The sequence below is a fragment of the Pseudomonas sp. KU43P genome, assembly GCF_033095865.1.
In the GTDB taxonomy this organism is placed as follows: Bacteria; Pseudomonadota; Gammaproteobacteria; order Pseudomonadales; family Pseudomonadaceae; genus Aquipseudomonas.
The window spans coordinates 3,388,649-3,613,077 of record NZ_AP019365.1; the positions used below are offsets into that span (position 1 = coordinate 3,388,649).

The following is a 224,429-nucleotide window of genomic DNA, read 5'->3' on the forward strand; positions in this document are numbered from 1 at the left end:
CCGGTGGCGTACTGCTCGACCAGTTCGCCACCACGCTGGGCCCGGCCAGGGTCGTGAAGGGTCTCGCCGTGGCGTTTGGCCTTCTCGCTGCCGCGCTGTGCGCACTGGCATACCAGCGCTGGCGCGGCAACGAAATTGCCATGCGCCACGCACGTCGATTGCCTGTCACGCCAGCCATCGCACTGTTGGCCAGCATGACGGTGGCGATCGCGTTGACCACCGCGGTGATCGTGCTGGTGCACCGATGAATCCGTCACGTGATCCTGGTTTGCAGGCAGAACGCACGGCCTTGTCCTGGAGCAGAACGGGGTGGGCAATGCTGGCCAACGCGTTGTTGGCATTGCGCGAGGGATGGCACGCTCAGCCCGCTGCTGGCAGCTTGCTGGGCTGTACCTTGCTCATCGCAGCAGCGGCCATGGGGCTGTACGGTTGCCGGCGACGAAAACAACTGTTGAACATGAACAAATGGACTGCAGTTCCGGCACTTGCTTTCTCGTCAGTGTCCATTGCCACTTTCATCGCCTGCATCGTATCGATTGCATGAGCCATCGCAGCCATTTGCCGATGGCTTTCCATTTTCTTTGACAGAACTGATACTCGACGCCTTGCCACTATCGGTTTTACCTCTATCCATGCGCTACTCGCCCGAAGCCCTCGTCGCCTTTGTCGAAGCCGCCTCCCTCGGCTCGTTTTCCGCTGCGGCGCGCAAACTGCGCAAGAGCCAGTCGACCATCAGCATCGCCATCGCCAACTTCGAGGCCGACGTGGGCTGCGCCCTGTTCGACCGCGCCGGCCGCCACCCCACGCTGAATGCGGCCGGGCACCAGGTGCTGGGGCATGTTGAAGCCATCCTCGATGCCAGCGCCCGCCTCGATGCCCTGGCGGTGCGGCTGGCCGCGCAGGTCGAGCCGCTGGTATCGGTGGTGATGTCGGACAGCTACAGCGTGACCTCCCAAGGCGCTGCGATCAGCCTCTTCGCCGAGCTGTACCCGCACACCGAATTGCGTTGGGGGCCTTCCGAAGACGCCGATGTGGTCGAACTGGTCCAGCAAGGCCTGGCGCAGATCGGCATCCTTGCCGCCCAGCAGCTCTACCCCGCCGATGTGCAGGTGGCGCGCTTGCCGGAACAGGCCGAATTCAGGCTCTACGTGAGCTGCGATCACCCGTTGGCCAAGCAACCGATGCTGCAACCGGAAGATCTGCAGACCGAGCGCCAGCTGTACATGAAGACCTACGCCCCCAGCCTGCACCATGGCCGCGGCCAGGCCTGGTCGGCGCCGGACTACCTGACCCTGCTGGAGTTCGCGGTACGTGGCTTTGGCTGGGCGGAACTGCCCACCGCGCTGGTGGCGCGCTTTGGCAGTGGCCTGGTGGAGCTGCCGGTGGCGGGCTACCCGAGGCGGGTCGCCATGGACGTTGCCTGGTCACGGCAACGTGCACTGGGGCCCGCCGGGCAGTGGCTGCTGGGGCAATTGCTGGGGCGCTAGCCGCGGTTCAATCGCTGCCGTCTTCGTTCACTTCCTTCCAGCTGTCGTCCGGGTCGAAGCGTTTCATGGCCTTGGCCAGCTTATCGCCCTGCGGGCCCAGGTCCTTCTCGAACACCTGGCCGTCATGGCTGATCATGAAGCTCATCACCCCGGTATCGTTGTACTTGGCCGGCCAGGCGATCAGGGCAAAGCCACGGCTCATCTGGTCGCCGATCAGGTAGCTGTAGGCACCGCCCGGGGCCGAAGGGCCTTGGCCATCGAGGATGCGGAAATGGTAGCCGTACCAGTCGTCACCCACTCGGTCCTGGCCGAACAGCGGGCCCAACGGGCTTACGTCGCCATCTCCTTCGTCTTCCCAGTACAGGCCATCGTGCTTGCCGGGAGCGCTGAAGATGTGCTGCGCATACTCCAGCGCACCGTTGCCATTACGGTCCTGGGAGGCGTAGTCCATCTGCGCATCGTGGTAGGCCAGCACCGATTGCAAGGCACCCAGTTCGTTGCGGCCGATGCGCCGCGCGCGGATTTCGGCACTGCCGGCCTTGAGGTCGAAGTGCCAGCCGTTGGCCGTCTTGGCCAGCGGAATGGGCAAGGTCCAGTGCTCGCTGCCCACCGCCAGGATGGCCTTGGTATCGCCCTGATTCTCGATCTGGTGCTGCTCCTGGTACTGCTTGAGGAAAGCATCCACATCGCTGCGCTGTACACCTTCACGGGGGATGTAGGTGCGCCAGTCTTCACCGAACAGTTTTGCCAGGCGCGCCTCGTCAGCCTTCTCCGTGCCGAGGGCAGCCACCAGGGATTGCACGGCCTTTTCGGGGGTCGGGAAGGCCTCCTGGGTAGCAGCCCAGCACGGCCAAGCTACGGCCATCGCCAACATCAACGGCGCAAACAGGCTCATGCGTTTCATCGACGACCTCCTCCGCCACCCCGGCGCACGGGTGCGCTTGGCCGGGAGATGGTGTGCCCTGCCGCGCGCGAGGCATGGGGCCGCTGGGCGAACGACTGGCTGGTACGGCCACGGGCCGCCTGGGCCGTGGTGCGCGAAGGCGAGCGTACGCCGTCGAAGGCATTGTTGCGTGCCCTGCCGGCGGTGCTCCGAGGCCGGTCCTGCAACTGCTGACGCACCTGGCCGTCACCTTGCCGGCGTTGGTTGAGCTGTGTGCTGTGGTTTCTGGCCTGCACGTTCTCGCGGGTGGGGCGGGTTTCCTGACGGCGGTCTGCCACGCGAGGCCGCTCGGTCTGGGCCTCGCGCACCCGGTCGCGTGCTTCACGGTTGCTGCTGGCCGGCCGCTCGATGCCTGCCCGGTCCATGGAGGCACGGGCGCGGTCACGGGCCTGCTGGTTGCTGGTGGCTGGCCGCTCGACGCCTGCCCGGTCCATCGAAGCGCGAGCGCGGTCACGGGCCTGGGCGCGCTGGGCATCGTCACCGCGGAAGGCCGCGCGCTGGTTGGCACCGTCGAGCTGGCGACCAAACTGCTCGCGGCTGCGGCTGTCGCGGTAGGGCACTCCATCGCGGTGAACGGCGTTGTGCTGCCACTTGCCCTGGTTGTTGCCGATGCGGTTGTTGACATTGATGTTGTTGTAGCGGTTCACGTCCACGTCGATGTCGTGGTTATCCCAGTCGCAGTCGCCCCACAACGAGTTGACGATGGCAACGCCGGTGCCGAAGGCCAGCCCCGCCATCAGCGCGGTGCCGGCGGTGTACAACGGTGACGGCGGGTAGTAGGCCGGCGGCGACGAGGGATAGGCCCAGGTGCCGTAGGCGGTGGTGGGGTTGTAACTGGGCACGTACACCACCTGGGGGTTGGCAGGCTCGATGATGATGGTCGACGAACTGCTGGCCGGGGCGCTGCCCGAGCTGGCGGAGGCGGCGGAGGCGGCGGGCGCGGCCGCTGGCGCAGCAACCTTGACCGTCACGTTCTGGTACTGGTTGCTCTCCAGGTGGCCAGCCGCCTTCGCCTGTTGCCGCAGGCGCTGCACCGAGGCCATCACGTCGTCGGGCTGCGCCAGGAAGGCGTCACCCATCCGCTGCACCCAGACCGGGTCCTGGCCGAGCAGCACCAGCACCTGCGGGAACGCCACCAGTGCCTGCACGCTCGGGTCCCAGGTCTGCTGCGCCACCTGCTTGACCGCGTCATCGCCCTGGGCCTTGGGGTTGGCCTTGGACCAGGCCACGGCTTCGGTGACTTCGCCAGGATAGGTGGTGGCCATCAGCACCTGGGCCAGCAGCGCGTCGGGGTAAAGGGCAATGGGCGCCATCATCTGGTCCAGTTGCTCCTGGTTGAACACGGCTTGCTTGGGCGCTGGCGCCTCGGTGGGTGGGGCTGGGGGCGCGGCGGGGGCTGGGGGCGCGGCGGGCGCTGCAACCGCTGCAGCTGCAACCGGGGCTGCAGGTGCCGGTGGTGTGGGGTCTCGCGCCAGGAAGTAGCTGGCAATACCTCCCAGACAAAGCACAGCCGTCACGACGTAGAGCAATGGCCTGCGCATCACAGCTTCCCTCAGGGTCAAACCGCGTGGAATGTAAGGGTAGCAAAGGCTGGGCGTTCCACACGGTGGGGTTGTCGAAAGCCCCGTCGGGTGCTCTATCATGGCCCGGGCCGGACTGCGCGACGTCAGTCCCCCTGCACCGAGGTTGCCCATGATCGATCACCTGGACCATCTGGTACTCACCACCTGCGACGTGCAGGCCTGCACCGATTTCTACACCCGCGTGCTGGGCATGCAGCTCGAAACCTTCGGCGCCGGCCGCCTGGCGCTGTGCTATGGCAACCAGAAGATCAACCTCCACGTCCGCGGCAAGGAGTTCGAACCCAAGGCCCACCTGCCCGTCCCGGGTGCGCTCGACCTGTGCTTCATCGCCAGCGTCGGCCTGGACCAGGTGATCGCCCATCTGCAGCAGGCGCAATGGCCGATCATCGAAGGCCCGGTACAACGCACCGGCGCGACAGGGCCGATCCTTTCCGTGTACGTGCGCGACCCGGACCTCAACCTGATCGAGATCTCTCAGCCGCTCTGAAGTGCACCCCAAGGTTTTCGTCGCCGGCCTGGGCAGGTATCCTTTGCCGCTCAAGTGCAAGCCTTCCAGGACGATGACCATGACCCGGCCCCTGCTGTTACTGAGTGCGGCCCTGCTCTTCAGCCCGGCGCTGCTGGCGCAACAGATCCAGCGCCAACTGGGCGATTTCGACTTCAAGCTCGGCACCACCCCTTCGCGCACCATGGCCCAGGGGCTGATCTCGCCGAGCGCGCTCGGCGCCTTCCACGGCGGCCTCGACCTCAGCCACCCCAGCGGCTGGTACATCGGCCAGTACGCGCCGAGCATGGGTGTGACACCCGACTCCACCCTGCGCCTGGACAACTACCTGGGCTACAAGCACCACTTCGACAGCACCCTGGGTTACGAGGTGGGTCTGATCCACTACAGCCAGCCGAACATTGCCAACGCCGACAGCTACGCCTTGTACGGCGGCATCTCGGTGCTCGGCAGCCGCTTTGGCGGGGCGCTGCGCGACAACCCCGACAACCGCACCGGCACGCTGTTCGCCGACCTCGGCCAACTGCCGCTGTTCAACGTCGACCTCACCGTCAAGGTGGCCCACCACCGCTTGGGCACGCCGTTCACCATTGGCGACGGCAGCCAGGTGAGCGGGTTTTCCGACTGGTCGCTGGAGCTTTCGCGGCCGTGGCTAGGGCTCGACCTCAACCTGATCTACAGCAGTTCCGACCTCGACGGCGGCGGTTGCGAGGCCTACGCGGGCATGAACACTTATTGCGAGAGCGTGGTCACGCTCAAGGCGCAGCGCAATTTCTTCTAGCACCTGAAGGCCACTTCAGGCCTGCTCTGGGCTTTCCGGCATCAAAGTCGCGATCAACGCCCGCACGGTGCCTGGCAACGCCTCCAGCTCGCGCACCAGGATGCTGCGTTCGCGTACCGCCCATGGCTCATCCAGGTTGATGGTGACCAGGTTCATGGTCTGGCTGTGCCGCAGCGCCGCCGACTCGGGAATGATGCCGATCCCCACCCCCGCCTCCACCAACCGGCAGATTGCCTCGAAGCTCGACAGCTGGATGCGCAGCGACAGGTTCAAGCCCATGCGCTCCACGTGGTCGCGCAGGAAGCTCAGCAAGGTGCTGCCGTCGTGCAGGCCGATGTGCTGGAAATCCAGGGTCTGCTTGAAGGAAACCTGCTGACGTGACGCCAGCTCATGGCCCGCCGGCACGATCAGCACCAGGCGGTCGGTGCTGAAATGCATCACTTGCAGGCCGCTGGCCTCGACGGGGCCGGCGATGATGCCCATGTCGCTGCTACCGTCGAGCACGCCGCGCACGATATCCCGCGACAGGCGTTCCTGCAGGTCGACCGTCACCCCCGGGCGCCTGGCGAGAAAGCCCGCCAGCACTTCGGGCAAGAACTCGGTCACGGCCGTGGTGTTGGCGAAGATGCGGATGTGGCCTGCCGAATCGGTGCCGAACTGGGTGAACTCGGCTTTCAGGTAATCGACCTGGCGCATGATCAGGCGAGCATGCATCAGCAGCTTGTGCCCCGCCGGGGTCAGCTCCACGCCACGGCTGTCGCGGTACAACAGGCGAGTATCGAGCTGCGCCTCCAGCGCCTTGATCCGCGCGCTGGCCGCGGCCGGCGAGAGGAATGCCCGGCGCGCGCCCTGGGTCAGGCTCGGCGATTCGCCGATGTGGATGAAAAGCCGCAGGTCAGCCAAATCGAAATGCATGTGAGGCTCCGGTTGTGGCCCATGGCCCCATCGCCGGCAAGCCGGCTCCCACAGAGCACGCACACCGCGTTCCCTGTGGGAGCCGGCTTGCCGGCGATGAGGCCGGTACAGGCATAAACATGGCGTTCAGCATACATGAACGCTGCCTTACACAAATGCAAATTCACAGAATGCCGGGCGCCTCGCATGATCGCTCCATAACAACAAATGCAGAGGCCCACGGTTATGACTGCTTCCCCCCCGCCCATCGACTACAGCGCCTGGATCGGCCGCACTGAAGAGGCCGTCGATGAGCTCAGCCGCAACCTGATCAAGCGCATCGCCGCCACCTTCGGTGAAACCGCTCCCGCCGTCGGTCAACCGCTGCCACCGCTGTGGATGTGGTGCTTCTTCCAGGAGCCGGTGGCCGAAGCGCAGCTGGGCGGTGACGGCCACCCGGCCCGAGGCGGCTTCCTGCCCCCGGCCGACAACCGCAACCGCATGTGGGCCGGCGGGCGGGTCGAATTCATCGCCCCGCTCAAGGTCGGCGCCGAAGCCCATCGCCTGTCCACCATCGTGCACATCGAGGAAAAACACGGCCGCACCGGCGCACTGCTGTTCGTCACGGTGCGCCACGACTACTCGCAACACGGCCAGCTCTGCGTGCGCGAAGAACAGGACATCGTCTACCGCGAACCCAATCCGCCCAAGCTCACCAGCGCCGCTGCCGACGCGCAGGCGCACTGGTGTGAAGCCATCTTGCCCACCCCGACTTTGCTGTTCCGCTACTCCGCCGTGACCTTCAACGGCCACCGCATCCACTACGACCACCCCTATGTCACCCAGACCGAAGGCTACCCCGGCCTGGTGGTGCACGGCCCGATGATCGCCACTTTCAACCTGCGTGCGTTCATCCGCGCCAACCCTGGCAAGCAGGTGCGCCACTTCGCCTACCGCGGCGTGCGCCCGCTGACCTTGCCCACCCCCTTCGATGTGGCCGGGCGCATCTGCGCGCCGGGCCAGGCCCGGTTGTGGGCCGGCAATGCCGACGGCGTGGCACAAAGCGCCGAAGTGCTTTTCGACTGATACCAGACAGGGAACACCCGCATGCATACGTACGACAGCGATGACCTCACTGCCATCCGCGAAGGCGTGCGCGCCTTGTGCGCCGAATTCGACGCCAGCTACTGGCGCAAGATCGACGAAGAAAAGGGCTTCCCCGAAGCTTTCGTCAAAGCCATGACCGACGCCGGCTGGCTGTCGGCGATGATCCCCGAGGCATACGGCGGCTCAGGCCTGGGCCTGGCCGAGGCGTCGGTGATCCTTGAAGAAGTGAATGCCTGCGGCGGTAACTCCGGCACCGTGCACGGGCAGATGTACAACATGTTCACCCTGCTGCGTCATGGCAGCGAGGAACAGAAGCGCCATTACCTGCCTAAGCTTGCCAGCGGCGAGCTGCGCCTGCAGTCGATGGGCGTGACCGAACCCACCACCGGCACCGACACCACCAAGATCAAGACCACCGCCGTGCGCCAGGGCGACAAGTACGTGATCAACGGCCAGAAGGTATGGATCTCGCGCATCCAGCACTCCGACCTGATGATCCTGCTGGCCCGTACCACGCCGCTGGCCGAGGTGAAGAAGAAATCCGAAGGCATGTCGATCTTCCTGGTCGACCTGCGCCAGGCCATCGGTAACGGCCTCACCGTGCAGCCGATCGCCAACATGGTCAACCACGAGACCAACGAGCTGTTCTTCGACAACCTGGAAATTCCGGCCAGCAGCCTGATCGGCGAAGAGGGCAAAGGCTTTCGCTACATCCTCGACGGCCTCAACGCCGAGCGCACATTGATCGCCGCCGAGTGCATCGGTGACGGCCGCTGGTTCATCGAAAAATCCGCCCAGTACGCCCGTGACCGTGTGGTGTTCGGCCGCCCGATCGGCCAGAACCAGGGCGTGCAGTTCCCCATTGCCGAAGCGCACATCGAAATCGAGGCGGCCGACCTGATGCGCTGGCGCGCCTGCGCCGAGTACGACAGCGGGCAGAACGCCGGGGCCAGCGCCAACATGGCCAAGTACCTGGCCGCCAAGGCCTCCTGGGAAGCGGCCAACGCCTGCCTGCAGACCCACGGCGGCTTCGGCTTTGCCTGCGAATACGACGTCGAGCGCAAGTTCCGCGAAACGCGCCTGTACCAGGTGGCGCCGATCTCCACCAACCTGATCCTGTCCTACGTGGCCGAGCACCTGCTCGAACTGCCGCGCAGCTTCTGAGGGCTAGAGCATGCAGCATACCCAAGCCCTGGCGGGCTTTCTCGCCGACCTGCGCTACAACCAGATTCCCGGCCACGTGCTGAGCCGCACCGAAGACTTGTTCCTCGACTGGCTGGGCTCGGCCCTGGCCAGCCAGGGCGCGCACCCGATCCCGCTGTTCGAGCGCTATGCCCAACGCATGGGCCCGGCGCAAGGCAGCGCGCGGGTGCTGACCAGCGGCCGCACCTCTTCGCCCTACTTCGCCGCCCTGGTCAACGGCGCCGCCTCGCACTTGGTGGAACAGGACGACCTGCACAACAGCTCGGTGCTGCACCCTGCCACAGTGGTGTTCTCCGCCGTGCTGGCGGCTGCCCAGGATCTCGGCAAATCCGGCCAGGACTTGCTGCTGGCTGCTGTCGCCGGCTACGAGGCAGGCATCCGTATCGGTGAGTTCCTTGGCCGCTCGCACTACCGCATCTTCCACACCACCGCTACCGTCGGCACCCTGGCGGCGGCCGTGGGCGTGGGCAAGCTGCTGGACTTCAACCAGGAGCAGTTCATCAACCTGCTGGGCAGCGCCGGCACCCAGGCAGCCGGCCTGTGGGAGTTTCTACGCGACGCCGCCGACTCCAAGCAGCTGCACACGGCCAAGGCCGCCGCCGATGGCCTGCTGGCCGCCTACCTGACCGCCGATGGCCTGACCGGTGCGCGCAATATTCTCGAAGGCGAACAGGGCCTGGCTGCCGGCATGTCCAGCGACGCCGACCCGGCGCGCCTGAGTGACCGCCTGGGCAGCCGCTGGGCCCTGGTTGAAACCTCGTTCAAGTTCCACGCCTCGTGCCGCCACACCCACCCCGCCGCCGATGCGCTGTTGCAGTTGATGACGCGTGAAGGCCTGGAGCATGGGCAGATCGCCAAGGTGGTCACCCGTGTGCACCAGGGCGCGATCGACGTGCTGGGCCGGGTCACCACGCCCACCACCGTGCACCAGGCCAAATTCTCCATGGGCACCGTACTCGGGCTGATCGCCGTGCATGGCAGTGCGCAGTTGCTGGAATTTCGCGACTTGGCCTTGAACGATCCGAACGTGGCGGCATTTCGCGACAAGGTGCAGATGCAGTTGGACCCTGAAGTGGATGCGGCCTACCCGGCCCGCTGGCTGGGCCGGGTCGAGGTCACCTGCAGCGATGGCCGTAGGTTCGAGGCGGCCATCGACGAACCCAAGGGCGACCCCGGCAACACCCTGTCGCGCCCGGAGCTGGAAGCCAAGTTCCAGCGCCTGCTGGCGTATTCCGGCGCACGCAGCCCGGCCGAAGGCCAGGCATTGATTGAGCGCGTGTGGCAATTGCGCGATGCCCGCTCCCTGGCCGACCTGCACTGAGGTGACCCCATGACCCAAGCCCCACCCCGCCCACTGGACGGCATCACCGTCATCAGCCTGGAACACGCCATTGCAGCGCCGTTCTGCACCCGCCAGCTGGCCGACCTCGGCGCCCGCGTGATCAAGGTCGAACGCCCCGGCAGCGGCGACTTCGCCCGCGGCTACGACCAGCGTGTCGACGGCCTGGCCTCGCATTTCGTGTGGACCAACCGCTCCAAGGAAAGCCTCACCCTCGACCTCAAGCAGGACGCCGCCGGCGGCATCCTCGATGCCCTGCTGGCCAAAGCCGACGTGCTGGTGCAAAACCTCGCACCGGGTGCTGCGGCGCGCATGGGGCTGTCGTTCGAAACCCTGCATGCGCGCTTCCCGCGGCTGATCGTGTGCGACATCTCCGGGTATGGCGAAGGCGGCCCGTATGAAAAGAAAAAGGCCTACGACCTGCTGATCCAGAGCGAGGGTGGCTTCCTGTCGGTGACCGGCGGCCCTGGCGACGACGAGATGGCCAAGGCCGGCTGCTCGATCGCCGACATCGCAGCCGGCATGTACGCTTACACCGGTGTGCTGTCGGCGTTGATGCTGCGCGACAAGACCGGCGTCGGCAGCCGCATCGATGTGTCGATGCTGGAAAGCCTGGTGGAGTGGATGGGCTACCCCATGTACTACGCCTACGACGGCGCGCCGCCGCCGCCACGTGCCGGCGCTTCGCACTCGACCATCTACCCCTATGGGCCGTTCCCCACCGGGGGTGGCGGCACGATCATGCTCGGCCTGCAGAACGAGCGGGAGTGGGCGCTGTTTTGCGAGAAGGTGCTGCTCGACCCGTCCCTGGCCGGCGATGACCGCTTCAGCGCCAACTTCAAGCGCTCGGAAAACCGCGAGGTGCTGCGCCAGATCATCATCGACGGCTTCGCCAGCCTGTCGCTGGACGAGGTGGTCGCACGCCTGGAGCAAGCGCAGATCGCCAATGCCCGGGTCAACGACATGCACGGCGTGTGGCAGCACCCGCAGTTGCAGGCCCGTGACAGTTGGCGCGAAGTGGACAGCCCGGCCGGCAAGCTGCCGTCGCTGCTGCCACCAGGGCGCAATGCGGCCTTCACCCCGCGCATGGACGCCGTGCCGGCGCTGGGGCAGCACACTCAGGGCATCCTCTGCGAACTGGGGTTCAGCACCACCGAACAGGCCAGCCTGGCCGCCGGCGGTGTGGTATGAGCCAGGTGCGCTCTGCCCTGTTCGTGCCCGGCAGCCGGCCCGAACGCTTTGCCAAGGCCCTGGCGGCCGGAGCGGACGCGGTCATCGTCGACTTCGAAGATGCCGTGGAAGAACCGCTGAAAGTGCAGGCCCGCGAGCACCTGGCGGCGTTTCTGCAGGCCACGCCACAGGCTGCGGTGTGGGTGCGGGTCAATGCGCCCCAGCATGCCCAGCACAGCGCCGACCTTGCGTTCTGCGCGCAGCACGCCGGGGTGGTCGGGCTGTTGCTGCCAAAGGTCGAGAACGCAGCGCAGATCGCTGTCGCCCGGCATGGGGGCAAGCCGGTGTGGCCGATCATCGAAAGCGCCAAGGGGCTGCTGGCGCTGCAGCAGATCGCCCAGGCCGAAGGCGTCGAGCGCTTGTCGTTCGGCAGCCTGGACCTGGCGCTGGACCTTGACCTCAATACGGAAAGCGCGGCGGCCCGGCAGTTTCTCGACCAGGCGCGCATGGCCGTGCAACTGCATTCGCGCGGCGCCGACCTGCTACCTCCGCTGGATGGCGTGTTCCCGGCGATTGACGATGCACAGGGATTGCAGAGCGCGATGCGTCACGCCTATGACATGGGCTATGGCGGCGCGCTGTGCATTCACCCCCGGCAGGTGGCAGTGATCCATGCGGCGCTGGCGCCGAGTGCCGATGAGCTGGCGTGGGCGCGCAAGGTGATGGCGGCGAGCGAGGCGGCCAATGGGGCTGGGGCATTCCAGCTGGAGGGGCAGATGGTGGATGCGCCGGTGGTGCTGCGGGCGCAGCGGTTGCTGGCTCGGGCGCTAGACTGAATTTGCCGGCCCTATCGCTGGCAAGCCAGCTCCCACAGGTATACCGCAGGCCTTGAAGACTGTGCAGTACATGTGGGAGCTGGCTTGCCAGCGATAGGGCCCGTCAGGGCAGAGCAGATGCCGGCATTCACCCCAACCGAACGCCGTCTTACAAAAATGCTAATTCTCCACACACAGGTTGTTGGTCCATCTTTACTCTCAATCCTCCTACAACAATAAATCAGAGGTGACATCGATGTTGAAGTTGACCCAGGCGCTGTTCTGCGCCGCCGCTGTGTCCATGGCGAGCCTGGCCCAGGCCGCCGACCCGATCATCATCAAGTTCGCCCACGTGGTGGCCGACAGCACGCCCAAGGGCCAGGGTGCGCTGATGTTCCAGAAGCTGGTGGCCGCCGACCCGCAGCTCAAGGACAAGGTCAAGGTCGAGGTCTACCCCAACTCGTCGCTGTTCGGTGACGGCAAGGAGATGGAAGCCCTGCTGCTGGGCGACGTGCAGATGCTGGCGCCGTCGCTGGCCAAGTTCGAGCACTACAACAAGCAGGTGCAGATCTTCGACCTGCCGTTCCTGTTCAACGACCTGGCTGCCGTCGACCGCTTCCAGCAAGGCCCGCAAGGCAAAGCGCTGCTGACCTCGATGGAAGACAAAGGCATCCACGGCCTGGCCTACTGGCACAACGGCCTCAAGCAACTCTCGGCCAACAAGAAGGTGATTCTGCCCAAGGACGCTCGTGGCCTTAAATTCCGCGTACAGGCCTCCAGCGTGCTCGAAGAGCAGTTCAAGGCCATCCGCGCCAACCCGCGCAAGATGAGCTTCGCCGAGGTCTACCAGGGCCTGCAGACCGGCACCGTCAACGGCACCGAGAACACGTGGTCGAACTACGAGAGCCAGAAGGTCAACGAGGTGCAGCCGTTCTTCACCGAGACCAACCATGGCCTGATCGACTACATGGTGATCACCAACGCCAAGTTCTGGAACAGCCTGCCCGAAGATGTACGCGGCGAATTGCAGGCGATCATGGACAAGGTCACCGTCGAGGTGAACAAGCAGGCCGAAGCCCTCAACCAGACCTCCCGGCAGAAGATCATCGACGCCAAGACCAGCGAGATCGACCCGCTCACCGCCGAACAGCGCGAGCAATGGCGTGAAGCCATGCGCCCGGTGTGGGAGAAGTTCTCCGACCAGATCGGCGCCGAGCTGATCAAGGCTGCCGACGCCTCCAACAAGGCGTCCTGACCCCCGCGCCCTGCCCTGGCCACCCCGCTGCGGGGTGGCCTGACCTCTCTCTGCTTGGAGACTTCCTATGCAATCGCTCAGGCGTGTCTGGGAGCATTTCGAGGAAGGCATGATCGCCTTTCTCCTGGCCGCCATGACCCTGGTGACCTTCCTCTACGTGGCGCTGAACAACCTCTACACCCTCTTCTACAACCTCAGCGACCACTGGGCGTTCGCCAGTGACGTGTTGCTGAGCATCGGCGACCATCTGATGGGCTACGCCCAGGACATGACCTGGAGCATCGCCCTGACCAAGGCCCTGTTCGGCTGGCTGATCTTCTTCGGCATCGCCTACGGCGTGCGCACGGCCGGCCACCTGGGCGTCGACGTGCTGGTGCGGCGCACCCGCAAGCCGGTGCAACGGGTGCTGGCGATGATCGCCTGCGCCTGCTGCCTGGCCTATGCCGGGCTGTTCCTGGTGGCGAGCATCAAGTGGGTGAGCGCGGTGCTGGTGGCCGGCATCGGTGCCGAAGACCTCGACCGCTACGGCATCAAGGTCGGCCATATCGCGCTGATCGTGCCGTTCGGGTTCGCCCTGGTGATGGTCCGTTACCTGGAGATCTTCTACCGCCTGTACACCCATCGCCAATACGGCCTGGGCCTGGCCGACGAGGCCGCGGAAGCCAGCAAGCTGGCCAACCCGGGTGAGGAGCACCACTGATGACGGTTATCTGCCTGTTCCTGCTGCTGTTCGTGTTCATGTTCCTCGGCGTGCCGATCGCGATTTCGCTGGGCTTGTCGGGGGCACTGTCGATCCTGATGTTCAGCCAGGACTCGCTGAGTTCGTTGGCGATCAAGCTGTTCGAAACCTCCGATAGCTACACCTTCCTGGCCATCCCGTTCTTCCTGTTGTCCGGCGCGTTCATGACCACCGGTGGCGTGGCCCAGCGCCTGATCGACTTCGCCAACGCCTGCGTCGGCCATATCCGTGGCGGCCTGGCGATTGCCGCGGTGCTGGCGTGCATGCTGTTCGCGGCGCTGTCGGGCTCGTCTCCGGCCACGGTGGCGGCGGTCGGCTCGATCGCGGTGGCGGGCATGGTGCGTTCCGGTTACCCGCGCGAGTTCGGCGCCGGCATCATCTGCAACGCTGGTACCCTGGGCATCCTCATTCCGCCGTCGATCGTCATGGTGGTGTACTCGGCCGCCACCGAGACCTCGGTGGGCAAGCTGTTCATGGCCGGCGTGGTGCCGGGTATCCTGCTGGGCGTGGCGCTGATGCTGACGATCTACATCGTCGCCCGGATCAAGAAGCTGCCGGCGCAGCCACGCGCCAGTTTCGCCCAGTGGCTGAACACGGCCCGGCGTGCATTCTGGGGGCTGTTGCTGCTGGTGATCATCCTCGGCGGTATCTACAGCGGCATGTTCACCCCCACCGAAGCAGCGGCCGTGGCGGCGGTGTACTCGGCCTTCATCGCGCTGTTCGTGTACAAAGACATGCGCCTTCGCGACTGCCCGAAAGTGCTGCTGGAGTCTGGCCGGCTGACCATCATGCTGCTGTTCATCATCGCCAATGCCATGCTCTTCGCCCACGTGCTGACCACCGAGCAGATCCCCCAGCAGATCACCCAGTGGGTGCTGTCCGAAGGGCTGACGCCGATCGGTTTCCTGATCATGGTCAACGTGGTGCTGCTGGTGGCCGGCAGCTTCATGGAGCCGTCGGCGATCATCCTGATCCTCGCGCCGATCTTTTTCCCAATCGCGATGAAGCTGGGCATCGACCCGATCCACCTGGGCATCGTGATGGTGGTGAACATGGAGATCGGCCTTGTGCATCCGCCGGTGGGGCTGAACCTGTTCGTGACCTCGGCGGTGACCGGGCTGACCCTGGGGCAGACCATCCGCGCGGCGCTGCCGTGGTTGTCGATCCTGCTGCTGTTCCTGGTGCTGGTGACCTATGTGCCGTTCATTTCGCTGGCGTTGCCGGAGTGGTTGGGGATGCCTTGAGGGCTGTGGTGGCCCCATCGCCGGCAAGCCGGTTCCCACAAGAACCCCACAGTTTTCAAGGCCTGTGGCGCCCCTGTGGGAGCCGGCTTGCCGGCGATAGGGCCAGTGCAGGCACTACAATTCCCCGCCCGCCAGCAACTCGGTCATCACCTCGGCCAACGCCTTGACCATCACATCCGCCGTCGGCCGATGGACGATGACGATTTCGTAGCTGTCCACCTCCGGCAGCCCCTGCTGCCCGCCCAGCACTCGATGCTCAGCGGTGGCCGCCCGCGGCGGCAGCAGGCTGATGCCCATGCCATCCGCCACCGCTGCCTGGATCCCGCTGAGGCTGGAACTGGTGAAACTGATGCGCCAGCGCCGGCCCATGCCCTCGATGGCACTGATCATGTCTTCGCGGTACAGCCCACGCGGCGGAAAGGTCACCAACGGGATCGGGTCGAGCTCGAACGACGGAACCCGCGCACTGTCGATCCACTGCAGCCGCTCGGGCCAGCACGCCACGCCTTCGCGGGTGTTGCGCCGCTGCTTGAGCAGCACCAGGTCGAGCTCGCCGTTGTCGTAGGCCTGGCTGAGGTCGCGGCACAGGCCGCTGGTGACTTCCAGCTTCACCTGCGGGTGCAGGCGGCTGAAGGCCGACAAGGCATTGGTGGTGCGCCCGCCGACAAAATCCTCGGGCACACCCAGGCGCACGGTGACACCGACCATGGCCCCGGCCAGGGCTTCGAGCATCTGGTCGTTGAGCGCCAGCATGTGCCGGGCGTAGCCGAGCAAGGTCTGCCCGGCGTCGGTGGGCAGCACGTCGCGGTTGCCACGCACCAGCAGGCGATGGCCCACCATGTCTTCCAGGCGACGCACCTTCTGGCTGATGGTCGACTGGGTCGAATGCAGGCGCGCCGCAGCGGTGGTGAAGCTGCCGCAATCGGCCACCACGACGATGGCGCGCAGCAGGTCGAGGTCGAACAGGGCTCTATTCGATTTCAAGCTGATGGTCATCTTGGTATTCAACTTCTGAATGACAAGACTGACTTCTACCACGCCTAGTCACCCAGCGCCACGCCCTCGCGACGTGGGTCGGCGCCGCCCGACCAGCCGCTGGCGGTGCGCTGGATGATCTGCATGCCGCTGGTCATGGTCAGCGGCGTGACCTCATGGCCCCAGGCCGCCAGTTGCCGGATCAGCGCAGGGCTGGCCTGCTCCGCCTCCACTTCGGTGGCGCCATTGCGGCTGCCGAAATTGGGCAGGTTGGCGGCCTGCTGCGGGTTGAGCTTCCAGTCCAGCAGGCCGACCAGGGCCTTGTTCACGTAGCCGATGATCTGCGAGCCGCCGGGCGAACCCAGGCTGGCCACCAACTCGCCAGAGTCGCGGGCGAACACCAGGGTCGGCGCCATTGCCGATAAAGGACGCTTGCCGGGCTCGACGCGGTTGGCCACAGGCCTGCCGTTTTCCTGAGCGATGAAGGAAAAGTCGGTGAGCTGGTTGTTCAGCAAGAAGCCCTTGACCATCAGGTGAGCACCGAAGGCCGCCTCCACTGACGTGGTCATCGCCAGGGCCTGGCCGCTGTCGTCCACGGCGGACAGGTGCGAGGTGGAAATGCGCAGCGGCGAGCGGTCCGGGGCCAGTGCCAGGCTGGCGCCTTGCGGCGTCCCCGGGCGGGCGCGCTTCATGCTGTGCTCGCCGATCAGGGTGGCGCGCTTGGCCAGGTAGGCAGGGTCTATCAGCGCCTCCACCGGCACCGGCACATAGTCGCTGTCGGCCAGGTACTGGGCACGGTCGGCAAAGGCCAGGCGTTCGGCCTCGGCCACCAGGTGCACCGCCAGCGGCGTGGGCTCCAGCCCGGCCGCGGAAGCAACCTCACGCGGCGGCTGCTTGGCCAGGTCGTGTTGGGCTGAGCCGCGTTGCAAGGCTTCGAGGATGCCCAAGGTCTGCAGCACACCGATGCCACCGGAGGAAGGCGGCGGCATGCCGCAGATCTGCCACGCCTTGTACGGGCCGCACACGGGCGTGCGCGCCTTGGCCTGGTACTGACGCAAGTCTTCCAGCGACAACTGCCCGGCGTTGGCATGGCCGCGCACCTGGGCCACCATCGCCTGTGCGATCTCACCGCTGTAGAAGGCATCGACGCCCTGCTCCGCCAGTTGCTCGAAGGTGTTCGCAAGCTCGGGGTTGCGCAACACGGTGCCTACCGCCAGCGGCTTGCCGTGGTCATCCAGGAAATACCGGGCCATGGCGGGTGAGCTTGCGATGAAAGGGTCTTCGCTCACCAGGGCATGCAAGCGCTCGGAAACCGGAAAGCCTTCGCGTGCCAGGGCGATGGCCGGTTCGAACAGTTCACGCCACGGCAGCTTGCCATGTTGCTCGTGAGCCATTTGCAACGCTCGCAGCACGCCGGGCACGCCCACCGAGCGACCGCCGATCTGCGCTGCCCGGAACGGCATCGGTGTACCGTCGGGCTGCAGGAACAGCGTTTGCGTGACTCCTGCCGGCGCCGTTTCGCGGCCATCGTAGGCCTGCACCTGCTTGCCATCCCAGTACAGGATGAACCCGCCTCCGCCAATGCCACTGGACTGCGGCTCGACCAGGGTAAGCACCATTTGCATGGCGATCGCCGCATCGATGGCGCTGCCGCCGGCCCGCAACATCGCCCGCCCCGCCTCGCTGGCCAGCGGGTTGGCGGCCGCCGCCATGTGCTGGCTGGCACGCACCGGTTGCAGGCCGCTGCGGTAGCCGGACTGTGCTTCCGGCGGCGCGGGCAGCGCTTGGTCGGCCCGTGCGCAACTGCTGACAGCGATCAGGCACAGGGCGGCGATCACTGGCGTCGGAAATTTCATGGTAAGGCATCCTGCTTAAGCTATTCAGCTCGGCACTGTGGGTCATGCACATTCTTAACTTCAACCCCTGCCGTCCATTTTCTAGGATTGAGACAGCCATTCAGGAGCCTGCGAAATGCGCTTTTCCCCTGCCGCCCTTCTCTTCGTGCTGCTCAGCAGCCTTGCCCATGCCGAGACCACTGCCATGCACAACGCCGCCGCGCACAACGACACCGCCACCCTGCAACGCCTGCTCAAGCAAGGTGCCGATATCGACGAGCGCGACGACCAGGGCCGTACCGCGCTGCTGGTCGCTACCCATGCCAACCAGGTGGCGGCGGCCAAAGCGCTGATCGAGGCCGGCGCCGATGTGAACGCCAAGGACAACATCGACGACAGCCCTTACTTGTATGCCGGTGCACGGGGCCTTAACGACATCCTGCGCCTGACCCTCGCCCATGGCGCCGACCTCAAGAGCACCAACCGCTATGGCGGCACGGCGCTGATCCCTGCTGCCGAACGCGGGCATGTGGAAACCGTGCAGTTGCTGATCGATGCCGGGGTGGACGTCAACCACCTGAACCGCCTGCACTGGACCGCGCTGCTCGAGGCCGTGATCCTGGGTGATGGCGGGCCGCGGCATGTGGAGATCGTGCGACGGCTGCTGGCCGCCGGGGCGGATCGGCAGATTGCCGACAAGGAGGGCGTGACCGCGCTGGAGCATGCGCGCCAGCGTGGGTATCGGGAGATGGAGGCATTGCTGGCTCGATAGAAGGCCCAAGACCCGACACTGCACTGCACTGCACTTTGTGGGAGCCGGCTTGCCGGCGATAGGGCCCGAGCAGACAACCCAAGGCATCAGTGCCTGCCTGCGCCGGCCAATCGCCGGCAAGCCGGCTCCCACAGGTGATCGTGCGCGAGCTTTAGCTCAGGCCACTTCCTCGAACGGCAACCCCACGTAGTTCTCGGCAATGTTCACCAACCCCGCCTGCGACGACAGGAAGTACTCTCGGTCAGCCTCCTGCATCTTCTGGTCCCAGGCATCCTTGTGCTCGCCGAAGTCATGCAGCAACTGGGTCATGAACCAGCTGAAACGCTCGCCCTTCCACACCCGGCGCAGCGCCAGTGGCGAGTACTGCTGCAACAGGTCGGTACGCCCTTCGCGATACACCTTGACCAGGATCCGGTACAGATAATTCACATCCGACGCCGCCAGGTTGAGGCCCTTGGCACCGGTGGGCGGCACGATGTGCGCGGCGTCGCCGACCAGGAACAGGTGGCCGTACTGCATGGGCTCGACCACCAGGCTGCGCAGCGGCGCGATGCTCTTTTCCAGGGCCGGGCCAGTGATCAGCCGCGCGGCGACATCTTCTGGCAGGCGGGCCTTGAGCTCGTTCCAGAAGCGCTGATCGGACCAGTCCTCGACACGCTCCTGCAATGGCACTTGCAGGTAGTAGCGGCTGCGCGTCAGCGAGCGCTGGCTGCACAGCACGAAGCCCCGTTCATGGTGGGCGTAGATCAGTTCATGGTTGACCGGCGGGGTATCGCAGAGCATGCCCAGCCAGCCGAACGGGTACACCCGCTCGTAGTGCTTGAGCACACCCTCGGGGATGCTTTGCCGGGACACACCGTGAAAGCCGTCGCAACCGGCGATGTAGTCGCAGTCCAGGCGCTGCTGCTGGCCGTCGTGGTCGAAGGTCACGTAGGGCTGCTCGCCCATGAGCTGGTGGAGCTGGACATTGCTGGCCGAATAGAAAATGGGCGCGCCGCTGGCTTCACGGGCCTCCATCAGGTCCCGGGTGACTTCGGTCTGGCCATAGACCATCACCGTCTTGCCGCCGGTCAGGCCCTTGAGGTCCAGGCGTTGGCGACGACCGCCCACCAGCAGTTCGACGCCGTCATGCACCAGCCCTTCACGGTCCATGCGCTCGGCGACGCCAGCTTCGCGCAGCAGGTCGACGGTGCCCTGTTCGAGTACGCCGGCGCGGATGCGGCCCAGCACGTAGTCAGGGGCCTGGCGTTCGAGGATTACGTTGTCGATGCCAGCCTTGTGCAGCAACTGGCCCAGCAGCAGGCCAGACGGGCCCGCGCCGATGATTGCAACCTGAGTCTTCATTGTTGTTGTCTCTTATTGTTGGAGTCTGCACTTGCATTTTTACGGGCTAGAGCAGCCAAATAGGTGTGTTATTCCATGAGAAACCTGCACTTTTACAAAAATCGTTCGATTACCGCACAGGCTTGCGCACATGCAGTCCACCCTCTCCGGCATCCCGTTGTTCCAGCTTTATGGCGAAAATCAGGCATGGCCTGGCACCGACCTGCTGCATTGCGAGTCGATCCCGGCGCGCAGCCGCCTGCACCACTGGGAGATCAAGCCACACCAGCACGCCGAACTGTTCCAGCTGCTGTACGTGCAACGTGGCCAGGCCGAGGTGGAGATCGAGGGTGTGCGCAGCGCCATCGGTGAGGCGGCGATCCAGGTGGTGCCACCGCTAACGGTGCATGGGTTTCGCTTCAGCGCCGATATTCAGGGGCATGTCCTGACCTTCGGCACGGCGCTGGTGGCTGCCCTGGAGCAACGCCTGGGGGCGCCGCTGGGGGTCTTGGCCAAGGCGGCATGCTACCCGTTGGGCAAGGACCGTCTACGCCTGCGCAGCCTGGTCGATACCCTGCAGCAGGAATACCAGGGCAATGCGCCGGGGCGAGCGGCGCTGCTCGAAGCCCTGGTGACTGCGCTGATGGTGTGGATCAGCCGTTGCCAGCAACGGGGCCAGGCGCCGCGCAACCGCGATGAACGCGACCGGCAGTTGCTGGGGCAGTACCTGCGCCTGGTCGAGGCGCATTACCGCGAGCACTTGTCGGTGGAAGATTTTGCAGCACGCCTGAAGATTCCGAGCCTGCAGCTCAACCAGCTGTGTCGGGCACTGTGCGGGCAGAGCGCGTTGCAGGTGGTGCATCAGCGGCTGCTGCTGGAGGCGCAGCGCAACCTGGCCTACACGCGCATGAGCATCGGGCAGTTGTCGGATAGCCTGGGCTTCAGCGATCCGACCTACTTTGCGCGGTTCTTCAAGCGTTTGAGCGGGCAGACGGCCAAGGGCTACCGGCGCTCGGTGCAGCCTGGCTGATGGGCCGGCGCCGGCTAGACCTGCAGGCTGAACTCCGCTACGCCGGCGCTGATGCGCTGGGCGGTCTGGCGCATCAGCTCGAGCAGCTTGGTGCGATCACTGAGTTCGAACCGGCTGGTTGAAGCCACCAGCGCAAGCGCAGCACAGTTCTCCTTGCTGGAGAGCTTCACAGGCACCGACAAGGAGGAGATCCCTGCTTCCAGCTCACCGCTGGATTCATAGAAACCATCGCGGCGGATCGCTTGCATGGCCTGTTGAAATGCCTCCCAAGTCTCGCCGATGCCTGCAGCACGTATCTCGTCCGCATGTTGGTCGTACAGCGCCCTGAGCTTCTTTGGGGGAAAGTGCGCCATGATCACCTTCGGAGCCCCACCCCGGAACAACGGGCGTGGTCGACCGCGCCCGTAGTTCAGTTGGACATCGCGCTCCGGCCGCTCGTGGTGCAGGTCAAGGAAGAATTCACCCTCCATGCGCGACAGCACACACCGGCATTCGGTCTTTTCCACCAGTTCGCGCATCACCGGAATGCTCAGCCCCAGCAACGGGTCGGTGGTACGGATGATGTAGTCCAGCAGCGCGATCCGTGGGCCCAACGCGTAGTAGCCGCCATTGAGCCGCTGCAGCAAGCCGGCCTGCAGCAACTCCTTCAGGTAGCGGTAGCCCGTCGGCGTAGAACAGCCCAGCGCCTCGACGATCGCGTCAGCCTCCCACACCGGCTGTTCGCTGGTGAACAGGTCGAGTACCGACAGCATACGGTTCAGGCTGGACATACGGGCTTCCCGGAAAAAAGAGCCCATTGTAGCGATTGTTCGCGCGGCGACGAGTCAGTTCGCACTCATCAGCGCTTGCATGCGCAGCTCCCACTGCGCACGCGGGCAGAACCCCGGCAGGCTGCGGGCGTGCGCCTCGACCACGGCCAGCAGCTGGTCATCCGGCAGCGTCAGGTCCACCGGCACCTTCATGGGCTGGCTGACATACCAAGGCGTGTCGAAGAACAGCTCAAGGCGGTTGCCCTCCGGGTCACGCACATAGAACGAGACCGCATTGCCGTGTGTGATCGCGTCGATATCGGGCGCGCCCAGCTCGACGAAGCGGCGGTACACCTCGCGCAGCGTGGCCAGGGAGTCGGCGGCCAGGGAGATCTGGTTGATCGGGTTGTACGCCAGCGTCTGCGGCCGGCCGCTGGCCAGCACGATCTGATGGTGAGTGCGCGGATCGCGGCTGAGGAACACCAGTTGCACTGGCCCTGTCGGCCCCTGGAGGCTGCCGCGGTCGGTCACGCTGAAACCGAGGACACCCGTGTAGAAGGCTTCCATCGCTGGCAGGTCGTGAACGTAGATACCCATGTGGTTGAACGAAAGGCCCTTAGCGTTTTGCATTTTTATCACCATGCGATAATTGTTGACATAAATCTATTCCAGTATCAGTCTTTATTCAACCAATTATCTCAATGCGATAAAAACAAGGAGCAAACAAAGTGAAATTTCTCAGCTTTGCGGTTGCCGATCAGTCCAGCTACGGCTATCTCGCCGAAGACGGCATCGTCGACCTCGGCCACCGCTTGGCCGGCCGCGCCGACGACCTGCGCGCACTGCTCGCGCAGCCCGATCCGGTAGCCCTGGCACGCGAAGCCGGTGGCCCCGCTGACTACCGCCTCGACGAGGTGACCCTGCTGCCGGTCATCCCCAACCCGGAACAGATCTTCTGCGTGGGCCTGAACTACGCCGACCACGTTGCCGAAACCAATCGTCAAAGCACCGAACAGCCGATGATCTTCTTGCGCGTGCCTGCCTCGCAGGTGGGGCATGGCCAGCCACTGCTGCGTCCGCGCGAGTCCGAGCGCTTCGACTACGAGGGCGAGATCGCCGTGATCATCGGCAAGCCTGGCCGCCGCATCAGCGAAGCAGCCGCCTGGGATCACATCGCCGGCTACGCCTGCTACAACGACGGATCGGTGCGTGACTGGCAGCTGCACACCGCGCAATGGGGGCCGGGCAAGAACTTCTACCGCACCGGCGGCTTCGGCCCATGGATGGTCACCGCCGACGAGATCGGGCCTGATGAGGAAATGACACTGGTGACCCGAGTCAACGGTGTCGAAGTGCAGCGCGCCTCCACTCGCCAGTTGATTCACAGCATCCCCAAGCTGATCGCCTACCTCTCCACGGTCACCCCGCTGGTGCCCGGCGATGTGATCGTGACCGGCACGCCCGGTGGCATCGGCCTCAAGCGCACCCCGCCGCTGTTCCTCAAGCCAGGTGACAAGGTCGAGATCGAGGTCGACCGCATCGGCACCCTGGTCAATGGCGTTGCCGACGACTGAGCCCTGCCATGCCCCGGGCCCGCCCATGGCGGGCCCCCAGCGAAGAGATGACGATGAACAATAAAAACCCTCTCAATGAACCCAACCCGGCCCGCTATGACGTGGCCATCGTAGGGTGCGGCCCTACCGGCGCGGTGCTGGCCAACCTGTTGGCCGAGTGCGGCCACAGCGTGCTGGTCCTCGAGCGCGAAGCCGGGATCGTGCAGCTACCCCGGGCCATTCGCTTCGATGCCGAATGCATGCGGGTATTTCAGTCCATTGGCCTGCTGCAGCGCCTGAAAGACCAGGTCAGCGCCGCCCCAGGCATGAAGTTCGTCAACGCCGCCGGCGAGCTGCTGATCGAATGGCAGCGCCCGGTGGAGCTTGGCGACCATGGCTGGAGTGCCTGCTACCGGGTGCACCAGCCCGCGCTCGAACAAGCACTGCGTGAGCGTCTGCACGAACGGCCGGGCGTAACGCTGCTGAGCCGCCATGATGTGTTCGCCCTGACCGAGCACGCCGATTACGTAGAACTGCGCTACGAAAACATGCGCAACGGCGAGCTGCTGACGAGCCAGGCGCGCTATGTGATCGGTTGCGACGGCGCCCGTTCGCTGGTTCGCCGCTTGATGGGCAGTGCCCTGGAAGACCTGCAGTTGCACGAGCGCTGGCTGGTCATCGACTTCATGCTCAAGCGGCCGATGCCAGCGCTGGGCGACTACTCCATCCAGTACTGTGACCCGCAGCGCCCGAGCACCTACATCTGTGGTGCCGGCGACCGCCGGCGCTGGGAAGTGATGGTGATGCCAGGCGACGACCTCGCGCAGATCAATACCCCCGCCTGGATCTGGGAATGCCTGTCGCGCTGGATCGGCCCCGACGATGCCGAGATCGAGCGTTGCGCGGTGTACATGTTCCACTCCGTGGTCGCCCAGCAATGGCGCCGCGCACGCCTGCTCATCGCCGGCGATGCCGCGCACCAGACGCCACCCTTCATGGGCCAGGGGATGGCCGCAGGCATCCGTGACGCCGCCAACCTCGCCTGGAAACTGCATGCCGTACTGACGGGTGGCGCAGCCGAGGCATTGCTGGACACCTACGCGTCCGAACGCGTGCCCCACGTGCGCGAGTTCATCGAGGGCGCGGTGCGCTTCGGCGACATCATCCAGGCCACGGACAGCGAGGCGGTGGCTGCGCGGGACGCACGCCTGAGTTGCGCCATCGACGCGTTCCGCACCCCGGAGCCGGCCCTCGGCCCGGGTGCTCACGATGGACTGCCGGCAGGTCTGGCCGGGCAGGTGACGCCGCAGTTCCGTCTGGCCGATGGCAACCTGATGGATGACCTCACCGGTTACCGCCACTTGCTGCTTTGCCGGCCCGAAGCCCTGGCGCTGGCCTCCAGCCTGGTGGACGCCAGCGTGATATGCCGCGCAGCCGAGGAGCCGGCCATGCTGGCGTGGCTCGAGCGCCTGAATGCCTGTGCTGCGTTGATTCGCCCGGACCGCTACCTGTATGGCGTGGCAAGCACCACGAACGACCTCGAACCGCTGTTGTCGCGGGCCTTTGCCTTACCCCCGCGCAACCACGACTCGCCGCGTTCGAACTGCGCCTGAGGCGCGCCGGCGGGAGGTCACCTCCCGCCGGGCAACCGACCACTACAAGAACAACATGCATGCCTCGAGCATGCCGGAGTGCCTACCATGCAACGCCTAGAACAGGCTGCCCCCCACGGGGCGACCGGTGTATCGCTGCCGTCGTCGGACCTTGCCGAACGCGTCATGTCGCGTGTTTCCCGTCGGCTGCTTGGCTTCCTCTTCCTGCTGTTCATGTTTTCCTTTCTCGACCGCATCAACATTGGTTTCGCCGGCGCTGCCATGAGCCGCGACCTGGGCTTGAGCGCCGCCGCCTTCGGCCTTGCCAACACGGTGTTCTATGCGGCCTACATCGCCTGCGGCATTCCCAGCAACCTGATGCTGGAGCGCATCGGGGCGCGACGCTGGATTGCGCTGCTGGTGGTGGCCTGGGGTATCGCCTCCACCTGCACGATGTTCGCCCGCGACGAAACCAGCCTGTACCTGTTGCGGATGCTGGTCGGGATCACCGAAGCCGGCTTCCTGCCCGGCATGTTGCTGTACATCACGCGCTGGTTCCCCAGCCAGTACCGCTCGCGGGCCAATGCCCTGTTCATGATCGCCATGCCGGTCACCGCCACGCTGGGCTCCATCGTCTCGGGCTTTCTGCTCGAACTGCACGGGTCGCTGGGGCTGCATGGCTGGCAATGGCTGTTCCTGGTCGAGGGGCTGCCCTGCGTGGTTCTCGGTGTGATCGCCTGGTACCGCCTGGATGATTCGCCTGCATCTGCGCGCTGGCTCAGCGCCGAAGAGAAGCAGGTACTGGCCAACCTGATGGCGGCCGATCATGAAGCGCAGGCGCACAAGGGAGAAGGTGATGGCGCGGGGCGCTGGCTCACCACAGGGACGCTGCGCCTGGCACTGATCTACTTCTGCATGGTCACCACCATGGGCATGGTCAACATCTGGGGGCCGCAGATGATCGCAGGCTTCAGTGCCGGCGCTGGCAACGTGGTCACCGGGTTCCTGGTGGCCGTGCCGCAGGTCGTCACGGTCATTGCCATGCTCTGGCTGGGATCGCGCTCCGACCGCCTGCGCGAGCGCCGCTGGCACACCTTCGCACCGCTGGCGGTGGGTGCCCTGGGCTGGCTGGCCGCGGCCTTCCTGCACACCCCGGCCCTGCAGCTGCTCGGCATCAGCCTCGCCTCGGCCGGCGCCTTCGGCGCGATGACCGTGTTCTGGGCCTTTGCCGACCAGAACCTGTCTTCGGCTGCCAAGGTGGTGGGTATCGCCTTCATCAACGCCTTCGGCAATGCGGCGACGATTGTCAGTTCGTTGATGGTCGGCGTGCTCAAGGACCACACCCAAAGCTTCGCCGCGGGTATCTGCTACGCCGCCGTACTGCTGGTCATCGGCGCCGTGCTGGTGGTCGGCAGCCCACGCGCACGCCGAACCACCGTCCACGCCTGACCCCACGCACCACAGACCCGCCGCGGGCCCCACCTGCGGCGCGATCCTTCACGTCTGCAGAAGAACAATAGCCATGAACAGACTGACGTTTTCGCTCCTCGCCCTCTTCGCCAGCCTGCCGCAGAACCACACGCTGGCAGCAGACTTCTTCACCGACAGCCACGCCACCGTGCAGGCACGCAACTACTACTTCGATCGGGATTTTCGCAGTGGTAACGGCCAATCCCAGGCCCGTGAATGGGCCCTGGGCTTTCTGCTCAAGTTGCAGTCCGGCTACACGCCGGGAACCCTCGGCTTCGGCCTGGACGCCAGCGCCCTGGCAGGCTTCAAGCTCGACGCCTCCCCCGACCGGATGGGCGCCGGCCTGATCCCTTACAGCTCGGCGACACGCGAGCCGAATGACCACTGGGCCGAGGCGGCCCTGACCGCCAAGTTCAAGGTGTCCAGGACAGAACTCAAGGCCGGCCAGGTCGACCCGTTCCTGCCGGTCATCCTCCCGGTGATGTCTCGGCTGTTTCCACCCACCTTTCGTGGCGTCGATGCCAGCTCACGCGAATTCGATGGCCTGGCCCTGCGCGCTGGCCGCATCGATCGCATCAACCTGCGCGACTCGACCAACTGGCAGCCGCTGCAGGTTTCCAGCCAGTTCGGGCGCTTCAACGGGGCTGCGCAATCCAAGGAGTTTCTCTATGCCGGTGGCGACTGGGCGTTCGATCAGAGCGGCACGCTCAGCTACTACCGTGCGCAACTGAGCGACATCTACCAGCAGGACTACCTGGGGTTGGTGAAAAGCTGGCCGCTCGGCCCCGGCACGTTCAAAGTGGACCTGCGCCTGCATGCCAGCCGTGAGGATGGCCAGGCCCGAGCCGGCCAGGTGGACAACCGCGCGTATCAGTACAACCTGTCCTATGCCTTGGCAGGGCACACGCTGGCCCTCGGACAGATGATGCTCAAGGGAGACACAGCCCTGCCGTATCTGGCCGGCACCGACGTCAACGTGATCACCGAAGGTTCTCTGGTTTCCGAGTTCAGCAACCCGCAGGAGCGGACCTGGCAGGCGCGCTACCAGTACAACTTTGCCGCAGCCGGTGTGCCTGGCCTGAGCGCGCTCTATCGCTACATCCAGGGCAGCAATGTGCACTTTCCCGGCGCGGGCGGCGACAACGACGAAACCGAACGTTCCTGGGAGCTGGCCTACGTCATTCAGTCAGGGCCGGCGAAGGGGCTTGCCTTGCGCTATCGCCAGGGGCACTACACCAGCAACTATTTCCGTGACGTCGATGAGACGCGCGTGAACATCGACTACACCTTCGCGCTGTTCTGAACCCTCTTTGCGCTAACGCCTGCCCTGCTCCAAGCCCCTTGGTAGCAGGCAGGCGAAACCGCCCTCTATCACAGCGCTCTCCACGCCCCTGCTTGACGTATACGTCAACCTGCCTTCAGGATACTGGCATACCCCACGTCGAGCCCGAGCATGAGCAGCCAGACCTACAGCATTTCCGACCTGTCCCGCGAGCTGGACATCACCACCCGCGCCATCCGTTTCTACGAGGAACAGGGCCTGCTCAGCCCCGAGCGCCGTGGCTTGGAGCGCATCTATTCGGCTCGCGACAAGGTCAGCCTGAAGCTGATCCTGCGCGGCAAGCGCATCGGTTTTTCGCTGGCCGAGTGCCGTGAGCTGATCGAGCTGTACGACCCCACCAGCGGCAACCTCAAGCAGCTCAACAGCATGCTGGCGAAAATCGCCGAGCGCCGCGCCCAGCTGGAACAGCAGATGCTCGACATCCACCAGATGCAACTGGAACTGGACACCGCCCAGGAGCGCTGCGAACAGGCCCTGGCCGCCACCTTGAACAATAAAGACAACCATTGATCCGCCACAGGAACCCTGCCATGTCCTTGCCCGAAAAAGTCCGCCTGGTCGAAGTCGGCCCCCGCGACGGCCTGCAGAACGAAGCCCAACCCATCAGCGTTGCCGACAAGGTCCGCTTGGTCGACGACCTCAGCGCGGCCGGGCTGGGGTACATCGAGGTGGGCAGCTTCGTGTCACCCAAGTGGGTGCCGCAAATGGCTGGGTCGGCCGACGTGTTTGCCGGCATCACGCAACGCCCCGGCGTCACTTACGCAGCCCTGGCCCCCAACCTGCGCGGCTTCGAGGACGCCCTGGCGGCAGGCGTGAAGGAAGTGGCAGTGTTCGCGGCGGCTTCCGAGGCCTTTTCCCAGCGCAACATCAATTGCTCGGTCAGCGAAAGCCTCAGCCGTTTCGAACCGATCATGGAGGCCGCGCGCCGCCACGGTGTGCGCGTGCGCGGTTACGTCTCCTGCGTGCTCGGCTGCCCGTATGAAGGCAAGGTCAGCGCCGAGCAGGTTGCCCCGGTAGCCAAGGCCCTGCATGACATGGGCTGCTACGAGGTGTCGCTGGGCGACACCATCGGCACGGGCACTGCGGGCGATACCCGGCGCCTGTTCGACGTGGTTTCGGCCGTGGTGCCCCGCGCGCAGCTGGCCGGGCACTTCCATGACACCTACGGCCAGGCCCTGGCCAATGTGTACGCCAGCCTGCTCGAAGGCATCAACGTGTTCGACAGCTCCGTGGCGGGCTTGGGCGGTTGCCCGTATGCCAAGGGCGCCACGGGCAACATCGCCACGGAAGACGTGTTGTACCTGCTGCAGGGGCTGGGCATCGAGACGGGTATCGACCTCGATCGACTGATCGCCGCCGGGCAGCGCATCAGTCAGGTACTGGGCCGGGCGAATGGTTCACGGGTGGCACGGGCGCGCAGTGCCCAGTGATTCACACGGTTGTCACATCGGTGTGGGCGGAGTGTTACCGCCCCCGCCCAATCCAGCAAAAAATCGGGTAACAGGGAAACAAATCGACAGAATTTCTAGTCGTCCGTTTTGCCTGATTTTCTCAAGCCATTGATTTTAAATGGTTTTTAAAAGTTGGCACGGCACCTGCTATATCTTTCGTACAACAACAACAAAAAACGTGACACCTAATAAAAACAACAGGTAACGGCTCTGACATAACAAGAACAACACGGCAGAGGCGTAGCAAGCAGATCTTTTTGAAGTCGACACGCTTTTCAGGGGTTCGCCCCGCGATCTGACACAGAACAATAAAACTACCTCAAGGTAGCGGCAGTCAGGATCGGATCTTCGATGAAAGCAGGTCAGCGCTCAAAAAAATACGTTTGCTCTTGACCCCGCATGGGGGTCGCTCGCAACACCGAGGCAGGCCTACAAAAACAACAAAAGGCCGGTCTTCAATAATAATAAAAGAGCAGGCAACAACGCTTTGAGGGGAGCTTCGGCTCCCCTCAGTGCTTCCTGCCCTCCTCCTCCCTGCGCTTCACTTCGTCTTCCCCTTCGACCTTATCCACTACCAACGGCATCGTCGCCAGCACCAGCAGCGCCATCAGCGTACTGATCAGCGCCGTGGCTTCTCGCCCCATGCCTGCTGCCGTGCCAATGGCGGCCGTCATCCACAACCCGGCGGCCGTGGTCAGGCCTTTGACGTGGCTGGTGTCCTGGCCGTTGCCTTTGAGAATGGTGCCAGCACCCAGAAAGCCGATCCCCGCGACGATCCCCTGGATCACCCGGCTCAGTGCCTGTTCGTCGGCACCGGCCATGCTCGGCGCCAGCACGAACAGCGCCGCGCCCATCGACACCAGCATGTGCGTGCGCACACCGGCCGACTTGCCCCGGTGCTCGCGCTCGAAGCCCAACACTGCGCCGAGTACCGCTGCCATCAGCAGGCGCAGGAGGATGCGGGTGACTTCGCGCTCATCGGTGATATCGGCGAATTCTGCTTGCAGCGTTTGCCAGATAGCGTCCATCGATTCTTTCTCTGTGGACTTCATAGGGTTGACCCGCCAGACACAGACAAAGTGCCCCGTCCGGCGGATCGATGCAGCAACTTGCTACCTGGGGCAGTCACACCTTTAACCGCACCCCGGAGGTCCACCCCATGCCCGTTGAAATCGAAGAAAGCACCCAACGCTGCACCCTCATCGGCAAAGACCTGCGCATCGAAGGCCAGGGCCCGGACATCGAGATCATCACCGACGAGCAACTGCACATGTCGGTGGCGCTACTGGCCGGCCAGCGTGTACCGATCACCGAAGCCGAGGCCGACGCACTGACCGTGGCAGGTGCGGTGGATAGCCGCAGGCACCTGAAGGCCAGCGTTCCAGGCTCGGTGATTTAAGGGTTCAGCGGCTGTCGGCAGCCATCTGATACGGTTTTTATCGCGCAACCTGAGTCTGTGCTGAAAACAGCTTGGGGGCCATAGTGCTCAGGCCTGATGGAGGCCTGATGAGCACCATAGCCATGTACGAGAAAATCGACGTCATCCCGATCGCTGCCAAGCGCCCCAGCGTCAGCGGCATCCACACCCGCAGCTTCACCGGGCTGTACCGCAACCTGCGAATCGGTTTTGCCGGCATGCTGTTCATGCTGTTCTTCGGCACTGCCTGGCTCGACTGGAACGGTCGCCAGGCGGTGCTGTGGGATCTGGCCAGCAGCAAGTTCCACATCTTTGGCACCACCTTCTGGCCCCAGGACTTCATCCTCCTGTCTGCACTGTTGATCATCGCCGCCTTCGGCCTGTTCGCCATCACCGTATATGCCGGCCGCGTGTGGTGCGGCTACAGCTGCCCGCAAAGCGTGTGGACCTGGCTGTTCATGTGGTGCGAGAAGGTGACCGAAGGTGACCGCAACCAACGCATCAAGCTCGCAGCCGGGCCCTGGACCCTGGGCAAAATCGCCCGGCGCACACTCAAGCACGCCCTTTGGCTGGCCATCGGCGTGCTCACCGGGCTGACCTTCGTCGGTTACTTCACCCCGATCCGCCCCCTGGCCCATGAACTGTTCACTCTGCAACTGGGCGGCGTGGCGTTGTTCTGGGTACTGTTCTTCACTGCCGCCACCTACCTCAATGCTGGCTGGTTGCGCGAAGCGGTGTGCCTGCACATGTGCCCCTACGCACGTTTTCAGAGCGTGATGTTCGACAAGGACACCTTGGCGGTGGCCTATGACCCGCGCCGGGGCGAAACACGCGGCGCACGCAAGAAAGGCAGCGATGCCCGCGCCCAAGGCCTGGGCGATTGCATTGACTGCACCCTGTGCGTGCAGGTCTGCCCCACCGGCATCGACATCCGTGACGGCCTGCAGATGGCCTGCATCGGTTGCGCCGCCTGTATCGATGCCTGCGACAACGTCATGGCGAAGATGGGCTACTCCAGCGGCCTGATCGGCTACAAGTCCGAGCACAGCCTGCAAGGTGGCACCACCCACTGGCTGCGCCCGCGCCTGCTGGGCTATGCCGCAGCCTTGCTGGTGATGATCGCTGCCCTGGTGCTGGCCTTGCAGATGCGCCCGATGGTGTCGCTGGACGTGATCAAGGACCGCGGCCTGTTCCGCGAGAATGCCCAGGGCCAGATCGAGAACATCTACCTGCTCAAGGTCATCAACAAGACCGAGCACAGCCAGCGCTATCACCTGCGACTGCTGGACGCCGACGGCTTCGCCCTGCAAGGGAGCAGCGAATTGGTGATTGCCGCTGGAGAGATGGCCGAGCTACCGGTCTCGGTGGCTCTGCTGGCCGAACGGTCGAGCAGCAGCTCGCAGGAACTGGCCTTCGAAATCCAGGACAGCGATCAGCCCGATGTGCGCAGCGTGGCCCACAGCCGCTTCGTGGCCCCGATCAATCGCTGATCCCTTACACTCAATCTTCACCTTGCCTGCCGAGCCCCCATGAAACGCTACGAACGCTTTGCCGACGACATTGCCGAACTGATCCGCTCCGGGGTACTCGGCCCCGGTCAGCGCGTACCTTCGGTGCGCTATGCCAGCCAGACCCACGGTGTCAGCCCGTCGACGGTGTTCCAGGCCTACTACCTGCTCGAACGCCGCGGGCTGATCCGCGCGCGGCCACGTTCGGGCTACTTCGTCAACGCCCACACCCCGCGCCCGTTCAGCGAGCCGCAGGCCCTGGAGCTGCAGAGCGAATCGACCGACGTGGATGTCAGCGCTCTGGTGTTCTCCATCCTCGAATCGATCAAAGACCCGACCACCGTGCCGTTCGGCTCGGCCTTCCCCAGCCCCGAACTGTTCCCACTGCAGCGTTTGTCGCGCTCGCTGGCCAGCGCGAGCCGGGCAATGGACCCGCGCATGGTGGTCACCGACCTGTCACCGGGCAACCCGCAACTGCGCCGGCAGATCGCCCTGCGCTACATGGTCGGCGGTTTGATGCTGCCCATGGAGGAATTGTTGATCACCAATGGGGCACTGGAGGCGTTGAACCTGTGCCTGCAGGCCGTCACCGAACCGGGCGACCTGGTGGCCATCGAAGCACCGGCCTTCTATGCCTGCCTGCAGGTGCTGGAGCGGCTCAAGCTCAAGGCCGTGGAGATTCCCGTGCAGCCACGCGAAGGCATGGACCTGGCGGTACTGGCCCAGACCCTGGACAAGCACCCGGTCAAGGCCGTGTGGTGCATGACCAACTTCCAGAACCCAGTGGGCGCAAGCATGCCCGAGGCGAAGAAGCAGGCGCTGGTCGAACTGCTGCGTCGCCACCAGGTGCCGCTGATCGAGGACGATGTCTACGCCGAGCTGTATTACTCGCAGCAGGCGCCCAAGCCGGCCAAGGCCTTCGATACCCAAGGCCTGGTGATGCACTGTGGCTCGTTCGCCAAGAGCCTGGCACCGGGCTACCGCATCGGCTGGGTCGCGGCCGGGCGCTTTGCGCAGAAGATCGAGCGGCTCAAGCTGATGACTTCGCTGTGTGCCTCGATGCCGGCTCAGGCGGCCATCGCCGACTACCTGCAGCACGGCGGCTACGACCGCCACCTGCGCAAGTTGCGCTACGCCCTGGAGGGCCAACAGGCCAACATGCTCGCCGCCATCGCCCGGCATTTTCCGGCGCAGACACGGGTCAGCCAACCGGCGGGCGGGTACTTCCTGTGGCTGGAGCTGCCCGAGCAGATGGACGCCCTCAAGCTGTTCCACATGGCCCTGGCGCAGGGCATCAGCATCGCCCCGGGGCCGATCTTCTCGCCTACCCGGCGCTTCGGCAATTGCATCCGCCTGAACTACGGCAGCCCCTGGAACGCGACAGCGGACAACGCGATGGAGACCCTGGGGCGGATCATTCGTTCCTTCTGAAAGGCAGCCGGACAGCCCAACGGCTATAGTTGGGCGACTTGCACGAAGGATCGTATGTATGCCGGCAGATGAAACACCTCCTACTTTCGAAGAGCTTCAAGCGAAAGTGGCCGAACTCGAGTCGCAATGTGAGCAACGTGTCGACCAGGCCCAAGCCAACGGCAAGCTGCTCGGCGAGCTGGTTGACCACAGCGCGGCGAACGTGTTTGCGGCCGATTGCAATCTTCGCCTGCTGGCGATCAATCGCACTGCTCAAGAGACCTTGAAACGTTTTTATGGGCTCTCACCTCAGGTCGGGGACTACATTCTGCAGTTTCTGGCGGGGCAACCCGATATCAAGCGGCAGCTCGAACCGATGTGGCCAAGGGTACTGCTCGGTAAAGCGTTCATTGAAAACGTCGCGATAGGTGAACGCCACTACGAGATGCGCTTCAACCCATTGCGCGATGCACAACGCCGTGTCCAGGGCGGCTACCTGTTCGCCTACGACATCACCGAGCGCGTCATCGAACAGCAACGCCTGCGCGAAACCGAAGAAGCTTTGCGACAGTCGCAGAAGATGGAAGCGGTCGGGCAATTGACCGGGGGCATCGCGCACGATTTCAACAACCTCTTGGGCGGCATCCTCGCTGCGTTGGAGATGGCCGAGCAACGTCAAGCCGAACACCGGCTCGCGGACAGTCAGCGATTACTCGCCACCGCCCGGCACAATACCCAGCGCGCCGCTACGCTTGTGCAGCGCCTGCTGGCGTTCGCCCGCCAGCAGAAGCTGGTGCCACAGGCCGTCGATGTAAAGGGGCTCGTGTCCGACATGCGCGACCTCATAGACAGCTCGTTCAACGCGAACATCACCTTCGTCGACGAGACCCTGGCCGGCCAATGGCGGGTAAGGGTCGATCCGCCCCAGCTGGAAAACGCCTTGCTCAACCTGTGCCTCAATGCACGTGACGCCATGCCCATGGGCGGTACGCTTCGCATCGGCTGCGAAAACACTCCGCTGGATCACGACGAGGCCCGCGCTCTTGATCTGTCAGCCGGCGATTACCTGCGCATCACCCTCAGTGATACTGGCGTTGGCATGACCGATCAGGTGCTGCAACGCGCGCTCGAACCCTTCTTCACCACCAAACCACTTGGCCAGGGGTCCGGCCTGGGCCTGTCGATCGTGTACGGTTTCATTCGCCAGTCCGGCGGCCAATTGCGCATCAGCAGTGAACCCAGGCAAGGCACCCAAATAGCCCTGTACCTGCCCAGGGATAACGAAGTTCTGCCAGTATCTGTGGCCCAGCCGACGGCGGCCCCGACCACCGAGCCAGGTCGGCATCGGGTCATGTTGGTTGAAGACCAGGACACCCTGCGCCTGCTGATCAGCGAGGTACTCGAGGAGAGCGGGCACGAGGTGCACGCTTTCGCCGACGGCCAGAGCGCCCTCAAAGCGCTGCACACCGGGTTGCACCCCGACCTGCTGATTACCGACATCGGGCTACCTAAGGGCGTCGATGGCCGTCAACTGGCCGCTACCTGCCTGAACCTGCCCGATGAAGTGGCGGTGCTGTTCATCACGGGCTACAGCGAGTTGACCGGCATGGCCAAGGCCTTGCCCGATAGCCGTACCGAGATCCTGTATAAACCTTTCGCCCTGGCTGTGCTCAAACAACACGTCGACCGCCTGCTGGAAAAGCTGCACGGCAAGCCGTAAAGCGGCTATGCACCTGGAGCCAGGGCAAGCTAAAGTCACACCTGTCAGTTTTCTGTCGGAAGTCGGCATGCCATCCCGCGATCTACGCGCCCTGCAGCAGCAAATCGAAGACCTCCAGCAACGCAACGTGCAGCTGGAAGCCCGCCTGGCCCGCATTCAGGATCAGGACCAGAACATCTACCGCTTTCTGTTCGACACCATGGACGAAGCCTTCTGCATCATCGAGTTCTTCGACGGCCCCCATGGCCCGCTGAGCGACTACGTGCACGTAATGGCCAACGCCGCCTACTCCAAGCATGCCGGGATTCCCAACGTGGTCGGGCAGAAACTGCGCGAAATGGTGCCGGACGAAGCCGATGACTGGGTAGCGCGCTACGGTGAGGTGCTGCGCACAGGCGAGCCACTGCAGTTCGAACAGGAGCTGGTTGCCACCGGCCATGTGCTGTCGGTGACTACCTTTCGTGTCGAGCCACCGCAAAGGCGCCAGGTCGCGGTGCTGTTCAAGGATGTGACCGCGCGGCGCAAGGCCGAACTGGCCCTGCAGCAGTTCAATCAGGAGCTGGAACAGCGGGTCAACGCCGCCCTGGCCGAACGGCGCCTGTTCGCCGAACTGGTCGAGCACTCGGTGGTCAACGTACACGTGATCGATAACGACCTGCGATGGCTGGCGGTCAACCAGCAGGCCAAGCAGGATTTTCACACCCTGTATGGCCGCACGCCGGAAGTGGGCGAGCATATGCCGACCTTCATGGCTGACGCCCCTGCCGATAGCAAACAGGCCCTGGCCATGTGGCATCGGGCGCTGGCGGGAGAACACTTTACCGAAGTCGCAGCCTTCGGCCCGGAGCGAGATCGGCGCCACTACGAACTGCGCTTCAATGCCCTGCGCGATCAGAGCGGCACCCTACAAGGTGCTTACCTGTTCGCCTACGAAATCAGTGACCGGGTCATGGAACAGCAGCGCTTGGCCAAGGCCGAACAAGCGCTGCGTCAGGCCCAGAAGATGGAAGCCGTGGGGCAACTCAGCGGCGGCATCGCCCATGACTTCAACAACCTGCTGGGCAGCATCCTCAATGCCCAGGAGCTGATGCACCAACGCCTGGACCAAGCCCGTTACGACGAACTGGCGCCGTTGCTGAAATTGTCCGGCAGTTCCGCGCAACGGGCCTCGTCGCTGGTGCACCGGCTGCTGGCCTTCTCGCGCCAGCAGACGCTGCAGCCGAGCGCCACCCACGTCACGGCGCTGGTCATGGGCATGGAAGAGCTGCTGCGCCGCACCATCGGCCCGGCCATCACCCTGCGCAGCCACTTCGACAACCCATTGTGGCCGACTTTCATCGACCCGCCGCAACTGGAAAGCGCGTTGCTCAATCTCTGCATCAATGCACGGGATGCCCTGCCGGCTGGCGGCGTGATCGATGTCTTCGGCGAGAACATCCCGCTCGATTACGAGCAGGCGCGGTTGCTCGAGCTGCCCCCCGGCGACTACCTGCGCCTGAGCGTGCTAGACGATGGTCGCGGCATGAGCGCCGAGGTGGCAGCGCGGGCGCTCGACCCGTTCTTCTCCACCAAACCCATGGGCCAAGGGACCGGCCTGGGGCTGTCGATGACCTATGGTTTCGTGCGCCAGTCAGGCGGCCAGTTGCGCTTGCTGTCGACCCCGGGTAAGGGCACCCGTGTCGAGCTGTACCTGCCACGCCACCACTCTGAACCCCAAGCGCCCACACATGAACCTTCCCCCCTGCCGCTGGAAAGCCAGAGCGCGGGGGGCCAGCGCATCCTGCTGGTGGAAGACCAGGCCGCCCTGCGCATAGTGGTCGGCGAGGTGCTGGAAGAATTGGGATACCAGGTCGAAGCCTTCGAGACTGGCCCGGCTGCACTGGCCTACCTGCAGCACGCTGAGCGGCCGGACCTGCTGCTCAGCGATATCGGCCTGCCAGGTGGCCTCAATGGCCACCAGCTCGCCGAACGTTGCCGACAGCAATACCCCGACCTCAAAGTGCTGTTCGTCACCGGCTACGATGAGAGCGCGGCACTCAGCGACGGCCAGATGCTGCCAGGCACCAGCGTCCTGACCAAGCCCTTCGAACTGCTGACCCTGGCCGAGCGCGTTCGCCAGATGCTGAAGCGTGGGCAGCCCTGAACGCCTGGGTCAGCGCCCGCCACCGAGGTCGATGAAGCTGCCGGTGGAATAGGACGCCTTGTCCGACAACAGCCAGAGAATCGCCTCGGCCACTTCTTCCGGCTGGCCGCCACGTCCCATGGGCAGGCCGGCCTCCAGCTTGCTCACCCGGTCTGGGTCACCGGACAGGGCATGGAAGTTGGTATGGATGTAACCAGGGCGCACGCCATTGACCCGCACGCCCTCTCCCGCCACTTCCTTGGCCAGGCCCACGGTAAAGGTGTCCAGCGCCCCCTTGGAGGCGGCGTAGTCGACATACTCGTTGGGCGAGCCCAGGCGCGCGGCGACCGACGACACATTGACGATCGCACCGCCCTGGCCGCCGTGCCGACGGGCCATGCGTAGCAAGGCGTGCTTGGTGCACAGCATCGGGCCGACGACGTTGGTCTTCATCACCTTGAGCAGGCGAAATTCCGACATTTCTTCCACACGGCTCTGCTGGCCGATGGTGCCGGCGTTGTTGACCAGGGCGGTGACCGGGCCGAGTTCCTGGTCGACGCGGTGGAAGAGTTGGATCACCTCGTCCTCGACGCTGGCATCGGCGCGCACGCTGATGGCCTCGGCGCCGAGTGCGCGCACCTGGGCCAGCAGGCTTTCGGCGGCCTGGTCGTCGGCGAGGTAGTTGATGCAGATGCGGTAGCCCTGCTTAGCGGCCTTCAAGGCGGTGGCGGCGCCGATGCCACGGCTGGCGCCGGTGATGACGATGACTTTCTCCATGGAACTGCCGATCGTGTAGGAAAGGAGCCTCGACAATAGGGGAAAAGTTATCTCATTGGAATAGATTGGGTTGGGGCTGATGGGGCCTGGTTTGGGAGGTGGGGCGAACCCTCAATGCCCCGCCGACGCCGGCCCCGCCTTGGCGGTAAACGGTGGCTTGGCCAGCCACACCAGCAAGATCAACCCGGCAAACACCCAGGTCATCAAGGTGAAGTAATCCACCGTCGACATCATGTAGGCCTGGCCATTGAGCATTTGCTCCAGTTGCGCATAGCTCTGCGGGCTGGCGCCGCCCAGATGCTCCAGCGTATGCCGCGTGGCCGGTTCGAACTCGCTGATGTGCTCGCTCAGGTAGGCATGGTGCTGGTCGGCCCGGCGAATCCAGATCCAGGTGGTGAGCGACGCGGCAAAACTGCCACCCAAGGTTCGCAGGAAGGTCGCCAGGCCCGAACCGTCGGCAATCTGATGCGGCGGCAGGTCCGACAGCAGGATGCTCAAGGTCGGCATGAAGAACAGCGCCACGCCAATGCCCATGAACAACTGCACCAGGGCAATGTGCTGGAAGTCCACCTCGCTGGTAAAGCCGGCGCGCATGTAGCAGCTGCCGCCAATCGCCAGGAATGCCAGCCCCGCCAGCACCCGCAAGTCGAAGCGGTGCGCGTACTTGCCCACGAACGGCGACATGATCACCGGCAGCAGGCCGATCGGTGCCACAGCCAGCCCCGCCCAGGTCGCGGTGTAGCCCATCTGCGTCTGCAGCCACTGCGGCAGGATCAGGTTGATGCCGAAGAACCCCGCGTAACCGCCCACCAGCACCAAGGTACCGATACGGAAATTGCGGTGCACGAACAACCGCAAGTTGACCACCGGGTGGCGGTCGGTGAGCTCCCAGATGATGAAGATGGCCAGGAACACCACCGAGATCAGGCTGCCGACGATGATGAACGAGGACTCGAACCAATCCAGGTCATTGCCCTTGTCGAGCACCACCTGCAACGCGCCGACGCCGACGATCAGAGTCAGCAGGCCGATGTAGTCCATCGGCTGTCGGCTGGTGACCACTGGCCGGGTGCGCATCTGCTGGCGCACCACGGCGGCGGCGAACAGGCCGATGGGCACGTTGATGAAGAAGATCCACGGCCAGCTGTAGCTGTCGGTGATCCAGCCACCGAGAATCGGCCCGGCTATCGGCGCCACCACCGTGACCATCGCCAGCAAGGCCAGCGCCATGCCCCGCTTGGCCGGCGGGTAGACGGCGATCAGCAGGGTCTGGGTCATTGGGTAGAGCGGCCCGGCCACCACCCCCTGGAGCACGCGAAAGCCCACCAGTTCCGGCATCGACTGAGCGATACCACACAGAAAGGAGGCCAGCACGAACAGCAGCGTTGCCCAGATGAACAGCTTCACCTCACCGAAGCGGCGGCTGAGCCAGCCGGTCAGCGGCAAGGCGATGGCGTTGCTCACCGCGAACGATGTGATGACCCAGGTCCCCTGCTCGTAGCTCACCCCCAGGTTGCCGGAAATGGTCGGCAGCGCCACGTTGGCGATGGTGGTGTCGAGCACCTGCATGAAGGTCGCCAGCGACAGGCCGATAGTGGTCAGTAGCAAGCTCGGCGGCGTGAACTGGGCCGGGGCGTTGTTGCTCATCGCTGGGCCATCTTGCCGGTGGCGCTGTTCTCGTGGATCAGCCGGGCAATCAGTTGGTCGGCCTCGCCCAGCTGGCGGTCATACACCTGGGTGGTGTAGCTGGCCTGCTGTGGCGGCTGCTGGGCCAAGGCCGGGCCGCTCTGGTCGTGCAGGTCGACCTCGACCACGGTGGACAGGCCGATGCGCAGCGGGTGGTCCTTGAGCTGGTCGGGGCTCAGGTGGATGCGCACGGGCACACGCTGGACGATCTTGATCCAGTTGCCAGTGGCGTTCTGTGCCGGCAGCAGGGCGAATGCGCTGCCGGTGCCGGCGCCCAGGCTGTCGACCGTGCCGCTGTACTTCACCTCGCTGCCGTACAGGTCGGCGCTGATGTCCACCGGCTGGCCGATGCGCATGTTGCGCAGCTGGGTTTCCTTGAAATTGGCATCGATCCACACCTCGTCGAGCGGGATCACCGCCATGGTCGCGGTACCCGGCTGCAGGCGCTGGCCCAGCTGCACGGTGCGCTTGGCCACGTAGCCGGTGACCGGCGCCACCAGTGTGGTGCGGGCGTGATCGAGGTACGCCTGGCGCAGGTCGGCGGCGGCCGCCATGACCTCGGGGTGTGACGACACCACGGTGTCGTCGACCAGCGCGCTGCTGGTGTTCAGTTGCTGGCGGGCGCTGTTGACGGCGGCCTGGGCCACGGTCAGGTCATCGCGGGAATGGGAGATTTCCTCGGCGGCGATCGCGCCGCTGTCGGCCAGCACCTTGCGCCGGTTGTAGTTCTGCTGGGCCTTCTGCAGTTCGGCCTGACGCGTCTGAAGTTGAGCCTTGAGCGAATCGACGTTGCTGTACAGCCCACGCACCTGGCGCACGGTACGGGCCAGCTTGGCTTCGGCCGATTGCAGCGCGACTTGGCTGTCGGCCGGGTCGAACTGCAGCAGCACCTGGCCGGCGTGCACCAGGTCACCGTCGTCGGCGCCGATGCTGGTGACGGTGCCGGTCACCAGCGGAGTGATCTCCACCACGTTGCCGTTGACGTAGGCGTCGTCGGTGCTCTCGTGCCAGCGCCCGACCAGGCTGTACCAGGCCCAGGTGCCGGCGCCAACGAGCAGCACCAGCAACAGCAGGCCGAGCAGCCAGACCTTGCGCTTGCGCGACGGTTGCTGCGCTTCGGGGGGAGTAGTGGTGTCAGTGGGAGTGGCCATGGGTAATACCTTGGGAAAGCGTAACGGGGTTCAACGATCGCCGAAGCGGCGCGTCGTCAGGGGGTCGCCGGCACCGAGCAGGACCTTTGCCAGCAGGCCTTCGAGGGTCTTCAACTCGTCGGGCTGCAGCACGCCGACCAGTTCGTTCATCGCCGCCGCGCCGATCTCTGGCAACCGGTCGGCCAGGCGCTGGCCATCGGCGGTCAGTGCCAGGCGCACCTGGCGGCGGTCATCGGCGCAGCGGTTGCGCAGGATCAGGCCCTTGTGCTCGAGGCGGTCGAGCATGCGGGTCATCGAACCGCTGTCCAGCCCCAGGTAGCGGCACAGTTCGGCCGGGGTATCCACTTGGTACTGGGTGACGATGATCAGCACCTTGAACTGCGCGGCGGTGACGCCCTCTGATTCGAGGTGCCAGTCGAGAATGCGGTCCTTGAGGATCGCCGCACGGCCCAGCAACATGCCGATGGCGCAGGTCTGGAAGTTTTCCGGGGTGAAATGGGACATCGGCAGTGAGCTCGGGCAATTGTTTAAAAATATTACTGCCTAGGCAGTGAATGTCAAAGCTTTGATTAGGGGGCTATGTAAAATTTCATGGATTGGCCTATCACGATGCCTGTGGGAGCCGGCTTGCCGGCGATAGGGCCCTCAAGGCGACAGCTGCCAGGTTCTTTGTCTGCACTGGCCTCATCGCCGGCAAGCCGGCTCCCACAGGGGGAGCGCTGGGTCAACCTTTAAGGTTTCAGCGCCTCGATCGCGCCACAGGCAATCGCCATCCCCACCAGTTCCGCCAAACTCCCCGCCTGCAACCGCTTCATCACCCGCCCCCGATACAAATCCACGGTCTTCACACTGACCCCTAGCCGCTCGGCGATCTCCCGATTGTTCAACCCCTGCGCCAACGGCACGAACACATCCCACTCACGCGGGGTCAGGCCATCGATCCGCGCCTGCACTTGCGCCAACGCCTGCTCCCCCTTGCGTGCCTTCCCTGCCCGCTCCAGCGCCGCTTGCACACTGTCGAGCAGCAACTGATCGTTGTAGGGCTTCTCGATGAAATCGCAGGCCCCCGCCTTGAACGCCCGCACCACGATCGGCACATCGGCATGGCCGCTGACGAAAATCACCGGAATGGCCAGCCCGCGCTCGCGCATCGTCTGCTGCACCGCCAGTCCACCCAGGCCCGGCATGCGCACATCCAGCAGCACACACGCCGGCCCATCGTCTGCGCAGGCATCGAGAAACGCCTGGCCACTGTCGAACGGCAACGCCTGCAGGCCCACCGATTCGAGCAGCCACACGGTCGAATCACGCATGCCCTGGTCGTCATCGACCACATAAACCTTCGCTTGCACTCTGCCCTCTCCTTATCCCCTGCTCACCGCCAGGCGGCAGCACACGACCAGCCCGCCGAACTCACCCGCGCGCGCCCACAAGCTGCCACCAAAACCCTCGATCAGGCTGCGGCTCATGCTCAAGCCCAGCCCAAGCCCGTCAGCCTTGCTGGTGTTGAACGGCGTGAAGATCGCCTCCAGGCGTTCCTGCGCCACACCCGGCCCCTGGTCTGCCACCTCGACCAGCACCCCGTCGCCGTCGCGCACGGCGCCCAGCAGGATACGCGACGGCTGTTGACCCTGCTGCTCGCGGTTGGCCTCGATGGCGTTGCGCAGCAGGTTGAGCAGCACCTGTTCGAGCAAAACGCGGTCGGCAAACACGGCGGGCATCTGCCCACCGATGCGCAATTCGATACTCACCTGATCACGCGCCGCTTCCCAGGCGCACAGGCGCATGGCTTCAGCCGCCACGTCGGCCAGGTCGACCGCTTCCAGGCGCCTCGGCCCCTTGCGCAGGAAGGCACGCAGGCGGCGGATCACCTCGGCGGCGTGGGTAGCCTGCTCGCTGATGCGTTGCAGGCCCTGGCCCACCCGCTCGCGCGCCTGCGGGTCGCGGTCCAACCCTTGCAAGTAACGCTGGCTGGCATTGGCGTAATTGACCACCGCCGCCAGCGGCTGGTTGATCTCGTGGGCAATGCCCGATGCCAGCTCGCCCAAGGTGACCAGCCGGGCGCTGTGGGCGAGGCTCTCCTGAGCCTCGATGCGCAGGGTGATATCGCGTGACACGGCGACCACCTCCACCACCGCGCCGGTGTAGGTTTCGCGGATTGCCCGTGTGGCGATCTCGAACCAGCGGTAGCCACCGGCGGCGTGGCGTACCCGGCAGGTCATGGTGTGGTAGCCGTCTTGATCCAGCGCAGCGGCTGCCTGGCGCAGGGCCTGGCGGCGCTCGCGCGGGTGCAGCAAGGCCATCACCGGCATACCGCGCAATTGCTCGGGCCACAGGCCGAGCAGGCGGTACGCGGCCGGCGAGGCATCGAGGAAGCGGCCGTCGGGGCTGTGCCGGGAAATCAGGTCGGTGGTGTTCTCGATGATCAGGCGGTACAGGCGCCGGGCGCGGTTGGCCTCCCGTGCGGCCAGGCGTTCGGCGCTGGCCTCGCGGCAGCGAGCAAGCACCTGTTGGCCCTGATCATCGGGGATGAACGTCCACAGCAGGATACGTTCGCCTACCTGGGCCTCCACCTCGGCGATCGCACGATGCTGGCGCAGACAGGCGCGCACCAGTGCCGGGCAATTGTTCGGCAGCCAGTCGGCCAGCGGCGGGCCGCCCTGGATCAACGCCTGAAAAGCGGGGTTGAGCGCCAGCGCGGCGGCATCGGCCGCCAGCAACAGGCTGGGTTGGGGGTCCTTGGCAAGCAAGGCGGCAGTGGTGGTTTCCACGACAAAGGCTCTTGTTATAGTAGTTTTACTATATTGCTATAGTCGATATTCCATCTACCATAGCGTCTCGCGTAAAACTGCGACAGGGGCAAGCGGCCATTCGGCGCGCTGCCCACACCCTGATCAGAGCTAACAATCAGCCACCGGGGGCCAGGCGCACAGGCTGCGTCTGCCTCCCCAACAGGATTACCGCATGTCGATCTTCTCCCAGGGCCTGATGCCCGCTGCCGTCAACCACGTCGCCCTGACCCCACTGAGTTTCATCGAGCGCACCGCTGCCGTATACGGCAACTACCCGGCGGTCATCCACGGTGCCATCCGCCGCAACTGGCGCGAGACTTACCAGCGCTGCCGGCGCCTGGCCAGCGCCCTGGCCGGGCGTGGCGTCGGCCGCGGCGACACGGTGGCGGTGATGCTACCGAACATCCCCGCGATGCTCGAAGCGCACTTCGGCGTGCCGATGATCGGCGCGGTGCTCAACACCCTCAACGTGCGCCTGGATGCCGAAGCCATCGCCTTCATGCTGCAGCACGGCGAAGCCAAGGTGCTGATCACCGACCGCGAATTCCACGGCGTCATCGAAGCGGCCCTGGCCTTGCTCGAACACCCGCCGCTGGTGGTCGATGTGGACGACCCCGAGTACGGAGAAGGCCGCGCCGTCAGCGACCTGGACTATGAAGCGCTGCTTGCCGAAGGCGACCCGGACTTCACCTGGGAATGGCCCGAAGACGAATGGCAGGCGATCTCGCTGAACTACACCTCCGGCACCACCGGCAACCCCAAGGGCGTGGTCTACCACCACCGCGGCGCCTACCTCAATGCCATCGGCAACCAGATGACCTGGGCCATGGGCCACCGCCCGGTGTACCTGTGGACCCTGCCGATGTTCCACTGCAACGGCTGGTGCTACCCCTGGACCATCACCGCGCTGGCCGGCACCCATGTGTTCCTGCGCCGGGTCGACCCGCAGAAGATCCTCACCCTGATCCGCGAGCATCGGGTCACCCACCTGTGTGGCGCGCCAATCGTGCTCAACGCGCTGGTGAACATGCCCGAGGCCGCCAAGGCTGCCATCGAGCACCCGGTGCAGGCCATGGTCGCGGGCGCCGCACCGCCGGCGAAAGTGATCGGCGCCGTGGAAGAAATGGGCATCCACGTCACCCACACCTACGGCCTGACCGAGGTCTACGGGCCGGTGACCGTCTGTGCCTGGCACGATGAATGGCAAGACCTGCCCCTGGAGGACCGGGCGCGGATCAAGTCGCGCCAGGGCGTGCGCTACCCGACCCTCGACGGCCTGATGGTGGCTGACCCGCAAACCCTCGAACCAGTGCCACGCGATGGCAATAGCCTGGGCGAGATATTCATGCGCGGCAACACAGTGATGAAGGGCTACCTGAAAAACCCCGAAGCCACCGCCGAGGCCTTCCGTGGCGGCTGGTTCCACACCGGTGACCTGGCGGTGTGGCATGCCGACGGGTATGTGGAGATCAAAGACCGGCTCAAGGACATCATCATTTCCGGTGGCGAAAACATCTCCACCATCGAAGTCGAGGACGCCCTCTACAAGCACCGCGCAGTGCTGGAGGCCGCCGTGGTCGCACGGGCGGACGAGAAATGGGGCGAGACGCCGTGCGCCTTCATTGCGCTCAAGCCGGGGCACGAGGATACCCGCGAGAGCGACATCATTGGCTGGTGCCGCGAACACCTGGCCGGGTTCAAGGTGCCGAAGACCGTGGTGTTCGGCGAGCTGCCCAAGACCTCGACCGGCAAGATCCAGAAATACGTGCTGCGCGACCGCGCCAAGGCACTCTGAAACCGTAGTGGCCCTATCGCCGGCAAGCCGGCTCCCACAGGGTGCAGGCTTGGTGGCGTACCTGTGGGAGCCGGCTTGCCGGCGATAGGGCCCGCCCCGACACCCCATCCATTTGCCCGAGCCCCGCCATGACCGACTACACAGCCCCCCTGCGCGACATGCGCTTCATTCTCCATGACGTCTTCCAGGGCCCAGCCCTCTGGGCCCGCCTGCCCGCCCTGGCCGAGCGCGTCGATGCCGAAACTGCCGACGCCATCCTCGAAGAAGCCGCCAAGGTCACCGCCAACCTCATCGCCCCGCTCAGCCGCAACGGCGACGAACAAGGCGTGCACTTCGACGCAGGCCAGGTCACCACCCCGGACGGCTTCCGCGACGCCTGGCGCACCTACCGCGAAGGCGGCTGGGTGGGCCTGGGCGGCAACCCCGAGTATGGCGGCATGGGCATGCCGAAAATGCTCGGCGTGCTGTTCGAGGAAATGCTCTACGCCGCCGACTGCAGCTTCAGCCTGTATTCGGCGCTGAGCGCCGGCAGTTGCCTGGCCATCGACGCCCATGCCAGCGAAACGCTCAAGGCCACCTACCTGCCGCCCCTGTACGAAGGCCGCTGGGCCGGCACCATGTGCCTGACCGAACCGCACGCCGGCACCGACCTGGGCCTGATCCGGACCCGCGCCGAACCCCAGGCCGATGGCAGCTACCGCATCAGCGGCAGCAAGATCTTCATCACTGGCGGCGAGCAGGACCTGACCGAGAACATCGTCCACCTGGTGCTGGCCAAGCTGCCGAACGCACCCGCAGGCGCCAAAGGCATCTCGCTGTTCCTGGTGCCCAAGTACCTCGTGGCCACCGATGGCAGCCTCGGGCCACGCAATGCCGCGCACTGCGGCTCGATCGAACACAAGATGGGCATCAAGGCGTCGGCCACCTGCGTGATGAACTTCGACGGCGCCACCGGTTACCTGGTGGGCGAGCCGAACAAAGGCCTGGCGGCCATGTTCACCATGATGAACTACGAGCGCCTGTCCATCGGCATCCAGGGCATCGGCTGCGCCGAGGCCTCGTACCAGAGCGCCGCCCGCTACGCCAACGAGCGCCTGCAAAGCCGCGCCGCAACCGGCCCGCAGGCGCAGGACAAGGCCGCCGACCCGATCATCCACCACGGCGACGTGCGCCGCATGCTGCTGACCATGCGCACCCTCACCGAAGGCGGCCGCGCCTTTGCCACCTATGTCGGCCAGCAACTGGACCTGGCGCGCTATGCCGAAGATGCCGGCGAGCGCGAACACGCCCAGCGCCAGGTGGCCCTGCTCACGCCGGTGGCCAAGGCATTCTTCACCGATAACGGCCTGGAAAGCTGCGTACTTGGGCAACAGGTGTTCGGCGGCCATGGCTACATCCGCGAATGGGGCCAGGAGCAGCGCGTGCGTGATGTGCGCATTGCACAGATCTACGAAGGCACCAACGGCATCCAGGCCCTCGACCTGCTAGGGCGCAAGGTGCTGGCCGACGGTGGGCAGGCTCTGGCAGGCTTTGCTGCCGAAGTGCGCGCTTTCTGCGTAAGTGCGCCGCTGCATCGGGATGCTCTGCAGGCCAGCCTGGTGCGCCTGGTGAGCACCAGCGAGTGGTTGAGCGGGCAAGTGAAAGAGGACGCCAACCTGGTGAGCAGCGTGGCGGTGGAGTACCTGCACCTGTTCGGCCTGACCGCCTACGCCTATATGTGGGCGCGCATGGCGGCGGTGGCTCAGGCCAGGCACGATGAAGAACCGGCGTTCTATGGCGCCAAGCTGGCGGCCGCGGCGTTCTACTTCCAGCGGGTGTTGCCGCGCGGGCTGGGGCTGGAGGCAAGTATTCGTGCGGGGAGCGCGAGCCTCTATCGCATGGCGGCCGAGCAGTTCTGACGCCTCTGGCCCTATCGCCGGCAAGCCGGCTCCCACAGGTACCCCATTGTGCTAGCCCTGTGGGAGCCGGCTTGCCGGCGATAGGGCCCTGCAAACCACCGCAAAAGGTTCTCAAACGCGAAAATTCCATTGCGAAACCGACGAAAAACCTACATAACTGATAGTCATTCGCCATTACCTCGGTTCTCGGAAGCCCCTCCACAGGGGTAGAATGCGCAAAACCCGGAGCCGCAATGAACCAAGACCGCCTCAATCCCAGCCCAGACGATGCCATTACCGACGCCGCCGCGCATTGGTGCATGCGCCTGCACGCCGACGATTGCACGCAGGTCGAGCGCGACGCCTTCGCCCGCTGGTTGGCCGCCGACCCACGCCACGCCGAGGAGTATCAGGCGATGCTGGAGATCTGGGACACCGCCGACCTGCTGCCACGCAGCGCCACGGTCATAGACTTCAACCCTGCGGCACAACACTTGGTGCAGCGCCGCAACTGGCGCCCGCTGGCGTCGGCTGCAGCGCTCGTGCTGCTGGTATTGCCCCTGGCCGGCTGGGTAGGCTGGGAGCAAGGGTGGGTACCCAACCACTACCAGCACCTGAGTACCCGCGACAGCATGCAGACCGTGGAGTTGAGCGACGGCAGCACGGTCGAGCTCAACCTCAACAGCGAGCTGACCTTCTTCAATTACAAGGACCGGCGCCAGGTCACGCTCGAGCGCGGCGAGGCATTCTTCAAGGTGCAGCACGACAGCGCACACCCCTTCATCGTGCGCGCCGGGCACGGCCAGACGCGCGTGACCGGTACTCAGTTCAACGTGTGGAAGTATCAGGATCAGGTCAAGGTCACCCTGGTGCAGGGTTCGGTGCTGGTCACCAGCAATGGCAGCACCGGCGGCTACCGCCTCGGCCCTGGCATGCAGGCCAGCTACCGCACCGGCGACTTCGAGCCGCAGCTGGCCCAGAGCGACGACTATGGCCACAGCCTGGCCTGGCGCAGCGGCAAGCTGGTGCTCGACAACCTCAGCCTCGAACAGGCCCTGCCGGTCATCAACCGCTACCTCGACGCGCCGCTGCTGCTGGCCGACGAGAACACCGGGCACATTCGCATCAGCGGCATCTATAACACCCGCGAGGTCGGCCACCTGGTAGACAACCTGCCCAAGGTGCTGCCGGTCTACCTGACCCGCAGCAAGGACGGCAGTACTGTCCTCAACAGCATTTCCCCACCGCCCAACAAGGGCTGAGGCCTTACAAGGTCATCGCCGCCAACCAGCCGAAGGCCAGCAGGGGTAAGTTGTAGTGAAGGAAGGTCGGTACCACGGTGTCCCAGATATGGTGGTGCTGGCCGTCGACGTTGAGCCCCGAGGTAGGGCCCAGGGTCGAGTCCGATGCCGGCGAGCCCGCATCGCCCAAGGCACCGGCGGTACCGACGATGCATACCGTGGCCACGGGATCGAAGCCCAACTGCACGCACAGTGGCACGAAGATCGCCGCCAGGATCGGCACCGTCGAGAACGACGAACCGATGCCCATGGTCACCAGCAACCCCACCAGCAGCATCAGCAAGGCACCGACGCCCTTGCTGTGGTCGATCCACTGCGCTGAAGCTTCGACCAGGCTCTTCACCTCGCCAGTGGCCTTCATCACGTCGGCGAAGCCCGATGCGGCGATCATGATGAAGCCGATCATGGCCATCATCTTCATGCCTTCGGTGAACAGATCGTCGGTTTCTTTCCAACGCACGATGCCCGACAGCGAGAAGATCAGGAAACCGACCATGGCGCCGATGATCATCGAGTCCAGCCACAGCTGCACGATGAACGCCGAGGCGATCGCCAGCCCCGCCACCAGCAGGGTCAGCGGGTTGTACTGGACGCTCACCTGCTCCACCTGCTCGATGCGCGCCAGGTCGTAGTCGCGCTTCTTGCGGTAGCTAACGAATACCGCCAGCAGCAGGCCGGCCAGCATGCCTGCGGCCGGAATGGCCATGGCATGGGTGACGTTGACACCGCTCACATCGACCCCAGCACGGGCGACATTGGCCAGCAGGATCTCGTTGAGGAATATGTTGCCGAAGCCCACCGGCAGGAACATGTACGGCGTGATCAGGCCAAAGGTGATGACGCAGGCGATCATCCGGCGGTCGATGCGCAAGCGGGTCAGCACGTACAGCAACGGCGGCACCAGCAGCGGGATGAAGGCGATGTGGATGGGCAGGATGTTCTGCGACGACACCGCCACCACCAGCATCAAGCCGATCAGCAGCCACTTGACCCGGCCGCCGTTGGCGTGGCCCTGGCGGTCGATCATGCTCAGGGCGCGGTCGGCCAGTGCATGGGCCAGGCCGGACTTGGCGATGGCCACGGCGAAGGCGCCGAGCAAGGCATACGACAACGCCACCGTGGCGCCCCCGCCCAGGCCACCATTGAAGGCCTTGAGCGTCCCCTCGATCCCCAGCCCTCCGACCAGGCCACCGACCAGTGCACCGATGATCAGGGCGATCACCACGTGCACCCGTGACAGGCTGAGTATCAGCATGATGCCGACAGCGGCAATCACAGCATTCATCGTTTGGTTTACCTCATGGCGACAGACAAAAACCGCGCACTCTGCAGCAGTGGGGAGCGGATGTCAAAAGCGCCATGGTACGGCGTGTTACCCGGGGCGGTGAATTTTAATTGAACGCTTGAATAAAGAAAAATGCGAGGGCGACGATATAGAGGGGGATGCGGGGGGCATGGTTTGAATCTGGAGGGGTTCGAGCGCGCCTGGGCGGGCCTCATCGCCGTCAAGCCGGCTCCCACAGGTACAGCGCAGCGCTCAAGACCGGCGCCGAACCTGTGGGAGCCGGCTTGCCGGCGATGAGGCCCGCGCGGCGGATGCTCGATAACAACCCCTGCCCCCAAACCAGCCCTCCAAAAATCCCCCAGCCCTTACTGCCAAAAAAAGGGATCAGCCCCCATGCCTTTGCGACAACTTTCCATCCAGTGGAAGATCACCCTGCTCGCCGGTCTGTGCCTGGCCAGCATCGTCACCCTGCTCGTCGGCCTCTCCCTCTACCGAATGGACCACAGCTCGGACTTGGTCAAGGCCAGCAGCATGCAGATGCTCGGCGAAGCGGCGCAGGCGCGCATCGAGTCGCAAGGTGAAGTGCAGGCTTTGAACATCCGCCGCCAGTTCATGGACGCCTACCAGTACGGCGCCGGCTTCGCCCGCCAAGTGCTGTTTCTGCGGGAACAGGCCGACAAGCGCTTCCTCGACGCCTTCGACCTGCGCGAGGACATGACCCGCCAGGTGCGCGCCGCGCTGCAGGCCAACCCCGACCTGCTCGGCCTGTCGCTGGTGTTCGAACCCAACGCCCTGGATAACAAGGACAGCCTGTTCGCCGACAAGCCGGAGCTTGGCAGCAACGAAACCGGCCGCTTCGCCTTGTACTGGTCGCAGCCGCGCGCCGGCCAGCTCACCGCCATGGCCCTGCCCGAGCACGACATGGCCAACACCCAGATCGGCCCCAGCGGCCAGCCCGCCAACACTTGGTGGGAATGCCCGCGCAGCAGCGGCAAGGTCTGCGTGGTGGAACCCTACTTCTATGACATCGACGGCCAGCGCGTGCTGATGACCAGCATCGTCTTCCCGCTCGCGGTCAACGGCAAGATCATCGCCACCCTGTCCATCGACATCAACCTCAACAGCCTCCAGGCCCTGAGCCAGGACGCCAGCCGCAGCCTGTACCAGGGCCAGACCACCGTCGGCATCCTGAGCCCCGTGGGCCTGCTGGCCGGCTACAGCGCCGACGCCAGCAAGCTGGCCCAACGCTTCGACCAGGTCGACACCGGCAAAGGCGCCGAACTGGTACGCACCCTGGCCGACGGCAAGCTGACCGTTCACCATGACCAGCAACGCCTGAAAGTGCTCGCCGCCTTCCAGCCGATCCCCGGCGCCCAGCACTGGGGCGTGCTGCTGGATGTGCCGGAAAGTGCCCTGACCGGCCCTGCCGAGGCACTCAAGCAAGAACTGGATACCCTCAACACCAGCGGCACCCTGCTGGAGCTGGGCCTGGGCCTGGCCGCCGCCATCGCCGGCCTGCTGCTGGTGTGGCTGATGGCCCGCGGCGTGACCCGGCCGATCCTCGGTGTGGCCAGCATGCTCAAGGACATCGCCAGCGGGGAAGGCGACCTGACCCGCCGCCTGAACTACGACAAGCGAGACGAGCTGGGCGAGCTGGCCGGCTGGTTCAACCGCTTCCTGGACAAGCTGCAGCCGACCATCGCCGAGGTCAAACACTCGGTGCAGGCCGCCCGCGGTACGGCCGACCAGAGCGCGGCGATTGCCAGCCAAACCAGCGCCGGCATGGAGCAGCAATACCGCCAGGTCGACCAGGTGGCCACGGCCTCGCACGAAATGAGCGCCACCGCCCAGGACGTCGCCCGCAGCGCCGCCCAAGCCGCGCAGGCGGCCCGCGAAGCCGACCAGGCCACCCGTGAAGGCCTGCAGGTGATCGACCACACCACCCAGCGCATCGATGCCCTTGCCGCCGACATGAACCAGGCCATGGCCGAGGTCGAAGGCCTGGCACAGAACAGCGAGAAGATCGGCTCGGTGCTGGAAGTGATCCGTTCGATCGCCGAGCAGACCAACCTGCTGGCACTCAACGCCGCCATCGAAGCGGCCCGCGCCGGCGAGGCCGGCCGTGGGTTTGCCGTGGTCGCCGATGAAGTGCGCAACCTGGCCCAGCGCACCCAGGAGTCGGTGGAAGAAACCCGTCAGGTGATCGAAGCCTTGCAGGCCGGTACCCGCGAAGTGGTCGGCGCCATGGACAACAGCCACCGCCAGGCTCAGGGCGGCGTGCAACAGGTGGGTCAGGCGGTTACCGCGCTGCGCCGCATCGGCCAGGCGGTGACGATCATCACCGACATGAACCTGCAAATTGCCTCGGCCGCCGAGGAACAAAGCGCGGTGGCCGAGGAGATCAACAGCAACGTGGCGACCATTCGAGATGTCACCGAGTCGTTGTCAGGCCAGGCCAATGAGTCGGCGCGGGTCAGCCAGGCGTTGAACAGCCTGGCCAACCAGCAGCAGGCCTTGATGGATCAGTTCCGGGTCTAGCCCTGCGGGGCGCATTCATCGCCGCAGACGCCATCGTCCGGCAGATGGAAGCGCCCGCCCTGGAGAATGTTGTCGAGCAGCATCAGAGCGCCCAGCACATTGGGTCGGGCGCCCATGGGCAGGCGGTCCTCAAGGGGCAGCGTGGCGTCCTTGTAGCCTGACTGCGTGACCAGCAGGTGCATCTGGTCGGCGTTCAGGTACAGGTGATGCTGCTCTATCGCGTACGACTGGATCAGCGCCAGGGCACCGGTCACGATCGGCGTGGCGCTGGACGTGCCACCGTAGTTGTGGGTGTAGTCGCGGTCGTGGCCATCCTTGTCCTGCAGCTTGCCATAGCCCAGGGTCGCGACACTGTCGCCCCAGGCATTGAGCATGCGGTAGCGGTAGTGGTAGTTGGAATACTGGTGTGGCTTGCCATCCCACGAGTGACAGGCACCTACCAGGATCGCATCGGCGTCGCCATGGTCTTTGAAGAAACGCCAGTGGGACAGGTCTACCCCGTAGCTGGCGGTGGTGCCAGCGTTGACGTCGGTCTTGTAGGCGCCATTGCAGGCCGCGTTCAACACCACGGCACCGCGTTCGGTCAGCGTGCGGGTGACCTCCCACCAGGTCTTGTCGTGAAGCGACGGCAAGAACGCCACCATGGCATCGATATTGGCCGTCTGCCGGTTGACCGCGACGATATCGCCGGGGCGCGTGTAGGCCAGCAGTTTCTTGAGCGTCTGCGAATAACCGCGGGCGTCCTTAGCACGGTTGTCATAGATGAACAGCTCGGCGGCATGACAGATACCGGTCATGCCGAAGCCGTTGTCACGCGCCAGCAGGATACCCGCCGAAGCGGTGCCGTGCTCGGGTTCGGCGTTTACCGTGGGCGGGATGACCTTCAGCCGCTCATTGGCCTGTAAGTCTTCGTGGTTGGGGTACAGCCCGCCATCGGAGAAGTGAACCCGGGCGCCCCTGCCTTTCACACCGGCCTCCCAGACCTTGCGAATGTTCAAGCCTTTGTCCCGGTCGCCCGGTTCGTCGAGGTAGCGTTGCAGCGCCTGGAAATCTGGCGTTGGTTGGGCTTCTGCGTTGGCATGGTTGCCTGCCACGACGGCAGTGCCGGTGATCAAGGTGGCGACGACAGCAGCGGCAAAGAACAGGTAACCAGGTTCGACGTTCGGTGGCAGGAACGCCACCCGCTCCATGTAGCCAAGCGCTGCCAGGCGCCCGGCCAGCGCGGCGAATGCTGGATTGCTCATCGACGCCGGCTGTTCGATCCAGTAATGGTTGGCGAGTACCTGCAAGTGCTCATCGTCCCGCTCTTGCGCCTCCAGGAATGGCTCAAGATCGATGCCTGGGGCAACGTGCTGCTTTTCGGCCATGAACTGCGCGTGGCCACCCTCCTGGAATACCAGGATCAGCGCGGGGTAACGTTCAGTATCCGGCAACGCAGGCACGTCGAACGAATCGGGCTCGGTGCGCGTGCGCCGCGAAGAGGAAGACGGCAGCGGCACATTGTCGAGAATGCGTCGGGTGAGTTCTGCCTCGTTGATGTCGATGACCAGCGGCCCTTCGCGTAACACAGCATCCGCGTCGTCCTCCAGGTTCAACGACATGATTTCACTGTCCAGCAGCGTGACTTGGGGCGTGATCACGTAACTGCCCGCTTCGGCCTCGGTGCTCAAGGTGGCTGGGCAACCGTAGTCGCTGGGCTTGCCGCTGTGGGCTTGCGAAGGGGCGGTCACGCCATCGAGATAAACCCGTGCATCGGATGCCTTGCGCTCCAGCAAGTAATGAATCGACTTGACCTTGTGCAGGTCGTCACCGATGCAACGCACGTGGAATTTCCCGTCGAAGGTGAAGTTGCGGTAGTACACGAATTGCAGATCCAGGCTCATCTCATGCTCCTGCCGTCTTGGCTTTTTGGGGTGTCAAGCCTTGCAGCGCGCGCGCGCCACCATCAGACAGAAGCGGTTCCTGCCCCTAACCAGATGCGCCGAAGGCGTCGTCTACACTTGCCCGACACATGACATGACAACCCGTGAGGTGCAGATGAAGAAAATTCCAACGCTGCTGGCCGGCCTGCTGCTCGCCGTGGGCCTGGCCAGCACCGACAGCGCCGCCTGCGCCGAGCAGCAGGCGCCCATCCACTTTGGCGCCATCAACTGGGAAAGCGGTGCCTTGACCACCGAAATCCTGCGCCTGATCGTCGAGCGCGGTTACGGCTACCCCACCGACACGCTGCCCGGCAGCACCGTCAGCATGGAAGTGGCACTGGCGCGCAATGACCTGCAAGTAGTCGCCGAAGAATGGGCCGGGCGCAGCCCCGCCTGGGTCAAGGCCGAAGCGGCCGGCCAGGTGTTCGCCTTGGGCGACACCGTGAAGAAAGCCGAGGAAGGCTGGTGGGTACCGGCCTACGTGATCAAGGGCGATGAGGCACGCGGCATCAAGCCGACGGCGCCGGAGCTGCACAGCGTCGACGACCTCAAGCGCTACCCCGAGGTGTTCAGCGACCCGGAAGCACCCGGCAAGGGTCGCTTCCTCAACAGCCCGAGCGGCTGGACCTCGGAAATCGTCAATACTCAGAAACTCAAGGCCTACGGGCTCGATGGCCTGTACAACAACTTCCGCAGTGGCACGGGCGCGGCGCTGGACGCCGAGATCGACTCGTCCATCCGCCGTGGCAAGCCGGTGCTGTTCTATTACTGGAGCCCGACACCGCTGATTGGTCGCCACGACCTGGTACGGTTGCAGGAACCGCCGTTCAATGCCGAGAACTGGGCCACCCTGCTCGACCCCAAGAACCCCAACCCACGGGGCAGCCAGTCGCTGCCGGCGAAACTGTCGATCGGGGTGTCCAAAGCATTTCGCGAGGGCTACCCGGAGCTGGTGGCAGTGTTCGAGAAAGTCGACTTGCCGATCGACCTGCTGAACAAGACCCTGGCGCAGATGAGCGAGAAACGCCTGGCGCCCGAAAAGGCCGCGCAAGCGTTCCTGCGCGACCATCCCGAGGTGTGGAAACCCTGGTTGCCGGCCGACATCGCGGCCAAAGTCGCCAGCGACCTGTGACCGCGCGGGCCTTCAGTAGCGGATCATCACCGATTTCAATTCGGTGTAATCGTCGATGAACGCGCTGCCGAACTCGCGCCCCACGCCGGAGGCCTTGCTGCCGCCAAACGGCACTGCCGGATCGAGGAAGGTGTGCATGTTGACCCATACCGTACCGGCCTCGATCTGCGGGATCAGCCGCAGGGCCTTGGACAGGTCGTTGGTCCACAGGCTGGCGGTCAGGCCGTAGGGGCTGTCGTTCATCAGCTCGACCAGTTGCGCCTCGTCGTCGAACGGCAGCACGCAAACGATCGGCCCGAAGGTTTCTTCGTGCAGCAGCGGGTCATTGGCGTCGTTGGCCAGTACCACCGTCGGCTCGACGAAGTAGCCCGGGCGGTCGACCGCCTTGGCGCCGCAGACCACCTTGTTGTTGGCGCGGGCACGTGCGAAGAAGCCGAGTATCTTCTCCAGGTGCGCGGCGTTGGCCAGAGGGCCGAACTGGGCTTCGGGGTCCAGCGCGGAGCCGATCTTCAGCTGCCCCAGTACCTCGCCCAGCTTGCGGGTGACTTCATCGACCTTGCTGCGGTGCACGTACAGGCGCTCCGGCGAGGCGCACACCTGCCCCTGGTGCACGTAGGCGGTCTGCACGATGCCGGCCACGGCGCCGTCCACGTCCACATCGGCCAGCAGCGCCGCCGCGTTCTTGCCGCCCAGCTCCAGGGTGGCACGGGTCAGGTTCGCAGCCATCGCCGCCTTGCCCACGGCGATGCCGGTCGGCACCGAGCCGGTGAAGGCCACCTTGGCCACATTCGAGTGCTCGATCAGCCGCTGGCCCACGGCGCCGCGCCCATTGACCACGTTCAAGGCACCCGCCGGCACGCCGGCTTCGATCGCCAGCTCGGCGATGCGCAGCAGCGTCAGCGGGGTGAATTCGCTGGGCTTGATCACGATGGTGCAGCCAGTGACCAGTGCCGAGGCGATCTTCCAGATGCCGATCATCACCGAGAAATTCCACGGCACGATACCTGCCACCACGCCTACCGGCTCGCGCAGGGTGAACGCGGTGTAGCGCTCGCCAGCGAACGAGGGGATCGACGGGGTCATGGTTTGCCCGGTGATTTTGCTCGCCCAGCCGGCGAAGTAGCGCAGGAAGACTACACTTTGAGCGATTTCCAGACCGCGCGAGAGGTTGATCGACTTGCCCGAGCAGAGGGTTTCGAGCTGCGCCAGCTCTTCGGCATTGGCTTCGATCAGGTCGGCCAGGCGGTTGAGCACCACCCCCTTCTGATACGGCGAAACTTCGGCCCAGGCGCCCTTGAATGCGCGCCGGGCGCTGTCCACGGCGCGGGCCACTTCGGCTTCGCTGGCCTCGGCAACCTGGCTGATGACAGCGCCAGTGGACGGGTCATGCACGTCGATCGACGGCCCCGCGTCACCCGCCAGGTACTGGCCCTCGACGAAGTGGCCATGGGGCCTGGCGAGGAACTCGACCACGGCAGGTAACAGCTGGATATCGCTCATGACATGACTCCTGGGTTGGCAGTGCAAAAGGTGTGCGGGCCGATCTTCAGGTGCCCGGCTACCCGCCTGCCAGCCCTGTCAGGCGTTTTGTCAGGGAGCCTCAAGAGAATGTCACGCTGGCCAAAGCAGCGCCGCGGGCCAGGCGGCACACTGCGATGACTGCGATTTCTGCATAACCCATAACAACATCGGAGATAGCCAATGCGTCGCGTCGACAGGCTCAGCATCTCGGCGGCCCTGGCCTTGGCCCTGGCCGCAAGCACCAGCGCGGTGCGGGCCGAGCTGCCCGCCGAAGAGATCGGCAAGAACACCCTGCCGTTCCCCCCGGACCCTCACCGTGTCTACATCCTTGATGTGGACTTCAAGAACCCCATCGCCGGCAAGGTGGTGGTGGTCGACCCCAAGGCCAAGCGCATGCTGGGCATGACCACCAATGCCTTCGTCGCCCCCACCGCGCTCAGCCCCGACAACCGCACCCTGTACTCGGCCAACCTGTTCTACTCGCGCGGCACCTACGGCGAGCGTACCGACGTGCTGGTGGCCTGGGACACCCAGACCCTGCGCCCGGAATGGGAAGTGGTACTGCCGGCCAAGCGCGCCAGCACCCTGACCGAGAAATACGCCATGGGCATCAGCGCCGACAGCAAGCTGGCCTATGTCTTCAACCTCACCCCGTCCACTTCAGTGACCGTAGTCGACACCCAAGCGCGCAAGGTCGCCAGCGAAGTGGCCATCAGCGGCTGCGTGCTCAACTACCCGGTGGGCAAGCGCAGCTTCGCCTCGCTGTGCGGTGATGGCCAGCTGCTGCTGGTGACCCTGGATGACCAGGGCAAGGAAGTGTCGCGCACGCAAACGCCGTTCTTCGACCCGAACAAGGTGCGCCTGAACGAGCGCGCCATCGCCAGCGGCGACACCTACTACTTCACCACTACCCGTGGCGAGGTGTACCCGGTCAGCTTCGAAGGCGGCAAGACCAAGCCCCTGCCGACCTGGTCGCTGGTCAGCGACGAAGAGCGCAAGCAAGGCTGGGCCCCAGGTGGCTGGCAGGCACTGGCCCTGGCCCCCGGCCTGAATCGCCTGTATGCGCTGATGCACGATCAGCACACCGACGGCAAATGGGAAGACCCGAGCACCACCATCTGGTCGTTCGACCTCAAGACCGGCAAGAAGCTCGGCACCCTCGAATCGCCGAAACCGGTGTGGAGCCTGCAGGCCAGCCACGACAAGACGCCGATCCTGGTGGCCACCGACCTGGAAGGCGGCGTGCAGTTCTTCGACCTGGCCAGCGGCAAGCACACCGGCGCGATGGATCAGATCGCCGACACGCCCGTGCTCACCCTGGCCCCTTGGTAAACAGGAGACACGACCATGCTCGACCCTGTCCTGGTGATAGCCGCCAGTACCGCACTGGCGGCGCTGCTGGCCAGCGCTGCCAGCCACAAGCTGCGTGACTGGCGCGCCTTCAACGGCATCGTGCGCGCCTATCAGGTGCTGCCCAGGGCGCTGGTGCCCGGTGCAACGGCCAGCCTGGCGCTGGCGGAGCTTGCCCTGGCGCTGGCCCTGCTGCTGCCCACTTGGCGCAGCCTGGCGGCGCTTGGCGTGGTGCTGCTGATGGCGCTGTACGCCAGCGCCATCGGCCTCAACCTGTGGCGCGGGCGCCGCGACATCGACTGCGGCTGCTCAGGCCCAGGCGCTGCGCAGCCGCTGCGCCCGGTACTGCTGCTGCGCAACCTGGTGATTGCCCTGCTTGCGGGCCTTGCGGCCTGGCCCATGGCCGAACGCGCTCTGGGCGCGCTGGATATCTTCGTGGTGATCGCGGCCGGTGCCGTGGCGCTGCTGATTCATGTAGCGGTGGATGGCCTGCTGGCCAACCAGCCGCGTCTTGCCAAATTGACTGGGAGATAACCCCATGCAACTGCTTATCGCATCGAACATCCTGCTCTGGCTGCTGCTGATCGCCGTGGCCTTCATCGTCATGGCCCTGGTGCGCCAGATCGGCGTGCTGCACGGACGCATCGCCCCGGCGGGCGCGCTGATGGTGGACAAGGGCGTCACCGTCAACGATCCGGCCCCACAAGTGACCGCCGCCGACCGCCACGGCCGCCCGGTGAACATTGGTTACCGCAGCGAGCGTTCGCAGCTGCTGTTCTTCCTCGCCCCCGGCTGCCCGGTGTGCAAGTCGCTGCTGCCGGCGGTGAAGTCGATCGCCAAGGACAACAGCGGCGAGCTGGACGTGATCTACGTCAGCGACGGCGACTTCGCCGAACAGCAGGCGCTGATCGAGGCCAACGGCTTGCAGCAGGCCACCTACGTGGTCGGTCCGGAAATCGGCATGACCTACCAGATCGGCAAGCTGCCTTACGCCGTGCTGATCGACTCGGCCGGCACCCTGCGCGCCAAAGGCCTGGTGAACTCCCGCGAACACCTCGACAGCCTGTTCGAGACCGTGCACCTGGGCAGCGCCAGCCTGCAGCACTACCTGCATGGCGAGCACAAGCACGACCACGCCCATGACCACGCCCACCCCCACAGCGCGCAGCACTGATCGCGGAGCACACCATGAGTTTTCTCGACAAACTGTTTGAACGCTCCAGCCGCCATGTCGCCGACACCACCTCGCGGCGCAAGGTGCTGGCGCGCCTCGGCTCGCTGATCGTGGCCGGCGCCGCCCTGCCGGTGCTGCTGCCGATCGACCGCACCGCCAAGGCGCTGGCTGCCGATGAGCCGAAGATGGGCGACCCGGGCGACCCAACCAGCTGCGACTACTGGCGCAACTGTTCGATCGATGGCTTCCTCTGCTCGTGCTGCGGCGGCTCGATCACCTCCTGCCCGCCAGGCACCGATGCCTCCCTGGTGACCTGGATCGGCACCTGCCGCAACCCGGCCGATGGCAAGAACTACATCATCTCGTACAACGACTGCTGCGGTAAGCACGCCTGCGGCCAGTGCGCCTGCTCGCGCAACGATGACGAACAGCCGCTGTATCGGCCATTCAACAACAACGACATCAACTGGTGCCTGGGGGCCGAGTCGAAGATCTACAACTGCACCGTCACCATCATCCGCGGCGTGGCGGTGTAGGGCCATGAAGGGTGTGACGGCGCTTCTGCTGCTGTGCCTGCTGGCGCCACTGGCCCAGGCCAGAACCCTGCCCAACCCCAACCAGCGCCCGGCACCGGGCAACGAGGTGCCGCCGGTGCCGATTGCCCAGGCCGGGTACTCGACGCCGGTGAACTACCAGTTGCAGTGCGCCGGCTGTCACCGCGACCACGGCGAAGGGTCGGCGGCCAACGACACACCGCGCATGCAGGGTTTTGTCGGCAACTTCCTGAAAGTACCGGGTGGGCGCGAATTCCTGGTGCGGGTGCCAGGGATTTCCCAGTCGGCGCTGAACGATCAGCAGATTGCCGACCTGCTCAACTGGCTGCTGGCCAAGGATGGGATGGCGGGCGACAGCACGCCGCAACAGTGGCAACCCTACAGCGGTGAAGAAGTGCAGCGGGTGCGCCATAACAGCATGCTCAACCTGCCCCATGTGCGGGCCGGGTTGATCGAAGCGATGCAGGCCAAGGGGATCGTCATCAGCGACGGGCTTGGCCACTGAATCACGCAAGCGTTGTGCCTTCAGCCCGCTCGGTCAGCGGGCTTTTTTTTGCCTTCGAGGGCCCTATCGCCGGCAAGCCGGCTCCCACAGAGGACCGCGCGGTGCTTTTCCTGTGGGACCTGGCTTGCCAGCGAGAGGGCCCTCGATAAAAAGACAAAACGATCTAAAAATATAAATTCTTATTCTTTTTTATTTGGTTAAAACTGCTCTATAACTTTCCCAACTGTACAGCCGCCAACACCCGGCCAACTGTCTGCAGCGCAACACCGAATCAACATCCAACGCCCACAAGGCAACACTGGTCGCGGCCACCAATGGTGCGCAACCTGTTGATTCATAACAATATTCAAACCCGGCACGACGATTGCTCAAGCAAAGTCCCGCTTAACTGAACCGGAGACCTGCCATGAGCGCCCCCCTGAACGTCGTTGCCCTGTCCGGCGGCACCAGCCGCCCTTCGCGTACCCTGGCCCTGACCGAGGCCATCCTCGCCGAACTCGGCCAGCACCTGAACATCAAGCCCCACCTGATCGAGCTGGGCGACATCGCCCGCCCCCTGGGCGCCGCGCTGTGGCGCAGCGAACTGCCGGAGTCCGTGGAGCAACAGCTGCGCCTAGTGGAAAAGGCCGACCTGTTGGTGGTGGCCTCGCCGGTCTACCGCGGCAGCTTCCCAGGCCACTTCAAGCACTTGTTCGACCTGATCGGCCAGGATGCCCTGGTTGACACCCCCGTGTTGCTGGCCGCCACCGGCGGCAGCGAACGCCACGCCCTGGTGCTGGACCACCAGCTGCGCCCGCTGTTCAGCTTCCTCCAGGCTCTGACCCTGCCGATCGGCGTGTATGCAAGCCAGGCCGAGCTGGCCGACTACCAAGTGTCCAGTGAGGGCTTGAACGCCCGCATCCGCCTCGCCGCCGAGCGCGCCGTGCCGTTGTTCGGCGCCCACCACGCGCTGCGCAAGAGCGCCTGAGGAGCGGCCATGAATGCACCGGTAACCCCTGCCCAGCGCCCCGCCCTGGCGATTGCCCGCGAACTGGCCGGGCAGTTCGCCCACAGCGCCGTCGAGCGTGACGAACGCGGCGGCACGCCCAAGGCTGAGCGCGACGCGTTGCGCGCCAGCGGCCTGCTGTCGCTGGCGATTCCGCAGGCCTTCGGCGGCCAGGGCGCCAGCTGGCAGCAAACCTTCGAGGTGGTGCGCGAGTTCGCCCGCGTCGACAGCTCGCTGGCGCACGTGTTCGGCTTCCATCACCTGATGCTGGCCACCGTGCGCCTGTTTTCGCGCCCCGAACAGTGGCAGCCGTGGTTCGAACAGACCGCGCGCAAGCACTGGTTCTGGGGCAACGCGCTCAACCCACTGGACACCCGCACGGTGGTCAAGCACTTCGATGGCTGGTGCGAGTTTTCCGGCAAGAAGAGCTTCTGCTCCGGCGCCAGCGACTCGGAAATGCTGATTGCCTCGGCCGTGGACGAACGCGCCGGCGGCAAGCTGCTGATTGCCGCGATCCCCAGTGGCCGCACCGGCATCACCCTGCACAACGACTGGAACAACATCGGCCAGCGCCAGACCGACAGTGGCAGCGCCACCTTCGAACGGGTGCGGGTCGAGCTGGGTGAACTGCTGCTCGACCCCGGCCCGCTGAGCACCCCGTTCGCCGCCCTGCGCCCGCTGATCGCGCAGCTGCATTTCGCCAACCTGTTCCTCGGCATCGCCGAAGGCGCATTCGACGAAGCCCGCCAGTACACGCTCAAGGAAAGCCGGCCGTGGTTCCGTTCAGGCGCCACCAGTACCGCCGACGACCCTTATGTACTGCGCCACTACGGCGAATTCTGGGTCGGCCTGGAAAGCATGCGGCTGCTGATCGAACGGGCCGCTGAGCAACTGGACCGGGCCTGGGCCAAGGAGCATGCGCTCAGCGCCGAAGAACGCGGCGACCTGGCCCTGGCCATCGGTACCGCCAAGGTCGCGGCCACCCGCCACGGCCTGGACATCTGCAACCGCCTGTTCGAAGTCACCGGCGCCCGCGCCACCCACGCTTCGCTGCGCTTCGACCGCCATTGGCGCAACCTGAGAACGCAAACCCTGCACGACCCGGTGGATTACCGCATCCACGAGCTCGGCGAGTGGGCTCTCAGCGGCAAGCGCCCTGCCCCATCCTTCTATTCCTAAGGATCGCCCATGCAATTGCTGACCCTCCCCCCGTCCCCGCAACTGGCTACCTCGATCAGGGCGACCGCACAGGTCTTCGAAGACCCTAAATCGCAGGCGCTGCTCGCCCACCTGCAACAGGTCGCCCCCAGTGAGGCCAGCGTCCTGATCATCGGCGAAACCGGCACGGGCAAGGAGCTGGTCGCGCGCCATATCCACAACCTCAGCGGCCGCCGCAACGGCCCATTCGTGGCAGTCAACTGCGGTGCGTTCTCCGAGTCGCTGGTCGAGGCCGAGCTGTTCGGCCATGAAAAGGGCGCCTTCACCGGCGCCCTGGCGGCCAAGGCCGGCTGGTTCGAGGAAGCCAATGGCGGCACGCTGTTCCTCGACGAGATCGGCGACCTGCCGCTGCCGATCCAGGTCAAACTGCTGCGCGTGCTGCAAGAGCGCGAGGTGGTGCGGCTGGGGTCGCGCAAGAGCATCCCCATCAATGTGCGGGTGCTGGCGGCGACCAACGTGCAGCTGGAGAAGGCCATCAATGCCGGGCATTTCCGCGAGGACCTGTACTACCGGCTGAACGTGGTGACCCTGCAACTGCACCCACTGCGTGACCGGCCGGGGGATATCCTGCCACTGGCCCGGCACTTCATCCGTAGCTACAGCGAACGGCTGAACTACGGGCCGGTGGAGCTGAGCCCCAAGGCCCAGGCCAAGCTGGTCGAATACAGCTGGCCGGGCAATATTCGCGAGCTGGAGAACGTGATTCATCACAGCCTGCTGACGTGCGGTGACGGGCTGGTGCAGGCGCAGGATCTGCGTCTGTCCAACCTGCGCCTGGAGCGGCAGGAGGAGGAAACCGTGAGCAATGGCGTGGATGACCTGCTGCTGCAGGCGTTCAGCCGTTTGTACGAGGAGCAGCCTGGGGATTTGTACGAGAAGGTCGAGAATGCGTTACTGCGCTCGGCGTATCACTTCTGCCATTACAACCAAGTGCATACCGCGCAGTTGCTGGGGTTGTCACGCAACGTCACGCGTACGCGGCTGATTGCGATCGGAGAGCTGGTGGTGAACAAGCGGCGGGTGCAGGAAGAACAGGTAGTGGATGCTCGGGTGGTGCGGTTGTCGATCTGAGGTTTGCAGAGCCCTATCGCCGGCAAGCCGGCCCCCACAAGTGAAGCGCCGATCTCAAGCGCTGCACTGTACCTGTGGGAGCCGGCTTGCCGGCGATAGGGCCAGCAAAAGCACTACGAATATCAGGTCCGATCACCTCCATGATCATCCCCGACATCATGATTGACCCCATCATCCGCGCCATGCCCTACTCCATGAGCCTCACCTACATCGTGGTTGGCTTCGTGGTTGGCTTCGTGGTTCGCTTCGTGATTAGCCTCGTGGTTGGCTTCATGGTTCGCTTCGTGGTTAGCCTCATGGTTGGCCCCATCATCAGCCCCATTACGCCCACTTTCACCGCGGCCTGAACTGGCATGGCCACCACCATCACCGCTGTGGCCGCTACCGCCACTGCCGTGACCTCCGCCACCGCTGCCACCACCGCCACCGCCGTGGCCGCCACCACCGCTGCCGCCACCTCCACCGCCGCCGTGACCGCCGCCTCCACCGCCATGGCCGCCGCCACCGCCGCCGCCATCTTTCGCATACGCGCTGGACCCGCCGAGAGAGTCAGGCACCAGTACCGTCGTTGCCGACAGTACCGCGCCGATGGCCAGCGCCAACAGACATTGCTTGAGCATGATGAGCCTCCGCTTGGAGTTGCACGGGCTGCACAACGCACCCGTGATGTCCGGCCCCCCCATGGGGCGACCTGCCAACCAGCGCGGCCTTCCATCACCGGTGAACGAGATCCATCATGGCCTGCTGGCCGAATATTTCTAAATATTTCGTAAGTAGTGAGCGTAGCCCCCGATCGCACGTGCAGGCGACCGGCCATCCGATGGTCAGTTGGCCAAGCGCCGGAACACCCACGCCGACAGCCCGCACATCGCCGCGCACAACAGCATCACTGTGGTGATATCCGCCACCGACGTTTCGCTGCGCCCGTCAGCACCGGCCAATACGCCCAACAACAACCCGGCCAGGCTGACCGACAGCGCCATGGTCAACTGCACCGACATCGCCGACAACGAACTGGCGGCCGCCGAGCGCTCGCCGGGCACATCCTGGTAGCTTGCCGCACCCAAGGTGGAGAACTGCAACGAGCGTACCAACCCCGCAGCAAACAGCACCAAGGCCATCAGCCACACCGCCGTGTCGCGGTCAAACCCGGCGCACAGGGCGATGCCGGCGCCACTGAGCACAGCGTTGCAGCTCAGTACCCGCCGATAGCCGTAGCGGCGCACCAGCGGTACGGCCAGCAACTTCATCAACAGCGCACCGACACCGCCACTGACCACCAGCCACCCGGCGGCCAACGGGCTCATGCCCAGGCAGTTCTGCAACAGCAACACGATCAGGAACGGTTGCGCCGCCGAGCCCAGGCGAAACAGCCCGCCGCCTGCCTGGGCTACGCCGAAACTGCGCAGGCGCAGCAGCGAGAGATCGACCAATGGGTTGGGGTGATACCGCGCATGCAGCAGGTACCCCAGCGCGCATAAAACCCCACCCGCGGCCAGGGCCAACGCCCAGAGCTGGGGCAATTGCCCCAACCCCAGCGATTCCAGACCGAATACCAGCATGGCCAGGGCGCCGCCACTGAGCAGCAGGCCGCGCACGTCCAGGCGTGGCACCGGGCGTGCCGGGTAGTCCGGCACATGGCGCACGATCAGCCAGCAGCCCACCAGGCAGATCGGCAGGTTGACCAGAAAGATCCAGTGCCACGACAGCACCGTCACCAGCAAGCCGCCCAGCAGCGGCCCGAGCAACGGCCCGACCAACGCCGGCAAGGCCAACCATGACATGGCCTGGAGCAACTGCTCGCGGCTCGACCAGCGCAGGATGATCACTTGCCCCACCGGCGTCATCAGCGCCCCGGCCGCGCCCTGCAGCATGCGCCCAAGGCACAGTTGCCACAGCGTATCGGCCAGCGCGCAGGCCAGCGAGGCGCCGGTGAACAGCCCCATCGCCAGCAGCATCACCTGGCGCGGGCGAAAGCGCTCGGCCGCCCAGCCGCTGACCGGCACACACAACGCCAGCGCGAGCATGTACAGCGACACCACCAGGTTCATACGCAGGCCTGGCTCGCCGAAATCGGCGGCCATCTGCGGCAAGGCGGTCATCACGGCGGTGCTGTCGAGCAGCTCCATGAACAGCGCGGCACCGATGATCACCGGCACCCGGGCGCTTTGCACATGGCCGGCCAGTAAGGCCGGCTGGGCGGTCAAAACAGCCCCGAAACAGGCGGCTGGGTACCCTTGAGTTGCCAGGCGCCGACCACGGCAGCCTTCCATTGACGCGGGTTGTGGTTGGCCACTGTGCGTGCGTTGCGCCAGTGCCGGTCGAGGTTGTGCTGGCGGCCGGTAGTGGAGGCGCCGCCCACGTCGAACAGCGTCTCGGCCGCCTTGAGCGCCAGCTCCGCGACCAGGTACTGGGCCTGTGCCACCTCGATGGCGGCCTGCTCCACGGCGGCCTCATCCAGGTTTGCCGCCCAGGCCTTGTCGATGGTCGCAGCGGCCCTGAGCACCAGCGCTTCGGCACCATAGGCGCGGGCCGCGATATCGCCTACCGACAGTTCGACATAAGGGTCATCCACCGAACGGCTGGCCGTGCTGTGCTTGATCGGCCGGGCGTGTTCACGGGCAAAGCGCGTGGCATCGTTCAGCGCGTTGCGAGCTATGCCAGCCAGCACTGTGCCCAGGAACAATTGCAGGAATGGTGTGACGAGCGTGCGCTTGCCCTCCTCCACGGTCCGCGTGCGAATGTCGCTGGCCTCGACCCGTACATTGCGCAGGTGGGTGGTGCCGCTGGCAGTCAGGCGCTGGCCCATGGCGTCGAAATCGTCGACCAGTTCCAGGCCCTCGCGCTCACGCGGCAGGATGAACGACACCGGCTGCTCGTCCTCGTCCAGCGCCACGGCGCTGACGTAATGGGCGAAGAGCGCGCCGGTGCTGTAGAACTTGCTGCCATTGGCGCGAAAGTGCTCACCCTCGCGCACCAGGCGCGCGGCGATGGCGCCATTGGCGCCGCCCACTTCCCAGCCGGCGTTGCCGATCACTGCACCGTCCAGGTAGCGGGCGAACCAGCGCTCGCGCTCCTGCTCGGCGCCGTCGGCCCGCGACACCAGCAGGCCTTCGACGAAGGCGAAACCGGGGCGCAGGGCCTGGGCGATGTTGGAGTCGGCTGAAGCGACTTGCAGCAGCAGTTCGATCACATCAGAAACGCTGCCACCTAGGCCGCCGTATTGGCTGGGAATGCGCACCGTGTAGAGACCGGCGGCGGCGAGCTGGGCGATGGCTTCGTGGGGCAACTGGCGGTCACGCTCGCGCTGGGCGGCGCCTTCGGCGATGGCGGGTAGCAGGGCCGTGATGCGGGCCTTGAGTGCGGTGATGCTGGTGGCGGGAGGTTGGGTGGGGAAGCGTTGGAAAGTGGTCATGGTTCAGTCCTTTAGATACAGCATTCAAAAATCTTTGCACGATCCCTGTGGGAGCCGGCTTGCCGGCGATAGGGCCGGTACAGCCTGCTCAAGAGGTGCTGCCTGCCCCGGCCTCATCGCCGGCAAGCCGGCTCCCACAGAGGATGGCGGTGAGCATGTGAGTCAGATGGCGATCTTCCAGAGGCGCGACTCGTCGAACAGGTCAAAGGCTTCGTGCTCCAGGTCCAGCGGCGGCACCACCAGTTCGGCGCCACTGCCGGGCAGCCGTGGCACGGCCCCCAGCAACCGCTGCGTATACTCATGCGCCGGCCGCTCGAACAACTGCTCCACCGGCGCCTGCTCCACCACCTGGCCATGGCGCATCACCAGCACCTCGTCGCTGACATGGCGAATCACCCCCAGGTCATGGGAGATGAACAGGTACGCCAGGCCCAGTTCGTCCTGCAGATCAGCCAGCAGATCGAGCACCTGAGCCTGCACCGACACATCCAGGGCCGACACCGGCTCATCGCAGATGATCAGCTTCGGCTCGCTGGCAATTGCCCGGGCAATCGCCACCCGTTGGCGCTGGCCGCCGGAAAGCTGCAACGGCCGGCGCTGCGCCAGCTCGGCCGGCAGGCGCACCTGCCCCAGCAGCACGGCAATGCGCGCAGGCCTGGCCGCCGCTTCGATACCGGCCACCTGCAGGGCGTCGTCGAGGATCTGCGCCACGCTCCAGCGCGGGTCGAAGGAGCCCAGCGGGTCCTGGTAGATCACACTGATTTCGCGACGCAACGGCCTGCGCACAGCCTCGCTCACCGCGTTGCCCGGGCGGTTCCAGGGCTGCCCGCGGTACAGCACCTCGCCCTCGTCCGGCTGCAGCAGGCCGAGGGCAATGCGTGCCACGGTGGTCTTGCCCGAGCCGGACTCGCCGACAATGCCCAGGGTGCGCCCGGCGCGCAGGGTGAAGTCGACACCCTGCACCACCTGGCGCAGCCGCCCGTCCGGGCCGAGGTAGCGCTTGCCCAGGCCGCGGCCTTCGAGCAGCACGTCGCTGTGCAAGCGCAGGCGTGGCGCACGGCGCACGCCTGCGCGCTCCGGCGACAGCCGGCTGCCGCGCGGGTGTTCGGCCGGCACCGCTGCCAGCAAGGCCTGGGTGTAGGGATGGCGAGGCTGGCGCAGCACCTGCTGCATCGGCCCCTGCTCCACCACCTCGCCATGGCGCAGCACCACTACCTCGTCGGCCAGTTGCGCCACCACCGCCAGGTCATGGCTGATGATCAGCAGCGAGGCGCCACGCGCCTTGATCTGCTGGAACACTTGCAGAATCTGCGCCTGCACCGTGGCATCCAGCGCGGTGGTGGGCTCGTCGGCAATGACCAGCGCCGGGTCGAGCGCCAAGGCACTGGCAATCAACGCCCGCTGCCTGAGGCCGCCGGACAATTGCCCAGGGCGTTGGCGCGCACGCAATTCGACATCCGGCACACCCACCCGCCCAAGCAATTCATGCACCCGCTCGGCACGGCTATGGCGGTCGCCGTACTGGTGAGCCTGCAGCACCTCGAGAATTTCCTTGCCCACCGGGCGCAACGGGTCCAGCGACACCAGCGCGTCCTGCAGCACGAAGCCGATGTCCCTGCCACGCACCGAGCGCCACTGCCGCTCGCGCAAGGCCAGCAGATCGTGGCCATCGAAACTCAGCCGACGGGCGCTCACCTGGGCCCGGGCACCGGCCAGGCCGACCAGGCTGCGGGCGCTGACACTCTTGCCAGAACCCGACTCGCCCACCAGCGCCACGCACCGGCCCGGCGCCAGGACCAGGGACAAGTCGCGCACCACGTTGCGGCCCTCGAAGGCCACGTTCAGCCCTTCGACGATCAAGGTCTTGTCACTCATGGCAGGCGGCCCTCCAGGCGTTGTTGGATATAGCGGCCAGTCACCGTGGTGGCCAAGGTGGTGAGGACGATGAACAGCCCGGGGAAGAAGGTCAGCCACCAGGCGTTGGCGATGAAGTCGCGGCCCATCGACAGCAGGGTCCCCCACTCCGGTGCCGGCGGCCGTGCGCCCAGGCCGAGGAAGCTCAGTGCCGAGGCCCAGACGATGGCCTGGCCGACGCCCATGGTCAGCGTGACCAGCAGCGGCCGCATGGCGTTGGGCAGCAGTTGGCGCAACACGATGCGCGAGGTCGAATGGCCCAGGGCCCGCGCCGCTTCGATGTAGCCGGCATTGCGCACCGCCAGCACCTGGCCGCGGACCATGCGTGCATAACCCGGCGCGCCACCCAGCCCGGTGGCAACGATCAGCGGGCCGACGCCACTGCCAAACACCGCCACGAACAACAGCGCCAGCACCAGGCTGGGGAAAGCGAACAGCACTTCCAGCAACCAGCCCACCGCACGGTCTACCCGTGCGCCGCCAAGGCCGCCGAGCAGGCCGAGGGTAATGGCGATGGCCATGGAAATGGCCGTGGCCGCCACACCGATCAGCAAGCTCTGCCGCGCCCCATGGATGATCCGCGCAAAGATGTCGCGGCCCGACTGGTCGGTGCCCAGCCAATGCGCCCAGCTCGGCGCCTGGAAGGCGTCACGCGGGACGATGGCCAGCGGGTCGATACGGGTGAACAACCCCGGCGCCAAGGCTGCCAGCAGCAAGCCGAGGAGGAACAGGATGGCCAGGCTGGCACCCAGCGGTGGCAGTTTCAGAGACCGTTGCCGGCGCTGCGGCGCCAGCGCCTGGTCGAGGGTAAGGTCTGTCATGCTGCGGCCTCCTGTTGCCGAGGGTCGATCCACTGATAGAGCAGGTCGACCAGAATGTTCGCCAGCACATAGCCAGCCGCCACCACCAGGCTGATGCCGATCACCAGCGGCAGGTCCTGGGCCTGCACGGCCTGGTACAGCTGCCGGCCCACGCCCTTGCGCGAGAAGATCACTTCGCACACCACCGCGCCGCTGATCAGCGCACCGATGGCCCAACCCGACAGCGACACGCCCGGCAGCAAGGCGTGGCGCAGGGCATGGCGAAAGCGCACGGCCAGGTCGCTCAGGCCACGGGTGCGGGCGGTGAGCACGAAGGGTTGTTCGAGGGTCAGTTCCAGCGATTCGCGGGTGACCTGGGCGATGAAGCCGGCCAGCGGAATCGCCAGCGAGAAGGCCGGCAGTACCAAGCTGGCGAAGCTGTCACTGCCTGCCGGCGGGAACCAACGCAGGCCGAAGGCGAACACCGCCAGCAGCACCACCCCCAGCCAGAAGTGCGGCAAGGCCGCGCTCAGGGTTTCTGCCAGCGAAGCGAGGCCACCGACCAGCCTGCCGCGCCCAGCGGTGACCACGGTCAGCAGCAGTACCAATAGCCAGGCGAGCACCAGGGCCGCGACGGTCAGCTCCAGGGTCGCGCCGCCTTGCTCGGCCAGCACACGGGTAACGGGCAGGTGCTGCGAATACGACACCCCGAGGTCGCCTTGCAGCAGGCGCCCGAGGTAGCACACGTATTGCACCGCCAAAGGCTTGTCCAGGCCGTATTCCTGGCGCGCGGCCTCGATGGCTTCAGGCGTCGGGTTGCCGCTGGGGCCTCCGAGAATCGCCAGCACCGGGTCACCGGGCATCAGGCGCAGGGCGAAAAAAGTCAGGGTCGCCACCGCCCACAGCACCAGCACACCACCGCCCAGGCGGATGGCGGCGCGTCGGCCCAGGGCGGCCAGGCGTTCACGGCGCGGGTCGGTCACGGCAAGCGCGGTCGTACTCATTTGTTCACCCATGCGTCATAGAGGTAGGTCACCGCCAGCGAAGGCTCCAGGCGCACGCCGTGGGCGGTCTTGTAGATGCCCAGGCGCGTGCTTTGCGGGTAGGTGGTGAGTTGCAGGTACTGCGCGGCGGCCTGTTGCTGGGCCTGCAGGTAGCGTTGCCGGCGCAAGTCGGGGTCCTGGGTGGCCAGGGCGCTGTCGAGCAGCGCGTCGAACGCGGGGTCGGCGTAACCGGAGGAGTTCTGGTGATAGCCTCCTACCCCTGCGGGCTGCACGAAGGCGGTGGTGAAGATGATGCGCAGCACATCGGGGGTGTTGGTGTTCCAGTAGCCGATGCGAATGTCGTAATCCCAGGCGGCCTGGCGAGCCGTGACCTGGGCGTCGCTCATCTGGTCGAGCACCAATTCCAGGCCTGCCTGGCGGGTGGTGGCCTGCACCTGCTCCCAGAGGGTCAGTTCCGACGGCGAGGTGCGTGCGCCGATCAGCACCACGGCGCGCAGGCGCTGGCCGTTGCGGGTCCGGTAACCCTCGCTGTCACGGCCGATCCAGCCGGCTTCGTCGAGCAGCTTGGCGGCGCGGGCCGGGTCGTAGTCCTGGCTGCGCTCGAAGTCGCTGCTGTAGAACGGCGTGGCCACGCTGAGCGGCCCGCCGGCACGGGGGAACTCGCCGAAGTACACGCTCTTGAGTGCGCCCTCGACGTCCGCACTGCGCACAAAAGCTTCGCGCACACGGATATCGTCGAACGGCGCACGGCGCAGGTTGAAGGTGCCGTTGGTGGGGTTGCCGGGGCGCTGGGCGATGATCAGGTTGACGTCCGGGTTGCGCCGCGCCGCCTCGTGCGACTCCGGTGGCAGCGTCTCGATCACGTCCACCTCCCCCGCCTGCAGCGAGGCGAAGCGCACCGACGGTTCCTGGATGAACTTCCAGACGATGCGCTCGAGGTAGGCCGGCCCCTGGTGCTGCGCGGTCGGCGGTGCCCAGTTGTAGTCCGGGTTGCGCACCAGCTCCACCTGGTTCTGCCGGTCCCAGCGCACCACCTTGAACGGTCCGCTGCCGACTGGGCTTTCGCAGTTTTCGTCGCGGCTACGGGTGAGCGCGGTGGGCGACTGGATGCCGAGAAAGCTCTGGGCCAGTACTTCGAGGAAGGCGGCGTAAGGTGTGGCCAGGGTGACCCGGGCGGTGTAGTTGTCGAGAACCTCGGTGCCTCGGTACTGGCGAATGTAACCGCCGGCAGTGCTGGACTGGGTCTTGGGGTTGGCCATGTGGTCGAGGTTGGCTTTCACCGCCTCGGCGTTGAAGGGCGTGCCGTCGGTGAAGTGCACGTCACGGCGCAGGTGGAAGGTGTAGTGCAGGCCGTCGGGCGAGACTTCCCAGCTTGAAGCGAGCCAGGGGCCGATCTGACCGGTGCTGTCCATCGATACCAGCGAGTCGAGGTATTGCTGGGCGACGAACACCTGGGGCATGTCGCCGGCCACGTGCGGGTCCAGGCAGGTGGGTTCGCGGTCGGTGGCGTAGACCAGCGTGCCGCCCGGTTGCGGTTGGGTGCTTTGCGCGGTGGGTTGCTCGCTGCGTTCGCAGCCGAACAGCGCCAGTGAGGCGCAGAGCGGGATCAGGGGGAGGATGGGTCGGTTCAAGGTCGCTCCTGCGGGGACTGGGCTTTGGTAGGCCTGTTGCAGGAGTTGTGCCGGGTTCAAAGGGTTGATTTTGTTGGGGTTTGGCGGATGGGTGGTGCTGGTGCGAGGGCAAAGTGTGTGGGGGGTGTTGGTAGGGCAACAGTCTGTTCCTGGCAAGCCAGCTCCCACATCGACCCCGTGGGCGCTGGCGATCCCTGTGGGAGCCGGCTTGCCGGCGATAGGGCCAGCCCAGCCAACACATCACTCAAGCCCTAGTGCAAAGTCCTAGGCTCAACCGGCATCTGCACCTGAATCAACATGGACTCAAGCATCACCCGCAGCGCCTCCACTTCATGCATCGACGCCATCATCAGAATCGAAGCGGGCGATTTGGGCTGTAGCAGAAGGGCCTGGTGCATCACGGTCTGCGCGCACAGGGCGTAGTCCGTGGCCTGGATGAGGGTGTCTTCGAGGGAATGGTTGTACGGGGGATCAGGGACAATTTTCAGCATGCCTAAACCTCTGTAGTGGGGCCGACACCTGATGGTTTGCGCCTATGAAATCGAGCGCCGCCCGCGCGGCGCATCGCGGATGAATCCGCTCTTACATTTGTTGCAACGTGCCACGGCCTGTCAGGCCAGGGTTGTCCTCAGTGTTCAAGGTGCTGCCACTGGCCCTATCGCCTGCAAGCCGGCTCCCCCAGGGTGCGGCTGGCGATAGGGCCAGTGGCTTCAGACAGCAATCCGGCTGACCCAGCGTGGCTGCGCCGGCGGCAGGTGGGGCACGGCATCGAGCAAGGCGCGGGTATAGGCATGGCGCGGGTGGCGCAGCACCTGCTCGGCGCTGCCCTGCTCCACCACCCGGCCGCCGTGCATCACCAGCACCTGGTCGCTCACCTGCTCCACCACGCCAAGGTCATGGGAGATGAAAATGCACGCCAGATTCAGCTCGGCCTTGAGCTCGGCCAGCAGCGCCAGAATCCGCGCCTGCACCGACACATCCAGCGCCGACACCGGTTCATCCAGCACCAGTACGCGCGGCTTCATGGCCAGCGCGCGAGCGATTGCGATGCGCTGGCGCTGCCCACCGGACAGCTCCAGCGGGCGCCGGTCAAGCAGCGCTGAGGGCAGGTGCACCCGCTCCAGCAGCGCCGCCGACTCGGTGCGCCGCAAACCTCGAGGTACCCCGGCCTGGGCCAGCGCTTCGGACAGCACCCGCAACACGGTGTAGCGCGGGTCGAACGACGCCAGCGGGTCCTGGAACACCACCTGGATGCCCTGCCTCACCTGGCGCTGCTGTTCGGCCGTGAGCGCCAGCCAGTCCTCGCCGGCGAAGTTCACGGTGCCTTGCTCCGGGCGTTCCAGGCCGAGCAGGATGCGCCCCAGGGTGCTCTTGCCCGAGCCGGACTCACCGACCACACCCAACGTCTGCCCCGCCCGCAATTGCAGCGAGACATCCTTGAGCACCGGGCGCGGCTGGCCGTCCGGGCCGATGAAGGCCTTGCCCAGGCCTCGGGCCTCGAGCAGTACCGGTTGTTCGTTCACAGGCGCCTCCACAAGCGCCAGCGCCGGCACCGTCGGCCGCTGGAAATGCACCGCCCGTGCTGCGCGCAACAGCCGCTGGGTGTAAGGGTTCTGGGGGTCCTGCAGGATCTGCTCGGCGCTGCCCTGCTCCACCACCTGGCCATGGCGCATCACCGCCACCTGATCGGCCAGGCGCGCGACTACCGCCAGGTCGTGGCTGACCATCAGCAGGCTGTTGTCACGTGCGCGCAGTTGCGCCAGCAGGTCGAGGATCTGCGCCTGTACCGTGGCGTCCAGCGCGGTGGTCGGCTCGTCGGCGATCAGCAGGCGCGGCTGGCAGGCAATCGCCGATGCGATCAAGGCGCGCTGGCGAAGGCCACCGGACAATTGCCACGGATACTGGCGCGCCCGCACCTCAGGTTCGGGCACGCCCACCTGGCGCAGCAGCTCCAGCACGCGCAGGCGGCGTTGTTCGGCACCTAGGCCGGTGTGCAGGAACAGCGGCTCTTCGATTTCGGCGCCGACCCGGCGCAGCGGGTCGAGCGAGCCCAGCGCATCCTGCATGACGAAGCCGACGCGGCCGCCGCGCAAGTGGCGCCAAGCCGCTTCATCGGCAGCGAGCAGGTCTTGCCCGGCAAACCCCAGGCGCTGCGCCTGTACCTGCGCTCCGGGCCCGGTCAGGCCCACCAGGGTGCGGGCCGTGACGCTCTTGCCCGAGCCGGATTCACCCACCAGCGCCAGGCACTGCCCGGCCTGCAGCTGCAGGCTCACGCCGTGCACGACGGGGATACCGTTGAAGCTCACGCGCAGGTCGCGGATATCTACCAGCGGTGGTTGTATGTCGAAAAGGCTCATGGGTGTCTGCCCTCGCTGCGGTGTAGCCAGTCACGGCCGATGGCGGTGATGGCGATAACGGTCAAGGTGATTGCCAGTGCCGGCCAGGCCATCAGCCAGGGGGCGTTGGCCATGAAGTTGCGGGCCACGGCCATCATCGCGCCCCACTCGGGCGCCGGCGGTGGTGCGCCGAAGCCGAGCAAGCTCAGCGCGGCGGCGGCGGTGATCGAGCCGCCCAGGCCGATGCAGGCCAGGATGAGTACGGGCTGCACAGCGTTGGGCAAGACATGCTCGAACACCACCACCAGCGGCCTGCGGCCCAGGGTGAGCGCGGCCTCGACAAAGCCGGCATGGCGGATGGTCAGGGTCTGGGCGCGCACCAGGCGGGCGTAGCGTGGAACCGAGGCGATGCCGACGGCGAAGATCAGGTTGCTGGTGCCCTGGCCGAACAGGGCGATGATCACCAGGGCCAACAGCAGGTCGGGAAAGGCCAGCAGGACGTCGACGGCGCGCATCAGCAGGTTGTCCAGCCAGGCGGGGGCCAGGCCTGACAGCACGCCGAGCAGCGTGCCCAGGCCGAGGCCGACCAGGGTCGCGGCCACGCCGATCAACAGCGATGGGCGGGCGCCGTGGATCAGGCGGCTGAGCACGTCGCGGCCGTTTTCGTCAGTGCCCAGCCAGAAGATGCTGCTGGGTGGGTGGTAGGCCAGGCGGGCGTCGGCGGCCAGGGGGTCGGTGGGAGATAGCCAGCCGGGGAAGATGACGGCCAGCAGCAGGAAGCCAAGAAGTGCCCAGGCCAGGTACAGGCCGGGGCGGGATAGCCAGATGGGGCGGCTGAATGAGGGAATCGAAGTTGAAACGGTCGCGTTCATGGCGGTCCTTCTGGTCTGTGGGAGCCGGCTTGCCGGCGATGCGGGCACCGCGATGGATGGCACCGGCGGCGCCGGTGATCGCCGGCTAGCCGGCTCCCACAAAAAAACATGTCGCTGCTCAGAAAGCGCTAGGGCGCCGGGTTGGGGATGCGCCGGTGCACGGCCTGCAGCTTGGCCAGCACGTCGTCGCTCAGTTGCACGTCCAGCGCACCTAGGTTTTCCTGCAGCTGCAGCAAGGTGGTCTGCCCGGTAATCGCGCTGGCCACGAACGGCTGGTGAATGACGAAGGCCAGGGCCAGTTGCGCCGGAGTCAGCCCGTGCTCGCGGGCAATCTGCACATAGCTGGCAATGGCGCTGTTGGCCTCTTCGCTGCCATAGCGATTGAAGGTGCGGTACACCGACGACAGCCGCGAACCCTCGGGCCTTGCACCGTTCAGGTACTTGCCAGTCAACGCGCCAAACGCCAAAGGCGAATAGGCCAGCAGGCTGATGCCTTCGCGGTGGCTGAATTCCGACAGGCCGTTCTCGTACAGGCGGTTGAGCAGGCTGTAGGGGTTCTGGATGCTGGCGATGCGCGCCAGGCCCTGATTGTCGCTGTGACGCAGGAACTGCGCCACGCCCCACGGGGTTTCGTTGGACACGCCGATATGGCGCACCTTGCCAGCCTTCACCTGCTCGTCGAGCACGGCCAGGGTTTCTTCGATGGCGGCGGTTTCCGGGTGGTCGTCGGCGTAGGGGTATTCGCGCACACCGAAGAAGTTGCTGGTGCGGTCGGGCCAGTGCAGCTGGTAGAGGTCCAGGTAGTCGGTTTGCAGGCGGCGCAGGCTGCCTTCCAGGGCGGCGACGATGTTCTTGCGGTCGTGGTGCGACAGACCATCGCGGATATGCGCCTGGGCGCCGGGCTCGCGGGACGGGCCGGCGATCTTGCTGGCCAGCACCACGCGCTCGCGCTGGCCGCGGGCTTTGATCCAGTTGCCGAGAAAGCGCTCGGTGGTGGTCCAGGTTTCGGCGCGGGTGGGCGTGGGGTACATCTCGGCGGTGTCGATGAAATTGATACCGGCGGCGATGGCGGCGTCGAGTTGCTGGTGGGCGTCCTGTTCAGCGTTCTGGTGGCCCCAGGTCATGGTGCCGAGGCTGAGGAGGCTGACGTGGAGATCGGTGTGGCCTAGGCGGCGATAGTGCATGGGGATGAGTCCTTGGGTATTGGGTTGGGGTTGAGAATTTGGGGCTGCTTTGCAGCCCATCGCCGGCAAGCCGGCTCCCACAGGGTCGGCGCACATCCCGAGGGCTGCGCTGTACCTGTGGGCGATGGCGCAGCGCCCCCCTTACACAGCCGACGCGATCTCGCGCCGAGCCTCGGAAAACTGGTTCACCGCCCTGGGCAAACCCAGGTGCTCACGCAGGGTCGTGCCGCTGTACTCGGTCCTGAACAACCCGCGCTTCTGCAGCAACGGCACCACCTCCTCGACGAACACCCGCGCCCCCGATGGGAACATGTCGGGCATGATGTTGAAGCCATCCCCTGCCCCCGCCAGGAACCATTCGGCCAAGGTGTCGGCCACCTGCTCCGGTGTGCCGACCGCCAACCGATGCCCCACCAGGATCCGCCGCGAGAGCTGGCGGATGGTCAGGTTCTCGCTACGCGCCAGGTTCAACTGCGCCTCCAGGAAGCCGTGCGACCCACGCTCGAAATCCGCCACCGCACCAATGCGGTCCCACGGCAGCGGCGCATCCGGGTCCAGCTCGCGCGCATCGATACCGATGCGCCCGGCCACCTGTTGCAACAGGCCATGCTCGCCATGCCAGGCATTGAGTTCGTCGAAGCGGGCATGGGCTTCGGCCTCGGTGCTGGCAATGACGGTCGACAGCCCTGGCATGATCTTCAGGTGCTCGGGGTTGCGCCCCCAGGCCTTGGCCCGGGCCTTCATCTCGCGGTAGAAGGCCTGGCCGTCGGCCAGGGTGGTCTGGGTGGTGAAGATCGCATCGGCGTAGCGCGAGCCCAATGCCTTGCCGCCCTCGGAGGAGCCGGCCTGCACCAGCACCGGCCGGCCCTGCGGCGAGCGCGGCAGGTTCAGCGGGCCGCGCACCTGAAAATGCTGGCCCTTGAAATCCAGGGTGTGGACCTTGCGCGGGTCGGCGAAACGGCCGCCGGCGCGGTCACCGATGATCGCGTCGTCCTCCCAGCTGTCCCACAGCTTCAGGGTGACATCGACGAACTCCTCGGCTCGCCCATAGCGGTCGACATGCAGTGGCGCCCCGGTCAGGCCAAAGTTCTGCGCGGCGGCGTCACCGGCATTGGTGACCACGTTCCATGCCGCACGACCGCCGCTGATGTGGTCCAGCGAGGCGATGCGCCGGGCCAGGTTGAAGGGCTCGTTGTAGGTGCTGGAGCAGGTGGCGATCACGCCGATGCGCTCGGTGGCGGCGGCCACGGCGGTCAGTAGCACGGTCGGCTCCAGGCGCCCGCCCGGTTGGCTGGAGACGTCGGGCGGCAGGGCCGGGCCGTCGGCGAGGAAGATCGCGTCCAGGCAGCCGCGCTCGGACAGCCGTGCGATGTCCCGGTAGTAGTTGACGTCGATGTAGGCATCGATTGCCGCTTCGCCCTGGCGCCAGGCGCCTGAGTGCGAGCCGAAGCCGAGGATGTTCATGCCCAGGCTCATCTGTTTGTTGCTCATCGTGCTGCTCCTGTTCAGACCGCGCTGGCTTCGTCGCCGCTGCCCTGCCCTTCACTGGCGGCGGCGTGCCGGGCACGCCAGGCCTGGGCCGGGCTGATGCCATTGAGGTAGTAGTTGCCCAGCGCCTGTTCGCGCTGGATCGCCGGGTTGTGCGAGGCCAGGGTACGGGCGTTGCGCCAGTGCCGGTCGAGGCTGCGGGCGCTGCTGGTGGCCGAGGCGCCACCGACTTCGAAGAGCAAGGTGCTGGCCTCCAGCACCTGCGGCAGGACGACCTGCTGGGCCTGGAAGGTGTGGATTTCGGCGTCGGTGTACAGCTGCTCGGGCACTTCGCCGACCTGGCCTGCTGCGTACACCGCCTGCAGGCTCTGGCCCACGGCGCTGACCTGCGCCTCGGCGGCGAAGGCCAGGCTGGCCAGGCGGCCCACCACCGCCTGCACCAGCGGGTCTGCGGCGGGCTGCGACTGGCCAGGCACGCCGAAGGTGCGGGTACGGCCCTGGACGAAGGCCACGGCATCGGCGAGCACGGCGCGGCTGATGCCGGCCAGGGTGGCCAGGTGCACGGCCTGGTAGAAGGCGGTGAGGTAGGACTCGGCGCGCAGCTCGCCCTTGGCGAAGCGGCGCAGCAGGTGCTCGGCCGGCACGCTGACCTGGGCGAAACGGGTGGTGCCGCTGCCGGTCAGGCGCTGGCCGAAGCCATCCCAGTCATCGACCCGCTCCACGCCCGGGGCACGGGTGGGCACCGCCAGGCTGACGAAGTCCTCGCCATGGTTGGCCACCGCCGCCACCCAGTCGGCGTACAGGGTGCCGGTGCAGTAGTACTTCTCGCCGTCCAGGCGGTAGCCCGCTTCACTGTCGCTCAGTTGCACGGTATTGCCGGTGCTGTCGGTACGCTCGGCCATGGCCGCGCCCCACAGCTCACCGGCCACCACGCGGGCAAACCAGTAGTCTTGCGAGGCGGCGTCGTTGGAGGCCAACCGCCCTTCGACGAAACCGAAGTGGGCGCGGAAGATCTGCGGCAGGTTGGAGTCGGCCTGGCCCAGGCGCACCAGCTGGCGCAGCAACTGCGGCAGGCTGGCGCCGAGGCCACCGTGGCTGCGCGGTACGCGGAGGGCGCCGAGGCCGGCTTCGCGCAGCCAGGCCAGCGGCTCATGGGCCAGCGTGCGCTGCTGCTCGCGGGCCACCGCGCCTTCGGCGATGCGGGCGTAGAGGGGCGCGAAGCGGGCGTCCAGTTCGGCGTCGGTCAAGGGTGTGAGGCTCATGGGGTTTCCTTTCTCTTCAATTCAGGGGCGCGTGGTGCGCGGGTCGATGGCCTGGGTCGCCAGGTCCACCAGCAGGTTCACCAGCACATAGAGGGCGGCTGCCAGCAGGGTCACGCCGAGTACCAGCGGCACATCCTTGTTGGCGGTGGCGTCGAGCATCAGCCGGCCGATGCCCTGGCGGCCGAAGAGCAGCTCCAGCACCACCGCGCCACCGAGCAGGCTGGCGAAGACGTAGCCGGCCAGGGTCACCAGTGGCACCAGGGCGTGGCGCAAGGCATGGCGCAAACGCACGGCGGTGTCGGACAGGCCGCGAGCGCGGGCCTGGGTGATGAAGGGTTGTTCCAGCACCTGCTCCAGCGACTGACGCAGCACCTGGGCCAGCACCGCGGCAATCGGCAGCGCCAGGGCCAGGCTCGGCAGCACCAGCGAGCGCCAGCCACGCGAGCCGGAGGGCGGCAGCAGGTGGAAGTAGAAGGCGAACACCAGCAGCAACAGCGTGCCGATAACGAAGTTGGGCGCCGACGACAGCACCAGCTCGACCCCCGACACCAGCGCCCGCAGGCGGCGACCCCGGTTGGCGGTGAGCAGGGCCGACACCAGCGCGATCAGCACGGCCAGCAAGGCCGCGCTGCTGGCCAGGGCCAGGGTCGCGCCGAGCTGTTCGGCAATCGCCTGGCCGACCGGGATGCGCAGCCGGTACGACTCGCCCAGGTCGGCGCTGGCCAGGCGTGCCAAGTAGTGGCCGTACTGCTGCCACAACGGCAGGTCGAGGCCATATTCGGCGCGCACCTGGGCGAGCATTTCCGGGGTCGGCATGGCGTCCGGGCCGCCGAGGATCGCCAGGGCGGTATCGCCGCCGCTGTACTGCACGCCAAGGAAGGTCAGGCTGGCCGCCGCCCACAGCACGATGAGGCCATCGCGCAGACGGCGCAGCAGGGTTGCCAGCAGTTTCATGGTTGCTCCTTGGCCAGCCAGACGCTGGTGAACAGGGGGACGTTGTGCGAGCCGTCGAACAGCACGCCACCCACGGCGTTGCGGTAGGCCAGCAGCATCTGGCTCTCCACCGAGGGCACGGCCGGCACGGTTTCGCCCAGGCGTTGCTGGGCCTGGCGATACAGCGCGCGGCGTTGCACCGGGTCGGTGCTGCGGCGGGCGTCGCCGAGCAGCTGGTCGAGGGTGCTATCGCGAAAATGCCCGACGTTCTGCCCGAGCATCCGCGCGGTGGGGATCGACTGGCTGTGGTAGAGGATGTACAGGCCGTCGGCGGTGTTGGTGTGCCAGTAGCCGCCGCCGATGGCGTCGAACTCGCCGGCGTAGCGCAGCGTCATGACCTTGGTGATCGGCAGCAGCTCGATGCGCAGGTCGAAGCCGACCTTGCGCAGGTCGGCCTGGGCGGCCACCGAGACATTGGCGGGGAACGCGGGGTTGTCGTAGGTCAGCAAGGTGGCGCCCAGGCGCCGCCCTTCGCGGGTGCGAAAACCCTGGCTGTCGCGGCCGGTCCAGCCGGCGGCGTCGAGCAGTCGGCCGGCTTCGGCCGGGTCGAAGGCCAGGGCGTCGCGGGCCACGGGGTCGTAGCCGGGGGTGTTGACGGCGAGGAAGTCGCCTTTGGCCAGGTACTCGCCGAAGCCGGAAATCCAGGCCAGGCCGTTGCGGTCGATGGCCTTGGCCACCGCCTGGCGCACGCGCACATCGTCGAACGGTGGGCGCTCGACATTGAAGGTGATGCTGCGCACCGGGTTGCCCTTGCGGATGCGGTTGCGCAGGGTCAGGTTCGGGTTGGCGCGGATCGCCGCGGCATTCTGCGCCGGTGCGTCCAGGGCCATGTCGCTGACGGCGGCTTCGAGCGAGGTGTAGCGGATCATTGCCTCGGGCACGTAGCTCAGCTCGATGCCGTCGAGGTAGGCCTCGCCTGTATGGCCGGTGGCAGGCGGGGCCCAGCGGTAGCCGGGCCGGCGGGCGAAACTGGCACGCTGGTCGCGTACCCAGCCGGTCAGCACGAAGGGGCCGGTGCCAATGGGCTGGCTGGCGATGCTGTTGGGCGCGTCGAGGATCTGTCGGGGCGAGATCATGCCCAGCCAGGCTTGAGACAGCACATCGAGAAAGGGTGCGTAGGGGGTACGCAAGTTCGCTTCGAAGGTGTATTCGTCGACCACCCGGCCTTGCAGGTAAGGGGCGATGTAGGCAGCGGCCAGCGGCGACTTGGTCTTCGGGTCGCGCATGTGCTCCAGGTTGACCCGCACCGCTTCGGCATTGAAGCGCTCGCCGTCGCTGAAGGTGACATCGTCGCGCAGGTGGAAGGTGTAGGTCAGGCCGTCGGCGCTGATGTCCCAGCTTTTTGCCAGCCACGGGGTGAGGGTGCCGTCTTCGGCCTGGTACACCAGGCAGTCGAAGAGGATGCGCCCCAGCCACTGCATGTTGCCGTTGGATTGGGCGTGGATGTCGAAGCTGCCGGCATCGCTCGACGCGGACACGCGCAAGGTGCCGCCCCGCTCGCCCACACGTTGCTCGACGAAGTCGCTGGCCGGGTAGCGAATCACGCCGTTCACCTCGCTCACTGATTCGCCCTTGAGGGTGCCGGTGGTCTTAGATGGCGTGGCAGGTGAACAGGCGGTAACTAACAACGCACTGGCCAGTAAACAGAATGTGAATAACCGGAATTTCGACTGCACAGCATTCCCTTTATATAAACGGCTACATAAAGTGCTCCTGCAGTTGTCGTGCCAGTATTTTTCGGCCTATTTATTGGGCCTTACCCAATTCCAACAGAAATAAACCGAACAAACTGTGCGGTTGCTGTTGCCAAGCAAACACTTAGCCAGCGCGGCCCCTGTAGGAGCGGATTTATCCGCGATCGCGGCAGTGGCCCCACCTCAGCAATCGCGGATAAATGCGCTCCTACAGGGCCTGCATTTCAATTTGGTAATTTGTATATAACCAGTACTGTTCTACAAACAACACCTCCACAACAAAACTTGGATCCTTGTTCACTTCATTCAATAAATAGACCGGCCACCCCCGTAACTTCCGGCACGTTGCAAGCTGGCACAGAAACTGCTCTTACTGTTTTCGACAGGCCTGACTATGCCCATAGAACGCCGAGGTACCTACGATGACTTTCAAGGAATACAACGATGCGTGCGATTCATCCTCACCCACTGCGCCTGGCCATCCGCCAGGCCGCCCTGGCCACAGCCGCCACGGCCCTGCTGGTCCCCTTCGCGGGGGCGGCTGACCAGACCCTGGGCACGGTCACCGTGCAAGGCGCCAAGCAAAGCGACGTGCAACAGGCCGCCAGCGCCCTGGCCGAAGTACCCGGTGGTACCAGCGTGGTCGACAGCGAAGAGGTCGCCAAAGGCCGCACTGCCACCCTGCAGGACACCCTCGCCTACCAGCCCGGCGTGTTCGTGCAATCCACCGGTGGCAACGACGCCGCCAAGATTTCCATCCGTGGCTCGGGTGCCAACACCTCGCCGGGCTACTTCCGTGAAGGCATCAAGTTCCTGTTCGATGGCCTGCCACTGACCGGCCCAGGCGGTACGCCCTACGAATTTCTCAATGCCAGCGGTGTGAACTACACCGAGATCCTGCGCGGCGCCAACGCCTTCCAGTACGGCGCGCTGACCCTCGGCGGCGCGGTCAATTTCGTCAACCACAGCGGCTACAGCGCCCCCGGCCTGCGCGTGCGCGCCGAGGCCGGTAGCTACCACTACCAGAAGCAGAGCATCAGCTACGGCGGCGTCGAAGGCGGCCTGGACTACTACCTGCAGGCCGACAACTACCGCAACGAGGGCTACCGCGACTACAGCCTGTCGAAGAGTTCCGGCATCGTCGCCAACGCCGGCTACCGCTTCAGCCCGAAACTGGAAACCCGCCTGCTGCTGCGCTACCGCGACGAAACCCACAACGACCCGAGCGCCACCACCCTGGACAACGCCCTGCACCACCCGCGCCGGGCCAGCGCCACCGCCGAAAGCAGCGGCGCCGGTGCACGCCGCCCCGGCAGCATCTGGGTGGGCAGCAAGACCACCTACACCTTCGACGACGATGCCCGCCTGACCTTCGGCCTGTCGTACCACGACTACCGCCACACCAACAGCCCGCGCAGCCCCAGCAACCCAAGCTACTGGGACTGGCACGACCTCGGCCTGCTGCTGGGTTATGACCGCATCGACTACCTGTTCGGCCATGAAAGCCGCAGCAACATCGCCTTCACCTCCACCCAGCACCTGCGCGGCGGGGTGAATTCGGCCAACGACGACAAGGTGTCGCTCAAGCAGGTCAACTACAAGGATTCGTTCGACCGGGTGATCGCCCTGGGCAACGACACCAACCTGGTCGACAACCTGTGGCTCACCAGTGGCGTGTCGTTCATCAACGTGCGGCGCAAGGTCAACATCGACTACGCGGTGAACCCCAACACCACCAACTTCCCGCAGCACGTGGACTACGACAACTGGAGCGTCGCCCCGCGCATCGGCCTGCGCTACGAGTTCAGCCCGGACCTGCAGGTGTTCACCAATTTCAGCCGCAGCATCGACCCGCCTGCCTCGTGGGAATACTCTGGCTCCGGCCCGACGCTGCCCTACATCCGCCCGCTTGTGGAACAGAAGGCCAACACTTTAGAGGTCGGCATCAAGGGCTCCCACGGCATCTTCGACGGCAGCCTGGCACTGTACCGGTCATGGATCCACGACGAGCTGCTGAACGTGCAGATCATTCCGGCCACCTCCAGTTCGGCCGCGGTCACCGGCGCGTTCAACGCCTCGCCGACGATCCACCAGGGCGTCGAGGCGGGCCTCAACACCCGGCTGTGGGACAACCCCCAAGGCGACTTGGTGCGCTGGCGTCAGTCATACACCTACAACGACTTCTACTACCGGCATGACGACACATTTGGCGACAACCAGTTGCCGGGCGTGCCCAAGCATATCTACCAGGGCGAGTTGCAGTACCAGGACCACAGTGGCTGGTACACCGGGGTGAACGTGCAGTCGGCCTCGCGCACGGCGGTGGACTATGCCAACAGCCTGTATGCGCCGTCGTACACGATCTGGGGGGCGAACCTGGGGTATGAGGCGCCGAAGGGCAACTGGAAGGTGTCGCTCGACCTGAAGAACCTGGCCAACAAGGCCTACGTGACGGCGGTGACGCCGGTGTTCAACGCACGGGGGCTGGATACCGCGTCGTTCTGGCCGGGGGATGGGATCGGGGCGTATGTGGGGGTTGAGGTCAGGTACTGACCGTCTCGGCTGAATTCAATGGCCTCATCGCCGGCAAGCCGGCTCCCGCAGGTTTCGGCGTGACGCTGTACCTGTGGAAGCCGGCTTGCCGGCGATTGGCCTTTAAGGATCAAGCCGTCCTGGGCATCAGCTCATAGGGATGCTTCCACCCCGGCACTGCCTGAATCCGCTTTTTCCACGCCTCGATATGGCTGAACGCGGCCAGGTCGATGCCGGTATCCTCCGGCATGAACACATACCCCGCCAACGACAGGTCGGCGATGGTCAGGCGCTCGCCGACCATGAACGGCGTCTTTGCCAGGTGTGCATCGACGACCCGATAGGCGGCGGTGGCGCGGTCACGCAGGAAACGGGTCACGTCCGTTTCACCGGTCTGCTTGAGGCAGAACAGGAACCGCAGCATTGCGTAGTAGCTGGTGAACTTGTGGTTGTCGAACAGTATCCAGCGCCAGATCTCGCGCTTTTCATTCTCGTCACGCGGGCCAAACTGGCCGGTGCGCTCAGCCAGGTATTCGAGGATCAGCGCCGACTGAGTCAGCGTCTGCCCGGCATGCTCCAGTACCGGTACCTCGCCTTGCTCGTTGAGTTCATTGCGCCAGCCTTGGCCGCGGGTCTGGCCGTTGAAGAAGTCGACGAACACCGGCTGCCAGTCCTGGCCGGTCAGTTCGAGCATCAATGCCGCCTTGTAGGCGTTGCCGGATTCGGCGAAGCAATGCAGCGTGTAGTCGGCCATGGCGATCCTTCATTTTCCCAAGGGTAATGGTGTGCCGAGCAGACCACGCGCTGCCCTACAGGGTCAATGCCCTCTATGATGAAAGGACTCACCCACCACCGAAGCCAGGAAGGCCCATGCCCTACCCCACACTGCCCCGCACCCTGTCCACCCCGCGCACCCGACTGGTAAGGCCCGGCACGGCGCTGGCCGAGCACGTGTTACAAGCACTGCTCGACAGCTACGCGCTGCATCAGCCATTCCTGGCCTGGGCCAAACCTGACTGGACGCTGGATGAAGTGCGCGAAAGCCTGCAGGCGAGCGCTAACGAGTTCCTCGACCCAGCGGCGGAGAAACGCTACTTCGTGCTGCAGCCGGACAGCGATGTCGTACTCGGCTGCATCGGCCTGCAGCCCAGCAACGGCGAGTATGAAGTGGGCTATTGGGCGAGCCAGGCCAGCAGCGGCCAGGGCCTGATGCGCTGGTCGGTCTGCTGGATGCGATCGACACACCGGTGTGGCTGACCACCGACATCGACAACCAGGCCAGCCAGCGCCTGGCGCTGCGTGCGGGTTTCAAAGCGGCCGGCAGCCAGCTCAGTGAGCTCGACCCAAGCACGCCGCGCCCGCTGTTCCGGCGCCTGCCGAAGCCGGCACCAGGCCGCTAGCCGTTCACTTGCGGCGCTGCATCCACGCCGCACCAAGGCCACTGAGGCAGATGATCGCAATGCCCAGCAGGCTGGCGCTATCGGGCACCTGGTGGTAGATCACCAGGCCCAGCAGCCCGGCGAACACGATCTGGCAATAGCTGAAAGGCGCCAGAAGCGCCGGTGCGGCATGGCGGAAGGCCTGGGTCAACAGCAGGTGCGCGCTCATGCCGAAGCCGCCGAGGGCTAGCATCAACAAGGCATGCTCCCAGCGTGGGACTTCCCAGAAGAATGGCACCAGCGCGCTCATTGCCAGGGTGTTGCACAGCCCGGCGTAGAAGTTGCTGGTGGTGGGGCTGTCGTACGCAGCCAGGACGCGCGTGAGCAGCTGGTAGAAGCAGAAGCCCAGCGCCGAGCCCAGCGGGTAGAGAATCGCCGGGGTGAACATGGCGCCGCCGGGGTGCACCACCACCAGCACGCCGATGAACCCCAGCACCACCGCCAACCATTGAGTCACCGTGACCCGCTCCTTGAGCAGCGGAACGGACAATGCGGTGACCAGCACCGGCGCGAGGAAGTTGACCGCCGTGGCCTCGGCCAGCGGCAGATACTGCAGGCCGGTGGTGAACAGCAGGCTGGTGCTGAGCAGGCTCAATGCACGCAGGGTCTGCAGTACCGGGCGCCGAGTGCGCAGCACGTTGAGCCCGGATTTGGGCAGGAAGATGCCCGCCATCAGCAGGGTATGCACCACGTAGCGTGCCCACACCACCATGACGATCGGGTACAACCCGCCGAGAAACTTGGACAAGGCGTCGTGGCTGGCAAACAGGAAGGTCGCCACCACCACCAGGGCGATGCCGCGCAGGGGCTGGTTGACGCCGGACAACGGGGTACTGGAACTCATGGCGATCTCGACGGCGGCGCGGCCGGGTGCTGCGCCAGGCTGAAGGCAGGTACGACAGCAGGGATTCTAGAAGAGATACGACGACTTACCCAAGTGCAATCAAGGCTGCACGTGGTCGCCGCCACGCTTTCCGTTCGCTGATCGACCACTTTGTCCCGGGGCCACCGCTGGGCCCCTGGACACGCCCGTCACACCGCAGCCGCCACCTGCTTCAAGCGCTCGTGCGCCGGTGCCGGCCGCCCGTACAGGTAGCCCTGGAAGTGCGAGCAGCCCTCCGCCGCCAGGCGCTGCATCTGCTCCTGCGACTCCACACCCTCGGCCGTGGTCTTGATCATCAGGCTGTTGGACAGCTCGGTGATCGCGCGGATGATCGACATCGCCTCGCGGCTCTCACACATGTCGTGCACGAACGACTTGTCGATCTTGATGCGGTCGAACGGGAACGAGCGCAGGTAGCCCAACGACGAATAGCCGGTGCCGAAGTCGTCCAGCGAAATCGATACGCCCAGGTCCTTCAGGGCACGCAGGGTGCGCACGTTCTCTTCGCTGTTGCCCAGCAGCACCGACTCGGTGATCTCCAGCTCCAGACGCTGCGCCGGCAGGCCCGAGTCGGCCAGGGCCAAGGCCACGGTGTGTACCAGGTTGGCGTTCTTGAACTGCACCGCCGACAGGTTCACCGACACGGTCTGCTCGCTGTCCCAGCTGGCAGCCTCCCGGCACGCCAGGTTGAGTGCGCGGTCGCCGAGTTCGTGGATCAGCCCGGTTTCCTCGGCGATGGGGATGAAGTCCATGGGCATGACCATGCCGCGGGTCGGGTGCTCCCAGCGCAACAGCGCCTCGTAGCCGGTCACGCTGTTGGTCTGCTGGTCCACCACAGGCTGGTAGTGCATGTGCAACTGGCCCAGGTGCAGCGCGGTACGCAGGTCGGTTTCCACCAGGCGGCGCTGGCGTGCGGCGACATCCAGTTCGACGTGGAAGCATTCGTAGCGGTTGCGGCCGTTGCGCTTGGCTTCGTACAAGGCCATGTCGGCGTAGCCCAGCAACTGCTCGGCCTGGTCATGGTCGTCGGGGGACAGGGCGATGCCGATGCTCACGCCCACCGAAAACTGGTGGCCTTCGATCTGGAATGGCGGGCTGATGGCATCGATCAGGCGCTGCGCGGTAACGCAGGCGGCATCGCGGTTGTCGAGGCCGGCCAATACCACGGCGAACTCGTCACCCCCCAGACGCGCCAGGGTGTCGTGCTCGCGCAACTCGCGGCGCAGGCGCTTGCCCAACGCCCGCAGCAGCTTGTCGCCGAAGGCATGGCCAAGGGAGTCGTTGATGTTCTTGAAGTTGTCCAGGTCCAGGCACAGCGCGGCGGTCAGCTTGTCATGCTCGTAACCACGCGACAGGGCCTGCTTGAGGCGCTCGTTGAACAGCGTGCGGTTGGGCAAACCTGTGAGTGCGTCGTGGTGCGCCATGTGGTGGATCTGTGCGTGGGCTGCCAGCTCTTCGGTGGCGTCTTCGGCCACGAACAGCACATAGTCGGCGTGGCCTTCGCGGTTCTGGCAGAGCAACGCGCGGCTGCGCAAGGTGCGCGGGCCGCACAGGGTATCGACGCGGGTTTCGGCCGCGACCCCCTTGGCGCTGCGGGCCCCGCGGCTGAGTTGCTGATCCAGGTAATCGGCGGCGGCAGGCGCCATGCACTCGCCGGGCAGGTGCCCGATCATGCTGCCGCCGCGCCCGCCGAACAGCCGCGCGGCCTGCTGGTTGGCCAGCAGGATGCGTTGGCTTTCCAGGTCCTGGGCGATGACGCTGGCGGGAATGTTGGCGATCACCGAGTCGAGGAACTGGGAGAGGTTGGTCATCTCCTGGCTGTACTGCTCGGCCAGTTCCTTGGCCTGCAGCAGCTCCAGCTCTTGCTGCCGGCGTTCGGAAATATCTCGGGTGACCTTGGCGAAGCCAACCAGCTGGCCGGCATCATCGCGCACCGCGTCGATCACCACATGGGCGTGGAAGGCAGTGCCGTCCTTGCGCAGGCGCGCGCCGATTTCCTCGAAGCGCCCGGTGCGCCGTGCCTGCTCCAGGTTCTGCTCGGGCAGGCCAGCGGCGCGCTCGGTTTCGTTGTAGAACAACGAATAGTGCTGGCCGACGATTTCCTCGGCGAGGTAACCCTTGGCCCGCTGGGCGCCGGGGTTCCAGTTGGCGACTATACCGTCGGGGGTGAGCATGTAGATGGCATAGTCCACCACGCTCTGGATCAACAGCCGGTACATGATGTCGGGGCTTTCGACTAACGACATGAAATTTACCTGAACCTGCGACGTGCACGAAAAGGAACCCCGCTGCAGAGCGGCCGGGTAATCAGAAGAGGTGCTGGCATTATGCCGCTTGGGTAGATTTTGTGAAGTGGGTCACAGAATTTTGCAAGGGCCGCAGGCGGCTCAGTGGCGGGCGGTGGTGATGCGATAGGTGAGCAGGCCCGGTTCATCGTCCAGCATCAATTGCTGCACTGGCCGTGGCAGATCGGCCACCACGGCCTTGCAGAAGGCCACGGCTGTGGGGTCCTCGGCATAGCAGCGCAGCAGCCAGTCGCCAGGGTTGCCGAGAAACTGTTGCGCCACGGCCAGGCCGATGCCCTGGCGGCGGTAGCGTTTGAGGATGAACAGGTCGGCCAGCTCGTGGGCCTCGATACCGGGCAACTCGCTGCGCTCGACCAGCACGAAGCCGGCAATGAAACCGTCCACCAGCACCAGGGTGGCGCTCCAGCCTGGGGACTGCCAGTAGCGCTGCAGGTGTTCTTCGTGGATGTAGAAGCGGCCGTTCACCTCGACGTCTTCCTGCTCCCAGTCGGAGGATTCGTAGGCGTAGAACTGGTAGAGGTTGCGGATCAGTTCGGCCTGGTCGCAGGTGGTGGGCAGCAGTTCGATGGGGGCCATAGGGGGCGACTCTAAATAGCGTAATTCTAGAAGATTTTGATTCACGCCACCGCGAAGTCAGGTCGAGGTCAAAGCCTTGTAGGAAATTTCACCGCAAGACGCCTTCACGCTCAACATCATGTATGTAGGCGCCGGGTGTTCGACCCGGTAGATTGCAGGTTCCGGCACGGAGGCCAGCCATTTGCACGCATCAAGGAGATGCCCATGACCAAGCACCACTTCCAGCTCGCCTACACCATCAAACCGCGCAGCGATGACGACGAAAGTGCGGCTGCGCAAGCCCGCCTGCACCTGCGCGACATCGGCTGGCATACCCTGCCGCAGATCGAAACGACCTTGCTCGGCGAGGTGCACCTGTATCACAGCACCACCCACGACCGCATCGAGGAAGCCGAGAAACAGATCCGTGACCGCATTCACGAAGAACTCAAGGGCCTGAAAGTCCTCACGCGCGTGAAGTTCTATGCCAGCCTGATGGTCGATGGCCTCGGCCCGGCCATCCGCTTCAGCATCCTCGTCTGACACCCCCTGGCGGCATCAGGCGCAACACGCGCCTGATGCACCCTGGCCTCATTTCTCCTGCAGCACCGCCCTGCCCTTCACTGCCCGCGGCCCGCGCCAGGCCCAGAACAGCAACCCCGGGAACGGTGCATAAACGACGAAGACGATCCACAGCATCTTGCGCTCGGCGCGCCGATCGCTGCCGATGATGTGCCAGATGGCGAAGATTTCCAGCACGATGACCAGGGCTGCAATGATGATCCAGATCGTTCCGATTTCCATGAGCACTCTCCCGTTGGCATGTAAGGGGTTGGGTTGCTGCCGGCGGTGAGGGTTCAGTTGGATTTGGTTCGATCTGCAAGGTGTTCGCCGATAGCGCTCATTTCTCCCCGCGCAACGCTGCCTGTATCGCCGCCACATCGATCTTGCCCATATCCATCATCGCCTCAAAGGCCCGCTTGGCCGCCGCCCTGTCAGGGTTGCCCAGCGCCTCGATGAGAATCCGCGGGCAGATCTGCCAGGAAATTCCCCACTTGTCCTTGCACCAGCCACACACACTGGCCGCCCCGCCGTTGTTGATGATGGCATCCCACAAACGGTCGGTTTCCGCCTGGTCCTCGGTACTGACTTGAAACGAAAACGCTTCGGAATGCTTGAACGTCGGGCCGCCATTGAGCCCCACGCAAGGAATGCCCATGACGGTGAACTCGACGGTAATCACATCACCCGCCTTGCCCGACGGGTAGTCGCTGGGCGCCTTGTGCACCGCGTTCACTCGGCTGTCCGGGAAGGTTCTGGCGTAGAACGTCGCCGCCTCTTCAGCGTCATGGTCGAACCACAGGCAGATCGTGTTCTTGGCACTCATGGTCAAGGCTCCATGAATCAACAGTGAGCCTCTGAGTCTAGTTCCTGAACCAGGCCTGAGGACGGCCGACGCCTGCCCTTCGTCGCAGCAAGCCTGCACGCTCAGAAAAGTCCTACGAACTACGGTGAAACGCCCTACAACTCAACCTCTTCACAGCACGGTCTGACAGCCACCATGATTTCCGGAAAACCTCACAAGCGACTCTACGCAGGGAGAATCAGGTTTGTCCGACTTCGAAGCGAAGCTGCAGCACCTTACCGCGGAACAGATCGAGGCGTTGTACAGCGAATACATCAGCGGCGAAAAAATTGCCCTCTTGATCGAGCGCTACGCCATCGACGTGGCCCCCAGCAGCCTGATCAAGACGTTCCCGCCCACACCCATTGCAACGCTGGCCTGCCCCTACTGCAAGGTCAGCCTGTTCGAACGGCGCAAAAGCAGGACGGTGCATAGCTGGAACGAGAACCTGGCGTTCTGCAAGACCTGCGCGCACCGTCACTACTTTCCTGGCCGCTCGCGCTGGCGACGCGACTGCACCTGCAGGCCCTGCCTTGCAGCTCGCGAAGAAGCCAGGCAGGTCCAGGCCGTCGATCAGCGCAAGCGGGTCAAGGCGCACTGGTCGTTGGCAAAACGCAAAGCGCTGGCCCTGCACACCCTTTCGTTCACCCGCAAGCTGCAGCTGCTAGCCATGCTCGAAGTGCGCATGAATGCCCAGCACAATTACCTGACTTCGGTTGAGCAGCCTGACCATGACGCCCGTGTCAGCCCATCAAGTGCCATGGATACCGCGATCCTGCAGGCTCTGCATGAGGACTCGGTGTTGCTGGTCGACCCCGACTCACCCCTGGGTGCCTTCAGCAACGACCTGACGCCCAAGGCCTGGCAGAACAAGGTGCGCTGGATCGTCAATGTCAGCCTGGACGGCCAGCAGCGAGCCGGTTTGGCGCAGCTATACCGCGTGATGCACAAGGAGTTGTCCGGCGGCCCGCTGCCGCAATGGCACGGGCAGATCATTGCCATGATCGAGGCGCTCTCGGCCGAGGAGGTCTGCGCCCACCTCGCCGCCAGGTGCACGGAACATGGCCTGCCCTTCGACGCCCGGAAAAAGGCCCAGGAGGTCGCCACCCAGTTGCTTCAAGCACACCCCGTGCGCCATGTGTGGTCGCTGGCCAACAGCGCCGTACGAGGGGCGCTGTCGTACATTGCGCGCACCCACGTGAGCAAGCGGCACGCCAGCAACACCATTCCCGCCAGCATGCTGTCGATGGGCGAGCGGGCGCTGAGGCAGCAATGGCAGTTCAACGCATCGAGCTACGACCACCACGCCCCGCGTTCCAGTCTCAGCCAATTGTTGTTCGATGTGCTGCTGCAACAGGATGACCATGGCCTTGAGCGCAAGATCAGTGAATACATCGCCCAGATTCCCGCGCAAACTCGCGCAGCCGACACTGGCTACGACCTTCGCTACTGCGCGATGTGCGGCTCGGCAATGGTGCATGCGCAACGCAAACCGCAAGGCACCCTGGTCAACTGCAAGGACTGCATGGCCCGCACATTCCTGGCGCAGCGATCGGACTGATCGGCAGCGGTTGCCTGGCGGGCCGGCGGAGGGGCTCTAGCTCGCCACTTGCAACATTCTGCAGACAATTCCTACATCCAGCAGTGAACCTGCTTACAAAAATACGGTCTTTCGCTGACGGTCAATTCACCGACCAGTTCGCCGGCCCAGTCCTGATCTTGCGTCACCGGGGGCCTATATTTCCTGTTGCAGCGAAGACCCAACATGCCTGAAACCCGCCCAGCCTCCCTCGCCCTCCCAGCCCTGCGCGGCACCTTGCTCGCCGCCCTGGTGGCCCTTGCCGCCCCCGTGCATGCCGAAGAGCCGGCCAGCGATGCGCGCTGGGTCAGTGACAGCTTGAGCACCTACGTGCGCAGCGGCCCTACCGACGGCCACCGCATCGTCGGCACGCTCAAGTCTGGGCAGAAACTCACCCTGGTCGGCAGCCAGGGCAACTACAGCCAGGTGCGCGGGCAGAACGGCGACCTGGTGTGGATCCTCACCAGCGACCTGCAGACGATGCCGGGCCAGGGCGAGCGCCTGCCGCAGCTCGACGCCCAGGTGGCCGAGCTGTCCGGGCAGTTGAAGACCATCGACGACAGTTGGAAGAGCCGTGTGCAGGGCATGCAGGAAACCCTGGATTCGCGCAAGCAGCTGATCGATGAGCTGGAAGCGCGCAACCAGTCGCTCAACGAGCAGCTCGACCAGACCCAGTCGAGCCTGCGCGACACCCAGGCTCGCCTGGGCGACGAGAACAAGCAGGTGATGATGCGTTACATGGTCTACGGCGGCAGCATTGCCGGGGCAGGGTTGCTGGCGGGGTTGATCCTGCCGTCGCTGACGCGGGGGCGGAAGAAGAACGATCGGTGGTTCTGAAGGCGCGCCGAGGGCACGGTTTGAGGGTTTTGGCGTTCTAGAGATCGAGCGCCGCCCACGCGGCGCTCGTTCTACGCTTCACCCTCACGCCCCCGCCCTACCCCAGGCCCCACGCCATCCAGTCACTTGTTGCGCGCTTTGTTGTAGATGGTCAGGGCCTGATCAGCCGAGGCCTGGCACTGGGCCATGTCGCCTTTTTCACGAGCATCCTTGGCCGCTTGCAGATGCTCTTTGAAATCATGGGCCATGCCGCCATGCAGCGCCTGCCCACTGGCCTTGTGTATGTCTTCCAGATTCTTGATCTTCGCATCGCAATTGGCGGCAGGGTCGGCGTGGGCCGCAAAACTCAGCACAGAAGCAATCACCAGCAGTGTCATGGATTTCATGAAGCATCCTCCTGGGAAATCGGAATGTTCATCGAGAAGGATTGGCTCGATGCAGCAAAGAGCATAGCCGCCACTCAGCCGGGATGCCCCTCGGCAAACAGAAAGTCGATAAACACCCGCACTCGCAACGGCATATGCCGCGCCTGCGGGTAAATCAGCATGAACGGCCGTGAAGTGCCGCCAAACCCCGCCAGCACCTCCACCAGTTCGCCGCTGTCGAGCGCATCCTGCACGGTGAAGCGATAAGCCTGCATCAGGCCGCTGCCATGACGTACCAGGGTCGCAGTGGCGAGGAAGTCGCCCAGGCAGGTCAAGCCACCCTGAGTCTCGATTTCCCATTCACGCCCCTCGCGTCGAAAGCTCCACGGCGGCCGGTACTGGCCAGCTCGAACTGGATGCACTCGTGCCGGGCCAGGTCTTCCGGCACCTGCGGCGTGCCCATGCGTGCCAGGCAGTCAGGGGTGGCCACCACTACCAGCTCGGCATCTTCAAGGCGCCGCGCCACCAACCGCGAGTCAGCCGGCTCACGACCGCGTATGGCCAGGTCGAAGTGTTCTTCGGCGAAGTCCACGTTGCGATTGCTGACATGGACGTCTACCTGCACCTGCGGGTAGCGCCGAGGCCGACACGGCGCGGCGGTTGTTTGCCGCAGCCGTCGATACGTTCGGAGGCGTCGACATCCTGGTCAACAACGCCGGGATCTTCATCCCCAAACCCTTTGCCGAGTACACCGAGGCCGACGTCGACGCGCTGGTCGGTACCAACCTCAAAGGCTTCTTCTACCCGTCCCAGGCTGCGGCGAGGATCATGACCGCTCAAGGCCACGGGCATATCATCGCGATCACTGCCTCCGTCGCCCTGCAGCCGGATACCCGCGTACCGGCGTTGTTGCCGGTGCTGGTCAAGGGCGGGTTGAACCAGGCGGTCAAGGGACTGGCCTTGGAGCTGGCGGCCAGCGGCGTGCAGGTCAATGCGGTGGCTCCCGGGATCATCGATACCCCGCTGCACAGCGGCAATGTCGAAGGCTTGGGAGCCTTGTCGCCCAGTGGCCGTACCGGCTCGCCGCAAGACGTGGTGGATGCCGTGCTGTACCTGACCGACGCACGCTTCGTCAGCGGCGTTATCCTGCCGGTGGACGGTGGTAGCACTGCCGGCACCTGGCATTGAACAGAGGCGCGTGAAGCCATGCCATGTGTCCATATTCGCATGACCGATGAAGGCGTCAGCGCCGAGCACAAACGGCAGTTGATCGAAGGCACGACGCGGTTGCTGCAAGAGGTGCTGGGCAAGCCGCCGGCCAGCACCTTCGTGGTGATCGAGGAGGTGCCGACGGATAACTGGGGAGTTGGGGGGGAAACCGTCACTGCGGTGAGGCAGCGGGAACGGGGGTGAGACGGGGGCCGCTTTGCGGCCAAATCGCCGGCAAGCCGGCGCCCACAGGTACCCCACAGCACTCGGTGTGGGAGCCGGCTTGCCGGCGATTGGGCTGCAAAGCAGCCCCTGTTACTGGCGCAACCGCTCCAGCGCCTGCAGCACATACCCGGTAGCACGCTCCACTTGCCCTTCCCTGCAGGCAATCCCCAGTTGCCGCCACAACCCCGGGCGCAACGGCCGACGCACAATCCGACGGTCCAGTTCCGCCGCCTCGCCCTCCTGGGGCAGCAAGGTAGCGCCGTAACCCGCGCCCACCAGGCTCTTGATCGCATCGTTGTAGTTCAGCTCGATCCGCGGCTCGGGGTACAACCCGGCTGCGGCGAACCATTCACCGGTCACCCGCGATAGCTGGGTACTGCTGTCATTGAGAATCAGCGCGCGCTGCCCCAGCCAGGCCGGGGTGACCTTGGCCGGTGGCTGCCAGTCGACAGGCACGTACGCCAGAATCGGATCGCGTCGCCACGGTGTGACCTTGACGCCCTTGCCCGCCACTTGCGGCAAGGCCACCAGGCCAATGTCCAGGGCACCTTCGCGCAGCCGCGCCAACGACGCCTGGGACGTCAGCACCTGCACCTGCACGTCGATCCCCGGATGCGTCACCCGCAGGTGCTCCAGCGCTCTGGGCAACAGATGAGCGATGGCGCCGGTCGATGCCCCCAGGCGCACCCGCCCGGTCAGGCCTTGCACGTGACGACGCACTTCGTCCAGCGCCAAGTCGGCGTCGGCAAGCAGCCGTCGGGCACGGGCCAGCAGGGTATCGCCAATGGCGGTCGGGCGAACCTGGTTGCGGTTGCGGGTCAGCAGCGGCGCCCCGACCCGCGCCTCCAGCTCGGCCACGTGCAGGCTGATGGTCGGGGGCGCCAGGTTGAGCTGGCGGGCGGCCTCGGCGAATGAACCCAGGTCGGCAATGACTACCAGCGTGCGCAGGCGGTCGAGGCTGATTTCGCGCATGGGCGGTTCCCGGTTGAACTTCAAGTTCAGAAAAATTGAATGTCATGGTCATGATATTCAAATTTCCATTACCTTGGCGACAAGCGAGCATAGGTCATCTTCCACCAAACCGGACCCTGACCATGCATACCCCTGTTGTCTTCATCGATGGCGACCAAGGCACCACCGGCCTGCAAATCCATGCCCGCCTGCAAGGTCGCGACGACCTGCAACTGCTGACCCTGCCCGAAGCGGAGCGCAAGGATCCGCAGCGCCGCAGCGACGCGATCAACAACGCCGACATCGCCCTGCTCTGCCTGCCCGACGACGCCGCCCGCGACGCGGTGGCGGCAATCCGCAACCCGGCGGTACGGGTGATCGACGCCAGCTCCGCGCACCGAACCACGCCAGGCTGGGTCTATGGCCTGCCTGAACTGGACGCACAGCAGGCCGAGCGCATCGCCCAGGCCACTCGCGTCAGCAACCCGGGTTGCTACCCCACCGGCGCCATCGCCCTGCTGCGCCCGCTGGTCAAGGCTGGCCTGCTGCCGGCCGACTACCCGCTGAGCATTCACGCCATCTCCGGCTATTCCGGTGGAGGCCGGGCAGCGGTCGAGCGCCATGAACAAGTGGATAATCAGGCGACGCCGAACCTGCAGGTGTACGGCCTGGAACTGGCGCACAAGCATGTGCCGGAAATCGAGCTGCACGCAGGCCTGTCGGCGCGGCCGGTGTTTCTGCCGGGATATGCCGCCTATCGCCAGGGCATCGTCCTGAGCATCCCGCTGCAACTGCGCCTGCTGCCAGGCCAGGTCAGCGCCGAAATGCTCCAGGCGTGCCTTGAGCGGCACTATCAGGGCGCCCGCCATGTGCAGGTCTGTGCGCTGCACCAGCACGGCCCTGCCGCTGCGCTCGACCCCGAGGCCCTGAACGACAGCAATGACCTGCGGCTGGCGCTCTACGCCAACCCCGAGCACGGCCAGGTCGTGCTGACTGCGGTGTTCGACAACTTGGGCAAAGGCGCCTCGGGCGCAGCGGTGCAGAACCTCGACCTGATGCTCGCAGCGCTGCAGGCACGAGGCTGACCCGGCAAAAAGGGTTTAGACTGTGCAGCCCGTGCCACCCCGGTGCGGGGTGATCCACCTGCAGCCGGAGCCCGTCCCCCGATGTTCATCCTGAGCCGCCTCGACAGCGTGCCGCCCGAGTCTTTCCAGAACCAGATCCGTGAGCTGGTGATCCACCACGTCGGCGACCTGAGCAGTGTCGCCATTCGTGCCGACAACCCGCTGTACCCGCTGTACCAGTATGGTGTCGGCATGGAGGTGCATCAGTACCTGCAGGCCATGGACGGCACCCGCGGCCTGGACGTGCAGCTCACGCTCGCGCTGGACGCCGAAGCGCCGGACCAGTTGCTGGGTTTCGCCCTGACCCTGCCCGCCCAGGACAACCCACAGGCCTGCGCGCTGGCCTTCCTCGCCGTGTTGCCTGGGCGCCGTCGTGAAGGTATCGCCCGCGCCCTGCTGGGCGATGTGCAGGCGCGCTTTGCCAGTGTCGAGCTGAATGCCTTTGCGCACCAGGTACCCTGGTTCGAGGCCATGGGCATGCAAGTGGTGGCGGCCAGCGGGCCGCAAGTGTTGATGAGCAGCACCGGGCTGGCCAGCGGGGCGTTGATTGGGCGGTTGGACATTGCACCGATCTACCAGACCCAAGAGGTGCATCAGATTCATACCTACCTGCTCAATCAGCAGGGGGAGGATGCGATGATCGAGGCCGAACAGCAGCGTGACGAGTGGCTGGATGAGTTGGCGGTGCTGGCGAAGGCATGCGTGAGGCAGCGCAAGACGGTGCATTGAGCGGATGGCCCTATCGCCGGCAAGCCGGCTCCCACAAGTAGATCACTGAGGCAATGGGTATCCTGTGGGAGCCGGCTTGCCGGCTCCCACAAGTAGATCCCTGAGGCAATGAGTATCCTGTGGGAGCCGGCTTGCCGGCTCCCATAAGTAGATCCCTGAGGCAATGAGTATCCTGTGGGAGCCGGCTTGCCGGCTCCCATAAGTAGATCCCTGAGGCAATGAGTATCCTGTGGGAGCCGGCTTGCCGGCGATAAGGCCGCAGTGGCCCGTCAGGCATGCACCCAGCGCCGATGCAGTCCGCGCGCCAGGGCATCGAGCACAAACCCCAGCACCCCGATCAGCAGCACCATCGCCATCAGCTCCGAATATGCCAGCCGGTCCCGGGTATCGAGAATGAAATACCCCAGCCCCGCACTCACCCCCAGCATCTCGCATGGCACCAGCACGATCCACAGGATCCCGATAGCCAACCGCACGCCGGTCAGCACGTGCCCGATCACCCCGGGAACGATCACCTTGCACAAGGTTTCCCAGCGTGTTGCACTGAGGCTGCGGCTGAGTTGCAACCAGCGCGGGTCTAGCTGACGCACGCCTGCAGCAGTGTTGAGCAGGATCGGCCACAAGGCGGCAAAGGCCAGCAGGAAGTAGATCGGCTGGTCGCCCACGCCCATCAGCATCACCACCACCGGCATCCACGACAGTGGCGAGATCATCCGCAGAAACTGGAACGCTGGCGTGGTCGCCGCCTCCAGGTGCCGATAGCTGCCTACCAGCAAACCCAACGGCACGCCGATCAGCAACGCCAGCAGCAAGCCGACCAGAATGCGCTTGAGGCTGACCCAGACATGCCCGTAGACCTCGCCCTGCCCCAGCAGCTCGATCAGGCTGGCCAGGGTGGCCTGGGGCGAAAAGCGCGCCGACAGGCCGTCGGCCTCGCCAAACACCGCAACCCCAGCCCACCACAACAGCAGCAAGCCCAGCAGACCGGCCAACCCCAGGCCGGCATGTACGACGTGCTTGCGCATCAGACCACGAACTCCTCGCTGCGCTCGAAGTTGTCGGCAATGCCAAACACCGACGGCCCGCCGTTGGCTTCGATGGCGTTGCGCACGAAGCGGTCGTCGACCAGGTCGCGGGCGGTGTGCGCCGGGTCCAGGGCGGCCAGGAAGCCGCTATCGCCTTCGATCAGGGTGTGCTTGAGGCGCTTGACCAGTTCCTCGGTGTAGCTGGGGAACGGGTACGGCTGGAAGTCGATGCGCTTCTCGTCCCATTGCTGGTGGCGGATGGCGCCGCTGGCGATATAGCCGGCGCGATCTTCTGCCGCCGGGGCCAGCACCTTGGTCAGCACCGCCGGCTCGTGCGGGGTGTACTTGTTGGGGCCGGCCTTGGACAACAGCGCGGCGGCTTCGGCGCGATGGTCACGGGTCCACTGCTGGGCCTTGACGATGGCGTTGACCACCTTCTGCGACCACTCGGGGCGGTTGTTCAGGTCGTGCTCGTGCATGAACACCACGCAGCAGGCATGGTTGCGCCAGACGTCACCGGTAAAGCGCTGCACACGGCCGACCTTGAGGTTCTCGGCGAGGGCGTTGAACGGTTCGGCGACGATATAGCCGGCAATGCGCTTGCTGGCCAAGGCCGGCGGCATGTCCGAAGGCGGCAGCACCAGCAGGTTGACCTCGTTGCCAGCCAGTTGTGCGTTGGCGGGTTTCGACACCGGGGTCAGGCCGTTGTCGTTGAGCATCTGCTGCAGCACCACGTTGTGGATCGAGTACCAGAACGGGATGGCCACGGTCTTGCCGCCCAGTTGCTTCATGTCGGTGATATCCGGCGCCACGGTCAGCCCCGACCCACCCACGTGGTTCCACGCCACCACTTTGGCCGGCACCTTGCTGCCATAGCGCGCCCAAACGGTCATCGGCGACAGCAGGTGAATGACGTTGACCTGGCCCGAGATGAACGCCTCGATCACCTGCGCCCAGCTACGCAGCAGCACCGGGCGCTCGGCCTTGATACCCTCGGCTTCGAACAGGCCGTTGTTGTGCGCCACCAGCAACGGCGTGGCGTCGGTGATCGGCAGGTAACCGATGCGCACCGGCGCGTCGGGTTCTGCGGCGGCGCGCGCCTGCAGGCTCGACAGCAGCGGTACGGCGCCGGCTGCGGTGAGCATGGCGCTGAGCTTGAGGAAATCACGACGCGAAGTGGTGGAACAGCAGTCATCCATGCACATGGACAGGCTCCGAAGGCAACGAGGTAGGGGAAGGTGCGGCTGTGCGGCTGGCCCGCCGTAGGGTTTTCATAATCTCGATGCGCAGCGCGCCCAGCTCCTCGACCCGCTGTGCCCGCGGTTGCGGCACGTCGATGGACCATTGGCCGAGGATGTGCGCTGGGTGGTTGCCCAGTAGCAGTACCCGGTCGGACAGCAGCAGGGCTTCGTCGATATCGTGGGTAATCAGCACCGCTGCGGTGTTGTGGGTGGCGATCAATTGCAGCAACAGTTGCTGCATGTCGGCGCGGGTCACTTCGTCCAGCGCGCCGAACGGCTCGTCGAGCAGCAGCACCTCAGGCTGGCGCGCCAGGCAGCGTGCCAGCGCCGTGCGCTGGGCCATGCCGCCAGACAACTGCGCCGGGTACTGGTTGCGCGCGTGGGCCAGGCCCACGGCGCTGATTGCATGGTCGATGCGCGCGCGGCGCTCGGCTGCGGCCAGCTTGGGCTGACGGGCGAAGTCCAGGCCGAAGGCGACGTTCTTTTCCAGGCTCAACCAAGGCAGCAGGCTTGGGTCCTGAAAGGCCACCGCCAGGCGCGGGTGCGGGCCCTGCAGGGCTTCGCCGTGCAAGGTCACGCTGCCGCCACGGGGCTGCTGCAAGCCGGCCAGCACCCGCAGCAGGCTGGATTTGCCCACACCGCTGGGGCCGAGGAGGGTCACCACCTCCCCTGGCGCGAGCTGCAGGTCGAAGCGCGCCAGCACCTCCTGCCAGCCTCCCTCGCGCGGGTAGCCCAGGCTGATACCACGGGCTTCGAGCAACGCGTGGCTCATGCGGCGGCCGCCTGGCGGTGCAGTTCAGCGCGCAGCTGCACCAGGCTCGGGGTGACGATGGGCACAAACGCCGACTCACGCCAGCGCCGCGCGAATCCTGCACCGAATTCGTCGAGGTAGGCCTTGCCGCCACTGGCCTGCAATTCCAGCTGCACGGCATCGGCAGCGCTTTCGGCGAGGGTGATGCGCAGCTTGAACAGCGCCGCCGGCTGGCCCTGGAAGCGCCCTTCGAGCAGGCCCTGCTTGAGCTCGGCCACGGTATTTTCCAGGCGCTCCTTGAGGACCTGGCGGTGCTCTTCGAGGAACGACAGGCGCCCATGCAGGTGCTCGTGCACTTCATCCAGCGAACGGCGCGCCAGGCCGATGGCCATGCCGCACTGCAGCGCGAGGAATGCCGGGCGCACCTTGGGCAGGAACTCACGGGCGTTCTCGTGTAGCAGCCAGTCGCGGCTCAGTTCCACCTGATGGAAGGCCAGGGCTGCGGTGTTGCTCGACTGCAGGCCCATCAGTTGCAGGTCGTCGGAGCGCTCGAGGCCGGTGCTTTCGGATGGGATCGCCAGCACGAACGGCGGGCCGCCCGCGTCATCCTCGATGGCCGCAGCCACCACGAAGCCGCTCTTGCGCAGGTTGGTCACCCAGTGCAGGCGCCCTTCCAGGGTCCAGCCCTCGGCTTCAGGGCGGCCACGCACCTGCAGCGCCTCGATGCCGGAGAGGAACTTCATGGCATTGGACAAACCGGTGGCACCGGCCAGTTCGCCAGTCAGCAGGCTCGGCAGCAAACGCTCGCGCAACGCCTGGTTGGGGCTCTGCAGCAAGTATTCGATGAAGGCACGCTGGCCCCAACAGACAAAAGCACTGGCCAGCGAACGGCTGGCAATGGCCGCGATGGCCTCGACAGCGTCAGTCACCGCACCGCCACTGCCCCCCAGCGCCGGGTCGACGCCAACGCGCAGCAGCTGCGATTCGGCGATCTGCGCCAGCACCAGCTGCGGATCGCACTGGCCCTGGTCGATGGCCTCGGCATTGGCATCCAGCCACTTGGCAAATGCAGCATCAAGCATATCCCTACTCCTTTTGATAACGCAGGCGCCACGGCACCCCACGCGGTTTATGCAGAAGGCTGCCAGCGGTACTTGCTCAGCTCGTCGTTGAGCGGCGTCTGGGCGAACACATTAGCAAAGTTGCACAAGGTTGCGAGGCTCACCCCGAGAATCACTTCCAGGGCGTTGCCCTCGGTGAAACCGGCTTCGCGGAACGCCTTATAGGTGGCCTCGCCCACATTGCCACGGGTGGCGATGACTTCGCGGGCGAACGCGGCCAGGGTTTCGTAGCGCGCATCCGGCAGTTCGCCACGGGCGCGCAGGGCATCGACCACTTCTGGTGGCAGCTTGGCCTTGTTCAGCGCAACGGCGGTGTGCCCGGCCACGCAAAAGTCGCAACCGTGCTGGGTGGCGGCAATCAGTTGCACCACTTCGCGCTCGGCCAGGGTCAGTTCGGACTTACCGTTCAAGGCGGAGACGGTCACGTAGGTTTCCAGCGCTGCCGGCGCGTTGGCCAGCACGCCCAGCAGGTTGGGGATGAAGCCGGAATTCTTCTGGGCGTTCTCGAGGAACGGACGGGCCGCTTCCGGGGCGCTCTGCAGAGTGTGTAGAGTAATGCGCGAGGACATGGAGTGGTCTCCTTCGGTGTGTGTGCGTACAGTCTGTTGGTTATAAGAATTCCCCTCCATATTCGTCAGTCGCCTTTCCTTGCTCCTGAGTCTTTACATTAGATGATTTCATCCAGCCCACTTGTCGATTGGTTATTAGAGGGCCTCGAGCTCGATGCCAGCCTGTTCCACGTCGGCCGCTACTGCGGAGGCTGGCATGCCAGCACCCAGGGCATGGGCCGAGCCAGTTTTCATCTGGTGGTGCAGGGGCATTGCTGGCTGCATGTCGATGGCCACACCGAGGCGGTGCGCCTGGAGGCCGGGGACGCGGTGTTCCTGTTGCGTGACCTGGGCTATCGCCTGTCCAGCGACCAGGACCCGCTGAGCGCATGCGCCCAGCCGCGGCTGACCATGCAAGCGCTTGATAGCAACGCGGCGGACGGCGTGGGGCTGGTGTGCGGGTTCTTCCACTTTCGCCCGGGGTTGTCGTCACTGATCGTCGAGGGGCTGGCAGACCACATCCTGTTGCGCGCCGATGAGCCGGCCGGGCATGCTGCGCGAGCGTTGTTCGGGCTGATCCTGGACGAATGCCAACGCCTGACGGCCCCGTCACAGACGTTGCTGGAACGGCTGACGCACTTATTGTTCCTGTATGTGCTGCGCCAGCAGGTGCATGCCGGGCGCTCGCTTGGCGGCCTGGTCGCCCTGGCCCGGCAGCCGGCATTCGCTGGCTTGCTGGAGCAGTTGATCGAGCAGCCTGGCCAGGCCTGGACGCTGGAGAGCATGGCGGCGTGCACAGGGTTGTCGCGGTCGGCGTTCTTCAAGCGCTTCAACGAACTGGCCGGGCAGTCGCCGGGGCAGGTGTTGCTGGCGTTGCGCATGCGCCATGCCTGCCAGTTGCTGCAGGCGGGCAATACCGTCGAACAGGTGGGGGCGCAGGTGGGGTATCAGTCGGTGGCGGCGTTTACCCGGGCGTTTGCCAAGGCAGTGGGGGTGCAGCCGGGGGCGTATCGGCGGCAGCATGAGGGGCGCTGAACGTCAGGTTGCCCGTACTGGCTCTATCGCCGGCAAGCCGCCTCCCACAGGCACGGCACAGAACTCACTGGCTGTGCTGTACCTGTGGGAGCCGGCTTGCCGGCGATAGGGCCGCTACAGCCATACCCGTCAAGCCTGGCTCGCCGGGATCCGTCGCTCGCCCATCCAGTCACTGACCTGCTGGCCAAACTCCGCCGGGGCCTTGCGCCCGAAGCGCCGCGCCAAGTCAAGGATGGTCTGCTGCGCCAGCGCTTCTTCCATGCGCTTCTGCGCCCCCTGCATCACCGCGTGAATCGCGCAGGTGCCTTCGGTCGCCCAGCCCGGTGGCGAGCCTGCGAACAGTGTGCAGCGCTCACGGATCTCGCGGCAGTCGAAGATCTTCTTCGGCCCGTCGATGGCATTGACGATGTCCAGCACGGTGATCTCGTCCGATGGCCGGGCCAGGCGGAAGCCGCCACGCACCCCTTCGGTGGCGACCACCAGCTTGGCTCGCGCCAGCTTGGTGAAGACCTTGGCCAGGTATTCCTGCGGCACCCCTTGCAGCTCGGCGAGGTCGCGCACGCTGGACTCGCGCGTATCACCGTGCTTGTCCACGAGGTAGAGCAGGCAATGGATGCCGTATTCGACGCCAGCACTGTAGAGCGACATTTCAATCTCCGACCAACTTTGTCGCAAATAATACGCCAGTAGCGCCGGGTAGCCAAGCAACAGAAGGCGCCTACCGACGCAGGGCCTTCACCTCCCCTTTCATGCCGTCCGTTTCACGCAAGTACTCCTGCAGCGAATCATCCATCGCCTGCATCCAGCGGGTATGGTGAGGCACCGCTTTGGTGCCTGTGATCACCGAGCGGTACGATCTGTCGCGATACCCCATGATGTCGTGCTTCTTGTCTTGCTTCCATTGAAGGAAGATGCGGTTGACCGCGTCGATATCGAAGCTCGGGTAATCCGTCTGCTCGATCAGGTGCTTGATGTAACGGCCTTGGAATTCATACATGGACGCCGTGGTTTCCAGGCGCTCCTCTTCCTCGCGCCAGTGCTTGCTGTCGGCTTGCATGGCCGCCTTGGCCGGCAGCTTGATGCGCCCGAGCATGTAGTCGCGGGCGAACCATGCCTGGGCGTCGAACAGGTTGAAGCTGTACCACAGGTCCTGCATGCCCAGGTAGAGCAACTGCGGGTTCTGCTCCCAGACCACGCCCCGGTAGAGCCCCGCCGGCCATAAGCGGTTGTTGGTCTTGAGGGTCATTTCATCGGGCAGGAACGGGAAGTGATGCTGGTAGCCCGTGCACAGAATGATCGAATCCACGCGCTTGCTGGACCCGTCGGCGAAGAACGCCAGGTCATTTTCGACCCGCACCAGTTGCGGGCGCTCTTCCCACCCCTTGGGCCACTTGTAGCCCATCGGCTGCGTACGGTAGGCCGTGGTGATCGAGCGCGCGCCGTACTTGTAGCATTGCGAACCGATGTCTTCGGCGGAGTAGCTGCTACCGACGATGAGCAGGTCCTGGCCTTTGAATTCCACCGCCTCGCGAAAATCGTGGGCATGCAGGATACGCCCGGTGAAACGCTCGAAGCCTTCGAACTCCGGCACGTGCGGCGTGGAGAAGTGCCCGCTGGCCACCACCACGTAATCGAACACCTGCTCGATACCCACCCCTGCACCGTAATCATGGGCGCTGACGGTGAACGTACGCGTGCTCTCATCGAAGCTGACATGCTTGACCACGGTGTTGAAACGGATGTAGTCGCGCACCCCGGCCTTTTTAACCCGGCCCTGAATGTAGTCCCACAGCACCTCGCGCGGCGGATAGGAGGAAATCGGCCGCCCGAAGTGCTCATCGAAGCTGTAGTCGGCAAATTCCAGACACTCCTTGGGGCCGTTGGACCACAGGTAGCGGTACATGCTGCCATGCACCGGCTCGCCATGCTGGTCGAGGCCGGTACGCCAGGTGTAGTTCCACATACCGCCCCAGTCGGCCTGCTTTTCGAAGCAGACGATTTCCGGCATGGGTGCGCCCTGGGCATGGGCAGACTGGAACGCACGCAGTTGTGCAAGGCCGGACGGGCCGGCACCGATGATAGCTACACGAAGAGTCATAGTGATTCCTGAACAGTTGAACGCTGAAAAAATGCAAAGGCTCCCCAACCCCGAACGGCAAATGGCCGGGGTGGAGCAATTCAGGCATTACGGTGCAGGTGGAGGGACGGGGCGCTTGCGCATCTGGCGCAGCAGTATGTTGGCGGGTGGAATCGACAACACATGAAACAGGCTTGAAAGCGGGGAGAGGGTCATGGGGGTGGGCCCGTATCCATCGGCGCAGGGCGCGAAATGGGGGCCTGAGGGGCGCAAGATACGTGTGATCTCGTACATAGGGGGCTGAAATGGCCTCTTTTCTTTGTGGTTTCTTTTTTATCTATAACGGATGGGGGTGGGGATATCAAGGTTTGAGGCCCTACCGCCCGCCAGCCACTGCGCAACAGACCGATGAGCTGCCTGATCGTCGGGAAGAAAAAACTTGCAAACAATAACTACGACCAATAAAGTCGTAGTTATTCGAGCGACACTCACCGTGTGATCGAAGCCCCCTTTTCTCCCTGTACGACTTTTGCGGAGCACCTGCATGAAATCCAACATCCTGATCATCGGTGCCGGTTTCGCCGGCGTATGGAGCGCCCTCAGCGCTGCCCGCCTGCTCGACCAGGCCCAGCGCAACGACCTGAGCATCAGCGTGCTGGCACCGCAGCCGGAGCTGCACATTCGCCCGCGTCTCTACGAGGCCAACGCCCACACCTTGAAGGCCCCCGTGGATGAACTGTTCGAAGCCGTGGGCGTACGCTTCATCAGCGGCAGCGCCGAGGCCATCGACGCCGATGCACGCAGCGTGCGCTACACCGACAGCAACGGCCAGCAGCAACACATCGACTACGACCGCCTGATCCTCGCCGCCGGCAGCCAAGTCGCACGCCCGGCCGTCCCGGGCCTGGCCGAGCACACCTTCGATGTCGACCAGATGGCCTCGGCCATACGCCTTGAACAGCACCTGGCCAGCCTGGCCGCCCTGCCCGATACGCCGGCGCGCAACACCGTGGTGGTGTGTGGGGGTGGTTTCACCGGCATCGAGACCGCGACCGAGATGCCCGAACGCCTGCGCGCCCTGCTCGGTGACTGCAAGGTGCGTGTGCTGCTGGTCGACCGTGGCGCCAGCATTGGCGCGGCATTGGGCGAAGGGATCAAACCGTCGATCGTCGCTGCGTCCGAGCACGCTGGCGTGGAATGGCTGACCGGTTCCTCGGTGGTAGCCGTCGATGCCGGCGGCGTGACCCTCGACAACGGTGACTACATCGCCAGCAAGACGGTGATCTGGACCGTCGGTGTCCAGGCCAGCCCGCTGACCGCCCAGGTTGCCGGCGAACGTGACCGCCTCGGCCGTCTCAAGGTCGACGACCACCTCAAGGTGGTGGGCCAGCAGCACATCTACGCTACCGGCGATACCGCCTGGGCGGCCGTTGACGAGATCGGCAACCACGCCCTGATGACCTGCCAGCACGCCATTCCCATGGGCCGCCATAGTGGCAACAACGCCATGGCCGACTTGCTCGGCGTGCAGCCGGTGATCTATCGCCAGCCCAAGTACGTGACCTGCCTCGACCTCGGTGAATGGGGCGCGGCGTACAGCGAAGGCTGGGAGCGCGAGCTGAAGCTGCATGGGCAGGAAGGCAAAGACCTGAAACGCCAGATCAACACGGTCTGGATCTACCCGCCAGCTGCCGACCGCGCTGTGGCATTGGCAGCGGCAGACCCGCATATCGCCATCGTTTGACGCAAAATCCTGGCAAATCCGTCAACTAATGACGGATTTGCCTTTTTTTGTCGGGTTATTGAATAAGTGGTCAATGATGATGGCCATGTGTCATCATTCAAATCAAAAAGCATGCAAGAGGGTGAGGCACACACTTAAATCCGCAGCGCATCGAGAGCCTGGCATCACCTGCTGACCCAGCCCTCCGTCCATGCTCTTGACGCCTGCACGCCAACGTCAAGGAGCATTCCATGCAGTTACGGAATATGAAGATCGGCATTCGCGCTGCCAGCGTATTCGCCCTGTTGGGCATCCTGGTCCTGTCCATGGGCCTTCTCGCACTCTACGAAACCCGCCAGATGGACAAGGCCACGGACGAGATCCGTGTGACCTGGATCCCTGCCGTGGTCGCCCTCAGTGAAATCAGCAGCAACCTTGGCCGCGCTCGCGCGATCACTTTGCGTGCCGCACTGGATGACGACGCCAGTGAGCGGGCACGCAACATCGAACTGCTCAAAGGTATCAAGACCGAGCTCGACCGTGGCCTCAAGGACTACGAGGACACCATCATCGCTGCCGATGACCGTGCCCTGTTCGATGCCTTCACCACTGCCCGTCAGCACTACTTCAACCTGCAGGCCGAGGTGCTGCAGGACATCACCAACAACCGCTCGGCCGAGGCCAGGCAACAGATCAGCGGGCCGCTCTCCCAGTACGCCGATACCATGATGAAGGCCCTGACTGCGCTGATCGCGTACAACGGCAACGGTGCCGAAGAAGCCTCACAACGCAGCAGCAATGTAGCGGACCAGGCTTTCATCGCCATCATCGGTTCACTGTTGGTGATCATGCTCGCCCTGGCCACCATCGCCACCCTGCTCACCCGCAGCATCGTCATACCGCTGGCCGATGCGGTGGCCGTGGCCGAACGCGTGGCCACCGGCGACCTGACCCAGGACATCCGCGTCACCGGCCGCGACGAACCCGCCTTGCTGCTGCGGGCACTGAGCCGCATGCAGGCCAGCCTGCGTGACACCATTCGCAAGATCGCTGCCTCCTCCGACCAACTGGCCTCGGCCTCGGAAGAGCTGCATACCGTTACCGAGGACACCAGCCGCGGCCTGCACCAGCAAAGCGCGGAGATCGACCAGGCGGCCACCGCCGTCAACCAGATGACCGCTGCCGTGGAAGAGGTGGCGAACAACGCGGTGAGCACTGCCGATGCCTCCCAGGGTGCGGACCGCACGACGCGCGATGGGCGTGACCAGGTAAATCAGGCGCTGGCCTCGCTGCAGCACCTGGTGACGGATGTGACCGGCACTGCTGCCGAGATCGAACAGCTTGCCAGCAACGCCAACGAGATCAGCCGGGTGCTGGACGTGATCGGCGCGATTGCCGGGCAGACCAACCTGCTGGCCTTGAACGCCGCCATCGAAGCCGCGCGCGCCGGTGAGGCCGGCCGTGGTTTTGCCGTGGTGGCCGATGAGGTACGTGCCCTCGCCCATCGCACCCAGCAGTCGACGGCGGAGATCGAGCAGATGATCGCAGGGATCCAGAACGGCACCGAGCGTGCGGTGACAGCCATGCACAGCAGCCAGGGGCGGGCCACCGGCACGCTGGAAGTGGCTGAAGGGGCCGGGCAGGCGTTGGAGGTGATTGCCGAGGCGATCGCGTCGATCAACCAGCGCAACCTGGTGATCGCGAGTGCGTCGGAGCAGCAGGCGCAGGTGGCGAGGGAGGTGGATCGCAACCTGGTCAACATTCGCGACCTGGCGATGCAGACGTCGGCGGGGGCGAATCAGACCAGTGCGGCGGCGCAGGATCTGTCGCGCTTGGCAGTGGATCTGAATGGGATGGTGGCGCAGTTCAAGGTTTGATCTGAAATAGCTGGGGCCGCTTTGCGGCCCATCGCCGGCAAGCCGGCTTCCACAGGTACGGCACAGAGCTCACTGGCTGTGCTGTACCTGTGGAAGCCGGCTTGCCGGCGATGGGCTGCAAAGCAGCCCCCTTCACAAATCACTCGCTAACGCTGACCGCCCGCACAACCTTCTCGGCAGCCTTGCCCCGGGTAGCCAGGCAGTAATACAGCGGCACCGTCACCACCAGGCCAAACAGCCACGACAAGTCAGCCCCTTCGACAATGTTCGAATACGGCCCCACATACAGCGACGTATTGGCAAACGGCAACTGCACCAGGATCCCGCACGCATAGGCAATGATCGCGTGGTGATTGAAGCGCCCATAAATGCCGCCATCGGCGCTGAAGATCGAGGCAATGTCGTACTGCCCCTTCTTGATCAGGTAGAAATCGATCAGGTTGATCGAAGCCCACGGCACCAGCACCAGCAGCAGTGCCAGAATCAGCCCGATGAACTGCCCGATGAAGCCTGCCGAGGCATTCAGCGCCACCATGCCGCACGCCAGCAGAATCACCGATGCCAGGATCACCCGCACCTTGATGCTGGGCGTCCACTGGGCAAAGAAGGTCTGGATGGCGGTGACGATCGACAGCACCGCGCCATACAGGTTGAGGGCGTTATGGCTGATGATATTGAGCAGGAACAGCACCATCAGGATCGGGCCCAGCCAGCCGGTGGCCTGCTTGACCGCGTCCATCGCGTCGGTGCCTTCCGGCACGCACAGCACGGCGACCGCACCGAAGCTGAAGCACAGGATGGTGCCCAGGGTGGCGCCGAAATAGGTCGCCCAGAATGGCCTGGCGATGCCCACTTCCTTGGGCAGGTATCGCGAGTAGTCGGAGGTGTAGGGCGAGAAGCTGATCTGCCAGATGGTGCCCAGCGACACGGTGGCAACGAAGCCCGACAGGTTGAACGCGCCGCGGCTGAAGAAATCACCCGGCAGCGCCTGGGTGAACATCATGATGAAGCCTGCCAGCAGCGCCGAACCCATTACCCAGGTGCCGATGCGGTTCAGGGTATGGATGAAGCGATAGCCGATCACGCCAATGGCCGTAGCGCTCAGGGCACCGATGACGATAGCCGTGGGCATCGGCACGCTGGGCGCAATGCCGTGGATCGACTTGCCCGCCAGCACGATGTTGGAGATGAAGAAGCCGACATAGATCAGCGCGGTGAAGAACACGATCAGCAGCGCACCATAGCGGCCGAACTGGCCGCGGCTCTGGACCATCTGCGGAATGCCCAGCTGCGGTCCCTGCGCAGAGGCCAGGGCGATGACCACCCCCCCCAGAAGATGACCCAGCACGATGGCGATCAGGCCCCACAACAGGTTCAGGTGGAACACCTGCACCACCATGGCGCCGGTGACGATGGGCAGAGGCGCGATGTTGGTACTGAACCAGAGGGTGAACAGGTCGCGCGCCTTCCCATGGCGCTCGGCAGGTGGAACGTAATCGACCGTGTGATTCTCGACAAACTGGTGTTGCGACGACGGTTGGGACATGGTTTTCAGCTCGAAAGGTCGTTTTTATCTTTGTAAGGAAACCGCATCAAGGCGGCCTCTCAGCTGCGGACCATATTATGGTATTCCAAACTTTTGACAACACTGGTGCGGTGTAAAAATCGGTAACTGATCCGGTTCAGCAGCTTGGGCCAGGGCGCTGATCTTGGTCAAAAGCCCCTGTTCATGCGGCTTTGCGCCACTCATCGTGAATTTCCGGCGTTGCGAAATTCCGCTTGCAAATCGAGTATTACGGTATACCATCAGACACATCAACGATAAAAACCGCGGACCACCGCAGCCCTTTCGAGGTACTCGCCATGATCGACGCAACCGTCTACAAGAACGTCCTGGGCTCTTTCCCGTCCGGCGTCACCGTCATCACCACCCTGGACGACGACGGCTCGATCGTCGGCCTCACCGCCAGCGCTTTCTCCTCCCTGTCGATGGACCCGCCACTGGTGCTGTTCTGCCCCAACTACAGCTCCGACTCCTACCCGGTGCTGATCAGGAACAAGCGCTTTGCCATCCACCTGCTCTCCGGCGGGCAGCAGGCCGAAGCCTACGCCTTCGCGAAAAAGGGCAAGGACAAGGCCGCCGGCATCGAGTGGACCCTGAGCGAACTGGGCAACCCTATCCTGGCCGGCGCCACCGCGGTGATCGAATGCGAACTGTGGCGCGAATATGAAGGTGGCGACCACGCCATCATGGTCGGCAAAGTGCACAACCTGATCGTCCCCGAGCAGGCACCACGGCCGATGGTGTACTGCCGCGGTAAGATGGCCAGCCTGCCCGCCTTCGCCTGAAACCCTAGCCTTTTTATTGTTGCCTGGCGCGCCAGGCGAGACTTTCAAGCTCCGAGGAAAGCCCCATGAAATTTTCGTTGTTCGTGCACATGGAACGTTGGGATGAACAGGTCAGCCACCGCCAGCTGTTCGAAGACCTGACCGAACTGACCCTGATGGCCGAGAACGGCGGTTTCAGCACCGTGTGGATCGGCGAACACCACGCCATGGAATACACCATCTCGCCAAGCCCGATGCCGCTGCTGGCCTACCTGGCCGCCCGCACCGAGAAGATCCGCCTGGGCGCCGGCACCATCATCGCACCCTTCTGGAACCCGATCCGCGTGGCTGGTGAATGCGCCCTGCTCGACGTGATCAGCAACGGCCGCATGGAAGTGGGCCTGGCCCGCGGCGCCTACCAGTTCGAGTTCGACCGCATGGCCGGCGGCATGCCAGCTACCGATGGCGGCAAGGCCCTGCGCGAGATGGTCCCGGCAGTGCGCGAGCTGTGGCAAGGCGATTACGCCCATGATGGCGAAGTCTACAAGTTCCCCACCTCCACCAGCGTACCCAAGCCGGTGCAGAAAGGCATGCCACCGATGTGGATCGCTGCCCGCGACCCGGACTCGCACAACTTCGCGGTGAAGCACGGCTGCAATGTCATGGTCACCCCATTGATGAAGGGTGACGAGGAAGTGCTGGACCTGAAGAACAAGTTCCAAGCTGCCCTCGACAACAACCCGGATGTGCCGCGCCCACAACTGATGGTGCTGCGCCACACCCACGTGCACAGCCCGGCCGATCCGGACGGCTGGAAAGTCGGTGCCCAGGCCATTTCGCGCTTCTACCGCACCTTCGATGCCTGGTTCGGCAACAAGACCACCCCGGTCAACGGCTTCCTGGAGCCCAGCCCTGAGTCGAAGTTCGCCGAGGTACCGGCCTTCGCGCTGGAGAACATCCGCAAGAACACCATGATCGGCACCCCCGAAGAGATCATCGCGCGCATCAAGTACTACCAGGAACTGGGCGTCGACGAGTTCAGCTTCTGGTGCGACAACAGCCTGCCCCACGCCGAGAAGAAGAAGTCGCTCGAGCTGTTCATCAAGGAAGTGGTGCCGGCGTTCGCCTGAATTCCCATTGCCTGAAATTGTTGCGGGACCAGCCCGCTCCCGGGGGCCCTTGTGGCCCACGCGAGCGGGCGTTTTTTTGAGGCCCGTCGGGGTGGATTCGGCGCCAAGCAGATCGAGCGCCGCCCGCGCGGCGCATCGCGGATAAATCCGCTCCTACATTTGTTGCAACGTGCCAGAGCCTGTCAGGCCATGTTTGTCCGCTTTTGGCGCCCGCCGAGATATTGCGTCGTACTCACGAGGCTGACGACCATGGCCTATCAGGCATAGGCACGTTGCAACAAATGTAGGAGCGGATTTATCCGCGATGCGCCGCACGGGCGGCGCTGGATCTCAAGAGCGACACATCTCTCAAGCCCTGACCCCCACCTTTCGTCCCTCGCCAGAGAGAAATTTCAACCCCCCTCTTGCACAACAAATATTATGGTATACCATCAGACAACAAGAGCTGATAACCCTCACCAGGAGCCCCCCATGAGTTTCGAAATCCGCAAGATCGTCACCTACTCCGAAGAGACCCGCATCGAAGGCGGCAAGGCCACCGACAAGCCGGTGACCATGGTCGGCCTGGCCGTCGTGATCAAGAACCCATGGGCCGGTCGCGGTTTCGTTGACGACTTGAAGCCGGAAATCCGTGCCAACTGTTCCGACCTCGGCGCACTGATGGTCGAGCGCCTGACCGCCGCCATCGGCGGTGCCGACAAGATCGAAGCCTACGGCAAGGCCGCCGTGGTTGGCGCCGACGGCGAAATCGAGCACGCCTCCGCCGTGATCCACACCCTGCGTTTCGGCAACCACTACCGCGAAGCCGTGCAGGCCAAGAGCTACCTGAGCTTCACCAACAAGCGCGGCGGCCCGGGCACCTCGATCCAGATCCCGATGATGCAGAAGGACGACGAAGGCCTGCGCTCGCACTACATCACCCTGGAAATGCAGATCGAAGACGCCCCGCGTGCCGACGAAATCGTCGTGGTGCTCGGAGCTGCCGACGGCGGCCGCCTGCACCCGCGCATCGGCAACCGCTACATCGACCTGGAAGAACTGGCGGCCGAAAAAGCCAACGCTCAATAACAACAACCAAGACGGGCCGGGGCGTTGCGTGCAAGCGCCACGCCCGACCTTCAAGGAGCGCCCTCCATGATTCAGCCTGTCGCTGAACGTACACCGGCCGGCACCAGTTACCTGGTCCAGGGCCAGGGCCAACCCGTGGTACTGATCCACGGCGTGGGCCTGAACAAGGAAATGTGGGGCGGGCAGTTCGTGGGCCTGGCCAACGACTACCGCGTCATCGCCTATGACATGCTCGGCCACGGCCACAGCGCCCTGCCTGCGGCCGATATCGGCCTGGAAGGCTATGCCGCGCAGCTCGCCGAATTGCTCGACCACCTGCAGATTGCTCAGGCCACGGTGATCGGTTTTTCCATGGGCGGCCTGGTGGCACGTGCCTTCGCCCTGGAATACCCGCAGCGCCTGTCTGCGCTGGTGGTGCTCAACAGCGTGTTCAACCGCACCCCGGAGCAAAGCGCCGGCGTTATCGCCCGCGCCGCCCAAGCCGCTGAACTTGGCCCCGACGCCAACGTCGACGCCGCCCTCGACCGCTGGTTCAGCCGTGAATACAAGGCTGCCAACCCGGCGCAGGTCGCCGCGATCCGCCAAGTGCTGGCGAGCAACGACCCGCAGGGTTACCACACCACCTATTCGCTGTTCGCCACCCAGGACATGTACCGCGCAGGCGACCTGGGCAGCATCCAGGTGCCGACGCTGATCGCCACCGGCGAACTCGACGCCGGCTCCACTCCGGCCATGACCCGCCAGCTCGCCGCCAGCATTCCCGGCGCGCAAAGCGTGGTGCTGGCCGAGCAACGGCATATGATGCCGGTAGAAGCGCCACGTGAAGTCAACAAGATGCTGCTCGACTTCCTGAGCCAAGCCCGCACCCTCACCGAATCCGCCAAGGGGATTGTTGCATGACCCTCGTTCGTTTCCAGATGTGCATCGACGGCCAATGGCTCGATGCCCAGAACGGCAAGACCTTCGACAGCCTCAACCCGGCCACCGCCCAGGCCTGGGCGCAACTGCCCGACGCCGACGAAACCGATGTAGAGCTGGCCGTACAGGCCGCCCAGCGTGCCTTCGAAAGCCCGGCCTGGCGCAGCATCACCGCCACCGCACGGGGCAAGCTGCTGCGCCGCCTGGGTGACCTGATCGCCGAGAACAAGGAGCACCTGGCACAGCTCGAAAGCCGCGACAACGGCAAGCTGATCCGCGAAACCCGCGGCCAGGTCGGCTACCTGCCGGAATTCTTCCACTACACCGCGGGCCTGGCCGACAAGCTCGAAGGCGGCACCCTGCCGCTGGACAAGCCCGACCTGTTCGCCTACACCGTGCACGAGCCGATCGGCGTGGTGGCCGGGATCATCCCGTGGAACAGCCCGCTGTACCTGACCGCGATCAAGCTGGCCCCGGCCCTGGCCGCCGGCAACACCATCGTGCTCAAACCTTCGGAGCATGCCTCGGCGACCATCCTCGAACTGGCCCGCCTGGCCCATGAAGCCGGCTTCCCGCCAGGGGTGGTCAACGTGGTCACCGGCTACGGCCCAAGCACCGGCGCGGCGCTGACCCGCCACCCGCTGGTACGCAAGATCGCCTTCACCGGCGGCGCCGCCACGGCCCGCCACGTGGTGCGCAGCAGCGCAGAGAACTTCGCCAAGCTGTCGCTGGAGCTGGGCGGCAAGTCGCCGAATATCATCTTCGCCGACGCCGACCTGGACAGTGCCATCAACGGCGCCGTGGCCGGCATCTATGCCGCCTCCGGCCAGAGCTGCGTGGCCGGCTCACGCCTGCTGGTGCAAGACGAGATCTTCGATGAGTTCGTTGCCCGCCTGATCGAGCGCGCCAAGCGCATCCGCATCGGCAACCCGCAGGACGACGCCAGCGAAATGGGCCCGATGGCCACCGCCCAGCAACTGGCCGTGGTCGAAGGCCTGGTGGCCGCGGCCAAGGCCGAAGGCGCCAAGCTGCACCTGGGCGGCAAGCGTGCCGACGTCGAGGGTGAAGGCTGGTTCTATGAGCCGACCCTGTTCGAATGCGACAGCAACGCGATGACCATCATGCAGGAAGAAGTGTTCGGCCCGGTCGCTGCGGTCATCCGCTTCAAAACCGAGGAAGAGGCCTTGGCGATGGCCAACGACTCGCAGTTCGGCCTCGCAGCCGGCATCTGGACCCGCGACCTGGGCCGTGCCCATCGCCTGGCCCGCGACGTGCGTTCGGGGATCATCTGGGTCAACACCTACCGCGCAGTGTCGGCCATGGCGCCGATCGGCGGCTTCAAGAACAGCGGCTACGGCCGTGAAAGCGGCATCGATTCGGTGCTGGCCTATACCGAGCTGAAGACCGTGTGGATCAACCTGTCCACCGCCCCGATGCCCGACCCGTTCGTGATGCGTTGAAGAGGTAACACAAGATGATCGAACCCGGCATCTACAAAGACGTGATGGGCTCCTTCCCGTCCGGCGTCACGGTGGTCACTACCCTGGACGCCGACGGCGGCATCGTCGGCATCACCGCCAGCGCGTTCAGCGCGCTGTCGATCGACCCGGCACTGGTGCTGTTCTGCCCCAACTATGCCTCCGATACTTACCCTATCCTGCGCGACAGCAAGCAGTTCGCGATCCACCTGCTGTCCGCCGACCAGACCGCCGAGGCCTATGCCTTCGCCGGCAAGGGCAAGGACAAGGCCAAGGGCATCGACTGGCACCTGAGCGAACTGGGTAACCCGTTGCTGGCCAAGGCCACGGCGATCATCGAGTGCGAACTGTGGCGCGAGTACGACGGCGGTGATCACGCGATCATCGTCGGTGCGGTGAAGAACCTGGTGCTGCCGGCCGACCCGGCGACACCGATGGTCTATCACAAGGGCAAGCTGGGGGCGCTGCCGCCGCTGGGTTGAGCCCTTGAGGCTGCTTTGCAGCCCAATCGCCGGCAAGCCGGCTCCCACAGGTAAGGCACCGTCAATGTGGGAGCCGGCTTGCCGGCGATTGGGCCGCGAAGCGGTCCCTGTTCCCCCTTTTTAGGGGCCCCGCTACCCTCTCACCCTCGGTTGCGGCCCCTGTTTTCATTCGGAGCGAAGCAATGAGCAACGAAAAGTACGACAAAGGCCTCGCGATCCGCACCCAGGTACTGGGCGAGGACTACGTCAACCGTTCCATCCAGAACGCCGACGACTTCGCCAAGCCCTTGCAGGAGCTGGTCACCGAGTACTGCTGGGGCCACGTCTGGGGCCGTGAAGGCTTGTCGCTCAAAGAGCGCAGCATGATAAACTTGGCCATGATTTCCGCGCTCAACCGGCCCCACGAGCTCAAGCTGCACATTCGCGGCGCATTGCGCAATGGCCTGAGCCGTGAACAGATTCGCGAGATCCTGCTCCAAGTCGGCATTTATTGCGGCGTACCCGCGGCGGTGGACAGTTTCCGCCTGGCCCGCGAGGCGTTCGCCGAAGCCGATACGGAGTCAACCCGTTAACAACGGGCTGTTCGAACCACTGCAAGGAGTGCCTCGGTTCGGGGTGCTCCGCGATGTTGGCGCAACAGCCTCATAAAGAGCGCACCTGATGAAACGCCAGCCACTCGACGACAGCTTCAAGGTCAACCGCAACCCCGTTACCCTGCGTGAAATCGTGCTCGACAAGCTGCGTGGCGCGATCATGAACTTCCACTTGCTCCCAGGCGACCGCCTGGTCGAGCGCGACCTCTGCGACCGCCTCGGGGTCAGCCGCACTTCGGTGCGTGAAGCCCTGCGTCACCTCGAGTCCGAAGGGCTGGTGGAGTTCGCCGACGCCAAAGGCCCACGCGTGGCCATCATCACCCTGGAAGATGCCCGCGATATCTACGAGCTGCGCTGCGTGCTCGAAGGGCTGATCGTGCAGCTGTTCACCCTCAACGCCAAGGCCAAGGACATCCGTGCCCTGGAGCGGGCGCTGGAGGTCAACCGCGAAGCGCTCGAAGAGGGCGAGCTGCAACAGGTACTGGACTCGGTACAAGGCTTCTACGATGTGCTGCTCGAAGGCTCCGGCAACCAGGTCGCAGCCCAGCAGCTGCGCCAGTTGCAAGCACGCATCAGCTACCTGCGCGCCACCTCGGTGTCGCAGGAGAACCGCCGCGGCGCCAGCAATCGTGAAATGGAAAAGATCGTCGAGGCCATCAAGAGCGGCGATCCGCTGGCGGCCCACCAGGCTTCGGTCGATCACGTCCGTGCCGCCGCCAAGGTGGCCTTGGACTACCTGCGCCAGAAGCAGGACGACAACACCAAGGTGCGCGACATTGTCGAGCCCCTGGTTCTTAAAGAACCTCGCATAGGCCGCTGACCATGCCCACCGCCCCGCGCTACTGTCCGCACTGCACCACGGAACTGGCCCGGGGCGTTCCCATCGGCGACACCCACGAACGCCTGCACTGTACCGGCTGCGGCTACATCCACTACATCAACCCGAAGATCATTGCCGGCTGCATCATCGAGCGCGATGGCAAGTACCTGCTGTGCCAGCGCGCCATCCCGCCGCGTCCAGGCACCTGGACGCTGCCAGCCGGGTTCATGGAGGCCGGCGAGACCACCGAGCAGGCGGCCCTGCGCGAGGTGTGGGAGGAAAGCGGCGTGCGTGGCGAAATCGTCTCACCGTATTCGATCTTCAGCGTGCCGAAGATAAGCGAGGTGTACATCATCTTCCGCGCCATCGCCACCGAAGAGACCGGGCAGTACGGGCCGGAAACACAGGCCTACAAGTTCTTCGCGCCGGACGAAATCCCCTGGGAAGAGATCTACTATCCGGCCATCCGGCAGATTCTCGAGCGTTACATCCTCGAACGCCAGGCGGGGGTCTATGGCATGTACATGGGCAATGACGACACCGGCAAGGTGCACTTCATGCGCTGAGCCAGTACTTGCTACCTGGTATTTTTGCCAGGTTCGGGATCTGAACCCGGCTGGTACCGTTCTCCACATCTTGGGCACTCGACCGTAACGCGACAGTTCGGTGCCGTCATGGGGTGGTGGAGACCGACGCAATGCGCAATCTGACAATTATGGTGGGGCTGCTGGCACTGGGCGCAGTCCTTTGGCTGGTACAGGCATCCGATACTGTTTTCCTTTCGGCCGACCAAGACAAGGAGGGGCCGCGGCCAAGCTGGATCGCGAGGCTATGGACGGCGAACGTTGCCCTTGAAAAACTGACCGTCAGTAGCGAGAAACTGGGGTTGACGCTTGCCGATCAGAAACCCCTCACCGCCCATAGGGTACGAGCGTTCACGCGGCACGACGGCACGCTGGTATGGCATGGCACGCTGAGCGCAGCAGGCGAAGCCGCGCCGGCCACCGGAACGCTGACGGCCGCGATGAACAATATAGTTCTGTTCAGCTGGAAGGGCCGAGCCACAGGGACATTGCGCTGGAATGGGCAGGTGTATCGGCTGCTTCCCACTGCGCAAGGCTATGTGCTCGAGGAAGTGAATGGCGCACAACTGCCACCGGATCACACACCCGACGAGACGATGGCGTCGGCAAGCCACCCCACCACCAACCCCAAAGCCCATGAGCCTGGCCATGCAACCATCCGGGTACTGATCGTCGCCACCAAAAATGCTGCCGAAGCCCATGAGGATCTGCCGGCGCTGGCCCGACTGGCTATCGAGGAGTCGAACTTCACCTATCTCAACAGCGACATCAACATGTCGCTGGAGCTCGCCGACTTCAGGCAACTGGATTACCAACAGGGCAGCAGCCCCGACATCGACCTGAGAAGGCTTGTAGCCACAAACGATGGGTACATGGACGGCGTACACCCGATGCGTGACGACCTCGATGCCGATGTCGTGGTTCTGGTGGTCGACACCATCATGGAAATGTGTGGCCGGGCACAAGCAAGACCAGCCACTTCAGAAAGCGCGTTCGTCTACGTGAACCTGAAGTGCATCGGCGTCTCCCGTTATACCACCGGCCACGAAATCGCCCATTTGCAAGGGGCATCTCACGAGTACTCCGAAGGTAGCAATGACCCGTTTCTCCATGGCCACGGCTACATTCATCAACCCGATGACCAGGCCGGCTGGCGCACGGTGATGGCCACTGTGGCAACACAGAGCGACGTCCGGCTGCCATTCTGGTCGGACCCGGAACGCTACATGAATGGCGATCCGATGGGGGATGCAGAAACCGCCGACAACCGTCGGTTGCTCGAGGAAACCAAATGGACCGTTGCGGGCTTTCGTTGAGCGTGAGTGGGCGCCGCCTGTTCCGGCCCTATCGCCGTCAACTCGGCGATAGGGCCGATGCACTCACCCCAACTGCCCGATGATCAACCCCACGGCCACCAGGATCATTGCCACCCCTGACACCTTGCCCACCCTTCTCGCCGCCTCCGGCCGCGTACTCAGCACCACCTTGGCGCCATACCCCACCAGCGAATAGATCACCAACGAACTGCACAGGTGCACCATCCCCAACAAGAGGATCTGCAGCGGTACCGGCCAACTGGATTGCGGGTCGGTGAACTGCGGCAGCAAGGCCAGGAACAGCAGGAAGACCTTGGGGTTGAGCCCGCTGACGCAAAAGCCCTTGAAGGCCCAGCGCGACCCTGTCTCCCCCGCACCGCCCTGCCCCGCTTCCGGTATTGCCGGGCTCAGCAGCAGGTTGCCGCCCAGCCAGAGCAGGTACGTACTGCCCGCCAAGGTCAACAAGGTCAGCGCCAACGGGTGCCCGGCCAACAGGCTACCCACCCCCGCTGCCACCACCAGGGTGGCGAGAAAATGCCCCGACAGCATGCCGGCCACCGCCGGCATGACCCAGCGCCCGCGCATGCCCGCCGAAATGGCGTAGGCCCAGTCAGCACCAGGGGTGATCACGAACAACAACGACACGGCCCAGAACGCCGTCAGCACACTGATCGCCACTTCACGTCTTCCTTCAAAAGGTTTGCAGTTGAAGAAAGCGTAAAGATTTCACCGGAGGATTTTCTTTCGTATATTTCCCCACATAGCCTAATTTCTGGAAGATTCTCCCCCATGGACCGTACAGACAGAAAGATCCTTGCCGAACTACAAAAAGACGGTCGTCTTTCGGTGACTGAACTGGCCGACCGCGTGGGCCTGAGCCTGTCGCCCTGCCACCGGCGGCTCAAGGCGCTGGAAGAGAGCGGCGCCATCCTCGGCTACCACGCGCGTCTGGCGCCGAGCGCGCTGGGGTTGAACTTTGCTGCGCTGGTATTCGTGACCTTGCGCGAGGTAACCCGCCAGCCGGTGGCGGATTTCGAGGCTGCCGTGAGTGAGATTCCACAGATCGTCGAGGCGCAGCGTTTGTTCGGTGACCCAGATTACCTGCTGCATGTGGTGGCCAAGGACTTGCCGGCGTTCCAGAAGCTGTATGACGAGCAGCTGACCAGTATTCCCAATGTGAAGCGGCTGAGCTCGACGCTGGTGATGAAAGAGGTGATTCAGGATCGGATGCTGCCGATGTAGGTGGCTGGCACACCGGCCCTCTCGCCAGCCAGCCGGCTCCCACAGGTAAACCCGCAACGCAGCGTTCAGCGGGGCATCTGTGGGATGCCGGCTGGCCCGCGATAGGGCCAGTACAGGCACCCATTGCACCCGCACCCCAATTGCACACAGCGCACCACCGTTGCACATCCACCTGGATGCATACCCACCGCAACCCGCCAAGCCCGGGCCTTCCCGCCCGATGGCCCGCTCCTTGCTACCACTCATCCCTTAACCTTTTGTCAGCCTTAGCTTTTTTAACGTTTATGGGCACATATTTACTAATTTCTCCTTCCCCTCGCACCCCGCATCATCGCTCCAACAAGAACGCGTCGCCCTTCGCCGGCACGTACCCGGGCAGCACCCGTTGCCCAACCTTGCCTTGGAGTCAGTCATGACCAGTGCAGCCAACTCGGCACCCCTCATAGAAAAACACACGATCGGCTATGTGCCCCCGCAAGACCGCCATGGAAAGGTAAGGGATCTGTTCACACTGTGGTTCGGCGGCAATATCGCGCCGTTGCCCATCGTCACCGGCGCGCTGGGCGTGCAGTTGTTTCACCTGAACCTGGTGTGGGGCATCGTCGCCATTCTGGTCGGCCACCTGGTCGGCGGTGTGCTGATGGCGTTGCACTCGGCACAAGGCCCGCAGATGGGCATCCCGCAGATGATCCAGAGCCGTGCCCAGTTCGGTTCGCTCGGTGCCCTGCTGGTGGTGGTGATCGCCGGGGTGATGTACATCGGCTTCTTCGCCTCCAATATCGTGCTCGCCGGCAAATCGCTGCACGGCGTGGTCGATACCGTGCCGGTGCCCGTGGGTATCGTCGTCGGCGCGCTGGGCTCGGGGATCATCGGCATCATCGGCTACCGCTTCATCCACGTGCTCAACCGCATCGGCACCTGGGTGCTGGGCATCGGAATCGTGGTCGGCTTCGGCTACATCTTCACCCACGTGCAGAGCGACGACTTCCTGACCCGCGGCGGCTTCAACCTGGCCGGCTGGCTGGCCACCGTGTCGTTGGCGGCGCTGTGGCAGATCGCCTTTGCCCCCTATGTGTCGGACTACTCGCGCTACCTGCCGGCAGACGTGAAAGTCTCGTCGACGTTCTGGACCACCTACCTGGGTTCGGCGCTGGGCTCGAGCCTGTCGTTCATCTTCGGCGCCGTGGCGGTGCTGGCGATTCCTGCCGGCATGGACACCATGGACGCGGTCAAGCTGGCCACCGGCACCCTGGGCCCGATCATGCTGGTGCTGTTCCTGCTCAGCGTGATCAGCCACAACGCCCTCAACCTGTATGGCGCGGTGCTGTCGATCATCACCCTGATCCAGACCTTCGCCTACCGCTGGATCCCCACCGCCAAGAGCCGCGCCGTGCTGTCGCTGGTCGTGCTGGCCGCTTGCTGCGTGGTAGCGGTGTTCGCTTCGGCAGACTTCATCGGCCACTTCGTCGATATGGTGCTGGTGCTGCTGGTGGTGCTGGTGCCGTGGACGGCAATCAACTTGATCGACTTCTACGTGATCCACAAGGGCGACTACGACATCCAGTCGATCTTCAAGGTCGATGGCGGTATCTATGGCCGCTACAACCCGCAGGCGCTGATCGCCTACGCCGTGGGCATCGTGGTGCAGATCCCGTTCATGAACACGCCGCTGTATGTCGGGCCGATTTCCGAGCACATCAACGGTGCCGACCTGTCGTGGCTGGTGGGCCTGGTCATCACCTCGCCGCTGTACTGGTGGCTGGCGAGCCGTGACAGTGCCTATCGCCGTCGGCAGACGAGTGCCAAGATGGCGGCGGCGTAAGCCGTAGGGTCGACAGGTGCATGCCTTGCGTATCGGATCGTTTGTGAGACCATCGGCATGCACCTGACAACCCCGCGAGGAAGGCCCCATGAAGATCGCCAGTTTCGATGTCGACGCGCAAAACTATTCTTTTTTGGACACCTAAAATTTACTACTAAAAAAAATCATTATATTTCATTGAATTACGAATTTAATGAACCTTCCGATTTGACATTACGCTCCCCCCTCCTAGCCTTCACCTATCGATAGCTTCGTGTGGATGCGCAGCGATGTTCGTGACGGTGATCAACAGAAAGCTGTGCTTGCACGTCCCAAACGAGCTCATGAGACGCGGCTTGAGCGTCAAGACTGCTCAAATTCCGGAGGTTCTGTCGGACGAAATTGCACTCAGTATTGGAGAGTCATTCGTCACCCGTTATAACGGATGTACATTTCATGCTACCTCGACTCACTTTGAGTCAATTAAACACCTCTTCGGCTTCATGGGTGAGTATTCACGCCCACTGCCAAGTGAATCATTTCATATGCGGATATTTCTTGCGGATAGTATGAAGTATCTCCTGTCCTACCCTTTTTCCACGAGCCCTTCACCTGCCACACGCATACGACACTGGAATAGCTATACAAGACTAATCACACAACTTATGCGTGATCGAAAGGTGCCACCAGCGCCGCTCCCGTCAACCAAGATGCCTCGTCCGGTAGAGTTGGAGGATACCTCTAACAACGGGCTGCTGGGCGAAACTTTGGTCAAGCTTCCCATCCCCGTGCCCCCTGATGAGACTTGGCCTGACTGTTATTTGGGAACACCGACTTACATTAATCAAAGCGATTCTTTCCTAGCCTCCACAGAGAAAAAGCTGAAATTCCTTTCCGAGACCACCGACCAAGTGATTGAGGAGTTCTGGACTAGGAGATCAACATTTTATAAAGCATGCCGTGAGCGAATAGATGCCATTAGCCCCGAGTGGGCACTAGAATTACTGAAAATCCTGGATAACAAAACCATCCATCAATTCCCGCCTGAAATAAACCCTAAAACTGAAGAGGGCCTAATTAATCTCCTGGCCATTTTCAAGTATATGCTAATTAATCATGATGATATAAATGATATCAGCTGGAGTGCTTTTGCAAACTCATCACCGAGACTTGATTTCACCATTTACCTACAAGGCAAGATAAGAACAGCACTCCAGATTTACACAGGACACAAACCTCAGAAAAAATTGAAAGTCACACGATTTCTCAAGATGGCAATGGGATTACCGTCATCAACTGATTACGCTGCTGCTATGGCGTTATTGATCCACGACCATCCCAACTTCAACCCCATGGCCTTGGAGGAGGCAAAACTCACCGACAAAAATGGACATAGATATTTGATCGCCAAGTCGGCGTACGCTAATGCAAAGTTCAGCGTGGAGAAGCGTCGCGCAAAAAGTCGAAAAAAAGCTGATCTGTCAGACCGCTCAATCTCAATACTGGAAGAGATTCTTGAGCAAACAGACATACTGCGCAATAAGCTGCTTAACAAGAAACACCCAGCCTCGCACTCATTATTCATTGACATAAGTGCACATACCATCAATCAAGTTACAAGGGTCTCCCACGAATTTTCAGCACCCAACAGGAGCTTATGGAGCGAGATCAAAGACAGATTGGAACCGGCAGGAATTCCGGTATCCAGCTTCAACTTGTCTTCAATTCGTAACACGCAAGGAATACTTGAGTGGTTCAGCACCGGATCTGTACGCATGATGGCAAAGAAAATGGGCAACAAAGTGCGCACAGTATTAAGGTGCTATATACCACCTTGGATATTGAGAAGGCAATTTGAGCGAATAGCGCGAGCATTTCAGCAGAAGCTCATAATCTTGGCGAACATCCAATGCCCGTGGCTTCTGGAAGCCTCGGACTTTAATACCAAAGATGATCTTAAAAAATTCATCTTCAGCACATTGGTGTGCCCAAATGGTCGCGACCAATTCACCAACGTGATGGAGTCGGCATTTCGCTCAAATTTTCCGGAAGATTTCGAGCCATTCCAAAACCTCAAATCCAAGTTTCTTTATCTTAATCTCGCCCCAGAAAACCTGGCCGCACTAAGAATATACCTGAGTTATGAAGAAACAAATTCACACACCGCTAACGACTTAAAGCAGGAACGTATAGGAATCAATGAGATTTCTGTGCACGATTTAAAGATGATAGCACGCATGATTCAAAGTGCAGTGGAAAACCCTGTAACCACAGGCGCAGAGCGATCAATACGCACCAACTTACAGGGAAACTCTTTCGAAGAGCTTATGGGTGCGTGGCACAAGTCCACGTTAGTTATGCAAAAGTGGAAAATCGATGGCGTGCACCCTAAAATAACACCATGAGATTAATGCCCATTAACAAGTCACCAGTGAGTCATTAGCCATGTCACGCTATCTCAAAAAAAGATACTCGACCGCCGACATGGATGCACTCATCGCCCAAGCGCAGAATCACCTCATTCACACAACCGATTTCGTCGCCGCTTGGCTTTTAGATGGTGCCATTGGATCAACGAGGTGGAAAACTGCAAATGGAAACAAACACTTTAAAACAAAAAATGGCTGGCAAGATACTGTCGATGTGAATTTCAAGATCAAATTAGCTGACGGCAGTTTTCTGACTGACCCTGAAAATGCCATACTTCTGACCGGGCTACAGAAGTGGGCCTTTCATTTGCGAAATGGACTATACGGAACGAACCCTGGGCCAAGGACGTGGGAGGAAAGTATAACGCCAATCTTAAACATTGCAGCATGGATGTATCTACAAAAAGACCGACTCCTTCCACACCAACACGGCTTCAATCTCCTAGATAAAGACTCAATAAAAGGACTAGTCAATGAAGTCGCGCAGGGCGGATGGGAACACGCACTATGCGTAATACCACGATTACTCGATCATCTTCACACAAAAGCATTTGGAGAGACAGCGCCTCAACTCTTTCACGACAACCCCTTTAACCTTCCCGACCCAATTAAAATAGCAATACTAGATTCACTTGCCTTAGACTCCACATACAGAAAAGTCAAGGAGGCTGTAGGCGGTAGAACTCGCGAGCGGATATCTGTTTCATATGCCAGGCATGTGCTCGGCAGGCCCGGAGTTTCTGGAAAGAATTCGAAGCTGGTGGTATTTCTAGCGCAGTTCAATAATACCCCCCGCACCACACCGCTGGTTAAAGACTATTATAGGGCATCAGAACGTCCGAAACATCACGCGCCATTAGCAGAGGTAGTTAAAGTACAAGCGGCTAGTGAAGGCACCCTCAGACTCCTTAGCCAAAAGATTAACCTTTTATGCCGCGGCTACGTCCATGAGGAAACTACGATACCTAGGATAGACCTTGACGCCAAACAATTAAAAGCCATGATTGCTGACAAAGTGGCGGTAAGCACGCACAAGCAAATGATCCCTTTGAAGTTTGGCCTTAAAATTCTGCGCCGCTCGACAGAGCTTGTCATAGTGCACGGAAAGTCAATAATAAACTGTGCCCTAGAATACATATCGCTTTTAGAGTCAGACAAAGATATTATCGACATCCACTCAAGGAGAGCCCGCGCTGAACGGCACCTACCGCGTATACTTTCCAAGCACAAATCCTCAGACTTAGAAGGGGCACCAGGTAAACCACTCGCGGAAGCACTAAATATAGAATGCGGCTATAATCAAATAATCAGCAATGACTTCAGGCGCCTTGGTTTAAACCAAGCGCTCGCCATTCTGATTGGCGCAACATGCAATATCATTTCAATACTTAAACCCCTACGCATTGATGAGCTTGTCAAGCTAAAACGAAACTGCCTGCTCGATGACACACTACTTGGCGGCTCTTGGCTTGAGTCAAGCGTTGGCAAAACCGGCTCCGAAGGCATCAATATGGAATTGGCGCGCCCAATTCCAAGGCTTGTGCTAAAAGGCATAAGACAGCTACAGCACCTAGGATCTAACCTCGCGGTAATCTATGGAGACTCATCGGAGTATGCGCAGGGAGCGCTATTTTATTTCCCATCACTGGCGAAACTTCAGAAAAGCGCTGCGATATCCATCGAACCTAGAATCAGAAGGTGCATGGAACTTTTCACCGACTACATAGAGGCTCCAGTTGATGAATATGGCCGTCGCTTTTATCCCAGCCCTCATGAATTTAGAAAGTTTTTTATTCTTCTAATGTACTGGCACGAGCAAAACCTAGGCTTCAATGTTGCTTCATGGATGGCGGGGCATACAATGGTGCAACACACTCAAGCCTATACTGATGCATCCATAAATGCTGATGAGATAAGCCTCTGGGAGGCTGAGTGCATCGAAGATAAAATAATTGAACTGGAGGTAGCTCGCTCTGAGCGACATGATCTAAATGGTTTGATCGCTTTATACGAGGCTGTCAAAGAACGCTTCGGCGTTGGCCAGATTCGTGGCTTACCTCGAAGCGAATATTTGGAGTTTCTTCAAGACTTGCGCGCTGAGGGCATCATCAAAGTCAAGCCGTATCTGATCTTCGCACCTGGCACCTCAGAGCCTGACGGTATAGATTTGGCTTTCAAATTTGAAGATAAACAAGATGAACAATTCTAGCATCCTAAATGCGCAGAACAGATTCAGCTGGCTAGATCAGCTGCTCAATTCAAATATCACTCCAACAGCCGAACTTATTCCCTACCTGAAAGATTTAAGATCATTTTGCAACCTAAGTATTCCTGGGTTCTTTAAAAAGATTTCTTACAACACCTTGCAAAATGCTACTCTAAATCCAAAAACAACTTATACATTGAACGCCAACTCACGAGACCGCTGGGAACTCATGAAAAACAAGCGAGAACAAGCGTATAGATTCTTGCTGGAATCGTTCCCTCCCACTTCAATTAAAGAGGAAATTGAGCAAAACTCCAGAGAGTATAAGGCACAAATTAGAGAGTGCCTTTGGCACGCCACTCAATGTTCCCAAGCATATTTGGAACTGTTCAGGGACTTGAAAAATTTTCTCGATACCACCGACAACAACTCGTCAAATATAGATATAATAAAGCTGAAGAACATATTTGACAAAAGCCGCATAAGGTATTTAGACATAATCTCATCAAGCTCAGCGCCTGAAACACTTACTCCGGAACCTGCCAAGCTCAGGCTGATTGACGGAGGAAAAGATGCTTAAGTCACTTTTCATAGAGTATCTTTCTGCAGAAATACCTGATTATGTGGATTTTCGTAAAGAAATATCCGTCCTTAAACATAAAAAATCCATCGCTCTGTTACGCTGGCCAAATGGAAAACCGTGCTCATTATTGAATCTTTGGCTGTTCGACATTGCGACGCGCTCCACCGGCCAATCGCTTCGGCAGTACAGTAGTAACGTCAGCTTTTTCATAAGATATTGCTACGCGCATAATATTAATTTCACCGATACTACCGATGCTATTCTGTACTCCTTGGCCAAGGAGCTTACTAACCAGCGTGACCCTAGGCACCCAGATTCCTACAAGCGTGACAACAATAGAGTAAGAGCCATAATATCTACAGTTATTGAGCTACTTAAATGGCTTGAATCTAACACACGCCTAAAAGGCGAACAGGCACTAATTGGCACCCCTGAAGCAAATGCAAAAGTAACAATCACAAAGGCTACAAACCCAGTCAACGGCAAGACTTACTACGTTCATCCATCAATGCCGCCTGAGGTCAGTGAACAAGGCGATAAGAATGCAATGCCGGACAGCTTCATTGATGCTATCGACAATCAGATTTCAAGGAACAGGCTTGCAGCAATCACAGAAGAACATCTAGTCCAAGCCAGGTTTACGTCAGCAGAAAAATTCAGGGCACAGCAGGAGTATTTGTATTCGCGAAGAATATTTATGACCTGGTGCATGAAAACAACAGGATTAAGACCCGGTGAGCTGGTTGCAATCCCCATCACTCCTCTTCTGAACATATCCGCCACACGCGATCTTCAAATACCTACACTAAAGAGAAGAGTTGAACCGCCTCCAATCCGGCACTTTCGCATTAACGTTACTGGTTGCCGACAGGTCAACAGGTACCTGCGAGCACGCGAGGACTTCATCCAGAGCCTGGCTAGCGCTGGATCGCATCCGGCGCATCAAAATTCGATATTTTTTACGCAAGATGGTGCACCTCTCTCCAGTGCTTCCATGGCCAAGGACTTCAGGAGGCTGGCTGACAGTGCAGGGCTAGGTGATGAAAAAGTTTGTTTATCCATGTTCCGGCATCGGTTCATAACCATGGAGATTTTAATACACATACGAGAACTTGTGGACTCTAAAAAGCCAAGCATAGAGGCCCTTTCAGAAGCGCTAATTAAAACAATATGTGAGAGAATTCGAAAAAAAATAGGACATGGATCACCTAAATCAATGTGGCACTACTTTGATGCTGCATTCGATTTGTTAGAGATTTGGGACTCCATTGATGATGCTCTCGAACATATTTCAGCTTTGGATAACATTAACGATGAGATTAAGCGTTTGAAGCACGTAATGCTTCGTGATGGTGCATCAGAGGAGCAAACGAGCCTAGTCGCGTCTCTCCAGGAACAGATAGATGCGATCCGCGCAAAAAGAGGCCGTAAGCCTTAAGGAATTGAACGAGGTACCCAGTGTTTATGTTCGTGAGTAAGGTTGAGCCCAAACGACAGAAACTATTGGATTGACACTATGCGCCCTGTTGCCTTTACAGGCAATGGCTGCATGGCGATCTAGATGGTCTTTTCGCCTTATGTCCGTTAACTGCACAAGCCGCATTTGAGCCAAGCCTTTGCCTGTCACCTGTCATATTAATTCTTGCCCTTGAACAGGTGGGCTAGCTCTGGAGGCTCCCTCGTCAGCCAGCAAACTCGCGAGCTTAAGCGGAGTCTCGATGATGCTCAGGTCTCATAGACCAAAGTCGGCTCCGAACGCTGCATACAGGTAGACCTATATCACCACCATATGTATTGTCAGAAGTTGATCATGGGCCAAATACAACCCAGCCAAGGCCAATGCAGCCCCCTCGCATCTCATCTCAACGCAGCCCTTTCGCATTTCAACAAGATGCTCAGGTCTCATCGACCAAAGCCGAGCGATCGCCACCCAATCAGGTGGTTAATTTCCCATTGTGGCTTCTGAAAAAGATCGAATGTGGCTTACTCGCTTTTCGCCATTCTAGACCGAGGCCAGAACCTCTTCTTCCGACTGCTCGATAGCCTCTTCCACCTCAAGCTGATGGCGCGTCCACTCAGCAGCGATGGCAGGGTTCTCGATGATCTGCTGCTCGATGCGCTGGGTCTCTTTGAACTCAAGGGCCTTGGCGCTCATTGTCCATTGCGTTTCAACGCCCAACTGCTCCAGCTCCGCGCGGATGGCAGGAAGGCCGATACGGAAGAACTCCTTGCGCGGGTTGACCTTGTTCACCTGCTCCCGAAGGAAGTGACGATGGAGCTGCTTCTCCAGTCCAGGGGCGTCGTCACTGAAGATCATCGCGTGAACGTCGAACTCAAACGGCACGCTTGCATCACCCAGCTCACGCACCCGATCCAGCGGTTCGAGACGGCGGGTCATGCCAATCTTGAATACCTCCTCACCGAACGAACCGATGTTGGAGATGACGTAAACATGGCCCGCTCGCGTCTGTTGAGCCATGGAAATCGCGCGCTGGTTCTTGTCCTCGGCGGCTTGCAGTTGCTCTTGCAGAAGCGCCAGGCGCGCTTCGAACTCGGCTCGCTCAGCAGCACTAGCTGCAGCAACTTGCTCCTGGGCTTTTTCCAACGCCTTGCGCAAGGTGGCCTCTTCTTTGGCGGCCTCCTTGATCGCTCGCTCGAACTCACGACGCGCCTTCTCTTCCTCGCGAATTTGTTCGCGCAGTTGGCGTTGTTCCTCGCGCTCCTGGTCTTTGAGCAGCTTCGCCGTTACCGCCCAACGCAGCTCTTCCAGGCGGGAGTTCATGTATTCCTCGGCGATCCGCGCATTGCGGAATGAAGCACCATTGAGGTTGACCAGGGCCGCAGCATCGCGAATCTCTTGCTCAAGCTTGCCGTGGTTATCGGATTTGGAGCGGGAGAGGATGGAGTCGACCTTGCCATTGAAGGCATCCACCACGAATCGCACTGCAGTGTCGCGACGGTTTGCTTCTACATAATCACATGTCGCAGCCCTACCCGCCTTGACCATGAAGCGCGTATAATTCCGGGCGGCCTTGAGTTTCTGGCCAGCTTCGGTAAAACCAAATTCTTCTGCGAGGTCATCCAGGAGGTTGTAGGTCGGCACGATGTACGCGTCGCCGTAGCCCTCCACCACGTTCTTCATGGCCTGGGCTGCATCAGCGAAATGCTTGGCTTTGCCCATTGCAGCCAGGGCATCCCCTGCCACCTGCTCAGCACGCGCTTGAGCATCGGCAACAATCTTCGCGGCATCTGCAACGGCTTGCTGCAACCGGGTCTCGGCTTGGTTCACCCTGGACTGGGCGTGATTCAAGATCTGATCCCGCTCCAGCTTCGTTTTGCCTAGGATCTGAGACCTTTCCGCTTCCGCATCTAGAATGGCTTGCTTAAGGCGACTTTCAGCTTCCTGCACCTTTGCCTGGGCTTGCTGCAGGAGTTGGCTCCGTTCCGATCGGGCTTCCCCCAGGATCCTCGCAGCTTCTGCTTCGGCATCGAGGACGCTCCTGAAACGCTCAAGCTCAATGAGCGTCTGATCAAGTTTCGACTTGAACGACGCTGACTCTTCCTCGGTGAGCTTGAGATCGTTTTGCCTGGCTGCCAACTCTATTCTCAGTTGGTCGATTTGGCCCTTGGCCCTGATGCTTTGAACGAAGAATGCGAGGGCAGTTATCCCTGCAACTATTGCTAGAAGCTCCATGCGCCGTTATCCATGTCCGTGACAAAACGTGGATCCTACATTGCCGGCATGGCCATCCGCCACCATCCTCGCTTGCGATCCATCGCGCCCTCTTACCTCTCTTAATAGAAGGGCTTTAAAAAGGAACCACATCTCAGGATACGGGCATCCATGCTCCGTACTCCTCGGACGGTTCGCTCTACTGAGTTAGCAAGGCATCATCCAAGAATCCGTGTCCACATCCCCTGTCACAAAGGGCCCCTTGGCTCCAGTGAAACGGCAGCTTGTGATGGTTGTGTTTCGCAAATCAGCATTGGTCAGATTGGCCATGAAGAAATACGAGCCACGAAGATACGCCAGACGCAGGTCTGCGCCCTCCAGGTTCGCCTTTGCGAATTTGGCCTCATAAATGTTCGCCCCTGGAAGGATGGTTGGATCCACGTAGAGCGAAATGAATTAGCAACGCCGTAGATCTGCTCCCTCGTAGGAGGTGCAGTAACTGCCCCAGACGCCCCACATCACGCTGTCAGGTGCGTAGAGGCCATCCAGGCAGAACATGACAGGGCCGGTACGCTCCAACACGTACCTGAGCACCATGTTGCTGAAGTCAAAACGCTCGAAAGTCACATGATGGTGCTCAGCGGCCTCTGAAACGCTGATGGCGTTCTTGCCTGCATCGACCAACGCAGCCAGCTGCCGCTCGAAGACCAGCGGCTCGTACATGAAATTGACAGGCGCAGGCCAAAGCTTTTGCTTCATGTTGAAATCGCAAAAGCGCTCGAAGAGCCTACTCTCCCGGGAAACCTCGTTGTAAACCAATTTGAGATCGCGAGCGACCAGCTGAAGCCAGTGGCTGTGTTTCAGAGGCCCCTGCCCATAGTGAGCCAGTGAGCCCAGAGCTTCAGGCGTTTCGGGGAGTTTGGGGTCACGCTGGCGACACTTCGCCAAATGGCGCAGGTGCTGCAGGAGAGGAGAAGTCGAGCTTTTCATGGTGGCCAATCCTTCAGGTAAGCAGTGTCCTAGTCCCTGCTACCAAAAGAATGGCTAAAGAAGGGTGAAGCGTCACAGCAACGGTACGATTGTTTTACAGAACTAGGACTGACGGCAGCCGCTCTACCGATGGCTGAATGTGCCCTTCCAGTGGCGAGCTGTCAAGACAGGCTGCACAGCCAGGCTTTGAACACACGCTTGCGTGCCAACCCACCAGAAGGGAAAAACCAAAAGTCACAATATCTTTAGTTTGCACGCTTTCCTAGGTGTCGAGTTTTGCATAAATTGGGGGGCGTTTTGATCGTCCGCTGGACGAAATGCTGACGACGCGGATATGCCGGAAGGTGGGGCTTCCAGGCAATCCAGAGCGGACAGCACGCCACTGAAGACTGTCTCACCATCAACTCATTTATGTTGCTTTTACATGGCAGTAAAGCTTGAGTTTCTGACTACAGATCCGGAAGAGATCGAACTGGCCAACCGCTACTGGGCAATGAACGAGCACGGGGAATTCCTGGAGGTTCTGAAAGAGCTTCTCCCGTTTCGAGAGCTTAAGCAGCCCGCGCAACTGGCTAAGTACGTCCGGAAAATATGCATCGCACACGACCTGAACCACGCTTGCAAGTGTGGCAACCTGATGCGGGCAGATGGGCGTTCGGACGTAAAAAAGGTACCCCGCCAGTCCCACTACCCTTGTGAACAATGCGTTCAGACGCAACAGCGGGAGCAACAGGCTCGCGCAGTTGCCGAAAAGGCCGAGCTGGACGTGCAACTGGCCTCGCACATCGATTGGATGAAGCGTAAAACCATCGTCTTTCTGGAGCTCGAAGACGATGTGGTACTGCTGCTACGTGCATTGTTTGACGCTGTGGGGCCGCGACTTTGGAACGGCAGCTTCACCCATGAGACTTGCTCGGGCCTGACTCCCTACAACCCCGGTGACTTCATCAACGGGCTGTACGGAAAAGGTGTGCTAGGCGACATACCAGAAGGGACTCGCCCCAACACCTATTTCCTTCACGAGGGAAGACTGCGCATCAGGCTGAACCAAGCAAAACTGTTCCTACCGCCAGATGCTGACATGGGCTGCGGTGAGGAAATTTTCGACTTAATGATGGATCGTCAATTCACTAACTCCGAGGCATTGACCAACCTATGGCTCGATTATGCGTGTGACGATGTCACCTGGTACCTGATGGATCAGTGCGACCTTCACAATCGGGAAATTCTCCCTGAGGATTTCATCAAAATCCAAGACGTCATCCGCCATGGGTTGCGCACGCATAGCGTCGCTCAAATGTGGTACATCATGTGGAAGGTAGCACGTGATGCAGCAGCATTATCCACACGGTCTTACTACAGCGATCACCGAGCTACGGCCACTATTCCTGGCAAGATTCGGAAACAGCTGGAGATCGCTGAGAAGAAAGGGGAACTGAGGAGCGACTGGAATCGACAGCAGGCCCACATCGCTGGCACATTGGGCATGGTGTTTAATGAGCACTTCGGGATCAACGAGTATTCCAGTGGCGCAGCTGTCCTGAAGATGTTTGAACGACTGAGCGGCCAATCTGAATCAGCAGGCGGATTCGAAGGCATCGCAACGGCATTCATGAGAGATACGTTGGATTTGAACACGTCGCTGCCAGCCTTGGAGGCATTCGCCGAGATGATCCGGTCGGGCCTGACAACGGGAGATGCGCTCATCGAGACGGTTCAACGTAATCCCGAGCTCTTTCATAGCTAAGGAAGCGCTAGCATCAATTGATAGGCTGTCATAAACCCTGCCATTGCCCCCCCTTGGAGAAGCCCCCTTGAAAGGGGGCATTGGCACTAATGTAGCGTGTCGAAGCGGCGCCCAAGCATCCGCTGCTGAAATTCGTTTACAGCCTTGAACAGCGCTTCGGCCTCCAGCCGCATGCGCTCGACGTCCTCATCGGGCAGCTTCGCCTGCTGAGCTTCGTAGTAGCGCTTCATCGCATCAAGGGCCTGGGTCATGATAGGGCGCACCTGACTCAGCGGCGTGCACTGTGCCTACTGCAGGCAGGTCGATGGACATGACAAAGTAGGTGGCCGGGTCGTAGTGCAGGGTGCGGCCCCCCACAGTCATCGACTTACTCCCTTGCAGGATCAAGTTAATCATTGGGTCGTAGACAGCAGCCAGCATGTGCTCCGGGATTTTGCCCTGAACCATGGCTACACGCGGGATGCCTGTCTCGGTGCGGCGGTTTTCGGCTCTGGCGGCCAGGGCGCGGAGTTCATCAATTTGAGTGGTCATGGCTGGCATGCTGACGGCAGCGAGTGACGCCGTGCAAGCAAAAAGCAGAAACAGGCAGGATCGAAGTAGCAATGGGCGCGTCGGCAATCCGCGATGTGATTACTGTGAAGCCTCAGTTGATCGCTAGCGGAGTAGCACATGGGCGTTATCGTCATAACAGGAGGCAGCCGGGGTATCGGCGCCAGTACGGCCCGCTATCTGGCCCGGCGTGGCATGGGTGTCATCCTTACCTACAAGAGCAACTCGGATGCGGCACGGCAGGTGGTAGCTGACGTTGAAGACTTCGGTGGCAAAGCGGTTGCGCTGGAACTGGATGTCGCAGATGTCGGTAGCTTTGTCAGCTTTCGCGAGGCCGTCATCGAGACCTTGCAAGAAAACTGGGGCGTGAGCGGGCTTGCCGGACTTGTGAATAATGCGGGGCACGGCCTTTTCAATCCGCTGGAATCGGTCAGCGAGCACCAGTTTGACGCGCTGCTCGGCGTGCACCTGAAAGGCCCGTTCTTCCTCACCCAGACCTTGTTACCGTTGCTGGAAGCGAACGCTTGCATCGTCAACCTGACCAGCGCCACCACCCGCGTAGCGACGGCGGGTGTTGCGCCCTACGCCTCCTTCAAAGGGGGGCTTGAAGTGCTCACCCGTTACATGGCCAAGGAGTTCGGCGAGCGCCGTATTCGTGCCAACTCGGTTTCACCGGGTGCAATCCGCACTGAGCTGGGCGGTGGTTTGAACGATGAGTTCGAGACGCTACTGGCGTCCCAGACGGCGTTGGGCCGGGTAGGCGAACCCGAAGATGTGGCGCGCGTCATCGGTACGCTGTTGTCCGCCGAGGGCGCCTGGATCAACGCCCAGAACATTGAAGTCGCTGGCGGTTACAACATCTGAGCACAGGAGCGTTTTCAATGCTTGACCACATTTTCCTTTCAGTAAGCGATATCGAACGTTCCATCCGCTTCTATGACGCAGCCCTGACGCCACTTGGCATAACGGCACGGCTGAATTATGACGGCAAGGACGGGCCACCTGGGCATCCCGATCTAAAGGGCTTTGGTGCCAACGGCCGGATGTTTTTCTGGCTGCGTGAAGGCATTGTCGAGGGCGGCGCCGTGCATGTCGGCTTCGTCGCCCGCAACAAGGCTGAAGTGGACGCGGCCTATGCTGCGGCCATGCGTCATGACGCCATCGACAACGGCGCACCGGGTGCCCGTTTGCACTACGACCCTGATTACTACGCTGCCAATGTGCTGGATCCGGACGGGTACAGCCTCGAATTCGTTTACAAGAAATGGCAGCACGCACAATGAAAAAACTTCTGATCTACGGTGCCACGGGTTACACCGGTCGCATGGCGGCAGAGCGGGCAAAAGCGCTTGGGCTGAATGTTGAAATTGCCGGGCGCGATCGTTCGCGCCTGGCGTCACTCGCTGATCAGTTGGGTGTACCTTTTCGAGTGTTCGAGGCCGACGCCCACGCCGAGGCGTCCTTATCGGACATTTCAGTATTGCTCAACTTCGCAGGGCCTTTCGCGCATACGGCTGAAGCCTTGATGCGTGCTTGCATGAAAGCTGGTGCGGACTACCTGGACATCACTGCCGAGATCAACGTTTACCGATTGGCTGAGAGGCTTGGCACTGAGGCGGCCTCCCATTCTGTCATGCTGATGCCGGGTGTCGGATGGGACGTCGTGCCCACCGACTCCCTCGCAATGCAAGTTGCCAAACGTGTCAAAGATCCGTTCGCACTGAGCATCGCGCTTCAAGTACCAGGCTCGATGTCCCGAGGGTCGGCCATGAGTGTCAGCGAAATCATCGGGGCAGGCGTACTCATCAGGATCGATGGCGAACTCGTTGCAACGCCTGATGCAACGCCGCGTAATTTTGATTTTGGAGAGGGGCCGGTACTCTGCGCACCTTTGTCATTCGGCGACCTGGTAACCGCCTGGCATTCGACCGGCATCGCGAACATCACGATGTTCGTTCATGTATCAGGCGATGCATTTCCAGAGGGAGATCTGTCTCGACTGCCTGACGGGCCCAGCGCTGAAGAGCGAGATGCTCATCGAGCGCGGGCAGTGGTAGAGGTGATGGGAACAGATGGATCAATTGCTCGCTCCGTGATCGACACCGTCAATGGCTACACCTACACGCCTTTGTCCGCAGTGGCAGCTGCGGGACGAGTACTGAACGGTGAGCGCCACACAGGATTTGCGACACCCGCTCAAGTCTTTGGGAGTGGATTTGCCGAAAGCATCGTGGGCACGCACATCACCAATTTTTAATCAGAGGCCTTACGCATTCTCAGATGCTCTCAGTTTGCTCTGCGAGGAGGAATCTCTTGTAGCCTTCAAAGTCCAGCGAGAGAACCTGGCCTGTTACCTCTATCAAGTGTTCCTCTTCGATCGGCTCAGCCAGCTCGCGACCTAGGACACGCAGGCGGAGGCGCAATCTTCCGGGGCCATCGGGAAGGATCGCAAGCAGTTCCGACCTGCCCTGCTCTCCTGGTAAGAGAGATCCAATGCGAATGTGGCAAACCGGGGTTGGGCCGCTTTCATCTATCTCCAACTTCTCTTCCATTTGTGCCCGTACCGCGTTTAAAGTCAATGGGTTGGTCAGGCTCCACGTAGGCTTCGGCTCATCGGGCATCTCGCGGCCAGCGATCATTTGAACACCTTGGGAGTTCATAGCTTGCACGGTCAACTCAAGCTTGGAGTTGGAGAGCTGTACATTAGATCGGTTGGTCAACAGAAATCGCATCGCAATACACCCGTTGTTCACGTACGAGTAGTCGCCGTATTCTCGCCAAAAATCACTGTTGTCTCTTTCTAAACCCAGCGACAGATCGAAAGGGCCACGGGGCTCGCGCTGCCTCTTGAAATCAGGCAGTTCCTCGGTGAAATGCAGGTAGGTACGAGAGAAGCTATTTGGAAGCTTCTCATTTTCGGGAGTCAGGAGAGACAGCTCGATTTTCAGATCGCCACGTCCGCTATCTTCATTTCCCATCGCGATGACCTCGACCGGCTCTGCTTCGTCAGTGCTGCTGCCTCGGCGGACATACACCACATTGCTCTTGAGCTTCCCGTAAGGGCTTGCGAGGTAAAATGGACGTTTCTGCTTAGGGATGATGATGATGCCTATGGTCTTCCCCTCATACAGGTGCTCCTCGTAGCGAAACGTCAACTTGGGCTTCACCTTGCTGTTCACGAGCTGCTGAATCCGAGAGTCATCGATGCTGTCTTGGATTCCGACGACTTCAGCTGGGTGCGGGCGCTGATCCTTGAATCCTAAAAGGATGTAGCCAGTGCCATCACGCCAAGAGTTCGCGATCGCGAGAATGTCCTTCAACAGCTCAGACTTATCAGCCTCAGTTCCGCCGTTGAAGCGGTACTGGGCTGATTTGAAGTCAATGTCAGTGCTCTCGCTTTTGTAGCGCAGCACGTTAAGCAGGTCGATCATCTCAGCTCCCAAATAGTGACTAGGTGTGAGCTCGATTTGAGCATGATAATCACGCAAACGGTAGGCGAGCTGCTGCAATGTCAATCGTTTCTACGGAAAGCCCTCACGGGAGAACGCGTTGATCGCGCCCCTGCTGATATCATCATCCCGACGCAAAATGAGGGACGACTGTGAGTGATATAGGGACAAGCGGCGAGCTCCATTTCATGGCGCTTTGCGCAGGTGACGGCATCACCGTAAACAAATCTCAAACGGACAAAAATGGCTGGGATGTCCTGATCGAGATTGACCAACTTCCGACGGCGCTTACACAGCAAACGCTGCATGAGCCCGTGATCACAGGGACGGTGCAGATAAAATCGACACGCTCCAAGTCTCTCAAAGTGAGCGTGACGCTGTCCAACCTCCGGAAAATGGCGACTAGTTCACTGCCGACGTTCTATTTGTTGATGGACTTCACTCAAGGGCCGGTGCCCTCCAGAGCATTTCTACGGCATGTGGATGAGCCTTTGATCCGGCAAATTCTGGAAAGGGTCAACACGCACCTGGTAGCAGGAAAGGGTGAAAAGCTTCACAAGCTCACGATGGTTGTCGATTTTTCGAGCGGCCAAGAAATCGCCCTCGATGGCTCAGCCAGTTTGAGGTCTGAGTTTTTACGAATCGTAGGTTCGTCGCAGGCGCGCTATACCGATGGTAAACAACGATTTCTGAAAAGCGTCGGCTATGAGGATGGCAGCCACCTAATGCGCTTCAACCTAGTAGGACATGAAAACCTGCAAGCGATGATAAACGCCACCCTCGGCAGAGGAGGCCCCATCGAGCTGCAAGACATGCAGATTTTCTCGAAACGCTTCGGATTGGAAGATCCCAGCAGTCGTCATCACGCCCCAGTAGGTACATTGGTCATTGAGCCCTCCGCTCCTAACGCTTTAGGCACGCTAACATTGCGCAGTGGTGCTACCGGGGAAAGCGTCCAAGTAGACGCAGCGGCCTATGTCAGTCCTCTACACTCAATGCTGCCGCTGAGTGCATTTCAGATTCGTGTCGACTGCGGCTTGTTTGAGTGGTATGTCAAAGCAGACGGATCGGGGGCTAAATTCGCATCCACCCTGGATCCTGAGGCTCCTGTCCCATTGGAAAATCTCTGCACCTATTTGCAAGTCATTGACTTGATGGCCAAGCCCCAAGGGCTTTCGATAGAGATGGATTTCAATGGCGCAAGATCCCAATTCACAGTGACAGGTGGGCCAGGGTTCCCAGGTTTCCCAGACGTTCTGCAAGTGGCGGAGGCCTTACTCAAAACAAAAGTGGCGTTTAGAGACCGTGGTCTACTGGAGGTTAGCGTTGCAGAGCTGATTCAGAGCTCGCAGGTGATTCAGCCATTCTTCGCCCTACTTAATAAGGAGATTTCCGCTTGGCTAACGTTCTCCGTTGACGGCAAAACAGAGCCTTTCGAATGTGTCTGCCTAGCGCCACTTGAGTTGTCTATCGGTGAAAAGCACTATCTCACTATCCTGGCGGTGACCGGTAAAACAAATCTCCTACCCGATGGGCGATTCTCAATCGCCACAACAAATTTTGACACAATTTACAAGACCGTCCTCCGGACTCATGAGCGGACTGCAGACGCTACCATTTTGCAATTGCAGAGGGTGGTTGATGAGTACACTCACTCATTGCCTATTGTCAGCCTTTTCTCAACGATTGCTGCAGATGGACTTAATCAACCCCTCGCTACCTCACGCCTGCGCTCCACCTAAGGGTTTACGCATTTCGATATCTGATCCATCGAAATCAGCAAAGCGTCCCTCAAGTTCACCGTTTGGAGGGCTCTCAGTCCACTTTGTCTCGCCCATCACCGCTCCGGGTGTCCTCCAGAATGCTCTTGAAGGCACCTGCCTGCTCTGGATGCATGCCCGCTGACTGCAGGTGCTGCACGAGAAACTTCCGCGCCGTGGCCTCCCCTGGGGTTAAAATCAGGTCACAGTAGTGAAGACCCTTACTGGCCTCTTCAAGCTATGCCCTGAAATCGTCCATGTATCAAGATCAGCCTATGTGAGCCAAAAGGCTTATTAGCTATTCTGCCCGAGGCTAACCACGCGTACAAAAAAGCCGCTCAGTGAGCGGCTTGATGTATCTCAACCCAATAGAAAGGATTATCGGGCTACCCAGCCTTCAACCTCATCGGCACCGTACTGGGCTTTCCACTCTTTCAGCAATTTGTGGTTGCCGCCCTTGGTCTCAATAATCTCGCCATTATGCGGATTCTTGTACTGCTTCACCTGACGGGCACGACGCGGCGATTTCTCTGCCACAGCCGGGGCGCTACGACGACCAGCTTGAGGATCCAGCAGGTTGATGATGTCACGCAGGCTGAAGCCGTACTTGTTCAGCAAATCACGAAGCTTTTCTTCGAATTCGATTTCTTTCTTCAGCTCGGTGCTGCCCTTCATCGCCTCAAGCTCAGCGAGCTGCGCGGCCAGCGTTTGCTCAAGCTTTCTGAATTCTGCCAAACGAGACATATGTAATCCTCAGGTATTTGAAAAGTGCCTACAGATTAACCTAGATTTAGCATCGGGCCTAATGAATATGATACAGCAACGCGTAGTTAGTTCACCGCAACAGCAACAAAGGGCTCAGCAGCAACATACGGGAACTATAGCCATCCTACTAAATAGGCTAGTATCGCTTCATGCACCTACTCGAGCGAAGCCCAGCGCGTCCAAGGATGTTACCGCCGAGAAGCCAGCACCCTTTTTAAAGCTCATATTGTGAACAAAGTTTTTCATCGCATTTGAAGGGTCGATGGCTTCGAGGTTAAGACCTTCGACAGTGGCACGGGAGAATGCAACGCTGAGGATTGGCTGATCCTCCATGTGCCCGGTAGAGCTGTTCAGCACGTTATCCATCGCCGTAACGATGACCAGGTCGTCCGGCAAGATGGCCAGCAGCTCGCGGCCTACCCGCAGTGCGCAACTGCACACGTAATCTTGATGAAGTTCGTTGAAGCGGCCTGCAGGCATCGCCTTGGTCGACAGTTTTCCGCTTTTGAGTAGCGACTTGATCTCGGTGGGAACGACGTGCGAGCCATGAATAGCCAGCTTTGCTTCCAGCACGCCTCCCTCATGAACGATCATCTGAATGGATGAGCCAAGGTGCGTAATTTCCTCGAACGACTCGAACGCCTCGATAGCGTCGAGCTTTGCCTGGCGATCGCCATCAAGAATCCGCAGGGCAATGTCCCGCTCCTCCGACCAATCAGAGTGCTGAGCCTTCCACTCTTCAAACTGCGCCTGAAAGAGTCGTTCATCTTCAGTTGCGGCTGTGGCGATTTTTGCAATGAGGGCCGCACGCTGACGGCTTTCCAATTTGAACAGCTTGGCCCAGAAGTTTGGACGATAAGTCGCCGAGGCCTGCATAGCGGCCTGTTCGAGGGCCCCGCTTTTCACGAGCGGCTTAGGCTCAGGCTTGGACAGAATCTCCTTCCACTTGACCGGCTCCACGGTGGTAGGTTGCATGCTGTTGGCCATGGAGCGAATCGGCACCGACCTGCAAGCACCATTCGGGCATAGTCAGCACAGCATTCGTACCGATGAGCTATGCCGAAATATCGAAAGCAATCTTCAGTCGATGTTCAACTCACCGGAGCGTGGGGCCTTGTCACTGACACCATGCCTTGCAATCGAAGGGCATTCTTCGGCTAAGCAGGCTGGCCAACGCCGTTCTACGTGCGTGCCGCGCCACGCCAACGGCTTGTGACAACACTGAGTGCGGTTGCAATGAGCAAGAATATGCCACTGGCGATGAAGGTAGCCTTATAACCCATCCCGTCGTACAGCATCCCGCCTGCAGTTGCACCAGCAGTGATAGCCAACTGAATTACTGCGACCATCAACCCACCACCAGCTTCTGCATCGTGTGGCAATGCCTTGGCCAACCAGGTAAACCATCCCACCGGTGCACAGGTCGCGACCAGCCCCCACAGCCCCAGCACTGCGGCCACAGGAACAAGCCAGCTACCAACCACGATTACGGCGAAAGCGATGGCAGTCATGATCAACGGTATTCCAACTAAAACCTTATGCAGACTTTGACTAACAAGAGAGCCGGCTAACATGGTGCCTACCAATCCTGCGGCACCGATGATCAAGAGTAAGAGCGAGAGCGTGGGCACATCGACATGCGTGACCGTCTCCAGGAAAGGCCGCAGATACGTAAAGAGTGTGAACTGCCCCATGAAGAGAAACGCAACTGCGGCCATGCCGAGGGCGACCTTGCTGTCCCCAAGCAGGCGCAACGAGCCAGTGGTCGATACTTGAGTCCGCTTACTTGGCATTGTCGGCAGAGTGAAGGCTTGCCAGATCATCGCCATTGCAGCCAAAGGCACCACGCAAAAGAATGCCCCTCTCCAACCAATGATGCCGCCTAGATAGCTCCCAACTGGCGCTGCGATTGCCGTAGCCAGCGCGGTACCTCCCTGCATCACAGCAATAGCCTTCGGAACGAGTGCCTGGGGCGCGATGCGCATCATCACTGCGGTAGACATCGACCAATAGCCGCCAATGGCGATTCCCAGTACGGCTCGCCCTACCATCAACGTCAAGTAGTTCGGGGCAAAGGCCAACATGCCCCCGGAAACTAGCATAAGTGCTGTCGTGGCCAGCAGTACGGGCTTGCGGTCGATCCCTTGGGTTACGGTGGCCAGTAACAGGCTGGTGATTACAGCAAAGAACCCCGAGATAGAAATGGCCTGCCCTGCCTGGCCTTCAGTCAGTGACAAATCGGATGCAATCGGCGTGAGCAAACTCACGGGCAGGAACTCAGAAGCCACCAAGGCAAAAGCACAGAGCGACATCGCCAGTACAGCGCTCCAGACCTGACGGCTTGAGTGTTGAAGGGACATTGCTGGGCTATTTATGGTGATTCTCGTTGTATCAATTTCAAAAGATGTGGATGCCCAGGCCCTGCGGGGTGCCGGGCCTGGAAACAACAGCCATTCACTTGAGGTTTTCGCGGAAGAAAGACGTCAGTTTGCTGAAAGGGATCATCTCTACGCGGTCGTACAGATCCACATGGCCAGCGCCCGGGACAATCACGAGTTCCTTGGGTTCGCCGGCAAGGCGATACGCCTCTTCGCTAAACTCCCGGGAATGAGCCTCCTCTCCTGCGATGAACAACATGGGACGAGGCGAGATCGTCTCGATGTCATTGAACGGATAGAAGTTCATGAACCTGACGTTACTGGTCAGCGTCGGGTGCGTCGTCAGAAGCGGCGACAACCCTTTGGGAGTGAACTCACCACGAGGTGTGCGGTAAAAGTCGTAAAACTCCCGCTCGATGGCATTAGAGCTCTCAGTTAGCTGATCCACCGTGCCACTGGTGTACTTAGTTTCGCCTCCGGCAAACTCGACATCACGCTGGGCTACTGCTTCGGCGATAGCCTTTTTGCGCTGTTCGACCGAGACGCCATGCTTGAGTCCATTGCGGTTGGCGGCACCCATGTCGTACATGCTGACCGTTGCAATCGCTTTCATACGTGGATCAATTTTCGCCGCACTGATGGCAAAGCTGCCGCTGCCACAGATACCCAGCACGCCAATACGGTTCCGATCAACGAAACCTTGAGCACCGAGATAGTCAACCGCCGCACTGAAGTCTTCGGAATAGATGTCCGGCGACACTAGATTGCGCGGACGCCCGTCACTTTCACCCCAGAACGACAGATCGATGGCCAAGGTGACGAAGCCCTGCTCTGCCAGCTTCTGGGCATAAAGATTCGAGCTTTGCTCTTTGACCGCCCCCATCGGGTGCCCGACGATGATTGCGGGATGCTTGGCGTTGACGCTCTGTTTTGTGGGCAGATACAGATTGCCGACAGTGGTCATCTGGAACTGGTTCTTGAAGGTGACGCGCTCGAGTGAAACCTGATCACTCTGATAGAAATTGTTGGCCCCATGGGACATATCGGCGGCTCCCGCAGTGAGTGAACTGGCCATCAAGGCAAACGCAACGAACAAAGACTTCATGCACATTTTCCTGTCTGCTCGAAATGGAAGGGGTGTGAGAGGACATCGCTCACGGACGCTAGGGTCATCTCACCTGCCACCCATATTCCTCGCGTAAACCAGCACAGCAGTAGAGCAAACCGGTAGTTTTCTTGCCCAATTGTCCAGACGTGACTGACTGGGCATGGACACTGAAAGCGGCGCGCGAGTAGTGTTTCGCTACACGCTGATCGGAACGCTCACCATGCCCGCAACCGCACTGCCACCTTCACGCACGAACCCAATGGCTACGCTGTGCCGGGTCATCGGTGCCCACGCGCCCATCGCTGGGGATTTCGCGACGAGCATTGCAGGCCTAAGCGTCTATCGGCGCAACGCACCAGCGCCACCGATTACGTGCATTGTCGAACCAAGCATTGTTTTGGTTACGCAAGGGGCAAAGGAAATGGTCATCGGCGGTGACGTATTCCCATACGACACGACCCGCTTTCTAGTCACCTCACTAAACATCCCCGCCAACTCGGCGGTGACATTGGCCAGTGAGGAAGCCCCCTGTCTTGGCCTGGTGTTCAAGCTCGATTTGCGCACGCTGGCTGAATTGATCGCGCAAGATGGTCGCCCTCCAGTGAGCGGTCAGTCCTTTCACACCAGCGCTGGAGTTGGTGAACTGGGCCCGAAGCTGTTGGAGAGCTTCACCCGCCTGATTGAGCTGTTGGAGGAGCCCGATGCCATCCCGGTGCTCTGGCCTCTGATTCAGCGAGAGATCCACTATCGGTTGCTGCTAAGTGACCAAGCCCCTCTCCTGCGCTATATCGCCTCCGTGGGCAGCAAGGGGCATCGAATCGCCAAGGCCATCGACTGGATGAAGCTGAACTACGCCGAACCTCTGCGGGTGGACGAACTGGCTTCTCAGGTACAGATGGGCCTCTCGACATTCCATCAGCACTTCCGACAGCTCACCGCAATGAGTCCATTGCAGTACCAGAAATGGTTGAGGTTGAACGAGGCAAAACGCTTGATGCTCAACGAACACCTCGATGCAGCGACCGCCGCATTCAAGGTCGGGTACGAAAGTCCATCGCAGTTCAGCCGTGAGTACGGGCGCCATTTCGGCACGCCTCCAAAACGCGATATCGCGGAGCTGCGTTTGGGTGCGGAAAGGTCAGCTGCCTCCACGCCCAACGTACCCTGATCCTCAGCCTATAAGACGTCGCCCAACCCAGGATGCTAGGAGATGCAATGCGAAGGAGCACACCCCATAAGGCTTTACCTCTAGGTACCGAAAAGGCCGCTTTCTATCGATGGTCTGGTCTGCAGCACCGTGCTTGGGTGGGTGGACTACTGGCACTTGGTTTAGCTCACACAATTCCGGCCAGCGCATCTGATTTCCAAACGGCGAAGTCCGGCAAAGCGAAAGCTCAACAGGAGAGACCCTGCATGCAAATCTCAGTAGGCGAGCGACATTACAAAATCAGGTTGGCTGACACTGAGGCAGCTCGTGCCTTCTCCTCGTTGATACCGCTGACGCTCGAAATGGCCGATCTCAACAGTAACGAAAAGTATGTGGATCTCGCGGTATCACTCCCTAAGGATGCGAGCGTTCCAGGAACGATCAAGGTAGGGGACGTCATGCTGTATGGATCGAAGACCCTGGTGGTCTTCTACAAGACATTCAAAACGCCCTACTCCTACACCCTTATCGGAAACATTGAAAACCCCGATGGACTGATGCAGATGCTTGGCAGTGACGTTATCCGAGTCGAATTTTCCCAGCACTGAAAGCCGGCTGGACATCTGCATCACGCAAGCTCCTACTCGCTTCGGAGTGCTTCAAGAACAACCCTGAAAGCAGCGGTTTGCTGCCGGCGCGTGGGGTAGTAAAGATGATAACCAGGGAAGGGTTCTGACCACCCCGCCAATACCTCTTCAAGGGCACCGCTGTCGATGTGCGCCTGAGCGTGCAGATCAGTCACCTGGGCCACACCCACCCCTGCCAGACAGGCATCCAGTATCTGCAACGAACTATTCATGATCAGCGGCCCTTGTACCCGGACGCGGAACTCGCTGCCATCATGGGTGAACTCCCAAGGATAAAGGCCGCCGTGCGTAGGCAACCGCAGGTTGATGCACCTGTGGGCCATCAACTCCTCGGGTTGGCGGGGCACTCCATACCGCTTCAAGTAGGCGGGTGAGGCTACGGTAACCATCCGCATGGGCGGCCCAATGGGCACAGCCACCATGTCTGTATCGATGATGCCGCCCAAACGTACACCCGCATCGAAACGCTCGGCAACGATGTCAGTCAGGCCGTAATCGGTCATCAATTCAATCGTGACATCTGGGTAGGACTCGATCACCGGCTTCAATTTCGGCCATAGAACATGGCGGGCGGCGAATTCATCGGCTGTGATCCGCATCGTCCCTGAGGGGTGTTGCCCAAATTCGGTCAGGGCACCAAGGTGACCATCGATTTGATCCAATAGCGGCGCGATATCATGAAGCAGTTTTTCCCCTGCCTCCGTCCGCGTGACGCTCCTGGTGGTGCGGGTGAGGAGCCGAACACCGAGACGCTCCTCAAGGCCCCTTACTGTCTGGCTGACGGCTGAAGGTGACACACCCAATCGTGCCGCTGCCCGGGTGAAATTACTTTCCCTGGCGACAGCCACAAAGACCACCAGATCACTCAGATTGTCTGCTTTCATTGTTAAGCCCAGCTTCAAACCGAATTCTTGATTTTGCTAATACTCGAATTAAAGCGCGGTCGCTACAGTTGTCTCAATTACATTTTTGAGAGGCTGAAACACCATGGCGGACAACAACCTTTCCAGCGTGGCCATGCAAATCCACCGTGCCGGCTCGGCCAATGCGATCCCGGGGCCTGCTGAATGGTTCACGGGGCGAGTACGCATCGACCGCGCTTTCACAGCCCCTGCCCCCGCTAGAGTTGGCGTTGCGGTGGTCAACTTCGAGCCAGGTGCTCGTACCCACTGGCACACTCATCCTCTGGGCCAAGCCTTGCTAGTGACCGATGGGGTCGGCTGGACGCAATGTGAATATGGCCCGAAGACCGAGATCCGCGCAGGTGATCTGATCTGGTGCAACTGCGGACGCCGGCACTGGCATGGCGCGACCGATACTACGGCTATGCAGCATGTCGCGATCAATGAGTATATGGATGGCAAGGCCGTCGATTGGCTGGAGCCAGTGACTGACGTTGTCTACCTGAGTGGCCCGCTGGAAAAAGGCTGAGCTGAGGTCACGTGCTACCCAAGATCTCTGACCATGAGGGTTTTCAACATGAATGCTCACCCCATTACAGCTGCGATATGCCTCTCTGCTTTGCAACTCGCATCGAGCGAAGCAGCTGAAAATGCCTCACCCCGCCAACAGGAAATAACCAGAGCGGGTAAACAGGCCTCTATGGTTGGCCCCTCTCAATTCTTCACCGGTGACGTGCGGATTGATCCGGTGTGGCCTGCGGACTCGGGTATTAGCGCCTCGGGAAGCTTCGTGACATTCGAGCCGGGGGCACGTTCTGCATGGCATACCCATCCTGCTGGCCAGCAGCTGGTGGTCACTTCGGGGGTAGGCCTGACTCAACAATGGGGCGGCCTTATCCAGGAGGTTCGTCCTGGGGATGTCGTGTGGTGCCCTCCAGGCATTAAGCATTGGCATGGAGCTGCCCCCACAACGAGCATGACGCACCTTGCTGTTACAGCGACAGCTGAAGGCAAAAATGTCCACTGGTTGGAGAAAGTGACCGATGAACAATACAGCGGGCCGCGTGCTAAGTAAGTGGATCAATGCCGGGATAGCAACCACAATCATGATTGGACTAGGCGCTACGGAGATGGCCTCGTCTGATCCCTTCGGAACGGACAATGTCATGAGCCACCCCATTTCATCCCAATCAAATTCCAAGTCGCTGAGCGAGCAACAACAAGCGGTTGTCGTCGTAGCCGCGCTTGCTGCCATTGGTGACTTGCCCCGCTTGAACACTGCTCTGGATCAGGCCTTGGATTTGAAACTAACGGTCAGCGAACTGCGTGAGGTGCTTGTACAACTCTACGCCTATGCCGGCTTCCCCCGATCTCTGAACGCGCTGACGGAGCTGATGCAGGTGCTGGAATCACGCAAACAGCGCGGCATCTTTGACGATCCAGGTCGCGAACCTAGCCGTCCAATACCTCAAGGTGACGCCCTGCTGGCCGCAGGTACCGCTAACCAGACGAAGTTGTCGGGTTCGCCGGTTGAGGGGCCCCTGTTCGATTTTGCCCCGATAGCTAACCAATACCTCCGCACTCACCTGTTTGGTGACATATTCGAACGAGACACCTTGGATTGGAAGACGCGTGAGCTGGCCACAGTGGGAATGCTTTCCGCGCTTGCGGGAGTCGAGCCACAGCTTCAGGCACACATGCGAATCAGCACAAATACAGGAGTTACGATTCCGCAGCTACGCCATCTCTGTCAAACCTTGAGTGACAGTGTGGACACTCAGGCCGGTGATCGAGCCGCAAATGCTCTAGAAAAACACGTGGCAAGCACTGCCGAGGGATGATTAGCCGTGGACAGATGATCAACTGTGGCACGCTCTGGGTAATCAAAAGTGCCCTCCAGCTGAATCTCTTCACTCAGTTTCTGCAGATGAAGGTGATGCTCGCGAGCAACGCTATCAAGCGTTTCCTGATTCAGAAATGCAGGGCGTTGCGAACCATCTTGTGATCAAAGGCCCGAGCCGGCACTTTTTCTGGGGCTGCCCGAATACCACGAGTCATCTTGTTCGACTAATGGTTAAACAGCTGGTGTCAGTGATGAATTTTTAGGTAGCAGAGCGCAACTTTTGCACCTTGCATGTTGGTGACCGATCTCGGAAGGCCGGTTGCTAATGGCCTTTCTCTGTGGGGCCGAGGGCTCGGATCTGATAGTCGGTAACGGTCTGAAAGCGATGCTCAGCCAACAGCCTGAGGCGCTCCAGCTCAGCTCCAACCACCCCTTGAGCCTGGGCCTGATGGTACAGCGTCAGGGCTTCCACGGCCTCCAGATACAGGGGGTGGTCAGGCATGAGCACCTTGATCAGATCTCGTTTTACGAACCAAACGGTGGTTGCTAGCCCTTCGCCTCGATAGTGTTCACGGCTTTTTCACATGCAGTATGGGAGCGTTAGCTATCCCTACGTGTGATAGAAGCTCCTTTGCCCGCCCCCAGCGGGCTTTCTTTTGCCCGCAAACTCTCTTCAGCACGTATGAAGAGCGCACCCATGCCCCCCTATTTGCAGTAGACAGTCCAAAGCTCGTCGACCCGCGTCGTGAAGCTCTGGCTCATCATCTCCCGCCGCATTCCCCAGGTTGGATCAACAGGCACACTGGCCAGACGCATCGTCCCCCTACCCCACCTGCCATTAACCGCATCGAGCACACCCATCAACTTCTCGCTCGCCACTGGCTGAGCAGCTGCGAACAGGTCGCCAGTGATTTCGTTCGGCTGGCTGAGGTCGAGCAGCAGTACTTCAGCCTTGCTATAGCGGAAGCCCTCCCGATAAACCCGCTCCACCCCCTCCTGCGCAGCTTTTGTTAGCAAACGGGAGTCGTCAGTCGGGTACGGAAGTTCGACCAAGACACCATTGGCGTACTTGGCCTCATCCGGATTGAACATCCCGGTGCGGATGCTCACGCGTAGACGTTTGCAGAGTGACTGCTGGGCTCGAAGTTTCTCAGCAGCCCTGGACGTGTAGGTGGCCACCGCCTCCTTGATTGGGGCCAGCTCAGTGAGCCGGGTACCGAACATGCGGCTGCAGCAAATTTCCTTCTTAGGTGGATCAGGGTCATCCAGCTCCAGGCAGGTGGTGCCGCCAAGCTCGCGCACGGTTTTTTCCAGCACAACGCTGAACTGCTTTCGGAGCGACCAAGCATCGGCGTGTGCCAGCTCCCATGCGGTACGAATATCGATAGCCGCTAGGTGGGCGGAGAGGCGACGACCAATGCCCCAAACATCCCCCGCATCGCATTTCTTGAGCACCCAGTTGCGCTTCACCTCATCGCGCAGGTCTACGACGCCACCGGTATGGCTCTGCCATTTTTTGGCAGCATGATTGGCTAGCTTGGCGAGGGTCTTCGTTGACGCGATGCCGACGCCGACTGGGATGCCGGTTTTCCGATAAACCTCCGCGCGAATTTTCCGGCCTAATCGCTCTAGGTCACCCGGCATGCCAGTGAGCTCAGCGAAGGCTTCGTCAATGCTGTATACCTCTGCAACCGGTACCATTGATTCAATGACCGTCATGACTCGCTCGGACATGTCACCATAGAGCTCGTAGTTCGACGAGCAAGCCACTATGCCGTGCTTGCGAAGTTTGTCTTTGATCTGGAAGTACGGCTCACCCATCTTCACGAAAGGCTTGGCATCAGCCGAGCGAGCGATCACACAGCCATCGTTGTTGCTCAACACGACGACGGGTTTGTTGCGAATGTCGAGGCGGAATACCCGCTCGCAGCTGGCGTAGAAACTGTTGCAGTCGATGAGGGCGAATACCCGCTCAGGCTTTGTCATGACTGCGCACACTGAAAGTTACGACACCCCACACTTGGAGTTCTTCCCCTTCGAGCAGGTACCTTGATGGATATCGTGGGTTCTCCGATTTGAGCACCACTTGGCTGCCATCACGAGCCAGGCGCTTGCAGAGTGGTTCGCAGTTGACCGCCGCGATGACAATGTGGCCTGGCTCAGCCTCGATGGAGCGATCCACGATCACGAGGTCGCCAGGGTAGATGCCGGCACCGATCATCGAGTCGCCCTCTACACGCACCAGGTAAATGTGCGGAGCGCGGACGTCGAGTAGCTCATCAAGGGAAATGCGCTTTTCGAGGTGGTCGGCTGCAGGCGAAGGAAAACCTGCCGGGACATGGAAGGAAAAGAGTGGGAGCTTCGCTCCGGTTGGTTCGAGTGGGCCGAGTATGGTGACCATGCCTAAAACGCCTGTACTGTATATTTGTACAGTTAAGCGCTTTGCAAGCGTCCGGTCAATCTGGATAAGCAATGACGAGATGGCCGGGGATTCGACGGAAGGTGGACTGGTAGCCGAAAAAAGCCCGAGCATCAGGCACGGGCCGCTCAGAGAGCAACACCCGCCCTAATCAGTTATCCAGTTCGTCTTTGATGATCTTCCCGTCGTGCGGATCAACTTGGAATTCATACCGCTTGCCATCAGCCTTGATGCCCTCACCTTCCCAATGACCATCGTCGGCTTCGATCTTGGTGATCTGGGTGTAACCTGCGCCTTTCAAGGTGGCCTCAGCCTGATCCTTGTTTACCTTCCAGTCAGCACCAGGCGTATCTGCCCAAGCGGAAGAAGCTCCCATAGCACCAACCAATGCAAGGCCGGTGAACAGTCGAGTCATTGCTTTCATCGCTAACATCCTTTTTGCTGTGAATGTGAACATGCGACCTGCCTCTAGCGATCCGGGTTCAGTCGAAGAGTTCGTGCAGGAATTGCATCGGCACTCAGCCCGACTGAAGTGAGCAATCAGCATTACGCGGCGGAAACCTCTATCTGAGACAATCCAAGCAACTCGGCTTGAGCTAGGATGTCGTCCGGTGATGAATCAGCTGCAGGCAGTACAAGGCTGTTTTCACTATCCCCGAAGTGCAACACGATTAGGTGCATTGCAGCCTCATGACGCCTGAGCTCGTCCTGCTCTAACTCCAGTCGGTAACTTTTCGGCTCTTCAGCCAAGCGATATTGAATGTTGTAAGTGGCCATGCTCACCTCAAGGTCTACGGGACTACTAAACCTGACCATCAGGATAACAATCTGTTCCTATGAGGATTGGGCCGCTGGGTTAATACCTGGTCATGCCTGCTACTCGACGATTTGCTGATCGAATGGGGCAAGCGACGAGAGATCCCTCGAAAGCAGCGCAGCTGCTGTGGGCTTAAGCATGGTTGGGTTCAGCTGAGCCCACGCTACCCACCTGCAGGCCTCGATCCGCTTCCCTAAGACAACCCGGCAGCCATCAGGTATCTCAGTGCAAAAGAGGTGGTGGAGGATTTTCCCCACCTGGACGGTGCCAGTACCGTGCAGACCGGAGCAATGCAGCGATAGCTCACTCCAAAGCTCGCGCGCAGCTGCAACGATTGGCTCCTCACCTGCAGCGAGTGCCCCACTCGGAAACTTCCACTTGGCGCCCTTTCTGCGCACAAGCAGAACTTTGTCGTTGTGGGTACAGATAATAGTGGTTTTGGCTCTGACTGGACGATGCTTGAATACGCTCATGACAAATCGCACCTCGATAACGCGCGACATCCTGAACGCTGATGTGACCTTCCATACGATGGATGACCTGACGGATTGAAGTTCAGTTCCGACCAGCATTTTGACGGCTCGAATTACTACCTGCTTTGGAATGTCTCGAAACGTTTGAAAGCTCCGGAGTAGAAAGGACAAGCTAGGCTTGCCGTATGGAGATGTGACGAGGGGCCAAGGATGCGACATCGAGGAGCTGGGCTTGGGCAGAGCCTGCCTTGCAACACCATTCGCATCTGGAGTCGCTAGCTGACGGAGCTTGGCTAGACATCCAGGTTCGGTTATCTCGCACTGGCGACACTCAACTGTTTATCGGGATCTACGGGCAATCCGGCCTAGCACGTGTTGAGGAAGCCTATGCAAAGCGGCCAGGTGAGACAGTAACTCGAGCAATGGCGTGGGGCGCTCGCAGAGGTCGGGCACTCGCTAAAACAGGCTCTGAAAGCAAAGCAGGCACTGTTTAGGTCGACGGAGGGAATCCCATGATTGATCCGATCATGCAGCTAGACGCAGAGTTAGAGTGGCTGGGTCAGATCGCAGACGAGCTCGAACGGGAGGTAGCTATCTGCCCTCTTACTCGGCCAACGCTGATCGCGTGGCTAACGGAGTGGGCAGCAAGGCCTGACGGAAAGGCAGGATTGAAGAGGGAGATCCCTCACCTTCCCCAGGCTTTGAAGTCGGCCTACGCAGAGTGGATTCATCACGGTGGAGGTCGCTGATACTACTGCCAGCGACCACCAATCCGTTACCTAGGCCTCTACGCTACATGCTTCTCGGCAGGACGCTGCTCAGTCGCCAAGCATCTGGCTCGACCTACCCCCCATGCCAACGCTCGTGTCATCGACTCCCCCGGTCGAGAGTCGTAAGCCTCTTCGTGAAGAGCCATCCCTGAGCCGGCATAGACACCAATGAACAACTGCGTATGGCCCGTCCGCGACAGCCGTACCTGGATGTCCATGCTTGTGCCGTCGTCCAAAGTTTCATCGTGAGTTCTATGGTGGAGCGATGGATCAACCCATTTCCAAAACACATCACCGCGAATCCGCATGCCGCCCTCCTACGACTTTAGTCTTATATGTGGGGTGCCTCTACCATAGCGCAGCGAAGCGGAAACAACAGCTCCGCCGAGCGGATAATGGCTCATCAATATGACGAAATGTGAGTTATGGTGAAACGAGATAGGCGAGCGGCTATCACCTAGAGCGCCTTTCTCTCCGGACAGAACGTCTGCATCGGAATGCAAATCTTGCCCTTCGATTGCCTCAGCGGCACTATCCATTCCTACAGCCAAACCCGCTTGGCTGAACGGAGAGGTGATGCATGGACATTCAGCGCCGGAACAACGTCAGAGTCCATGGCGAAGGCACTTCGACTCTGGTCTTCTCTCATGGCTTCGGCTGCGATCAGACCATGTGGCATTATCTGTTCAAACACTTCACCAACCGCTTTCGCGTGGTGCTGTATGACTTGGTCGGCGCAGGCAGATCGGATCTGGGTGCGTATGAAAGCGAAAAGTACAGCTCACTGACCGGTTATGCTCAAGACCTGAATGAAGTCATCGATCACTTTGGGCACGGCCCCGTGATCGTTGTCGGTCATTCGGTGAGTGCGATGATCGGAGCACTGGCCGACCGTCTTTTCCCAAATCGCATAGCCGCTCATATCATGGTTGGGCCTTCTCCATGCTATATCGATTCTGATGGCTATGTGGGTGGGTTCAAGCTCGAAGACATTCACTCGCTCCTCCACACTTTGGACAGCAACTATCTGGGATGGTCGAGCGCGATGGCCCCTGCAATCATGGGTTCGCCAGGGCAGCCAGCACTGGGCGATGAACTTACCAATAGTTTCTGCCGCACAGATCCGGAGATCGCGAAGCAATTCGCACGCGTGACCTTCTTATCCGATAATCGCGAAGACATCGCCGGCCTGGATACCCCGACGCTCATCTTGCAATCCACCGATGACCTGATTGCTCCGATGGAAGTGGGCCGGTACATGCATGCAACCTTGCCCTACAGTGTTCTTCATCTCGTTGATAATGTGGGACATTGCCCGCACATGAGCGCTCCACAAGCGTGTGCCAAAGCAATGGACGATTTCCTTCAGCCTTGGGTAGGCGAAAATGTCGGTTGATCAGCCTTTACTGCCAGTGTTCGAAGATCTTTTCGATGGTGCCCCGTGTGGGCTTGTTGTCACCGACGAAGACGGCACGATCCTGCGCAGCAATCGGATTTTCAGCATCTGGATGGGCATCAGCCAGGGGGATCTTGCCCAGCGTCGATTTCAGGATCTCCTGACAATGGGCGGAAAGATCTTTCATCAGACCCATTGGGCGCCCCTCATGCGCATGCAGGGCTCCGTCGCGGAGGTGAAACTTGACCTCAAAAACGCCAGTGGGCAGACAGTCACGATGCTACTCAATGGCGTAAGGCGTGTTCATGCCGATGGCGTTTACTACGAAATGGCGTTGTTCGGGACTACTGATCGGGACAGGTATGAGCGCGAGATTGTGGAGGCACGCCAGCGTGCCGAACAGCTGCTATGGGAGAAAACCAACGCGGAAGCAGCGCTACAGCAGGCAAATTTGGAGCTAGATCTTGCGTATGAAAAATCCCAACAGCGCGCTTTATTTGCTGAGCAAATGGTAGCTATCGCAAGCCACGACCTCAAGAATCCTCTAACCGCGATCAAGATGGCTGGAGACCTGCTGGCACGAGGCGAATGCACACCAAGAGACAGAGAACTACTTCACCACATCAATCAGTCCTCCGAGCGTGCTCAGCGGATGATCGCAGATCTTTTGGACTTTGCCTTGGCCAGGGTAGGCCGTGGAATCGGCATCTCACGCAGTACGGCTGACCTGCACCTGGTCATTGAGAGAAGCGTAAGCGAGCTACGTATTGCCTTCCCGCAAGCAAGAATGATCCATACCCAGGTAGGCGCAGGTATGGCAGAGGTTGACGCTGACAGAATCCATCAGATCATTGGAAATCTGGTGGCTAACAGTGTGGCCTACGGGGATCTTGGACAGCCCATAACGGTCACATCTGCCCTCCAGGGAGAGATGGCCATCCTATCGGTTCATAACGAAGGTACAGCCATACCCGAATCTTCGCTGGGTAACCTCTTCGAGCCGATGACGAGAGTGAGCGAGTTGGACACCGATCTGAGAAGCGTAGGTCTCGGGCTCTTCATAGTACGAGAAATAGCTAAGGCTCATGGCGGCGATGTGGCCGTCGACTCTACAAAAGAAAGTGGCACATCATTTTGCGTAAGCTTCCCCCGAACCGGTGGTGTTCAGCCTCAATAAAAACCTGGCCTACCTAAGGGCTGCGTCAGCGTTTGACGGCACGGAAGAATTGTCTGTCAGGTCATCCGAGATCGCCGAAGGCAGATATTAGCTAAGCTTACCCATGACACAGTGAGCTTCATTACAGTCGTTAGCCGTTCATCTAAGAAAGGTAGTTTGCATGGGTTCTATTTGGGTAGCCATTGCCATCTTCATATGTTTGCTTTCAGCATCCTTAGTGATGATGCACCTCTACCCCAAGCTGGCCGCCCGCCATCGAGATGAAGATACAAATACAGTGGTTCGTCTTGTAGCGAATATTTTTGTGGTAATGACGTCACTTGTGTTCGGCCTGATGATTAATTCAGCCAAGAATACATTCGAAGCGATAGATGCAAACGTGCACACCTATGCAACGAGCCTGATAATTCTAGACCGCTCACTTAGCACATACGGACAGGCCGCCAAAGAGTCTCGTATGCGTTTGCAAGTATATGTTGAAGAAGCCATTGCCAATCCCTATCGTGGGGATCAAGCGCTGCTTCATCAAAAAAGCACCGCTGCCAAATACCTGGACTCTGTGGGTACGGCGCTGAATATGATTACGCCTATTGACCGCTTCCACGAATCCATGATGGTTGATATACGTCAACAGTATCATGGGATTATTGAACAGCGCTGGAAGATCGTGGAACAGTCTGAAGGCTCCATTCCAGGCCCTCTCATAGGAATGCTGGTGGCTTGGATGACACTCATATTTGCCAGCCTGGGGTACCGGGCCCCAAAAAACCCGATGGTCATCAGTATGTTTATGGCGTCGTCGTTTCTCATTGCCGCCTCAGTTTACCTAGTTCTTGATATGAATGTTCCTTTTCATGGGCCAATTCAGGTCTCAGACGCGCCTTTACGTCGAGCGCTCGCCGAGATGCAGTTGTAAATCCGCGCACTCCACTACCAGCTATTCTAAGCGGCTTTCATCGTTCACCTTGGAGGATCGCATTGGGGTTGGCCTGAAGATCGGCGAGGGACAGCGTGTGGGAATTCGGGCAATCCACTATTCCAACGCTGATATCAAACAGCCGAACGAGGGCATTGAGTCCTATGCACTCTTCTATAGCCATCAGATCTAAGTTTTGAACAGGCGCACCTTCTCGTCTTAGTCACTCATAGGGCCTACCTCAATGTGATGCGGAGCAAATTGAGTTCGCTGCATGAGGTAGCTCTGCATAGCTAGGGCGTTCCCGAGCGCAGCGCCTGACGCGGTGTTGTCGAAAATGCACCAGACGGGCACGTTTTTGGTGATGCTGACCTCGAGCTGTGCTGCCAGACGTTGAAGATACTCTTCGGAATAGGCGCTGTAATAAATGCGGGGCACGCCATGCAACCGCCAATAAACCAGCCCTGGCCAGCCACCCGGTAGCGCATCAACTTCGAAACGTGACGGGCTAGCGGCTACCTGGGCTATTTGAAATTCCAAAAGCATGGAATGTGCTGCCCGCCAAGATGAATGCCTGGGCTCAATTGCCACAGGCCCTGGATAGCGTATACGCAGGGATTCAAAAAAATGCTGGGCGACTTTTTCCTCGTATTCCAGCGATGGGGGCAACTGCACCAGCAGGCAACCGAGGCGAGCTTGTAGCTGGCCGCATCGTTCTAGGAACGCATCCAACAGTGCTTCACATCCGCTCAAACGACATTCGTGTGTGATGGCCTGCGGCAGTTTGACCGCAAATCTGAACCCCTCGGGCACCGAAGCAGCCCAGCGAGCATATGTCTGAGGCCGATGTGGTCGATAGAATGAACTGTTGATTTCTACCGCGCCAAAGCGGACGGCATAACGCTGCAAGTGGCTGCCGAGGTGCGGAAAGTCTTGGACGTAGGGGCGTGGCACGCTCCAGCCAGCGCAGCCGAGGTACATCATTGCGTTTCTCCCGTCGCACCTAGCACTCTGGTTTAGTCAGCCGGAAGATATCCAATCGGTCTTAATCCCTTCGAGAAAGCGTCTCGAGGGAAGGTTCCAGTTGGGCACGGCCACCAATAAGCGAACTCGGATGAACTTCGCGCTAAGGTCAGTTGCCTCTGCTTGTATCGGGCACCCTTGCCTGACCGACAGGAGGAAACACCCATGACATTCGGTCGCCCTCTTCTGCTGAGTATCAGCCTTCTGCTCCTGCAGGGTTGTTTTGATGAGCCTAAGCATGTCGATGAAGACGCCAACCGCAGCAAAGCTTCGCTGCAAATGCAGAAGCCAGACGTAGATACCCATGACGAAAAAGCTGAATGATATTTCGTGACACGAGGAGGCTGCAGCCCAGTCGACTCTCTGGCCGAGGGTAAGCAGACCTTGCTCTGATCACGCGCAGCGCTTGAGGATAGTTTTGATCGGACGCCGCACCCGGCGCTTTGAAACATCTCGGGCCTTGATCCAACGGCACGACTCGATCTCGTTTCGGGGGCGCGGCTTGTCGTAGGCCTTGCGAGCTTCGAACAGGTAGTGGATGACCTTGTCTTCCCGGTACATCGTCAGGTAGCGAAGCTCATCGAACGCGAGGCCAGTTTCCTCGACCATCTCGCGCATTGCCGCTTCGAGCGGCGTCTCGTCACGCTCAACGCGTCCCCCTGGCAAGTTCCACTTGGCGTTGCGTTTGCGAACAAACAATACCTCACCGTCTTTGCGCTAGATCACCGTTGCGCGCAATTTGATGCCTTTGCGTTTGGCTGTAGCAGTGTCCATTGCCTTCATGCGCTGCCCTTTTGTAATTGGCTGGCCTAGATCCGGCAGGTTCCTTTCCGAGATTAGATCGTCCTTGTGTCGGTTAGATGACCAGCATAACGATAGCAACGTTCAGTTATCGGCGCCGAATCGTATAATACCCTGCTCGCGTAGGTCGAACGCCTTTCGACGCCTCAATTGAACTTCATCAGATCATGAGAGCCTTCCGTCAAAGGGAGGACACGTGATGAATCCATCGAGAGAGCTTCATTCCACCGTCATCTGCCTGCAGGCTGGCAAGGTATTGCTTGTGCGAAAGGAGGCCCCAGAGTGGTCTCTCCCTGGCGGCAAAATTGATCCAGGCGAAACTCAACTTGACGCGGCACGTCGTGAGCTACAGGAAGAAACCAGTCTGGAACTCACTGACCCTCAGTTCCTGGGGCATCACGTTCTGCAATCTGAAGAGCATTGGCTGTATCGGATGGCCTTAGCTGATCCTACGATACCCCGGCCTTCGCACGAAATAGTCGAGTGTCGCTGGTTCGCGCCCCATGAGATCTCCCGCATTTTGATAAAACCTACGAACATAGAACTGCTCCGGCGGGAGGGATTTATTGCCGCCAACAGATAGTTTCCCCAATTAGTAGCATTGCCAAAATGAGGGTTCCACCTGCTTTACCGGAACAACGACTCGCCCATTCTCAATAAGAACAGGTTTGAGCGCTGGTCGGGCGAGCCAAAGACTTCGCTGAGCCTATGATTCCGGGCGAGTCGAGCTGTCTCAGGGAGACAGCAAAATGGGCAACAAAGGTTTGCCTCTCGCTCGCAGCCTCCAACCGATAAACATTAGCGTAAATGAAACAACCGTTAGGATGAGGCTTATCCCTAAGCGATCATGTAGTCCTAAAGCCATAACGACTATCAGGGCTAACGCTCCGAAAAGCCCAGCACAGCCCAAAGCAGTCATAAGCCACCCCAAGGTTCGCATCCCAACTCCTCAATGTTGATACTCGAGATCAATTCGACTTGATACGAGACCATACGCATTTGGCAAAGTGCCATCAGCGCGTAGACGCGCCCCTCTCGCGTCTAGAGCTTAAATCGGACATGGATGCAGCTTTTACTATCTTGGCGATCAACCACTACTGCCGCGCTGCCGTAACCGGAATAGCTTTTGACCAATCGCATGCCAAGCCCAGTTCCTGTCGGCTTAGGGTAATGATCAGGAAAGCCGTCGCCCTCATCCCTGACGGTAAGCTGAGCATGATCGCCGACATGCTTGACGATCACGTCGATGGAGCCTTTGCCGTACTTAAGGGAGTTGGTGATCAACTCGTAGATCACTAACCCCAAAGGCGCCATTCTTTCTGGTGGCAGGACGAAGTCGTCAGCCTCCAATTGAATTTGTCGGTCGGCCAAGGCCTTGCCCAGATCACCCAACAGAGCATTCAGGTAATCGCGAGCGCAAACCTCTTGGGCTTCGGCGGCCTGATAAAGCCGCTCGTGAACACTGGCAATGGTCACCACGCGTCCTGCGGCAGTTTCAAGCTGTAACTTCACTGCCGTATCTGGCGTGAGATTGGCCTGAAGTAACAGCAGTGTATTTACCAGGTGAAGGCTATTTTTGACGCGATGGTGGATTTCTTCGAGATATAAGTCGCTCCGGCTTTGCTTTGTGTTCTGTGCATCGATGAGGGAAAGCAGTTGAGCTTCGTACTGGTGCCGCTCAGTGATATCCCGCGATACAGCTATGATCCGTTCCACCTGGCCATCTGAGCCCATGATCGGTGCGACAGTCACGTCCCACCATTTGGGTTCATCGGGAGCGATTGGGCAGTACGATTCGAACCTCATGGTTTCGCCAGCGCTTACTTTAGCTACCGCCTCCCAAACAAGGGATCGCGACTCCTCAGGCCACAAGTCATACCATCGCTGACCTTTAACACTGGTCAGTTGGGTATTCAGGAATGTCAGCCCGGCTTCATTCATGAACTCGATCTCACCGCTCGGGGCCAGGATGTCCACCCAATCAGGGCTTGCGTTCAGAATCGTCTCGGAATAAGGGTCGGGAACTGGAACATCCACGCCTGAAGATATTCTTTCGACAGCCATGGAAATGACGTTCGAGATGCCTTCCAGAAATACCAGATCGCTCTCTACAAAATCGTCCCCGTTGCTGCTGTCGGCTTCCAGTACACCAAACGGACTCAGCACACCCCGGATCGGGACATTGATGGCCCGTTCGATTCCATATTTTTTCAGCAGCTCCGGCGTACGGAAGCGGTTTTCCATACCCAAATGATTAGAGAGTACAGGCCTGTAGGTGGCCAATGCATAGCCAGCGGGACTAGCCACATCGCCGCCCACGGTTGCCTGCCCGATGTCAGAAGCATCCCAGCCAACGCCGTGGGTCAGAACAAACCCTTCCCCGTCCTCTGCTGGCTGGAGCACCTTGGAAAAACGAGTGCTCATCCCTTCAGCGACTACTTCACATGCACGGGTCAGCAACAGATCCAAGTCCGCAGCCTTCAGGGACTCTACGCCAAACTCGACCACGAGCTCATGTTGGCGGTGCAAGCGCGCATGAGTTTTCTTCAAGGCCGCTCGGATTGTTTCGTCCACTGGTAGTTGCTGCATACTCTTCCCTTCCGGGTTAACGGGAAACGCCCAGAATCCTTTCAGGGCGTACAAAGGCGGTTCGCTTACCGCTTTCCTACCATAGCCGCTAATCCATGACGGCGCCTAGCGCACCACTCATCGCCCCGGAGCAACGGCGTAGAGGCCCAGAGCCCTAATGCATATGACCCGCGGGCAAACCCTAGATGCCGAAAACCATCCTCATTGTGGAAGACGACGATCTCCTAAGAGACCTAACTGCCGAGAGCCTCTCGTCACTCTACGCCGTTGCTATGACGTGCTGCGCAAATGCTGACGAGGCGTTGCATTACCTTTGCAATAAAGAAGTCCCTAGCTTGGTGATGACCGATATCCATATGCCTGGAAGCATGGACGGTTTGGGCCTGGCACATGAAATTTGGCGTCGGTGGCCTACCCTGCCAGTGATTCTGACTTCGGGCGACGCCGTAATCGACACCGGTTTGCTGCCCGCTCGGACAGCATTTCTACCCAAACCCTGGGAGATTTCTGATCTCGCCTCGCTGATCAACAAATTAGTAACGCTCCCGCCGCAAGTAGAAGCTTGATTCAAAGAACACTGCTTACCCCTTCCATGCTTCGTATTTGGCAAGCAGCGGTTGAACGCTCAATCCATGTAGCAGAATGCTCAACGCCACCACCGACAAAACCAGGCTGATGCTCTGTGCGGCCAAGGTGGGAAGCAGCCCATGATTGAGGGCATAGAACAGGTAGTAGAAGCTGCCGATACCTCGGATGCCAAACCAACCCAAAAGCCCGCGCTGACGGATATCCAGCATTTCCCGAGCCGGGAAAAGCAGAATGCTTACGGGCCGAATGACAAAGAACAAAGCGCCCGCAACCGGCACTGCCCACCATTCCCAATGTTCAATAAGCACTACCCCGAGCATGGTGACGAGAAACACTTCCAGTGCCCGTTCGATCAAGCTGCCGAATGCCAACATGTCCCCCAACATGAGCCCGCTGCCACCTGCGAATCATCGAGCCCTTCCACATCACCTTTGACAGCCAGCTCCGGCGCGACATGCTGGTGTCCTACCACAGGCTGTACCAGATGTTCTGCAGCTGGATCCTCGGGACTATTTGAGGTCTGAACCTCCGCCTGGCGCAAACCGAGGCCCGCAGCGAACACTGCGAGAAACCCATAAGCTTGAATAGCCTCGGCGCTCACATAAGCAAGCGCGATCAGGGCAAGGGCGAGATAGTCGTTGGGCGACACGGTGCTGTCATCGTTGCGCAACCGCAAGAAAAGCGTGAACTTGCCCAAGCCACGCCCCATCCAGTAACCCAGCAGCAGACCTGCAGTGACTGCCCACAGCATGTCCTTGAGCAACCAGTCTGAGAACCAGGCTTGGCCGGTATCCTGTTGCAGGAACAGGCCGAGGATGACGAAGGGAAAAGCCACTCCATCGTTGAGCCCTGCCTCACCGGACAGGCTGAAACGGACGGGATCATCATCTTGGGCATCAACCACCTGCACCAGGGTTGCCAGCACAGGGTCTGTGGGTGCGAGGATAGCTCCAATCAGAACGGATACTCCCCACCCCAGGCTCAGGCCGTAATGCAACACCAGCGCTACACCACCGATGCAGAGCAACATGACCGGCCCCGCCAGATAGAAAGCGCTCAACCAACTGCGATTGTGTAAGGGCAAGCGCAACTTCAGGCCACTGAAGAACAACGAAAACAACACCGCGACTTCGGTGAGGTGCTCCATCCAGCCACTCGACTTGCTCAAGTCGAGCTGTAGGAAACCCAGGCCCGCTGTTCCCAGAGCCATACCTAAGCCAAGGCACACAACGGACGTTGTAACTGGGATCCAGCGCAGGTATGAGGATGAAAGCGAGAGCAGCAGAAGCACTGCACCCAGCATGGCGAACCAGACGATGAAGGTCATCTGCGCAGAAGCCTTGGGAGAATTTTCGGTTACGTTTTGACTTTCTGGCTTAACACGTCGTTCCGCTGCGCTTACTACAGTCGCCCATCATCGCCGCGAAATGTAAAAAAGATTTCAAATTTCCTCTGCGATCAAACCCATACGTCGCAGTGGAGAAATCGTCATGAAATTCGCCCAGTTCTGCCAATCGCTCGCTAACCACGCCGGTAAACCGAGTACCTTCTTGATCGCCGTGGTACTGATTGCCATATGGGCTGCATCCGGGCCCTGGTTTCACTACAACGATACCTGGCAACTCATCGTTAATACGTCGACCACCATCATCACATTCCTGATAGTTTTCCTGATTCAGAATACCTAAAACCGAGACAACGACATCATTCACGTCAAGCTCGACGAGCTTATCCGTGCTACGAAATCAACAGAGCAGTCGGTGCTTGATCTTGAAGCGCTCGACAATCGAGAGATCCATAAACTTCGCAAGGAATATCAGGCGATGGGCAGCCACTGCGTGACGCCCCACCAACTGCCTAGTGAGCAGCGGGCGGACGATGCAGCTCGAGACAACCTGCAGCGCTAACGAGCGTTATGGTCGGACGATGCGGGCAGAACTCGAGGAACACTTGCAGAGCTGAGCGCCTGGTTAATAGCTTCAGCGAGCTCGTCAATTGACCATGGTTTGAACAGGTAAGTGACAGGTGGTGTGACCTGAGAAGCATCAAGCTGGTAACCAGAGGTCAGGATGGCGGGCAGTCCAGGCCACCTTTCGTGGGCCATGGAGATGAACTCCATGCCTTTGATACTTCCAGGAACACCGTGATCGACAACTATCAACGAACAGTCGCTCTTGAGCCCCATCAGGTGAATCAAGGCGTCTTCGGCGTTATCGAACGCATCGCAGGCAGCGCCCAACTCGATCAGGATTTCCACCAGCAGGGTTTGAAGCGTTGGATCATCTTCCACGACAACTACTGTCTTCCCTGACAGCGACAAACCCTCGATGTCGAGCTTCATCACCCTCTCCAGTCCATAGTTGAATCATCGAGTGTTTCACTCATCTGTCCACTCGTCGATGGAGGCTAAAGGCCACCTTCTGCTCAATGGCCTTCGAACATCGTTAAGTGGAATGGGCGTTCTCTCATGAATATCTCCAATGTCTTGGGGCCTATACCCTCGAAGCTCAATAGCCAGCGCTTGAAGCTTTCACCACCTGGGTCTTCCCGCAGCGCCTCAAGTTGAACCCCCAACTCCGCGTCTACCTTCTTGCCAAGGGCATGCAATCGTCGGGCAGTGGATTCATCGTATCGCGCATACCCAGCCTGCCCGAGCAGCCTCACAAGGGTCGCATGTGTAGCATGCGAAAGCTTTTGCGGCGTATCTAGCCCCTGCTCATCGACAAGTATCCGATACGCCCTCAGGGCGACCGAAGAACGTATGCGCTTGCCCATGAGAAAGCTGGCCAGCAACCATCTGAACACACCACCGACATTCGTAAACTCAATGCCGAGGTCACAGGCAGTTACGGTCTTCAACCTTTGCTACGGCGAGGGTCAGCTGAGCGTGGGTAGGTGCGTTCCTCTTCGAGCGTGCCGTCCGCTTTGTGTATCTTCACAGACGCTGTCTTGCCATCAAAGAAATCTGCAAGGGCACTGACCAGTTCCTGCTTCGTCGCAGCTCGTTTGGACGCCCGTTCGGCACCGGCTTTCTTCAGCTCCCAGCCATCCGATGTCGGGCTAAGGTGGTAGTTGTCCATCGTGTGCTCCTTCCGGCTTAAATGGATTGGCCGTCATCCTCGATGTCTTCATCTGCCTCAGCTGCATCCGTGGCATCAGCATCATTCAAAGGTGGCGACGTGGGCTTTTCCGGATCATTGATGAAGGGTACGTCGCTCGGCCCCTTCTCTTCAGAGCCTTCAGTTTTCGGCTGCATCACAACACCTCCTGAAAAATTGGTCGGCTGCAAAGCACCAAGCATCTTATGAAGCGCCTGAGAATTTGCCGATATCGATAGGTTGTGGAACAAACTCAGGGCCATTGCCGGCAGGTCGCCACTTCACGTTCGCGATGCCGTAGCGCTCTGCCATGGGACGACTGACCAGCTTGATCTTCTGCTGACTGAACCTTGGGATGATGCCAACGCCGGCATCGCAACTGGCCCAGTGCCAGGCCACGAGGTTGTCCATTTTTTCCAAGCGAATAATGAACGTTCGGCTCTCGCCATGGAGTGTGTAATCGATCACGAATAATTGCTGCCCCGCCACGTGCGTATCTCCCTTTGACCCATATTTACTGAGCGGGATGTACGCTTAAAAATTCAATTCAAAAGTCAGACGGCAGACCCTGCGCTCAAATACCGGCCACGCACCAACAGATTGGACTGAAGTCCATTGGTCATCCCTTAGGAACACATACTGCCTCGGCAACCTCCATGGCTATACCAGCATACGGAGGTCGTGGTCATGATTGATCCAACAACAGGCATGAAGGCGGGTGAGCGTTACTCCGTGGAGAACGTCGAACGCGCTCACCAGTTTCCAGGCTTCTTCCTCGATGGAAAATACTACCTCGGCCCCGAGTTACTCACAGCCGTTGGCTGGCTGGAGGGCAAGCGCTTCATTTACGACAACCTCGATGCTGCAGGCGAACCGGTTTTTCCAGGTCGCGCAGCGGGAGACATTGAAAACCTGACCCTCACCTTGGTGGACGGCACAGCGTTGAAGCTGAACCAATTGGACGTCAGCGCCACGGCTGAGGAGGTTGAGCCCGTCGCTCAGTCCAATCCGGACACACCATTGAACCGCAGTTCCGACGCGCTGGAGTCCTCCGAGAATCTGTTCACGCCAACATATAGGTCAGGAAGCATGGAGGGCATCGGCCTAACCCCTAAAGACAAGATACCGCTGTTGCTGAGTGCGGCAGTCATCGGTTTGCTCGCGGGACTTCTCATTTCTCATGCCCAACGTCCACGCCGTTGAGGCGTCGCCTTTGAACTTCGCGCCTGGCCAAAGGCCTTCCCTGTCAGGCTTATCGAAAATGGAGATTCAATGATGAATGCACAACTGAGTGGCAAACGCGTGGCCTTCCTGGTGACTGATGGTTTTGAGCAGATCGAGCTCACCGGGCCTCGTGAGGCTTTGCAGAAAGCTGGTGCCGAGATCGACATCCTCGCTGACAAGGAAGGTACGGTGCGTGGCTGGAATCACGACATGCCTGCCGACGAATTTGCCGTTGATGCAACCTTCGAAAGTGCCCAACTCGATCTCTATGATGCTCTGGTGCTGCCAGGCGGCGTGCAGAACTCTGACACGATCCGCTTGATCCCCGGTGCCCAGAACCTAGTAAAGAGCCACGACGCGGCTGGCAAGCCGCTGGCCGTCATCTGCCACGGAGGTTGGCTGCTGGTGTCCAGTGGCTTAGCCAAAGGCAAGCGCATGACCAGCTACAAGACATTGCAAGACGACATTCGCAATGCGGGTGGCAATTGGGTGGATGAGCAAGTTGTGGTGGACGGCAACCTAATCAGCAGCCGCCAGCCGGACGATATTTCTGCTTTCAACGAACAGTTGATCAAAGCACTGGCAGGCTGAGTCCAGCTTTCTGCTTCGCGCCCTTCGGTGATGCTTCAAGGCGCATGGAGGGCGCGGGTCACGCCAGCTGGATGTAAACCGAATAGGTACCCAGCAAGACCCAGAAACCGAGAAAAATCCAGGGCGTGCGCAGGGAAAACAGCAGCGATTTGCGGTGCCCCGCCTGCGAGGTTTCCGCTTCGCAGAACAACGGCGATTCGTCATAGGCCAACCCCATCATGGGCTCACTGCGCAGTAAATGGCTTTGCTTCAGTTGCCAGTGCTCGATGATCCGGAACGCAGCGCGGATGCCTGGCCAGGCGTTCAGCGAACTCAGCACGCCGAGCAGTGCGAGAAACGCCGGTACCATCACGGTAAACATCTCGCCCCAGCTCTGATTCAGGTTGCCCATCGAAGAAACGAAAGCGATGACCAGGAACGACTGGGCAGCGAGATAGGCATCTGTACGATTGGCCAGGATGGTGGTCTCGTACTGAATTTCGCGTCGATAGAAATCCAGGCGCTCTTTTGGGGTACCGAACATCTTTGCATTCTGCTGATCGATCTCATGTTCGGGCGTGCTGGGGGTGATGATTCGAGGCACTTGACCCTCCGGTTAATGGTGGAGCCTCACACAGAAAGCGCGACACGGGTCAGCGGTAGAGTGAACTGGCCTAATAATTCTGGACACCTCAATCGGGCGCTATGATGGCGCCCAAACCTGAGGTGTTTGGATATGCGTAAATCTTACTCGAATGAGTTCAAGCTGAAGGCTGCTGGCATGGTGCTGGACGAAGGCCTGCCAGTTCCCGAGGTGTGTGCCAGCCTGGATATCGGCCCTACTGCTCTGCGCCGCTGGGTCGACCAATTGCGCCAGGAGCGCCAGGGCGTAACCCCGGTGGGGGCCAAGGCGATTACGGCCGATCAACAAGAAATTCAACGGCTCAAAGCCCTGCTCAAGCAGAAAGATCGGGATATCGAAATCCTAAAAAAGGCCAGTGCTCTCCTGCTTTTGGACGCCAAAGATCACTCGCGTTGATCGATGAGCTGGGTGAGCAGTACGGCGTCAACGAGTGCTGTCGCGTGCTTGGGATCAGCCGCACCCGTCGAAGCGGAGAAGCTGACGGCGTAAACCTTAATCAGTGTCCAGGATTACTTGACCAGTTCAGAGCCGACCAATTCCCGATAATTCAATGGAAATAGAAGGAGTGACCGCCCGTCGTTCAAACCCTGAACTCATCTCAACGTCGGCCCCTCGCTCCGTTCGAACGGTAACAAGCGTTCTCAACTGCAGGAGCCTTCCCCCATGAGCGATTACCCTACTCCTCCATTTCCCTCCCAAGCGCAAAGTGTTCCTGGTTCACAACGCAAGATGGAGCCCTATCCAGATTGTGGTGAGCAGTCGTACACCGGCCACTATCGACTTGAAGGCAAGATGGCACTCATCACCGGCGCAGACAGCGGTATCGGGCGAGCAGTAGCGATTGCTTACGCCCGTGAAGGGGCCGACGTGGCCATCGCTTACCTGGATGAACATGAAGACGCGCAAGAGACCGCGCGCTGGGTTGAGGCTGCTGGCCGGCAGTGCTTGCTACTGCCCGGCGACCTAGCGCAGAAACAGCACTGCTACGACATCGTCGACAAGACCGTGGCGCAGTTCGGTCGTATCGATATTCTGGTCAACAACGCCGCGTTCCAGATGGCTCATGAGAGTCTGGACGAGATTGACGATGATGAATGGGTAAAGACCTTCGATACTAACATCACCGCCATTTTCCGGATTTGCCAGCGCGCGTTGCCCTCGATGCCAAAAGGCGGATCGATCATCAACACCAGCTCGGTCAACTCCGACGATCCATCCCCCAGCCTGCTGGCCTACGCTGCGACCAAGGGCGCGATTGCCAACTTCACCGCTGGCTTGGCCCAACTGCTGGCAAAGAAAGGTATTCGGGTCAATAGCGTGGCTCCTGGCCCTATATGGACGCCCCTGATCCCGGCGACCATGCCCGATGAGGCCGTGAAGAACTTCGGTTCGGGCTACCCCATGGGTCGCCCGGGACAGCCCGTCGAGGTTGCACCGATCTACGTGCTGCTGGGTTCCGACGAGGCCAGCTATATCAGTGGGTCACGCTATGCCGTCACAGGTGGTAAACCGATCCTGTGAAGTAGCTGAAGCTCGCCAATCTGGTGAGCCTTCTACCCGGCCACTTGTACTTCAACGCTTGTGATGCCCATGGTCACGCGCAGTTTTCTGTGCTGTGGAATCATGAGAGGTACCGGTCGAGCCGTCAGGACGATGAGCATCATTGTCCCGCTCTTCCTCACCTTTTGATTCGGGTTGTGAGCTCGGCTTCTCTGAATGCGCTTCTTTATTCATGCTGCCCTCCTACTCTTTTTCACTCAGTGGCAGTAGCACAGACACTCACGGTGCCCGCCCCTTCAAGTAAGGGAAGCCGAATCACCAAGTAAAGTTCAGGCTAGAATTGCAAAGCGGGATGGGCGGGCAGTCGCTGGGAGGAACCAATAGTCGCTGAGATCCGTCCACCGGAGACCTACAAGCGAGTCGAACTTCAAATGGCAACCGACCCCGTGTTGGCCGCGCTCGGCTACCTCAAAGACAACCAGTTGATTTTGACCACCGCAGAGTCATGCACGGCGGGTTGCATGGTGGCAATGTTGGCAGCTGTACCTGGCACGGGCGAAGTGCTGGAAAGCGGCTATGTTGTCTACTCCCCAAGCGCCAAGAAGCGCTTGCTGGGCGTCAGCGCGGAGACTATCGAGCGATACGGACTGACGAGCGAAGCCGTAGCGTGGGAAATGGCGTTGGGCGCCTTGAGGGACAGTGATGCTACCGTGGTCATCGCCACCACCGGCGTAGCTGGGCCGTCACCGGAATCAGGCATACCGCCAGGCACTATGTGTTTCGCCTGGGCGTTTGCTGGTGAACCGGTAGCCGTTTTCACCCGCACTCAGCGCTTCTTCGGCGAGCGCTCTGAGGTCATGCGGCAAGGCGCACTTTTCGGACTTACCCGACTTTCCCACTATCACCAGCGCTGGCTTCGCGGCGAGCGTGCCTGAAGGCATGTGCGTGTGCCGGATGCCCCGATATTGATTGCCAAAGATGCTCCGCTGCCAAACATCGTCGCCATTGAACCGTGATACGTGGCCATGACTCAACCACAAGCAAGTTCTTTCATCTGTCCATGATGAGGTACGCCATGAACGCCATCGATTTACTGATTCAAGACCACAAGCTGGTGAAGAAGCTGCTCGAAGAACTGTCGACCACCACTGAGCGGGCGGTGAAGAAGCGGGGTGAATTACTGCACAAAATCGAGCAGGAGCTGCAGATCCACAAAAGGCTTGAAGAAGAAATCCTCTACCCGGCCATCAAGCAAGCCGGCGGTAAGGAAGAAGCGAAAATGTACTACGAGGCTAAGGAGGAGCACAGAACTGTCGACTCCCTCGTCCTACCCGACCTCCTGCATACCGAAACCGGCACCCTCGAATTCGCCGGGCGGGTCAAGGTCATGAAAGAGTTGCTGGAGCATCACATCGAGGAAGAAGAAAGCGAACTCTTCCCGACGGCCAAGAAGCTACTCAGCAAGAAGATCCTGGAGGAGCTTGGGCAAACCATGGAAACGCAGAAGAAGATGCTGAAGGGTGAGCAGCGCGCGGCCTGATGAAGCGATTACCTGCCAGCTCCGCGACGCTGGCAGGTATCCAGTTGCAGATATCAAACGAGCTGTTGGGGTGAGCTTCATGGAACACTGGATTGGGTTGTTGGAATGGCCTGCCATGCTTATGACAGTGCTCGCAGCGTGGTGCATTGGGTCGGGCCGTCCCAGGAGAAGAAAAATCGGCTTTTGCTGTTTCATCACTAGCAACGTGCTGTGGGCCGTGTGGGGCTGGCAAGCAGGAGCCTGGGCGTTGATTATCCTGCAGTTTTGTCTCTGCGCCATGAATTTGCGAGGGTGGCACAAGAACACGCAACAGGAGGTAAGCAGTTGACTGGATTTGGTAGGCAGATACGGGGAGTTCTGCTCACTTGCTCGCTTCCTTCCTTGGAAGCAAAGTAAGCGGTTTAAGCAGCAGGTTTGAGCACAACCTTCGTCCAACCATCATCGCGGGCATCGAAGTGCTTGTAGGCATCCGGGCCTTCAGCCAGCTTCAGGCGATGAGAAATGATCTGCGAGGGCTTGGCGCGCCCATGATGGATAAGCTCAGCGAGGCGGCGATTGTAGGCCTTCACATTCGCCTGACCTGTACGGATCTGTTGACCCTTGAACCAGAACGCTCCGAAGTCGAAGGCCATCTTGCCCTCCTTCGCCAGTTCGTTTTTCGCCCCAGGATCTTCTGGCACGAACACACCAACCACGCCGATGCCGCCGGTGGCTTTGGTTGAAGCAACCAGGTTGTTCATAGTGAGGTAGTTCGCTTCATGGCCATGCTTGTCGCAGCACTGGTAACCCACGCACTCACAACCTCGGTCGGTGCCTTTGCCGTGGGTCAGGTTCATGATCTCTTCCACTGCTTTTTGCTCGACTGCGTTGATTGGGATTGCCCCGAGCTGCGCGGCGAGTTGCAGGCGATCCGGCTGGTTGTCAATGACGAACACCTGAGATGCGCCTTTGATGATTGCCGAATGAGCCGCCATCAGGCCGACAGGCCCTGCGCCGTAAATCGCAATGCTCTCGCCTGGTAGCAGACCAGCCAGCTCTGTTGCATGCCAACCAGTCGGAAAAATGTCCGAGAGCATGACGTAGTCGTCCTCACGCTCCTCGGCATCTTCCGGCAATACCAAGCAATTGAAATCGGCATACGGGACGCGCAGCAATTCGGCTTGACCGCCTTGATATGGCCCCATCTCTGCGAAACCATAAGCGGCGCCGGCAGCACCAGGATTGGCTGTAAGGCAGAATCCGGTGAGCCCCTTTTCACAGTTTTCGCAGAACCCGCAGCCGATATTGAACGGCAGGCAGACCCTGTCACCGACCTTGACCCGGTCAACCCCCTCACCAACTTCAATTACCTCACCGAGGTTCTCATGGCCAAATACACGTCCAACCTCAAACGAGGTACGGCCTTCGTACATGTGCAAGTCAGAACCGCAGATGTTGGTAGTGGTAATGCGCACCAACACATCCGTTGGCTTCTCGATTTTTGCGTCTGGTACATCCTTAACCGCGACGTCACGTGGGCCGTTGTACACGATTGCTTTCATGCTGAACTCCCAAAATCAGGGGCGGCAGAAATCCGCCCTACTCTGTTCAGGCGAACTGGTGAGCCAGTACGTTCAGCGAGGTGATGGTGGGGTCAGACCGGTGGCGCTAAATGCTGTCGCTCTCACCCCAAGCAACTGATTGACAGCGAATTCCGGAACGCAGTACCGGATGCCTTAGTGGACTCAACATCGATAGAGCCGGCCATGTCGACGGCTAGCGTCAGCGAAGGCTCGTACCGTCCCCGCCGATGCTGCGCAGCCCTCAAGATCCATGTCGACGTCAAATTGCTTTACTACTGAACGGATGTTCAGCTAAAAAGCAGATGCCTGCCACCTACGTGCGGAACTATCACGTGGTTCCACCTCTTATTCACAGGTTGGACTGCCCGCTCTCTGTATCGTGAACGAACTGGAGTGCCTATGCGAAACCCATTGTTCAAAACCCGGATCACTGAAATGCTCGGCATCCGCCACCCCATTCTTTGCGGAGGCATGGGGCCAGGCGTGTCTGACGCGACGTATGTCGCAGCAGTGGTCAACGCGGGAGGAATGGGGTTCATAGTTGCTTCCGCCTACCCTGATTCGGAGCAGTTTCGCGAGGAGCTTCGCAAATGCCGGCAGCTGGCTTCTGGGAAGAGGTTCGGCGTGAACCTTTACATTTCAGGTCAGCCCAATGCTGCAAGTCGCTTGCAGGAGCAGGTGAGAATCCTGGCTGAAGAAGACGTCCTTTGCGTCGAAACCTCCGGTGGGAGCCCCGAGGCAATCCTTCCTGCCCTCCACGAGTGCGGCATCAAAGTGCTGCACAAGGTTTCAGCTGTCCGACATGCCCGGTCAGCCGAACGCTTAGGCGTTGATGCCGTGATTGTTGTTGGCAACGATTCCGGAGGTCATCCAGGAACCTACGGCATCAGCAGCATGGTGCAAGCCCCTCAGGCTTCACGGGAGCTATCCAAACCCCTGGTAATTGGCGGTGGAATGGGAACAGGCAGCCAACTAGCCGCCACCCTCGTGATGGGAGCTGACGCGATCTTGATGGGCACCAGGATGCTGGTATCGGAAGAGCTGTGGATTCACCGCCAGTACAAGGATCTACTGGTGAACAGCGATGGCACGGACAGCGTCATCGTCAAGACCGGCCTACGCCAACATCACCGGGTTTTGAACAACGAAAGCGCGAAAGCCGTGGCTGCCATAGATGCGATGGGCTCCAGCGATTTTGAACACTACCGCCCACATGTCATGGGCACGTTAACCACCCAGGCCTACCTCACGGGTGACAGCAGCATCGGTATGCTCGACTTCGGGCCATCGGCGGTTTTTGCGAATGCAGTACAGCCAGTCGAACAGATACTCGATGACATTCTTGACGATGCGCAGCGTGCAATGCAGCGCTTGAATGGCCTGACCGTGTAAAACCTCATGTGTTGGTGACCACTATCTCGCAAGCTTCGGTGCGAGAAAAATATTCCTAGGCCGGCCAGTAACAGGCGAATAGATAAACGCATGATAACCTCGGGCCATGTTTAACCGAGTAGCGCCCTACTTGAGCAATCCACCCGTTTCTGGCTACTACGAAAATCTTCTGAAAGCTCCTTTCTTCTCTGCCGACCCCATCGGTCGCCGGCAGAGACAGCGCTGGCAACTGATCGTTGATGACATCCACCACAGCAGAAGCGTGAGTCTTCGGCGTTCTTAGCTTTGCAATGAGCGTCCAATTAGTGCAAAAAAGCAGTCGTGGTTGCCTGGATGCTTTGGAAAGCCAATGCGACAGATCCGCTCTTTGCTCGGGCGCGCCATTCGGACTGACAAAAATCCAAGCTAGGCCAGTAGTTTTGGAACGACTGGTAATCCAACGAAAGCGCACTCTTCCTGGCCTGATCGTCCACTGCATGCCAGGCCGCACTCATCCGGCTCTCCCAGCTCTCTGCTGCTAACAACAGCCCAATGACTTCGTCCGTCCACCCTTCACCACCGAAAATTTCTCGGGCAACGCCAAGAGCTGAATGTTCGAGCTCTGGATTTAGATGAGCGATGTAATCAAGCATATGGTAAAGAAGTCCTATAGCCTGAAATTTAGAGAGTTCCTCACTATCGTGCTTCTCTATGCTATGCCGGACATTCAAGCGCCCTCCGACAATCTCGATGAAAATATTCAGCTTTACTGTGATACTCAATGTTGAACTGAGCTAACCTCAGCTCTTCCAACACTGACATTACCCACACTTGCAAACGTCCCCCTGTCAAACCTCAACGGTGAAATCCGGCAAGAATGCGGTGCGCTCTCCTGGGTATCCACGCGGGTTTGAAATGACCCGGCAGCCCGAGACGATTGTGTCGACTGCATGATGCGTATGGCCGAATATCCAGACGTCAGCCTGGGCAACAAGGTCATGCCACTCATTAAAGTAGGCTGCACCTAGGTGACCTTGAGGCCATCACCCGCGACCTCTCGGATCGGACAGTGATGTGTAATCACCACGGTCTTTCCTTGAAAATCCTTTGCGAGCTCGGACATCAGAAAAACACGAGTGGTGATGTTTCGGGCGATGAGGTCAGCAGGACGAAGTTTGCTGTATCCCTCTCCGATCCGGATACGCTTAAAGTCGTTCATCCACTCGGCGCACTCCCTCATCGCGGCCCTGTAGTCTCCGGTCGCAGTGAAGTCTGTCCACGCTGTTGCTACCAAAAACCTAATGTCGCCGATGACTAGGCACTGGTTCTCTAGGACATGAACATGTTTTGCAGCGGCATCACGCATCTTGGTAAGTGTTCGATCTATGTGGCCTTTGTAGAACTCATGGTTGCCACTGGCGTAGATCACTGGACAGGTGAAGGTGTCGTTGGCCCAGACCACTCCACGACTACGCACCGAGATGTCGCCTGCTAGAACAACCAAATCGCAATCCGTCGCGGGAGGTTCGAAGTCAGCGAACTCGAGATGCAGATCTGAGTAAATCAAAATTTTCATCGAGTCAGCAGCGTCCTGTCCGAGGGCTAATCGTGTCTCCGGAGCCTCCATGGAGACCCAGCTACTGATAGTTACTTGAAGGTTTTGCGAAAGCACTTAGCAACAGCAGCAGTGTTACCATTGAAACCTGATCACGCCTGTTCAACACCGCTCAACCGACTTGAGAAGTATGCGGAGCCCATCACGCAAATAGCGATCTTCCTGGGCACGCTCAGGCTGGGACAGTAATTGACGGGCATGTCTGATTAGCGCCTCGAGGCTCTTGGCACTGAGCTCCAGCTCAATCAACACGGGCGGATCACTTGTGAGTTCGCAAACCTGCTCGAAGAAGATAGGGATCACACGGGTCTCATTAAAGCCGCCAGGCTTTGGAGCCCCCAGCAAATATCCATAGCAAACATTGCCGTGGATGACCACCACCATCAACAATTTGTTAGATTCGCGGCTCCTTTCCATGACCCACGCCTCCAAAAATCGTGGCGAGTCAGTCACATTGGCAACAAAGGCGTTCAGTCCCTCCATCGATTTAGGCCATGTTTTATCTACCCACTTAACATCATCAGAGACTGGGACTAGCAAACAGCTCCCTCCCCTCAAGGTTAGATTTTCACCCATGTGGCAGGAGCTAACGTGGGGCGGGTCGATATCACCTAACGGTACGATAAACAGCGCGCAGTTCATTTGTTTACCGCCAGAAAAACTGACCGCAATTCGAACCTCCATTGGCCCATCAATCTGGGGAAGCTCAACGCGAGGACTGGCAATTTCGGACGTTGCGTCTACCGCCCGATGCCGAAGACAAAACCGAGCCCATTCATCACTTCTGACCTCAGCGTCGATATCGCCGGAACCGGTGCCCAAGCTAGCTACCGTCGAGGGGTTCACAGTGGTAGATAACTCGTTTTGCAAATCAGAGGAGTCCAAACCTTTCATGATATTCGGATGGCCTCGCCTAAGTAGTTCCGATGGTAAAAAGCATCACTTCACGGCTGGGTGTACCTGTAGCTTGGAACCAACCAGATCTAGTAGATCTACTAGATCTACAGCATCGGTCACATTAACAGGCATATCCCTGATCAATCCGGTCGAGCGAAGCCTTCACTCTCCGATATCCAGCCTCATTGCATGCGCACTCCAGTGCAGCTACCCCCCCAAGTGCGATGTGATGCCGAGCCAACCAGGCATCGGCCTTGGCTTTGCTGCCAAACACCTGCTCGGCCTGACGTCGAATCAGCTCCTCAAAATTCGTTTCCGTTTTCATAGTTCCTTCGCCTTATGATCATGTCTATCGGGCGAATGGCACATTGGCTACGTTCATGCATTTTCCAAGGCTTGTAGTGCAGGAAGGCTCACATGTTTTCTTGTCCCTGGCCCGGCTAAGATGTAACTCGTGTGCATGCTTTCAAAAGTGCAACCATCTAGTATACGCTGGAAGCTAGAGCGAATTGCACCTACTCGGGAGCCTCGAACTCTACTGTCGTACACCACAGTATTGGCAAAAACCACCGTTGGCTGTAGGCCCATAGCATTGAGATCATCTTCAACATCGCTAGGCACCATGATGTCGAGTAGGAGCCAATCCCGGACAACATAAAATGGTCGGCCCTTATTATTTGTCCATGCCGTATCCACAATCACGTCATCTGGTTGGCCATCCCCTTCCAGGGGAAAGCTGTATCCGTATAAAAAGTCTGCTACCAACGCTGCTTCCACTGTACCTACCTGTTTCGTCTTAGCGCGCTACATCTTGCATCGCTTCGTTGCGGGATATGCCGGCCTTAGTGAAGGGCGCCCTCGAACTGAGGGCTTCCGCCTTCCAGCGCCCAGTCGCAAACGACATAGACGCTTCCATTTCTCGTCTCAAACAGATGGTACGCACCATGCTCTAGGCGCCGTCCCAATGGAGACGTTCGGATTGTCGAACCATCTCGGAACCGGCCGCGGCTCTCGCGATACACAATGCCCACCAGACAATTGATTGAATGGTCGTAGAAAGCGCAGCAGAGGAACCCCGTGATAGCGATGCCAAAATTTATGGCCATCGCCCGCTCCACAGTGGCAGGCACTGATCCCGGGGCTGTTTCTATTGGTGACTGCTGGCTAGCCAACAGCTCAAAATCGCTGGATTTCACGGTGCACCCTTGGGAGTTAGCCGTATATTGAAAGGGTTATCGGACACCAGCCTTCCAGCATTCTGTGCAAAGACAAGCGCCAAGCAGGTGGCTGACTAACCAGCCAAATCCCACAACGATGAATATATACATTTGAGCGAGAGCACGCAAACGCGGCATACCGTCCACTTTTATCAGGGCGGATGAAATGGGCCTGCGTGAAGCCTATGCAGCGGTTCTGCAGCTGCTGAGAGAGCAGCAGCAGCTGTCTCAATACGATGTCGCCGGCGGGGTGACCCAGTCGCAGGTCAGCCGCTTAGAGGGCCGCCAATCCAATCCCACACTGGAAACGAATCGAGCGCTCGCCAAGTCCTTGAGCGTGCACCCGTTGACCTTCTTGGCGCTCGTACATGCGTCAGATGAGCAGAAGACGCCTAAGGACATCCTCAATCTGATGCTAGAAGAACTCAAGGTTATGGAGCTTCTTGACGCCCCTCTTCCCGTGGCACCGGCAAAAAAAGCGCATCCCCGCACTCGCAGCGCCGAGGAAAACCTGAAGAAAGTGCGCGAGCTGAAGTCTGAAGGTAAGACCCAGGCTGAGGTGATAAAGCTGTTGGGCATACCTCGTTCCAGTGTCAGCCGCTACTGGCGCAAGGAATGATGTCTTTATCCAGTGTGTGGTGCGCATTGATGCCAGCTTCAAAATCAATGCTTCGGCGCTAGGTCGACCAGAGATCACTACTGATCGGCCATCCGACCCTTTCTCAGAAAATTGAAAAGTGGTCGTCTGCTCGATTCGCTCTATCGTGTGGATGAATGAGCCTCCCGATTGACCGCTTGTGTGTGTTCGCATACGTGCCTCCTGCCATCTGCGAGCCTTCATGGAATAAGGTGCAGCGGACGGACACGTGGACACCCAACGATCGGAGTGCTGACAGGGAAATCGATGGTTTAGTAAAGATCCCCTGCTCAATGCTGACCGGGCTTACCCCTTCTTCTGAAGGTTTCGACGGGACGTTTTCTTTCGGCATCGGGTTTGGCTGTGGCTTTATTTCAGGCTGAGGCGCCGGCTCTCGCTGCGGCGTAATTCCGGGCCGAGAGGCAGGGGCTGGTTGAGAATACATTTGAGTCTGAGTCGCAGTGTAGTTGGCAGACGGCTGCGGGGCTGTTGAAACTGCTGGAGCTGCTGGAGCTGCTGGAGCTTGGGGCGGGGAAACTACAGACGTCGACGATGAGGGTGCAGGGGCGCTGTAGGTAAAGGCGTAAATGGAAATACCCAGGCCCGCGACACCAAGCATCGCAATACCTCGACGACTCACCTTATAGAAGAGCCCTTCGGCTTGCTCAATGGGATCCCCTACCATTTTCTTGAATTCGGCTTCAGACAAAAAGCGATACAGCTTTGGCTGCCAGTCTTTGCGTAACTTGCGCTGGATGTTGATGAACTTACGGCCTGACATCACGTTCAGTACCGTGTAACCAAATGCGACCGCCATGACGATCGAGATCAGGTACGGGTTGATCTGCAATGTGAGCCTCGCGGCGATCAGGCCCAGGCCAACGGTCAGCGCCGTGGAGATCGCTGCGATTGCCTGCCGGGTCGCGTCTGTGGCCTTCGACGTTTCCTCCGTCACGGCCTTACGAAGATCTGTCAGGGATTTCAGGGTGTCCTTGGTGATTTCCGAGACCGCCATCTGATAAGCGATTCTCGCGCAATCCAAGGCAGCGGCCAGGTTCTCCCTGAAGTACTCCGGTACCTCCCCGTCCGCCCGACCGGAACGCGCGATTTCGGCGGACAATAGGATGTGCTTCACCTCTGCTTCCCGCGCGTTATCGAACACCCATGCCGCTGCTTCCTGGACAACCTCGAAGTCTTTAAGCGAGATGGGAGCATGACCCTCTACCGCCTCTGGGATCGCAAGGTTGAGCTTGGGCGGCCCCTTGAAGGTGAGCTTGCTACCACTGGTGTCGATTTCATTCGCAAAACAACGGCTCAGGGCACCGAATGCCTGACCTGCCCAGAGCATGTGTAAAGGGTCAGCTTCATCGAGATGGTGTCCTTCTGCGAGCAACCAAAGCCGCACATCCTCCGGTACTTTGCGAAGGGTCGCTGATTCTTTCACCAGGAGCCGAGGTGACTTGGTCGCCTGTGATTCGGAGTAATCGCCCCCTTCACCCCAACCACAATATGCCCTCGCTCTGGTATTGAAAGGCTGAGTCAGGCCAAGCAGGTGCCAACGTGCAGCTGAGTGCCCATTGACCAGGAACGCCTTGAAGCCTACTTCCGTCGCCACATAGAGGGCCTGTTCTTGGACATGGTCTTCCGGAAGTGGCTTCTCCAGCTCAACGCGGAACGGCCCAAAATCTTCATCCTCATCATCGACGTCAGTTTCGCTGCTCGCGCAGTCGTAGATCGTGAATGACCAGGCAGCAGCGACAGCGGCTTTCTTGATCGACCGAGCAGTTTCCGCTGATAGGTCGGAAATGATGAGGGTCAGGTTGCCCTCTGTGATTAGCGCCTGACGCTTGCGCGATAGCTCGTTAAGCAGGCTGGCCAGGCTTTGGTGTGACAACGCTGTCCTCCTTGACTCGGTCTGTATCGACGATGATTTGTTTCTTATCTCCGTCGAGCTGTATCACCTGGACGTTGGGGTTTTCCTTCCGATCGGGGAAGAGAATCGTGACGCCCTCAGCCGTGACGATCTTGCGCATGTAGGGCTGACGGAGGATCCGGCGATCAGGCTTGAAGCTCAGCTCGTGCAGCTTGCTTTTCCTGACACGACTACGCGTCTCACGCTCCAGACGGTTGGCGATTTTCTCATCCTCAGGATGCCCCGCTGCCAGCATCACTGCCTCAACGATCGCCTCTTCATCAATGCGCCGGCGAGTGCCCAGGTTGGCTTGGGCCCGCTGCAGCGCCTTGGCTATATCCTGACCGGGCAGGTGCTCAATGCAAGTCTGCAGTGCCGCCTTGAGGACTTTGCGGGTAATCTCGCTCAGCTCGGTGTCCGAGACTGCCCTGCTCACAGCCAAGAAATCGGCGAAGTAGTCGGCAAGATCCACCCCTTGCTTGGTGCGATCGGTGGCCGAAATGTTCTGGTCGGCAACCCCGCTGATCACCCGAATCAGCGCCGTTTTTTGAATGGCCTTCTTCTCGTCCACCAAGGCATTCACGATACGCCGCAGCTTCGTTCCTGGAGCACCATCATTCTGCTCCAACGCAAGCTTGTAGTCGTACTTGATCAGGCTGTAGATCTTCACATCCGGGTCTGCGACCGACAGCTCGAACATCAACAGAACGCCATCAGCACTGCCACCCACGTGCGCACGGTTGAAACTGGCGGCTAGGGCCTGAGCGCCGGCCACGAAGGACGTGTCCTCACTTGCGATCGCCTCGACCTCGTTACGGGTCACCGATACCGCTTTGAACATGAACACCGGCGCGGTGGCCATGTCCACGATCTTGCCGATGAAGAACGCTTCCTCCTCCAGAACCCGCTCTGGCATGGCCGCGAAGTCTTTGGTACCCACGACATGCAAGATCATCCGTGTGATCTTGAGTGAATCAATCTCTTCGTCCGAAAAAAAGCTCATGCCATCTCCATGGAATCTGCCCCCTCCTGACCAAGAAGAGGAACCACCCGCCTCGACATGCGCCCAGGCGACAATTACGCATCAATTGCAGCCTGCAGGGCCGATGGCCACTTCCGCGTAGGGCTGGATGTGATGCTGTGGCCGGAGCATATCCGGAAAGGATGGCCAGCAGCCAGCACGCCACGCTGCATGACGCATTGGCCATTAGGAGTACATGAGCATTCCGTAGAAGCGACGCCGGCCTGCATTTCAGTTTGACACCCTCTCTAGGCGTCAGACCTTACACAGAAGAGTACATTTGTACTCTATCTGGTATTCAGCGGCTGAATCTGAGTCCGTGCCCTTCATCCGGCATTTCACAAAATGCTTAGCCCGTTAGGTGGAACCAGTTCCACCGGTGATACTGGCACGGTAGAATCACTCGCGGAGGGGTGGGCTCTTCCTCTCGCGCAAGCGAGGGCGGTTCTGATAATAAACAGTTTCGGCTGTTGGGCTTCGGCCCGCTGATCCCATTAGGGATGTCCAACGGTACTCAAATCCTCCCACCCCTTCTCCCCTTTTCTATGGAGAGATGTGCGTGAAAAAGGACAACGTCTGGTTCACTTACAAGGCGCGAATTCAGGCTCATAAACGCCTAGAGTGGCTGGACTTTCACTCACAGCTCTTGCTGGTTTGGTATGCGATTCTAAGCACGGCCCTGGGGGTGCTAACCATACGACACAGCACAGTGCTGGGCACCGACACTGATGTCATGGCGACCATTCTATCCGTCGCGCTGCTGGGCATCTCACTCGCGGTAGCGAATCGGGATTTCCGAGGTCGTGCGATGCTGATGCGTACGAATTATCTGGAGCTGCAGAAGCTTCATCGTGATTTGCCCAACGACTCATCTGAACCTGACGCCCCGAAGCCCACACCTGCGCAGGTAAACCGCTATGACGAATTGCTCGCTGAGTCCGAAAATCATCGAGAGATCGACGATCGCATAGCGCGGGTGTTCGCAACTGGGCTTACCAGTCGAGTTCCAACGGGTTTCGAGTACTTCAATGCAGTGTTCTGGCTGACGATGCGCTTTTTGATCACCACGATGCTTTATGCACTGCCTGTGGTAGTCGGGCTTTACTCGTTTTGGAACAAGCCATGAGCGCGGCCCTGAGTTTCAAAAAGCGCTTCAGCCGTGAGCACCTTTTGGAAATCTACACCGAGAAAATCAAGCAATCTGGTGCAATCGGGCTCGACCGCATGCGCCCGGCTAACCTCAACAAGATTCTGAGTGCGGAAATCGACCACATTCACGAAAAGGTTCACCAGGGTGAGTACCGCTTCACCGCCTACAAGGAAAAACTGATACTCAAAGGGGCATCATCTCTTCCCAGGCAGCTATCCATCCCCACAGCCCGAGACCGTATCGTCCTGCGCGCGCTCTGCAATTGCCTCTCTGACGTGTTCCCCCTTGCGAAACTCACACTCCCTCAGACCGTCATCGACTCGCTGAAAAAAGCGCTCGACTCAGGCGCTTACGCTGAATACGCCAAAATCGATCTGAAAACGTTCTATCCATCCATTCCCCATGACCTTGTAGCCTCGGCAACAAAGAAAAAGATCAGAAAACCAGAGCTTCGCAAGCTGATCAGCAGTGCCCTCACCACGCCCACTGTGCCTGAATCCAGGGGAGGTAAAGGTGCTGATCGCCCTACTATTGGCGTACCGCAGGGCCTGGCAATCTCCAACGTACTTGCAGAGATTGCCTTGCAAAGCATTGATGCCACCTTTGGATCAAGGCCAGGTATTTGGTACAAGCGCTACGTGGATGACATCCTGATCCTCGCGCCCGCAGGCTTGGCGCGCTCAACGGCAAACGAGCTGATTACCCAGCTAAAGGGGTTGAAACTCAACCCTCATGACTTTGGGCCCGACTCGAAGTCTAAAGTCGCACCACTGAGTGATCCCTTCAGCTTCTTGGGTTACCTGATTGAGAACGACAACGTACTCATTCGCCACGAGAGTATTCTGAGGTTCGAGGCATCGGTGGCCAAGATCTTCACCGCTTATCGCCACAAATTGCTGACCGCCCGTAGCGTGGCAGATAAAGAGCGTGCGCTTGCCTATTGTCAATGGAAGCTCAACCTCAGGATCACCGGTTGCATTTTCAAGGGGAAGCGGCTCGGCTGGGCAGCCTACTTTTCGCAGATCACCACGACTGCACAACTACGCTCCGTGAATCACACCATCAGGAAGCTGACCGATCGATTCTGTCCCGGCGGCGAGATTCGCCCAAAGTCGCTGATCAAGACTTATTACGAGCTTCAACGAGGCATGAAGGCAGGTGATGGATACATTCCAAACCTTGACGCCCTCACGGTGCCCCAGAAGCGCGAGAAGCTCGCTATGTGGCTTGGCGCAGAAGCAGCAAAATTGAGTGATTCAGAGGTCGAACGCCGCTTTGAGATCAAAGCCAGCAAAGCGGTGCGGGAGCTGGAGGAAGATATCGCACAAACCTCCTGAAGCTGGAGTTTGGGCCCAGATCAATTCCTACTCTGAATTTGCCGTGGCTAGCAGCCACCCGCGCAGTGGCTTGATGCTCCATGGCAAATAATTCAGGTTACGGGCTTAGTGAACAAACTGGTGCAAGGCGGTCAAACCATCGACTGCATAATTTAATATATGGATATCATCAATGACAATATTTGAGGCGGCAAACGTAGAAGAAGCAGTTGCGCTTGCTGAGAGTTTCAAAGCCGAAGGACGCTACGATTGGTTTCGAGGACAGCTCCGCGAGTGGACGCCAAGTTCGTCACTGGAGCGCAAAGTACTTCACGACCCGGCCGCTAAACCTCAGCTCAATGAGAAGCTGATCAGGTTCACGAACTGGGTGATCGAACAGCCAGCTCTCGCTTATCTTGCGGAAGAAGAGCACGTCGATTCTCTATTCGCTGTACTCCAACATTATGGATTCCCTACAAACTATATCGATTTTAGCACCGAACCTACAATTGCAGGATTTTTTGCATCTGACACTCAATCTCAGCCCGAAGAACCTGGCAACTGCGTTATCTACTGTCTAAATACTTCAGACCTTAAAGAATTTTATGGTCATCTGCCCCCTTCGATTGAAGGGATAGAGTTTATTGCAGAGCCAGTGACGGTTAACGTCCCTAATCTTTGGAGACTGGAGTCCCAGCACGGTCACTTCTTGTTCGCGAACCATCCCTGGTATCAGATTTACGACATGGATAGAATCGTATTCCCTTGGAGTGGTGCTCCAGCCTTCCCATCGCGTGAACAGATATATCCTTCACACAAGAGCGCTTTGGAGCAATCACTCGACACGTATTTCTTCAACGAGCGACGCATAGAGAACAATGCCTTGCTCCGTGCCATGGCAGAGGAACAAGGAAAGCAAAGCCTGTTCCGCAACATCTATGTCGAAACGCCCGAAACCTATGAGTCAGACTCATTTATCGCCCCGCTGAGCCCCACCCCGCAATGGAGCGACGAGACACTTGAACTATGGCGAGTCAATCCGAACGAACAATTTTATTCGACTGTTGGCCGCCATATGCCTTTGCCCCTTCGCAGAGAGGCCACAGCCCCCAGTCTTGCCGATCAGGTGAAACATTCGATAAGAGGGGCACTTAACACACAACGAAGGCTTCGAGCCCAAGCAGTAGAGTGGGTCTTTACCGGACTTCCCGAGGAAGTCGACGAGGCGTTGCTGAGTTCTACGACTCGTCAAGCATGGAACGGTATGCGAAATCTCCCCTATACGAATGAAGACATCGCCTGCGCCATTTCTACTTTGATTACCCTGTGCTCAACTCCAGATCATTATTCGCCTGTAGGCTATAAAGTTGACAAGGCATTCCAAGAATGGATTCCGGACGCCATCTATGTCGAATTTGGTTACCACGGCGACTCTTACTCCAGAGCTTACTGCTCAGCTAGTCAGTTGTTTAACGCATTAGATCCGGCATGGATTTCAAGCCTTAAAGATCCCGAATCAGTGATCTCGATGACACATGCATTCCAGAAAACTCATGACCCTCGCCTTATGTTCGACTTCGGCCAGCTGTCGAGAATTTTCGCTCGCGAAATTATTCCATCACAGCTTGCAATGAAGCGATCGCTAGTTCTGTACAACCCGGCAGACCTTGTAGTTCTTAATATTTCATAACGTAATGGCGATTCAAAAGCCGTCCCATTGAGGTGACAGTTATAGAGAAGTAAGGCCTCTGGCGCCACCTACCGTTGATGCCGTATACACAGTATTCGGGAAATGAAACTTGTGCAGAGCAGCTCGAATCGCTGAACCGTTATGGAGGCCTTTCTTTTTCAGTCCTTCAATTGTGGGTTAATCATGGAACTGCCCCGTCCCATTTGGCCCAACTCATCTTCGCGAGGGATGTTGGCTTGTAGTTACGCCTGGCTTGGACGTACAGAGGGCTCGTAAGCGCCCTTCCTAGACCGAAAAAGTTAGATGCATGCCAGCTCTGTGTTCCCCATACCTTAGAAACTCCGTCATGCCAGCTCTGCCCGTTGGGCGGTCGCCCGCTGCAGCGTATCAAGGTCAAACAGCCCTCTCGTTGTTTTTGCTGAGGTGTCAGTTGAGTGATGCTGGAGATCTGGCGGGCTAAGCTGTCAATCTTTCTGTCATGACGGAAATTTCCATAGCTCTTAGTGTCAATCTAAGGGGCAGCTGCGTAGTCAACTGTCAATCTTGAGCGCGGAGTCATGCTGTCAATCAAAATCATCAATTTCTTTTCTTTAAGGCCTCTAATATGGAGCTTGGCAGAGGTGTCAATGGCCATGGTCAAATCCACTGTGTGTTACCACGACCTGGCCGAGCGCCAGTCTACGGGTGTTATTGAATTCCTCAAGGTGCAGCAAGTGGCCGCAGTGATCGTCGGCGGCTTGGCCCTGGACTATTGCGTCAAGACCACCGCCCGCCAGTTGCGCCAGGCCGGTTTCCAGGTGCTGCTGTACTTGCCGGCCTGCCGCGCCCTCACCCAGGCAGGCGCCATTGCCGCATGCGGCGCCCTGGCTGCCGAGGGCGTGATCCTGTGTGGCGACGAGGCAGCGCTCGATCACCAGCTCGCGCTGATCAAACAAGCCCATCCCTGAACCCGAGACCTTGCCCAGCCTATTAGCCAAGCGGCTTTTACGACGCAACACGTCCAGTGATTAGTACTTTCGTGCACCCCGTCCGGTAATGCAAAAGTAGAGGGAGCAACTGGATTTCCACCAGCGTCGGAATTGAACACAGCTTTTCTGTGTGAATTTCTCGAGGTGCACGATCATGGCTAATGACCAAGGTAAAGGCGGACAACAAGGCGGCAACCCTCAACAAACTCCGGAGCACGTCACCAACGACCCCGGCCAGAAAGGAGGCCAGATGCCGGATGATCAATGGAAAGAGGATCAGCAGCGTTCGGGTGGAGGGGCACAACGCGGCGCAACGGGTGGCCATGGCGCTGGCAGCAAGTCGGACAACGAGCATGAGCAAGGCATGGACCGCCAGCCGGAACTCGATGAAGACGACGACGCCGGCAAGCGCGACGAAAACCGTTGATTGCAGGTGGCCAGGGCAAGGGACTGCCCTGTTACACCCCACATAATTCGATGAACCGCGCCGCCGCCCGCGAGGGGGTCGCGGCATGCGGCAACAGGATCGAAAAGTGCCTGACCAACGGTTCAGGCGCAATGTGCAAGCGCCTGAGCGCGCCGTCCTCATGCCTGATCGACATCGCCGACACGAAACCGATGCCCATCCCCGCCCGTACCGCCTCCTTCACCCCTTCGACCCCGGCAATTTCCAACGACACACGCATCGCCACGCCACGGCGGGCGAACGCCCGTTCGATGATCTGCCTCACCCCCGAACCACTCTCGCGCAGCACCAAGGGGTAGTTGCCAAGTGCCTCCAGTGTCTGGTGTTGGTTGTCCAGCAGGGGATGACCGCTGGGCACGATGGCAACGATCTCGTCCTCTCGCCACGGGGTCACACCCGTCCCCAGTGGTAATTCCTGCCCCGGCGGGCCTTCGATCAGGGCGATGTCGACATTACCCAGGCTGGCGACGATCTCTGCCGTATTGCCGTGGGAAGTGGTCACCAGGATGTCCGGGTAGCGCGCATGGAAATCGGCAATCAGGTAGGGCAGCAGGTAACTGGCCGGTGTGGTGCTGGCGCCGATGCGCAAAGTGCCGCGCTCCAGACCGCGCATGGCCTCGCGCAGGGCCTGGGCCTGGCGGAAAGTCTCGCGCAGGCGCTCGGCATGGGCCAGCAGCTGCTCACCGGCAGCGGTCAGCCGCACGCCACGGCCAGCGCGCTGGTAGAGCGGTTCGCCGAAGGCTTCCTGCAGCAGCTTGAGCTGGCCGGACACTGCCGGCTGCGACAGATGCAGGGCCTGGGCCGCATGGCTGATGTTGCCGTGCTCGGCGACCGTGGCGAAGGTTATCAGTTGTTCCGGGGTCATGATTTAAAAATATCAGCTAAACGGATATTTCACATCTTAAATTACGATTTTTTATAAGCTTATAACCGGATTAACGTAAGCCATGTCGAAACATGTCCCGGAGGACTCACATGGCCACGGTTCCGTCCAACCCCGCTTTTGCGCCCACCCTCTCTACCCGAGGGCAGCTCAATGGCATTCTGTTCGTCGCGTTGTTCGCCATTGCCGTCACCCAGCTGGCGTCATTGCCAGCCATTGCCAACTTGGGCATCAGCCCCTTGATCGTCGGTATCGTTGCCGGCGCCTTCTACGGGAACGTGCTGCGCGATGGCGTACCGGCCAGTTGGGCGGTGGGCATCAACTTCTCTGCGCGCAAGCTGCTGCGCATTGCCGTGGCCTTCTTCGGCCTGCGTGTGAGCCTGCAGGAAATTGCCGAAGTCGGCTGGTCGGGGCTGACGGTGTCGCTGCTTGTGGTGGGCAGCACCTTGCTGATCGGCCTGTGGGTTGGCATGAAACTGTTCAAGCTGGACCGCGACACCGCGCTGCTGACCGCCGCCGGCAGTGCCATCTGCGGCGCCGCTGCAGTGCTCGCCTTCGAATCGGCGCTGCGCAGTGCGCCGCACAAGAGCGCCATGGCGGTGGGCAGCGTGGTGCTGTTCGGCACCCTGTCGATGTTCATCTTTCCGCTGGCGATCAATGCCGGCTGGCTGCCGCTGGATACCATCAGCGCCGGCCTTTTCCTCGGCGGAACCGTGCATGAAGTGGCCCAGGTGGTAGGCGCGGCCAGCAACATCAGCCCCGAGGCCACGCACATCGCCACCATCGTCAAGATGACCCGGGTGATGCTGCTGGTGCCGGTATTGCTGGTGGTCGGTGTGTGGATCAGCCGCTCCCACCAGCCGGGCCAGGGCCACGGCAAAGGCCGCATCGCCCTGCCCTGGTTCGCCTTCGGCTTCCTGGGCCTGGTGCTGGTGAACTCGCTGCAGATTTTGCCGGGTAACGTGACCCAGGTAATCAACAGCCTCGACACCTTCGCGCTGACCATGGCCATGACCGCATTGGGCATGGAAACCCGCTACAGCCAGATCCGCCAGGCCGGGCCACGGGCACTGGCTACCGGGGCGATTCTCAACCTCTGGCTGCTGGGTGGCGGGCTGGCAATTACGCTGGGTGTGCAAAAGCTGTTCGCATGACTTAAGGTGGAGGCAGAGAAGGATGTTTTACCTGCACAGGAAAGACTTAGATGCCCCAACGCCATGTCATCAATGCATCCGTCAGCCCCAAAGGCAGCCTGGAGACGCTGTCGCAACGTGAAGTCCAGCAACTGAGCGAAGTCGGTACCGGTAGCCTCTACACCCTGTTCCGCCAGTGCGCCCTTGCCATCCTCAACACCGGCGCCCATGTCGACAATGCCAAAACCATCCTCGAAGCCTACAAGGACTTCGAGGTGCGCATCCACCAACAAGACCGGGGCGTGCGCCTGGAGCTGCTGAATGCTCCAGCGGACGCCTTCGTCGATGGCGAAATGATCGCCAGCACCCGTGAAATGCTGTTCAGCGCCCTGCGCGACATCGTCTACACCGAAAGCGAGCTGGCCAGCCAGCGCATCGACCTGGAAAGCTCCCAGGGCATCACCGACTATGTCTTCCACCTGCTGCGCAACGCCCGCACCCTGCGCCCGGGCGTGGAGCCGAAGATGGTGGTGTGCTGGGGCGGTCACTCGATCAGCACCGAGGAATACCAGTACACCAAGAAGGTCGGCCACGAGTTGGGCCTGCGCAAGCTGGACGTCTGCACCGGGTGCGGCCCGGGCGTGATGAAAGGCCCGATGAAGGGCGCGACCATCGCTCACGCCAAGCAGCGCATGCACGGCAGCCGCTACCTGGGCCTGACCGAACCCGGCATCATCGCCGCCGAGGCGCCCAACCCCATCGTCAACGAACTGGTGATCCTGCCGGACATCGAGAAGCGCCTGGAAGCCTTTGTGCGTGTCGGCCACGGCATCATCATCTTCCCCGGCGGCGCCGGTACTGCCGAGGAGTTCCTCTACCTGCTTGGCATCCTGATGCACCCGGACAACCACGACCTGCCCTTCCCCGTGGTACTCACCGGGCCGCGCAGCGCCGAGCCGTTCCTGCTGCAACTGCATGCCTTCGTCGGCGCCACCCTGGGCGAAGCGGCCCAGCGCCACTACCAGATCATCATCGACGACCCGGCCGAAGTGGCCCGGCATATGGTCGAGGGGCTCAAGGAGGTCAAGCAGTTCCGCCGCGAGCGCAATGATGCTTTCCACTTCAACTGGCTGCTGAAGATCGACGAGGGCTTCCAGCACCCGTTCGACCCGACCCACGCCAACATGGCCGAACTGGCCCTGCGCCGCGAGCTGCCGCCGCATGAACTGGCGGCCAACCTGCGCCGGGCGTTTTCCGGGATCGTCGCAGGCAACGTCAAGGACAAGGGCATTCGGCTGATCGAGGAACACGGGCCGTATCAGATCCGTGGTGACAGTGCGGTGCTGGAACCGTTGGGGCGCCTGTTGCAGGCGTTCGTCGACCAGCATCGGATGAAGTTGCCGGGTGGGGCGGCGTATGTGCCTTGCTATCAGGTCGTGACCTGAGATCCTCGGGCCGCGTTGCGGCCCTATCGCCGGCAAGCCGGCTCCCACAGGTGCTCCACTGCTATACAGCCCTGTGGGGTGCCTGTGGGAGCCGGCTTGCCGGCGATAGGGCCGCAACGAACAGCCCGCTACCTGACCGAACTCACCACCGTCCGGTCCACCAACCGAATACTATCCCGCCCACCCCGCTTGGACTGGTACAGCGCCACATCCCCCTGCTCGATCAACGCCGCAAGACTCGCCGGCGGCTGGTCGAACACATTGGCGCCGATACTCAACGTCACCGCCTCCGGCGTAGGCATGGCTTGTTCAGCAAAAGCCTGGAACTGCTGACGCAACTGTCCCCCTAGCGCCACCACCCGGTCACTGCTGGCATCGCTGAGCAGAATCACGAACTCATCGCCCCCCAACCGCGCCGCCAGTGAGCGCTCCGGCAGCACCGCGCGGATCATCTCGGCAAGCGCCACCAGCAACCGGTCCCCCGCCACATGGCCATGCAGATCGTTGACCAGCTTGAAGTTGTCGATGTCGATCAGCAGCAGTGCCCCAGGCTGGGCCGGGCTGACTGCCTTGAACAGGTGCGTGGCCCGCACTTCGAGAGCGCGGCGGTTGTACAGCGCAGTCAACGGGTCACGGGCGGCCAGGCGGGCGATGCGTTCTTCGCGGCGATAACGCACGGTACCGGTCATCGACAAGGCGATCAGCATGATCGCCATCGCCCCTTCGACCAAGGAAATCTGGATGATCAGGCCACCGAAGGTCGCCAGGTCGATCAACGTGCCGGGGGTGACCGCGATGATCGCCTTGGCCACATAGAACAGCCCGTGGATCAGCAGCACATAGCGCAACTGCACCGCCCCCACGCTCAACGACTTGCCATGTGGCCGCAGCAAAAGGCTGGCCTTGAGCGTCAGCAACGCCACCAGCAGCGAGTTGACCATCAGCATGACCTTGGACCACTGCGGCCCCACCGGCAACAGCAGCAAGCCGAACCACACCACCATTATCAGCAGCCAGGCGCGTGATACCCGCACCTGGGTAAAGCGCAGCACGCCTATCAGGAAAAACCAGTGAGCCACCACCAGCAAGCCATTGGCGAACCAGATGCCGATCAGCAGCAAGCCGATCCCGCGCAGCAAGGCGAGGGTCGAACCGACCGTAATGGTGGCGAACCCTGCGCTCCAGAACAGTAGCGAGGGCTCGCGGACGCTGCGCCATTCGATCGCCAGGTACAAGGCAGCGGCAGCTGCCAGGGCGATGGAGAGGGTGAGCATCGTGGGTGGGTCGAGCGCCATGAAGGTATTGGCCTATCCGGTTAACGTGGAAAACGCCCGATTGTAGCCGTTTGCCATGACTTTTCAGAGAGGGTGAAACGCTTCAGAGCACCCGCTTGATCAACGGCTCCAGGCGGCTGTAACGCAGGCGCCGGAGGAACTTGCGCACTTCCTTGGGGTGCTCCGCCTTGACCCCCAGGTCATGCGCCGAATCGATCTTCGGTGCATGCCGGCGGATGCCTTCCAGTTCCTCGGCCCGGGGCGCCAGCCACTGCCCCTGCGGGTCATCGATCAGCAGGCCGTTTTCCAGGTCCAGGTTGAAGCCGCGGGGGTTGAGGTTGTTGCCAGTGAGCAGCGAATAACGCTGGTCGATCCATACCCCCTTGGCATGGAAGGTGTGCCCCGGATCGTTCCAGATCCGCACCACCAACTGGCCGCTGGCGATGGCAGCGTGGCGACGGCGGGCGAAGGCGCGCAAGTTGTCCTCGTAGAGGTACGGCAGCGCGCCGCTGGCACTGAACGGCTCGCCTGGAGCGATATAGAAGTCGTTGGCGGTGCGGTGGCCGACGATGAGCTCGACCTGCACGCCCCGATCCAGGGCATGGTCCAGTTCACGCATCACCACCCGGGGCGGGTTGAAGTAGGGCGTGCTGATGACCATCTGCGAACGCGCTGCCGCCAGCAACGCACACAGGGTACGGTTGAGCGGGTTGCCACGGCCAACGCCGAGCAGCGGCACCACCCGCAGGCCCTGCTCCGGCAGCGCTGCAGGTGCCTCATAGGCCATGCGCCGCAGGCGTGCACGCAGGCGGCGGATGTCGCCACGCAAATTGCGCGTCGACGGCGGCGCCGGCAGATCAAGGCGCGGCGTGGCAGTGTCGTGCAGCAGGCGCCGCACCAGGTCGACCATGGCATCGGCCAGCGGCGCGGACTGGAACAGGTGGTAGCGGTCCAGGCGATAGCGGTCGAACCGGTGCAGGTAGACGTTGTTCAGGCTGGCACCCGTGTAGATCACGCAGTCGTCGATGACGCTGCCCTTGAGGTGCAGCACGCCGAACAGCTCGCGGGTTTGCACCGGCACGCCGTGAATCACCACATCCAGCCCGCGCAACTGGCGCTGGGCCTGGTACCAGGCGGCATTGCCCGGCTGTCGCCCGGCGCCCAGCAAGCCACGGCGGGCGCGGAACCAGTCGACCACGATGACGATTTCCAGGCCCGGCCGTGCGGCCTTGGCCTGGTACAAAGCATCGAGCACTTCCTGCCCGGCCTCGTCCTCTTGGAGGTACAGCGCGACGATGACGATGCGCCGGGTCGCCGCGGCAATCCGCTCGAGCAGGCACGTGCGGTAGGCCGCGGCGTCGGGCAGCACCTGGATCGCGTCCGGGGCGATGGCGAAGCCTTGCAGCGCTGCCAGCATGGAATCGGGGTTCACGTAGGTTCACCTTCTGTCTGCAATCAGGTCCATTCCTGGCCGCTGCCTGCGGGGTGTAAGATCGACCCGGCAACGACCCATAACAACAAGAAACATGCGAGGCCTGTTTTTCCCACTGCCCCTGACGAACTCAGCCTCAGCTTGCACAGGAAGATCGCAATGGTCCACCCCGCTTCTGCCATCCTAACCCCTTCCCGCGCCAAGACCTTCGGTTTTCTGGTCCTGCCCAACTTCACCACCATCGGCCTGGCCTCGGCGGTCGAGACCTTGCGCATGGCCAACCTCGCCGCCCGCCACAGCGTGTATCGCACAGTGCTGATCGCCGCCAGCCAGGAGCCGGTGATGGCCAGCAACGGCATGCGCATCCTGCCCGACCACAGCATCGCCGACGCCCCCGCGTTGGACGCCTTGTTCGTTGTCGGCGCCAACCCCATCGACCGCGGCCGCGGCACCCGGCCGCTGACCGACTGGCTGCGCCAACTTGCCCGCCAACAGGTGCCGCTGGGCGGTATCTGCACCGGCAGCTACCTGCTGGCCAAGGCCGACCTGCTCAAGGGTTACCGCTGCACCATCCATTGGGAGGACATCCAGGCCCTGCAGGAGCACTTCCCCGGCATCGTCATCTCCAGCCAGTTGTTCGAACTGGACCGCGACCGCTACACCTGCTCCGGCGGTGTGGCGGCCATGGACATGATGCTGCAGCTGGTCGCCCGTGAAGCCGGCGGCCAGGACATTGCCGCCAAGGCCGCCGAGCTGCTGCTGTGCGACCGCGTGCGCGGCGAGCGCGAGCGCCAGCGGGTGCCGCTGCGCACCTTGCTGGGCAGTGCCCAGCCGAAGTTGAGCCAGGTAGTGGCGATCATGGAGGCCAACCTTGAGGAGCCGCTGGGGCTTGAGGAGCTGGCCAGCCTCAACGAAGTGACCGTGCGCCAGTTGGAGCGGCTGTTCCACAAGTATCTGCAGCGCACGCCCAGCCAGTACTACCTGGAGCTGCGCCTGTCGCGGGCACGGGAGTTGCTGCTGCGCAGCGATGTGCAGGTGCGCGAAGTGGCGCTGGCGTGCGGGTTCAGTTCGCCGGCGCACTTTTCCAAGAGTTACAGCCGGTTCTTCGGGCTGTCGCCGCTGGGGGAACGCCGGCAGGCATCGTTGCATTGATCGAGCCTTTCAGTGGCTGCACTGGCCTCATCGCCGGCAAGCCCACACCGGTGAGCCGGCTTGCCGGCGATAAGGCCGGAACTGTCTGGCTATGCTTCGGGTCAGTCCCATTATGCGCATGCCCATGAAAACCTCACTGGCCCTCGCCATCCTGGCCCTGATCGCCGCCGCCGCCCTGCTCGGCTCACCCTGGATGAACCAGGATTTCCGCATGCCCGTCGAAAAAAACCCTACCCAACAACGCGAAACGGCCGGGTCCACGAGGGAGCCGGCCGCTTCGAACCATCACTGACGCTTAGTGCTTGGCGCTACGGATCTGGTGCACCACACCCATGGCCACCACAATGGCCGCGGCGATGCCGGTGGAGATCACCAGGATCTGGTAGTCAGGCATGAACGCCATGGTCACCAGCGCGGCGACGATGAAGCCGATCACCAGGTAGGTCAGCCACGGGAACAGCCACATCTTCAGGCGCACTTCCTTGCCTTCGGCGATCAGCTTGCGGCGCATGCGCAGCTGCGAGAAGGCAATTACCAGGTACACCAGCAAGGCGATCATGCCGGTGGTGTTCATCAAGGTATCCAGCACGTCTTTCGGGCGCAGGGTCTCGCTGAAGTTGATCAGCGCGCAGACCACGGCCACGGCGCAGGAGCCAATGATCGCGAACACCGGCACGCCGGTGCCGGCGCGAGTGATCTTGAAGAACGACGGAGCGTCACCACGCTGGGCCAGGGAGAACAGCATGCGCGAAGCGGTGTAATGGCCCGAGATCAGGCAGCTGCTCACCGAGGTCAGCACCACGAAGTTCATCAGCAGCTCGGCGTACGGCACACCCAGCAGTTCCAGGGTACGGCGGTAGGCGCCATAGCCGGAGACGCCCAGCTGCGGGTCGTTCCACGGTACCAGGCAGACGATCAGGAAGATCGAGCCGACGTAGAACAGGCACACACGCCATACCACCGAGTTGGTCGCCTTGACGATCTGGGTGGCCGGGTCCTTGGCTTCGGAGGCCGCGATGGTGACGATTTCGGCGCCGAGGAAGGCGAACATCACCCCGAGCAGCGCACCGATCACGGTGGTGATGCCGTTGGGCATGAAGCCTTCGGCGGTCAGGTGGGTCATGCCACGCACTTCACCGAACTGCCAGACGTTCATGACCGCTGCGGTACACACGATCAGGAAGCAGACGATCGCAATCACCTTGATCAGCGCGAACCAGAATTCGAACTCACCGTAGTGCTTGACGTTGAAGAAGTTGACGGTAATCAGCAACAGGGTCGTGGCCAGCACGAACACGTTGACGCTCACATCGGGGAAGAAACCGTGCAGGATCTTGCCCGCCACATATGCTTCCCAGGCCATCAGGATGACCCAGTACCACCAGTACAGCCAGCCGATGGTGAAACCGGCCCAACGGCCAATCGCGCGGTCGGCGTAGGTGGAGAACGAGCCGGTGTCAGGCGAGGACGTCGCCATTTCACCGAGCATGCGCATGATCAATACCACCAGGATGCCGCCCGCCAGGTAGGCCAGGACAGCAGCCGGGCCGGCGCTGTGGATCACGCTGCCGGAACCGACGAACAAGGCGCCGCCAATAACCCCGGCGATCGACATCATCGTCAGGTGGCGCGACTTGAGCGAGGCACTGAGTTTGCTCTCGTGCCCGCTTTTCGCGGTGGTGGTTGTGGATGTTGCGTCCATCAGTTGTGTACCCCGTGCTTCTTTTTATCCAAGGAAAACTGCGAGACCTTGATGGTCTATGGCCTCACGTACATCAGTGCTAATGCGGGCAGGAGGTGTGTGGCAACACACGCAGGCCATCCATGGCGGCCTGCTGACGCGCCCCAGGGTTTGCCCCCGAGGCGAACTGAACATGCTTTATGTGGCGATATCTGACACCTAATGTAAAAATGTATGACACATAGAGCCATGCACAGTGGCATGAAAGTCGCACTGCACTGTACAGGCCGCCCATGCAATACACCCTGCAGGCGCTTGGCGTTACGCACCCTTCAAGGCCCCCCGGAATGCTTGAATTACACCCAGACTCCTCGACCCCGCTGGTCAACCAGATCATCGACGGGCTGCGCGAGCTGATCGACAACCACACCCTCAAGCCAGGCGCCAAGGTACCGTCTATCCGGGCCTTCGCCGCCACCTACTCGGTGAGTACCTTCACCGTGGTCGAGGCCTATGACCGTCTGGTGGCCCAGGGCCTTCTGGTGAGCAGGGGCAACGCCGGGTTCTTCGTCAACCGAGCGGCGGCCGAATTGCTGGACAATCACAATGCCGAAGCCGACACCACTCGACCATCGTTCAACGCCGAGTGGTACCTGCAGCAGATATTCGAAACCCGCCAGTTGCCGTTCAAACCGGGTTGTGGCTGGCTGCCCAACGACTGGATGTACGAAGACGGCCTGCGTCGCGGCCTGCGCCAGGTTGCAGGCAGCCCGCTCGAGCTGTCGGGCTATGGGGACCCGATGGGCCTGCCGGAGTTACGCGCGCTGACTGCGCAGAACTTGCAGCAAGAGTTGTCGATCGTCGCCAATCCGGCGCAACTGATGCTCACCCACGGTGCCAGCCAGGCCCTGGACCTGGCCGTGCGCACCCTGGTGCGCCCCGGTGACGTGGTGCTGGTGGACGACCCTGGCTACCCCAACCTGATGAGCGTGCTGCGTACCCAGGGCGCCACCTTGGTGGGCGTGCCACGCACCCCCAACGGCTATGACCTCAACCACCTTGAGCAGTTGCTCGCACACCACCGCCCGACGGCGTTCTTCACGCAGCCCCACCTGCACAGCCCAACCTGCTCACGCACCCCGCTGCCGCAACTGCATCGGCTGTTGCAACTGGCCAGCCAACACGGTTTCCGCCTGGTGGAGAACAACCTGTACGCCGACATGATCGCCGAGCCGCAACCCTGCCTGGCCAGCCTCGACCACCTGCAGCAGGTGGTGTATGTGGGCAGCTACTCGAAGAGCATCTCGCCCAACGTGCGGGTCGGCTACCTGCTGGCCAACCCGGAGCTTGCGCAGAAGCTGTTGCACATGAAGATGCGTTCGGGCCTGACCACCTCGCAGGTGATGGAGCGCGTGGTGTACGCCGCAATCATCGACGGCCGCTGGCGCAAGCACCTCAAGCGCCTGCGCCAACGCCTGGCCGAGGCACACCAGGATGTGGGCCGGCACCTGCACCGGCTGGGCTTCGATCTGTTCACCGAGTCGGACGAAGGGATGTACATCTGGACCCGGCACCCGGCGATCCCGGACAGCGCGGCGCTGCTCGACGATGCGCTGGAGAAAGGCATCATGCTCGGGCCTGGGCAGTTGTTCATGGTCGATGCCAAACCGACCGGCTGGATGCGGTTCAATGTGGCATTCAGTACGGATCCTGCGATGTGGGAGTTGTTGGAGAAGGTGTTGGTCAAACATGTGCGCCGGGGTGGGCTTTAGGCGCTTGTCGCGGGATTTTCAGCGCCCAGTAGATCGAGCGCCGCCCGCGCGGCGCATCGCGGATAAATCCGCTCCTACATTTGTTGCAACGTACCTATGTCTGATAGGCCATAGTTGCCAGCCTTGGTGGCACGACGCGATTTCTCGACGGGCGCAAAAAGCGGACAACCATGGCCTGACAGGCCGTGGTACGTTGCAACAAATATGTAGGAGCGGATTTATCCGCGATGCGCCGCCGCGGGCGGCGCTCGATCTACTGGCCGCTGAAAATGCTGTGGCGAGCCCCTGACCTACCGCCAATCCCCCTTCTGTGCAAAAAACGCCTGGGCATTCGCCTCGAGGCTCTCCAGGTGATACCCCCCCTCCTGCACAATCACGCACGGCATCCGCAACGCCCGAATCCGCTCGCCCAGCGCCGCAAACCCTTCGGTCGTCACCGCCACCTTGCTCTGCGGGTCCAGCTCGTAGATATCGAACCCCAGCGACAGCACCAGCACCTCGGCACCAAAGTCCTTCACCGCATCCAGCGCTACCTCCAGCTGCCCCATGAAGTCCGCCTCGCTGGCCCCATGGGCCATCGGCAGGTTGAGGTTGTACCCCTCCCCCGCACCACTGCCGCGCTCGTCCTCGAACCCCGCCACACCCGGATAGAAGTTGGTCGGGTCGCCATGGGTAGACACATACAGCACATCATTGCGTTCGTAGAAGATCTCCTGGATGCCCTGCCCATGGTGCATGTCGGTGTCGAGGATCGCCACGCGGCTGTAGCGGCTGCGCAGGGCCTGGGCAGCGACGGCGGCATTGTTCACGTAGCAGAACCCACCGGCCGCATCGAACCGCGCATGGTGCCCTGGCGGGCGGCACAGGGCGTAAGCCGCCGGCTCACCATCAAGAATCGCCTTGGCCGCAGCCACCGCGCTCTGCGCCGACCAGTAAGCCGAGCGCCAGGTGTACTCGCCCACCGGGCAGCTGCCATCGGCCAGGTAACGCGCGGCCTGGGCGAGAATGCCACGCAAGGCGTTGGGCTCACGCACGAAGATGTTCGACATCACTTCATCGCCCCAGTCCTCGGGCACTTCTTTCCAGCGTGCATGCGCCTCTTCGAGGAAGGCCAGGTACGCTTCGCCGTGCACGGCCTTGAGCGGGGCAAGGCCGGCGTCGTCGGGCTGGCGAATGTCGAAGCCAAGGTCCTTGGCCGCCTGCAACAGGCGCTGGGCGCGCTCGGGGACTTCCTGCGGAGTGCGCATGGCGCCTCGCGAGTAGTAGCTGCGAGGGTGGTGCAGCAGCTGTTCGGGATGGAAGTAACAACGCATCAGGCATCTCCTTGTTCTGTATGGCCAGCGCGGGCCAGCACGGCATTGAGCAATACGTCGACACCCTGGCGGGCGTCCTCGGGAAGCACATCTTCGGCCTCGTTGTGGCTCAGGCCACCGACGCAGGGGATGAACACCATGGCCGTCGGGCAGTAGCGTGCCAGCAGGATAGCGTCATGGCCGGCGCCGCTGACGATTGCCTGCTGGGCATAGCCCAGGCCGTCCACCGCTTGCTGCACGGCCGCCACGCACTCGGCATCGAATGGCGTCGCCGGGCTGACCCAGTGGCGCTCGATGCGCACCTGTAGACCGCGCTGGGCAGCAATGGCCTGCAACTGTTGACTCAGATCGCGCTCCATGGCCTCGATGGCCTCGTCACGGTGGTGGCGCAGGTCGACCGTGAAGCGCAGCGAACCTGGAATGGTATTGCGCGAAGACTTGGCGATCGACAGCTCGCCCACGGTGGTCAAGCCTTGCGGGGCGAAATCGGCGGCCAGTTGCTCGACCGCCAGGATCATCCGCGCGGCGCCATACAAAGCATCCTTGCGCAGCGGCATCGGCGTGGTGCCGGCATGGGCCGCCATGCCTTCGACGGTGACATCCAGCCAGCGGATGGCCTGGCCGCCAGTGACGACGCCGATGGCCTTGGCGTTGTCCTCGAGAATCGGGCCCTGCTCGATATGCGCCTCGAAGTAAGCATCGACCTTGCCGCCCAGTGGGCGCTGGCCGGCGTAACCAGTGCGCTTCAGCTCATCGGCCACGCTGATGCCGTCGGCATCGCGGATGGCCAGGGCCTGCTCCAGCGCGAGGGTGCCGGTGAACACTGCCGAGCCGAACATCGCCGGGGTGAAGCGCGCGCCCTCCTCGTTGGTCCAGACGGCGATTTCCAGCGGCTTGCGGGTCTGGATACCCAGGTCGTTCAGGCGGCGTACCACCTCCAGGCCAGCCAGTACTCCGTAAACGCCATCGAAACGGCCGCCTTCGGGCTGGGTGTCGAGGTGGCTGCCCATCATCACCGGGGCGGCATCGGCGTCGGTGCCCGGGCGACGGGCGAACAGGTTGCCGATGGCATCCACCGACAGGCTCAGGCCCGCTTCGCGGCACCAATGGCTGAACAGCTCGCGGCCGGCCTTGTCTTCGTCGCTCAGGGCCAGGCGGCGGCTACCACCGCGGGCGGTGGCGCCGACTTCGGCCATGGCCATCAGGCTCGCCCACAGGCGCTCGCCGTTGCTTTTCAACATAGGGGTACTCCTCACTAAAACGGATGATTCAGGCCAGTTCCGGCTGCTGGCTACGGGTGTACTGGCGCGCCAGGGCCAGCACGCAGACCAGGGAAATGCTGGCGATCAGGGTGTAGAACACGGCCATCGGCCACCACTGCCCGGTGAAGGTGTGGGCCAGCCAGGTGCCGATCAGCGGGGTCAGGCCGCCCGCAATGGCACCGCAAACCTGATAAGCCATGGAAATGGCGGTGTAGCGCACGCGGGTTTCGAACATGCCGCTGACGTAACCGGCAATCACCGCGTAGAACGAGGCCATGCACGCGGCAGCCAGGGCGATGCCCAGAACGATCAACGGACCCTGGCCTGAGCTGACCAACACGAACATCGGGTACGGCGAAGCCATGGCCAGCAATGCCATCAGGGCCAGGAAGCGGGTGGCGCCGAGTTTTTCCGACAGCCACGCGGCCAGCGGCTGCACGCAGAACTGGATGATCGCCACGAAGAACAGGCACTCGAGGATCAGCGACCGCTCAAGGTGCAACTGCTGGGTGGTGTAGCTGATCATGAAGGTATTGGTGAAATAGACTCCGGCAATGCCCAGGGTATTGGCACCGATGCACAGCAGCAGCGGGCGCCAGGCGGTGCGTAGCACTTCCAGCACCGGTGCCTGTTCCTTGCGCCGGGCTTTTTCCGCCTGCTCACGGCTGGCCAGGAACTCGGGGGACTCGTTGACCCCCAGACGAATCGCCAGGCCCACCAGCAACAGCAGCGCGCTGGCCAGGAACGGCACGCGCCAGCCCCAGCTCATCAACGCTTCCTCGGGTAGACGGGTGACGGTGCCAAAGGCCAGCAGCGAGAGAATCAACCCCGCCGGGCTGCCCAGTTGGGCGAACGAGGCAAAGAAGTTGCGCCGGCCCTTGGGCGCATGCTCCCCGGCCATCAGCACCGCGCCGCCCCACTCGCCGCCCACGGCGATGCCCTGGACCACACGCAGGATGATCAGCAGCACCGGTGCGGCAGTGCCGATCTGTGCGTAGGTCGGCAGCAGGCCGATGCACACGGTGACGATGCCCATCATCAGCAAGGTGATGACCAGCGATTTCTTGCGCCCGATCCGGTCGCCCACATGGCCGAACACGATGCCGCCCAGCGGGCGGGCAAAGAAGCCCACGGCAAAGGTGCCAAAGGCGGCCATGGTGCTGAACAGGCTGTTGTCGGAGGGGAAGAACAAGGCGCCGAACACCAGCGCGGCGGCAGTGGCGTAAATGTAGAAGTCGTACCACTCGATCATGGTACCGATGAACGCGGCGGCGGCGGCACGGCGCGGCTGGGGCGAAGCGTTTGGCTTCATGGGGGCTCCTTTGCTTGTTTTTCTGGCAGGAGTTGGAGGGTCACGGTGGCGCTCTGGCGGCGCTCTGACTGCGATTTATCGTCCCGGGGCTATGATTAGTCAATTTTCTATTTATTATTCGAACTATTAACCACGCTTATCATCGAGCCCGACATGTCCGACCGCCTGCTCAACGACCGCCTTGACTGGAACCTGCTGCGCACCTTCCGCGTCATCGGCCAGGAATTGTCGATCAGCCGCGCCGCCGCGCGTCTGCACCTGACCCAGCCGGCGGTGAGCCAGGCGCTCAAACGCCTGGAAGACCAACTGGGCCGACAGTTGATCGCACGCCGCGGGCCGCGCTTCGTGCTCACCGATATGGGCGAGCAGTTGTTCCAGCTGGCCGGTGAGGTATACGGGCAGATGTCGCAGATCGGCGGCCTCCTGGAACAACCTGCGGATGAACTGGTGGGCAAGGTGCGCTTGCTGATGATCAGCCGCATCGTCAGCGAGCGTTTCGACGATTTTCTTGCCGATTTCCACCGTCTTCACCCGCGGGTCGATCTGGAAATCGACGTGATGCGCAGCTCCGACATCGTCGCCGCCCTGCAGGAAAAGACCGCCACTGCAGGCCTGAGCCTCAACCGTCGGCCGCAGCCCCGGCTGGAGCAACGCCTGTTCCTGCGCCAGCGCTATGCCTTTTTCTGCGGCAAGCACCATGCCTTGTTCGGTCAGCTGGAGGGCGACCTGCAGCGGGAGAATTTCGTCAGTTTCACCAGCGACCAGATCGGCGGAATGCTCTCGCCGCTGACCATCTTCCGGGACCAGCAAGGGTTTTCCGGGCGGATCGTTGCGTCTTCGCCAAGCCTTGAGGAAGTGCGCCGGCTGGTCATCGCCGGGTTCGGCATCGGCTGCCTGCCGGAGCACGTAGTAGCAGCCGATGTGGCGGCGGGGTTGCTGTGGAAGCTGGCACCTCAGGAAGGGATCGCGGATGTGGACATTCACCTGCTGTGGAACCGGGAACAACGTTTGAGCCGGGCTGAAGAGGTGTTCATCGAAGCGCTGCAAGCCAGCCTTGACTGACAGGCGGGCCGGGCAAAACTTGGATCCCATCCATTGAGAGAGTATGCTACGCACAATAGCCATATGCCATCACTCCAGGCGCACCCTGCGCCTGGTGCTCAAGGACGAGACCCGTGCCCAGCCACCCTACCCGCCATACCATCGCCCGCCAGTGGCAACTGCTCAAGCTGCTGCCCGACCGCCACCCCGGCATGAGTTCCCTGCAACTGCAGGCCGCTTTGGCCAAGGCCGGCCACAAGACCAGCAAACGCACCGTCGAACGCGACCTCAACGAGCTGGCCACGCTGTTTCCGCTGCACTGCAACAGCAAAGGCATGCCCTATGGCTGGTATTGGCAACCGGGGTTGAGCCTGGATGAAATCCAGCAGCTGCAGCCCGATAGACTCTCCCCGACGGAGCAGATCGAATTGCGCGCGTGGGTGGACGATGGCCTTGCACGGCGCCTGGAAGGCCAGCCGCTGTCCGAAGACATGCAACTGGCGCCACAGCGCACCGGCGGCGCGAGGCTGGCGGCTACGGTGGATGACAGCCGTGCGCTGATGGGCTGGCTGTTGTCCCAGGCAGGTTCCATTCGCGTGCAGGCGCCGGAAGCGCTGCGCATGGCCATGGTCGAACAGCTGCGCCAGAGCCTGGCGCTGCACGACGGCAGTCACTGATACCGCAGCGTCCTGAGTCAGCTCCCACAGCAAGTTGTGTGCGGCTCAAGACGGCAATCCAGAAGCCCGCCGCCGCACGCTGCAGGCATACCCCAACCCGAGCACACCCAACAGCAGCACGCCCAGCAGCAACATCAGCTCACTGCTGTAGCGCGCCACCAGCGCCGGGAAGCCGGCGAACTCGCGGTACACCCGGACATTCGCCGCGCCATCGGCATGGCTGATACCGATGCCGCCCTGGCGGATCTGCGCATAGTCGGCATCGAAATAGACCCACACCTTGCACGCCCCGCCCGGTTCGATGCTGGCGATCTCGATCAGGGGCGTGGAGGCTTCGTAGAGGGTGTCGTTGCCCGCAGTATCGCGCACCTGCACCAGCCCCTTGGCCGGCAGGTGGATCCTGACCTCGTGCACGGTTTTTTCGCCCGTGTTGTGCAGATCGATCAGCAGGCCTGTACGGTGATCCACCAGCCCCGCTTCGAACGGTTTGGCGAACATCTGGGCGTAAGGTGCCTGGGCCAGCTCCACCAACCGGTCAACCTGGTCCGGGTTCAAGGCACCTTGGGTGATACGGTTGATGCGCGGCTGCAACTGTTCGTACTTGAGCTGTTCGTTGGCGCGGGTGATGCGCTCGCTGAACTGGCTCGGATAAGTAAGGTAGGCGTAGGTCAGGGAAGCATCCAGGCGTGCAGGGCTCTTGAACACCATGTAGACCAGCAACACGGCGATCAGGGCCAGCAACGTGGCCACGAGGCGTTTTCTGGTGATGTCCCAACTCAACGGTACGATTCCTTCTGTAGCGCCTGGTAAGTGTGAAGCGGACCAAAGAGTGCCAAGTTCAAGGGGCCTGGGCAAGGGCTCAGCGGGCCAGCAACTGCGGCAACGATGCCATCAGCATGGCCACCCCCGACAAGGTCAGCAAACCCAGCACCACCCGGCGGAACGCTTGCTCGCTGATCCCCATGTACATCCGCGTGCCGAGCAATGCCGGCAAGGCCATGGCCAGCAGCACGACGCCGAACGAAGGCAGCATGTCGCGGGTGACCACACCGGTGCCGAGGTAGGTGAGCATCGTCACCAGCAGCATCGACAGGTTGAAGTTCTGGATCACCGCGCGCTGGGTATCGCGTTCGAAGCCGCGCAAGGTACACCACAGTGTAGGCACTGTGCCGGTAAAGCCACCGATACCGCCCAGGGCCCCGCCGAGCATGCCCACCGCGCCGTCGGCCAGGCGGTTGCCCCGCAGCCTTGGCAGGCGCGGCGCCAGCAGCATCAACGGGCACCACAGCACCAGCAAGGTGCCGAACACCGCCTTGAACCAGAGCATGTTGAGGTAAGGCAGCACCCACACCCCCAGCGGGATGCCGGCCAGGCCGCCGAGCACGAAAGGCCACAGCAACGGCCAACTGAAGCCGCGACGCACGCTGAACACAGCGATGAGCTGGCCAGCGAGGCTGCCGAACACGGTCAGCGAAGCCGCCAGGCGCGGCTCCAGGCCCCAGGCCCAGAACGACATGGCGACCATGCCGAAGGCAAAACCGGAAAGGCCCTGGACGAAACCGGCAACGATGGCGCCTATGGCGATGAGGTAGAGCGAGTCCATGGGTATTTGTCAGCTTGGCTTGGTTCAGCGCCATACCATGCCAGAGCTGAGGGCGGATGTCTGCCCGAAACCGGCCTTGTCAGAGCCGGCTTGCCGGCGATGCAGGCGCTGCGGTGCATGGCTCCGGCTTCGCCGGTGATCGCCGGCTAGCCGGCTCTCACAGCAATCACGTCAACTTCTGGACGTGGAGCACGACAGTCACTCCCACAAGGATCGCCAACGCCTTATGCAAAGCGCTCGACCTGCGCCGGGGTCCGGCGCATCAGTACCTTGCCATGACGCACCGACACCAGCGCATGCCCCTGGCTGCGGACCATCTCGTAATCATCGGCCGCCGACAGCAGCAACAGGTTCGCCGGGCGCCCCACCTCGATGCCGTAGCGCTCCCCCAGGTTGAGGGTGCGGGCACTGTTGTCGGTAATCAGGTCCAGGCACCGCTGCAGGTCTTCGTAACCGAGCATGTGGCAGATGTGCAGGCCGGCCTCGAGAATGCGCAGGATGTTGCCGTTGCCCAGCGGGTACCAAGGGTCGACGATAGAGTCCTGGCCGAAGCACACGTTCATCCCCGCCCGATCGATCTCGGCCACGCGGGTCAGGCCGCGGCGTTTCGGGTAGGTGTCGAAGCGCCCCTGCAGGTGGATGCTCTCGGTCGGGCACGAGACGAAGTTGATACTCGACATCTTCAGCAGGCGGAACAGCTTGGAGCAGTAGGCATTGTCATACGACCCCATGGCCGTGGTGTGGCTCGCTGTCACCCGTGCGCCCATGCCACGCACCCGCGCCTCTTCGGCCAGTACTTCGAGGAAACGCGACTGCGGGTCGTCGGTCTCGTCGCAGTGCACGTCCACCAGGCAACCGGTGCGCTCGGCCAGCTCCATCAGGAACTTCACCGACGACACGCCCTGATCGCGGGTGTTCTCGAAATGCGGAATGCCGCCAACCACATCGGCACCCATGGCCACCGCCTCGGTCATCAGTGCCCGGCCATTGGCATACGATTCGATGCCCTCCTGGGGGAAGGCGACGATCTGCAGGTCGACCAGGGCGCGCACTTCTTCACGCACCTCGACCATGGCCTTGAGTGCGGTGAGCTTGGGGTCGGTCACGTCGACGTGGGTGCGCACATGCTGGATACCGTGGTCCACCAGCATGCCGATGGTCTTCTTGGCGCGGGCCTTGATGTCTTCATGGGTGGTGATTGCCTTGCGCTCGGCCCAGCGCTCGATGCCTTCGAACAGCGTGCCGCTCATGTTCCAGTTCGGCTCGCCCGCCGTGAGGGTCGCATCCAGGTGAATGTGCGGTTCGACGAAAGGTGCCACCACCAGATTCTGCTGGGCATCCAGATCTTCCGGCGCCCCCAGCGCCTGTACATCGGCCTGGGGTTGGATGGCGGCGATCCGCTCGCCCTGCAGTTCGATGCGGAACAGGCCGGCCTTGCCACGCAGGCGTGCATTGATGATGTTCATGGTGTTACTCCTTGCCTTGGGCTTCGGTCATGCGCCATATCAGCATAGCGACCGCAGCATTCATGCGAAAAAGCGGGTCGTCCAGGGACTGCCCGCTCAGTTGTTCGATGCGTTGCATCCGTTGGTTGATAGTGTTGCGGTGCACACCCAGGCGCTGACCGGCCTTGAAGCCGTTGCCGTTCTCCATGAGCAGCGCGTCGAGGGTATGCAGCAGAGTATTGGGCTGCTTGCGGCCCGTGCTGCGCAGTGGGCCGAGGGTCTGGGTGACGAAATCGTCGAGCAGCGAACGGTCGACGATCCCCTGCAGCAAGCGCAGCACGCCCAGTTCGCTGAAGTCGCACAGGCCGGTGGCAGGGCGTAGATTTTGCGCCACCTCCAGCGCCTGGCGGGCTTCGTTGAGTGCCTGGCGGTAACGGGCACAGTCCTCGGCGGGGCTGGAAAGGCCCATGAACAGGCCCATCTCCCCCGCCAGCGCCGCCAGTTGCCGATGCAGGTCGGCCAGGGCGGAGCGCAGGTCCGGGGCGTCTGGCAGCAGCAGCACGAACAGGTCGCCCGCCAAGTGCGCAGTGACCGCTTCGGGCCGGCCACGACACCAGGCTTCGAGCAGGTCTTCCAGTGCTTGCCGGGTGCCCTGCCACAGGCGCTCGCCCTGGGCCAGCCCGTGCCGCTGGAACAGCCCGTCGACCGCCGACAGCCGAAGCGCCACCAGCCGGCGCGGCCCGTCCAGGGCCAGTTGCAGGTGCGCCGCACGCTGGCGGGCGATGGCCAGGCTTGGGTAATCACCCGTCAGCAATTGGCCGAGGATGTCGTTGCGCGAACGCCGCTCCTGGCTCATCTGCACCAGTGCGGTGCCGATCAGGTGGGTTACCACCACCATCTTCAGCGCGTAGGGCTGCTCGATCAGCGGCAGGCCCAACTGCTCGGCACGGGCGATTACCGCAGGCGGTATGTGCTGGATGAACGAACCGCCGGTGAGGATCACCATGCCGGCGATGCCCACCGCCTCGCCATCCTCGACCAGGCTCAGCAGGTTGTTCTCGCCACGCGGGTGGTTGATGCCGGTGACGAACACCAGTTCGCCGCCCATCACCCACTCGGCGATGCCTTCGTTCTCGGCCACATAGGGCCAGCGCACCCGCCGCTGCAGGTGGCGTGCACCGGCTCGCACGCGCATGTCCTGCAGGCCCGGCAGGCGAAGGATTTCGTCCAGTGCCAAGCTCACGGCTCGACCTCGGCCTGGCCCAGCGCACGGCGCCGACCGCGCAATTCGACCAGCAGGATGTAGCACAGCGCCGAGGCGCTGATGCCCACCAGCGGGGCCACCCAGGGCGAGGCGTATGCCAGCACCGCGCCGACGGCATAGGCGAACAGCCCGGCCAGGTTGTAGCGCGGCAGGCTAACCGAAGCCAGCGCCGGGTACTTGCCACGATGGCGGTACCAGAAGTCGGCCATGATCACTCCGCCCACCGGCGGGATGATCGACCCCAGTAGCACCAGGAACGGAATCAGCAGCTCGTACATGCCCCCGATCGCCAGCACGATGCCGACACCCGCCGCAGCGAGGGTCATGGTGCGCCGACGCTCGCTGCGCAGCAGGTGGCAGGCGGCAGCCGACACGTTGTAGATGGTCGGCCCTTGGATGGTCCACAGGTTCAGGCAGAGCATCACCACCGCCGCGAACGACAGGCCCTGAAGCATCATCACTTCGACGATGTCGGCCTGCTGATAGACCATCGCGCACCAGGCCCCGGCCACCACCATCAGGCCGTTGCCGAGCAGGAACGCGACGACACTGGCCGTGACCGCCACCCGACCGCTGCGCGACAGGCGCGTCCAATTGGTGGCCTGGGTGGCCCCGCTGGCGAAGGTACCGAAGACCATGGTCACCGCTGCAGAAAAGTTCAGGGTTTCATGCGGCACCAGCGCTGCCAGTTGCTGCAGGCCACCGACATCGCGGGTGGCGATCACCATGGAGATGATCAGCAGCGCGAACATCAACGGCACCGACACCCGCGACAGCAGATCCAGGCCCTTGAAGCCGACGATGGCGGTAATGCTGAAGCCCAGCCCGAACAGCACCATCAGCGGCACGGTGAAGCCAGGGGCCAGCCCCAGCAGCTTGACCAGCACGATGGCCACGGTCGCCGTGCCCCAGGCGTACCAGCCCAGTTCCGCGAAGCCGAGCAGAAAATCCGAGAGCCGGCTGCCCGCCTCGCCAAAGCAGAAGCGGCCCATGAGCACGGTGTTTAGCCCGCTGCGCGAGGCGATGAACGCCAACGCGGCGGCATACAGGGCCAGCAGGCTGTTGCCGATGGCGGCGATCCACAGCATGTCGACGAAGCTGAAGGCCATGCCCAGCTTGCCGCCGGCGAACATGGTGCCGGTGAAGAAGGTGAAGCTGAACAGCACCATGGCGATGGGTAGCAAACCCTTGCGCGCATGCTGGGGCGCTTCGCAGAGGGGAAATTCGGAGGGTGAGCTCATGGTCGGGGTGCTCCGGGTTGAAAGTGCAGCGGCAAGAGCAAGATGCGGGCCGCTTTTACCCACGTGAAAAAAGCCGAAAAAGCAGGCGCCAGGCATACGAAAGCCTGTGCAAAGCGCACATATATGCACTACCAAGGCCAAATGAATGTGTGCCGCGTGACTTATTTGGAAGCGAATATGCACCAATGCGGACCAGGCCTGGGTACTTTTCACCCAGCCCCTTGACCCAGATCATGGCCTGGCGGACGATCGGTGCTTCCCCGAGCAAGGACGAAGGCATGTTACGGATACTGGGCAGAGCGTCTTCCATCAACGTTCGCAAAGTCTTATGGGCCTGCGCCGAATTCGATATCCCGTTCGAGCGTGAAGACTGGGGCACGGGCTTCAAGGCCACCGACAGCCCCGAATTCCTCGCACTCAACCCCAATGCCATGGTTCCGGTCATTCAGGATGGCGGCTTCACCCTGTGGGAATCCAACACCATCATCCGCTACCTCGCCACCCGCTATGGCGCTGCCGGCTGCTACCCGGCCGAGGCGATCGCCCGAGCCCGCGTGGACCAATGGATCGACTGGCAGGCCTCGGACCTGAACCGTTCCTGGAGCTATGCCTTCATGTCGCTGGTGCGCCACTCCCCCGCGCACCAGGATCAACAGGCGCTGGCCGAGGGGTGCGCGCAGTGGGCGCACTACATGCAGATTCTTGAGCGGCAGCTCGCTGCAACCGGTGCCTATGTGGCCGGTGAGCGCTTCACCCTGGCCGACATCCCCATCGGCCTTTCGGTGAACCGCTGGTTCGAGACGCCCTTCGAGCACCCGCCACTGCCGGCGGTGAGCGCGTATTTCGAGCGCCTGACCGAACGGCCCGGCTTCGTCGCCCATGGACGCAACGGCACGCCTTGAAAGACGTGAGCGGCGCCCGGCGCAATTGGCCGGGCGACGCCGCTATAATCCCCCGTCTGAAATACGCGCCCAAGGCCCACCTCCATGCCCCGCTTGCCGAAGCTGCTGTTGCCCCTGCTGATCACTGCTGCCCTCGTCGCCTGCGACCAGAAACCCACCCGCGAAGAACAGATCCTGGCCAACCTGCCGTTGCAGGAAGCCTACGAGCACAACATCGAGCGCATGGCCTCGCTGCTGCGCCGCACCCACCCGCAGCTCGATGAGCAGGCCATCCGCGAGGTACTGCGCAAGCACCTCACGGTCGAGGACCAGCGCCAGGACCTGTTCAAGCTCTACAGCGAGCAGCACTTCAGCGACGCCGAGTTCGCCAGCATCGTTGCGGCCACCCGCGACCCGGCCAAGGCCCGAGCCATGGAGGAAACCGAGGAAGGTAAGCGGCTGAGTGAAAAACTCACCCGGCTGATGCGCGAAACGGCGCGCGACCCCAAGGTACAAGCCCTGGCTGAGCAACGCATGCAGCAGGTGGAAGATGAACTGGCCGAGCAGGAAGAAAAAGCTCTACTACGCTAGTTGTAACAGCACTTGTCATAAAACTGTCGCTTTTCGGTCATAGGATTGACCCCAACCTGACATTTCCTTCTTCATGGATGAGCGTCTCATGCGTCGTGTGGTTTTCAATCAGAAAGGTGGTGTGGGCAAGTCGAGCATCGCCTGCAACCTGGCCGCCGCCAGTGCCGCCGAGGGTTATCGCACCTTGCTGGTGGACCTCGATCCGCAAGCCAACGCCACCTACTACCTGACCGGCCTGACCCACGACGCCATCCCCGCCGGCATCGCCGACTTCTTCCGCCAGACCCTCTCGCCCACCCTTGCCTCGGGCAAGAAGCACCGTGTGGCGATCACCGACACCCGCTACCCCAACCTGCACCTGGTCACCGCCAGCCCCGACCTCGGCGACCTGCAGAGCAAGCTGGAGAGCAAGTTCAAGATCAACAAGCTGCGCAAGCTGCTGGTGGAGCTGGGCGAAGACTACGAACGGATCTACATCGACACGCCACCGGCACTGAACTTCTACACCTTCAGTGCCCTGGTGGCGGCCGAGCGCCTGCTCATTCCGTTCGACTGCGACAGCTTCTCGCGCCAGGCATTGCATAGCGTCATGGCCGAAGTCGAGGAGCTGCGCCAGGACCACAACCCGGCGCTGCAGGTCGAAGGCGTGGTGGTCAACCAGTTCGCCGGGCGTACCGCGTTGCACCAGACCCTGGTCGATCAGCTGCGCAGCGAGGGCCTGCCGGTGTTGCCGGTGTACCTGAGCAGCTCGATCGTGATGCGCGAGTCGCACCAGGCCTCGGTGCCGCTGGTGCACCTGGCGCCACGGCACAAACTGTCGCGAGAGTTCGTCGACCTGCTCGATGCGCTGGAGCGGGCGGCCTGACCTGCGACAACCTGCCGCGCCCGAGGGCTACCCGACCGTTCGTCCGGGTGGTAGATTCGCCGCCATGAAAATCACCCGGCATACCCGCACGCTGACCGCCTGGACGCTCTACGCCAGCGTCCTGTTCAGCCTATTGCTGTGCGGCCTGCATCACGGCCAGATGGGCGGCTTGCGCCTGGCCGGCCTGGAAGGCGGGTTCTGTTCGATCAACAGCGAGCACGGCGTGGCCATCGACCTGGATGGCGCCGGTAGCGACCAGCACATGGCCCAGCTCGACTGTCCGGTGTGCTCCTCGTTCGGCCTGGCGGTGCCCCTGAGCAGCACCGGCTGGTCGTTTGCCCGGCCCCGCAGCGTCGCCAGCTCGCCGATCGTGGTGCGCAGCTGGGCGCAACCGCCGCCCCGTTATCAACGCCCTGCCCTCAATCCCCGCGCCTCCCCCGCCGTCTTCCCCGCAGCAGCCTTTCATTTCGCCTGACCTGAACCGGGCGCGCCTGCCTGCGCGCCCGTGGTCAGCCATGATCCTTGCGTGGAAGACATAACAACATGTTTCGCAATACCTACCTGGTGCTCCTCATGGGCACCTGCACCTTCGCCTGGGCGGACGACGCCGCCGTGGAACTGAGCGCCACCACCATCGACGGCGAGCGTGGAGCGCCCTCCGGCGTGCAACTGGATGAGCCGATCCGTACCGGCTCCCGCCTGGGCCTCACTGCCCGCGAAACGCCCGCCTCGGTAAGCGTGTCGGACCGGCGAGTGATCGAAGAACGTGGCGCCAAGGACAGCCAGGACGTGATCAACGCCATGACCGGCGTCAACGCCTCGGCCAACCCAGGCTATGGCGGTTACGTCAGCTACCGCGGTTTCACCCAGAACCAGGTCACCCAGCTGTACAACGGCATCAACCTCGGCTACAGCAGCGCCACCCGCCCAGTGGATGCCTGGGTACTGGACCGCGTCGAACTGCTCGGCGGGCCGTCGTCGTTCCTGCACGGTGCAGGTTCTGTCGGCGGCTCGATCAACTACATCACCAAGCTCGCCAGCCGCGACCAGCAGATCATCGATGGGCGCGTGCGCTACGGCAGTTTCGACGACTCGGAAGTGGCCTTCGGCATCAACCAGGCACTGGCCAGCAACCCCGCCGATGCCCGCCACTTCATGCGCCTTGATTTCAGCCACGGCAGCGGCAACGGCTACATCGACCGCAACGAACGGCAAACCGACAGCCTGGCGTTTTCGCTGCTCAGTGACCTCACCCCCAACCTCACCCACACCTTGGCGCTGGAGTACCAGGAGGACCGCGAGGACAGCCCGTACTGGGGTTCGCCGATTCTGCCCGGGCGCAGCACCATGAAGATCGACAACAGCCGCCGCTTCGAAAACTACAACGTCGCCGACGGCCGCTACGAGCAGCGGGTGCGCTGGCTGCGCTCGATCCTCGATTACCAGGTCAGCGACAGCACCAGCGTGCAGAACACGCTGTACCACTACAACGCCCAGCGCGACTACCGCAATCTGGAGCGGTACAGCTACACCGCAGACGGCAACGTGCAACGCGCCAGCCCTTACCTGCAGCGCCACGACCAGAACGTGCTGGGTGACCGCATCGAACTGCGCCACGACAACACCCTGTTCGGCCTCGCCAGCCAGTGGTCGCTGGGCCTGGACTACTCACGCATGCGCCAGACCCTGTACCCGACCTCGGGCAGCTACACCGACGTGGTCAACCCCGACCACTTCGACCCAGGCAGCTTCGACGACATCCCCGGCGTGAATGCCGGACTGACCAAGCAGCGCCGCCATGAGGTAACCAACCGTGCGGTATTCGCCGAAAATCGCCTGCAATTGACCGACCGCCTGGCCCTACTCACTGCTCTGCGCTACGACTACCTGGACATGCAGGTGACCAACTACGGCGCCGTCACGCCCACCTCGCCGGCCTACTTCGAGCGGCGCTGGGAGCCGCTGTCCGGGCGCATCGGCCTGACCTACGCACTCACCCCAAGTGCCAGTGTCTATGCCCAATACAGCACCGCGGCCGACCTGCCGGCCGGGTCGCTGGCAGCGGCCACCTACTCCAACGTCGGCCTCTATGACCTGTCCAAGGGCGAGCAGTGGGAAGTGGGCAGCAAGTTCGATTTCCTCGATGGCCGTGGCGCGGCGACGGTGGCGCTGTACCAGATCGTGCGCAAGGACTTCGCGGTGCGTGATTCGGTCGACCCCAACCTTACGGTCCAGGCAGGCCAGCAAACCTCCCACGGCATCGAGTTGTCCGGGCGCCTGCAAGTGACGTCAAAACTGTTGGCCGAAGCGAACTACGCGTATGTGGACGCCAAGTACGACACCTTCAATGAGGCCGTCAATGGTGTGTCGGTGTCGCGCGAGGGCAACAACCCGGTCAACGTGCCGGCCAATGTGGCCAACCTGTGGCTGACCTACAGCTTCGGCCCGGCGTGGTCGGTGGGTATGGACGGGCGCTACGTGGGGTCGGTGTATGCCGACAATGCCAATACCCTGAAGGCACCGGCCTACACCTTGTTCGGCGCCTTCGCCCGCTACCGGCTGGACGAGCACACCACGGTCACCGGGCGGGTGCGCAACCTGACCGACGAGGTGTATGCCAAACAGGCGTATGGGCTGCAGTACTACATGGGCGCGCCGAGGACCTTCGAGGTGGCGTTGGATATGTCTTTCTGACGCGTAGGCTAAACCGACCTCGCTGCCCGTACGGCAGCGAGGGCTAGCGTTGTGCGGCCACCAGCAGCATCATCGGGCGCTCGCGCTCTTCTGCCAGTGACGGCATCGCGGCCACCTGCTCGGCAGTGGGGGCGAACTCCTCGACCCGGTTTATCCGCAAACCGGCCTCGATCAGCGTATTGAGGGTGCTGGCCAGGGTGCGGTGGTACTTCAACACGCCCTTGGCAAACCAATCGGTGCGCCGCTCGCCCTCGTTCGCGTAGTCGTTGACCGGCCAGGTCGGGCGGCCGTCCGCGTCTTTGAACCACTGCGGGTGAGCAGCGGCCATGTAGATCGGGTGTTCGATCGTGAACACCAGGTGGCCATTCGGGGCCAGAGACTGGGCAATGCTGCCCACCAGGCGGGCGAAGTCCTGAACGTAGTGGAAGGTCAGTGCGCTGTAGGCCAGGTCGAAGGCTGCCGGCGGCAGGTCGAGTTGGTCCAGGTCGGCGCTGCGGTATTCGATGGCCGGGTCGCGGGTGTCGCGGCGAGCGCGTTCGAGCATTTTTTGCGACAGGTCCAGCCCCAGCACGCAGGCAGCGCCCTGCTCGCGCATCCAGCGCGAGGCCCAACCGAAACCGCAGCCCAAGTCGACCACACGCATGTCGCGCAAATCAGGCAGCATCGCGCGAATCGCAGGCCACTCCGGCGCGCCGTCCAGGCCCAGCTGCTGGCGAGGTAGCTGGCTGTAACCGGCGAAGAAATCGGGGTTGTCATAGATGTTCTGGGCCATCGTCGGCTCCTTCTTGAAACGCCAGCCCCAGACTCTAGTTCATGGGTGTGCGCATTTCATCTACCGATATGGCAAGGGCTTCGCCCGAGTTCGCGGGGCAACCCGGCCAGAACAGATATCCCGAAGTCGCCCATGAAGAAGCGCCGCCCCACGCAGCCCGGTCTACTGCCTGTACAACATCGATGACGCGGCCTCGACCGCCTCACAATTCTTCAGGCTGCCTATGGAACCGGAGCACCTGCGCATGTCCGCATCTCATGAAGTATCTCCCGCCACACTGCGCCGTGTCATTGCCGCCTCGGCGATCGGCAATTTCGTCGAATGGTTCGACTTTGCGGTATATGGCTTTCTCGCCACACTGATCGCCAGCCAGTTCTTCGCCAGCGGTGATGCCAGCGTGGCCTTGCTCAAGACCTTCGCCGTGTTCGCCGTGGCATTCGCCTTGCGACCACTGGGTGGCATCGTATTCGGTGCCTTGGGCGACCGGCTCGGGCGCAAACGCATCCTGTCGCTGACCATCCTGCTGATGGCCGGCTCCACCACACTGATCGGCCTGCTACCGACCTATGCCAGCATCGGCCTCGCCGCGCCGGCGTTGCTGACGCTGGCGCGCTGCCTGCAAGGATTTTCCGCGGGCGGCGAGTATGCCGGGGCCTGCGCCTACCTGATGGAACACGCGCCGCGCAATCGACGCGCGTTCTACGGCAGCTTCGTACCGGTCTCGACCTTTTCGGCATTCGCGTGTGCGGCGGTGATCGCCTATGGCCTGGAGGCCAGCCTGTCGGCCGAGGCGATGAATGCCTGGGGCTGGCGCGTTCCGTTCCTGGTGGCCGCGCCGCTGGGGCTGGTTGGCCTGTACCTGCGTTGGCGCATGGAAGAAACCCCGGCCTTCCGCCAGGCGCTGGCCGAAGGCAAGACCCACGAGCACTCACCGCTCAAGGAAACTTTGCGCACCCATGGCCGGGCCATTCGCAACCTGGGCGCGTTCATTTCGCTGACGGCGTTGTCGTTCTACATGTTCACCACCTACTTCGCCACGTACCTGCAACTGGTGGGTAACCTCACCCGTGCCCAGTCGTTGCTGGTAACCACCGTGGCCCTGCTGTTTGCCGCGTTCGGCTGCCCCCTGGCCGGGGCCTTCTCGGACCGCGTCGGGCGGCGCAAAACCATCGGCTTCACCTGCCTGTGGGTGATGGTGTGCGTGTTCCCGGCGTACTGGCTGGCCAGTTCTGGTTCAATGTCGGGTGCGCTGCTGGGGGTGATCCTGTTGGCGGTAGGGGCGTTGTGCAGTGGTGTGGTCACCGCGGCGCTGCTGTCGGAGAGTTTCCCCACCCGGACGCGCTATACCGCGTCGGCGATTACCTACAACGTGGCCTATACCCTGTTTGGCGGGACGGCGCCGCTGGTGGCGACCTGGCTGATCGGGCAGACCGGCAGCAGCCTGGCGCCGGCGTTCTACCTGGTGGTGATTGCCCTGGTGGCGCTGGTGGGTGGGTTGGCGTTACCGGAGACGTCGCGGATCTCGTTGCATGATGAAGCGGGGGCGGATGGCCCTGGTCGGCAAGCAAGCCGAGCGACTTGAGATTCTGGGGGGCTCTAGAGAGGTGCGGTTATCGAGGCGGTGGCGGGGAACTTACTATTTTTGTCATTAGCCGTATAAATCGGTCCGATAATCGCACACTTCGGCAGCGGGTTGAATTGACGAAACTAACCAGGTGGTACAAATATAACGACAACCCAACAACAACAAAGCGATGTTCGCCATGACGCCCCTCATCCTTGTGCTAAACGGCCCGAACCTGAACCTGCTTGGCACCCGCGAACCTACTCAGTATGGCCACGAAACCCTTGCCGACCTGGCCCGCGGCTGTGCCGAGACAGCCCAGGCGCAGGGCTTGCAGATCGAATTCCGCCAGACCAACCACGAAGGCGAATTGATCGACTGGATCCACGCCGCGCGCGGCCGCTGTGCCGGCATCCTGATCAACCCAGGCGCCTGGACCCACACCTCGGTGGCCATCCGCGATGCGCTGGTCGCCTGCGAACTGCCGGTCATCGAGGTGCACTTGTCCAACGTGCACAAGCGCGAACCCTTCCGCCACCTGTCGTTTGTCTCGTCGATTGCCGTGGGCGTGATCTGCGGCCTTGGCAGCCAGGGCTACCGCATGGCCCTGAGCCACTTCGCTCAATTGCTGCGGGAGCGCGCTGCATGACCCAGGCCGCGATCCTTGCCGGCCTGATCGGCCGTGGCATCCAGCTGTCGCGCACACCTGCCCTGCATGAGCACGAAGGCGACGCCCAAGCGTTGCGCTACCTGTATCGGCTGATCGATGCCGACCAGCTCCAGCTCGACGACAGTGCTCTGCCCCACTTGCTCGACGCTGCGCAGCGCACCGGGTTCACCGGGCTGAATATCACCTACCCATTCAAGCAGGCGATCCTGCCGCTGCTCGACGAGCTTTCGGACGAGGCACGCGGCATCGGCGCGGTGAACACGGTGGTGCTCAAGGACGGCAAACGGGTCGGCCACAACACCGACTGCCTGGGCTTTGCCGAAGGCCTGCGCCGCGGCTTGCCAGATGTAACGCGGCGTCAGGTGGTGCAGTTGGGTGCGGGCGGCGCCGGCTCGGCAGTGGCCCATGCGCTGCTGGGTGAAGGTGTCGAACGGCTGGTACTGTTCGAAGTGGACGCGGCCCGGGCGCAGGCACTGGTGGACAACCTCAACCAACGCTTCGGCGCGGGTCGGGCCGTGGTTGGCAGCGACCTGGCGGGTGAACTGGCGGCAGCAGATGGGCTGGTGAACACAACGCCGGTGGGCATGGCCAAGCTGCCGGGTACGCCGCTGCCGGTCGAATGGCTGCATGGCCGGTTGTGGGTAGCGGAGATCATCTATTTCCCGCTGGAAACCGAATTGCTGCGAGCGGCGCGGGCGTTGGGGTGCCGGACACTGGATGGCAGCAACATGGCGGTGTTCCAAGCGGTGAAGGCGTTCGAGCTGTTCAGTGGGCGGCAGGCGGATGCGCGGCGGATGCAGGCGCATTTTGCCAGTTTCACATGAATCCGCAGCGGCCCTATCGCCGGCTTGCCGACGATAGGGCCAGTACAACATCACCCTTTCTCATCCAGCAACGCCTGTATCACTTTCTCCTGCCCGTCATAATCCCCCTCGCCAAAGTGCACATGCCGCACCTGCCCCTGCCGATCGACGAAATAATGCGCCGGCCAGAACTGGTTACCCCAGGCATTCCACACCTGATAGTCATTGTCCACCGCCACCGGATAACCGATGCCAAGGCTGGCCACCTTGCGCTTCAGTTGCCCGACATCGTGCTCGTAGTCGTACTCCGGGGTATGCACGCCCACCACCACCAACCCCTGGTCGGCATAGCGCCGGGCCCAGTCGTTCACATGCGGCAGGCTGCGCTGGCAGTTGATGCAATCCCACGTCCAGAAATCCACCAGCACCACCTTGCCCTTGAGCGCCGGGGCGTCCAGCGGTGGCGAGTTCAGCCACTGGCTGGCACCGGCCAACGACGGCATGGGGCCGTAGTCATCCCGTGCCAGCAGCGTGCCGGCCAGGCCAAGGCCTATCAGCGCCAAGGCCACACCGCCCGCCTTCACCAGCCGTCGATCAATTGTCATGGCAACCTGCCGTGGCGTAGGTGCGGTAGTCCAGGCTTTCGTGCTGGCCTTTGGAGTCCAGGTAGTTCATGCGGGTGTTGACCACTCCGCAGGCGTTGCTCTGGTCATCTTTGACCGACAGCACTTTCTTGATATCCAGATGGTCACCATAGCGGTACTGCATGGCCCCATCATCGTTCATCGGCATGCTGGCCGCCTGGGCGCCGATGGCACCAAAGGCGAGTACGGCAAGCAGGCTGGCACGGGCAAAGGTTTTCACGTTCATGGCATTTCTCCTGGCATCTTCTCGAAGTGGGGTTGGTGTTCCCCGGTCGAGAGCCATTTCACGCCTGCCAGGTATCTCGTATGTGTCGTGCATGCCTGTGATGTGCTTCCTCCTGTATCTGCAGCAAGGCCGGATACACTGCAATACAAAACCCGGCAGGCAAGCGCGAAAGCGCTCGGTACACTGCGCCCACTGCCCTTGCACAGGAACCCCGCAATGGAACATGTCGATCACATCCTGATCGTCGACGACGACCGCGAAATCCGCGAACTGGTCGGCAACTACCTGAAGAAGAACGGCCTGCGCACCAGCATCGTTGCCGATGGCCGGCAGATGCGTGCGTTTCTCGAAGCCAACAGCGTCGACTTGGTGGTGCTCGACATCATGATGCCCGGCGATGACGGCCTGCTGCTGTGCCGCGAACTGCGCGCCGGCAAGCACCGCAATACGCCGGTGCTGATGCTGACCGCGCGCAACGACGAGACCGACCGCATCATCGGCCTGGAAATGGGCGCCGACGACTACCTGACCAAGCCTTTCTCCGCGCGCGAACTGCTGGCCCGCATCAATGCCGTGCTGCGCCGCACGCGCATGTTGCCGCCCAACCTGACCATCAGCGAAAGCAGCCGACTGCTGGGCTTTGGCCAGTGGCGCCTGGACACCACCGCCCGCCACCTGCTCGACAGCGAAGGCACCCTGGTGGCCCTGAGTGGCGCCGAGTACCGCCTGCTGCGGGTGTTTCTCGACCACCCGCAGCGGGTGCTCAGCCGGGAACAACTGCTCAACCTGACCCAGGGCCGCGAGGCGGACATCTTCGACCGCTCCATCGACCTCTTGGTCAGCCGCCTGCGCCAGCGGCTGGGTGACGACGCCCGTGAGCCAAGCTGCATCAAGACCGTGCGCAGCGAAGGCTATGTGTTCTCGCTGGCCGTGCAATTGCTCGAGTCGCCATCATGAAATGGCCACGCACCCTGGCTTCGCGCCTGGCCCTGATCTTCTTCACCGGGCTGGTGCTGGCCTACGGCCTGTCGTTCAGCCTGCAGGCCTACGAGCGCTACATCAGCAGCCGCTCGATGATGCTCAGCAACCTGGAGCAGGACGTCGCCACCTCGGTCGCCATCCTCGATCGCCTGCCGGCGGCCGAACGTGCAGCTTGGCTACCGCGCCTGGAACGGCGTACCTACCGTTACCGGCTGGATGAGGGGCTTGCCGGGCAAGCGATGCCGAGCAGTGACCCGCCCATGGCCGCCGAATCGATCCTCAAGGCCATCGGCGACCACTACCCGCTGACCTTCCTCGACATACCCGGCCCCAACCCGCACTTCCAGGCACACTTGCGTCTGGCCGATGGGTCACCATTGACCATCGATGTCACCCCCTCGCCGGTGCCGGTGGCCCGCTGGCTACCACTGGTACTGCTGATCCAGCTTGCCGTGCTGCTGTTCTGCACCTGGCTGGCGGTGCGCCTGGCCATCGGCCCGCTGACACGCCTGGTGCAGGCGCTGGACACCCTCGACCCGGACAAGCCCGGGGTGCGCCTGGACGAAAGCGGCCCACGCGAAGTCAAATATGCCGCCGTCGCCTTCAATGCCCTGCAGGCGCGCATCGCCGCTTACCTCAAGGAACGCATGCAGCTGCTAGCTGCCATTTCCCACGACCTGCAAACCCCGATCACGCGCATGAAACTGCGCGTGGAGGTAATGGAAGAAGGGGTCGAGAAAGAAAAACTGTGGCATGACCTGGATGCCATGGAGCACCTGGTGCGCGAAGGCGTGGCCTACGCCCGCAGCATGGACATCAATACCGAGCCACCGTGCCGCATCAACCTGGATGCTTTCCTCGACAGCCTGGTGTTCGACTACCAGGACAGCGGCGCCCAGGTGGAGCGCCACGGCAGTACCGGCAGCCTGCTGGAAACCCGCCCGCATGCGCTGCGCCGGGTGCTGGTCAACCTGGTGGACAACGCCTTGAAGTTCGCCGGCAAGGCGCAGCTGGAAGTGAGCCGCGAACACGGCAACACGGTGATCCGGGTTCTGGATGACGGCCCGGGCATTCCCGGTGATGAGCTGGATGAAGTGCTCAAACCCTTCTATCGCGTGGAGAGTTCGCGCAATCGCAGCACCGGTGGCACGGGGCTGGGGCTGGCGATTGCCCAGCAGCTCACCCAGGCCATGGGGGGGCGCTTGACGCTGAGCAATCGCCAAAGTGGCGGGCTGTGTGCACAGATCGAACTGGGCGCTCCCTAAGCCCGGTGCACGGCCCGGTTCAATCCTCCAGCGGCTTGGGTGGCGCGGCAGGTTTGGCCGGTTTGGCCGGTTTGCCAGGCTTGCTCTCCTTGGGCGGGGTTTCGCTGCTGGCGGCCACCGGTTCAGGGGCGGTCACCGCCTTCTCGGTGGCTGGCAGGTCATCGACCGCCTTGAAGATCGCCTGCGGGTCGATCTTCTCGCCCGTGTCGTCATCCTTGAGCATGTGTCGCTCGCCGTCCTTACCCACCAAGATCACCTTGGTGCCCTTGCTGGCGCCAAGCTTCAGCTCGCGGATCAAGGCCATGGTGGTTTGCTGTTCGAGGTTCTTGTCCTCGCGCTTGCCCATCATGTTGGCAACGCTGTACAGCACCAGGCCACGCTCCTTGAACCCCGCCTGGGTGGCCGGGTCCTTGAGTGCCTCGTTGAGGCCGCGCAGGGTGGGGTCGGCGCTGCTCGGTGCAATGACGACCAATGGCCTGGCCTTGCCCAGTTCCTTGGCCAGTGGCGCGTCACTGTCGGCGGCGTACAAGGGGCCGGCGACTGCCAGCAGAGTGGCGAGGGTCAGTGACCGGACGAGCATGCGTATCTCCTTATTCTCTCGATAAACCAAAGACTACAGATCATGGAGAAAGATCCGACGCAGGAGCCTAAACCAGTTGCCTGGGGTGTGCGCGGCACAAAAGTAACTTCCGATTACCATGAACAGGCTGTGACATCTCCGGAAACATCACAGCCTGGTTAGAGCATAGTTCAAAGCTGCCAGGGGTCAGTTATCGCTCAACCTTATGGTGTACGCCCGGCCCATCGCCTCACGGGTCAGTTGCAGCATCACCTCGTGTTCCCGTTGCTGGGCATGGATATGCAACAGGGCGATCTCACCCTCCATGTTGCCCAGCTCCATGAGCCTTTCCAGTTCATCATGAATATCCTGCGGCACCTTCAGGCGTGCGGAGAAATTGGCGCTCAGGTAGTCCTGCCAGAACGCTTGCCGTGACAGGAACTGCGCCAGGCTCTCGCGCGACTGCGCCGCGATCACGGCACGTTCGGCCCGGAGAATGTCGTGCGGCCTGAGGCTGGGAATGCCGGCATACAGCATGTCATCCCGCTGGATCGGCAGGTCGAGCTTGACACGCAAGGCGATGCGATAAGCCAGCGCGAATTCGATCGACTCACTGTTGGCCCCCACCTCCAGAGCATGCTCGGCAGCCAGCTGATCAAGTACCTGCATGCGCCAGAGCTGACCGCCCAGGTGCAATAGCGCGCGCTCAGGATGCTGCGCCAGTTCGCCATGGCGCGCGCGCCACAACAGCACCCGCAGTTCCAGGTCAGTGAAGCGAATGGTTGCGTTGTCCTGGCAATCGGTCACCGCCGCGTGCTCGAACAGCTCACGCTTGAGCGCATCATCGCGAACCATGAACTCGAACATGTCCAGCAGCCGTGCAGCGAAGTTTCTGGCCAACGGGAACGACTTGAAGTTACCCGATGACGTCAGCGCCGACAGCGTGGTGAACAAGTCCGCAGCCCCCGGTTCCGCTTCCAGTCGCGTCCAGATCGCGGCCAGGTCGTCGCGCCGGCCTGGCGGTGCCACGTCCAGCCAGCGCAGCCGATAGGGAACCCGGCTTTCATGCAGCCAATGCCAGATGCTGATCGATTCCGGCGTTGCGGCGAACAGGTTGCCAGCCAGGTTGACCCGCCCTACGCGCCACAGCTCCGACTCATGGAAACCCTCGGGCAGCTCGTACAGGGAGTTGTCCCGCAGGTCGAGGGTGTGCAGCTCCGGGCTGTCCATCACCCCGTAGGGGAAATCGCCGAGCCTGGTGCCTTGCAGAAACAGGGCATTGAGCCGGGGCATGCCAAAAATCGAGAAGCTTCTGCTCAACGGATTGGACGAAAGGTTCAAGTACACCAGCGAACTGCAGCCGGCCAGCACCAGGGCTTGCCCTTCATCCAGCATGATCTGGTTGCCCGACAGGTCGAGCACTTCCAGTTGCTGTGTCAGCGCCTGAGGCAGCGGCAGGGTGCGCAGCCGGCAATGGGTGATTTCCAGGCTGCGCAGGTTGGGGAACGCCCGCAGGAAGTGGTCAGGGACAGTCTCCAGACGCATGGCCCGTAGCGCGATGACCGACACATGCGGAAAACTGACCGATTCGGGCAGGCCAGGCAGGCGCTGGATGCGTCCGCCAATGTGCTCGAAGATGTAGCGCAATTGATCCACTGGGTCGTTGCCCAGCTCCGGGACCATCCAACGCCAGCAATCGATCAGGGCCTTGCGCAGTTCGCGCCGGGCAAGCAGCTCGAGCGAGAGGCCAGCACTGCGCACCCAGTGATTCAAATGGCTGCGCAGCTCGCCGTACTGCTGCTCCAAGGCCTCCAGCTGCAACTGCGCGTCTTGCCGTTCGAACCATCGGCCGATCTGTTCATCGCTGAACGCTGGGTAAAGGTCTCGCAACCTGGCCTGCAGCGCCCTTGGGCTGCGCCCGCCCAACGCGGCCCAGAACCTGCCGCCGCTCAGAGGGTAACCGATACGACCATCGCCGAAACGCTGCGGGGCCAGGAACGACCGGTTCGGCTGGTCTCCCCCAAGCCAGCCTGCAAGCATGTCGCGCAGCCCGCGAGCCTCTGCCGACAGGTGCGCCCGCAGGGCTGGCGCAAAGGGCTCGGCCAGCCCGGTGAGCACTCGCTGTTCAGGGCTATAGGCTTGGGCCAGCACGTCGAACAGCTCGCCCGTTTCGGCCAAGGGCCCATCGGCGCGGCGGCTGAAGGTGCCTTGGCGGTGGATAAGGTCGAAGATCCCGCCACTACCGTCGGTGGTCAGCAACGGCTGGCTGGCATCGCCATCGAACAAACGCCAGGCCGGCCCGCTGGCCGCGCCGCGCAAGCGCGCCAGCAGTTGCAACACAACCCGCGCCAGGTCGAGGTTTTGCGGGGTATCGAACACCAGGGCTTCGTAGACGCGGGCAAGGCGTATGCCTGCCACCTGTACCCGCGCAACCTGGGCCATGAACAGCGGTACGCGTTGCGTCTTGAGCAACGCCTCGTGCTCATCCTCGCTGGCCGTACGCATCACTTCGTCTGCCGCCAGCCGGTGCAGGCTGTTGAAACTTCTGCGCAAGATCCGGCTCGCTTCGGTGTCGGGCGACTGC

At 61.7% G+C, this 224,429-nt stretch carries 215 protein-coding genes and 11 pseudogenes (2 of these 226 running past the window's edge); 122 read left to right on the forward strand and 104 right to left on the reverse strand.

The window, feature by feature from the left end; all coding sequences use genetic code 11:
• The 3 genes from KU43P_RS15300 to KU43P_RS15310 form a co-directional block, all read left to right on the forward strand.
• Nucleotides 1-248, forward strand: the 3' portion of a protein-coding gene (locus KU43P_RS15300) for a YidH family protein (protein ID WP_317658209.1). 109 nt of this gene lie to the left of the window's left edge; the window shows 248 of its 357 coding nt (coding positions 110-357); its start codon lies beyond the left edge, outside the window; it ends in the stop codon at nt 246-248.
• A complete protein-coding gene (locus KU43P_RS15305) occupies nt 245-544 on the forward strand; it encodes a DUF202 domain-containing protein (RefSeq protein WP_317658210.1) in 300 nt (99 codons plus the stop codon). The genes KU43P_RS15300 and KU43P_RS15305 overlap by 4 nt, the downstream gene beginning before the upstream one ends.
• 88 nt (nt 545-632) lie before the next feature.
• A complete protein-coding gene (locus KU43P_RS15310; protein WP_317658211.1) occupies nt 633-1,487 on the forward strand; it encodes a LysR family transcriptional regulator in 855 nt (284 codons plus the stop codon).
• A 7-nt stretch (nt 1,488-1,494) separates the two neighbouring features.
• On the opposite strand, the gene KU43P_RS15315 is transcribed toward KU43P_RS15310, so the two are convergent.
• Together KU43P_RS15315 and KU43P_RS15320 are read right to left on the reverse strand one after the other, a co-directional pair.
• Entirely contained in the window at nt 1,495-2,391 is an 897-nt protein-coding gene (locus KU43P_RS15315; RefSeq protein ID WP_317658212.1) for a DUF2950 domain-containing protein, read from the reverse strand.
• Complete coding sequence (locus tag KU43P_RS15320; RefSeq protein WP_317658213.1) at nt 2,388-3,971, reverse strand: DUF3300 domain-containing protein; 1,584 nt, start codon at nt 3,969-3,971, stop codon at nt 2,388-2,390. Before KU43P_RS15320 ends, KU43P_RS15315 begins: the two co-directional genes overlap by 4 nt.
• Nucleotides 3,972-4,122: 151 nt before the next feature.
• Here KU43P_RS15320 and KU43P_RS15325 point away from each other — a divergent pair, with 151 nt between their 5' ends.
• Both KU43P_RS15325 and KU43P_RS15330 read left to right on the forward strand, forming a co-directional pair.
• Entirely contained in the window at nt 4,123-4,500 is a 378-nt protein-coding gene (locus tag KU43P_RS15325; protein WP_317658214.1) for a VOC family protein, read from the forward strand.
• A 79-nt stretch (nt 4,501-4,579) separates the two neighbouring features.
• Nucleotides 4,580-5,299 (forward strand): TorF family putative porin, encoded by a 720-nt coding sequence (locus KU43P_RS15330; RefSeq protein WP_317658215.1) that lies wholly within the window; start codon nt 4,580-4,582, stop codon nt 5,297-5,299.
• A gap of 15 nt (nt 5,300-5,314) precedes the next feature.
• Here KU43P_RS15330 and KU43P_RS15335 read toward each other — a convergent pair whose 3' ends face one another.
• A complete protein-coding gene (locus tag KU43P_RS15335; RefSeq protein ID WP_317658216.1) occupies nt 5,315-6,214 on the reverse strand; it encodes a LysR family transcriptional regulator in 900 nt (299 codons plus the stop codon).
• A gap of 225 nt (nt 6,215-6,439) precedes the next feature.
• Here KU43P_RS15335 and KU43P_RS15340 point away from each other — a divergent pair, with 225 nt between their 5' ends.
• From KU43P_RS15340 to dctM, 8 genes are all read left to right on the forward strand, one after another.
• Nucleotides 6,440-7,279 carry a MaoC family dehydratase N-terminal domain-containing protein gene (locus KU43P_RS15340; protein ID WP_317658217.1) on the forward strand — a complete coding sequence of 280 codons (840 nt, stop codon included), beginning with the start codon at nt 6,440-6,442 and terminating at the stop codon, nt 7,277-7,279.
• Nucleotides 7,280-7,300: 21 nt separating this feature from the next.
• Nucleotides 7,301-8,464: an acyl-CoA dehydrogenase family protein gene (locus KU43P_RS15345; RefSeq protein ID WP_317658218.1), complete on the forward strand. Its 1,164-nt coding sequence runs from the start codon at nt 7,301-7,303 to the stop codon at nt 8,462-8,464.
• 10 nt (nt 8,465-8,474) lie between these two features.
• Complete coding sequence (locus KU43P_RS15350) at nt 8,475-9,824, forward strand: MmgE/PrpD family protein (RefSeq protein ID WP_317658219.1); 1,350 nt, start codon at nt 8,475-8,477, stop codon at nt 9,822-9,824.
• Between the two features lie 9 nt (nt 9,825-9,833).
• Nucleotides 9,834-11,033 carry a CaiB/BaiF CoA transferase family protein gene (locus KU43P_RS15355; protein ID WP_317658220.1) on the forward strand — a complete coding sequence of 400 codons (1,200 nt, stop codon included), beginning with the start codon at nt 9,834-9,836 and terminating at the stop codon, nt 11,031-11,033.
• Nucleotides 11,030-11,848, forward strand: coding sequence for an HpcH/HpaI aldolase/citrate lyase family protein (locus KU43P_RS15360; protein ID WP_317658221.1), 819 nt, complete (start codon nt 11,030-11,032; stop codon nt 11,846-11,848). Before KU43P_RS15355 ends, KU43P_RS15360 begins: the two co-directional genes overlap by 4 nt.
• Before the next feature lie 235 nt (nt 11,849-12,083).
• Entirely contained in the window at nt 12,084-13,082 is a 999-nt protein-coding gene (locus tag KU43P_RS15365) for a TRAP transporter substrate-binding protein (protein ID WP_317658222.1), read from the forward strand.
• A gap of 67 nt (nt 13,083-13,149) precedes the next feature.
• Nucleotides 13,150-13,782, forward strand: coding sequence for a TRAP transporter small permease (locus tag KU43P_RS15370; RefSeq protein ID WP_317658223.1), 633 nt, complete (start codon nt 13,150-13,152; stop codon nt 13,780-13,782).
• Nucleotides 13,782-15,065, forward strand: coding sequence for a C4-dicarboxylate TRAP transporter large permease protein DctM (gene dctM / locus KU43P_RS15375; RefSeq protein WP_317658224.1), 1,284 nt, complete (start codon nt 13,782-13,784; stop codon nt 15,063-15,065). The genes KU43P_RS15370 and dctM overlap by 1 nt, the downstream gene beginning before the upstream one ends.
• Before the next feature lie 114 nt (nt 15,066-15,179).
• Here dctM and KU43P_RS15380 read toward each other — a convergent pair whose 3' ends face one another.
• Together KU43P_RS15380 and ggt are read right to left on the reverse strand one after the other, a co-directional pair.
• Complete coding sequence (locus KU43P_RS15380) at nt 15,180-16,061, reverse strand: LysR substrate-binding domain-containing protein (RefSeq protein WP_317658225.1); 882 nt, start codon at nt 16,059-16,061, stop codon at nt 15,180-15,182.
• 44 nt (nt 16,062-16,105) lie between these two features.
• Nucleotides 16,106-17,896, reverse strand: coding sequence for a gamma-glutamyltransferase (gene ggt, locus KU43P_RS15385; RefSeq protein ID WP_317658226.1), 1,791 nt, complete (start codon nt 17,894-17,896; stop codon nt 16,106-16,108).
• Between the two features lie 115 nt (nt 17,897-18,011).
• Between ggt and KU43P_RS15390 the strand changes: the two genes are divergently transcribed.
• Nucleotides 18,012-18,647, forward strand: a complete 636-nt coding sequence (locus KU43P_RS15390) for an ankyrin repeat domain-containing protein (RefSeq protein WP_317658227.1) — start codon at nt 18,012-18,014, stop codon at nt 18,645-18,647.
• A 156-nt stretch (nt 18,648-18,803) separates the two neighbouring features.
• Here KU43P_RS15390 and pobA read toward each other — a convergent pair whose 3' ends face one another.
• Nucleotides 18,804-19,991, reverse strand: coding sequence for a 4-hydroxybenzoate 3-monooxygenase (pobA, locus tag KU43P_RS15395; RefSeq protein WP_317658228.1), 1,188 nt, complete (start codon nt 19,989-19,991; stop codon nt 18,804-18,806).
• Nucleotides 19,992-20,121: 130 nt separating this feature from the next.
• Between pobA and KU43P_RS15400 the strand changes: the two genes are divergently transcribed.
• On the forward strand, nt 20,122-21,000 hold the full coding sequence (locus KU43P_RS15400) for a helix-turn-helix domain-containing protein (RefSeq protein WP_317658229.1): 879 nt from the start codon (nt 20,122-20,124) through the stop codon (nt 20,998-21,000).
• A gap of 14 nt (nt 21,001-21,014) precedes the next feature.
• On the opposite strand, the gene KU43P_RS15405 is transcribed toward KU43P_RS15400, so the two are convergent.
• Both KU43P_RS15405 and KU43P_RS15410 read right to left on the reverse strand, forming a co-directional pair.
• Complete coding sequence (locus tag KU43P_RS15405) at nt 21,015-21,770, reverse strand: IclR family transcriptional regulator (RefSeq protein ID WP_317658230.1); 756 nt, start codon at nt 21,768-21,770, stop codon at nt 21,015-21,017.
• Nucleotides 21,771-21,824: 54 nt separating this feature from the next.
• Complete coding sequence (locus KU43P_RS15410) at nt 21,825-22,379, reverse strand: VOC family protein (protein WP_317658231.1); 555 nt, start codon at nt 22,377-22,379, stop codon at nt 21,825-21,827.
• 98 nt (nt 22,380-22,477) lie between these two features.
• On the opposite strand from KU43P_RS15410, the gene KU43P_RS15415 reads away from it, so the two are divergent.
• From KU43P_RS15415 to KU43P_RS15440, 6 genes are all read left to right on the forward strand, one after another.
• Entirely contained in the window at nt 22,478-23,323 is an 846-nt protein-coding gene (locus KU43P_RS15415) for a fumarylacetoacetate hydrolase family protein (RefSeq protein WP_317658232.1), read from the forward strand.
• A gap of 53 nt (nt 23,324-23,376) precedes the next feature.
• The gene (locus KU43P_RS15420; RefSeq protein ID WP_317658233.1) at nt 23,377-24,915 is read left to right on the forward strand and encodes a bifunctional 3-(3-hydroxy-phenyl)propionate/3-hydroxycinnamic acid hydroxylase; all 1,539 of its coding nucleotides are present in this window, start codon (nt 23,377-23,379) and stop codon (nt 24,913-24,915) included.
• A gap of 87 nt (nt 24,916-25,002) precedes the next feature.
• Nucleotides 25,003-26,343, forward strand: a complete 1,341-nt coding sequence (locus KU43P_RS15425; protein ID WP_317658234.1) for an MFS transporter — start codon at nt 25,003-25,005, stop codon at nt 26,341-26,343.
• A gap of 73 nt (nt 26,344-26,416) precedes the next feature.
• A complete protein-coding gene (locus tag KU43P_RS15430; protein WP_317658235.1) occupies nt 26,417-27,667 on the forward strand; it encodes an OprD family porin in 1,251 nt (416 codons plus the stop codon).
• A gap of 150 nt (nt 27,668-27,817) precedes the next feature.
• The gene (locus KU43P_RS15435; RefSeq protein ID WP_317658236.1) at nt 27,818-28,216 is read left to right on the forward strand and encodes a MerR family transcriptional regulator; all 399 of its coding nucleotides are present in this window, start codon (nt 27,818-27,820) and stop codon (nt 28,214-28,216) included.
• Nucleotides 28,217-28,236: 20 nt separating this feature from the next.
• Nucleotides 28,237-29,136, forward strand: coding sequence for a hydroxymethylglutaryl-CoA lyase (locus KU43P_RS15440; RefSeq protein ID WP_317658237.1), 900 nt, complete (start codon nt 28,237-28,239; stop codon nt 29,134-29,136).
• A 530-nt stretch (nt 29,137-29,666) separates the two neighbouring features.
• Here the strand turns inward: KU43P_RS15440 and KU43P_RS15445 are convergent.
• Nucleotides 29,667-30,185 carry an MgtC/SapB family protein gene (locus tag KU43P_RS15445; RefSeq protein WP_317658238.1) on the reverse strand — a complete coding sequence of 173 codons (519 nt, stop codon included), beginning with the start codon at nt 30,183-30,185 and terminating at the stop codon, nt 29,667-29,669.
• Between the two features lie 131 nt (nt 30,186-30,316).
• Between KU43P_RS15445 and KU43P_RS15450 the strand changes: the two genes are divergently transcribed.
• From KU43P_RS15450 to KU43P_RS15470, 5 genes are all read left to right on the forward strand, one after another.
• The gene (locus KU43P_RS15450; protein ID WP_317658239.1) at nt 30,317-30,556 is read left to right on the forward strand and encodes a DUF3203 family protein; all 240 of its coding nucleotides are present in this window, start codon (nt 30,317-30,319) and stop codon (nt 30,554-30,556) included.
• Between the two features lie 122 nt (nt 30,557-30,678).
• Nucleotides 30,679-32,064 (forward strand): cytochrome c oxidase accessory protein CcoG, encoded by a 1,386-nt coding sequence (gene ccoG, locus KU43P_RS15455; protein ID WP_317663834.1) that lies wholly within the window; start codon nt 30,679-30,681, stop codon nt 32,062-32,064.
• Nucleotides 32,065-32,103: 39 nt separating this feature from the next.
• Nucleotides 32,104-33,513: a GntR family transcriptional regulator MpaR gene (mapR, locus tag KU43P_RS15460; RefSeq protein ID WP_317658240.1), complete on the forward strand. Its 1,410-nt coding sequence runs from the start codon at nt 32,104-32,106 to the stop codon at nt 33,511-33,513.
• A gap of 58 nt (nt 33,514-33,571) precedes the next feature.
• On the forward strand, nt 33,572-35,212 hold the full coding sequence (locus tag KU43P_RS15465) for a PAS domain-containing sensor histidine kinase (RefSeq protein WP_317658241.1): 1,641 nt from the start codon (nt 33,572-33,574) through the stop codon (nt 35,210-35,212).
• Between the two features lie 67 nt (nt 35,213-35,279).
• Nucleotides 35,280-37,355 carry a PAS domain-containing protein gene (locus tag KU43P_RS15470; protein ID WP_317658242.1) on the forward strand — a complete coding sequence of 692 codons (2,076 nt, stop codon included), beginning with the start codon at nt 35,280-35,282 and terminating at the stop codon, nt 37,353-37,355.
• Nucleotides 37,356-37,364: 9 nt separating this feature from the next.
• Here KU43P_RS15470 and KU43P_RS15475 read toward each other — a convergent pair whose 3' ends face one another.
• The 6 genes from KU43P_RS15475 to KU43P_RS15500 all read right to left on the reverse strand — a co-directional run bounded on the left by KU43P_RS15475 (nt 37,365) and on the right by KU43P_RS15500 (nt 43,719).
• Nucleotides 37,365-38,111, reverse strand: coding sequence for an SDR family oxidoreductase (locus tag KU43P_RS15475; protein WP_317658243.1), 747 nt, complete (start codon nt 38,109-38,111; stop codon nt 37,365-37,367).
• A 111-nt stretch (nt 38,112-38,222) separates the two neighbouring features.
• A complete protein-coding gene (locus tag KU43P_RS15480) occupies nt 38,223-39,758 on the reverse strand; it encodes a DHA2 family efflux MFS transporter permease subunit (RefSeq protein WP_317658244.1) in 1,536 nt (511 codons plus the stop codon).
• Nucleotides 39,755-40,948: an HlyD family efflux transporter periplasmic adaptor subunit gene (locus tag KU43P_RS15485; RefSeq protein WP_317658245.1), complete on the reverse strand. Its 1,194-nt coding sequence runs from the start codon at nt 40,946-40,948 to the stop codon at nt 39,755-39,757. Before KU43P_RS15485 ends, KU43P_RS15480 begins: the two co-directional genes overlap by 4 nt.
• A 30-nt stretch (nt 40,949-40,978) precedes the next feature.
• Nucleotides 40,979-41,452: a MarR family winged helix-turn-helix transcriptional regulator gene (locus tag KU43P_RS15490; RefSeq protein WP_317658246.1), complete on the reverse strand. Its 474-nt coding sequence runs from the start codon at nt 41,450-41,452 to the stop codon at nt 40,979-40,981.
• 227 nt (nt 41,453-41,679) lie between these two features.
• On the reverse strand, nt 41,680-42,300 hold the full coding sequence (locus KU43P_RS15495; protein ID WP_317658248.1) for a response regulator transcription factor: 621 nt from the start codon (nt 42,298-42,300) through the stop codon (nt 41,680-41,682).
• A 12-nt stretch (nt 42,301-42,312) separates the two neighbouring features.
• Complete coding sequence (locus KU43P_RS15500; RefSeq protein WP_317658249.1) at nt 42,313-43,719, reverse strand: sensor histidine kinase; 1,407 nt, start codon at nt 43,717-43,719, stop codon at nt 42,313-42,315.
• A gap of 193 nt (nt 43,720-43,912) precedes the next feature.
• Between KU43P_RS15500 and KU43P_RS15505 the strand changes: the two genes are divergently transcribed.
• The 3 genes from KU43P_RS15505 (at nt 43,913) to KU43P_RS15515 (ending at nt 48,674) form a co-directional block, all read left to right on the forward strand.
• A complete protein-coding gene (locus tag KU43P_RS15505) occupies nt 43,913-45,535 on the forward strand; it encodes an acyl-CoA synthetase (protein ID WP_317658250.1) in 1,623 nt (540 codons plus the stop codon).
• A gap of 128 nt (nt 45,536-45,663) precedes the next feature.
• Nucleotides 45,664-47,433, forward strand: a complete 1,770-nt coding sequence (locus KU43P_RS15510; RefSeq protein ID WP_317658251.1) for an acyl-CoA dehydrogenase C-terminal domain-containing protein — start codon at nt 45,664-45,666, stop codon at nt 47,431-47,433.
• Nucleotides 47,434-47,666: 233 nt separating this feature from the next.
• Nucleotides 47,667-48,674, forward strand: a complete 1,008-nt coding sequence (locus KU43P_RS15515) for a FecR family protein (RefSeq protein ID WP_317658252.1) — start codon at nt 47,667-47,669, stop codon at nt 48,672-48,674.
• 4 nt (nt 48,675-48,678) lie between these two features.
• On the opposite strand, the gene KU43P_RS15520 is transcribed toward KU43P_RS15515, so the two are convergent.
• Entirely contained in the window at nt 48,679-49,998 is a 1,320-nt protein-coding gene (locus KU43P_RS15520; RefSeq protein WP_317658253.1) for a Na+/H+ antiporter family protein, read from the reverse strand.
• A gap of 714 nt (nt 49,999-50,712) precedes the next feature.
• On the opposite strand from KU43P_RS15520, the pseudogene KU43P_RS27080 reads away from it, so the two are divergent.
• Both KU43P_RS27080 and KU43P_RS27085 read left to right on the forward strand, forming a co-directional pair.
• Nucleotides 50,713-51,678 (forward strand): annotated as a pseudogene (locus KU43P_RS27080) (HAMP domain-containing protein); the annotation flags it as partial.
• Nucleotides 51,679-51,780: 102 nt separating this feature from the next.
• A complete protein-coding gene (locus tag KU43P_RS27085; protein ID WP_411567259.1) occupies nt 51,781-52,536 on the forward strand; it encodes a methyl-accepting chemotaxis protein in 756 nt (251 codons plus the stop codon).
• Here the strand turns inward: KU43P_RS27085 and KU43P_RS15530 are convergent.
• Nucleotides 52,533-54,419 (reverse strand): S8 family serine peptidase, encoded by a 1,887-nt coding sequence (locus KU43P_RS15530; protein ID WP_317658255.1) that lies wholly within the window; start codon nt 54,417-54,419, stop codon nt 52,533-52,535. The genes KU43P_RS27085 and KU43P_RS15530 overlap by 4 nt on opposite strands.
• 154 nt (nt 54,420-54,573) lie before the next feature.
• Here KU43P_RS15530 and KU43P_RS15535 point away from each other — a divergent pair, with 154 nt between their 5' ends.
• The gene (locus KU43P_RS15535; protein WP_317663836.1) at nt 54,574-55,590 is read left to right on the forward strand and encodes an ABC transporter substrate-binding protein; all 1,017 of its coding nucleotides are present in this window, start codon (nt 54,574-54,576) and stop codon (nt 55,588-55,590) included.
• A 12-nt stretch (nt 55,591-55,602) separates the two neighbouring features.
• Here KU43P_RS15535 and KU43P_RS15540 read toward each other — a convergent pair whose 3' ends face one another.
• Entirely contained in the window at nt 55,603-57,090 is a 1,488-nt protein-coding gene (locus tag KU43P_RS15540; RefSeq protein ID WP_317658256.1) for an aldehyde dehydrogenase family protein, read from the reverse strand.
• 201 nt (nt 57,091-57,291) lie between these two features.
• Between KU43P_RS15540 and KU43P_RS15545 the strand changes: the two genes are divergently transcribed.
• From KU43P_RS15545 to KU43P_RS15590, 10 genes are all read left to right on the forward strand, one after another.
• Nucleotides 57,292-58,443: an amine dehydrogenase large subunit gene (locus KU43P_RS15545; RefSeq protein WP_317658257.1), complete on the forward strand. Its 1,152-nt coding sequence runs from the start codon at nt 57,292-57,294 to the stop codon at nt 58,441-58,443.
• Nucleotides 58,444-58,458: 15 nt separating this feature from the next.
• Entirely contained in the window at nt 58,459-58,995 is a 537-nt protein-coding gene (locus KU43P_RS15550) for a MauE/DoxX family redox-associated membrane protein (protein WP_317658258.1), read from the forward strand.
• Between the two features lie 4 nt (nt 58,996-58,999).
• The gene (gene mauD, locus KU43P_RS15555) at nt 59,000-59,635 is read left to right on the forward strand and encodes a methylamine dehydrogenase accessory protein MauD (protein WP_317658259.1); all 636 of its coding nucleotides are present in this window, start codon (nt 59,000-59,002) and stop codon (nt 59,633-59,635) included.
• 14 nt (nt 59,636-59,649) lie between these two features.
• The gene (locus KU43P_RS15560; RefSeq protein ID WP_016392015.1) at nt 59,650-60,171 is read left to right on the forward strand and encodes a methylamine dehydrogenase light chain; all 522 of its coding nucleotides are present in this window, start codon (nt 59,650-59,652) and stop codon (nt 60,169-60,171) included.
• 4 nt (nt 60,172-60,175) lie between these two features.
• On the forward strand, nt 60,176-60,694 hold the full coding sequence (locus KU43P_RS15565; RefSeq protein ID WP_317658260.1) for a cytochrome C: 519 nt from the start codon (nt 60,176-60,178) through the stop codon (nt 60,692-60,694).
• 406 nt (nt 60,695-61,100) lie between these two features.
• A complete protein-coding gene (gene msuE, locus KU43P_RS15570) occupies nt 61,101-61,661 on the forward strand; it encodes an FMN reductase (protein ID WP_317658261.1) in 561 nt (186 codons plus the stop codon).
• Nucleotides 61,662-61,670: 9 nt separating this feature from the next.
• Nucleotides 61,671-62,858: an acyl-CoA dehydrogenase family protein gene (locus KU43P_RS15575; protein WP_317658262.1), complete on the forward strand. Its 1,188-nt coding sequence runs from the start codon at nt 61,671-61,673 to the stop codon at nt 62,856-62,858.
• 9 nt (nt 62,859-62,867) lie between these two features.
• Nucleotides 62,868-63,968: a sigma54-dependent transcriptional activator SfnR gene (gene sfnR / locus KU43P_RS15580; RefSeq protein WP_317658263.1), complete on the forward strand. Its 1,101-nt coding sequence runs from the start codon at nt 62,868-62,870 to the stop codon at nt 63,966-63,968.
• Nucleotides 63,969-64,108: 140 nt separating this feature from the next.
• Nucleotides 64,109-64,315, forward strand: a complete 207-nt coding sequence (locus KU43P_RS15585) for a DUF2798 domain-containing protein (protein ID WP_317658264.1) — start codon at nt 64,109-64,111, stop codon at nt 64,313-64,315.
• A gap of 6 nt (nt 64,316-64,321) precedes the next feature.
• Nucleotides 64,322-64,741 (forward strand): hypothetical protein, encoded by a 420-nt coding sequence (locus tag KU43P_RS15590; protein ID WP_317658265.1) that lies wholly within the window; start codon nt 64,322-64,324, stop codon nt 64,739-64,741.
• 51 nt (nt 64,742-64,792) lie between these two features.
• On the opposite strand, the gene KU43P_RS15595 is transcribed toward KU43P_RS15590, so the two are convergent.
• From KU43P_RS15595 to KU43P_RS15660, 14 genes are all read right to left on the reverse strand, one after another.
• Nucleotides 64,793-66,175: an MFS transporter gene (locus KU43P_RS15595; protein WP_317658266.1), complete on the reverse strand. Its 1,383-nt coding sequence runs from the start codon at nt 66,173-66,175 to the stop codon at nt 64,793-64,795.
• Nucleotides 66,172-67,383: an acyl-CoA dehydrogenase family protein gene (locus KU43P_RS15600; RefSeq protein ID WP_317658267.1), complete on the reverse strand. Its 1,212-nt coding sequence runs from the start codon at nt 67,381-67,383 to the stop codon at nt 66,172-66,174. The genes KU43P_RS15595 and KU43P_RS15600 overlap by 4 nt, the downstream gene beginning before the upstream one ends.
• A 162-nt stretch (nt 67,384-67,545) precedes the next feature.
• A complete protein-coding gene (locus KU43P_RS15605) occupies nt 67,546-69,258 on the reverse strand; it encodes a dipeptide ABC transporter ATP-binding protein (protein ID WP_317658268.1) in 1,713 nt (570 codons plus the stop codon).
• Nucleotides 69,255-70,118, reverse strand: coding sequence for an ABC transporter permease (locus tag KU43P_RS15610; RefSeq protein WP_317658269.1), 864 nt, complete (start codon nt 70,116-70,118; stop codon nt 69,255-69,257). The genes KU43P_RS15605 and KU43P_RS15610 overlap by 4 nt, the downstream gene beginning before the upstream one ends.
• On the reverse strand, nt 70,115-71,101 hold the full coding sequence (locus KU43P_RS15615) for an ABC transporter permease (protein WP_317658270.1): 987 nt from the start codon (nt 71,099-71,101) through the stop codon (nt 70,115-70,117). The genes KU43P_RS15610 and KU43P_RS15615 overlap by 4 nt, the downstream gene beginning before the upstream one ends.
• Nucleotides 71,098-72,690, reverse strand: coding sequence for an ABC transporter substrate-binding protein (locus KU43P_RS15620; protein ID WP_411567260.1), 1,593 nt, complete (start codon nt 72,688-72,690; stop codon nt 71,098-71,100). Before KU43P_RS15620 ends, KU43P_RS15615 begins: the two co-directional genes overlap by 4 nt.
• 293 nt (nt 72,691-72,983) lie before the next feature.
• Nucleotides 72,984-73,223: a hypothetical protein gene (locus tag KU43P_RS15625; RefSeq protein WP_317658271.1), complete on the reverse strand. Its 240-nt coding sequence runs from the start codon at nt 73,221-73,223 to the stop codon at nt 72,984-72,986.
• Nucleotides 73,224-73,442: 219 nt separating this feature from the next.
• The gene (locus KU43P_RS15630; RefSeq protein WP_317658272.1) at nt 73,443-75,089 is read right to left on the reverse strand and encodes a dipeptide ABC transporter ATP-binding protein; all 1,647 of its coding nucleotides are present in this window, start codon (nt 75,087-75,089) and stop codon (nt 73,443-73,445) included.
• Nucleotides 75,086-75,940, reverse strand: a complete 855-nt coding sequence (locus KU43P_RS15635) for an ABC transporter permease (protein ID WP_317658273.1) — start codon at nt 75,938-75,940, stop codon at nt 75,086-75,088. Before KU43P_RS15635 ends, KU43P_RS15630 begins: the two co-directional genes overlap by 4 nt.
• Nucleotides 75,941-76,068: 128 nt before the next feature.
• On the reverse strand, nt 76,069-77,124 hold the full coding sequence (locus KU43P_RS15640; protein WP_317658274.1) for an NADP(H)-dependent aldo-keto reductase: 1,056 nt from the start codon (nt 77,122-77,124) through the stop codon (nt 76,069-76,071).
• Nucleotides 77,125-77,265: 141 nt separating this feature from the next.
• Nucleotides 77,266-78,615 carry an LLM class flavin-dependent oxidoreductase gene (locus KU43P_RS15645; protein WP_317658275.1) on the reverse strand — a complete coding sequence of 450 codons (1,350 nt, stop codon included), beginning with the start codon at nt 78,613-78,615 and terminating at the stop codon, nt 77,266-77,268.
• Between the two features lie 14 nt (nt 78,616-78,629).
• Nucleotides 78,630-79,874: an acyl-CoA dehydrogenase gene (locus KU43P_RS15650; protein WP_317658276.1), complete on the reverse strand. Its 1,245-nt coding sequence runs from the start codon at nt 79,872-79,874 to the stop codon at nt 78,630-78,632.
• A 21-nt stretch (nt 79,875-79,895) separates the two neighbouring features.
• On the reverse strand, nt 79,896-80,828 hold the full coding sequence (locus KU43P_RS15655; RefSeq protein ID WP_317658277.1) for an ABC transporter permease: 933 nt from the start codon (nt 80,826-80,828) through the stop codon (nt 79,896-79,898).
• Entirely contained in the window at nt 80,825-82,429 is a 1,605-nt protein-coding gene (locus tag KU43P_RS15660; protein WP_317658278.1) for an ABC transporter substrate-binding protein, read from the reverse strand. The genes KU43P_RS15655 and KU43P_RS15660 overlap by 4 nt, the downstream gene beginning before the upstream one ends.
• A 576-nt stretch (nt 82,430-83,005) precedes the next feature.
• Between KU43P_RS15660 and KU43P_RS15665 the strand changes: the two genes are divergently transcribed.
• Complete coding sequence (locus KU43P_RS15665) at nt 83,006-85,114, forward strand: TonB-dependent receptor family protein (protein ID WP_317658279.1); 2,109 nt, start codon at nt 83,006-83,008, stop codon at nt 85,112-85,114.
• A 109-nt stretch (nt 85,115-85,223) separates the two neighbouring features.
• Here KU43P_RS15665 and KU43P_RS15670 read toward each other — a convergent pair whose 3' ends face one another.
• Complete coding sequence (locus KU43P_RS15670; protein WP_317658280.1) at nt 85,224-85,847, reverse strand: glutathione S-transferase family protein; 624 nt, start codon at nt 85,845-85,847, stop codon at nt 85,224-85,226.
• 116 nt (nt 85,848-85,963) lie between these two features.
• Between KU43P_RS15670 and KU43P_RS15675 the strand changes: the two genes are divergently transcribed.
• On the forward strand, nt 85,964-86,350 hold the full coding sequence (locus KU43P_RS15675) for a GNAT family N-acetyltransferase (protein ID WP_317658281.1): 387 nt from the start codon (nt 85,964-85,966) through the stop codon (nt 86,348-86,350).
• Complete coding sequence (locus KU43P_RS15680; RefSeq protein WP_317658282.1) at nt 86,341-86,493, forward strand: hypothetical protein; 153 nt, start codon at nt 86,341-86,343, stop codon at nt 86,491-86,493. Before KU43P_RS15675 ends, KU43P_RS15680 begins: the two co-directional genes overlap by 10 nt.
• A gap of 4 nt (nt 86,494-86,497) precedes the next feature.
• Here KU43P_RS15680 and KU43P_RS15685 read toward each other — a convergent pair whose 3' ends face one another.
• From KU43P_RS15685 to KU43P_RS15695, 3 genes are all read right to left on the reverse strand, one after another.
• A complete protein-coding gene (locus tag KU43P_RS15685; RefSeq protein ID WP_317658283.1) occupies nt 86,498-87,376 on the reverse strand; it encodes a DMT family transporter in 879 nt (292 codons plus the stop codon).
• 188 nt (nt 87,377-87,564) lie between these two features.
• The gene (locus tag KU43P_RS15690; RefSeq protein WP_317658284.1) at nt 87,565-89,661 is read right to left on the reverse strand and encodes a putative bifunctional diguanylate cyclase/phosphodiesterase; all 2,097 of its coding nucleotides are present in this window, start codon (nt 89,659-89,661) and stop codon (nt 87,565-87,567) included.
• Nucleotides 89,662-89,802: 141 nt separating this feature from the next.
• Nucleotides 89,803-90,297: a GNAT family N-acetyltransferase gene (locus tag KU43P_RS15695; protein WP_317658285.1), complete on the reverse strand. Its 495-nt coding sequence runs from the start codon at nt 90,295-90,297 to the stop codon at nt 89,803-89,805.
• A gap of 204 nt (nt 90,298-90,501) precedes the next feature.
• On the opposite strand from KU43P_RS15695, the gene KU43P_RS15700 reads away from it, so the two are divergent.
• Complete coding sequence (locus KU43P_RS15700; RefSeq protein ID WP_317658286.1) at nt 90,502-90,819, forward strand: hypothetical protein; 318 nt, start codon at nt 90,502-90,504, stop codon at nt 90,817-90,819.
• Nucleotides 90,820-90,867: 48 nt separating this feature from the next.
• Here the strand turns inward: KU43P_RS15700 and KU43P_RS15705 are convergent, their stop codons facing one another.
• Nucleotides 90,868-91,080: a PLDc N-terminal domain-containing protein gene (locus KU43P_RS15705; RefSeq protein ID WP_317658287.1), complete on the reverse strand. Its 213-nt coding sequence runs from the start codon at nt 91,078-91,080 to the stop codon at nt 90,868-90,870.
• 97 nt (nt 91,081-91,177) lie between these two features.
• Nucleotides 91,178-91,663: a VOC family protein gene (locus tag KU43P_RS15710; protein ID WP_317658288.1), complete on the reverse strand. Its 486-nt coding sequence runs from the start codon at nt 91,661-91,663 to the stop codon at nt 91,178-91,180.
• Nucleotides 91,664-91,886: 223 nt separating this feature from the next.
• On the opposite strand from KU43P_RS15710, the gene KU43P_RS15715 reads away from it, so the two are divergent.
• Both KU43P_RS15715 and KU43P_RS15720 read left to right on the forward strand, forming a co-directional pair.
• Complete coding sequence (locus KU43P_RS15715) at nt 91,887-93,242, forward strand: hypothetical protein (RefSeq protein WP_317658289.1); 1,356 nt, start codon at nt 91,887-91,889, stop codon at nt 93,240-93,242.
• A 204-nt stretch (nt 93,243-93,446) separates the two neighbouring features.
• On the forward strand, nt 93,447-94,097 hold the full coding sequence (locus tag KU43P_RS15720) for a TIGR04211 family SH3 domain-containing protein (protein WP_317658290.1): 651 nt from the start codon (nt 93,447-93,449) through the stop codon (nt 94,095-94,097).
• Nucleotides 94,098-94,219: 122 nt separating this feature from the next.
• Here KU43P_RS15720 and KU43P_RS15725 read toward each other — a convergent pair whose 3' ends face one another.
• Both KU43P_RS15725 and KU43P_RS15730 read right to left on the reverse strand, forming a co-directional pair.
• Nucleotides 94,220-94,483, reverse strand: coding sequence for a hypothetical protein (locus KU43P_RS15725; protein WP_317658291.1), 264 nt, complete (start codon nt 94,481-94,483; stop codon nt 94,220-94,222).
• Between the two features lie 74 nt (nt 94,484-94,557).
• Nucleotides 94,558-95,087: pseudogene (locus KU43P_RS15730) on the reverse strand (substrate binding domain-containing protein).
• 11 nt (nt 95,088-95,098) lie between these two features.
• On the opposite strand from KU43P_RS15730, the pseudogene KU43P_RS15735 reads away from it, so the two are divergent.
• Nucleotides 95,099-95,650 (forward strand): annotated as a pseudogene (locus KU43P_RS15735) (SDR family NAD(P)-dependent oxidoreductase); the annotation flags it as partial.
• 18 nt (nt 95,651-95,668) lie between these two features.
• Nucleotides 95,669-95,875 (forward strand): tautomerase family protein, encoded by a 207-nt coding sequence (locus KU43P_RS15740; RefSeq protein ID WP_317658292.1) that lies wholly within the window; start codon nt 95,669-95,671, stop codon nt 95,873-95,875.
• 111 nt (nt 95,876-95,986) lie between these two features.
• Here the strand turns inward: KU43P_RS15740 and KU43P_RS15745 are convergent, their stop codons facing one another.
• The gene (locus tag KU43P_RS15745; RefSeq protein ID WP_317658293.1) at nt 95,987-96,868 is read right to left on the reverse strand and encodes a LysR family transcriptional regulator; all 882 of its coding nucleotides are present in this window, start codon (nt 96,866-96,868) and stop codon (nt 95,987-95,989) included.
• A 122-nt stretch (nt 96,869-96,990) separates the two neighbouring features.
• Between KU43P_RS15745 and argC the strand changes: the two genes are divergently transcribed.
• Nucleotides 96,991-97,932: an N-acetyl-gamma-glutamyl-phosphate reductase gene (argC, locus tag KU43P_RS15750; protein ID WP_317658294.1), complete on the forward strand. Its 942-nt coding sequence runs from the start codon at nt 96,991-96,993 to the stop codon at nt 97,930-97,932.
• Nucleotides 97,933-98,013: 81 nt separating this feature from the next.
• Complete coding sequence (locus KU43P_RS15755; RefSeq protein WP_317658295.1) at nt 98,014-98,700, forward strand: GNAT family N-acetyltransferase; 687 nt, start codon at nt 98,014-98,016, stop codon at nt 98,698-98,700.
• 269 nt (nt 98,701-98,969) lie between these two features.
• Here KU43P_RS15755 and KU43P_RS15760 read toward each other — a convergent pair whose 3' ends face one another.
• From KU43P_RS15760 to KU43P_RS15780, 5 genes are read right to left on the reverse strand one after another with little or no spacing between them, the layout of a single operon-like run.
• Entirely contained in the window at nt 98,970-99,725 is a 756-nt protein-coding gene (locus tag KU43P_RS15760) for an ABC transporter permease (RefSeq protein ID WP_317658296.1), read from the reverse strand.
• A complete protein-coding gene (locus tag KU43P_RS15765) occupies nt 99,725-100,930 on the reverse strand; it encodes an ABC transporter substrate-binding protein (protein WP_317658297.1) in 1,206 nt (401 codons plus the stop codon). The genes KU43P_RS15760 and KU43P_RS15765 overlap by 1 nt, the downstream gene beginning before the upstream one ends.
• Entirely contained in the window at nt 100,917-101,738 is an 822-nt protein-coding gene (locus KU43P_RS15770) for an ABC transporter ATP-binding protein (RefSeq protein ID WP_317658298.1), read from the reverse strand. The genes KU43P_RS15765 and KU43P_RS15770 overlap by 14 nt, the downstream gene beginning before the upstream one ends.
• Nucleotides 101,735-102,799: an acyl-CoA dehydrogenase family protein gene (locus tag KU43P_RS15775; protein ID WP_317658299.1), complete on the reverse strand. Its 1,065-nt coding sequence runs from the start codon at nt 102,797-102,799 to the stop codon at nt 101,735-101,737. The genes KU43P_RS15770 and KU43P_RS15775 overlap by 4 nt, the downstream gene beginning before the upstream one ends.
• 47 nt (nt 102,800-102,846) lie before the next feature.
• A complete protein-coding gene (locus KU43P_RS15780) occupies nt 102,847-103,407 on the reverse strand; it encodes a carboxymuconolactone decarboxylase family protein (protein WP_317658300.1) in 561 nt (186 codons plus the stop codon).
• Between the two features lie 102 nt (nt 103,408-103,509).
• Between KU43P_RS15780 and KU43P_RS15785 the strand changes: the two genes are divergently transcribed.
• The gene (locus KU43P_RS15785) at nt 103,510-104,421 is read left to right on the forward strand and encodes an AraC family transcriptional regulator (RefSeq protein WP_317658301.1); all 912 of its coding nucleotides are present in this window, start codon (nt 103,510-103,512) and stop codon (nt 104,419-104,421) included.
• Between the two features lie 129 nt (nt 104,422-104,550).
• On the opposite strand, the gene KU43P_RS15790 is transcribed toward KU43P_RS15785, so the two are convergent.
• Both KU43P_RS15790 and KU43P_RS15795 read right to left on the reverse strand, forming a co-directional pair.
• Nucleotides 104,551-105,069, reverse strand: a complete 519-nt coding sequence (locus KU43P_RS15790; protein ID WP_317658302.1) for an RrF2 family transcriptional regulator — start codon at nt 105,067-105,069, stop codon at nt 104,551-104,553.
• A 70-nt stretch (nt 105,070-105,139) separates the two neighbouring features.
• Nucleotides 105,140-106,519 carry an NAD(P)-binding domain-containing protein gene (locus KU43P_RS15795; protein ID WP_317658303.1) on the reverse strand — a complete coding sequence of 460 codons (1,380 nt, stop codon included), beginning with the start codon at nt 106,517-106,519 and terminating at the stop codon, nt 105,140-105,142.
• Between the two features lie 523 nt (nt 106,520-107,042).
• Here KU43P_RS15795 and KU43P_RS15800 point away from each other — a divergent pair.
• Nucleotides 107,043-108,242 (forward strand): NAD(P)/FAD-dependent oxidoreductase, encoded by a 1,200-nt coding sequence (locus KU43P_RS15800; RefSeq protein WP_317658304.1) that lies wholly within the window; start codon nt 107,043-107,045, stop codon nt 108,240-108,242.
• Nucleotides 108,243-108,472: 230 nt separating this feature from the next.
• On the forward strand, nt 108,473-110,098 hold the full coding sequence (locus KU43P_RS15805; protein WP_317658305.1) for a methyl-accepting chemotaxis protein: 1,626 nt from the start codon (nt 108,473-108,475) through the stop codon (nt 110,096-110,098).
• Nucleotides 110,099-110,237: 139 nt separating this feature from the next.
• Here the strand turns inward: KU43P_RS15805 and KU43P_RS15810 are convergent, their stop codons facing one another.
• Nucleotides 110,238-111,644 (reverse strand): purine-cytosine permease family protein, encoded by a 1,407-nt coding sequence (locus KU43P_RS15810; RefSeq protein WP_317658306.1) that lies wholly within the window; start codon nt 111,642-111,644, stop codon nt 110,238-110,240.
• 317 nt (nt 111,645-111,961) lie between these two features.
• On the opposite strand from KU43P_RS15810, the gene KU43P_RS15815 reads away from it, so the two are divergent.
• From KU43P_RS15815 to KU43P_RS15860, 10 genes are all read left to right on the forward strand, one after another.
• Complete coding sequence (locus KU43P_RS15815) at nt 111,962-112,447, forward strand: flavin reductase family protein (protein ID WP_317658307.1); 486 nt, start codon at nt 111,962-111,964, stop codon at nt 112,445-112,447.
• 65 nt (nt 112,448-112,512) lie between these two features.
• A complete protein-coding gene (locus KU43P_RS15820) occupies nt 112,513-113,556 on the forward strand; it encodes an LLM class flavin-dependent oxidoreductase (RefSeq protein WP_317658308.1) in 1,044 nt (347 codons plus the stop codon).
• Between the two features lie 471 nt (nt 113,557-114,027).
• Entirely contained in the window at nt 114,028-114,624 is a 597-nt protein-coding gene (locus KU43P_RS15825; RefSeq protein WP_317658309.1) for an amino acid synthesis family protein, read from the forward strand.
• Nucleotides 114,625-114,690: 66 nt separating this feature from the next.
• On the forward strand, nt 114,691-115,524 hold the full coding sequence (locus KU43P_RS15830) for an alpha/beta fold hydrolase (RefSeq protein ID WP_317658310.1): 834 nt from the start codon (nt 114,691-114,693) through the stop codon (nt 115,522-115,524).
• On the forward strand, nt 115,521-117,002 hold the full coding sequence (locus KU43P_RS15835) for an aldehyde dehydrogenase (RefSeq protein WP_317658311.1): 1,482 nt from the start codon (nt 115,521-115,523) through the stop codon (nt 117,000-117,002). Before KU43P_RS15830 ends, KU43P_RS15835 begins: the two co-directional genes overlap by 4 nt.
• 14 nt (nt 117,003-117,016) lie before the next feature.
• Nucleotides 117,017-117,502 carry a flavin reductase family protein gene (locus tag KU43P_RS15840; RefSeq protein WP_317658312.1) on the forward strand — a complete coding sequence of 162 codons (486 nt, stop codon included), beginning with the start codon at nt 117,017-117,019 and terminating at the stop codon, nt 117,500-117,502.
• 182 nt (nt 117,503-117,684) lie between these two features.
• Nucleotides 117,685-118,074 (forward strand): carboxymuconolactone decarboxylase family protein, encoded by a 390-nt coding sequence (locus KU43P_RS15845; RefSeq protein WP_317658313.1) that lies wholly within the window; start codon nt 117,685-117,687, stop codon nt 118,072-118,074.
• Between the two features lie 88 nt (nt 118,075-118,162).
• Complete coding sequence (locus tag KU43P_RS15850; protein ID WP_317658314.1) at nt 118,163-118,915, forward strand: GntR family transcriptional regulator; 753 nt, start codon at nt 118,163-118,165, stop codon at nt 118,913-118,915.
• Between the two features lie 2 nt (nt 118,916-118,917).
• On the forward strand, nt 118,918-119,481 hold the full coding sequence (locus KU43P_RS15855; RefSeq protein WP_317658315.1) for an NUDIX hydrolase: 564 nt from the start codon (nt 118,918-118,920) through the stop codon (nt 119,479-119,481).
• 131 nt (nt 119,482-119,612) lie between these two features.
• On the forward strand, nt 119,613-120,815 hold the full coding sequence (locus KU43P_RS15860; protein ID WP_317658316.1) for a M12 family metallo-peptidase: 1,203 nt from the start codon (nt 119,613-119,615) through the stop codon (nt 120,813-120,815).
• A gap of 63 nt (nt 120,816-120,878) precedes the next feature.
• On the opposite strand, the gene KU43P_RS15865 is transcribed toward KU43P_RS15860, so the two are convergent.
• Nucleotides 120,879-121,493: a LysE family translocator gene (locus KU43P_RS15865; protein WP_317658317.1), complete on the reverse strand. Its 615-nt coding sequence runs from the start codon at nt 121,491-121,493 to the stop codon at nt 120,879-120,881.
• Nucleotides 121,494-121,604: 111 nt separating this feature from the next.
• Here KU43P_RS15865 and KU43P_RS15870 point away from each other — a divergent pair, with 111 nt between their 5' ends.
• From KU43P_RS15870 to KU43P_RS15895, 6 genes are all read left to right on the forward strand, one after another.
• Nucleotides 121,605-122,057, forward strand: coding sequence for an Lrp/AsnC family transcriptional regulator (locus tag KU43P_RS15870; protein ID WP_317658318.1), 453 nt, complete (start codon nt 121,605-121,607; stop codon nt 122,055-122,057).
• A gap of 412 nt (nt 122,058-122,469) precedes the next feature.
• Nucleotides 122,470-123,879, forward strand: a complete 1,410-nt coding sequence (locus tag KU43P_RS15875) for a purine-cytosine permease family protein (RefSeq protein WP_317658319.1) — start codon at nt 122,470-122,472, stop codon at nt 123,877-123,879.
• Between the two features lie 335 nt (nt 123,880-124,214).
• Nucleotides 124,215-126,263, forward strand: coding sequence for a hypothetical protein (locus KU43P_RS15880; RefSeq protein WP_317658320.1), 2,049 nt, complete (start codon nt 124,215-124,217; stop codon nt 126,261-126,263).
• 79 nt (nt 126,264-126,342) lie between these two features.
• Entirely contained in the window at nt 126,343-128,496 is a 2,154-nt protein-coding gene (locus tag KU43P_RS15885; protein WP_317658321.1) for a hypothetical protein, read from the forward strand.
• Nucleotides 128,483-129,073 carry a hypothetical protein gene (locus tag KU43P_RS15890; protein ID WP_317658322.1) on the forward strand — a complete coding sequence of 197 codons (591 nt, stop codon included), beginning with the start codon at nt 128,483-128,485 and terminating at the stop codon, nt 129,071-129,073. Before KU43P_RS15885 ends, KU43P_RS15890 begins: the two co-directional genes overlap by 14 nt.
• Nucleotides 129,066-130,514, forward strand: a complete 1,449-nt coding sequence (locus KU43P_RS15895; protein ID WP_317658323.1) for a hypothetical protein — start codon at nt 129,066-129,068, stop codon at nt 130,512-130,514. The genes KU43P_RS15890 and KU43P_RS15895 overlap by 8 nt, the downstream gene beginning before the upstream one ends.
• Nucleotides 130,515-131,078: 564 nt before the next feature.
• On the opposite strand, the gene KU43P_RS15900 is transcribed toward KU43P_RS15895, so the two are convergent.
• The 3 genes from KU43P_RS15900 to KU43P_RS15905 form a co-directional block, all read right to left on the reverse strand.
• The gene (locus tag KU43P_RS15900) at nt 131,079-132,770 is read right to left on the reverse strand and encodes a DUF4041 domain-containing protein (RefSeq protein WP_317658324.1); all 1,692 of its coding nucleotides are present in this window, start codon (nt 132,768-132,770) and stop codon (nt 131,079-131,081) included.
• Nucleotides 132,771-132,956: 186 nt separating this feature from the next.
• The gene (locus tag KU43P_RS27090; RefSeq protein ID WP_411567218.1) at nt 132,957-133,190 is read right to left on the reverse strand and encodes a pentapeptide repeat-containing protein; all 234 of its coding nucleotides are present in this window, start codon (nt 133,188-133,190) and stop codon (nt 132,957-132,959) included.
• 15 nt (nt 133,191-133,205) lie between these two features.
• A complete protein-coding gene (locus KU43P_RS15905) occupies nt 133,206-133,739 on the reverse strand; it encodes a hypothetical protein (RefSeq protein WP_317658325.1) in 534 nt (177 codons plus the stop codon).
• 424 nt (nt 133,740-134,163) lie between these two features.
• Here KU43P_RS15905 and KU43P_RS15910 point away from each other — a divergent pair, with 424 nt between their 5' ends.
• Nucleotides 134,164-135,486, forward strand: coding sequence for a hypothetical protein (locus tag KU43P_RS15910; RefSeq protein ID WP_317658326.1), 1,323 nt, complete (start codon nt 134,164-134,166; stop codon nt 135,484-135,486).
• Between the two features lie 86 nt (nt 135,487-135,572).
• Here KU43P_RS15910 and KU43P_RS15915 read toward each other — a convergent pair whose 3' ends face one another.
• Both KU43P_RS15915 and KU43P_RS15920 read right to left on the reverse strand, forming a co-directional pair.
• Entirely contained in the window at nt 135,573-135,737 is a 165-nt protein-coding gene (locus KU43P_RS15915) for a hypothetical protein (RefSeq protein WP_317658327.1), read from the reverse strand.
• Between the two features lies 1 nt (nt 135,738).
• Nucleotides 135,739-136,017 (reverse strand): annotated as a pseudogene (locus tag KU43P_RS15920) (AraC family transcriptional regulator); the annotation flags it as partial.
• A gap of 138 nt (nt 136,018-136,155) precedes the next feature.
• On the opposite strand from KU43P_RS15920, the gene KU43P_RS15925 reads away from it, so the two are divergent.
• Genes KU43P_RS15925 through KU43P_RS15935 form a run of 3 tightly spaced genes read left to right on the forward strand, consistent with a single transcriptional unit; the run spans nt 136,156 to nt 138,292 of the window.
• On the forward strand, nt 136,156-136,899 hold the full coding sequence (locus tag KU43P_RS15925; protein ID WP_317658328.1) for an SDR family NAD(P)-dependent oxidoreductase: 744 nt from the start codon (nt 136,156-136,158) through the stop codon (nt 136,897-136,899).
• A gap of 17 nt (nt 136,900-136,916) precedes the next feature.
• Nucleotides 136,917-137,318, forward strand: coding sequence for a VOC family protein (locus KU43P_RS15930; protein ID WP_317658329.1), 402 nt, complete (start codon nt 136,917-136,919; stop codon nt 137,316-137,318).
• Nucleotides 137,315-138,292, forward strand: a complete 978-nt coding sequence (locus tag KU43P_RS15935) for a saccharopine dehydrogenase family protein (RefSeq protein ID WP_317658330.1) — start codon at nt 137,315-137,317, stop codon at nt 138,290-138,292. The genes KU43P_RS15930 and KU43P_RS15935 overlap by 4 nt, the downstream gene beginning before the upstream one ends.
• 19 nt (nt 138,293-138,311) lie before the next feature.
• Here KU43P_RS15935 and KU43P_RS15940 read toward each other — a convergent pair whose 3' ends face one another.
• Nucleotides 138,312-139,466 (reverse strand): helix-turn-helix domain-containing protein, encoded by a 1,155-nt coding sequence (locus KU43P_RS15940; protein WP_317658331.1) that lies wholly within the window; start codon nt 139,464-139,466, stop codon nt 138,312-138,314.
• A gap of 170 nt (nt 139,467-139,636) precedes the next feature.
• Here KU43P_RS15940 and KU43P_RS15945 point away from each other — a divergent pair, with 170 nt between their 5' ends.
• On the forward strand, nt 139,637-141,226 hold the full coding sequence (locus KU43P_RS15945) for a hypothetical protein (protein ID WP_317658332.1): 1,590 nt from the start codon (nt 139,637-139,639) through the stop codon (nt 141,224-141,226).
• Nucleotides 141,227-141,622: 396 nt separating this feature from the next.
• Here the strand turns inward: KU43P_RS15945 and KU43P_RS15950 are convergent, their stop codons facing one another.
• Together KU43P_RS15950 and KU43P_RS15955 are read right to left on the reverse strand one after the other, a co-directional pair.
• Entirely contained in the window at nt 141,623-141,988 is a 366-nt protein-coding gene (locus tag KU43P_RS15950; RefSeq protein ID WP_104834351.1) for a histone-like nucleoid-structuring protein, MvaT/MvaU family, read from the reverse strand.
• A 168-nt stretch (nt 141,989-142,156) separates the two neighbouring features.
• Nucleotides 142,157-142,996: a hypothetical protein gene (locus tag KU43P_RS15955; RefSeq protein ID WP_317658333.1), complete on the reverse strand. Its 840-nt coding sequence runs from the start codon at nt 142,994-142,996 to the stop codon at nt 142,157-142,159.
• Here KU43P_RS15955 and KU43P_RS15960 point away from each other — a divergent pair.
• Nucleotides 142,965-143,225 (forward strand): annotated as a pseudogene (locus KU43P_RS15960) (hypothetical protein); the annotation flags it as partial. The gene KU43P_RS15955 and the pseudogene KU43P_RS15960 sit on opposite strands and share 32 nt — an antisense overlap.
• On the opposite strand, the gene KU43P_RS15965 reads toward KU43P_RS15960, so the two are convergent.
• Nucleotides 143,191-144,369, reverse strand: a complete 1,179-nt coding sequence (locus KU43P_RS15965) for an MFS transporter (RefSeq protein WP_317658334.1) — start codon at nt 144,367-144,369, stop codon at nt 143,191-143,193. The pseudogene KU43P_RS15960 and the gene KU43P_RS15965 overlap by 35 nt on opposite strands.
• Nucleotides 144,370-144,463: 94 nt before the next feature.
• Nucleotides 144,464-145,492 (reverse strand): alpha/beta hydrolase, encoded by a 1,029-nt coding sequence (locus KU43P_RS15970; protein WP_317658335.1) that lies wholly within the window; start codon nt 145,490-145,492, stop codon nt 144,464-144,466.
• Nucleotides 145,493-145,715: 223 nt separating this feature from the next.
• Between KU43P_RS15970 and KU43P_RS15975 the strand changes: the two genes are divergently transcribed.
• Nucleotides 145,716-146,663 carry an AraC family transcriptional regulator N-terminal domain-containing protein gene (locus tag KU43P_RS15975; RefSeq protein WP_411567261.1) on the forward strand — a complete coding sequence of 316 codons (948 nt, stop codon included), beginning with the start codon at nt 145,716-145,718 and terminating at the stop codon, nt 146,661-146,663.
• Nucleotides 146,664-146,908: 245 nt separating this feature from the next.
• Nucleotides 146,909-147,250 carry a cyclophilin-like fold protein gene (locus KU43P_RS15980; RefSeq protein ID WP_317658336.1) on the forward strand — a complete coding sequence of 114 codons (342 nt, stop codon included), beginning with the start codon at nt 146,909-146,911 and terminating at the stop codon, nt 147,248-147,250.
• A gap of 32 nt (nt 147,251-147,282) precedes the next feature.
• Here KU43P_RS15980 and KU43P_RS15985 read toward each other — a convergent pair whose 3' ends face one another.
• Entirely contained in the window at nt 147,283-148,173 is an 891-nt protein-coding gene (locus tag KU43P_RS15985) for a LysR family transcriptional regulator (protein WP_176511272.1), read from the reverse strand.
• A gap of 103 nt (nt 148,174-148,276) precedes the next feature.
• On the opposite strand from KU43P_RS15985, the gene KU43P_RS15990 reads away from it, so the two are divergent.
• The 3 genes from KU43P_RS15990 (at nt 148,277) to KU43P_RS16000 (ending at nt 150,032) form a co-directional block, all read left to right on the forward strand.
• Nucleotides 148,277-148,720, forward strand: a complete 444-nt coding sequence (locus KU43P_RS15990) for a cupin domain-containing protein (RefSeq protein ID WP_317658337.1) — start codon at nt 148,277-148,279, stop codon at nt 148,718-148,720.
• Between the two features lie 171 nt (nt 148,721-148,891).
• Nucleotides 148,892-149,266: a cupin domain-containing protein gene (locus KU43P_RS15995; RefSeq protein ID WP_236193401.1), complete on the forward strand. Its 375-nt coding sequence runs from the start codon at nt 148,892-148,894 to the stop codon at nt 149,264-149,266.
• Nucleotides 149,235-150,032, forward strand: a complete 798-nt coding sequence (locus KU43P_RS16000) for a carboxymuconolactone decarboxylase family protein (RefSeq protein WP_411567219.1) — start codon at nt 149,235-149,237, stop codon at nt 150,030-150,032. The genes KU43P_RS15995 and KU43P_RS16000 overlap by 32 nt, the downstream gene beginning before the upstream one ends.
• Nucleotides 150,033-150,356: 324 nt before the next feature.
• Here KU43P_RS16000 and KU43P_RS16005 read toward each other — a convergent pair whose 3' ends face one another.
• From KU43P_RS16005 to KU43P_RS16030, 6 genes are all read right to left on the reverse strand, one after another.
• Nucleotides 150,357-150,536 (reverse strand): hypothetical protein, encoded by a 180-nt coding sequence (locus KU43P_RS16005; RefSeq protein WP_317658339.1) that lies wholly within the window; start codon nt 150,534-150,536, stop codon nt 150,357-150,359.
• A 203-nt stretch (nt 150,537-150,739) separates the two neighbouring features.
• A complete protein-coding gene (locus KU43P_RS16010; RefSeq protein WP_317658340.1) occupies nt 150,740-152,020 on the reverse strand; it encodes a Y-family DNA polymerase in 1,281 nt (426 codons plus the stop codon).
• Nucleotides 152,007-152,435, reverse strand: a complete 429-nt coding sequence (locus KU43P_RS16015; protein WP_317658341.1) for a LexA family protein — start codon at nt 152,433-152,435, stop codon at nt 152,007-152,009. The genes KU43P_RS16010 and KU43P_RS16015 overlap by 14 nt, the downstream gene beginning before the upstream one ends.
• A gap of 169 nt (nt 152,436-152,604) precedes the next feature.
• Nucleotides 152,605-152,877 carry a PepSY domain-containing protein gene (locus KU43P_RS16020; protein WP_317658342.1) on the reverse strand — a complete coding sequence of 91 codons (273 nt, stop codon included), beginning with the start codon at nt 152,875-152,877 and terminating at the stop codon, nt 152,605-152,607.
• 122 nt (nt 152,878-152,999) lie between these two features.
• Nucleotides 153,000-153,230, reverse strand: coding sequence for a hypothetical protein (locus tag KU43P_RS16025; RefSeq protein WP_317658343.1), 231 nt, complete (start codon nt 153,228-153,230; stop codon nt 153,000-153,002).
• A 99-nt stretch (nt 153,231-153,329) separates the two neighbouring features.
• Nucleotides 153,330-153,962, reverse strand: a complete 633-nt coding sequence (locus KU43P_RS16030) for an NUDIX hydrolase (protein WP_317658344.1) — start codon at nt 153,960-153,962, stop codon at nt 153,330-153,332.
• 29 nt (nt 153,963-153,991) lie between these two features.
• Here KU43P_RS16030 and KU43P_RS16035 point away from each other — a divergent pair, with 29 nt between their 5' ends.
• A complete protein-coding gene (locus KU43P_RS16035) occupies nt 153,992-154,237 on the forward strand; it encodes a hypothetical protein (RefSeq protein ID WP_317658345.1) in 246 nt (81 codons plus the stop codon).
• A gap of 293 nt (nt 154,238-154,530) precedes the next feature.
• On the opposite strand, the gene KU43P_RS16040 is transcribed toward KU43P_RS16035, so the two are convergent.
• Complete coding sequence (locus KU43P_RS16040; protein ID WP_275750640.1) at nt 154,531-154,821, reverse strand: hypothetical protein; 291 nt, start codon at nt 154,819-154,821, stop codon at nt 154,531-154,533.
• A gap of 272 nt (nt 154,822-155,093) precedes the next feature.
• Between KU43P_RS16040 and KU43P_RS16045 the strand changes: the two genes are divergently transcribed.
• From KU43P_RS16045 to KU43P_RS16060, 4 genes are all read left to right on the forward strand, one after another.
• A complete protein-coding gene (locus tag KU43P_RS16045; protein ID WP_317658346.1) occupies nt 155,094-155,909 on the forward strand; it encodes an alpha/beta fold hydrolase in 816 nt (271 codons plus the stop codon).
• Nucleotides 155,899-157,086, forward strand: a complete 1,188-nt coding sequence (locus KU43P_RS16050; protein WP_317658347.1) for a PAS domain-containing sensor histidine kinase — start codon at nt 155,899-155,901, stop codon at nt 157,084-157,086. Before KU43P_RS16045 ends, KU43P_RS16050 begins: the two co-directional genes overlap by 11 nt.
• A gap of 160 nt (nt 157,087-157,246) precedes the next feature.
• A complete protein-coding gene (locus tag KU43P_RS16055; protein ID WP_317658348.1) occupies nt 157,247-158,002 on the forward strand; it encodes a hypothetical protein in 756 nt (251 codons plus the stop codon).
• Nucleotides 157,941-158,195 (forward strand): acyloxyacyl hydrolase, encoded by a 255-nt coding sequence (locus KU43P_RS16060; protein WP_411567220.1) that lies wholly within the window; start codon nt 157,941-157,943, stop codon nt 158,193-158,195. Before KU43P_RS16055 ends, KU43P_RS16060 begins: the two co-directional genes overlap by 62 nt.
• A 26-nt stretch (nt 158,196-158,221) precedes the next feature.
• Here KU43P_RS16060 and KU43P_RS16065 read toward each other — a convergent pair whose 3' ends face one another.
• On the reverse strand, nt 158,222-158,986 hold the full coding sequence (locus tag KU43P_RS16065) for a DUF72 domain-containing protein (RefSeq protein WP_317658349.1): 765 nt from the start codon (nt 158,984-158,986) through the stop codon (nt 158,222-158,224).
• Nucleotides 158,987-159,190: 204 nt separating this feature from the next.
• On the opposite strand from KU43P_RS16065, the gene KU43P_RS16070 reads away from it, so the two are divergent.
• Nucleotides 159,191-159,349, forward strand: a complete 159-nt coding sequence (locus tag KU43P_RS16070) for a hypothetical protein (protein WP_317658350.1) — start codon at nt 159,191-159,193, stop codon at nt 159,347-159,349.
• Between the two features lie 69 nt (nt 159,350-159,418).
• Here KU43P_RS16070 and KU43P_RS16075 read toward each other — a convergent pair.
• Nucleotides 159,419-159,727 (reverse strand): annotated as a pseudogene (locus KU43P_RS16075) (NUDIX domain-containing protein); the annotation flags it as partial.
• 298 nt (nt 159,728-160,025) lie between these two features.
• On the opposite strand from KU43P_RS16075, the gene KU43P_RS16080 reads away from it, so the two are divergent.
• Nucleotides 160,026-160,409, forward strand: coding sequence for an NUDIX domain-containing protein (locus KU43P_RS16080; RefSeq protein ID WP_317658351.1), 384 nt, complete (start codon nt 160,026-160,028; stop codon nt 160,407-160,409).
• 458 nt (nt 160,410-160,867) lie between these two features.
• On the opposite strand, the gene KU43P_RS16085 is transcribed toward KU43P_RS16080, so the two are convergent.
• Complete coding sequence (locus KU43P_RS16085) at nt 160,868-162,415, reverse strand: histidine kinase dimerization/phosphoacceptor domain -containing protein (protein WP_317663843.1); 1,548 nt, start codon at nt 162,413-162,415, stop codon at nt 160,868-160,870.
• A gap of 185 nt (nt 162,416-162,600) precedes the next feature.
• On the opposite strand from KU43P_RS16085, the gene KU43P_RS16090 reads away from it, so the two are divergent.
• The gene (locus KU43P_RS16090) at nt 162,601-162,981 is read left to right on the forward strand and encodes a response regulator (RefSeq protein WP_264317192.1); all 381 of its coding nucleotides are present in this window, start codon (nt 162,601-162,603) and stop codon (nt 162,979-162,981) included.
• A gap of 15 nt (nt 162,982-162,996) precedes the next feature.
• Here KU43P_RS16090 and KU43P_RS16095 read toward each other — a convergent pair.
• Nucleotides 162,997-164,330, reverse strand: a pseudogene (locus KU43P_RS16095) (cation:proton antiporter).
• Nucleotides 164,331-164,493: 163 nt separating this feature from the next.
• On the opposite strand from KU43P_RS16095, the pseudogene KU43P_RS16100 reads away from it, so the two are divergent.
• Nucleotides 164,494-164,910 (forward strand): annotated as a pseudogene (locus KU43P_RS16100) (low affinity iron permease family protein).
• Here KU43P_RS16100 and KU43P_RS16105 read toward each other — a convergent pair.
• The 5 genes from KU43P_RS16105 to KU43P_RS16125 all read right to left on the reverse strand — a co-directional run bounded on the left by KU43P_RS16105 (nt 164,907) and on the right by KU43P_RS16125 (nt 166,590).
• Nucleotides 164,907-165,344, reverse strand: a complete 438-nt coding sequence (locus KU43P_RS16105; RefSeq protein WP_317658352.1) for a response regulator — start codon at nt 165,342-165,344, stop codon at nt 164,907-164,909. The pseudogene KU43P_RS16100 and the gene KU43P_RS16105 sit on opposite strands and share 4 nt — an antisense overlap.
• An 83-nt stretch (nt 165,345-165,427) precedes the next feature.
• Nucleotides 165,428-165,862, reverse strand: a complete 435-nt coding sequence (locus KU43P_RS16110) for a DNA methylase (protein WP_317658353.1) — start codon at nt 165,860-165,862, stop codon at nt 165,428-165,430.
• Nucleotides 165,859-166,083 (reverse strand): DUF2188 domain-containing protein, encoded by a 225-nt coding sequence (locus KU43P_RS16115; protein WP_133973325.1) that lies wholly within the window; start codon nt 166,081-166,083, stop codon nt 165,859-165,861. Before KU43P_RS16115 ends, KU43P_RS16110 begins: the two co-directional genes overlap by 4 nt.
• 17 nt (nt 166,084-166,100) lie before the next feature.
• Complete coding sequence (locus KU43P_RS16120) at nt 166,101-166,304, reverse strand: hypothetical protein (protein WP_264317317.1); 204 nt, start codon at nt 166,302-166,304, stop codon at nt 166,101-166,103.
• Nucleotide 166,305: 1 nt separating this feature from the next.
• Entirely contained in the window at nt 166,306-166,590 is a 285-nt protein-coding gene (locus KU43P_RS16125) for a DUF6555 family protein (protein ID WP_317658354.1), read from the reverse strand.
• Between the two features lie 198 nt (nt 166,591-166,788).
• On the opposite strand from KU43P_RS16125, the pseudogene KU43P_RS16130 reads away from it, so the two are divergent.
• Together KU43P_RS16130 and KU43P_RS16135 are read left to right on the forward strand one after the other, a co-directional pair.
• Nucleotides 166,789-167,053, forward strand: a pseudogene (locus KU43P_RS16130) (short-chain dehydrogenase); the annotation flags it as partial.
• A gap of 323 nt (nt 167,054-167,376) precedes the next feature.
• Nucleotides 167,377-167,916 (forward strand): type 1 glutamine amidotransferase domain-containing protein, encoded by a 540-nt coding sequence (locus KU43P_RS16135; RefSeq protein ID WP_317658355.1) that lies wholly within the window; start codon nt 167,377-167,379, stop codon nt 167,914-167,916.
• A gap of 58 nt (nt 167,917-167,974) precedes the next feature.
• Here KU43P_RS16135 and KU43P_RS16140 read toward each other — a convergent pair whose 3' ends face one another.
• The gene (locus tag KU43P_RS16140) at nt 167,975-168,499 is read right to left on the reverse strand and encodes a hypothetical protein (protein WP_264317186.1); all 525 of its coding nucleotides are present in this window, start codon (nt 168,497-168,499) and stop codon (nt 167,975-167,977) included.
• A gap of 177 nt (nt 168,500-168,676) precedes the next feature.
• On the opposite strand from KU43P_RS16140, the gene KU43P_RS16145 reads away from it, so the two are divergent.
• Together KU43P_RS16145 and KU43P_RS16150 are read left to right on the forward strand one after the other, a co-directional pair.
• A complete protein-coding gene (locus tag KU43P_RS16145) occupies nt 168,677-168,934 on the forward strand; it encodes a transposase (RefSeq protein ID WP_317658358.1) in 258 nt (85 codons plus the stop codon).
• A gap of 267 nt (nt 168,935-169,201) precedes the next feature.
• Nucleotides 169,202-170,059, forward strand: coding sequence for an SDR family oxidoreductase (locus KU43P_RS16150; protein ID WP_317658359.1), 858 nt, complete (start codon nt 169,202-169,204; stop codon nt 170,057-170,059).
• A 51-nt stretch (nt 170,060-170,110) separates the two neighbouring features.
• On the opposite strand, the gene KU43P_RS16155 is transcribed toward KU43P_RS16150, so the two are convergent.
• Nucleotides 170,111-170,272, reverse strand: a complete 162-nt coding sequence (locus KU43P_RS16155; RefSeq protein WP_317658360.1) for a hypothetical protein — start codon at nt 170,270-170,272, stop codon at nt 170,111-170,113.
• A 197-nt stretch (nt 170,273-170,469) separates the two neighbouring features.
• Between KU43P_RS16155 and KU43P_RS16160 the strand changes: the two genes are divergently transcribed.
• From KU43P_RS16160 to KU43P_RS16170, 3 genes are all read left to right on the forward strand, one after another.
• A complete protein-coding gene (locus KU43P_RS16160; RefSeq protein ID WP_317658361.1) occupies nt 170,470-170,973 on the forward strand; it encodes a CinA family protein in 504 nt (167 codons plus the stop codon).
• A 140-nt stretch (nt 170,974-171,113) separates the two neighbouring features.
• Nucleotides 171,114-171,578: a hemerythrin domain-containing protein gene (locus tag KU43P_RS16165; protein WP_317658362.1), complete on the forward strand. Its 465-nt coding sequence runs from the start codon at nt 171,114-171,116 to the stop codon at nt 171,576-171,578.
• A 79-nt stretch (nt 171,579-171,657) separates the two neighbouring features.
• Nucleotides 171,658-171,906 (forward strand): hypothetical protein, encoded by a 249-nt coding sequence (locus tag KU43P_RS16170; RefSeq protein WP_236193381.1) that lies wholly within the window; start codon nt 171,658-171,660, stop codon nt 171,904-171,906.
• Between the two features lie 73 nt (nt 171,907-171,979).
• Here KU43P_RS16170 and KU43P_RS16175 read toward each other — a convergent pair whose 3' ends face one another.
• Nucleotides 171,980-173,119, reverse strand: a complete 1,140-nt coding sequence (locus tag KU43P_RS16175) for a glutathione-independent formaldehyde dehydrogenase (RefSeq protein ID WP_176515459.1) — start codon at nt 173,117-173,119, stop codon at nt 171,980-171,982.
• A gap of 420 nt (nt 173,120-173,539) precedes the next feature.
• Here KU43P_RS16175 and KU43P_RS16180 point away from each other — a divergent pair, with 420 nt between their 5' ends.
• Nucleotides 173,540-174,532: an NAD(P)H-dependent flavin oxidoreductase gene (locus tag KU43P_RS16180; RefSeq protein ID WP_317658363.1), complete on the forward strand. Its 993-nt coding sequence runs from the start codon at nt 173,540-173,542 to the stop codon at nt 174,530-174,532.
• A 302-nt stretch (nt 174,533-174,834) separates the two neighbouring features.
• On the opposite strand, the gene KU43P_RS16185 is transcribed toward KU43P_RS16180, so the two are convergent.
• The 5 genes and pseudogenes from KU43P_RS16185 to KU43P_RS16205 form a co-directional block, all read right to left on the reverse strand.
• Entirely contained in the window at nt 174,835-175,164 is a 330-nt protein-coding gene (locus KU43P_RS16185) for a hypothetical protein (RefSeq protein ID WP_317658364.1), read from the reverse strand.
• 195 nt (nt 175,165-175,359) lie between these two features.
• Nucleotides 175,360-176,087, reverse strand: a pseudogene (locus tag KU43P_RS16190) (metallophosphoesterase).
• A gap of 141 nt (nt 176,088-176,228) precedes the next feature.
• On the reverse strand, nt 176,229-177,020 hold the full coding sequence (locus KU43P_RS16195; RefSeq protein WP_317658365.1) for a hypothetical protein: 792 nt from the start codon (nt 177,018-177,020) through the stop codon (nt 176,229-176,231).
• Nucleotides 177,021-177,144: 124 nt separating this feature from the next.
• Nucleotides 177,145-177,348 carry an MbcA/ParS/Xre antitoxin family protein gene (locus KU43P_RS16200; RefSeq protein WP_317658366.1) on the reverse strand — a complete coding sequence of 68 codons (204 nt, stop codon included), beginning with the start codon at nt 177,346-177,348 and terminating at the stop codon, nt 177,145-177,147.
• Between the two features lie 53 nt (nt 177,349-177,401).
• Nucleotides 177,402-177,800 (reverse strand): DUF6957 family protein, encoded by a 399-nt coding sequence (locus tag KU43P_RS16205; protein WP_317658367.1) that lies wholly within the window; start codon nt 177,798-177,800, stop codon nt 177,402-177,404.
• Nucleotides 177,801-178,406: 606 nt separating this feature from the next.
• On the opposite strand from KU43P_RS16205, the gene KU43P_RS16210 reads away from it, so the two are divergent.
• Entirely contained in the window at nt 178,407-178,859 is a 453-nt protein-coding gene (locus tag KU43P_RS16210) for a helix-turn-helix domain-containing protein (RefSeq protein WP_317658368.1), read from the forward strand.
• 103 nt (nt 178,860-178,962) lie between these two features.
• Here the strand turns inward: KU43P_RS16210 and KU43P_RS16215 are convergent, their stop codons facing one another.
• Both KU43P_RS16215 and KU43P_RS16220 read right to left on the reverse strand, forming a co-directional pair.
• Nucleotides 178,963-180,771 carry a hypothetical protein gene (locus KU43P_RS16215; RefSeq protein WP_317658369.1) on the reverse strand — a complete coding sequence of 603 codons (1,809 nt, stop codon included), beginning with the start codon at nt 180,769-180,771 and terminating at the stop codon, nt 178,963-178,965.
• On the reverse strand, nt 180,740-181,792 hold the full coding sequence (locus KU43P_RS16220; RefSeq protein ID WP_317658370.1) for a nucleoid-associated protein: 1,053 nt from the start codon (nt 181,790-181,792) through the stop codon (nt 180,740-180,742). Before KU43P_RS16220 ends, KU43P_RS16215 begins: the two co-directional genes overlap by 32 nt.
• A gap of 577 nt (nt 181,793-182,369) precedes the next feature.
• Here KU43P_RS16220 and KU43P_RS16225 point away from each other — a divergent pair.
• The 5 genes and pseudogenes from KU43P_RS16225 to KU43P_RS16245 all read left to right on the forward strand — a co-directional run bounded on the left by KU43P_RS16225 (nt 182,370) and on the right by KU43P_RS16245 (nt 187,361).
• Nucleotides 182,370-182,936, forward strand: coding sequence for an SLATT domain-containing protein (locus KU43P_RS16225; protein ID WP_317658371.1), 567 nt, complete (start codon nt 182,370-182,372; stop codon nt 182,934-182,936).
• The gene (locus KU43P_RS16230) at nt 182,933-184,297 is read left to right on the forward strand and encodes a reverse transcriptase domain-containing protein (RefSeq protein WP_317658372.1); all 1,365 of its coding nucleotides are present in this window, start codon (nt 182,933-182,935) and stop codon (nt 184,295-184,297) included. The genes KU43P_RS16225 and KU43P_RS16230 overlap by 4 nt, the downstream gene beginning before the upstream one ends.
• A gap of 172 nt (nt 184,298-184,469) precedes the next feature.
• Nucleotides 184,470-185,966: an FRG domain-containing protein gene (locus KU43P_RS16235; protein ID WP_317658373.1), complete on the forward strand. Its 1,497-nt coding sequence runs from the start codon at nt 184,470-184,472 to the stop codon at nt 185,964-185,966.
• A 650-nt stretch (nt 185,967-186,616) separates the two neighbouring features.
• A pseudogene (locus tag KU43P_RS16240) lies at nt 186,617-186,913 on the forward strand (isochorismatase family protein); the annotation flags it as partial.
• Between the two features lie 175 nt (nt 186,914-187,088).
• Entirely contained in the window at nt 187,089-187,361 is a 273-nt protein-coding gene (locus tag KU43P_RS16245; protein WP_317658374.1) for a stress-induced protein, read from the forward strand.
• Between the two features lie 31 nt (nt 187,362-187,392).
• Here the strand turns inward: KU43P_RS16245 and KU43P_RS16250 are convergent, their stop codons facing one another.
• The gene (locus KU43P_RS16250) at nt 187,393-188,265 is read right to left on the reverse strand and encodes a LysR family transcriptional regulator (RefSeq protein ID WP_317658375.1); all 873 of its coding nucleotides are present in this window, start codon (nt 188,263-188,265) and stop codon (nt 187,393-187,395) included.
• 110 nt (nt 188,266-188,375) lie between these two features.
• On the opposite strand from KU43P_RS16250, the gene KU43P_RS16255 reads away from it, so the two are divergent.
• Both KU43P_RS16255 and ppnN read left to right on the forward strand, forming a co-directional pair.
• The gene (locus tag KU43P_RS16255; RefSeq protein ID WP_317658376.1) at nt 188,376-189,437 is read left to right on the forward strand and encodes a YeiH family protein; all 1,062 of its coding nucleotides are present in this window, start codon (nt 188,376-188,378) and stop codon (nt 189,435-189,437) included.
• A 50-nt stretch (nt 189,438-189,487) separates the two neighbouring features.
• Nucleotides 189,488-190,861, forward strand: a complete 1,374-nt coding sequence (gene ppnN, locus KU43P_RS16260; RefSeq protein WP_317658377.1) for a nucleotide 5'-monophosphate nucleosidase PpnN — start codon at nt 189,488-189,490, stop codon at nt 190,859-190,861.
• A 128-nt stretch (nt 190,862-190,989) separates the two neighbouring features.
• Here ppnN and KU43P_RS16265 read toward each other — a convergent pair whose 3' ends face one another.
• Nucleotides 190,990-192,156 (reverse strand): GGDEF domain-containing protein, encoded by a 1,167-nt coding sequence (locus KU43P_RS16265; protein WP_317658378.1) that lies wholly within the window; start codon nt 192,154-192,156, stop codon nt 190,990-190,992.
• An 82-nt stretch (nt 192,157-192,238) separates the two neighbouring features.
• On the reverse strand, nt 192,239-193,552 hold the full coding sequence (gene pssA, locus KU43P_RS16270) for a CDP-diacylglycerol--serine O-phosphatidyltransferase (RefSeq protein ID WP_317663845.1): 1,314 nt from the start codon (nt 193,550-193,552) through the stop codon (nt 192,239-192,241).
• Between the two features lie 174 nt (nt 193,553-193,726).
• Here pssA and KU43P_RS16275 point away from each other — a divergent pair, with 174 nt between their 5' ends.
• Both KU43P_RS16275 and KU43P_RS16280 read left to right on the forward strand, forming a co-directional pair.
• On the forward strand, nt 193,727-194,719 hold the full coding sequence (locus tag KU43P_RS16275) for a GlxA family transcriptional regulator (protein WP_317658380.1): 993 nt from the start codon (nt 193,727-193,729) through the stop codon (nt 194,717-194,719).
• A gap of 112 nt (nt 194,720-194,831) precedes the next feature.
• On the forward strand, nt 194,832-195,011 hold the full coding sequence (locus tag KU43P_RS16280) for a hypothetical protein (RefSeq protein WP_317658382.1): 180 nt from the start codon (nt 194,832-194,834) through the stop codon (nt 195,009-195,011).
• Between the two features lie 3 nt (nt 195,012-195,014).
• On the opposite strand, the gene KU43P_RS16285 is transcribed toward KU43P_RS16280, so the two are convergent.
• Nucleotides 195,015-196,421 carry an amino acid permease gene (locus KU43P_RS16285; RefSeq protein ID WP_317658384.1) on the reverse strand — a complete coding sequence of 469 codons (1,407 nt, stop codon included), beginning with the start codon at nt 196,419-196,421 and terminating at the stop codon, nt 195,015-195,017.
• 326 nt (nt 196,422-196,747) lie between these two features.
• Between KU43P_RS16285 and KU43P_RS16290 the strand changes: the two genes are divergently transcribed.
• Nucleotides 196,748-198,172 (forward strand): PLP-dependent aminotransferase family protein, encoded by a 1,425-nt coding sequence (locus KU43P_RS16290; RefSeq protein ID WP_317658386.1) that lies wholly within the window; start codon nt 196,748-196,750, stop codon nt 198,170-198,172.
• Nucleotides 198,173-198,462: 290 nt separating this feature from the next.
• Here the strand turns inward: KU43P_RS16290 and KU43P_RS16295 are convergent, their stop codons facing one another.
• The 3 genes from KU43P_RS16295 to KU43P_RS16305 are packed head-to-tail and all read right to left on the reverse strand — an operon-like array spanning nt 198,463 to nt 202,059.
• Complete coding sequence (locus KU43P_RS16295; protein WP_317658388.1) at nt 198,463-199,485, reverse strand: histone deacetylase family protein; 1,023 nt, start codon at nt 199,483-199,485, stop codon at nt 198,463-198,465.
• Nucleotides 199,485-200,726, reverse strand: coding sequence for a Zn-dependent hydrolase (locus tag KU43P_RS16300; protein ID WP_317658389.1), 1,242 nt, complete (start codon nt 200,724-200,726; stop codon nt 199,485-199,487). Before KU43P_RS16300 ends, KU43P_RS16295 begins: the two co-directional genes overlap by 1 nt.
• Nucleotides 200,727-200,754: 28 nt before the next feature.
• Nucleotides 200,755-202,059 carry an MFS transporter gene (locus KU43P_RS16305; protein WP_317658391.1) on the reverse strand — a complete coding sequence of 435 codons (1,305 nt, stop codon included), beginning with the start codon at nt 202,057-202,059 and terminating at the stop codon, nt 200,755-200,757.
• Nucleotides 202,060-202,212: 153 nt separating this feature from the next.
• Here KU43P_RS16305 and KU43P_RS16310 point away from each other — a divergent pair, with 153 nt between their 5' ends.
• Together KU43P_RS16310 and KU43P_RS16315 are read left to right on the forward strand one after the other, a co-directional pair.
• A complete protein-coding gene (locus KU43P_RS16310) occupies nt 202,213-203,121 on the forward strand; it encodes a LysR family transcriptional regulator (protein WP_317658392.1) in 909 nt (302 codons plus the stop codon).
• Between the two features lie 113 nt (nt 203,122-203,234).
• On the forward strand, nt 203,235-203,777 hold the full coding sequence (locus KU43P_RS16315; RefSeq protein WP_317658393.1) for a WYL domain-containing protein: 543 nt from the start codon (nt 203,235-203,237) through the stop codon (nt 203,775-203,777).
• Nucleotides 203,778-203,822: 45 nt separating this feature from the next.
• On the opposite strand, the gene KU43P_RS16320 is transcribed toward KU43P_RS16315, so the two are convergent.
• The 5 genes from KU43P_RS16320 to codB form a co-directional block, all read right to left on the reverse strand.
• The gene (locus tag KU43P_RS16320) at nt 203,823-204,557 is read right to left on the reverse strand and encodes a hypothetical protein (protein WP_317658394.1); all 735 of its coding nucleotides are present in this window, start codon (nt 204,555-204,557) and stop codon (nt 203,823-203,825) included.
• A 79-nt stretch (nt 204,558-204,636) separates the two neighbouring features.
• Nucleotides 204,637-205,380: a sulfite exporter TauE/SafE family protein gene (locus KU43P_RS16325; protein ID WP_317658396.1), complete on the reverse strand. Its 744-nt coding sequence runs from the start codon at nt 205,378-205,380 to the stop codon at nt 204,637-204,639.
• Between the two features lie 224 nt (nt 205,381-205,604).
• A complete protein-coding gene (codA, locus tag KU43P_RS16330; protein WP_317658397.1) occupies nt 205,605-206,846 on the reverse strand; it encodes a cytosine deaminase in 1,242 nt (413 codons plus the stop codon).
• Between the two features lie 4 nt (nt 206,847-206,850).
• Nucleotides 206,851-208,068 carry a PucR family transcriptional regulator gene (locus tag KU43P_RS16335; RefSeq protein WP_317658398.1) on the reverse strand — a complete coding sequence of 406 codons (1,218 nt, stop codon included), beginning with the start codon at nt 208,066-208,068 and terminating at the stop codon, nt 206,851-206,853.
• Nucleotides 208,065-209,330: a cytosine permease gene (codB, locus tag KU43P_RS16340; protein ID WP_317658400.1), complete on the reverse strand. Its 1,266-nt coding sequence runs from the start codon at nt 209,328-209,330 to the stop codon at nt 208,065-208,067. The genes KU43P_RS16335 and codB overlap by 4 nt, the downstream gene beginning before the upstream one ends.
• Before the next feature lie 278 nt (nt 209,331-209,608).
• On the opposite strand from codB, the gene KU43P_RS16345 reads away from it, so the two are divergent.
• The 5 genes from KU43P_RS16345 (at nt 209,609) to KU43P_RS16365 (ending at nt 214,361) form a co-directional block, all read left to right on the forward strand.
• Nucleotides 209,609-210,232 carry a glutathione S-transferase family protein gene (locus tag KU43P_RS16345; RefSeq protein WP_317658402.1) on the forward strand — a complete coding sequence of 208 codons (624 nt, stop codon included), beginning with the start codon at nt 209,609-209,611 and terminating at the stop codon, nt 210,230-210,232.
• An 84-nt stretch (nt 210,233-210,316) separates the two neighbouring features.
• On the forward strand, nt 210,317-210,802 hold the full coding sequence (locus tag KU43P_RS16350; RefSeq protein WP_317658403.1) for a hypothetical protein: 486 nt from the start codon (nt 210,317-210,319) through the stop codon (nt 210,800-210,802).
• Nucleotides 210,803-210,890: 88 nt separating this feature from the next.
• On the forward strand, nt 210,891-211,667 hold the full coding sequence (locus tag KU43P_RS16355; RefSeq protein ID WP_317658404.1) for a ParA family protein: 777 nt from the start codon (nt 210,891-210,893) through the stop codon (nt 211,665-211,667).
• 64 nt (nt 211,668-211,731) lie between these two features.
• Nucleotides 211,732-212,142, forward strand: coding sequence for a DUF2946 domain-containing protein (locus tag KU43P_RS16360; RefSeq protein ID WP_317658405.1), 411 nt, complete (start codon nt 211,732-211,734; stop codon nt 212,140-212,142).
• A gap of 68 nt (nt 212,143-212,210) precedes the next feature.
• Complete coding sequence (locus tag KU43P_RS16365) at nt 212,211-214,361, forward strand: TonB-dependent receptor (RefSeq protein WP_317658407.1); 2,151 nt, start codon at nt 212,211-212,213, stop codon at nt 214,359-214,361.
• A gap of 43 nt (nt 214,362-214,404) precedes the next feature.
• On the opposite strand, the gene KU43P_RS16370 is transcribed toward KU43P_RS16365, so the two are convergent.
• The gene (locus KU43P_RS16370; protein ID WP_317658409.1) at nt 214,405-215,133 is read right to left on the reverse strand and encodes a class I SAM-dependent methyltransferase; all 729 of its coding nucleotides are present in this window, start codon (nt 215,131-215,133) and stop codon (nt 214,405-214,407) included.
• A 244-nt stretch (nt 215,134-215,377) separates the two neighbouring features.
• Here KU43P_RS16370 and KU43P_RS16375 point away from each other — a divergent pair, with 244 nt between their 5' ends.
• The 3 genes from KU43P_RS16375 to KU43P_RS16385 all read left to right on the forward strand — a co-directional run bounded on the left by KU43P_RS16375 (nt 215,378) and on the right by KU43P_RS16385 (nt 218,191).
• Nucleotides 215,378-216,715 carry an MFS transporter gene (locus KU43P_RS16375; RefSeq protein WP_317658410.1) on the forward strand — a complete coding sequence of 446 codons (1,338 nt, stop codon included), beginning with the start codon at nt 215,378-215,380 and terminating at the stop codon, nt 216,713-216,715.
• Between the two features lie 181 nt (nt 216,716-216,896).
• Nucleotides 216,897-217,346: a type II 3-dehydroquinate dehydratase gene (gene aroQ / locus KU43P_RS16380; protein WP_317658411.1), complete on the forward strand. Its 450-nt coding sequence runs from the start codon at nt 216,897-216,899 to the stop codon at nt 217,344-217,346.
• Nucleotides 217,343-218,191: a shikimate dehydrogenase gene (locus KU43P_RS16385; protein WP_317658412.1), complete on the forward strand. Its 849-nt coding sequence runs from the start codon at nt 217,343-217,345 to the stop codon at nt 218,189-218,191. The genes aroQ and KU43P_RS16385 overlap by 4 nt, the downstream gene beginning before the upstream one ends.
• Before the next feature lie 50 nt (nt 218,192-218,241).
• Here the strand turns inward: KU43P_RS16385 and KU43P_RS16390 are convergent, their stop codons facing one another.
• Complete coding sequence (locus KU43P_RS16390; RefSeq protein WP_317658414.1) at nt 218,242-218,775, reverse strand: thioredoxin family protein; 534 nt, start codon at nt 218,773-218,775, stop codon at nt 218,242-218,244.
• Nucleotides 218,765-219,040 (reverse strand): DUF2790 domain-containing protein, encoded by a 276-nt coding sequence (locus KU43P_RS16395; RefSeq protein WP_317658416.1) that lies wholly within the window; start codon nt 219,038-219,040, stop codon nt 218,765-218,767. The genes KU43P_RS16390 and KU43P_RS16395 overlap by 11 nt, the downstream gene beginning before the upstream one ends.
• A gap of 216 nt (nt 219,041-219,256) precedes the next feature.
• Between KU43P_RS16395 and KU43P_RS16400 the strand changes: the two genes are divergently transcribed.
• Both KU43P_RS16400 and KU43P_RS16405 read left to right on the forward strand, forming a co-directional pair.
• The gene (locus KU43P_RS16400) at nt 219,257-219,997 is read left to right on the forward strand and encodes a response regulator (RefSeq protein WP_317658417.1); all 741 of its coding nucleotides are present in this window, start codon (nt 219,257-219,259) and stop codon (nt 219,995-219,997) included.
• Complete coding sequence (locus KU43P_RS16405; protein ID WP_317658418.1) at nt 219,994-221,286, forward strand: sensor histidine kinase; 1,293 nt, start codon at nt 219,994-219,996, stop codon at nt 221,284-221,286. The genes KU43P_RS16400 and KU43P_RS16405 overlap by 4 nt, the downstream gene beginning before the upstream one ends.
• A gap of 19 nt (nt 221,287-221,305) precedes the next feature.
• Here KU43P_RS16405 and KU43P_RS16410 read toward each other — a convergent pair whose 3' ends face one another.
• Entirely contained in the window at nt 221,306-221,866 is a 561-nt protein-coding gene (locus tag KU43P_RS16410; protein WP_317658419.1) for a DUF4174 domain-containing protein, read from the reverse strand.
• Nucleotides 221,867-222,052: 186 nt separating this feature from the next.
• A protein-coding gene (locus KU43P_RS16415; protein ID WP_317658420.1) for an NEL-type E3 ubiquitin ligase domain-containing protein crosses the window boundary here: on the reverse strand, nt 222,053-224,429 show its 3' portion. 2,060 nt of this gene lie beyond the right edge of the window; only the last 2,377 of its 4,437 coding nucleotides appear in the window; its start codon lies beyond the right edge, outside the window; its stop codon occupies nt 222,053-222,055.

Excerpts from the sequence above, each read along its gene's own strand:
- KU43P_RS15305 (WP_317658210.1), top strand. The coding sequence starts at position 245 with ATGAATCCGTCACGTGATCCTGGTTTGCAGGCAGAACGCACGGCCTTG.
- KU43P_RS15310 (WP_317658211.1), top strand. The coding sequence starts at position 633 with ATGCGCTACTCGCCCGAAGCCCTCGTCGCCTTTGTCGAAGCCGCCTCC.
- KU43P_RS15315 (WP_317658212.1), bottom strand. The coding sequence starts at position 2,391 with ATGAAACGCATGAGCCTGTTTGCGCCGTTGATGTTGGCGATGGCCGTA.
- KU43P_RS15320 (WP_317658213.1), bottom strand. The coding sequence starts at position 3,971 with ATGCGCAGGCCATTGCTCTACGTCGTGACGGCTGTGCTTTGTCTGGGA.
- KU43P_RS15325 (WP_317658214.1), top strand. The coding sequence starts at position 4,123 with ATGATCGATCACCTGGACCATCTGGTACTCACCACCTGCGACGTGCAG.
- KU43P_RS15330 (WP_317658215.1), top strand. The coding sequence starts at position 4,580 with ATGACCCGGCCCCTGCTGTTACTGAGTGCGGCCCTGCTCTTCAGCCCG.
- KU43P_RS15335 (WP_317658216.1), bottom strand. The coding sequence starts at position 6,214 with ATGCATTTCGATTTGGCTGACCTGCGGCTTTTCATCCACATCGGCGAA.
- KU43P_RS15340 (WP_317658217.1), top strand. The coding sequence starts at position 6,440 with ATGACTGCTTCCCCCCCGCCCATCGACTACAGCGCCTGGATCGGCCGC.
- KU43P_RS15345 (WP_317658218.1), top strand. The coding sequence starts at position 7,301 with ATGCATACGTACGACAGCGATGACCTCACTGCCATCCGCGAAGGCGTG.
- KU43P_RS15350 (WP_317658219.1), top strand. The coding sequence starts at position 8,475 with ATGCAGCATACCCAAGCCCTGGCGGGCTTTCTCGCCGACCTGCGCTAC.
- KU43P_RS15355 (WP_317658220.1), top strand. The coding sequence starts at position 9,834 with ATGACCCAAGCCCCACCCCGCCCACTGGACGGCATCACCGTCATCAGC.
- KU43P_RS15360 (WP_317658221.1), top strand. The coding sequence starts at position 11,030 with ATGAGCCAGGTGCGCTCTGCCCTGTTCGTGCCCGGCAGCCGGCCCGAA.
- KU43P_RS15365 (WP_317658222.1), top strand. The coding sequence starts at position 12,084 with ATGTTGAAGTTGACCCAGGCGCTGTTCTGCGCCGCCGCTGTGTCCATG.
- KU43P_RS15370 (WP_317658223.1), top strand. The coding sequence starts at position 13,150 with ATGCAATCGCTCAGGCGTGTCTGGGAGCATTTCGAGGAAGGCATGATC.
- dctM (WP_317658224.1), top strand. The coding sequence starts at position 13,782 with ATGACGGTTATCTGCCTGTTCCTGCTGCTGTTCGTGTTCATGTTCCTC.
- KU43P_RS15380 (WP_317658225.1), bottom strand. The coding sequence starts at position 16,061 with ATGACCATCAGCTTGAAATCGAATAGAGCCCTGTTCGACCTCGACCTG.
- ggt (WP_317658226.1), bottom strand. The coding sequence starts at position 17,896 with ATGAAATTTCCGACGCCAGTGATCGCCGCCCTGTGCCTGATCGCTGTC.
- KU43P_RS15390 (WP_317658227.1), top strand. The coding sequence starts at position 18,012 with ATGCGCTTTTCCCCTGCCGCCCTTCTCTTCGTGCTGCTCAGCAGCCTT.
- pobA (WP_317658228.1), bottom strand. The coding sequence starts at position 19,991 with ATGAAGACTCAGGTTGCAATCATCGGCGCGGGCCCGTCTGGCCTGCTG.
- KU43P_RS15400 (WP_317658229.1), top strand. The coding sequence starts at position 20,122 with ATGCAGTCCACCCTCTCCGGCATCCCGTTGTTCCAGCTTTATGGCGAA.
- KU43P_RS15405 (WP_317658230.1), bottom strand. The coding sequence starts at position 21,770 with ATGTCCAGCCTGAACCGTATGCTGTCGGTACTCGACCTGTTCACCAGC.
- KU43P_RS15410 (WP_317658231.1), bottom strand. The coding sequence starts at position 22,379 with ATGCAAAACGCTAAGGGCCTTTCGTTCAACCACATGGGTATCTACGTT.
- KU43P_RS15420 (WP_317658233.1), top strand. The coding sequence starts at position 23,377 with ATGAACAATAAAAACCCTCTCAATGAACCCAACCCGGCCCGCTATGAC.
- KU43P_RS15425 (WP_317658234.1), top strand. The coding sequence starts at position 25,003 with ATGCAACGCCTAGAACAGGCTGCCCCCCACGGGGCGACCGGTGTATCG.
- KU43P_RS15430 (WP_317658235.1), top strand. The coding sequence starts at position 26,417 with ATGAACAGACTGACGTTTTCGCTCCTCGCCCTCTTCGCCAGCCTGCCG.
- KU43P_RS15435 (WP_317658236.1), top strand. The coding sequence starts at position 27,818 with ATGAGCAGCCAGACCTACAGCATTTCCGACCTGTCCCGCGAGCTGGAC.
- KU43P_RS15440 (WP_317658237.1), top strand. The coding sequence starts at position 28,237 with ATGTCCTTGCCCGAAAAAGTCCGCCTGGTCGAAGTCGGCCCCCGCGAC.
- KU43P_RS15445 (WP_317658238.1), bottom strand. The coding sequence starts at position 30,185 with ATGGACGCTATCTGGCAAACGCTGCAAGCAGAATTCGCCGATATCACC.
- KU43P_RS15450 (WP_317658239.1), top strand. The coding sequence starts at position 30,317 with ATGCCCGTTGAAATCGAAGAAAGCACCCAACGCTGCACCCTCATCGGC.
- ccoG (WP_317663834.1), top strand. The coding sequence starts at position 30,679 with ATGTACGAGAAAATCGACGTCATCCCGATCGCTGCCAAGCGCCCCAGC.
- mapR (WP_317658240.1), top strand. The coding sequence starts at position 32,104 with ATGAAACGCTACGAACGCTTTGCCGACGACATTGCCGAACTGATCCGC.
- KU43P_RS15465 (WP_317658241.1), top strand. The coding sequence starts at position 33,572 with ATGCCGGCAGATGAAACACCTCCTACTTTCGAAGAGCTTCAAGCGAAA.
- KU43P_RS15470 (WP_317658242.1), top strand. The coding sequence starts at position 35,280 with ATGCCATCCCGCGATCTACGCGCCCTGCAGCAGCAAATCGAAGACCTC.
- KU43P_RS15475 (WP_317658243.1), bottom strand. The coding sequence starts at position 38,111 with ATGGAGAAAGTCATCGTCATCACCGGCGCCAGCCGTGGCATCGGCGCC.
- KU43P_RS15480 (WP_317658244.1), bottom strand. The coding sequence starts at position 39,758 with ATGAGCAACAACGCCCCGGCCCAGTTCACGCCGCCGAGCTTGCTACTG.
- KU43P_RS15485 (WP_317658245.1), bottom strand. The coding sequence starts at position 40,948 with ATGGCCACTCCCACTGACACCACTACTCCCCCCGAAGCGCAGCAACCG.
- KU43P_RS15490 (WP_317658246.1), bottom strand. The coding sequence starts at position 41,452 with ATGTCCCATTTCACCCCGGAAAACTTCCAGACCTGCGCCATCGGCATG.
- KU43P_RS15505 (WP_317658250.1), top strand. The coding sequence starts at position 43,913 with ATGTCGATCTTCTCCCAGGGCCTGATGCCCGCTGCCGTCAACCACGTC.
- KU43P_RS15510 (WP_317658251.1), top strand. The coding sequence starts at position 45,664 with ATGACCGACTACACAGCCCCCCTGCGCGACATGCGCTTCATTCTCCAT.
- KU43P_RS15515 (WP_317658252.1), top strand. The coding sequence starts at position 47,667 with ATGAACCAAGACCGCCTCAATCCCAGCCCAGACGATGCCATTACCGAC.
- KU43P_RS15520 (WP_317658253.1), bottom strand. The coding sequence starts at position 49,998 with ATGAATGCTGTGATTGCCGCTGTCGGCATCATGCTGATACTCAGCCTG.
- KU43P_RS27085 (WP_411567259.1), top strand. The coding sequence starts at position 51,781 with ATGGAGCAGCAATACCGCCAGGTCGACCAGGTGGCCACGGCCTCGCAC.
- KU43P_RS15530 (WP_317658255.1), bottom strand. The coding sequence starts at position 54,419 with ATGAGCCTGGATCTGCAATTCGTGTACTACCGCAACTTCACCTTCGAC.
- KU43P_RS15535 (WP_317663836.1), top strand. The coding sequence starts at position 54,574 with ATGAAGAAAATTCCAACGCTGCTGGCCGGCCTGCTGCTCGCCGTGGGC.
- KU43P_RS15540 (WP_317658256.1), bottom strand. The coding sequence starts at position 57,090 with ATGAGCGATATCCAGCTGTTACCTGCCGTGGTCGAGTTCCTCGCCAGG.
- KU43P_RS15545 (WP_317658257.1), top strand. The coding sequence starts at position 57,292 with ATGCGTCGCGTCGACAGGCTCAGCATCTCGGCGGCCCTGGCCTTGGCC.
- KU43P_RS15550 (WP_317658258.1), top strand. The coding sequence starts at position 58,459 with ATGCTCGACCCTGTCCTGGTGATAGCCGCCAGTACCGCACTGGCGGCG.
- mauD (WP_317658259.1), top strand. The coding sequence starts at position 59,000 with ATGCAACTGCTTATCGCATCGAACATCCTGCTCTGGCTGCTGCTGATC.
- KU43P_RS15560 (WP_016392015.1), top strand. The coding sequence starts at position 59,650 with ATGAGTTTTCTCGACAAACTGTTTGAACGCTCCAGCCGCCATGTCGCC.
- KU43P_RS15565 (WP_317658260.1), top strand. The coding sequence starts at position 60,176 with ATGAAGGGTGTGACGGCGCTTCTGCTGCTGTGCCTGCTGGCGCCACTG.
- msuE (WP_317658261.1), top strand. The coding sequence starts at position 61,101 with ATGAGCGCCCCCCTGAACGTCGTTGCCCTGTCCGGCGGCACCAGCCGC.
- KU43P_RS15575 (WP_317658262.1), top strand. The coding sequence starts at position 61,671 with ATGAATGCACCGGTAACCCCTGCCCAGCGCCCCGCCCTGGCGATTGCC.
- sfnR (WP_317658263.1), top strand. The coding sequence starts at position 62,868 with ATGCAATTGCTGACCCTCCCCCCGTCCCCGCAACTGGCTACCTCGATC.
- KU43P_RS15585 (WP_317658264.1), top strand. The coding sequence starts at position 64,109 with ATGATCATCCCCGACATCATGATTGACCCCATCATCCGCGCCATGCCC.
- KU43P_RS15590 (WP_317658265.1), top strand. The coding sequence starts at position 64,322 with ATGGCCACCACCATCACCGCTGTGGCCGCTACCGCCACTGCCGTGACC.
- KU43P_RS15600 (WP_317658267.1), bottom strand. The coding sequence starts at position 67,383 with ATGACCACTTTCCAACGCTTCCCCACCCAACCTCCCGCCACCAGCATC.
- KU43P_RS15605 (WP_317658268.1), bottom strand. The coding sequence starts at position 69,258 with ATGAGTGACAAGACCTTGATCGTCGAAGGGCTGAACGTGGCCTTCGAG.
- KU43P_RS15610 (WP_317658269.1), bottom strand. The coding sequence starts at position 70,118 with ATGACAGACCTTACCCTCGACCAGGCGCTGGCGCCGCAGCGCCGGCAA.
- KU43P_RS15615 (WP_317658270.1), bottom strand. The coding sequence starts at position 71,101 with ATGAGTACGACCGCGCTTGCCGTGACCGACCCGCGCCGTGAACGCCTG.
- KU43P_RS15625 (WP_317658271.1), bottom strand. The coding sequence starts at position 73,223 with ATGCTGAAAATTGTCCCTGATCCCCCGTACAACCATTCCCTCGAAGAC.
- KU43P_RS15630 (WP_317658272.1), bottom strand. The coding sequence starts at position 75,089 with ATGAGCCTTTTCGACATACAACCACCGCTGGTAGATATCCGCGACCTG.
- KU43P_RS15635 (WP_317658273.1), bottom strand. The coding sequence starts at position 75,940 with ATGAACGCGACCGTTTCAACTTCGATTCCCTCATTCAGCCGCCCCATC.
- KU43P_RS15640 (WP_317658274.1), bottom strand. The coding sequence starts at position 77,124 with ATGCACTATCGCCGCCTAGGCCACACCGATCTCCACGTCAGCCTCCTC.
- KU43P_RS15645 (WP_317658275.1), bottom strand. The coding sequence starts at position 78,615 with ATGAGCAACAAACAGATGAGCCTGGGCATGAACATCCTCGGCTTCGGC.
- KU43P_RS15650 (WP_317658276.1), bottom strand. The coding sequence starts at position 79,874 with ATGAGCCTCACACCCTTGACCGACGCCGAACTGGACGCCCGCTTCGCG.
- KU43P_RS15655 (WP_317658277.1), bottom strand. The coding sequence starts at position 80,828 with ATGAAACTGCTGGCAACCCTGCTGCGCCGTCTGCGCGATGGCCTCATC.
- KU43P_RS15665 (WP_317658279.1), top strand. The coding sequence starts at position 83,006 with ATGCGTGCGATTCATCCTCACCCACTGCGCCTGGCCATCCGCCAGGCC.
- KU43P_RS15670 (WP_317658280.1), bottom strand. The coding sequence starts at position 85,847 with ATGGCCGACTACACGCTGCATTGCTTCGCCGAATCCGGCAACGCCTAC.
- KU43P_RS15675 (WP_317658281.1), top strand. The coding sequence starts at position 85,964 with ATGCCCTACCCCACACTGCCCCGCACCCTGTCCACCCCGCGCACCCGA.
- KU43P_RS15685 (WP_317658283.1), bottom strand. The coding sequence starts at position 87,376 with ATGAGTTCCAGTACCCCGTTGTCCGGCGTCAACCAGCCCCTGCGCGGC.
- KU43P_RS15690 (WP_317658284.1), bottom strand. The coding sequence starts at position 89,661 with ATGTCGTTAGTCGAAAGCCCCGACATCATGTACCGGCTGTTGATCCAG.
- KU43P_RS15695 (WP_317658285.1), bottom strand. The coding sequence starts at position 90,297 with ATGGCCCCCATCGAACTGCTGCCCACCACCTGCGACCAGGCCGAACTG.
- KU43P_RS15700 (WP_317658286.1), top strand. The coding sequence starts at position 90,502 with ATGACCAAGCACCACTTCCAGCTCGCCTACACCATCAAACCGCGCAGC.
- KU43P_RS15705 (WP_317658287.1), bottom strand. The coding sequence starts at position 91,080 with ATGGAAATCGGAACGATCTGGATCATCATTGCAGCCCTGGTCATCGTG.
- KU43P_RS15710 (WP_317658288.1), bottom strand. The coding sequence starts at position 91,663 with ATGAGTGCCAAGAACACGATCTGCCTGTGGTTCGACCATGACGCTGAA.
- KU43P_RS15720 (WP_317658290.1), top strand. The coding sequence starts at position 93,447 with ATGCCTGAAACCCGCCCAGCCTCCCTCGCCCTCCCAGCCCTGCGCGGC.
- KU43P_RS15725 (WP_317658291.1), bottom strand. The coding sequence starts at position 94,483 with ATGAAATCCATGACACTGCTGGTGATTGCTTCTGTGCTGAGTTTTGCG.
- KU43P_RS15740 (WP_317658292.1), top strand. The coding sequence starts at position 95,669 with ATGCCATGTGTCCATATTCGCATGACCGATGAAGGCGTCAGCGCCGAG.
- KU43P_RS15745 (WP_317658293.1), bottom strand. The coding sequence starts at position 96,868 with ATGCGCGAAATCAGCCTCGACCGCCTGCGCACGCTGGTAGTCATTGCC.
- argC (WP_317658294.1), top strand. The coding sequence starts at position 96,991 with ATGCATACCCCTGTTGTCTTCATCGATGGCGACCAAGGCACCACCGGC.
- KU43P_RS15755 (WP_317658295.1), top strand. The coding sequence starts at position 98,014 with ATGTTCATCCTGAGCCGCCTCGACAGCGTGCCGCCCGAGTCTTTCCAG.
- KU43P_RS15760 (WP_317658296.1), bottom strand. The coding sequence starts at position 99,725 with ATGCGCAAGCACGTCGTACATGCCGGCCTGGGGTTGGCCGGTCTGCTG.
- KU43P_RS15765 (WP_317658297.1), bottom strand. The coding sequence starts at position 100,930 with ATGTGCATGGATGACTGCTGTTCCACCACTTCGCGTCGTGATTTCCTC.
- KU43P_RS15770 (WP_317658298.1), bottom strand. The coding sequence starts at position 101,738 with ATGAGCCACGCGTTGCTCGAAGCCCGTGGTATCAGCCTGGGCTACCCG.
- KU43P_RS15775 (WP_317658299.1), bottom strand. The coding sequence starts at position 102,799 with ATGCTTGATGCTGCATTTGCCAAGTGGCTGGATGCCAATGCCGAGGCC.
- KU43P_RS15780 (WP_317658300.1), bottom strand. The coding sequence starts at position 103,407 with ATGTCCTCGCGCATTACTCTACACACTCTGCAGAGCGCCCCGGAAGCG.
- KU43P_RS15785 (WP_317658301.1), top strand. The coding sequence starts at position 103,510 with ATGATTTCATCCAGCCCACTTGTCGATTGGTTATTAGAGGGCCTCGAG.
- KU43P_RS15790 (WP_317658302.1), bottom strand. The coding sequence starts at position 105,069 with ATGTCGCTCTACAGTGCTGGCGTCGAATACGGCATCCATTGCCTGCTC.
- KU43P_RS15795 (WP_317658303.1), bottom strand. The coding sequence starts at position 106,519 with ATGACTCTTCGTGTAGCTATCATCGGTGCCGGCCCGTCCGGCCTTGCA.
- KU43P_RS15800 (WP_317658304.1), top strand. The coding sequence starts at position 107,043 with ATGAAATCCAACATCCTGATCATCGGTGCCGGTTTCGCCGGCGTATGG.
- KU43P_RS15805 (WP_317658305.1), top strand. The coding sequence starts at position 108,473 with ATGCAGTTACGGAATATGAAGATCGGCATTCGCGCTGCCAGCGTATTC.
- KU43P_RS15810 (WP_317658306.1), bottom strand. The coding sequence starts at position 111,644 with ATGTCCCAACCGTCGTCGCAACACCAGTTTGTCGAGAATCACACGGTC.
- KU43P_RS15815 (WP_317658307.1), top strand. The coding sequence starts at position 111,962 with ATGATCGACGCAACCGTCTACAAGAACGTCCTGGGCTCTTTCCCGTCC.
- KU43P_RS15820 (WP_317658308.1), top strand. The coding sequence starts at position 112,513 with ATGAAATTTTCGTTGTTCGTGCACATGGAACGTTGGGATGAACAGGTC.
- KU43P_RS15825 (WP_317658309.1), top strand. The coding sequence starts at position 114,028 with ATGAGTTTCGAAATCCGCAAGATCGTCACCTACTCCGAAGAGACCCGC.
- KU43P_RS15830 (WP_317658310.1), top strand. The coding sequence starts at position 114,691 with ATGATTCAGCCTGTCGCTGAACGTACACCGGCCGGCACCAGTTACCTG.
- KU43P_RS15835 (WP_317658311.1), top strand. The coding sequence starts at position 115,521 with ATGACCCTCGTTCGTTTCCAGATGTGCATCGACGGCCAATGGCTCGAT.
- KU43P_RS15840 (WP_317658312.1), top strand. The coding sequence starts at position 117,017 with ATGATCGAACCCGGCATCTACAAAGACGTGATGGGCTCCTTCCCGTCC.
- KU43P_RS15845 (WP_317658313.1), top strand. The coding sequence starts at position 117,685 with ATGAGCAACGAAAAGTACGACAAAGGCCTCGCGATCCGCACCCAGGTA.
- KU43P_RS15850 (WP_317658314.1), top strand. The coding sequence starts at position 118,163 with ATGAAACGCCAGCCACTCGACGACAGCTTCAAGGTCAACCGCAACCCC.
- KU43P_RS15855 (WP_317658315.1), top strand. The coding sequence starts at position 118,918 with ATGCCCACCGCCCCGCGCTACTGTCCGCACTGCACCACGGAACTGGCC.
- KU43P_RS15860 (WP_317658316.1), top strand. The coding sequence starts at position 119,613 with ATGCGCAATCTGACAATTATGGTGGGGCTGCTGGCACTGGGCGCAGTC.
- KU43P_RS15870 (WP_317658318.1), top strand. The coding sequence starts at position 121,605 with ATGGACCGTACAGACAGAAAGATCCTTGCCGAACTACAAAAAGACGGT.
- KU43P_RS15875 (WP_317658319.1), top strand. The coding sequence starts at position 122,470 with ATGACCAGTGCAGCCAACTCGGCACCCCTCATAGAAAAACACACGATC.
- KU43P_RS15885 (WP_317658321.1), top strand. The coding sequence starts at position 126,343 with ATGGATGCACTCATCGCCCAAGCGCAGAATCACCTCATTCACACAACC.
- KU43P_RS15890 (WP_317658322.1), top strand. The coding sequence starts at position 128,483 with ATGAACAATTCTAGCATCCTAAATGCGCAGAACAGATTCAGCTGGCTA.
- KU43P_RS15895 (WP_317658323.1), top strand. The coding sequence starts at position 129,066 with ATGCTTAAGTCACTTTTCATAGAGTATCTTTCTGCAGAAATACCTGAT.
- KU43P_RS15900 (WP_317658324.1), bottom strand. The coding sequence starts at position 132,770 with ATGGAGCTTCTAGCAATAGTTGCAGGGATAACTGCCCTCGCATTCTTC.
- KU43P_RS15905 (WP_317658325.1), bottom strand. The coding sequence starts at position 133,739 with ATGAAAAGCTCGACTTCTCCTCTCCTGCAGCACCTGCGCCATTTGGCG.
- KU43P_RS15910 (WP_317658326.1), top strand. The coding sequence starts at position 134,164 with ATGGCAGTAAAGCTTGAGTTTCTGACTACAGATCCGGAAGAGATCGAA.
- KU43P_RS15915 (WP_317658327.1), bottom strand. The coding sequence starts at position 135,737 with ATGACCCAGGCCCTTGATGCGATGAAGCGCTACTACGAAGCTCAGCAG.
- KU43P_RS15925 (WP_317658328.1), top strand. The coding sequence starts at position 136,156 with ATGGGCGTTATCGTCATAACAGGAGGCAGCCGGGGTATCGGCGCCAGT.
- KU43P_RS15930 (WP_317658329.1), top strand. The coding sequence starts at position 136,917 with ATGCTTGACCACATTTTCCTTTCAGTAAGCGATATCGAACGTTCCATC.
- KU43P_RS15935 (WP_317658330.1), top strand. The coding sequence starts at position 137,315 with ATGAAAAAACTTCTGATCTACGGTGCCACGGGTTACACCGGTCGCATG.
- KU43P_RS15940 (WP_317658331.1), bottom strand. The coding sequence starts at position 139,466 with ATGATCGACCTGCTTAACGTGCTGCGCTACAAAAGCGAGAGCACTGAC.
- KU43P_RS15950 (WP_104834351.1), bottom strand. The coding sequence starts at position 141,988 with ATGTCTCGTTTGGCAGAATTCAGAAAGCTTGAGCAAACGCTGGCCGCG.
- KU43P_RS15955 (WP_317658333.1), bottom strand. The coding sequence starts at position 142,996 with ATGGCCAACAGCATGCAACCTACCACCGTGGAGCCGGTCAAGTGGAAG.
- KU43P_RS15965 (WP_317658334.1), bottom strand. The coding sequence starts at position 144,369 with ATGTCCCTTCAACACTCAAGCCGTCAGGTCTGGAGCGCTGTACTGGCG.
- KU43P_RS15970 (WP_317658335.1), bottom strand. The coding sequence starts at position 145,492 with ATGAAGTCTTTGTTCGTTGCGTTTGCCTTGATGGCCAGTTCACTCACT.
- KU43P_RS15975 (WP_411567261.1), top strand. The coding sequence starts at position 145,716 with ATGCCCGCAACCGCACTGCCACCTTCACGCACGAACCCAATGGCTACG.
- KU43P_RS15980 (WP_317658336.1), top strand. The coding sequence starts at position 146,909 with ATGCAAATCTCAGTAGGCGAGCGACATTACAAAATCAGGTTGGCTGAC.
- KU43P_RS15985 (WP_176511272.1), bottom strand. The coding sequence starts at position 148,173 with ATGAAAGCAGACAATCTGAGTGATCTGGTGGTCTTTGTGGCTGTCGCC.
- KU43P_RS15990 (WP_317658337.1), top strand. The coding sequence starts at position 148,277 with ATGGCGGACAACAACCTTTCCAGCGTGGCCATGCAAATCCACCGTGCC.
- KU43P_RS15995 (WP_236193401.1), top strand. The coding sequence starts at position 148,892 with ATGGTTGGCCCCTCTCAATTCTTCACCGGTGACGTGCGGATTGATCCG.
- KU43P_RS16000 (WP_411567219.1), top strand. The coding sequence starts at position 149,235 with ATGAACAATACAGCGGGCCGCGTGCTAAGTAAGTGGATCAATGCCGGG.
- KU43P_RS16005 (WP_317658339.1), bottom strand. The coding sequence starts at position 150,536 with ATGCCTGACCACCCCCTGTATCTGGAGGCCGTGGAAGCCCTGACGCTG.
- KU43P_RS16010 (WP_317658340.1), bottom strand. The coding sequence starts at position 152,020 with ATGACAAAGCCTGAGCGGGTATTCGCCCTCATCGACTGCAACAGTTTC.
- KU43P_RS16015 (WP_317658341.1), bottom strand. The coding sequence starts at position 152,435 with ATGGTCACCATACTCGGCCCACTCGAACCAACCGGAGCGAAGCTCCCA.
- KU43P_RS16020 (WP_317658342.1), bottom strand. The coding sequence starts at position 152,877 with ATGAAAGCAATGACTCGACTGTTCACCGGCCTTGCATTGGTTGGTGCT.
- KU43P_RS16025 (WP_317658343.1), bottom strand. The coding sequence starts at position 153,230 with ATGGCCACTTACAACATTCAATATCGCTTGGCTGAAGAGCCGAAAAGT.
- KU43P_RS16030 (WP_317658344.1), bottom strand. The coding sequence starts at position 153,962 with ATGTCGCATCCTTGGCCCCTCGTCACATCTCCATACGGCAAGCCTAGC.
- KU43P_RS16040 (WP_275750640.1), bottom strand. The coding sequence starts at position 154,821 with ATGCGGATTCGCGGTGATGTGTTTTGGAAATGGGTTGATCCATCGCTC.
- KU43P_RS16045 (WP_317658346.1), top strand. The coding sequence starts at position 155,094 with ATGGACATTCAGCGCCGGAACAACGTCAGAGTCCATGGCGAAGGCACT.
- KU43P_RS16050 (WP_317658347.1), top strand. The coding sequence starts at position 155,899 with ATGTCGGTTGATCAGCCTTTACTGCCAGTGTTCGAAGATCTTTTCGAT.
- KU43P_RS16055 (WP_317658348.1), top strand. The coding sequence starts at position 157,247 with ATGGGTTCTATTTGGGTAGCCATTGCCATCTTCATATGTTTGCTTTCA.
- KU43P_RS16060 (WP_411567220.1), top strand. The coding sequence starts at position 157,941 with ATGGGCCAATTCAGGTCTCAGACGCGCCTTTACGTCGAGCGCTCGCCG.
- KU43P_RS16065 (WP_317658349.1), bottom strand. The coding sequence starts at position 158,986 with ATGATGTACCTCGGCTGCGCTGGCTGGAGCGTGCCACGCCCCTACGTC.
- KU43P_RS16070 (WP_317658350.1), top strand. The coding sequence starts at position 159,191 with ATGACATTCGGTCGCCCTCTTCTGCTGAGTATCAGCCTTCTGCTCCTG.
- KU43P_RS16080 (WP_317658351.1), top strand. The coding sequence starts at position 160,026 with ATGAATCCATCGAGAGAGCTTCATTCCACCGTCATCTGCCTGCAGGCT.
- KU43P_RS16085 (WP_317663843.1), bottom strand. The coding sequence starts at position 162,415 with ATGCAGCAACTACCAGTGGACGAAACAATCCGAGCGGCCTTGAAGAAA.
- KU43P_RS16090 (WP_264317192.1), top strand. The coding sequence starts at position 162,601 with ATGCCGAAAACCATCCTCATTGTGGAAGACGACGATCTCCTAAGAGAC.
- KU43P_RS16105 (WP_317658352.1), bottom strand. The coding sequence starts at position 165,344 with ATGAAGCTCGACATCGAGGGTTTGTCGCTGTCAGGGAAGACAGTAGTT.
- KU43P_RS16115 (WP_133973325.1), bottom strand. The coding sequence starts at position 166,083 with ATGGACAACTACCACCTTAGCCCGACATCGGATGGCTGGGAGCTGAAG.
- KU43P_RS16120 (WP_264317317.1), bottom strand. The coding sequence starts at position 166,304 with ATGCTTGGTGCTTTGCAGCCGACCAATTTTTCAGGAGGTGTTGTGATG.
- KU43P_RS16135 (WP_317658355.1), top strand. The coding sequence starts at position 167,377 with ATGAATGCACAACTGAGTGGCAAACGCGTGGCCTTCCTGGTGACTGAT.
- KU43P_RS16145 (WP_317658358.1), top strand. The coding sequence starts at position 168,677 with ATGGTGCTGGACGAAGGCCTGCCAGTTCCCGAGGTGTGTGCCAGCCTG.
- KU43P_RS16150 (WP_317658359.1), top strand. The coding sequence starts at position 169,202 with ATGAGCGATTACCCTACTCCTCCATTTCCCTCCCAAGCGCAAAGTGTT.
- KU43P_RS16155 (WP_317658360.1), bottom strand. The coding sequence starts at position 170,272 with ATGAATAAAGAAGCGCATTCAGAGAAGCCGAGCTCACAACCCGAATCA.
- KU43P_RS16160 (WP_317658361.1), top strand. The coding sequence starts at position 170,470 with ATGGCAACCGACCCCGTGTTGGCCGCGCTCGGCTACCTCAAAGACAAC.
- KU43P_RS16165 (WP_317658362.1), top strand. The coding sequence starts at position 171,114 with ATGAACGCCATCGATTTACTGATTCAAGACCACAAGCTGGTGAAGAAG.
- KU43P_RS16170 (WP_236193381.1), top strand. The coding sequence starts at position 171,658 with ATGGAACACTGGATTGGGTTGTTGGAATGGCCTGCCATGCTTATGACA.
- KU43P_RS16175 (WP_176515459.1), bottom strand. The coding sequence starts at position 173,119 with ATGAAAGCAATCGTGTACAACGGCCCACGTGACGTCGCGGTTAAGGAT.
- KU43P_RS16180 (WP_317658363.1), top strand. The coding sequence starts at position 173,540 with ATGCGAAACCCATTGTTCAAAACCCGGATCACTGAAATGCTCGGCATC.
- KU43P_RS16185 (WP_317658364.1), bottom strand. The coding sequence starts at position 175,164 with ATGCTTGATTACATCGCTCATCTAAATCCAGAGCTCGAACATTCAGCT.
- KU43P_RS16195 (WP_317658365.1), bottom strand. The coding sequence starts at position 177,020 with ATGAAAGGTTTGGACTCCTCTGATTTGCAAAACGAGTTATCTACCACT.
- KU43P_RS16200 (WP_317658366.1), bottom strand. The coding sequence starts at position 177,348 with ATGAAAACGGAAACGAATTTTGAGGAGCTGATTCGACGTCAGGCCGAG.
- KU43P_RS16210 (WP_317658368.1), top strand. The coding sequence starts at position 178,407 with ATGGGCCTGCGTGAAGCCTATGCAGCGGTTCTGCAGCTGCTGAGAGAG.
- KU43P_RS16220 (WP_317658370.1), bottom strand. The coding sequence starts at position 181,792 with ATGAGCTTTTTTTCGGACGAAGAGATTGATTCACTCAAGATCACACGG.
- KU43P_RS16230 (WP_317658372.1), top strand. The coding sequence starts at position 182,933 with ATGAGCGCGGCCCTGAGTTTCAAAAAGCGCTTCAGCCGTGAGCACCTT.
- KU43P_RS16235 (WP_317658373.1), top strand. The coding sequence starts at position 184,470 with ATGACAATATTTGAGGCGGCAAACGTAGAAGAAGCAGTTGCGCTTGCT.
- KU43P_RS16245 (WP_317658374.1), top strand. The coding sequence starts at position 187,089 with ATGGCTAATGACCAAGGTAAAGGCGGACAACAAGGCGGCAACCCTCAA.
- KU43P_RS16250 (WP_317658375.1), bottom strand. The coding sequence starts at position 188,265 with ATGACCCCGGAACAACTGATAACCTTCGCCACGGTCGCCGAGCACGGC.
- KU43P_RS16255 (WP_317658376.1), top strand. The coding sequence starts at position 188,376 with ATGGCCACGGTTCCGTCCAACCCCGCTTTTGCGCCCACCCTCTCTACC.
- ppnN (WP_317658377.1), top strand. The coding sequence starts at position 189,488 with ATGCCCCAACGCCATGTCATCAATGCATCCGTCAGCCCCAAAGGCAGC.
- KU43P_RS16265 (WP_317658378.1), bottom strand. The coding sequence starts at position 192,156 with ATGGCGCTCGACCCACCCACGATGCTCACCCTCTCCATCGCCCTGGCA.
- pssA (WP_317663845.1), bottom strand. The coding sequence starts at position 193,552 with ATGCTGGCAGCGCTGCAAGGCTTCGCCATCGCCCCGGACGCGATCCAG.
- KU43P_RS16275 (WP_317658380.1), top strand. The coding sequence starts at position 193,727 with ATGGTCCACCCCGCTTCTGCCATCCTAACCCCTTCCCGCGCCAAGACC.
- KU43P_RS16280 (WP_317658382.1), top strand. The coding sequence starts at position 194,832 with ATGCGCATGCCCATGAAAACCTCACTGGCCCTCGCCATCCTGGCCCTG.
- KU43P_RS16285 (WP_317658384.1), bottom strand. The coding sequence starts at position 196,421 with ATGGACGCAACATCCACAACCACCACCGCGAAAAGCGGGCACGAGAGC.
- KU43P_RS16290 (WP_317658386.1), top strand. The coding sequence starts at position 196,748 with ATGCTTGAATTACACCCAGACTCCTCGACCCCGCTGGTCAACCAGATC.
- KU43P_RS16295 (WP_317658388.1), bottom strand. The coding sequence starts at position 199,485 with ATGCGTTGTTACTTCCATCCCGAACAGCTGCTGCACCACCCTCGCAGC.
- KU43P_RS16300 (WP_317658389.1), bottom strand. The coding sequence starts at position 200,726 with ATGTTGAAAAGCAACGGCGAGCGCCTGTGGGCGAGCCTGATGGCCATG.
- KU43P_RS16305 (WP_317658391.1), bottom strand. The coding sequence starts at position 202,059 with ATGAAGCCAAACGCTTCGCCCCAGCCGCGCCGTGCCGCCGCCGCCGCG.
- KU43P_RS16310 (WP_317658392.1), top strand. The coding sequence starts at position 202,213 with ATGTCCGACCGCCTGCTCAACGACCGCCTTGACTGGAACCTGCTGCGC.
- KU43P_RS16325 (WP_317658396.1), bottom strand. The coding sequence starts at position 205,380 with ATGGACTCGCTCTACCTCATCGCCATAGGCGCCATCGTTGCCGGTTTC.
- codA (WP_317658397.1), bottom strand. The coding sequence starts at position 206,846 with ATGAACATCATCAATGCACGCCTGCGTGGCAAGGCCGGCCTGTTCCGC.
- codB (WP_317658400.1), bottom strand. The coding sequence starts at position 209,330 with ATGAGCTCACCCTCCGAATTTCCCCTCTGCGAAGCGCCCCAGCATGCG.
- KU43P_RS16345 (WP_317658402.1), top strand. The coding sequence starts at position 209,609 with ATGTTACGGATACTGGGCAGAGCGTCTTCCATCAACGTTCGCAAAGTC.
- KU43P_RS16350 (WP_317658403.1), top strand. The coding sequence starts at position 210,317 with ATGCCCCGCTTGCCGAAGCTGCTGTTGCCCCTGCTGATCACTGCTGCC.
- KU43P_RS16355 (WP_317658404.1), top strand. The coding sequence starts at position 210,891 with ATGCGTCGTGTGGTTTTCAATCAGAAAGGTGGTGTGGGCAAGTCGAGC.
- KU43P_RS16360 (WP_317658405.1), top strand. The coding sequence starts at position 211,732 with ATGAAAATCACCCGGCATACCCGCACGCTGACCGCCTGGACGCTCTAC.
- KU43P_RS16365 (WP_317658407.1), top strand. The coding sequence starts at position 212,211 with ATGTTTCGCAATACCTACCTGGTGCTCCTCATGGGCACCTGCACCTTC.
- KU43P_RS16370 (WP_317658409.1), bottom strand. The coding sequence starts at position 215,133 with ATGGCCCAGAACATCTATGACAACCCCGATTTCTTCGCCGGTTACAGC.
- KU43P_RS16375 (WP_317658410.1), top strand. The coding sequence starts at position 215,378 with ATGTCCGCATCTCATGAAGTATCTCCCGCCACACTGCGCCGTGTCATT.
- aroQ (WP_317658411.1), top strand. The coding sequence starts at position 216,897 with ATGACGCCCCTCATCCTTGTGCTAAACGGCCCGAACCTGAACCTGCTT.
- KU43P_RS16385 (WP_317658412.1), top strand. The coding sequence starts at position 217,343 with ATGACCCAGGCCGCGATCCTTGCCGGCCTGATCGGCCGTGGCATCCAG.
- KU43P_RS16390 (WP_317658414.1), bottom strand. The coding sequence starts at position 218,775 with ATGACAATTGATCGACGGCTGGTGAAGGCGGGCGGTGTGGCCTTGGCG.
- KU43P_RS16395 (WP_317658416.1), bottom strand. The coding sequence starts at position 219,040 with ATGAACGTGAAAACCTTTGCCCGTGCCAGCCTGCTTGCCGTACTCGCC.
- KU43P_RS16400 (WP_317658417.1), top strand. The coding sequence starts at position 219,257 with ATGGAACATGTCGATCACATCCTGATCGTCGACGACGACCGCGAAATC.
- KU43P_RS16405 (WP_317658418.1), top strand. The coding sequence starts at position 219,994 with ATGAAATGGCCACGCACCCTGGCTTCGCGCCTGGCCCTGATCTTCTTC.
- KU43P_RS16410 (WP_317658419.1), bottom strand. The coding sequence starts at position 221,866 with ATGCTCGTCCGGTCACTGACCCTCGCCACTCTGCTGGCAGTCGCCGGC.